Origin of the sequence: Exiguobacterium sp. s95 (assembly GCF_018618655.1) — a bacterium.
GTDB classification, from domain to species: domain Bacteria; phylum Bacillota; class Bacilli; order Exiguobacteriales; family Exiguobacteriaceae; genus Exiguobacterium_A; species Exiguobacterium_A oxidotolerans.
On the sequence record NZ_JACSMM010000001.1, the window covers coordinates 280,786 to 504,233 of the forward strand.

The 223,448-nt window shown below is 47.9% G+C and carries 258 protein-coding genes, 6 pseudogenes and 1 riboswitch (2 of these 265 only partly in view); of the genes and pseudogenes, 142 read left to right on the forward strand and 122 right to left on the reverse strand.

All coding sequences use genetic code 11. The features are described from left to right. The 3 genes in view from KNP99_RS01570 to KNP99_RS01580 are tightly spaced (at most 19 nt apart) and all read left to right on the forward strand, a layout consistent with a single transcriptional unit that may run on beyond the window. Positions 1–1,181, forward strand: partial view of an MDR family MFS transporter gene (locus tag KNP99_RS01570; RefSeq protein ID WP_214845597.1) — the 3' portion only. It extends 55 nt beyond the left edge of the window; the window shows 1,181 of its 1,236 coding nt (coding positions 56–1,236); its start codon lies beyond the left edge, outside the window; it ends in the stop codon at positions 1,179–1,181. 19 nt (positions 1,182–1,200) lie between these two features. After that, complete coding sequence (locus tag KNP99_RS01575; protein WP_214845599.1) at positions 1,201–1,776, forward strand: GNAT family N-acetyltransferase; 576 nt, start codon at positions 1,201–1,203, stop codon at positions 1,774–1,776. After that, on the forward strand, positions 1,770–2,408 hold the full coding sequence (locus tag KNP99_RS01580; protein ID WP_214845601.1) for a histidine phosphatase family protein: 639 nt from the start codon (positions 1,770–1,772) through the stop codon (positions 2,406–2,408). Before KNP99_RS01575 ends, KNP99_RS01580 begins: the two co-directional genes overlap by 7 nt. A gap of 135 nt (positions 2,409–2,543) precedes the next feature. On the opposite strand, the gene KNP99_RS01585 is transcribed toward KNP99_RS01580, so the two are convergent. The 6 genes from KNP99_RS01585 to KNP99_RS01610 all read right to left on the reverse strand — a co-directional run bounded on the left by KNP99_RS01585 (position 2,544) and on the right by KNP99_RS01610 (position 5,365). Beyond that, positions 2,544–2,894 carry a cupin domain-containing protein gene (locus KNP99_RS01585; protein ID WP_214845603.1) on the reverse strand — a complete coding sequence of 117 codons (351 nt, stop codon included), beginning with the start codon at positions 2,892–2,894 and terminating at the stop codon, positions 2,544–2,546. Positions 2,895–2,927: 33 nt separating this feature from the next. Then, on the reverse strand, positions 2,928–3,161 hold the full coding sequence (locus KNP99_RS01590; protein ID WP_214804737.1) for a hypothetical protein: 234 nt from the start codon (positions 3,159–3,161) through the stop codon (positions 2,928–2,930). Between the two features lie 26 nt (positions 3,162–3,187). Beyond that, positions 3,188–3,361, reverse strand: a complete 174-nt coding sequence (locus tag KNP99_RS01595; RefSeq protein ID WP_214769391.1) for a hypothetical protein — start codon at positions 3,359–3,361, stop codon at positions 3,188–3,190. 24 nt (positions 3,362–3,385) lie between these two features. After that, on the reverse strand, positions 3,386–4,204 hold the full coding sequence (locus KNP99_RS01600; protein WP_214769388.1) for an SMI1/KNR4 family protein: 819 nt from the start codon (positions 4,202–4,204) through the stop codon (positions 3,386–3,388). A gap of 78 nt (positions 4,205–4,282) precedes the next feature. Then, complete coding sequence (locus KNP99_RS01605; RefSeq protein ID WP_214845605.1) at positions 4,283–5,041, reverse strand: hypothetical protein; 759 nt, start codon at positions 5,039–5,041, stop codon at positions 4,283–4,285. A 3-nt stretch (positions 5,042–5,044) separates the two neighbouring features. Next, the gene (locus KNP99_RS01610) at positions 5,045–5,365 is read right to left on the reverse strand and encodes a PadR family transcriptional regulator (RefSeq protein WP_214845607.1); all 321 of its coding nucleotides are present in this window, start codon (positions 5,363–5,365) and stop codon (positions 5,045–5,047) included. A gap of 144 nt (positions 5,366–5,509) precedes the next feature. On the opposite strand from KNP99_RS01610, the gene KNP99_RS01615 reads away from it, so the two are divergent. Genes KNP99_RS01615 through KNP99_RS01625 form a run of 3 tightly spaced genes read left to right on the forward strand, consistent with a single transcriptional unit; the run spans position 5,510 to position 7,856 of the window. Beyond that, on the forward strand, positions 5,510–6,175 hold the full coding sequence (locus tag KNP99_RS01615; RefSeq protein ID WP_214805069.1) for a GntR family transcriptional regulator: 666 nt from the start codon (positions 5,510–5,512) through the stop codon (positions 6,173–6,175). A 2-nt stretch (positions 6,176–6,177) separates the two neighbouring features. Beyond that, positions 6,178–7,092 carry a DMT family transporter gene (locus KNP99_RS01620; protein WP_215193008.1) on the forward strand — a complete coding sequence of 305 codons (915 nt, stop codon included), beginning with the start codon at positions 6,178–6,180 and terminating at the stop codon, positions 7,090–7,092. A 53-nt stretch (positions 7,093–7,145) separates the two neighbouring features. Further along, positions 7,146–7,856: a DUF554 domain-containing protein gene (locus KNP99_RS01625; protein ID WP_088836990.1), complete on the forward strand. Its 711-nt coding sequence runs from the start codon at positions 7,146–7,148 to the stop codon at positions 7,854–7,856. Between the two features lie 60 nt (positions 7,857–7,916). Here KNP99_RS01625 and KNP99_RS01630 read toward each other — a convergent pair whose 3' ends face one another. The 3 genes from KNP99_RS01630 to KNP99_RS01640 all read right to left on the reverse strand — a co-directional run bounded on the left by KNP99_RS01630 (position 7,917) and on the right by KNP99_RS01640 (position 9,823). Next, the gene (locus tag KNP99_RS01630; RefSeq protein WP_214845611.1) at positions 7,917–8,417 is read right to left on the reverse strand and encodes an NUDIX hydrolase; all 501 of its coding nucleotides are present in this window, start codon (positions 8,415–8,417) and stop codon (positions 7,917–7,919) included. A 2-nt stretch (positions 8,418–8,419) separates the two neighbouring features. Next, the gene (locus tag KNP99_RS01635; protein ID WP_251133030.1) at positions 8,420–9,181 is read right to left on the reverse strand and encodes an arylamine N-acetyltransferase family protein; all 762 of its coding nucleotides are present in this window, start codon (positions 9,179–9,181) and stop codon (positions 8,420–8,422) included. A 132-nt stretch (positions 9,182–9,313) separates the two neighbouring features. Then, positions 9,314–9,823, reverse strand: a complete 510-nt coding sequence (locus KNP99_RS01640; protein ID WP_088836992.1) for a MepB family protein — start codon at positions 9,821–9,823, stop codon at positions 9,314–9,316. 105 nt (positions 9,824–9,928) lie between these two features. Here KNP99_RS01640 and KNP99_RS01645 point away from each other — a divergent pair, with 105 nt between their 5' ends. Next, a complete protein-coding gene (locus tag KNP99_RS01645; protein WP_214845613.1) occupies positions 9,929–10,390 on the forward strand; it encodes an NUDIX domain-containing protein in 462 nt (153 codons plus the stop codon). Positions 10,391–10,529: 139 nt separating this feature from the next. Here the strand turns inward: KNP99_RS01645 and KNP99_RS01650 are convergent, their stop codons facing one another. From KNP99_RS01650 to KNP99_RS01660, 3 genes are all read right to left on the reverse strand, one after another. Further along, positions 10,530–10,934 (reverse strand): NUDIX hydrolase, encoded by a 405-nt coding sequence (locus KNP99_RS01650; RefSeq protein WP_214845615.1) that lies wholly within the window; start codon positions 10,932–10,934, stop codon positions 10,530–10,532. Between the two features lie 54 nt (positions 10,935–10,988). Next, the gene (locus tag KNP99_RS01655; RefSeq protein ID WP_214845617.1) at positions 10,989–11,522 is read right to left on the reverse strand and encodes an HAD-IIIA family hydrolase; all 534 of its coding nucleotides are present in this window, start codon (positions 11,520–11,522) and stop codon (positions 10,989–10,991) included. Positions 11,523–11,762: 240 nt separating this feature from the next. Further along, positions 11,763–12,545, reverse strand: a complete 783-nt coding sequence (locus KNP99_RS01660; RefSeq protein ID WP_251133031.1) for a phospholipase D-like domain-containing protein — start codon at positions 12,543–12,545, stop codon at positions 11,763–11,765. 101 nt (positions 12,546–12,646) lie between these two features. Between KNP99_RS01660 and KNP99_RS01665 the strand changes: the two genes are divergently transcribed. Both KNP99_RS01665 and KNP99_RS01670 read left to right on the forward strand, forming a co-directional pair. Then, positions 12,647–13,234, forward strand: a complete 588-nt coding sequence (locus KNP99_RS01665) for a GNAT family N-acetyltransferase (RefSeq protein WP_214808037.1) — start codon at positions 12,647–12,649, stop codon at positions 13,232–13,234. Continuing rightward, positions 13,231–13,710: a GNAT family N-acetyltransferase gene (locus KNP99_RS01670; RefSeq protein ID WP_088836997.1), complete on the forward strand. Its 480-nt coding sequence runs from the start codon at positions 13,231–13,233 to the stop codon at positions 13,708–13,710. Before KNP99_RS01665 ends, KNP99_RS01670 begins: the two co-directional genes overlap by 4 nt. Positions 13,711–13,769: 59 nt before the next feature. Here KNP99_RS01670 and KNP99_RS01675 read toward each other — a convergent pair whose 3' ends face one another. Next, the gene (locus KNP99_RS01675; RefSeq protein ID WP_088836998.1) at positions 13,770–14,822 is read right to left on the reverse strand and encodes a C45 family autoproteolytic acyltransferase/hydrolase; all 1,053 of its coding nucleotides are present in this window, start codon (positions 14,820–14,822) and stop codon (positions 13,770–13,772) included. Positions 14,823–14,987: 165 nt separating this feature from the next. Between KNP99_RS01675 and KNP99_RS01680 the strand changes: the two genes are divergently transcribed. Then, positions 14,988–16,694, forward strand: coding sequence for a methyl-accepting chemotaxis protein (locus KNP99_RS01680; RefSeq protein WP_214845619.1), 1,707 nt, complete (start codon positions 14,988–14,990; stop codon positions 16,692–16,694). 87 nt (positions 16,695–16,781) lie between these two features. Here KNP99_RS01680 and KNP99_RS01685 read toward each other — a convergent pair whose 3' ends face one another. Next, positions 16,782–17,366 (reverse strand): VanZ family protein, encoded by a 585-nt coding sequence (locus KNP99_RS01685; RefSeq protein ID WP_214845621.1) that lies wholly within the window; start codon positions 17,364–17,366, stop codon positions 16,782–16,784. A 33-nt stretch (positions 17,367–17,399) separates the two neighbouring features. After that, positions 17,400–17,579, reverse strand: coding sequence for a hypothetical protein (locus KNP99_RS01690; protein WP_214808043.1), 180 nt, complete (start codon positions 17,577–17,579; stop codon positions 17,400–17,402). A gap of 192 nt (positions 17,580–17,771) precedes the next feature. On the opposite strand from KNP99_RS01690, the gene KNP99_RS01695 reads away from it, so the two are divergent. The 5 genes from KNP99_RS01695 to KNP99_RS01715 all read left to right on the forward strand — a co-directional run bounded on the left by KNP99_RS01695 (position 17,772) and on the right by KNP99_RS01715 (position 22,038). Beyond that, positions 17,772–18,320: a GNAT family N-acetyltransferase gene (locus tag KNP99_RS01695; RefSeq protein WP_088837002.1), complete on the forward strand. Its 549-nt coding sequence runs from the start codon at positions 17,772–17,774 to the stop codon at positions 18,318–18,320. Beyond that, a complete protein-coding gene (locus KNP99_RS01700) occupies positions 18,317–18,559 on the forward strand; it encodes a hypothetical protein (RefSeq protein ID WP_029333604.1) in 243 nt (80 codons plus the stop codon). Before KNP99_RS01695 ends, KNP99_RS01700 begins: the two co-directional genes overlap by 4 nt. A gap of 94 nt (positions 18,560–18,653) precedes the next feature. Further along, positions 18,654–18,962 (forward strand): ArsR/SmtB family transcription factor, encoded by a 309-nt coding sequence (locus KNP99_RS01705; RefSeq protein WP_214765897.1) that lies wholly within the window; start codon positions 18,654–18,656, stop codon positions 18,960–18,962. Between the two features lie 94 nt (positions 18,963–19,056). Further along, entirely contained in the window at positions 19,057–20,361 is a 1,305-nt protein-coding gene (locus tag KNP99_RS01710; RefSeq protein ID WP_088838476.1) for an arsenic transporter, read from the forward strand. 12 nt (positions 20,362–20,373) lie between these two features. Beyond that, positions 20,374–22,038, forward strand: coding sequence for an FAD-dependent oxidoreductase (locus KNP99_RS01715; protein WP_214845623.1), 1,665 nt, complete (start codon positions 20,374–20,376; stop codon positions 22,036–22,038). Positions 22,039–22,129: 91 nt separating this feature from the next. Here KNP99_RS01715 and KNP99_RS15395 read toward each other — a convergent pair whose 3' ends face one another. The 4 genes from KNP99_RS15395 to KNP99_RS01730 all read right to left on the reverse strand — a co-directional run bounded on the left by KNP99_RS15395 (position 22,130) and on the right by KNP99_RS01730 (position 25,228). Then, positions 22,130–22,255 (reverse strand): hypothetical protein, encoded by a 126-nt coding sequence (locus KNP99_RS15395; protein WP_256441644.1) that lies wholly within the window; start codon positions 22,253–22,255, stop codon positions 22,130–22,132. Between the two features lie 219 nt (positions 22,256–22,474). Next, complete coding sequence (locus KNP99_RS01720; RefSeq protein ID WP_214845626.1) at positions 22,475–23,113, reverse strand: DUF4352 domain-containing protein; 639 nt, start codon at positions 23,111–23,113, stop codon at positions 22,475–22,477. A gap of 11 nt (positions 23,114–23,124) precedes the next feature. After that, positions 23,125–24,426: an alkaline phosphatase gene (locus KNP99_RS01725; RefSeq protein ID WP_483299359.1), complete on the reverse strand. Its 1,302-nt coding sequence runs from the start codon at positions 24,424–24,426 to the stop codon at positions 23,125–23,127. A 265-nt stretch (positions 24,427–24,691) separates the two neighbouring features. Beyond that, complete coding sequence (locus tag KNP99_RS01730; RefSeq protein WP_251133032.1) at positions 24,692–25,228, reverse strand: GNAT family N-acetyltransferase; 537 nt, start codon at positions 25,226–25,228, stop codon at positions 24,692–24,694. Between the two features lie 152 nt (positions 25,229–25,380). Between KNP99_RS01730 and KNP99_RS01735 the strand changes: the two genes are divergently transcribed. Next, complete coding sequence (locus KNP99_RS01735) at positions 25,381–25,797, forward strand: GNAT family N-acetyltransferase (RefSeq protein WP_214845629.1); 417 nt, start codon at positions 25,381–25,383, stop codon at positions 25,795–25,797. Between the two features lie 12 nt (positions 25,798–25,809). Here KNP99_RS01735 and KNP99_RS01740 read toward each other — a convergent pair whose 3' ends face one another. Continuing rightward, on the reverse strand, positions 25,810–26,286 hold the full coding sequence (locus KNP99_RS01740; RefSeq protein ID WP_088837008.1) for a DUF2178 domain-containing protein: 477 nt from the start codon (positions 26,284–26,286) through the stop codon (positions 25,810–25,812). Next, positions 26,283–26,492 carry a helix-turn-helix transcriptional regulator gene (locus KNP99_RS01745; RefSeq protein ID WP_214769335.1) on the reverse strand — a complete coding sequence of 70 codons (210 nt, stop codon included), beginning with the start codon at positions 26,490–26,492 and terminating at the stop codon, positions 26,283–26,285. Before KNP99_RS01745 ends, KNP99_RS01740 begins: the two co-directional genes overlap by 4 nt. A 196-nt stretch (positions 26,493–26,688) precedes the next feature. On the opposite strand from KNP99_RS01745, the gene KNP99_RS01750 reads away from it, so the two are divergent. After that, complete coding sequence (locus tag KNP99_RS01750) at positions 26,689–26,868, forward strand: DUF2171 domain-containing protein (protein WP_214765909.1); 180 nt, start codon at positions 26,689–26,691, stop codon at positions 26,866–26,868. Between the two features lie 50 nt (positions 26,869–26,918). Here KNP99_RS01750 and KNP99_RS01755 read toward each other — a convergent pair whose 3' ends face one another. Next, the gene (locus KNP99_RS01755; RefSeq protein ID WP_214769333.1) at positions 26,919–28,106 is read right to left on the reverse strand and encodes an MFS transporter; all 1,188 of its coding nucleotides are present in this window, start codon (positions 28,104–28,106) and stop codon (positions 26,919–26,921) included. A gap of 30 nt (positions 28,107–28,136) precedes the next feature. Beyond that, a complete protein-coding gene (locus tag KNP99_RS01760) occupies positions 28,137–28,715 on the reverse strand; it encodes a TetR/AcrR family transcriptional regulator (RefSeq protein ID WP_214765913.1) in 579 nt (192 codons plus the stop codon). Between the two features lie 285 nt (positions 28,716–29,000). Between KNP99_RS01760 and KNP99_RS01765 the strand changes: the two genes are divergently transcribed. The 3 genes from KNP99_RS01765 (at position 29,001) to KNP99_RS01775 (ending at position 31,858) form a co-directional block, all read left to right on the forward strand. Then, positions 29,001–29,288, forward strand: a complete 288-nt coding sequence (locus tag KNP99_RS01765; RefSeq protein ID WP_214765914.1) for a hypothetical protein — start codon at positions 29,001–29,003, stop codon at positions 29,286–29,288. A gap of 75 nt (positions 29,289–29,363) precedes the next feature. Then, complete coding sequence (locus KNP99_RS01770; protein WP_214765916.1) at positions 29,364–30,452, forward strand: flavin monoamine oxidase family protein; 1,089 nt, start codon at positions 29,364–29,366, stop codon at positions 30,450–30,452. Between the two features lie 203 nt (positions 30,453–30,655). Next, entirely contained in the window at positions 30,656–31,858 is a 1,203-nt protein-coding gene (locus KNP99_RS01775; RefSeq protein WP_251133033.1) for a cation:proton antiporter, read from the forward strand. Positions 31,859–32,041: 183 nt separating this feature from the next. Here KNP99_RS01775 and KNP99_RS01780 read toward each other — a convergent pair whose 3' ends face one another. Both KNP99_RS01780 and KNP99_RS01785 read right to left on the reverse strand, forming a co-directional pair. Further along, a complete protein-coding gene (locus KNP99_RS01780; RefSeq protein ID WP_214845631.1) occupies positions 32,042–32,488 on the reverse strand; it encodes a hypothetical protein in 447 nt (148 codons plus the stop codon). 13 nt (positions 32,489–32,501) lie between these two features. Next, positions 32,502–33,212: a GntR family transcriptional regulator gene (locus KNP99_RS01785; protein WP_214769328.1), complete on the reverse strand. Its 711-nt coding sequence runs from the start codon at positions 33,210–33,212 to the stop codon at positions 32,502–32,504. A gap of 167 nt (positions 33,213–33,379) precedes the next feature. Here KNP99_RS01785 and bglA point away from each other — a divergent pair, with 167 nt between their 5' ends. The 3 genes from bglA (at position 33,380) to KNP99_RS01800 (ending at position 35,836) form a co-directional block, all read left to right on the forward strand. After that, complete coding sequence (bglA, locus tag KNP99_RS01790; protein ID WP_215193010.1) at positions 33,380–34,840, forward strand: 6-phospho-beta-glucosidase BglA; 1,461 nt, start codon at positions 33,380–33,382, stop codon at positions 34,838–34,840. 139 nt (positions 34,841–34,979) lie between these two features. Then, complete coding sequence (locus tag KNP99_RS01795) at positions 34,980–35,651, forward strand: 5'-methylthioadenosine/S-adenosylhomocysteine nucleosidase family protein (protein ID WP_214769324.1); 672 nt, start codon at positions 34,980–34,982, stop codon at positions 35,649–35,651. Positions 35,652–35,671: 20 nt separating this feature from the next. Continuing rightward, the gene (locus KNP99_RS01800; RefSeq protein WP_214769322.1) at positions 35,672–35,836 is read left to right on the forward strand and encodes a hypothetical protein; all 165 of its coding nucleotides are present in this window, start codon (positions 35,672–35,674) and stop codon (positions 35,834–35,836) included. A gap of 174 nt (positions 35,837–36,010) precedes the next feature. Here the strand turns inward: KNP99_RS01800 and KNP99_RS01805 are convergent, their stop codons facing one another. The 3 genes from KNP99_RS01805 to KNP99_RS01815 all read right to left on the reverse strand — a co-directional run bounded on the left by KNP99_RS01805 (position 36,011) and on the right by KNP99_RS01815 (position 36,881). After that, entirely contained in the window at positions 36,011–36,214 is a 204-nt protein-coding gene (locus tag KNP99_RS01805; protein WP_214769320.1) for a nucleic acid-binding protein, read from the reverse strand. Positions 36,215–36,319: 105 nt separating this feature from the next. Next, positions 36,320–36,496 (reverse strand): hypothetical protein, encoded by a 177-nt coding sequence (locus tag KNP99_RS01810; RefSeq protein ID WP_157898475.1) that lies wholly within the window; start codon positions 36,494–36,496, stop codon positions 36,320–36,322. Continuing rightward, positions 36,489–36,881: a hypothetical protein gene (locus tag KNP99_RS01815; protein WP_214769318.1), complete on the reverse strand. Its 393-nt coding sequence runs from the start codon at positions 36,879–36,881 to the stop codon at positions 36,489–36,491. The genes KNP99_RS01810 and KNP99_RS01815 overlap by 8 nt, the downstream gene beginning before the upstream one ends. A gap of 116 nt (positions 36,882–36,997) precedes the next feature. On the opposite strand from KNP99_RS01815, the gene KNP99_RS01820 reads away from it, so the two are divergent. The 3 genes from KNP99_RS01820 (at position 36,998) to KNP99_RS01830 (ending at position 38,338) form a co-directional block, all read left to right on the forward strand. Then, complete coding sequence (locus tag KNP99_RS01820; RefSeq protein WP_214769317.1) at positions 36,998–37,297, forward strand: putative quinol monooxygenase; 300 nt, start codon at positions 36,998–37,000, stop codon at positions 37,295–37,297. Between the two features lie 89 nt (positions 37,298–37,386). Continuing rightward, positions 37,387–37,854, forward strand: a complete 468-nt coding sequence (locus KNP99_RS01825) for a hypothetical protein (protein WP_088837024.1) — start codon at positions 37,387–37,389, stop codon at positions 37,852–37,854. 22 nt (positions 37,855–37,876) lie between these two features. Continuing rightward, positions 37,877–38,338, forward strand: a complete 462-nt coding sequence (locus KNP99_RS01830) for a hypothetical protein (protein WP_214769315.1) — start codon at positions 37,877–37,879, stop codon at positions 38,336–38,338. Between the two features lie 48 nt (positions 38,339–38,386). On the opposite strand, the gene KNP99_RS01835 is transcribed toward KNP99_RS01830, so the two are convergent. Both KNP99_RS01835 and KNP99_RS01840 read right to left on the reverse strand, forming a co-directional pair. Then, on the reverse strand, positions 38,387–41,617 hold the full coding sequence (locus KNP99_RS01835) for an ABC transporter permease (RefSeq protein ID WP_214845633.1): 3,231 nt from the start codon (positions 41,615–41,617) through the stop codon (positions 38,387–38,389). 101 nt (positions 41,618–41,718) lie between these two features. Further along, positions 41,719–42,330, reverse strand: a complete 612-nt coding sequence (locus tag KNP99_RS01840) for a hypothetical protein (RefSeq protein ID WP_088837027.1) — start codon at positions 42,328–42,330, stop codon at positions 41,719–41,721. 786 nt (positions 42,331–43,116) lie between these two features. Between KNP99_RS01840 and kduI the strand changes: the two genes are divergently transcribed. The 3 genes from kduI to KNP99_RS01855 all read left to right on the forward strand — a co-directional run bounded on the left by kduI (position 43,117) and on the right by KNP99_RS01855 (position 46,411). Next, complete coding sequence (gene kduI, locus KNP99_RS01845; RefSeq protein ID WP_214765941.1) at positions 43,117–43,947, forward strand: 5-dehydro-4-deoxy-D-glucuronate isomerase; 831 nt, start codon at positions 43,117–43,119, stop codon at positions 43,945–43,947. 449 nt (positions 43,948–44,396) lie between these two features. Continuing rightward, positions 44,397–45,413, forward strand: a complete 1,017-nt coding sequence (kdgT, locus tag KNP99_RS01850) for a 2-keto-3-deoxygluconate transporter (RefSeq protein WP_088837029.1) — start codon at positions 44,397–44,399, stop codon at positions 45,411–45,413. A gap of 41 nt (positions 45,414–45,454) precedes the next feature. After that, the gene (locus KNP99_RS01855) at positions 45,455–46,411 is read left to right on the forward strand and encodes a sugar kinase (RefSeq protein WP_214765943.1); all 957 of its coding nucleotides are present in this window, start codon (positions 45,455–45,457) and stop codon (positions 46,409–46,411) included. Positions 46,412–46,475: 64 nt separating this feature from the next. Here KNP99_RS01855 and KNP99_RS01860 read toward each other — a convergent pair whose 3' ends face one another. Beyond that, positions 46,476–47,243 carry an IclR family transcriptional regulator gene (locus tag KNP99_RS01860; protein ID WP_088837031.1) on the reverse strand — a complete coding sequence of 256 codons (768 nt, stop codon included), beginning with the start codon at positions 47,241–47,243 and terminating at the stop codon, positions 46,476–46,478. Positions 47,244–47,432: 189 nt separating this feature from the next. On the opposite strand from KNP99_RS01860, the gene KNP99_RS01865 reads away from it, so the two are divergent. The 3 genes from KNP99_RS01865 to KNP99_RS01875 all read left to right on the forward strand — a co-directional run bounded on the left by KNP99_RS01865 (position 47,433) and on the right by KNP99_RS01875 (position 50,339). Beyond that, complete coding sequence (locus KNP99_RS01865; protein WP_214801528.1) at positions 47,433–48,107, forward strand: bifunctional 4-hydroxy-2-oxoglutarate aldolase/2-dehydro-3-deoxy-phosphogluconate aldolase; 675 nt, start codon at positions 47,433–47,435, stop codon at positions 48,105–48,107. A 219-nt stretch (positions 48,108–48,326) separates the two neighbouring features. Further along, positions 48,327–49,535, forward strand: coding sequence for an iron-containing alcohol dehydrogenase (locus tag KNP99_RS01870; RefSeq protein WP_214765949.1), 1,209 nt, complete (start codon positions 48,327–48,329; stop codon positions 49,533–49,535). Positions 49,536–49,733: 198 nt separating this feature from the next. Further along, positions 49,734–50,339: a GNAT family N-acetyltransferase gene (locus KNP99_RS01875; RefSeq protein ID WP_088837034.1), complete on the forward strand. Its 606-nt coding sequence runs from the start codon at positions 49,734–49,736 to the stop codon at positions 50,337–50,339. Positions 50,340–50,384: 45 nt separating this feature from the next. Here KNP99_RS01875 and KNP99_RS01880 read toward each other — a convergent pair whose 3' ends face one another. Together KNP99_RS01880 and KNP99_RS01885 are read right to left on the reverse strand one after the other, a co-directional pair. Beyond that, positions 50,385–51,044 carry a hypothetical protein gene (locus KNP99_RS01880; RefSeq protein ID WP_088837035.1) on the reverse strand — a complete coding sequence of 220 codons (660 nt, stop codon included), beginning with the start codon at positions 51,042–51,044 and terminating at the stop codon, positions 50,385–50,387. Between the two features lie 99 nt (positions 51,045–51,143). After that, the gene (locus KNP99_RS01885; RefSeq protein ID WP_215193011.1) at positions 51,144–52,355 is read right to left on the reverse strand and encodes an MFS transporter; all 1,212 of its coding nucleotides are present in this window, start codon (positions 52,353–52,355) and stop codon (positions 51,144–51,146) included. A 143-nt stretch (positions 52,356–52,498) separates the two neighbouring features. Here KNP99_RS01885 and KNP99_RS01890 point away from each other — a divergent pair, with 143 nt between their 5' ends. Next, positions 52,499–53,431, forward strand: a complete 933-nt coding sequence (locus tag KNP99_RS01890; RefSeq protein WP_215193012.1) for an NAD(P)-dependent alcohol dehydrogenase — start codon at positions 52,499–52,501, stop codon at positions 53,429–53,431. Between the two features lie 109 nt (positions 53,432–53,540). On the opposite strand, the gene KNP99_RS01895 is transcribed toward KNP99_RS01890, so the two are convergent. Beyond that, the gene (locus tag KNP99_RS01895) at positions 53,541–54,062 is read right to left on the reverse strand and encodes a dihydrofolate reductase family protein (RefSeq protein ID WP_214845638.1); all 522 of its coding nucleotides are present in this window, start codon (positions 54,060–54,062) and stop codon (positions 53,541–53,543) included. Between the two features lie 85 nt (positions 54,063–54,147). Between KNP99_RS01895 and KNP99_RS01900 the strand changes: the two genes are divergently transcribed. Beyond that, positions 54,148–55,035, forward strand: coding sequence for a helix-turn-helix transcriptional regulator (locus KNP99_RS01900; RefSeq protein WP_214765960.1), 888 nt, complete (start codon positions 54,148–54,150; stop codon positions 55,033–55,035). An 83-nt stretch (positions 55,036–55,118) separates the two neighbouring features. After that, on the forward strand, positions 55,119–57,131 hold the full coding sequence (locus KNP99_RS01905; RefSeq protein WP_214765962.1) for a Na+/H+ antiporter: 2,013 nt from the start codon (positions 55,119–55,121) through the stop codon (positions 57,129–57,131). 321 nt (positions 57,132–57,452) lie between these two features. Here KNP99_RS01905 and KNP99_RS01910 read toward each other — a convergent pair whose 3' ends face one another. Next, positions 57,453–58,868, reverse strand: a complete 1,416-nt coding sequence (locus KNP99_RS01910; protein ID WP_214845640.1) for an NAD-dependent succinate-semialdehyde dehydrogenase — start codon at positions 58,866–58,868, stop codon at positions 57,453–57,455. A 184-nt stretch (positions 58,869–59,052) separates the two neighbouring features. Then, on the reverse strand, positions 59,053–59,820 hold the full coding sequence (locus tag KNP99_RS01915; protein WP_214845641.1) for an SDR family NAD(P)-dependent oxidoreductase: 768 nt from the start codon (positions 59,818–59,820) through the stop codon (positions 59,053–59,055). Between the two features lie 123 nt (positions 59,821–59,943). On the opposite strand from KNP99_RS01915, the gene KNP99_RS01920 reads away from it, so the two are divergent. Further along, entirely contained in the window at positions 59,944–60,579 is a 636-nt protein-coding gene (locus tag KNP99_RS01920; protein ID WP_214845642.1) for a hypothetical protein, read from the forward strand. A gap of 49 nt (positions 60,580–60,628) precedes the next feature. Then, the gene (locus KNP99_RS01925) at positions 60,629–61,060 is read left to right on the forward strand and encodes a DUF4362 domain-containing protein (RefSeq protein WP_214845643.1); all 432 of its coding nucleotides are present in this window, start codon (positions 60,629–60,631) and stop codon (positions 61,058–61,060) included. 1 nt (position 61,061) lies between these two features. Here KNP99_RS01925 and KNP99_RS01930 read toward each other — a convergent pair whose 3' ends face one another. From KNP99_RS01930 to KNP99_RS01940, 3 genes are all read right to left on the reverse strand, one after another. Continuing rightward, positions 61,062–61,430, reverse strand: a complete 369-nt coding sequence (locus KNP99_RS01930) for a hypothetical protein (RefSeq protein ID WP_214845644.1) — start codon at positions 61,428–61,430, stop codon at positions 61,062–61,064. Positions 61,431–61,522: 92 nt separating this feature from the next. Beyond that, a complete protein-coding gene (locus tag KNP99_RS01935; protein WP_214845645.1) occupies positions 61,523–62,389 on the reverse strand; it encodes an NAD-dependent epimerase/dehydratase family protein in 867 nt (288 codons plus the stop codon). A 22-nt stretch (positions 62,390–62,411) separates the two neighbouring features. Further along, entirely contained in the window at positions 62,412–62,708 is a 297-nt protein-coding gene (locus KNP99_RS01940) for a hypothetical protein (protein WP_251132564.1), read from the reverse strand. 90 nt (positions 62,709–62,798) lie between these two features. Between KNP99_RS01940 and KNP99_RS01945 the strand changes: the two genes are divergently transcribed. Then, positions 62,799–63,446 carry a hypothetical protein gene (locus tag KNP99_RS01945; RefSeq protein WP_214845648.1) on the forward strand — a complete coding sequence of 216 codons (648 nt, stop codon included), beginning with the start codon at positions 62,799–62,801 and terminating at the stop codon, positions 63,444–63,446. A gap of 4 nt (positions 63,447–63,450) precedes the next feature. Here the strand turns inward: KNP99_RS01945 and KNP99_RS01950 are convergent, their stop codons facing one another. Beyond that, entirely contained in the window at positions 63,451–63,936 is a 486-nt protein-coding gene (locus tag KNP99_RS01950; protein WP_214845650.1) for an NUDIX hydrolase, read from the reverse strand. 17 nt (positions 63,937–63,953) lie between these two features. Then, positions 63,954–64,484: a hypothetical protein gene (locus KNP99_RS01955; protein WP_251133034.1), complete on the reverse strand. Its 531-nt coding sequence runs from the start codon at positions 64,482–64,484 to the stop codon at positions 63,954–63,956. 76 nt (positions 64,485–64,560) lie between these two features. Here KNP99_RS01955 and KNP99_RS01960 point away from each other — a divergent pair, with 76 nt between their 5' ends. The 3 genes from KNP99_RS01960 to KNP99_RS01970 all read left to right on the forward strand — a co-directional run bounded on the left by KNP99_RS01960 (position 64,561) and on the right by KNP99_RS01970 (position 65,581). Next, the gene (locus tag KNP99_RS01960; protein ID WP_214769271.1) at positions 64,561–64,740 is read left to right on the forward strand and encodes a hypothetical protein; all 180 of its coding nucleotides are present in this window, start codon (positions 64,561–64,563) and stop codon (positions 64,738–64,740) included. Between the two features lie 268 nt (positions 64,741–65,008). Beyond that, positions 65,009–65,251, forward strand: a complete 243-nt coding sequence (locus KNP99_RS01965) for a hypothetical protein (RefSeq protein ID WP_214845653.1) — start codon at positions 65,009–65,011, stop codon at positions 65,249–65,251. A 12-nt stretch (positions 65,252–65,263) separates the two neighbouring features. After that, complete coding sequence (locus KNP99_RS01970; protein WP_214845654.1) at positions 65,264–65,581, forward strand: GNAT family N-acetyltransferase; 318 nt, start codon at positions 65,264–65,266, stop codon at positions 65,579–65,581. A gap of 33 nt (positions 65,582–65,614) precedes the next feature. Here KNP99_RS01970 and KNP99_RS01975 read toward each other — a convergent pair whose 3' ends face one another. From KNP99_RS01975 to KNP99_RS01985, 3 genes are all read right to left on the reverse strand, one after another. Beyond that, positions 65,615–66,058, reverse strand: a complete 444-nt coding sequence (locus KNP99_RS01975; RefSeq protein WP_088837057.1) for a hypothetical protein — start codon at positions 66,056–66,058, stop codon at positions 65,615–65,617. Between the two features lie 384 nt (positions 66,059–66,442). Beyond that, on the reverse strand, positions 66,443–67,138 hold the full coding sequence (locus KNP99_RS01980) for a DUF3169 family protein (RefSeq protein WP_088837058.1): 696 nt from the start codon (positions 67,136–67,138) through the stop codon (positions 66,443–66,445). Then, entirely contained in the window at positions 67,135–67,341 is a 207-nt protein-coding gene (locus KNP99_RS01985; RefSeq protein WP_088838481.1) for a helix-turn-helix transcriptional regulator, read from the reverse strand. The genes KNP99_RS01980 and KNP99_RS01985 overlap by 4 nt, the downstream gene beginning before the upstream one ends. Positions 67,342–67,611: 270 nt before the next feature. Between KNP99_RS01985 and KNP99_RS01990 the strand changes: the two are divergent. Next, a pseudogene (locus tag KNP99_RS01990) lies at positions 67,612–67,725 on the forward strand (helix-turn-helix domain-containing protein); the annotation flags it as partial. A gap of 121 nt (positions 67,726–67,846) precedes the next feature. Here the strand turns inward: KNP99_RS01990 and KNP99_RS01995 are convergent. Together KNP99_RS01995 and KNP99_RS02000 are read right to left on the reverse strand one after the other, a co-directional pair. Next, positions 67,847–68,749: an ABC transporter ATP-binding protein gene (locus tag KNP99_RS01995; protein WP_088837059.1), complete on the reverse strand. Its 903-nt coding sequence runs from the start codon at positions 68,747–68,749 to the stop codon at positions 67,847–67,849. A 2-nt stretch (positions 68,750–68,751) separates the two neighbouring features. Continuing rightward, a complete protein-coding gene (locus KNP99_RS02000; protein WP_088837060.1) occupies positions 68,752–69,435 on the reverse strand; it encodes an ABC transporter permease subunit in 684 nt (227 codons plus the stop codon). Positions 69,436–69,720: 285 nt separating this feature from the next. Between KNP99_RS02000 and KNP99_RS02005 the strand changes: the two genes are divergently transcribed. Both KNP99_RS02005 and KNP99_RS02010 read left to right on the forward strand, forming a co-directional pair. After that, positions 69,721–70,158 carry an NUDIX domain-containing protein gene (locus KNP99_RS02005; RefSeq protein WP_088837061.1) on the forward strand — a complete coding sequence of 146 codons (438 nt, stop codon included), beginning with the start codon at positions 69,721–69,723 and terminating at the stop codon, positions 70,156–70,158. 16 nt (positions 70,159–70,174) lie between these two features. Beyond that, complete coding sequence (locus KNP99_RS02010; RefSeq protein ID WP_088837062.1) at positions 70,175–70,639, forward strand: GNAT family N-acetyltransferase; 465 nt, start codon at positions 70,175–70,177, stop codon at positions 70,637–70,639. Positions 70,640–70,848: 209 nt separating this feature from the next. Here KNP99_RS02010 and KNP99_RS02015 read toward each other — a convergent pair. Beyond that, positions 70,849–72,176 (reverse strand): IS3 family transposase gene (locus tag KNP99_RS02015; protein ID WP_214845655.1). Its coding sequence is split into 2 segments (ribosomal slippage): positions 70,849–71,807 and positions 71,807–72,176, totalling 1,329 coding nucleotides; the frame shifts between segments, so codons are not numbered across the junction. Between the two features lie 230 nt (positions 72,177–72,406). Here KNP99_RS02015 and KNP99_RS02020 point away from each other — a divergent pair. Continuing rightward, positions 72,407–72,778 carry a YciI family protein gene (locus KNP99_RS02020; RefSeq protein ID WP_088837063.1) on the forward strand — a complete coding sequence of 124 codons (372 nt, stop codon included), beginning with the start codon at positions 72,407–72,409 and terminating at the stop codon, positions 72,776–72,778. A gap of 102 nt (positions 72,779–72,880) precedes the next feature. On the opposite strand, the gene KNP99_RS02025 is transcribed toward KNP99_RS02020, so the two are convergent. Next, positions 72,881–73,738, reverse strand: coding sequence for a LysR family transcriptional regulator (locus tag KNP99_RS02025; protein WP_088837064.1), 858 nt, complete (start codon positions 73,736–73,738; stop codon positions 72,881–72,883). Positions 73,739–73,885: 147 nt separating this feature from the next. Between KNP99_RS02025 and KNP99_RS02030 the strand changes: the two genes are divergently transcribed. Next, entirely contained in the window at positions 73,886–74,236 is a 351-nt protein-coding gene (locus KNP99_RS02030) for an ArsR/SmtB family transcription factor (protein WP_088837065.1), read from the forward strand. After that, the gene (locus KNP99_RS02035) at positions 74,229–74,744 is read left to right on the forward strand and encodes an SRPBCC family protein (RefSeq protein ID WP_239456887.1); all 516 of its coding nucleotides are present in this window, start codon (positions 74,229–74,231) and stop codon (positions 74,742–74,744) included. The genes KNP99_RS02030 and KNP99_RS02035 overlap by 8 nt, the downstream gene beginning before the upstream one ends. A 51-nt stretch (positions 74,745–74,795) precedes the next feature. On the opposite strand, the gene KNP99_RS02040 is transcribed toward KNP99_RS02035, so the two are convergent. Next, the gene (locus KNP99_RS02040; RefSeq protein WP_088837067.1) at positions 74,796–75,449 is read right to left on the reverse strand and encodes a homing endonuclease associated repeat-containing protein; all 654 of its coding nucleotides are present in this window, start codon (positions 75,447–75,449) and stop codon (positions 74,796–74,798) included. A 228-nt stretch (positions 75,450–75,677) separates the two neighbouring features. Between KNP99_RS02040 and KNP99_RS02045 the strand changes: the two genes are divergently transcribed. Then, positions 75,678–76,973: a globin-coupled sensor protein gene (locus KNP99_RS02045; RefSeq protein ID WP_088837068.1), complete on the forward strand. Its 1,296-nt coding sequence runs from the start codon at positions 75,678–75,680 to the stop codon at positions 76,971–76,973. 144 nt (positions 76,974–77,117) lie between these two features. Here the strand turns inward: KNP99_RS02045 and KNP99_RS02050 are convergent, their stop codons facing one another. The 5 genes from KNP99_RS02050 to KNP99_RS02070 form a co-directional block, all read right to left on the reverse strand. Continuing rightward, positions 77,118–77,660, reverse strand: a complete 543-nt coding sequence (locus tag KNP99_RS02050; protein ID WP_088837069.1) for an NADPH-dependent FMN reductase — start codon at positions 77,658–77,660, stop codon at positions 77,118–77,120. A 34-nt stretch (positions 77,661–77,694) separates the two neighbouring features. Next, on the reverse strand, positions 77,695–78,678 hold the full coding sequence (locus tag KNP99_RS02055; protein WP_088837070.1) for a ring-cleaving dioxygenase: 984 nt from the start codon (positions 78,676–78,678) through the stop codon (positions 77,695–77,697). Positions 78,679–78,730: 52 nt separating this feature from the next. Next, positions 78,731–79,165 carry a MarR family winged helix-turn-helix transcriptional regulator gene (locus tag KNP99_RS02060; protein ID WP_088837071.1) on the reverse strand — a complete coding sequence of 145 codons (435 nt, stop codon included), beginning with the start codon at positions 79,163–79,165 and terminating at the stop codon, positions 78,731–78,733. A gap of 192 nt (positions 79,166–79,357) precedes the next feature. Further along, the gene (locus tag KNP99_RS02065) at positions 79,358–80,101 is read right to left on the reverse strand and encodes an alpha/beta hydrolase (protein WP_239456888.1); all 744 of its coding nucleotides are present in this window, start codon (positions 80,099–80,101) and stop codon (positions 79,358–79,360) included. A gap of 146 nt (positions 80,102–80,247) precedes the next feature. Then, positions 80,248–81,990: a methyl-accepting chemotaxis protein gene (locus KNP99_RS02070; RefSeq protein WP_088837072.1), complete on the reverse strand. Its 1,743-nt coding sequence runs from the start codon at positions 81,988–81,990 to the stop codon at positions 80,248–80,250. A gap of 208 nt (positions 81,991–82,198) precedes the next feature. Here KNP99_RS02070 and KNP99_RS02075 point away from each other — a divergent pair, with 208 nt between their 5' ends. The 3 genes from KNP99_RS02075 to KNP99_RS02085 all read left to right on the forward strand — a co-directional run bounded on the left by KNP99_RS02075 (position 82,199) and on the right by KNP99_RS02085 (position 83,763). Beyond that, the gene (locus KNP99_RS02075) at positions 82,199–82,819 is read left to right on the forward strand and encodes a flavodoxin family protein (protein ID WP_088837073.1); all 621 of its coding nucleotides are present in this window, start codon (positions 82,199–82,201) and stop codon (positions 82,817–82,819) included. 80 nt (positions 82,820–82,899) lie between these two features. Further along, the gene (locus KNP99_RS02080; protein WP_088838483.1) at positions 82,900–83,295 is read left to right on the forward strand and encodes an OsmC family protein; all 396 of its coding nucleotides are present in this window, start codon (positions 82,900–82,902) and stop codon (positions 83,293–83,295) included. Positions 83,296–83,379: 84 nt separating this feature from the next. Beyond that, entirely contained in the window at positions 83,380–83,763 is a 384-nt protein-coding gene (locus KNP99_RS02085) for an ACT domain-containing protein (RefSeq protein ID WP_157898478.1), read from the forward strand. A 96-nt stretch (positions 83,764–83,859) separates the two neighbouring features. Here the strand turns inward: KNP99_RS02085 and KNP99_RS02090 are convergent, their stop codons facing one another. Then, positions 83,860–84,540, reverse strand: a complete 681-nt coding sequence (locus KNP99_RS02090) for a Crp/Fnr family transcriptional regulator (protein ID WP_214766004.1) — start codon at positions 84,538–84,540, stop codon at positions 83,860–83,862. A gap of 240 nt (positions 84,541–84,780) precedes the next feature. Between KNP99_RS02090 and KNP99_RS02095 the strand changes: the two genes are divergently transcribed. Next, positions 84,781–85,209: an OsmC family protein gene (locus KNP99_RS02095; RefSeq protein WP_088837075.1), complete on the forward strand. Its 429-nt coding sequence runs from the start codon at positions 84,781–84,783 to the stop codon at positions 85,207–85,209. Between the two features lie 107 nt (positions 85,210–85,316). Here KNP99_RS02095 and KNP99_RS02100 read toward each other — a convergent pair whose 3' ends face one another. Beyond that, a complete protein-coding gene (locus KNP99_RS02100; protein ID WP_088837076.1) occupies positions 85,317–85,994 on the reverse strand; it encodes a GntR family transcriptional regulator in 678 nt (225 codons plus the stop codon). Positions 85,995–86,173: 179 nt separating this feature from the next. On the opposite strand from KNP99_RS02100, the gene KNP99_RS02105 reads away from it, so the two are divergent. The 6 genes from KNP99_RS02105 to manA all read left to right on the forward strand — a co-directional run bounded on the left by KNP99_RS02105 (position 86,174) and on the right by manA (position 94,745). Continuing rightward, positions 86,174–87,025, forward strand: coding sequence for a YitT family protein (locus KNP99_RS02105; RefSeq protein ID WP_214845656.1), 852 nt, complete (start codon positions 86,174–86,176; stop codon positions 87,023–87,025). A 137-nt stretch (positions 87,026–87,162) separates the two neighbouring features. Next, entirely contained in the window at positions 87,163–87,888 is a 726-nt protein-coding gene (locus KNP99_RS02110; protein ID WP_088837078.1) for a MurR/RpiR family transcriptional regulator, read from the forward strand. 132 nt (positions 87,889–88,020) lie between these two features. Beyond that, positions 88,021–89,949, forward strand: a complete 1,929-nt coding sequence (mngA, locus tag KNP99_RS02115; RefSeq protein ID WP_215193013.1) for a PTS 2-O-a-mannosyl-D-glycerate transporter subunit IIABC — start codon at positions 88,021–88,023, stop codon at positions 89,947–89,949. 15 nt (positions 89,950–89,964) lie between these two features. Continuing rightward, positions 89,965–92,583, forward strand: a complete 2,619-nt coding sequence (gene mngB, locus KNP99_RS02120) for a mannosylglycerate hydrolase (RefSeq protein ID WP_215193014.1) — start codon at positions 89,965–89,967, stop codon at positions 92,581–92,583. A gap of 58 nt (positions 92,584–92,641) precedes the next feature. Next, positions 92,642–93,790 carry a glycerate kinase family protein gene (locus tag KNP99_RS02125; protein WP_214845658.1) on the forward strand — a complete coding sequence of 383 codons (1,149 nt, stop codon included), beginning with the start codon at positions 92,642–92,644 and terminating at the stop codon, positions 93,788–93,790. 16 nt (positions 93,791–93,806) lie between these two features. Then, positions 93,807–94,745 carry a mannose-6-phosphate isomerase, class I gene (manA, locus tag KNP99_RS02130; RefSeq protein ID WP_088838487.1) on the forward strand — a complete coding sequence of 313 codons (939 nt, stop codon included), beginning with the start codon at positions 93,807–93,809 and terminating at the stop codon, positions 94,743–94,745. A 291-nt stretch (positions 94,746–95,036) separates the two neighbouring features. On the opposite strand, the gene KNP99_RS02135 is transcribed toward manA, so the two are convergent. After that, positions 95,037–95,540 (reverse strand): peroxiredoxin family protein, encoded by a 504-nt coding sequence (locus tag KNP99_RS02135; protein WP_088837082.1) that lies wholly within the window; start codon positions 95,538–95,540, stop codon positions 95,037–95,039. A gap of 357 nt (positions 95,541–95,897) precedes the next feature. On the opposite strand from KNP99_RS02135, the gene KNP99_RS02140 reads away from it, so the two are divergent. From KNP99_RS02140 to KNP99_RS02150, 3 genes are all read left to right on the forward strand, one after another. Continuing rightward, positions 95,898–96,809, forward strand: a complete 912-nt coding sequence (locus KNP99_RS02140; RefSeq protein ID WP_214803580.1) for a methyl-accepting chemotaxis protein — start codon at positions 95,898–95,900, stop codon at positions 96,807–96,809. 127 nt (positions 96,810–96,936) lie between these two features. After that, positions 96,937–98,328 carry a DUF1565 domain-containing protein gene (locus tag KNP99_RS02145; protein ID WP_214845660.1) on the forward strand — a complete coding sequence of 464 codons (1,392 nt, stop codon included), beginning with the start codon at positions 96,937–96,939 and terminating at the stop codon, positions 98,326–98,328. Between the two features lie 147 nt (positions 98,329–98,475). After that, positions 98,476–98,799, forward strand: coding sequence for a hypothetical protein (locus KNP99_RS02150; protein WP_088837084.1), 324 nt, complete (start codon positions 98,476–98,478; stop codon positions 98,797–98,799). 58 nt (positions 98,800–98,857) lie between these two features. Here KNP99_RS02150 and KNP99_RS02155 read toward each other — a convergent pair whose 3' ends face one another. Both KNP99_RS02155 and KNP99_RS02160 read right to left on the reverse strand, forming a co-directional pair. Next, complete coding sequence (locus KNP99_RS02155) at positions 98,858–101,494, reverse strand: ABC transporter permease (protein WP_214845662.1); 2,637 nt, start codon at positions 101,492–101,494, stop codon at positions 98,858–98,860. A gap of 87 nt (positions 101,495–101,581) precedes the next feature. Continuing rightward, positions 101,582–102,277 (reverse strand): ABC transporter ATP-binding protein, encoded by a 696-nt coding sequence (locus KNP99_RS02160; protein ID WP_214845664.1) that lies wholly within the window; start codon positions 102,275–102,277, stop codon positions 101,582–101,584. Positions 102,278–102,534: 257 nt separating this feature from the next. On the opposite strand from KNP99_RS02160, the gene KNP99_RS02165 reads away from it, so the two are divergent. From KNP99_RS02165 to KNP99_RS02180, 4 genes are all read left to right on the forward strand, one after another. Beyond that, positions 102,535–102,825, forward strand: a complete 291-nt coding sequence (locus KNP99_RS02165) for a DoxX family protein (RefSeq protein WP_353049623.1) — start codon at positions 102,535–102,537, stop codon at positions 102,823–102,825. Positions 102,826–102,893: 68 nt separating this feature from the next. Continuing rightward, entirely contained in the window at positions 102,894–103,070 is a 177-nt protein-coding gene (locus tag KNP99_RS02170) for an SDR family oxidoreductase (RefSeq protein WP_214845665.1), read from the forward strand. A gap of 147 nt (positions 103,071–103,217) precedes the next feature. Further along, positions 103,218–104,312: a hypothetical protein gene (locus KNP99_RS02175; protein ID WP_251133035.1), complete on the forward strand. Its 1,095-nt coding sequence runs from the start codon at positions 103,218–103,220 to the stop codon at positions 104,310–104,312. A gap of 20 nt (positions 104,313–104,332) precedes the next feature. Next, on the forward strand, positions 104,333–104,836 hold the full coding sequence (locus KNP99_RS02180) for a DUF1572 family protein (protein ID WP_214845669.1): 504 nt from the start codon (positions 104,333–104,335) through the stop codon (positions 104,834–104,836). Positions 104,837–104,879: 43 nt separating this feature from the next. On the opposite strand, the gene KNP99_RS02185 is transcribed toward KNP99_RS02180, so the two are convergent. Then, positions 104,880–105,482 (reverse strand): hypothetical protein, encoded by a 603-nt coding sequence (locus KNP99_RS02185; RefSeq protein ID WP_214845671.1) that lies wholly within the window; start codon positions 105,480–105,482, stop codon positions 104,880–104,882. A 94-nt stretch (positions 105,483–105,576) separates the two neighbouring features. Between KNP99_RS02185 and KNP99_RS02190 the strand changes: the two genes are divergently transcribed. Further along, a complete protein-coding gene (locus KNP99_RS02190; RefSeq protein WP_214845673.1) occupies positions 105,577–106,899 on the forward strand; it encodes a right-handed parallel beta-helix repeat-containing protein in 1,323 nt (440 codons plus the stop codon). Between the two features lie 153 nt (positions 106,900–107,052). Next, a pseudogene (locus KNP99_RS02195) lies at positions 107,053–107,394 on the forward strand (SRPBCC domain-containing protein); the annotation flags it as partial. A gap of 59 nt (positions 107,395–107,453) precedes the next feature. Here the strand turns inward: KNP99_RS02195 and KNP99_RS15475 are convergent. Then, positions 107,454–107,612: a DUF1272 domain-containing protein gene (locus tag KNP99_RS15475; protein ID WP_088837093.1), complete on the reverse strand. Its 159-nt coding sequence runs from the start codon at positions 107,610–107,612 to the stop codon at positions 107,454–107,456. A 151-nt stretch (positions 107,613–107,763) separates the two neighbouring features. On the opposite strand from KNP99_RS15475, the gene KNP99_RS02205 reads away from it, so the two are divergent. Together KNP99_RS02205 and KNP99_RS02210 are read left to right on the forward strand one after the other, a co-directional pair. Further along, positions 107,764–108,207 carry an Lrp/AsnC family transcriptional regulator gene (locus tag KNP99_RS02205; protein ID WP_214845675.1) on the forward strand — a complete coding sequence of 148 codons (444 nt, stop codon included), beginning with the start codon at positions 107,764–107,766 and terminating at the stop codon, positions 108,205–108,207. Further along, a complete protein-coding gene (locus KNP99_RS02210) occupies positions 108,204–108,965 on the forward strand; it encodes a phosphotransferase (protein ID WP_214845677.1) in 762 nt (253 codons plus the stop codon). The genes KNP99_RS02205 and KNP99_RS02210 overlap by 4 nt, the downstream gene beginning before the upstream one ends. 269 nt (positions 108,966–109,234) lie before the next feature. Here KNP99_RS02210 and KNP99_RS02220 read toward each other — a convergent pair whose 3' ends face one another. Further along, on the reverse strand, positions 109,235–109,705 hold the full coding sequence (locus KNP99_RS02220) for a site-2 protease family protein (RefSeq protein WP_214845679.1): 471 nt from the start codon (positions 109,703–109,705) through the stop codon (positions 109,235–109,237). A 104-nt stretch (positions 109,706–109,809) separates the two neighbouring features. Here KNP99_RS02220 and KNP99_RS02225 point away from each other — a divergent pair, with 104 nt between their 5' ends. Beyond that, complete coding sequence (locus KNP99_RS02225) at positions 109,810–110,514, forward strand: alpha/beta hydrolase (protein WP_214845681.1); 705 nt, start codon at positions 109,810–109,812, stop codon at positions 110,512–110,514. A gap of 120 nt (positions 110,515–110,634) precedes the next feature. Here the strand turns inward: KNP99_RS02225 and KNP99_RS02230 are convergent, their stop codons facing one another. From KNP99_RS02230 to KNP99_RS02245, 4 genes are all read right to left on the reverse strand, one after another. After that, positions 110,635–110,982, reverse strand: coding sequence for a DUF2200 domain-containing protein (locus tag KNP99_RS02230; protein ID WP_088837100.1), 348 nt, complete (start codon positions 110,980–110,982; stop codon positions 110,635–110,637). Positions 110,983–111,033: 51 nt separating this feature from the next. Beyond that, positions 111,034–111,561: a shikimate kinase gene (locus tag KNP99_RS02235; protein WP_088837101.1), complete on the reverse strand. Its 528-nt coding sequence runs from the start codon at positions 111,559–111,561 to the stop codon at positions 111,034–111,036. Positions 111,562–111,602: 41 nt separating this feature from the next. After that, a complete protein-coding gene (locus tag KNP99_RS02240; RefSeq protein ID WP_214845683.1) occupies positions 111,603–112,001 on the reverse strand; it encodes a VOC family protein in 399 nt (132 codons plus the stop codon). Positions 112,002–112,139: 138 nt separating this feature from the next. Beyond that, positions 112,140–112,898 carry a hypothetical protein gene (locus KNP99_RS02245; RefSeq protein ID WP_214845684.1) on the reverse strand — a complete coding sequence of 253 codons (759 nt, stop codon included), beginning with the start codon at positions 112,896–112,898 and terminating at the stop codon, positions 112,140–112,142. Between the two features lie 385 nt (positions 112,899–113,283). On the opposite strand from KNP99_RS02245, the gene KNP99_RS02250 reads away from it, so the two are divergent. The 6 genes from KNP99_RS02250 (at position 113,284) to KNP99_RS02275 (ending at position 116,709) form a co-directional block, all read left to right on the forward strand. Then, complete coding sequence (locus KNP99_RS02250; protein ID WP_088837104.1) at positions 113,284–113,472, forward strand: PspC domain-containing protein; 189 nt, start codon at positions 113,284–113,286, stop codon at positions 113,470–113,472. A gap of 32 nt (positions 113,473–113,504) precedes the next feature. Continuing rightward, positions 113,505–113,699 (forward strand): LPXTG cell wall anchor domain-containing protein, encoded by a 195-nt coding sequence (locus KNP99_RS02255; protein WP_088837105.1) that lies wholly within the window; start codon positions 113,505–113,507, stop codon positions 113,697–113,699. Between the two features lie 25 nt (positions 113,700–113,724). Beyond that, the gene (locus tag KNP99_RS02260; RefSeq protein ID WP_214845686.1) at positions 113,725–114,540 is read left to right on the forward strand and encodes an MBL fold metallo-hydrolase; all 816 of its coding nucleotides are present in this window, start codon (positions 113,725–113,727) and stop codon (positions 114,538–114,540) included. After that, positions 114,533–115,027 (forward strand): VOC family protein, encoded by a 495-nt coding sequence (locus KNP99_RS02265; RefSeq protein ID WP_214845688.1) that lies wholly within the window; start codon positions 114,533–114,535, stop codon positions 115,025–115,027. The genes KNP99_RS02260 and KNP99_RS02265 overlap by 8 nt, the downstream gene beginning before the upstream one ends. Next, a complete protein-coding gene (locus tag KNP99_RS02270) occupies positions 115,005–115,649 on the forward strand; it encodes an HAD family hydrolase (protein WP_214845690.1) in 645 nt (214 codons plus the stop codon). Before KNP99_RS02265 ends, KNP99_RS02270 begins: the two co-directional genes overlap by 23 nt. Positions 115,650–115,770: 121 nt before the next feature. Continuing rightward, positions 115,771–116,709 (forward strand): DMT family transporter, encoded by a 939-nt coding sequence (locus tag KNP99_RS02275; protein WP_214845692.1) that lies wholly within the window; start codon positions 115,771–115,773, stop codon positions 116,707–116,709. A 127-nt stretch (positions 116,710–116,836) separates the two neighbouring features. Here KNP99_RS02275 and KNP99_RS02280 read toward each other — a convergent pair whose 3' ends face one another. The 6 genes from KNP99_RS02280 to KNP99_RS02305 all read right to left on the reverse strand — a co-directional run bounded on the left by KNP99_RS02280 (position 116,837) and on the right by KNP99_RS02305 (position 122,264). Then, the gene (locus tag KNP99_RS02280; RefSeq protein WP_214769166.1) at positions 116,837–117,664 is read right to left on the reverse strand and encodes an ABC transporter permease subunit; all 828 of its coding nucleotides are present in this window, start codon (positions 117,662–117,664) and stop codon (positions 116,837–116,839) included. Continuing rightward, positions 117,661–118,551 carry a heme ABC exporter ATP-binding protein CcmA gene (gene ccmA, locus KNP99_RS02285; protein ID WP_214845694.1) on the reverse strand — a complete coding sequence of 297 codons (891 nt, stop codon included), beginning with the start codon at positions 118,549–118,551 and terminating at the stop codon, positions 117,661–117,663. The genes KNP99_RS02280 and ccmA overlap by 4 nt, the downstream gene beginning before the upstream one ends. A gap of 281 nt (positions 118,552–118,832) precedes the next feature. Further along, positions 118,833–120,050: an MFS transporter gene (locus tag KNP99_RS02290; RefSeq protein WP_214845696.1), complete on the reverse strand. Its 1,218-nt coding sequence runs from the start codon at positions 120,048–120,050 to the stop codon at positions 118,833–118,835. 17 nt (positions 120,051–120,067) lie between these two features. Next, complete coding sequence (locus KNP99_RS02295) at positions 120,068–120,658, reverse strand: ArsR/SmtB family transcription factor (RefSeq protein ID WP_214804597.1); 591 nt, start codon at positions 120,656–120,658, stop codon at positions 120,068–120,070. A gap of 151 nt (positions 120,659–120,809) precedes the next feature. Next, positions 120,810–121,220 (reverse strand): nucleoside 2-deoxyribosyltransferase, encoded by a 411-nt coding sequence (locus KNP99_RS02300; protein ID WP_214804595.1) that lies wholly within the window; start codon positions 121,218–121,220, stop codon positions 120,810–120,812. 45 nt (positions 121,221–121,265) lie between these two features. Next, positions 121,266–122,264, reverse strand: coding sequence for an NADP-dependent oxidoreductase (locus KNP99_RS02305; protein ID WP_214804593.1), 999 nt, complete (start codon positions 122,262–122,264; stop codon positions 121,266–121,268). Between the two features lie 120 nt (positions 122,265–122,384). Between KNP99_RS02305 and KNP99_RS02310 the strand changes: the two genes are divergently transcribed. From KNP99_RS02310 to KNP99_RS02335, 5 genes and pseudogenes are all read left to right on the forward strand, one after another. Then, entirely contained in the window at positions 122,385–122,603 is a 219-nt protein-coding gene (locus KNP99_RS02310; protein ID WP_251132440.1) for a hypothetical protein, read from the forward strand. A gap of 12 nt (positions 122,604–122,615) precedes the next feature. Next, a complete protein-coding gene (locus tag KNP99_RS02315; protein ID WP_214845697.1) occupies positions 122,616–123,416 on the forward strand; it encodes a phosphotransferase enzyme family protein in 801 nt (266 codons plus the stop codon). A 45-nt stretch (positions 123,417–123,461) separates the two neighbouring features. Continuing rightward, positions 123,462–123,997 (forward strand): annotated as a pseudogene (locus tag KNP99_RS02325) (nucleotidyltransferase family protein). Between the two features lie 85 nt (positions 123,998–124,082). Then, positions 124,083–124,613 (forward strand): RNA polymerase sigma factor, encoded by a 531-nt coding sequence (locus KNP99_RS02330; protein ID WP_214845703.1) that lies wholly within the window; start codon positions 124,083–124,085, stop codon positions 124,611–124,613. After that, complete coding sequence (locus KNP99_RS02335) at positions 124,610–125,536, forward strand: hypothetical protein (RefSeq protein WP_214845705.1); 927 nt, start codon at positions 124,610–124,612, stop codon at positions 125,534–125,536. Before KNP99_RS02330 ends, KNP99_RS02335 begins: the two co-directional genes overlap by 4 nt. Here the strand turns inward: KNP99_RS02335 and KNP99_RS02340 are convergent. Both KNP99_RS02340 and KNP99_RS02345 read right to left on the reverse strand, forming a co-directional pair. Then, the gene (locus tag KNP99_RS02340) at positions 125,511–125,939 is read right to left on the reverse strand and encodes a GNAT family N-acetyltransferase (RefSeq protein ID WP_214845706.1); all 429 of its coding nucleotides are present in this window, start codon (positions 125,937–125,939) and stop codon (positions 125,511–125,513) included. The genes KNP99_RS02335 and KNP99_RS02340 overlap by 26 nt on opposite strands. An 18-nt stretch (positions 125,940–125,957) precedes the next feature. Continuing rightward, entirely contained in the window at positions 125,958–126,638 is a 681-nt protein-coding gene (locus KNP99_RS02345) for an HAD family hydrolase (protein WP_214808256.1), read from the reverse strand. Positions 126,639–126,730: 92 nt separating this feature from the next. Between KNP99_RS02345 and KNP99_RS02350 the strand changes: the two genes are divergently transcribed. The 5 genes from KNP99_RS02350 (at position 126,731) to KNP99_RS02370 (ending at position 130,289) form a co-directional block, all read left to right on the forward strand. Beyond that, the gene (locus KNP99_RS02350; RefSeq protein ID WP_214845707.1) at positions 126,731–127,588 is read left to right on the forward strand and encodes an alpha/beta fold hydrolase; all 858 of its coding nucleotides are present in this window, start codon (positions 126,731–126,733) and stop codon (positions 127,586–127,588) included. 20 nt (positions 127,589–127,608) lie between these two features. Beyond that, positions 127,609–128,280 (forward strand): zinc dependent phospholipase C family protein, encoded by a 672-nt coding sequence (locus KNP99_RS02355; RefSeq protein ID WP_214766083.1) that lies wholly within the window; start codon positions 127,609–127,611, stop codon positions 128,278–128,280. 19 nt (positions 128,281–128,299) lie between these two features. Then, positions 128,300–128,662, forward strand: a complete 363-nt coding sequence (locus KNP99_RS02360) for a winged helix-turn-helix transcriptional regulator (RefSeq protein WP_239456891.1) — start codon at positions 128,300–128,302, stop codon at positions 128,660–128,662. 167 nt (positions 128,663–128,829) lie between these two features. Beyond that, on the forward strand, positions 128,830–129,483 hold the full coding sequence (gene nfsB, locus KNP99_RS02365) for an oxygen-insensitive NAD(P)H nitroreductase (RefSeq protein WP_088837125.1): 654 nt from the start codon (positions 128,830–128,832) through the stop codon (positions 129,481–129,483). Further along, complete coding sequence (locus tag KNP99_RS02370) at positions 129,483–130,289, forward strand: SDR family NAD(P)-dependent oxidoreductase (protein WP_214769128.1); 807 nt, start codon at positions 129,483–129,485, stop codon at positions 130,287–130,289. Before nfsB ends, KNP99_RS02370 begins: the two co-directional genes overlap by 1 nt. A gap of 52 nt (positions 130,290–130,341) precedes the next feature. Here the strand turns inward: KNP99_RS02370 and KNP99_RS02375 are convergent, their stop codons facing one another. Beyond that, positions 130,342–131,244 (reverse strand): sensor domain-containing diguanylate cyclase, encoded by a 903-nt coding sequence (locus KNP99_RS02375; RefSeq protein ID WP_214769126.1) that lies wholly within the window; start codon positions 131,242–131,244, stop codon positions 130,342–130,344. Between the two features lie 308 nt (positions 131,245–131,552). Here KNP99_RS02375 and KNP99_RS02380 point away from each other — a divergent pair, with 308 nt between their 5' ends. The 4 genes from KNP99_RS02380 (at position 131,553) to KNP99_RS02395 (ending at position 135,206) form a co-directional block, all read left to right on the forward strand. Further along, a complete protein-coding gene (locus KNP99_RS02380; protein ID WP_088837128.1) occupies positions 131,553–132,500 on the forward strand; it encodes a cation diffusion facilitator family transporter in 948 nt (315 codons plus the stop codon). Positions 132,501–132,568: 68 nt separating this feature from the next. Further along, entirely contained in the window at positions 132,569–133,621 is a 1,053-nt protein-coding gene (locus KNP99_RS02385) for a DUF389 domain-containing protein (RefSeq protein ID WP_251133036.1), read from the forward strand. 4 nt (positions 133,622–133,625) lie between these two features. After that, the gene (locus tag KNP99_RS02390; RefSeq protein WP_214845708.1) at positions 133,626–133,967 is read left to right on the forward strand and encodes a potassium channel family protein; all 342 of its coding nucleotides are present in this window, start codon (positions 133,626–133,628) and stop codon (positions 133,965–133,967) included. A 24-nt stretch (positions 133,968–133,991) separates the two neighbouring features. Continuing rightward, positions 133,992–135,206: a chloride channel protein gene (locus tag KNP99_RS02395; RefSeq protein ID WP_214845709.1), complete on the forward strand. Its 1,215-nt coding sequence runs from the start codon at positions 133,992–133,994 to the stop codon at positions 135,204–135,206. A gap of 36 nt (positions 135,207–135,242) precedes the next feature. On the opposite strand, the gene KNP99_RS02400 is transcribed toward KNP99_RS02395, so the two are convergent. Beyond that, positions 135,243–135,806 (reverse strand): DedA family protein, encoded by a 564-nt coding sequence (locus KNP99_RS02400; RefSeq protein WP_214845711.1) that lies wholly within the window; start codon positions 135,804–135,806, stop codon positions 135,243–135,245. Between the two features lie 123 nt (positions 135,807–135,929). On the opposite strand from KNP99_RS02400, the gene KNP99_RS02405 reads away from it, so the two are divergent. Continuing rightward, the gene (locus KNP99_RS02405; RefSeq protein ID WP_214845713.1) at positions 135,930–137,597 is read left to right on the forward strand and encodes a methyl-accepting chemotaxis protein; all 1,668 of its coding nucleotides are present in this window, start codon (positions 135,930–135,932) and stop codon (positions 137,595–137,597) included. Between the two features lie 64 nt (positions 137,598–137,661). On the opposite strand, the gene KNP99_RS02410 is transcribed toward KNP99_RS02405, so the two are convergent. Together KNP99_RS02410 and KNP99_RS02415 are read right to left on the reverse strand one after the other, a co-directional pair. Continuing rightward, positions 137,662–138,210 (reverse strand): DUF4256 domain-containing protein, encoded by a 549-nt coding sequence (locus tag KNP99_RS02410; RefSeq protein WP_088837134.1) that lies wholly within the window; start codon positions 138,208–138,210, stop codon positions 137,662–137,664. Positions 138,211–138,335: 125 nt separating this feature from the next. Beyond that, positions 138,336–138,878 (reverse strand): recombinase family protein, encoded by a 543-nt coding sequence (locus KNP99_RS02415; protein WP_088837135.1) that lies wholly within the window; start codon positions 138,876–138,878, stop codon positions 138,336–138,338. A 170-nt stretch (positions 138,879–139,048) separates the two neighbouring features. Here KNP99_RS02415 and KNP99_RS02420 point away from each other — a divergent pair, with 170 nt between their 5' ends. Continuing rightward, positions 139,049–140,512, forward strand: a complete 1,464-nt coding sequence (locus tag KNP99_RS02420) for a SulP family inorganic anion transporter (protein WP_214769116.1) — start codon at positions 139,049–139,051, stop codon at positions 140,510–140,512. Positions 140,513–140,530: 18 nt separating this feature from the next. Continuing rightward, positions 140,531–140,950: a universal stress protein gene (locus KNP99_RS02425; RefSeq protein ID WP_029330103.1), complete on the forward strand. Its 420-nt coding sequence runs from the start codon at positions 140,531–140,533 to the stop codon at positions 140,948–140,950. A 78-nt stretch (positions 140,951–141,028) separates the two neighbouring features. On the opposite strand, the gene KNP99_RS02430 is transcribed toward KNP99_RS02425, so the two are convergent. Genes KNP99_RS02430 through KNP99_RS02440 form a run of 3 tightly spaced genes read right to left on the reverse strand, consistent with a single transcriptional unit; the run spans position 141,029 to position 142,104 of the window. After that, complete coding sequence (locus KNP99_RS02430; RefSeq protein WP_214845715.1) at positions 141,029–141,499, reverse strand: site-2 protease family protein; 471 nt, start codon at positions 141,497–141,499, stop codon at positions 141,029–141,031. 2 nt (positions 141,500–141,501) lie between these two features. After that, positions 141,502–141,732, reverse strand: coding sequence for a site-2 protease family protein (locus KNP99_RS02435; RefSeq protein ID WP_214845717.1), 231 nt, complete (start codon positions 141,730–141,732; stop codon positions 141,502–141,504). A 30-nt stretch (positions 141,733–141,762) separates the two neighbouring features. Beyond that, positions 141,763–142,104: a hypothetical protein gene (locus tag KNP99_RS02440; protein ID WP_214845718.1), complete on the reverse strand. Its 342-nt coding sequence runs from the start codon at positions 142,102–142,104 to the stop codon at positions 141,763–141,765. 106 nt (positions 142,105–142,210) lie between these two features. On the opposite strand from KNP99_RS02440, the gene KNP99_RS02445 reads away from it, so the two are divergent. Then, positions 142,211–142,693, forward strand: coding sequence for an NUDIX hydrolase (locus tag KNP99_RS02445; protein ID WP_214845721.1), 483 nt, complete (start codon positions 142,211–142,213; stop codon positions 142,691–142,693). Between the two features lie 60 nt (positions 142,694–142,753). Here KNP99_RS02445 and KNP99_RS02450 read toward each other — a convergent pair whose 3' ends face one another. Further along, positions 142,754–143,380, reverse strand: a complete 627-nt coding sequence (locus KNP99_RS02450; RefSeq protein WP_214801695.1) for an NAD(P)-dependent oxidoreductase — start codon at positions 143,378–143,380, stop codon at positions 142,754–142,756. 131 nt (positions 143,381–143,511) lie between these two features. Between KNP99_RS02450 and KNP99_RS02455 the strand changes: the two genes are divergently transcribed. The 4 genes from KNP99_RS02455 to KNP99_RS02470 all read left to right on the forward strand — a co-directional run bounded on the left by KNP99_RS02455 (position 143,512) and on the right by KNP99_RS02470 (position 146,210). After that, positions 143,512–143,925, forward strand: a complete 414-nt coding sequence (locus tag KNP99_RS02455; RefSeq protein WP_088837142.1) for an Rrf2 family transcriptional regulator — start codon at positions 143,512–143,514, stop codon at positions 143,923–143,925. 47 nt (positions 143,926–143,972) lie between these two features. Beyond that, positions 143,973–144,359: a hypothetical protein gene (locus KNP99_RS02460; protein WP_088837143.1), complete on the forward strand. Its 387-nt coding sequence runs from the start codon at positions 143,973–143,975 to the stop codon at positions 144,357–144,359. A 96-nt stretch (positions 144,360–144,455) separates the two neighbouring features. Beyond that, positions 144,456–145,148: an ABC transporter ATP-binding protein gene (locus KNP99_RS02465; RefSeq protein ID WP_214845723.1), complete on the forward strand. Its 693-nt coding sequence runs from the start codon at positions 144,456–144,458 to the stop codon at positions 145,146–145,148. A 66-nt stretch (positions 145,149–145,214) separates the two neighbouring features. Continuing rightward, a complete protein-coding gene (locus KNP99_RS02470; RefSeq protein ID WP_214804576.1) occupies positions 145,215–146,210 on the forward strand; it encodes an LLM class flavin-dependent oxidoreductase in 996 nt (331 codons plus the stop codon). 39 nt (positions 146,211–146,249) lie between these two features. Here the strand turns inward: KNP99_RS02470 and KNP99_RS02475 are convergent, their stop codons facing one another. Continuing rightward, positions 146,250–146,978, reverse strand: coding sequence for an SDR family oxidoreductase (locus KNP99_RS02475; RefSeq protein ID WP_214804574.1), 729 nt, complete (start codon positions 146,976–146,978; stop codon positions 146,250–146,252). A 117-nt stretch (positions 146,979–147,095) separates the two neighbouring features. Here KNP99_RS02475 and KNP99_RS02480 point away from each other — a divergent pair, with 117 nt between their 5' ends. Then, positions 147,096–147,542, forward strand: a complete 447-nt coding sequence (locus KNP99_RS02480) for a hypothetical protein (RefSeq protein WP_214804572.1) — start codon at positions 147,096–147,098, stop codon at positions 147,540–147,542. Positions 147,543–147,603: 61 nt separating this feature from the next. Next, a pseudogene (locus KNP99_RS02485) lies at positions 147,604–148,351 on the forward strand (SDR family oxidoreductase). 156 nt (positions 148,352–148,507) lie between these two features. Here KNP99_RS02485 and KNP99_RS02490 read toward each other — a convergent pair. Beyond that, on the reverse strand, positions 148,508–148,891 hold the full coding sequence (locus KNP99_RS02490; protein ID WP_029330159.1) for a hypothetical protein: 384 nt from the start codon (positions 148,889–148,891) through the stop codon (positions 148,508–148,510). 158 nt (positions 148,892–149,049) lie between these two features. Here KNP99_RS02490 and KNP99_RS02495 point away from each other — a divergent pair, with 158 nt between their 5' ends. The 16 genes and pseudogenes from KNP99_RS02495 to KNP99_RS02565 all read left to right on the forward strand — a co-directional run bounded on the left by KNP99_RS02495 (position 149,050) and on the right by KNP99_RS02565 (position 159,311). Further along, positions 149,050–149,439, forward strand: a complete 390-nt coding sequence (locus KNP99_RS02495; RefSeq protein WP_235195149.1) for a hypothetical protein — start codon at positions 149,050–149,052, stop codon at positions 149,437–149,439. Positions 149,440–149,560: 121 nt separating this feature from the next. Next, positions 149,561–149,845 (forward strand): hypothetical protein, encoded by a 285-nt coding sequence (locus tag KNP99_RS02500; RefSeq protein ID WP_214766103.1) that lies wholly within the window; start codon positions 149,561–149,563, stop codon positions 149,843–149,845. 30 nt (positions 149,846–149,875) lie between these two features. Continuing rightward, positions 149,876–150,364 carry a hypothetical protein gene (locus tag KNP99_RS02505; RefSeq protein ID WP_214766105.1) on the forward strand — a complete coding sequence of 163 codons (489 nt, stop codon included), beginning with the start codon at positions 149,876–149,878 and terminating at the stop codon, positions 150,362–150,364. 1 nt (position 150,365) lies between these two features. Further along, positions 150,366–151,070 (forward strand): nucleotidyltransferase domain-containing protein, encoded by a 705-nt coding sequence (locus tag KNP99_RS02510; protein ID WP_214766107.1) that lies wholly within the window; start codon positions 150,366–150,368, stop codon positions 151,068–151,070. Positions 151,071–151,172: 102 nt separating this feature from the next. Further along, positions 151,173–151,799, forward strand: a complete 627-nt coding sequence (locus KNP99_RS02515) for a hypothetical protein (protein WP_215193015.1) — start codon at positions 151,173–151,175, stop codon at positions 151,797–151,799. Positions 151,800–151,867: 68 nt separating this feature from the next. After that, on the forward strand, positions 151,868–152,191 hold the full coding sequence (locus KNP99_RS02520; protein WP_214766111.1) for an antibiotic biosynthesis monooxygenase: 324 nt from the start codon (positions 151,868–151,870) through the stop codon (positions 152,189–152,191). 271 nt (positions 152,192–152,462) lie between these two features. After that, positions 152,463–152,600 carry a hypothetical protein gene (locus KNP99_RS02525; protein ID WP_214766113.1) on the forward strand — a complete coding sequence of 46 codons (138 nt, stop codon included), beginning with the start codon at positions 152,463–152,465 and terminating at the stop codon, positions 152,598–152,600. A gap of 725 nt (positions 152,601–153,325) precedes the next feature. After that, the gene (locus KNP99_RS15275; protein ID WP_251131965.1) at positions 153,326–153,481 is read left to right on the forward strand and encodes a DUF2712 domain-containing protein; all 156 of its coding nucleotides are present in this window, start codon (positions 153,326–153,328) and stop codon (positions 153,479–153,481) included. 12 nt (positions 153,482–153,493) lie between these two features. Continuing rightward, positions 153,494–153,760: pseudogene (locus KNP99_RS15280) on the forward strand (DUF2712 domain-containing protein); the annotation flags it as partial. A gap of 24 nt (positions 153,761–153,784) precedes the next feature. Next, complete coding sequence (locus KNP99_RS02535) at positions 153,785–154,555, forward strand: hypothetical protein (RefSeq protein WP_214766115.1); 771 nt, start codon at positions 153,785–153,787, stop codon at positions 154,553–154,555. After that, positions 154,545–155,276 (forward strand): WxPxxD family membrane protein, encoded by a 732-nt coding sequence (locus KNP99_RS02540; protein ID WP_214766117.1) that lies wholly within the window; start codon positions 154,545–154,547, stop codon positions 155,274–155,276. The genes KNP99_RS02535 and KNP99_RS02540 overlap by 11 nt, the downstream gene beginning before the upstream one ends. Beyond that, positions 155,276–155,998 (forward strand): DUF2705 family protein, encoded by a 723-nt coding sequence (locus KNP99_RS15480; RefSeq protein ID WP_214766119.1) that lies wholly within the window; start codon positions 155,276–155,278, stop codon positions 155,996–155,998. Before KNP99_RS02540 ends, KNP99_RS15480 begins: the two co-directional genes overlap by 1 nt. 9 nt (positions 155,999–156,007) lie before the next feature. Then, entirely contained in the window at positions 156,008–156,658 is a 651-nt protein-coding gene (locus KNP99_RS02550) for an ABC transporter ATP-binding protein (RefSeq protein ID WP_214766121.1), read from the forward strand. After that, positions 156,651–157,253 (forward strand): hypothetical protein, encoded by a 603-nt coding sequence (locus tag KNP99_RS02555; RefSeq protein ID WP_214766123.1) that lies wholly within the window; start codon positions 156,651–156,653, stop codon positions 157,251–157,253. Before KNP99_RS02550 ends, KNP99_RS02555 begins: the two co-directional genes overlap by 8 nt. Positions 157,254–157,548: 295 nt before the next feature. Beyond that, a pseudogene (locus tag KNP99_RS02560) lies at positions 157,549–158,886 on the forward strand (IS1182 family transposase); the annotation flags it as partial. Between the two features lie 194 nt (positions 158,887–159,080). Continuing rightward, positions 159,081–159,311, forward strand: a complete 231-nt coding sequence (locus tag KNP99_RS02565) for a hypothetical protein (RefSeq protein ID WP_214801706.1) — start codon at positions 159,081–159,083, stop codon at positions 159,309–159,311. Here the strand turns inward: KNP99_RS02565 and KNP99_RS02570 are convergent, their stop codons facing one another. Both KNP99_RS02570 and KNP99_RS02575 read right to left on the reverse strand, forming a co-directional pair. After that, positions 159,312–160,535, reverse strand: a complete 1,224-nt coding sequence (locus KNP99_RS02570) for a hypothetical protein (RefSeq protein ID WP_215193016.1) — start codon at positions 160,533–160,535, stop codon at positions 159,312–159,314. 3 nt (positions 160,536–160,538) lie between these two features. After that, a complete protein-coding gene (locus tag KNP99_RS02575; RefSeq protein ID WP_215193017.1) occupies positions 160,539–161,759 on the reverse strand; it encodes a hypothetical protein in 1,221 nt (406 codons plus the stop codon). 201 nt (positions 161,760–161,960) lie between these two features. Here KNP99_RS02575 and KNP99_RS02580 point away from each other — a divergent pair, with 201 nt between their 5' ends. Continuing rightward, positions 161,961–162,764, forward strand: coding sequence for an alpha/beta fold hydrolase (locus KNP99_RS02580; RefSeq protein ID WP_088837159.1), 804 nt, complete (start codon positions 161,961–161,963; stop codon positions 162,762–162,764). A 531-nt stretch (positions 162,765–163,295) separates the two neighbouring features. Here KNP99_RS02580 and KNP99_RS02585 read toward each other — a convergent pair. The 7 genes from KNP99_RS02585 to KNP99_RS02615 form a co-directional block, all read right to left on the reverse strand. Further along, complete coding sequence (locus KNP99_RS02585; RefSeq protein WP_215193018.1) at positions 163,296–164,339, reverse strand: NAD(P)/FAD-dependent oxidoreductase; 1,044 nt, start codon at positions 164,337–164,339, stop codon at positions 163,296–163,298. Between the two features lie 77 nt (positions 164,340–164,416). Then, positions 164,417–165,142 (reverse strand): energy-coupling factor transporter transmembrane component T family protein, encoded by a 726-nt coding sequence (locus KNP99_RS02590; protein WP_215193019.1) that lies wholly within the window; start codon positions 165,140–165,142, stop codon positions 164,417–164,419. Beyond that, entirely contained in the window at positions 165,108–166,673 is a 1,566-nt protein-coding gene (locus KNP99_RS02595; protein WP_251133037.1) for an ABC transporter ATP-binding protein, read from the reverse strand. Before KNP99_RS02595 ends, KNP99_RS02590 begins: the two co-directional genes overlap by 35 nt. Then, complete coding sequence (locus KNP99_RS02600; RefSeq protein ID WP_088837162.1) at positions 166,670–167,248, reverse strand: ECF transporter S component; 579 nt, start codon at positions 167,246–167,248, stop codon at positions 166,670–166,672. The genes KNP99_RS02595 and KNP99_RS02600 overlap by 4 nt, the downstream gene beginning before the upstream one ends. Before the next feature lie 99 nt (positions 167,249–167,347). Next, positions 167,348–167,446, reverse strand: a riboswitch (TPP riboswitch). Between the two features lie 89 nt (positions 167,447–167,535). After that, positions 167,536–168,174, reverse strand: a complete 639-nt coding sequence (locus KNP99_RS02605) for a 50S ribosomal protein L25/general stress protein Ctc (RefSeq protein WP_214801721.1) — start codon at positions 168,172–168,174, stop codon at positions 167,536–167,538. Positions 168,175–168,546: 372 nt separating this feature from the next. Further along, a complete protein-coding gene (locus tag KNP99_RS02610) occupies positions 168,547–171,147 on the reverse strand; it encodes a DEAD/DEAH box helicase (RefSeq protein WP_215193020.1) in 2,601 nt (866 codons plus the stop codon). Positions 171,148–171,194: 47 nt separating this feature from the next. Further along, on the reverse strand, positions 171,195–172,235 hold the full coding sequence (locus tag KNP99_RS02615; protein WP_239456895.1) for a tyrosine-type recombinase/integrase: 1,041 nt from the start codon (positions 172,233–172,235) through the stop codon (positions 171,195–171,197). A gap of 431 nt (positions 172,236–172,666) precedes the next feature. On the opposite strand from KNP99_RS02615, the gene KNP99_RS02620 reads away from it, so the two are divergent. The 12 genes from KNP99_RS02620 to KNP99_RS02675 all read left to right on the forward strand — a co-directional run bounded on the left by KNP99_RS02620 (position 172,667) and on the right by KNP99_RS02675 (position 184,841). Then, the gene (locus tag KNP99_RS02620) at positions 172,667–173,068 is read left to right on the forward strand and encodes a CoA-binding protein (RefSeq protein ID WP_088837166.1); all 402 of its coding nucleotides are present in this window, start codon (positions 172,667–172,669) and stop codon (positions 173,066–173,068) included. Between the two features lie 159 nt (positions 173,069–173,227). Continuing rightward, positions 173,228–175,198, forward strand: coding sequence for a DNA topoisomerase IV subunit B (parE, locus tag KNP99_RS02625; RefSeq protein ID WP_215193021.1), 1,971 nt, complete (start codon positions 173,228–173,230; stop codon positions 175,196–175,198). Next, entirely contained in the window at positions 175,191–177,596 is a 2,406-nt protein-coding gene (parC, locus tag KNP99_RS02630; RefSeq protein WP_214804541.1) for a DNA topoisomerase IV subunit A, read from the forward strand. The genes parE and parC overlap by 8 nt, the downstream gene beginning before the upstream one ends. A gap of 296 nt (positions 177,597–177,892) precedes the next feature. Further along, positions 177,893–178,363 carry an NUDIX domain-containing protein gene (locus tag KNP99_RS02635; protein WP_235195152.1) on the forward strand — a complete coding sequence of 157 codons (471 nt, stop codon included), beginning with the start codon at positions 177,893–177,895 and terminating at the stop codon, positions 178,361–178,363. A 263-nt stretch (positions 178,364–178,626) separates the two neighbouring features. Then, positions 178,627–179,274, forward strand: coding sequence for a hypothetical protein (locus KNP99_RS02640; RefSeq protein WP_088837169.1), 648 nt, complete (start codon positions 178,627–178,629; stop codon positions 179,272–179,274). Next, a complete protein-coding gene (locus tag KNP99_RS02645; protein WP_214801741.1) occupies positions 179,271–180,065 on the forward strand; it encodes a DUF3307 domain-containing protein in 795 nt (264 codons plus the stop codon). The genes KNP99_RS02640 and KNP99_RS02645 overlap by 4 nt, the downstream gene beginning before the upstream one ends. Before the next feature lie 62 nt (positions 180,066–180,127). Beyond that, the gene (locus tag KNP99_RS02650) at positions 180,128–180,679 is read left to right on the forward strand and encodes a histidine phosphatase family protein (protein WP_029330219.1); all 552 of its coding nucleotides are present in this window, start codon (positions 180,128–180,130) and stop codon (positions 180,677–180,679) included. Then, entirely contained in the window at positions 180,676–181,542 is an 867-nt protein-coding gene (locus KNP99_RS02655; protein ID WP_214801743.1) for a ComEC/Rec2 family competence protein, read from the forward strand. The genes KNP99_RS02650 and KNP99_RS02655 overlap by 4 nt, the downstream gene beginning before the upstream one ends. A 12-nt stretch (positions 181,543–181,554) precedes the next feature. After that, positions 181,555–181,770, forward strand: a complete 216-nt coding sequence (locus KNP99_RS02660) for a DUF3006 domain-containing protein (RefSeq protein ID WP_157898482.1) — start codon at positions 181,555–181,557, stop codon at positions 181,768–181,770. 139 nt (positions 181,771–181,909) lie between these two features. After that, the gene (locus KNP99_RS02665) at positions 181,910–182,818 is read left to right on the forward strand and encodes an AAA family ATPase (RefSeq protein WP_029330224.1); all 909 of its coding nucleotides are present in this window, start codon (positions 181,910–181,912) and stop codon (positions 182,816–182,818) included. Between the two features lie 2 nt (positions 182,819–182,820). Next, a complete protein-coding gene (locus tag KNP99_RS02670; protein ID WP_088837174.1) occupies positions 182,821–183,867 on the forward strand; it encodes a DUF58 domain-containing protein in 1,047 nt (348 codons plus the stop codon). Beyond that, positions 183,864–184,841 carry a hypothetical protein gene (locus KNP99_RS02675; RefSeq protein ID WP_239456896.1) on the forward strand — a complete coding sequence of 326 codons (978 nt, stop codon included), beginning with the start codon at positions 183,864–183,866 and terminating at the stop codon, positions 184,839–184,841. The genes KNP99_RS02670 and KNP99_RS02675 overlap by 4 nt, the downstream gene beginning before the upstream one ends. Before the next feature lie 218 nt (positions 184,842–185,059). Here KNP99_RS02675 and KNP99_RS02680 read toward each other — a convergent pair whose 3' ends face one another. Both KNP99_RS02680 and KNP99_RS02685 read right to left on the reverse strand, forming a co-directional pair. Further along, positions 185,060–185,386: a hypothetical protein gene (locus tag KNP99_RS02680; protein WP_088837175.1), complete on the reverse strand. Its 327-nt coding sequence runs from the start codon at positions 185,384–185,386 to the stop codon at positions 185,060–185,062. 133 nt (positions 185,387–185,519) lie between these two features. Continuing rightward, positions 185,520–186,524 (reverse strand): helix-turn-helix transcriptional regulator, encoded by a 1,005-nt coding sequence (locus KNP99_RS02685; protein ID WP_214766137.1) that lies wholly within the window; start codon positions 186,522–186,524, stop codon positions 185,520–185,522. A 113-nt stretch (positions 186,525–186,637) separates the two neighbouring features. Between KNP99_RS02685 and KNP99_RS02690 the strand changes: the two genes are divergently transcribed. Further along, entirely contained in the window at positions 186,638–187,486 is an 849-nt protein-coding gene (locus KNP99_RS02690) for an alpha/beta fold hydrolase (protein ID WP_088837177.1), read from the forward strand. Here the strand turns inward: KNP99_RS02690 and KNP99_RS02695 are convergent. Further along, the gene (locus KNP99_RS02695; protein ID WP_088837178.1) at positions 187,472–188,140 is read right to left on the reverse strand and encodes a hypothetical protein; all 669 of its coding nucleotides are present in this window, start codon (positions 188,138–188,140) and stop codon (positions 187,472–187,474) included. The two genes, KNP99_RS02690 and KNP99_RS02695, sit on opposite strands and share 15 nt — an antisense overlap. A gap of 151 nt (positions 188,141–188,291) precedes the next feature. Here KNP99_RS02695 and KNP99_RS02700 point away from each other — a divergent pair, with 151 nt between their 5' ends. Beyond that, positions 188,292–188,828 carry a flavodoxin family protein gene (locus KNP99_RS02700; protein ID WP_215193022.1) on the forward strand — a complete coding sequence of 179 codons (537 nt, stop codon included), beginning with the start codon at positions 188,292–188,294 and terminating at the stop codon, positions 188,826–188,828. Positions 188,829–189,119: 291 nt separating this feature from the next. Here the strand turns inward: KNP99_RS02700 and KNP99_RS02705 are convergent, their stop codons facing one another. From KNP99_RS02705 to KNP99_RS02745, 9 genes are all read right to left on the reverse strand, one after another. Further along, complete coding sequence (locus tag KNP99_RS02705; protein WP_088837180.1) at positions 189,120–189,581, reverse strand: YflT domain-containing protein; 462 nt, start codon at positions 189,579–189,581, stop codon at positions 189,120–189,122. Positions 189,582–189,677: 96 nt separating this feature from the next. Continuing rightward, on the reverse strand, positions 189,678–191,357 hold the full coding sequence (locus KNP99_RS02710) for an FTR1 family iron permease (RefSeq protein WP_215193045.1): 1,680 nt from the start codon (positions 191,355–191,357) through the stop codon (positions 189,678–189,680). After that, on the reverse strand, positions 191,341–192,582 hold the full coding sequence (gene efeB, locus KNP99_RS02715; RefSeq protein ID WP_215193023.1) for an iron uptake transporter deferrochelatase/peroxidase subunit: 1,242 nt from the start codon (positions 192,580–192,582) through the stop codon (positions 191,341–191,343). Before efeB ends, KNP99_RS02710 begins: the two co-directional genes overlap by 17 nt. A 2-nt stretch (positions 192,583–192,584) precedes the next feature. Then, positions 192,585–193,418: an iron uptake system protein EfeO gene (gene efeO / locus KNP99_RS02720; protein ID WP_214766144.1), complete on the reverse strand. Its 834-nt coding sequence runs from the start codon at positions 193,416–193,418 to the stop codon at positions 192,585–192,587. Positions 193,419–193,553: 135 nt separating this feature from the next. After that, a complete protein-coding gene (locus KNP99_RS02725; RefSeq protein ID WP_215193024.1) occupies positions 193,554–195,233 on the reverse strand; it encodes a DUF2339 domain-containing protein in 1,680 nt (559 codons plus the stop codon). Positions 195,234–195,392: 159 nt separating this feature from the next. Then, positions 195,393–196,478: a C39 family peptidase gene (locus KNP99_RS02730; RefSeq protein WP_214845745.1), complete on the reverse strand. Its 1,086-nt coding sequence runs from the start codon at positions 196,476–196,478 to the stop codon at positions 195,393–195,395. A gap of 461 nt (positions 196,479–196,939) precedes the next feature. Further along, positions 196,940–197,989 carry an oxidoreductase gene (locus tag KNP99_RS02735; RefSeq protein ID WP_088837186.1) on the reverse strand — a complete coding sequence of 350 codons (1,050 nt, stop codon included), beginning with the start codon at positions 197,987–197,989 and terminating at the stop codon, positions 196,940–196,942. A gap of 73 nt (positions 197,990–198,062) precedes the next feature. Further along, on the reverse strand, positions 198,063–198,548 hold the full coding sequence (locus KNP99_RS02740; RefSeq protein ID WP_029330260.1) for a GNAT family N-acetyltransferase: 486 nt from the start codon (positions 198,546–198,548) through the stop codon (positions 198,063–198,065). Positions 198,549–198,781: 233 nt separating this feature from the next. Next, positions 198,782–199,654 carry an SDR family NAD(P)-dependent oxidoreductase gene (locus KNP99_RS02745; protein ID WP_088837187.1) on the reverse strand — a complete coding sequence of 291 codons (873 nt, stop codon included), beginning with the start codon at positions 199,652–199,654 and terminating at the stop codon, positions 198,782–198,784. Positions 199,655–199,830: 176 nt separating this feature from the next. On the opposite strand from KNP99_RS02745, the gene KNP99_RS02750 reads away from it, so the two are divergent. Further along, complete coding sequence (locus KNP99_RS02750; RefSeq protein ID WP_239456722.1) at positions 199,831–201,300, forward strand: potassium/proton antiporter; 1,470 nt, start codon at positions 199,831–199,833, stop codon at positions 201,298–201,300. A gap of 127 nt (positions 201,301–201,427) precedes the next feature. On the opposite strand, the gene KNP99_RS02755 is transcribed toward KNP99_RS02750, so the two are convergent. From KNP99_RS02755 to KNP99_RS02765, 3 genes are all read right to left on the reverse strand, one after another. Further along, positions 201,428–202,399, reverse strand: coding sequence for a phosphotransferase (locus KNP99_RS02755; protein ID WP_088837189.1), 972 nt, complete (start codon positions 202,397–202,399; stop codon positions 201,428–201,430). Positions 202,400–202,666: 267 nt separating this feature from the next. Further along, positions 202,667–203,860, reverse strand: coding sequence for a hypothetical protein (locus KNP99_RS02760; RefSeq protein WP_088837190.1), 1,194 nt, complete (start codon positions 203,858–203,860; stop codon positions 202,667–202,669). Between the two features lie 27 nt (positions 203,861–203,887). Next, entirely contained in the window at positions 203,888–204,481 is a 594-nt protein-coding gene (locus tag KNP99_RS02765; protein ID WP_214771088.1) for a hypothetical protein, read from the reverse strand. Positions 204,482–204,647: 166 nt separating this feature from the next. Between KNP99_RS02765 and KNP99_RS02770 the strand changes: the two genes are divergently transcribed. Beyond that, positions 204,648–204,791, forward strand: a complete 144-nt coding sequence (locus KNP99_RS02770) for a hypothetical protein (RefSeq protein ID WP_214766150.1) — start codon at positions 204,648–204,650, stop codon at positions 204,789–204,791. 286 nt (positions 204,792–205,077) lie between these two features. Here KNP99_RS02770 and KNP99_RS02775 read toward each other — a convergent pair whose 3' ends face one another. The 4 genes from KNP99_RS02775 to KNP99_RS02790 form a co-directional block, all read right to left on the reverse strand. Further along, a complete protein-coding gene (locus KNP99_RS02775) occupies positions 205,078–205,863 on the reverse strand; it encodes a PP2C family serine/threonine-protein phosphatase (RefSeq protein WP_214808964.1) in 786 nt (261 codons plus the stop codon). Positions 205,864–205,995: 132 nt separating this feature from the next. After that, positions 205,996–206,937, reverse strand: a complete 942-nt coding sequence (locus KNP99_RS15485; protein ID WP_214766154.1) for an alpha/beta hydrolase — start codon at positions 206,935–206,937, stop codon at positions 205,996–205,998. 33 nt (positions 206,938–206,970) lie between these two features. Further along, a complete protein-coding gene (locus KNP99_RS02785; protein WP_214771094.1) occupies positions 206,971–208,422 on the reverse strand; it encodes a PH domain-containing protein in 1,452 nt (483 codons plus the stop codon). Then, the gene (locus tag KNP99_RS02790; RefSeq protein ID WP_088837195.1) at positions 208,419–208,922 is read right to left on the reverse strand and encodes a PH domain-containing protein; all 504 of its coding nucleotides are present in this window, start codon (positions 208,920–208,922) and stop codon (positions 208,419–208,421) included. The genes KNP99_RS02785 and KNP99_RS02790 overlap by 4 nt, the downstream gene beginning before the upstream one ends. 135 nt (positions 208,923–209,057) lie before the next feature. Between KNP99_RS02790 and KNP99_RS02795 the strand changes: the two genes are divergently transcribed. Beyond that, entirely contained in the window at positions 209,058–209,513 is a 456-nt protein-coding gene (locus tag KNP99_RS02795) for a hypothetical protein (RefSeq protein ID WP_029330281.1), read from the forward strand. A 20-nt stretch (positions 209,514–209,533) separates the two neighbouring features. Here the strand turns inward: KNP99_RS02795 and KNP99_RS02800 are convergent, their stop codons facing one another. Continuing rightward, positions 209,534–209,968: a MarR family winged helix-turn-helix transcriptional regulator gene (locus KNP99_RS02800; RefSeq protein WP_214766158.1), complete on the reverse strand. Its 435-nt coding sequence runs from the start codon at positions 209,966–209,968 to the stop codon at positions 209,534–209,536. Between the two features lie 106 nt (positions 209,969–210,074). Between KNP99_RS02800 and KNP99_RS02805 the strand changes: the two genes are divergently transcribed. Further along, entirely contained in the window at positions 210,075–210,497 is a 423-nt protein-coding gene (locus KNP99_RS02805) for an organic hydroperoxide resistance protein (RefSeq protein ID WP_029330285.1), read from the forward strand. A gap of 196 nt (positions 210,498–210,693) precedes the next feature. Here the strand turns inward: KNP99_RS02805 and KNP99_RS02810 are convergent, their stop codons facing one another. Further along, positions 210,694–211,830, reverse strand: a complete 1,137-nt coding sequence (locus KNP99_RS02810; RefSeq protein ID WP_215193025.1) for a Six-bladed beta-propeller, TolB-like protein — start codon at positions 211,828–211,830, stop codon at positions 210,694–210,696. Between the two features lie 130 nt (positions 211,831–211,960). Between KNP99_RS02810 and KNP99_RS02815 the strand changes: the two genes are divergently transcribed. The 4 genes from KNP99_RS02815 (at position 211,961) to KNP99_RS02830 (ending at position 214,723) form a co-directional block, all read left to right on the forward strand. Continuing rightward, on the forward strand, positions 211,961–213,049 hold the full coding sequence (locus KNP99_RS02815) for a GTP pyrophosphokinase (protein WP_235195154.1): 1,089 nt from the start codon (positions 211,961–211,963) through the stop codon (positions 213,047–213,049). A gap of 67 nt (positions 213,050–213,116) precedes the next feature. Further along, positions 213,117–213,560, forward strand: coding sequence for a MarR family winged helix-turn-helix transcriptional regulator (locus KNP99_RS02820; protein ID WP_088837198.1), 444 nt, complete (start codon positions 213,117–213,119; stop codon positions 213,558–213,560). Positions 213,561–213,628: 68 nt separating this feature from the next. Continuing rightward, complete coding sequence (locus KNP99_RS02825) at positions 213,629–214,120, forward strand: tetratricopeptide repeat protein (RefSeq protein WP_088837199.1); 492 nt, start codon at positions 213,629–213,631, stop codon at positions 214,118–214,120. Positions 214,121–214,186: 66 nt separating this feature from the next. Next, entirely contained in the window at positions 214,187–214,723 is a 537-nt protein-coding gene (locus tag KNP99_RS02830; protein ID WP_215193026.1) for a DUF402 domain-containing protein, read from the forward strand. 207 nt (positions 214,724–214,930) lie between these two features. Here KNP99_RS02830 and KNP99_RS02835 read toward each other — a convergent pair whose 3' ends face one another. From KNP99_RS02835 to KNP99_RS02850, 4 genes are read right to left on the reverse strand one after another with little or no spacing between them, the layout of a single operon-like run. Then, positions 214,931–215,497, reverse strand: coding sequence for a guanylate kinase (locus KNP99_RS02835; RefSeq protein ID WP_088837202.1), 567 nt, complete (start codon positions 215,495–215,497; stop codon positions 214,931–214,933). After that, positions 215,487–215,963 (reverse strand): hypothetical protein, encoded by a 477-nt coding sequence (locus tag KNP99_RS02840; RefSeq protein ID WP_088837203.1) that lies wholly within the window; start codon positions 215,961–215,963, stop codon positions 215,487–215,489. Before KNP99_RS02840 ends, KNP99_RS02835 begins: the two co-directional genes overlap by 11 nt. Before the next feature lie 12 nt (positions 215,964–215,975). Then, positions 215,976–216,701: a glycerophosphodiester phosphodiesterase gene (locus tag KNP99_RS02845; RefSeq protein WP_251133038.1), complete on the reverse strand. Its 726-nt coding sequence runs from the start codon at positions 216,699–216,701 to the stop codon at positions 215,976–215,978. Further along, a complete protein-coding gene (locus KNP99_RS02850; RefSeq protein WP_088837205.1) occupies positions 216,701–218,179 on the reverse strand; it encodes a carboxypeptidase M32 in 1,479 nt (492 codons plus the stop codon). Before KNP99_RS02850 ends, KNP99_RS02845 begins: the two co-directional genes overlap by 1 nt. A gap of 154 nt (positions 218,180–218,333) precedes the next feature. On the opposite strand from KNP99_RS02850, the gene KNP99_RS02855 reads away from it, so the two are divergent. Continuing rightward, a complete protein-coding gene (locus KNP99_RS02855) occupies positions 218,334–218,954 on the forward strand; it encodes a lipopolysaccharide core heptose(II) kinase RfaY (RefSeq protein ID WP_088837206.1) in 621 nt (206 codons plus the stop codon). Positions 218,955–219,134: 180 nt separating this feature from the next. Continuing rightward, the gene (locus KNP99_RS02860; RefSeq protein WP_214766168.1) at positions 219,135–219,881 is read left to right on the forward strand and encodes a class I SAM-dependent methyltransferase; all 747 of its coding nucleotides are present in this window, start codon (positions 219,135–219,137) and stop codon (positions 219,879–219,881) included. Positions 219,882–220,125: 244 nt separating this feature from the next. Here KNP99_RS02860 and KNP99_RS02865 read toward each other — a convergent pair whose 3' ends face one another. Beyond that, entirely contained in the window at positions 220,126–220,836 is a 711-nt protein-coding gene (locus KNP99_RS02865) for a tubby C-terminal domain-like protein (RefSeq protein WP_215193028.1), read from the reverse strand. Positions 220,837–220,963: 127 nt separating this feature from the next. Between KNP99_RS02865 and KNP99_RS02870 the strand changes: the two genes are divergently transcribed. Beyond that, positions 220,964–221,716, forward strand: a complete 753-nt coding sequence (locus KNP99_RS02870; protein WP_215193029.1) for an SDR family oxidoreductase — start codon at positions 220,964–220,966, stop codon at positions 221,714–221,716. 92 nt (positions 221,717–221,808) lie between these two features. Here KNP99_RS02870 and KNP99_RS02875 read toward each other — a convergent pair whose 3' ends face one another. The 3 genes from KNP99_RS02875 to KNP99_RS02885 form a co-directional block, all read right to left on the reverse strand. Continuing rightward, positions 221,809–222,135 (reverse strand): SMI1/KNR4 family protein, encoded by a 327-nt coding sequence (locus KNP99_RS02875; protein ID WP_157898485.1) that lies wholly within the window; start codon positions 222,133–222,135, stop codon positions 221,809–221,811. 135 nt (positions 222,136–222,270) lie between these two features. After that, the gene (locus KNP99_RS02880; protein WP_215193030.1) at positions 222,271–223,035 is read right to left on the reverse strand and encodes an ABC transporter permease; all 765 of its coding nucleotides are present in this window, start codon (positions 223,033–223,035) and stop codon (positions 222,271–222,273) included. Continuing rightward, positions 223,032–223,448: the 3' portion of an ABC transporter ATP-binding protein gene (locus tag KNP99_RS02885; RefSeq protein ID WP_215193031.1), read on the reverse strand. It continues 288 nt past the right edge of the window; 417 of the gene's 705 nt are visible here — the last part of the coding sequence; the start codon falls outside the window, past its right edge; the stop codon is at positions 223,032–223,034. Before KNP99_RS02885 ends, KNP99_RS02880 begins: the two co-directional genes overlap by 4 nt.

Sequence of the window (223,448 nt, forward strand, 5' to 3'; positions counted from 1 at the left end):
TTAACCGGACGGTGTCATTCGCCATCATGCCGTTCATGGCCTTATTGTTCGTCGATGCCTTTAATAAAGTCATTGCCGGATTGTTTTTAATCAGTACCGTCTTCTTAAGTTTCTTCATCGGATTGATTGGCGGGTATCTCGCCGACCGCTTCCCGAGAAAACGGCTGCTCGTCCTGTCGACGACGGCGACCGGCTTGATGTTCCTTGCGATGACGATCAGTCTTGCCGTCAATCAGATGATTGCCTTCACGATTGCCTACGCCATCTTTACCGTCACGAGTAACATCGGGCGACCGGCGATGGGGGCGATCATCATTGACGCGACGACGCCGGACAATCGGCGGGCTGTCTATGCGATCGATTACTGGTTGATCAATCTCTCGATTGCACTCGGGACGGCACTCGGAGGCTGGCTCTACGTCAGCAACAAACTGTTCCTGTTCAGCTTATTGACGTGTACGTCGCTCCTCTTACCGGTCGCGTATCATTTCCTACTCGACGAATCGAAACACGTCTGGCGGAAACAGCCGTTCCGGTCCGTCCTGACCGACATCACGAACAGTTACCGAATCGCCTGGCGCGACCGTCCGTTCGTCAAGGTCGTGCTCGGTTCGATGTGTATCCTCGCCGCCGAATTTTCGATGGGCAGTTACGTCGCTGTCCGGCTGGCGGACGAGTTCAAGACCGTCGAAGTCGGCAATCTCCTCGTCAACGGCGTCCGGATGGTCAGCCTGATCAGCATCGAGAATACGATTCTCGTTGTTTGTCTGACGTTTTTCATCCAACGGCTCGCAAACCGTTTTTCAAGCCGGAAGGCACTTGTCGCCGGACTAACGTTATACCTGATCGGCTACATGACCGTCACGAGTGCGAATTCGATGACCGTCCTGTTGACGTTCATCTTCATCGCGACGATCGGGGAATTGTTGTATTCCCCGACGTTAAACGCTGAAAAAGCGAACATGATGCCGGAAGATAAACGCGGCGCCTATTCGGCCTTTGCCGGCACGTCCCACGCCGGGGCCGACTTGATTTCACGCTCGACGATCATCCTCGGAGCGGTCCTAGCCCCGTTCATGATGAGTGTCTATATCGGATTGATTGTCTTCCTCGGATTGGTCTTAGCGTATTCGGGTCTTTACATGAAAGAAGTCGTCGAGACGAAACGAAACGTCTCGTAATCAAAAAGGAGTGGATAAAATGGAGGAATTGACAACGAAGCGGCACCGGTTACGACGCTGGCGCATGAGTGACGCTGAAGATTTATATGCCTATGCGAAAGATCCGCGTGTCGGACCGAACGCCGGCTGGGCACCGCACGCGTCCATCGACGAAAGCCGCGCCGTCATTTCGATGTTTCAGGAAGCGAATGATGGTTATGCAATCGTCGACCGGGCGACGGACCAGGTCATCGGCAGCTTCGGGATGCATGCGCGCCGACCAGTCGAGGCACTGGCTGACAAAAAACAAGTCGAGTTCGGATTCGTCCTGCATCCTGATTACTGGGGACAGGGACGGATGCCGGAGATCGTCGACGCGGCACTCGCTGTCGCTTTTGTGGAGCTTGAGATGGAGATTGTCTGGTCTGCCCACTTTGATTTTAACGGACAATCGCAACGCGTCATCGAAAAGATGGGCTTCCGCCACGTGCTCGACCGGCCGTTCGTCATGGAGCGGATTGACGGGCGGACGGTGACGAGCCGGTTGTATCAATGGACGCGGGAGCGGTATGAAGCGGAACGTAAGCAAAGCGTACTGGAGGATTTAACATGCTGACGATTTATCTGACGCGGCATGGCGAAACCGAATGGAACATAGAACAGAAGCTGCAAGGCTGGTCGGATTCACCGTTAACTGAAAAAGGAAAAAGAAATGCCTGTCAGTTAGGTGAAAGGCTGAAGTCTATCGCATTTCAAACGGTCTATTCCAGTCCGAGTGAAAGAAGTTTATGTACGGCTCGATTGATGATGCAGGGACGGACGTGTCCGTTTGTGATCGAGGAGGATTTAAAAGAGATACATTTTGGGGACTGGGAAGGGCAAAACAGACAGGTGTTAAGTGAGAACTATCCGCAAGCCTATTTCAACTTTTGGAATGCGCCACATCTGTATATATCAGAAACAGGTGAAAACTTCTTTGAGCTGAAACGACGTGTTCTTGCATTTTTTGAGAAAATGAAAAGTCGACATCAAACAGGCGAGGTTCTAATTGTCACGCACACAGTCGTTATTAAAATATTGTTGGCCACTTTAAAAAAGCAACCGCTAGAAAAGTTATGGTCAACACCTCCATTCATAAAGGATACATCCTTGACGATTATTGAATGCGTTGAGGACCAGCTTAAAATTGTGCTAGAAGCAGATATAAGTCATATCCAACAGGTGCAGGAACAGTTTATGGAACGTTAATTCGAAAAAATCGGCATTGAAGAAAGTGAATTTTAATAAATAGGGCTGTTTGACGGAGGGGAAGTGGAACTTTTTTCTCCCTGTCAGACAGCCTTCTTTTAATCAATGCTCATGTTTGTTTCATACCTGTAATCGCTATAACGGTGTCAAGGAAGACGTGATCAACTCTTCGCTTTCGATAACGATTGCAGTCAATCCGCTGTCAGTTCTGGTTTCGTGCCATTCGCCGCTATCCCAAAACACGGCATCACCGCTCTGGACTTTAACGGATGTATCGTCTTCACTTCTAACCCAGCCTTCCCCGCTCACAAGTAAAAGCAACTGGGGAACAACCGCTTGATGATAACCAATTAACCCGGCGACATCTAAATGGACACACCCTATATGAACGGGCTTCTCTGTCTGCGTGATCCGCGACATTACAAAATCAGAGTCGAATTTTGTGATTTTTTTCCCGGTCTCTTTTGTGAATCGATAAAGTTTCATATAATTCCCCCGATGCATTGTTTGCTACCTGATTTAATTTCGCTGACGTTTAGACATAACCAGTTGCAGGACGATGCTAATCAGGCCTGCTATGACAAATTTGAACAAGTAGTTATCCGTTAATCCAATGAGGACGTAACCGTTGATTTTTTGAAGTAAGGTCGCTTCAGGGACCCAGTCGATGACAAATCCGATCCCGAACAGTGCCGGCAGGCTAAGTACTAGATAGACAATGATGAAGGAAAGGAGAAACGTTTTGATTTTCAAGCTAACTCACCTCTATCGCGATGTATTTATGACTGCAAAAGTACAATGATCAGGATAAAAGTAGAAAAAGATCCAGCAGACAATAAGATCAACATCTTCGGGCGATTGATTTCTTGTGAAGGTTTAAATACTTCTTTTGAAAGTGTCATCCAAATGACTAAAGAAACGATGATCACTAAAAATAAAAAATCTTCAGGCATCAGTCAGTCCTCCTTCAATTCACTTTAATCTTCAGATCGTAACCAGCTAATATAGATATTTAAATTAGTATTAACCCCTTTTGATTCTAATAGTCGTGCAACTTGTTCTTTTGAAATGTAAAAGCTTGCACTTGTATTCAAAACTAAATGCGTCAAGTATTGGGAAAGAGAGTCAAGGATGTCGGAATCTTTCGTTTTATCAATATGTTTCATCAGTTCATGAACTAATTGTTCTTGTTCTAGACCAATGGTCATCCAAGAAGCGAATGCATCCAAAACGGTGTCAGTATCCTCACTTTGAATATATTGATTAATTTCTTCAACTGAAGGATAACTCGCATAAAACGCATCAAGATCTAGTGGTTCTAAGTCTGGTTCTTGGATCAGCCAGCGGGATAGAAAATCTTGAAAGGTTGGAGCGACTTCGCGTGTGGATGCATCTGAAATGTCTAGGTACCAGATGGATGGATTTTTATCATCATGATCAAAGTTTAAGTAGTAAAAATAAATCCCTTCGCCGTCACCAATAATGACATGTTTGCCTACGACATCCCATTCCGGTAATATATGCTTCGTCGATTTGACGAACGATTCGTAGCTGAGCCCTTCGAGATAACGGATTGGTAAATAACTCGCATCTCCAGGCTCAGACCATGTGTTTTCAAAATCTACCGAAACAGTGTTATACAGGATGGTACCTCCGTTTTGATCTCTTAACAAGGTGAGAAAAATTTCCGGGAATGTCACCTGTAGTTCAGTTTCAATTTGATGGACCTCATTTTCCGATAAAGGTGCGAGAATACCATAATCGTCTTCTTTATCCCAAATGTTCATTATGTTCATTTTTCATCTCCAATCAAAAAAGTGTGTAAAAGAATGAAGGGTTCCTTTTTAATAAAATCCATTTTTTTGTGAACAAAATCACTTCTGCATCTGTCGTTTCGTAAGCAGCATGGGTAAGAAAAAGTAAAGATTCATACTGATCATCGAAATGAGATAACTGCTCAAAATGACGATTAATCCATTGACTTCAGTCTGATGTAAAACAAATTGTGGTAAAAAATAGGCGGCGAGTCCGATGGCGATGACCCATGTCCCTGACGAGACGGATAACCATACGATGACGACGAGATAAAGTAACCCGATTGCATAACTGACAGGAAGCGAAAACGTCACGGTCGGCGAATCGATAAAGCGGTCGGCAAAAACGGTCACCAAGATACTGACTGAAAATAAGCCGCCGAACAGTCCGAACAGTAGCTTTTGACGGCCATGACTGACCGGATGCGTCGACAGGTACCGCAGGATCAGCGCGAGGCAGACGATGAGTAACACGACTGTGCTCGCAAAACTCGCTAACAGCATCGCGCTGTAGGAGACGGCACCCGTAAAGAGCTGTTGAAAAAACGAAAAACTGGATCCGCCTACGAACACAAGTCCGAAGACTTGCAGCAATCCTTTCCAGTCAAAGGGAAGTTCGTTTGAAATCGACTGGATGTAAGCGGCCGGACTATCACCGGTAATGGATTTAACCGATTTGCCATCCGACTCAGCGTCGCGCAAGTGATCCGCGAGTTCGCTGACGATGTCTTGCGTCGCCTGTTCATTTTTTCCGGAAGCTAACAAATAGATTTTTAAGTCCTCTAAAAAACGAGTTGATTCAGTGGATAAGGGATGCATGGTTCATTCCTCCTTTAAAATCTGATTGACGCTTGCTGAAAGACTGTACCAGCGAGCTGAAAAAGCAGTCAGTTCGTCGCGTCCTGCCGAAGTGATGGCATAATACTTTCGTTTCGGTCCGCTCGGGGACTGGCGTTGCGTTGCTTCAATCCAACCGAGATTTTGCATCCGCATCAATAACGGATAAATCGTTCCTTCGCTGACGTCAGCAAAGCCATAGGTCGCAAGCTTCGTTGCCAGTTCATAACCGTAGACTTCTTCTTCTGCGATCAACGCTAGTAAACAACCGTCAAGAATGCCCTTTAACATTTGAGTAGATGACATATGAATTCCTCGTTTCACTATCTTGTATTGCAAGGTAAATATAGTTTATCACTCAATAACTTGTAATACAAGGTAGTGAATGGAATTTTCCTAATAATTGAAAAAACAAGTGCAATCGACATTGATATGCAATATATTAGTTTTATGGATAACTCAAAAAAGGCTCTTAAAATCAAGCGGACTTCCTTGAGTCAGGAAGTGTATCAGCACTTGCAGCAACAAATCATCATCTTGGAGCTGGCGCCGGGTGAAAAATTGAACGATTTGGAACTGGCGGAACAATTCGGTGTCAGCCGGACGCCGGTCCGGGAAGCACTGAAAAAACTGGAAGAGGAGGGACTCGTCGTCTTTAAACCCGGTTCACGGACGAACGTGACGGCACTGGATGTGGTACAGGCACGCGAGACGTTTCCAATCGTCGCGACGCTCCATGGACTCGCGAGTCAACTGGCGTTTCCGCACATTACGCCGGAGACGTTAGAGACGTTACGCAAGCTGAATAGCGAATTTCGGACGGCGATCGGTCAGGAGGATGCCCTCGAGGCGATGCAATGTGATGATGCGTTTCATCATGTCTTCTTACAGGCAAGTCAGAATCAGCAACTGACTGAAACGTTGAGTCGCTTGACGCCGCTCGTCCGCCGGCTGGAGTTCGCCCAGTTCAGCCGGATCGGCAGTTCGTCGGCAGATGACCACGATGCGATCATTCAAGCGTGCGAACAGCGGGATGTCGATTTACTCGTCCGGTTGACGAGGCAGAACTGGAATGGGCTCGGTCGCCATATCATCGCAGCACTGAAGGAGGAGTGAAAATGCGTCCGCTCGTACTCGGTACCTTGGCGGCATTGTTTTTTGCCGTCACCTTCATCCTGAACCAATCGATGCAAGGAAGTGGGGGGCACTGGATCTACAGTGCGGCACTCCGGTTTTATTTTATGCTGCCGTTGTTGTTTATAATCGTCGCTTTTCGCCGGCGGGTCGGACACGTCTTCCGGGCGCTCCGTGAAGACCCGAAATTTTGGCTCATCTACGGGACGATTGGCTTCGGCATTTTTTACAGCGGGATTTGTTTTGCTGCCGATTATGCGCCCGGTTGGTTGATCGCCGGGACGTGGCAACTGACAATCCTTGCTGGTCCTTTGCTTGCGCCGTTGTTTCACCAGAAGATTCCCTGGACGGCGTTACGGTTTTCCCTTGTCATCGTCGCCGGCGTCATCGTCATGCAACTTGCCGTCGCGGAGAACGTCAGCCTGTCATCGATGCTGTACGGTGTCGTCCCGGTCCTGATTGCAGCGGTCGCCTATCCGCTCGGGAACCGGAAGATGCTCATGCGGTACGGGGACCAACTCGACGTGTTCGACCGGATTCTCGGGATGACGCTCGCGAGTCTTCCGTTTTGGTTCATCTTGACGGCATTTGCATACCGTTCGAGTGGCTTCCCTTCGATGGCACAAGTATCACAGTCGGCACTCGTCGCAATCTTTTCCGGCGTCGTCGCGACGTCCTTGTTCTTTTACGCGACATCGCTCGTCCATCGTGATCCCGTCCGGCTCGCGATAATCGAGGCGACACAATCGTTCGAAATTTTGTTCACCGTCCTCGGAGAAGCCGTCTTTTTACATGCGGCATTTCCGTCAGGTCTCGGACTGCTCGGTATCATCCTCGTCATGCTTGGGATGACACTCCACAGTTTTCGGCAAGTCAGTCCGACCGTTATCTCGGATTGAATTTATTTCAACTACCTTAATTTAAAAATAACTTAGCAAACGAGGGAACAAGGATGGTACTTACAGGAACACTTGTCAACACAGGACTGATCATCGTCGGGACGTTACTCGGTCTCCTGTTTCACAGAATTCCCGAGCGGACGAAAGAAACGGTCGTCCAGGCAATCGGTCTCGCCGTCGTCGTGCTCGGTGTCCAGATGGGATTGAAAAGTGAGAACTTTTTAATCGTCATCGGCAGTCTCGTCATCGGTGGGGCGCTTGGCGAATGGTTGCGGATCGATGAAAAGCTCAACCGGCTCGGCGAGTGGCTTGAACTGAGAATCGGCCGGGGACGTCCGTCAAACATCGCTGAAGGATTCGTCACGGCGACGCTGATTTTCGTCATCGGCGCGATGGGCGTGCTCGGGGCGCTTGACGGCGGATTGCGTCAGGATCACGACGTATTGTATACGAAAGGATTGATTGACGGTTTTACGGCGCTCGTCCTCAGTTCGACGCTCGGCATCGGCGTCATCTTCTCCGCCATTCCCGTACTTCTGTATCAAGGGGCGATTGCGCTCGGTGCCGTCGCGATTACACAGTTCATTCCCGATGCGATCCTGCAACAGTTCATCGTCGAGATGACGGCGACCGGCGGGGTGATGATTTTGGCGATCGGGTTGAATCTTGCCGGCATCACAAAAATCCGGGTCGCAAATCTCCTGCCCGGTATCGTGATGGTGGCCGTGATCGTGACGGGGCTTCAACTGTTCGGGTTCAATTAAAAAACTGCGTCCTTCATTCCGTTGACAACGATTGTCTCCGGGATGAAGGACGCAGTTTTTTTAGTATGTGAGGTGCAACGCGTCCGCAGGTAAGACGGTCGTCGAATAATCGAGTAACTGATGCTGCTTATAGGTGAATGTGTGTTGACGCGGTGGACCGCTTAAGATGTTCGGTAAATAGTGTTTTAAGTTACTGATGATCCCGATATTGTCCGGATTAAGAATCCAGTCAAGTGATTTCCAGTCGAGAATCCCTTCGCGCGTCGCGCGCGGTGTCGCAAGCGTTTGGCCTTCTGGTAAGTCGGCGAGGTAGAGGTAGATGCCGACGGCCTGTTCGGCGCGTAGGACAGCGGTACCGGCGAACTGGACTTGTGACAGCATGATTCCCGTCTCTTCGAACGTCTCCCGGATGACAGCGGCAGTTGGTGTTTCACCGGGTTCGATTTTGCCGCCGACACCGTTCCACATTCCCATCGCCGGCTGCTTTTGCCGGTTGAGCAAGAGGAACTGATCGCCTTGACGGACCAGACAAAGCGTATACGGGTAGGGTACGTCCTGCACGATCAGAACAGCTCCTTTTTCCAACTCGCATACTGTTCGTCTGACGGGACGGGTTGGATCGTTTTCTTTCCATCCGTCCAAGTCGTCAAGGCTTGTTCCGTCAAAATCCGGTGGCCGGTTTCCGTCCGGACGGCAAGTAAACTCCGTTTATTGAACGGGGAGGCGGCATGTTGCTGGATGATTTGTTCGATCGCTGCGAGCTGATCCGGCAAAAGCGTCTGTTGGGTATAAAAATGGTAGCCGATGATAAACGTGTCGTCGAGTCCTATCCGTTGCATTTCAAGCTGGTACCCGGCACCGTTCGGGGCAATCCGGAAGCTGCCGCTTGGTGAAAGGACGGTCTCACCTGTCAATGGAACAGGGCGTAAGGCGAGATTGATTCCGAACCCACTGTCGACGAGGTACGTCGCGCCTGCATGCTGGAGGAGAATCGCGACATGGGTCGGACCGGTCGCCGACCAGACTTCGTGTTCATTGTCATAGACGGTCGCTTTGATGAGCGCGACATCAAATCCTTGAATCCGCAAGATTTCATAGAGCAGGTGATTTAAATCATAACAGACACCGCCGGCTTGATTGGTGACGAACGTCTGCTCAAGGCGTGCTTCGTTAAAAGGTAACGTCCGTTTCGAGAGGACGGCCTGATTATCAAACGGCAGGTGGTAGGCGAATGCTTCTAATAGAGATGGTAAATCGTCAAACGTAATCGGCCGGTCAAGTGGAAACTGTATCCGGGATGCGATTGTTTTCATGAGAGATGACAATTGAATTCCTCCTTTTTCAATCTCCTTAGTATGGCACAAAATGTCTGAAATTTAATTAAACAGTCTGGATAGTACCGAATCAATTGATTTTTTAAAATGAAATGAATCGATGAAAAAAGGGTTTTCGGGAAATTAAAGCGAATAACGTTCAACTAGTTCCTCATTTAACGAATCACTAGCATCGCACATATCGATAAAGTATGGTGCCTGCCATTTTTGAGTTGCGATGGCTTGTTTACTTGTTGGTGTATCCCAACTTGGATAAACACGCATCGCCATCTTTCCTTTTGTTGCATTAGATGAAAGAACATTTTGTTGAAGAAGTACTTCTTTCGGAAAGATGAATTGTCCGAATGCTGTCTCATTTTTAAAAGTCGTGATGACTAATAAATCAGGGGCTTCGTCATATCGATAGGGCTGATTCTTATTGTTGTCGTCTTTTTCCCAAAAGACCACAAACTGCCCTAGTTTTGTAGGCGTTACATGTCCTATCCGAAAACGAACGGTTTTGGAAAATATTTTAAAAGTCCCAGCACCATAGTTCGCATTTTGTGGTTCTTCTTGAACCCTCTCTAATGGTAAACGATTGGGTTCATAAATGATTTTATTTACATAATTCAGTACTTCGAAAAAATCATGCACGTTTCAGTTCACCTCTCAACGGATTTAAATGGTCTATAGTTAGTATAAAGCTGTATATCACGAATTCTATTTGAAATAACATTACACGTATAAAGGAGATCATCAATGAGACAGTCTAAAACGAATATTGAAAAAGAGATTCCGATTTTCGGACTGAAGCAGGAAGGGATGCATTATCAAAACAAGGCGAGCGTCTATGCTGTTGTCGTTGATAAGGAACAACAAAAATACCTAAGCGTTCGGACTAATTCACAACATTTCTTCCTTCCCGGAGGTGGGAGAGAAGTCGGTGAAACACCGGAGCAAGCACTTCACAGAGAACTGTTAGAAGAGACGGGTTATACGATTCGTATCGAAGTACCGATTGGACGGGCCAAACAGTATTTGATAGCACGAAACGGACAAGCAATCCTCAACGATGCGTTTTTTTACAAAGTGACGTTACTCGAGTTGACACAAGCGGCAGTCGAAATGGATCATCATCCGGCGTGGCTCAGTCTTCAAGATACGGATAAGTTATTTCATGCGCATCAGAGATGGGCGGTCAGGGAAGCCGTCGACCGCTAAAGTGATTGATTTAAAAGCAAATGCTGGTACCGTAAACAAAGTACATCCATCTGACCAAATGATTTGGGGCGATGGATGCCCTAATTCGGAGCATTTCGTTGTCTACGTGCTGTCTTCTCGGAACTATGAAGTGAAGGAGTCAAAAAGCAACATAAAAGGGTTGTTCCTCTTCGTTTAAAATTTTAAGGATTCGTTCACTGAAATTTGACCAGGTCACCATGTCTAGAACTTCTTCTAAACTGAAAAAGCCGACTTCCAGACTTTCGCTGCTCGTTTGCGGTGTCCCACCGACTGCTTTTGCCAGCCAACAGGTCGCGCAAACATGTTGGCTTATGTTTTGATAGATGCCACAAAAGTGAGTCACCTCAATATCGATTCCGGATTCTTCTTTCACTTCACGGATGATTCCGTCCTCGATGGTTTCTCCTAGTTCAATGACCCCACCTGGAAATTCCCAACCTCGCTCTGGCCCTTTAATGAGCAGGATTTTTCCGTGATCATCAAGGACGACGGCACCTGCTGAGAGTGAATGTTTTGGCATCATCTAATCTCCACCTTTATTTAAATATAAGACTTGTAACCGTCACTATATCTTGTTTTATGCTCTGCCAGTCAACGAATACTGGCTGTACAACCAGCTGATGGCATCTTTTAAGTCACTTGCAATGTAGTCAATACGGATGTTATTTGATTCGTCACGATGGTCGCGTAACGACATTTCCCCCGCACCTGTTCGTACTAAAATTTTAATACAACCTGCTTTTGAAGCCGCCAGCATGTCGGTCCAACGATCCCCGATGACGACACAGTTGTTTAGCGTTAAATCATGGGTGTGTCGTGCTTCCATTAACATCAGGCTTCCGGCACGTACAACCTTCTTGAGGGGGGGTGGACATACGTAAACATCATCAAAACCGAATCCAGTCAATTCCTGTTGAAAGTCTTTTATAGTTGCTAACCCTTTGGAGATACCAGGTTGATTTGTAAATGAAAACAATGGAATCCGGTCTTCTTTTAATCGATTGATTGCCAAAGCGGTATACGGAAACAGTTCAAATTCTCCTGGGTAGTGCATGGTGGTACCCCCGCCGGTACCATCACGATCCAAAAAGACAGCTTCTATGTTTTTCATCGTTTATATCTCCTGTCATGAATTTAGTAGGTACGCTACCCCATGCCATTAAACATGCTCATTTTTATAACAAATGAATCCGTTTAGAAGAAAAATGAACTCATTAAACATAGTCAAATACGCTAAACATACTCAAAATCATTCAAAATGAGTATGTTTAGCCAAAAATGAGTTAATTTATGATTTGCCGTCCATCTGTTTAGTTATTCCATTACATGCTGGTTGTTACTTTTTTTAATGTTATAAGATTGGCGATAACAGGCGCGAGATACTTTCCTTAAAGCGGATCATCTGCGGACGGGCAGCGTATTTTTCCCGCGTTAACAAACTACTATCGGCGACGTCTGATAAAAAGAGCAGTTCCAGTTCTTCGCCGACCGCCGCATACGTCGCCCAGTAGACGAACGGGTGATCCGGCTGGTTCGGAATCATGATCTTCAGGGTAACGCCGGACGCTAAGGCAATCCGGCAGGCATCCATGAAACTGGCGTCCGGAATAAAGTAGGGTGACTGAATATAGATTGATTTTTCCGCCGTATGAATTATTTGGATCAGCATGTTTTTCAAGTATTCCGTCTCTGACGTTGGACCGGACGTCACGATTTGAGCCGGGACACGGTCTGTCGAATCCGCTAGCGGTGGAATCGGTGCCGTTGACCAATCGGTTCGCTCACGGCTCGCGGCATCCCAGTCCTGTTCAAAATGAAACTCGAGTGCTTCGACGACGGGGCCGAGGACCCGCAGATGTGTGTCACGCCAGTAGCCGAACTGTTCGTCTTCCCCAAGGTACTCCGATCCGACGTTAAAACCGCCGATGTAGCCGATTTGCCGGTCAATCGTACAAAGTTTCCGGTGATTGCGGTTGTTGATCCGCAGGTTGAAGATGCCGAACGGCGAAGCGAAAAACGACCGGACTTCAGCGCCGTCTTGGTTGAAGGCAGCGAAGTCCTTCGCTTTGAGTTTCCAGGAGCCGATCGCATCATAGAGAACGCGCTGACGACGAAACCAAAACAGGTCATTCACAAAAATCTGTCCCACTCATCACAGCAACAGATTCTCAAGCAGGTATTTTAACGTTTAACGTCTAAAGTATAGCTTTAGACATACATAAGGAGTGAAACGACATGTTTACCCATCAGATCACAGAACGACTCGGATTAAAATTGATTGAACGGCAAGATGCCGACGCCCTGTTCGCCTTAGTCGACGCCAACCGGGACCACTTACGGGAGTGGCTCGGCTGGGTCGACGGGGCGACGGGAGCTGAAGTCTACCGTGAGGAAGTGATTCCGATCTGGCTGAAGCAATATGCGGACGGGGACGGTTTCGCCTGCGGGATTTATTATGACGGAGCACTGGTCGGAACGGTCGCCCTGCACGAAATCAATCAAACGTTACGCCAGACATCAATCGGCTATTACGTAACGGGAGCCGGGCGCGGAAAAAACTTGATGATTGAAGTCGTTCGCTTCGTCACAGCATACTGCTTCACGACACTCGGCTTGAATCGAGTCGTCATTGAATGTGCGGCCGGCAATACACGGAGTCAACGGATTCCCGAGCGGCTCGGGTTCGTCAAAGAAGGGACGTTACGGTCGGCAGAACGTCTTTACGGAGATTTCCATGATGTCATCGTCTACGCGATGCTCGCCGATGACTGGCAATCGAACATGATACAGGTCGAACAAACGGAAGTAGGGGACAACCGATGACGAAAATCCGCTTTGAACCGATGACGGAAACGACGTATCAGACGTATTTACCGACGGCAATTGAAGAGTACGCCGCGGAAAAGGTGAAAGCCGGAACGTGGGTGGAAGCGGAAGCCATCGACCGGTCGACGGAAGAGTTTCGTCAACTCTTACCGGACGGACGCGCGTCAAAAGACAATTATCTTTTCTCGCTAGTCGATGAGGCGACGACTGAGGCGGTCGGCATGATGTGGTTTCATGTCGTGGAAAAAAAACAGGGACGGACGGCATTCATCTATGATTTTTCGGTTGATGCACATCACCAAGGAAAAGGCTACGGGCGACAGGCGATGGTGGCGCTTGAACAGGTCGCACGGCGGATGAACATCAAAATCATCGGACTTCATGTCTTTGCCCACAATACGCGGGCGATCAAGCTGTATGAATCGTCAGGGTACGCGCCGACGGATCTCCATATGGAAAAACGGTTGGATTAAATGAAAGCACGAAAGCAACTGTACCAGCTGCTTTCGTGCTTTTTGTTAGTTGAATGCGTTCAGCGCCACGTCTGTAACGTGTTCGCGAACTGGATGTCGGTCTCAAGTTCTCCTTCGATGCGTTTCAGAGCAAAGTCGTTGCCGGCCAACCAGTCGCGGAAATCGAACTCGACCGGCTCTTGGTCACCACCGAGCGCGAACCAGACCTTCAAGTCCTCCGGGAAATACGCCGACGTATGAATCGTTCCGGCCCAGTGGGAGTAGAGCTCGGAAAAGACCCCTTTATCGGTATCGTTGAGCAGACGGAAGGCAGACTCCGCATCTTGAATCAAGTGCTGGTGCGACTTCATTTCCATCATCCGTCGTTTCGAGTCATCGAGATGGAACCGGTTTTCGTGTTGCAGTAAATCAAAATGGTTCGTACAGAGATTCGTCTCCCGGACTTCGATGTCGCGTGCCGTCGCTTCGATGACGAACGAGCGGGCCGACTTATCGTGGACGACGTAGGTGAAAGAACCGCGGTGCGGCAATTCCTTGACGAGCGAAATCGCGTCTTCGACCGATGTACATGTCTCAAGGATGATCCGGCCAATCATGAAACTTACGAAACCGTCTCCGGGGCGTCGCCGGTTGATGAAGTTGTAGCCCATCGCCAGTCCATGTTCGTTCATCCCGTCCATCCGTCCGGTCACGCGGGACGCGGGTCCGATAATGGCAGACCCGCCGTCCGTCGGTTGGAAAACGGAAAACCGTCCGTCGTAGGTCATCGGATGATAATCATAATTGCGGACTAAAAAATTATCGCCCGTCATGATCGAACAGCCGCTTTTCGGACCTTCGACGCGGTAATGACCAAAGTGAAGCAATGTGTCTTCAAGCGACAGTTCAAGTTCATCTTGGAGTCCGAGGATTTCATCCCACATGTGCGGGACATACCGCAGGAACATTTCTTTTGTTTCGCCCGGGTCGACCTGAAAGCGTGGAACCCGAATCTTCCAGTTGTCTTCCCGGTTATGGAGTAATTCATTTTGTTTGACGTACCGTCCTTGTTCACGGCCGAACTCGTAGTGGGTGCCGCGAAACTGGGTGATTTCATTAGCGACCTGTTGCATGACGACTCATCCTTTCTGCTTCTCGTACTGCCGATTATACCGAACGACTTAACAAAAGTCGTAGCCGACGCATTGGCGGTAACACATCATGGATTGGAAAAATTCCGTAAAAAGAGTCAAACATCGCTTCATTTTACCGATATAGAAAAGGGAGGGGGAAGATGGATGAAAAATTTGACGGTACGAAGAAAGATTCAAATGTTGATTGCAACGGCAATCGTCGCGATGGTCCTGATTACGAGTGCAAGTATCTACTTTTTAAATCAGATGGCCAATGCATCTGAAGCGATGTACGAAGAAAACTTAATCCCGGTTCAAGAAGTCGGACAGATTCGGATTGATACCCGGGCGCTCGATTCGTTCCTCGCCGAGATGATGTTGACGAAAGATCCGGCACGACTCGAAGAACTGGAGGGACAAATCGATCAACGCCAAGCACAGATCCGGACATCGATTACTAAATTTGAGCGGACGGCGAACATTGGTGCCCGTGAAAGAAAACAACTCGTGGAATTGAATGATCTTGTCATCGCCTACGACAATGGACTCAGTACGATTCAAAGTTTAGCGATCGAAGGCAATAAAGAAGAAGCCTATCAAACATACTCTACTGGCCTCGAACAAGTTCGTGATCAAGTCGCCGATACGGCAGCAAGCTTAATGAAATCGATGACGAATCAAGCGAAGTCGATCAACGAACAAAATCAGGCAGAGAAACAGACAGCCTTTTACTTAATGGCGGCAATTTTCATCGGATCGTTGCTTCTGTTTGCGATTTTAGCGCTCTACATCATTCGCTTAATCACGCGACCGATCCGTTCACTCCAAGGCTGGATGGAACAGTCGGGTGATGGTGATTTGACGGTACGTGGTGATTACAATTCAAAAGATGAACTTGGTCAATTGACAGCATCGTTCAATACGATGACGGAACAGTTGCATCATGTCATCGTCGAGATGACGGGAACGTCGAACCACGTCGCGAAAGCATCGGACGAACTGAGTGCGAACGCGGAAGCGACGACGAAAGCAACGGAACTCGTCGCCGTGACAATGGAAGAAATCGCGAGCGGATCGACACAACAACTAGGTCAAGTCTCGGGCGCGTCACGAACGGTCGAGGAATTGACGTCCGGCATCCGCCAAGTCGCGCGGAATGCGCAACAGATGTCTGACGTGACCGGCGACGCGATGGGGAAAGTCGAGCAAGGCAGTCAAGTCGTCGACAAACTCGGCCGACAAATGGAACAAATCAATACGGACGTCACGGAACTTGGACACGTCATCGTCGGACTCGGTGGTCGCTCAAAAGAAATCGGGCAGATTACGGCGTCGATCACGGGCATCGCCGCGCAAACGAACTTACTTGCCTTAAATGCAGCGATTGAAGCGGCACGTGCCGGGGAGCAAGGGCGCGGATTCGCCGTCGTCGCAGCAGAAGTCAAGGCGCTCGCTGAACAATCGGCGGTTGCGGCGAAGCAAATCGAAGGATTGATTCAAGTCATTCAGCGGGAGACGGAACATTCCGTCGTCTCGATGGAGAAGGTATCAGGCGAGATGACGAGCGGGATTCACGTCGTCGCAGCAGCGAGTGATTCGTTCAAGGAAATCGAGCGCTCGATCGTCGACGTGACCGATCAAGTCGAAGAAGTATCCGGTGCTGTTCAGGAAATGGCAGCGGGCAGCGAACAAATCGCGGCCGTCATGCGGGAAATCCAGGGCGTCACGGAAAGTGCTGCTGCCGGAACGGAGAACATTTCAGCGTCGACGGAAGAACAGATGGCATCGATGCAGGAAATTTCATCGGCCTCCCAGTCGCTTGCGACGATGGCAGAGGATTTAAAAGGACTAGCGGACCGGTTTCAAGTTTGAATCGATTTCGGATCGTGAAAGATAAGATCATACAAAAACGACGGATGCGACGCTATTACAGCGAAAGGCATCCGTCGTTTTTATTGGTTACGAAATTTTAGTTTTATCCGTTCGCTTCGGGAACTGGTTGAATTTCGTCAGCATGAATCGGACAGCCATGTAAGCGACGAACATACCAAGCGCGCCACCGAGTGTGTTCAGCAATAGATCATCAACGTTGAAGGTACGGCGGAACAGCAGACCGGCATAACTGAAGACAAATTGCAGCGTTTCAATCACAAAGCTCGTCAGAAAAAGGAACAGCAACCCTGTTGTGAACCGTATTTTGAAAAGGACCACAAGATAGACGCCGAGCGGCAGGAACAAAAGGAAGTTATAAGCAGTCAACTTTACTGAATTCCAAAAGAACCAATTGCCTTGCTGTCCTGCAAGCATCCAATCGTTAATAAAGTGGAAAGGGCGCAACTGAATATCGATTGATCCTGCTTGCGGAGGGAAATAAACGAAACCGATTGTCAAGTGGACGACGACAATCGCGTACACGAGAAAGCTGTACATGATACTTCGTTTGCCTAAGTGATTAAATGCCTGTCTTCTGAAATCAAATCCGGCATACATCAATAATCCGAGTAGTCCGAGCAGGGTGAAAACGGGAAATGAGATGGATGGCATATGATGCTCCTTTACATAGATAAATTGTCGCCCTTAAGGTTGGACGCGTTTCGCTTTTTTTTGTTTCCATAACATGAATGCGATGATTCCTGTCGTGATAAGATAAAACACACCATAGAATTGCTGCATCCAATAAGGCAAATCAAACAGATGGATGACGCGAAATCCAGCTACAAGCATGAGGCATAAGATGAATGCTAGTTTTGTATTCAAACACATCTACCTCCTAGACTATTGAATTTGTGAAATGGGAATAAAAGACCAAAAATAGGATAACACAACAAAAACCCATTCGTCTTTCATTATTAGGAATTAACATTGTTTTTGTGGAAAAAGCAGGGATTTTGAGCGGGAGTGCCGTAATATGCTTTTAAGGACAGTAAATGAAAAATCGGAGGAATGAACATGACTTTTCCCGTTTTAAAAACGGAGCGATTACAGCTCGTCGAAGTAACACCCGACCATGCGGAAGCATTATTTGAAATCTTATCGGACGAGGCAGTGACGCGCTTTTACGGGATGGACCCGTTGACGTCCGCCGAACAGGGAACCATGATCGTCAAGTCGTTTGACGACACTTATAAAACAAGACGCGGCATCCGCTGGGGGATGGTCGACAAGGAAACCGGAGCGTTCATCGGGACGATCGGCTTTAATCACTTGAGTGAATACAGCAAGAAAACAGAAATCGGTTTCGAATTAAGTCCCGCTTATTGGGGGAAAGGCTATACATCGGAAGCGGTCCGGGTAATTTTGAGGTATGCGTTTGAAGAACTTGATTTATTCCGTGTCGGAGCCGTCACCTTCCCGGATAATGTCGCGTCAATCCATCTCCTCGAAAAACAAGGGTTCGTTCAAGAAGGCAAACTGCGGGGTTATCTCTATCAAGGTGGACGTTCGCATGATGGGTGTTTGTTTTCGATAATTCAACCGGACTGGGTGGTGCAATCATGAAAACACCGCAACGGTATTTCAACATACTTGGACTTTTCCTGATGGGCGGTATTTTTTTAACACTGGTGACGATGCCGGTCGCGATTGATAAAACCGGGCACCTGCACATCGACCGGACATTGTTTTTACATGATGAAAAATTGTTGTCCTTCACCGTATTCTTTTTGATTGCATTCGCGCTTTATTTTTTGGTCGTCAATCTACCGGCGTTCACATCCTTTACACAGAACAAAAAATAATCTTTTAAAAATCATTGAATAACGAGTTAGTTATATAATAGACTGTTTATGTTAGAACACGTGGCATAGGAAAAGAGGAGGAGGCGAGGGGCCATTGAACACAGACGTCGAAACAGTCAGTGCCTATTTGAAATTGCTGAGTGACGGAATCCGGCTTGATATGTTGAATCGCCTGCAAGAGCGTGAACACTGTGTCTGTGATTTCGTCGATGTGTATGGCATATCCCAGCCGGCAATCAGCCGGCATTTGAAATTATTACGGCAAGCGCACATCATCTTAGAACGACGCGATCGTCAGTGGATTCATTTTCGGCTTAATCCGGACCATTCACACTATGCATTGCTCGTGACGATTTTAGCAACACTCGAACGACCGTCCTTGACGGAAGGAAATATGTGCTGACCGGAAAGGTCACTTTTCGGTTGGTCGACAGCGTCCTTATATAACAAGGTTGTTATGTAAAGTTGCTGAAATTAAAATTTTTTATAGAAATGAAGTGACGATTTTGACTGGAACACACGTACTTGCGATTGGAATCTTTTTAATCACGTTATTTTTAATCATCAAACAACCAAAAGGTCTCGGGATCGGTTATTCGGCGATCGGGATGGCCATCATCGCCTTGCTGACCGGCGTCGTCAATCTTGACGATGTCGCGACCGTTTGGGGCATCATCTGGAACGCGACCTTTACCTTTATCGCGCTGATCATCATCTCGCTGATTTTAGACGAGATCGGATTCTTTGAATGGGCCGCCTTACATATGGCACGAATCGCCAAAGGCGGCGGATTGAAATTGTTCATCTACATGACGCTGCTTGGTGCAGGGGTCGCTGCCTTGTTCGCAAATGACGGCGCCGCGTTGATTTTGACACCGATCGTCCTCGCGATGGTCCGGCACTTAAAGTTACCGGATTATGTCGTCCTCGCGTATGTCTTCGCGTCCGGCTTCATCGCCGATACGGCAAGTCTGCCGTTCGTCGTTTCGAACCTCGTCAACATCGTCTCGGCCGACTTCTTTGACATCGGCTTTACGGACTATGCGGCGCGGATGGTGTTCGTCAACGTCTTTGCAGTTTCCGGGAGTTTACTCGTACTTTATCTTTACTTCCGTAAGAGTATTCCGAAGACTTATGACGTGACACAACTCGTCGCACCACGCGCGGCAATCAAAGATCAGCGAATGTTCAAATTATCATGGGTGGTCCTCGTGCTGCTTGTCGTCGGTTACTTCACGAGTGATCTCATCGGGATTCCCGTCAGTCTCGTTGCCGGCGTCATCGCCTTGTTCTTCTTACTGATGGCCCGCCGTTCACCAAGTGTCCCGACGAAACAAGTCATCGCCGGTGCACCATGGGCAATCGTCTTCTTCTCACTCGGGATGTACATCGTCGTTTACGGTCTGCAAAATGCCGGTCTGACGCAATTTTTAGCGGACATCATCGATGGGTTTGCGACAAATCTCGCCGCTGCGACGTTCGGGATGGGCTTCCTCGCTGCCATTTTGTCATCGATCATGAACAATATGCCGACCGTGATGATTGATGCACTCGCGATCGATCTCAGTCAGGCAACAGGATCGATTCGGGAGGCCTTGATTTATGCCAATGTCATCGGCTCCGACTTAGGTCCGAAAATCACGCCGATCGGGAGTCTTGCGACGTTACTTTGGTTACACGTCTTACGGACAAAAGGTGTTAAAATTGGGTGGGGACAATACGTTAAGATTGGAACGATTTTAACGGTTCCGACGCTTGCGATCACCTTACTCGGTCTTTACATCAGCTTGTTACTTTACTAAGGGGGATTATTCATGAAACTACTCATCATCGGTTCAGTTGCTGCCGGAACATCGGTCGGCGCGAAAGCCCGTCGGAACGACGAATCACTACAAATTACGATTTATGACCGCGATCAAGACATCTCGTACTCGGGTTGCGGCATCCCGTACTTCGTCGGTGGTGAGATCGAAGACATCGATACCTTGACACCACGGGACGCGGCATTCTTTAAAAAACGTTACAACATCGACGTCAAGACCCGACATGAAGTCGAATCAATCAATCATCAGACGAAGACGGCGACCATCTTAAATGGCGTAACGGGTGAACGCTTCGAGGATACGTACGATACGCTGGTCCTCGCGACAGGTGCCTCAAGCATCATTCCGCCATTTCCCGGTGTTGATGCACCAAACGTCTTTTCCGTCCGGAACGTCCAGAACGCCGGTGCGATCCGTACGTACATCGAGCAACACGATCCGAAGACGGTCACGATCGTCGGTGGTGGATTCATCGGACTTGAGATGGCGGAACAATTGACGTATCGCGGCATTGCCGTCACGCTCGTCGAACGGCTGCCGCAAGTCATGCCGCCGCTTGATTTTGATATGGCATCGCGTGTCGGTGATCATCTTGAAAGTAAAGGGGTCCGGCTGTTGTTAAATGAATCCGTCACGGCATTGACGGGCGAAGGCGAAGTCACGCAAGTCGAACTCGCGAGCGGAAAATCGATTGCGACGGATTTCGTCATCCTCTCGGTCGGCGTCAAACCGAACACGGAACTGGCGACGCAAATCGGCGTCACACTCGGTCAGACGGGGGCGATTGCCGTCAATCCGCAAATGCAGACGAACGTGAAAGATGTCTACGCCGTCGGAGACGTCGCAGAGAGCTTTTCCGTCATTACGGGAGAAGCAATCTATCGGCCGCTCGGTTCAACAGCGAACAAGATGGGTCGGATTGCCGGGATGGTCATCACCGGGGAAGAGGCGGCACATCGCGGCATTCTCGGGACGGGGATTTTCAAGGCATTCGATTTGACGGTCGCCCAAACCGGCTTGACGGAAAAAGAAGCCCTTGCCGCCGGATTCGATATTGAGATTTTACACAACATTAAACCGGACCGTCCCGAGTATATGGGCGGAAAGGACATGGTCATCAAAGCGATTGCTGACCGTGAAACGGGACGGGTCCTCGGGGCACAAATCGTTGGACCGCAAGGCGTCGACAAACGGATTGATGTCCTCGCGACGGCAATCACGTTCAAGGCGAAAGCGGAAGACTTATTCCACCTCGATCTTGCCTATGCCCCGCCGTTCTCGACGACAAAAGATCCCGTCCTCTACACGGGGATGGCACTTGATAATGCGATTAAGAAGACCGCCCGCTTAGTGACACCGGAAACATTGGTCGAGCAAACAGCGACGGAAGAATCGATTCAAATCATCGATACGCGGTCGAAAAAACAGTTCGAGAAGAATCATGTCGACGGCGCGGTTCATATCCCGCTCGGCGAACTGCGGACGCGGGCTGCGGAACTCGATCCATCCATCCCGACGGTCGTCTATTGTAATAAAGGCGTCACCGGCAATGCAGCGCAAAACGTGCTCAAAAATCTCGGGTTTACGGATGTCTGTAACTTGTCCGGTGGAAATACGAACTATCAGCACCTGAAGCATTGTTTTTCTAAGAAATAAGCGCAAAAATCGCATAAACAGGAACCACGCTCCGTCTGACGGAATGTGGTTCTTTCAGCGTGCAGACAAACTATCATGAAGCGTGAACATGCTATAACGAGAGGCAATCCGTTCGCGCTTCCTTGTCTCGCCTCGTCTTCAAAGCGGCAATCTTCCGCGCCGCTACAGCAAAGCTGCATGCCCGGCTTTCCGTCACGATATTCCCTAAAAACGTCACGTTTCGTTGACTCCTACGGGAAAAAGTGCGTTTTTAACGCACGTTCAGAGGCAGGCAAGACCCTGCTCGTTGTCCGTTAGGACGAAGGAGCAACGGCTTGCGCCTCGCCCGAGGAAAGCAACGAAAACAGACGCGCGATCTCCCGATAGCACTTTGTCTACAGTCTGCAAGAACCACGCTCCGCCAGTCGGAACGTGGTTCTTTGTCTTGTCTGTTGAATTAATCGTGTAGCGTCACTGTGAAAGGTTGACCTTTTTTAATGACCTGCTGCTGCGCATCAAGGACGTCACTCGTCAAAAACTCGAGTTTTTCAACGGGACGTTCCGTGATGAAACCAAGGTTGCCGCTGCGCTGTTCCGATGGCTCATATGTCCCGGCCAATGCTTCGAGGTACAGGTCATCATCAATTGTTTTTTCTGTCGATTGATTGATTTTTACATGAGCAACCGGGTTGAACGTGACCGGTTGCTTGCTCGTATTCGTAACCGTGACGCGGGTCTTCACCATATCGAATGCTTCTTCATGGGTGAAGCCGTGAAAGAAATCAATCATCGCGTAACTCGGACGGGTCTGAATAACTTTTACTTCCTCGATCGTCATGTTGATCGGTCCAATCGAGTGAGTTTGTTTGACGGACTGGATCTGTTGTAACGTCAATTCACCTTTATCGTCACGAACCGTCTGATTCCGTTTCGTCAACATCCGGTCGTCCGGCAATTGCGGGTTCGGCACATAGACGTCCGTCTTTTCAAGTGCGACTGAGGTGTGTGTGACGGGTGGTGCCGGCAGATCAGCTGAAGAATCACTACATCCGGCAAGGATGGTTCCAAGCGTGATCGAGAGCAGGAGTCGCTTCATGGTGGACCTCCTTATTTATTCTTTTTCAAGAGATCAAAAATGATTTTGGCGTGATCCGTATTGTCGACTTGTCCGGCAAACCGGTCTTTAGCCGGTCCATAGGCATAGACGGGAACGTCTTCTCCCGTATGTCCGCCCGTCGTCCAACCCGTGTGCGACCGTTGATTGAAGATTTCTTCAATCGCGTTATCGACGTCTGTCACGTTCTTAGAGGCAGCAGCTCGTTCGACCGAAGTGAATTCCTCTTCCGTCAAAGCCAATTTTTGTTGATCGATGTACGTCGTCAAGGTCTTGCGGACATCGGCGCCGGAAACGATTTTTTCAGCCATGAAGTCGGGTGTTTTCTTTGCTGCTTTAATCGGCTCGGCGAACCAGTTATAAATTCCGTCTGCCCCGATTGAATAGCCACCCGTCGAATGATCGGCCGTCGCGACGACGAGCGTATGCTTGTCCTTTTTCGCGAAGGCGATTGCCGCTTTAAACGCCCGTTCGAAATCTTCCATTTCACTCATCGCGCTGACGATGTCATTATCATGTCCGGCCCAGTCGATTTGACTCCCTTCGACCATCAGGAAGAAGCCTTTTTTGTTCGTATCGAGTCGTTTAATCGCCGCATTCGTCATTTGCTCCAATGAGGGAACGCTATTTTCACGGTCGATCCGTTTTGCTAAACCGCCATCGGCAAACAGACCGAGGACTTGTTTGTTGCGGTCGGCATTTAATTCGTCAAGATCCGTCACGTATCCGTAACCGTCTTTTTTGAATGCTTTCGTCAAATCGACATCCGGACGGATGAAGTTGGATTTGCCGCCGCCGAGTAAAACATCAATCTTATGTTTCCCGTTAATCCGTTCCTTAAAGTAATCATCTGCGATCGCGTTCATGTTTTTCCGATTTTCGTCATGAGCGCCGAACGAAGCCGGTGTCGCATGGGTGATTTCTGACGTCGCGACGAGTCCCGTCGACTTACCGCGTTCTTTCGCCGCTTCAAGGACGGTCTTGACTTCAGACTTATCATTGTCGACGGCAATCGCTGCGTTATACGTCTTGACGCCGGAAGACATCGCGGTTGCAGCAGAGGCAGAGTCGGTGATGTTTTGTGCCGGATCTTCCGGATAGGTCATTTGCTGACCGACGAGATACTGGTCGAAGGCAGTTTTTTCGGCGACGGTCGTCGTCGGATCATTTTTTAAGTAGCGGTGCGCCGACGTATAGGAAACACCCATCCCGTCACCGATTAAAAAGATGACGTTGCGGATTTCCGGCGTCTTCTTGTATTTGCTTTTGGCATCGACATCCGGTGTCGATACCATCGTGCTGAGCGATAAGGTTGATAGGGCGAGAATCGGGATCAGTCGTTTCAGTTTCATGATAATTCCTCCTTGGTCATTTAAAGAACAGTATGTATTGCCTACATTCATCATCCTACTGAAGGAATATGAACGGAATATGAGAAAAATGTAAACAATTATGAAGAAGTAATGACAAGGAGCTAAGAAAAAGGAGTTGGCATGTCTTACGAAACAAAAATATGAAAAACTAGTCAGCGAAGCCGTCGGCTAGTTAGTGTGAAGCGTGTTAAACGAGGAGTAAGCCCATCAAAATCGTATCATAATACAAGCCGTCCGCAAGCAGTCGGTCGTGCTTGAGTCGTCCTTCGACTTGAAACCCGGTTGTCTGATACAAACGAACGGCCCCTTGATTCGTCTCGACGACGGTCAATTGAATCTTTTGCAGTTCGACCGACCGTGCCCAGTCAAGTGTCGTCTGTAAGAGAGCCCGCCCGATGCCTTGCCCCCAAAAGTCACGGACGACCCCGACGCCGAAGTCGGCTTTATGTGCGAACCGACGCAAGGGGAAACCGACACAGCGGGCATAACCGACGAGTTGTCGATCCACTTCAGCGACGAGCAGGGAGTGGGGAATACCGGTCTCATGCTGAATCAATTGCAGAAATCCCTTTTCATCAAGTACGTCTTCGCCCGGGAATCGGTCAAAGTGATCCGTTTCTGCATCGAGTCTCGCGCGCAGTAAAGCAAGCTGTCGTGCATCCGTAGGCTCTACCGGACGAATCGTGTACGTTACAGATTGAATGTTCGCGTCAATTGGATCCATCATATTCGCCTCCAAACTAGTAAAATCAAAATCGTCCCCCTTAAGAATGCCATAAATAATTTAAAAATGTAAATTATTTCCATTAAGACAAACGAAGATTGTCTAGATCGACACATGATAGACTAGAAACAGATTGGAAAGGATGGATAGAGATGTTAGAGATACAACATGGTTCAACGGAGGACCGCGAATACATTCGCGAACAATTGATCGGCTTCAACAAAACGAAAGTTCCGCTAGCGGTTCAACATGAGACGGAACAAATCTGTTTTCTTTTAAAGGAAGGTGGCGAGATTAAAGGCGGATTGACAGGTGAATACAGCTGGAACCACGTCCACGTCTCTTTCTTGTGGCTCGACGAGTCCGTCAAAGGCGGCGGATACGGCAGCAAATTATTGAGCATGGTCGAAGCCTATGCCAACGAACGTGCCTGCAGCAAAGTCATCCTCGACACGTTCAGTTTTCAGGCACCCGGCTTCTATGAAAAAAACGGGTACGTCGAATACGGGCGTTTAGACGATCATCCGGTCGAAGGGATGACACAATACTTCTATAAAAAATTACTTTAAATGAGTTGATCCTTATTTCTTGTAATAATAAATCCAAGCAATCAGATAGGACAGTGTGCCGAGCGATAAGACGGTCGCGATGGCGTAGAAGGGAAAGTTCGGAAAACCTTCAACGAGTTGGACGTAAAATAAAAACGGAATCATCAGGACAGGGAGTGTGGACAAAAATGTTGAATAGGCAACACGTGTCGCCTTACCTGTGATGACTTCCTCGCGCTCGTCCTGATCGGAAAATTCAGTCATCCCGACGGACCATTCGGAAAACGTACTTTTTTTGTTGGTCCGAGTCAGATACCCCATAACGGTTAGTAAAACAGCGATGAGTATCATCGGAAGAACAAGCGGAAGTTCCAATGTGATGTTGAATCCGGTACCGCGGACGGGATCATCGTTAAACACTTCAAGTTGATCGTGTACAGAACTGACGAAAGCAGCTAACAGATAGAACAGACAAATGTTTAAGCTCGATTGAATGATGACACGTTTCAAAGTGATTCCTCCTCCAAATAAAAGATGTCTTCGATTGGTCGGTCAAAGATCCGGGCGATGTGCATCGCCAGTAACAAGGACGGGGTATAGCTTCCTTTTTCGAGTGAGATGACGGTCTGGCGCGTGACGCCGATCAAGTCAGCGAATTGTTCTTGCGTCCAGTCCGTTTGGCGCCGTAATGCTTTGACGCGATTCGAAAGTTTCATCGGGACACTCCTTTCTTTCATGAACATATTGTATAGTTCGTTTTACATTTTGTAAAGTGAACTATACTTATTATTTTTTCGTCTCATTTATCGAAAATTCGCGGAGTCTGACTAAAACAGAATAGTCTGACAAAATTCGGGTAATATGTACTTTATCACTTCGACGGCATCGGGACAGAAAAAGGGGGGGAATTAAATGTTGCCTGAATGTATTCCGGATCAAAGGGAGCTCGCACGCCGCATGCGCATCGTCAAAACGTTACGGAAGCTTGGAAAAACGGATGAAGCCATTGCAAAATCATTATATGTCCCGGTCGAGTGGGTCAGATCAGTCGAAGATAATTTATCGAATACTAGTTATCAGCAATCATCTTAATGCATTAAAAAGAAGCGTCTCCCTTAGTTCAGGGGAACGCTTCTTCATGTTCACGATGACAGTTTCGTTGCGCCCGAGTCGACCGACAGTTTCGGTTGACGCCAAAAGAACGTCAAGATGATGCCGACCGTCAGGACGATCGTCGCGAAATAAAACGGGTAGTTGAGATTGACATCAAACAGGAGTCCACCCGCAATCGGTCCGAGGATGTTCCCGACACTCGTAAACATCGAGTTCATTCCGCCGACGAAACCTTGTTCATCGCCGGCAATCTTCGACAGATAGGTCGTGACGGCAGGACGCATCAAGTCGAATCCGACGAAGACGACCATCGTCACAAGGATGATTGCGAAGTAACTCGTCACGTACGTCATGACGAGGACGAGGGCGGTCGAGACGATTAAGCTGTAACGGATCAGGCGAATTTCACCGAACCACCGCGTCAAGCGGTCGAACAGGCCGACTTGGACGATGACACCGACAATCGCTCCGAGGGAAATCGCGAGAGCGATGTCCTTCGCCGTGAAGCCGAACTTCCGGTCGACGAACAGGGCGAACAGCGATTCGAACGAGGCGAGACCGAATGACGAAATCAACAGGACCAAAAAAGCGACGAAATAGAGGGGGGAAAAGACTTTTGAGAAGCCGGCCGCTTGTTTGACAGTCGGCGCATCGGCATAATGACGTTCCGGTTCACGTAACGTGAAGACAGACAAAATCATCGCAATCATCCCGAACGTCGCGGCAAAGAAAAACGGAACCCGTGTCCCGATGTCAGCGAGAAAGCCGCCGATCCCCGGTCCGATTATGAAGCCGGTCGAAATGGCGGCCGACATATAGCCGAGCGCCTTCGGACGCGTCTCATTCGTCGTGATGTCGGCGATGAACGCCGTCACGGCCGGCATGATGAAGGCGGCACTGACTCCCCCTAGGATGCGCGAAGCGAACAGGACTTCGACCGTCTGTCCGAGACCGAATAACAGTTCCGACATGCTGAAGATGAACAAGCCGATGATGATCATCGGCTTTCGTCCATACTTGTCGACGGCGCGTCCGGCAAGCGGCGAGAGAATCAGTTGGGCAAAGGCGAACGCCGACACCATATAGCCGACCGTCGAGCCGGAGATGTTCAATTCATTCATGATCGTCGGGGTGACGGGAATGACGAGTCCGATCCCTAAAAAGGCGATGAACAGATTGAGTAAAAGTGTACCTAAAATGAGTTTGTTGTTTTGCATGATTTGAACCTCAGTTTCTGATTTGACTTCTTAACGGACGAGTCCGCGCCAAAAAATCGGCCAGACGGCAGTGAGTCGTTGTTGGTAGGCGTCAATCCCGTTATAGACGAGTTCTGTCATCGTTCCTTCCGCAACCGTCAAATAGGCGAGTGCGCCGCTCGTATAGTCTTCGGAGTAGAGAATCTGCTCCGTCCGGTCGCGTTCGCGAAATAAGCGTGCAAGGTGACGATGGATCGAATCGAAAAACGGATTGATCAACGCTGTCACTTCATGCTCCAGTTTGACGGGCGGGAAGTACGCGATGCGAAGGATGAACTTCATTTGGTCGTTTTGGTTGCTTTCCTCGATGAACCAGTCGAAAAATCCTTTTAGCGATGCTTCGAGCGGCAACTGCCGTGTCTCGACGAAGTAGGACGCGAGGTGTTTTTTCTGTTCACCGAGCGCGTACGCCATCGTCTTCAAAAAGAGATCGTCTTTTCCGGAATAGTGGGCATAGATGGATGGTTTCTTGATACCGACTTCCTGGGCGATGTCGTTTAAGGAGGCCCCTTCGTAGCCGTGACTCGCGAAGTGGCGCAAAGCGGTCGGGATTAATTGTGCAGCTTTCAAATCATTCACCTTCCTAACGGTCGTTAGTTTATAAAAATACTGTAGCATCTGGTTTGCTACTTGAACAGGAAAATGCCTCAAAGAATAACTTGAGTAAAACTAAAGGGGGTGCAACAATGGATATTATTAGGAATATTCTTGTGATTTGATTTGTAGAGACATCTGAAATGATGGATGTCATGTTAAACGAGCAATCAGGGGGCTGATCGTATAAATAACAGAATAATATCTATCATCTTGCTGGCCTTTTTGCTAGGTGGAACGTATTACGGGGTGATATCCCTATTGTTCAAAGAAGGTACATCTGTCAGTTCGTTCCCGATTCCGCGCTTTGCGACGGAGCAAACGGGTGCGAACGGGCAACACTACGCGACGCAACTTGCTTCAGAAACAGACGGACCGGGACTCCTGTATGCAGCACGCTTGAATCGTGACGGCTGGAAGAAAGTGAATCAAGAAGGAGCTAAAATTCTCTATCGCAAAGGCGAGACATTCGTTTCGCTGACGACGTTCGACGAGGAAGTATATGTTAAGCCTGTCCGTTTAGTCGAGTTCGAGCGTTTGGAGGATTGAGTCGGAACAAGGTACACTTGCTACAATAAGTAAGGACAGGAGCAATTCGTCCGTTCGTAGCAAAGGAGAATCAAGATGACACAATCCATCGCAATCATCGGAGCAGGCGTCAGCGGGCTTTATACAGCATCGCTTTTACAACAGATGGGGCAAGCGGTCACCGTCTATGAAGCACGGGACCGGATCGGCGGACGTATTGTAAGCGTGGCGGGTACGCATGGAGACGAGGCAGACCGCTTTGACCTCGGACCGACATGGTACTGGCCGGATACGGAAACGGTCATCACGGATCTTGTCGCCGAACTCGGCCTGACGGCATTCGCCCAACACACGACGGGCGCGATGGTACTCGAACGGCAAGCAGGAGCCATCGAACATCATCTGCTGGCACCGGACAGTATCGTCCCGTCGAAGCGGTTAGCGGGAGGAATGGAAGCACTCGTGACAGCGATTGCGTCACAACTCCCGGCGGCATCGCTCCGCTTACAGACACGCGTCACGAAACTTGAGCGGACGGGACAGCAAGTAATCGTTACGTCAATCAAAGACGGACGGATGACTTCAGAAACGTATGATAGTGTCGTGGTTGCCCTTCCACCCCGTCTTGTCGAGCGAGTCGCAATCGAACCGCCGTTTTCCGAGACGACGCGGGAGAAACTGCAAACGACCCCGACCTGGATGGCCGGACAAGCAAAAGCACTTGTCGTCTATGACACGCCGTTTTGGCGCGAAGCGGGTCTGTCCGGGTTTGGGATGAGCTGGGTCGGCGCCATGCAGGAAATTCATGATGCATCACCGCAGCGCGGACCGGGTGCCTTGTTCGGTTTCCTACGGCTGACGGCAGAAGAGCGTCAGTCACTCGGGACGGAAGCGGTTAAAGCCTGCATACTCGAGCAACTTATCACGATGTACGGCGAAGCAGCCCGTCATCCGCGGGAAGTGTTCTATTATGACTGGGCGCAAGACCTTGATACGGCGACGCCTGCAGATGCCCGTCCGTTAACGGAATTTCCGCAGTATCGGCCCATCGCAGTCGACGCAAACTGGCAAGGCCGGCTTTATCTTGCCGGAACGGAAACGGATAGTGCGTTTGGTGGCCATGTCGAAGGGGCGCTCCGGTCGGCGAAGCGGGTCGTCGCTGAATGGACGATGCGGCATGGGTGATTTGTTGTAATGCTCTTAAATATTGTCATGGGCGTCCTCGACAATCGGGGGCGTTTTTTTGCTAAGTAATTATTGTAGAGAAAAAGTCATTTCACGATTTTCATTACAAACTGGTATGATGTGTTACTTGTTTTATTTAATTAGTGCAAAGGTATAGGGAAATATATTATTTTTTGGGTTCAGCATGCAGGGAGGGCGACGTGATGACGCAACAGATATTAGTTCTCTTATTGATCGGCTACGTAATTTACACAATCGATTTAAAACAAAAAATGATTCCTGTTCCGATGGTGCTCGTCGTGATTGGACTGGGTCTTTCATTTATCTCCTATTTTTCTTCGCTTCATCTATCAAAGGAAATCGTATTTGAAGTGTTTTTGCCGGCGCTCCTGTTTACGGCAGCGTATCAGTTTCCGATTAAACAGTTGAAAAATAATTGGGGTATTATTACGGCGTTCAGCACGATTGGGTTGATTGTGACGGCCTTATTACTCGGTGTCTCAATTTACTGGATCTCGAATCTGTTCATTTCACTTTCGCTGACGGCTTCGCTGCTCCTTGCCGCCATCTTGATTCCGACCGATCCGGTCTCGGTGACGTCCATCATCAAAAAAAGTACAGGGGACGAACAACTCGCCGATATCGTGGAAGGAGAATCGATGGTCAATGACGGGACGAGTATCGTTTTGTTTACGATCTTATTAACGATGTTTCAAACGGGGGAACGTTTTAATTTCACGACATTTATCGAACAATTTATGCTTGTTTCGTTTGGCGGAATTCTGATTGGTTTCTTGCTCGGATGGATTTTAAGTAAAATCATTCACTTGACGAAGCAAAAAGAATATCAAGTGATGTTGAGTATCGTCATGTCGTACGGTGGATTTTATCTTGCGGAAGCGCTTGGTGTCTCAGGTGTTCTCACCACGGTCATTTTGGGGATTTTCTTGTCTTACGAAATCGAAAAAGCGGATGAGGAGAAGGGAATTAAAGCATCATTGGATGGATTTTGGAACATCATCAAACCAACATTTTTATCGATTTTATTCTTACTGATTGGGATTCAAGCAGCTGGATACTTAGTTTTTTCACAATGGGGACTGGCGTTGATCATTTTTGGTCTCACCTTGTTGGCACGGTTCATCATGGTCAGCGGCTTCATTTATGCCGTACCGGCCTGGAAAGGTGAATTTCGCGACGACTTTTCGACGATCTCAATCATTACGGCAGCCGGGATTAAAGGATCGATGTCTGTCGCGTTGTTACTATGGCTCGAAAAAACGGTCTCAGCGCAATATGATGTGTTGATTTCCTTATCGTTTGCTGTAATCGTCCTGTCGTTGATTGTCCAAAGTATCGGTATTTATCCGCTGACGATTTTCTTGAGTAAGCGGCATAAACGATAATAAAAAAGCAGACACTGTCCAAAAAGTACTTGGATCGTGTCTGCTTTTTTGCGTTTACAGATACAACCCGTTCGCCTCAACATTGCGAGTGTTCATAAAGACAAGAAAAACGGATGATCTTAAGTTGTTCCAAAAACGGAAATCATCAAATCCGCAATCATGCAGTTTTCTCTACATGACCAGTCATTCAGACGAATGTAATAACTTGCCCGTTTTGAAATCGTAAATCCGGTAAAAAATTTCAAATTCATGATCTTTTGTCGTTGTCACGTGGCAGGTATACGGGACGTCCGGTCCGTAAGCGCCGAGATCGGCACGATCGAAGAAACTGAAATAGTCACCTGTTTCATCATAATAAAGATCAATCGTCCGCGGGCTGGATTGATCATCGTATTCCACCGTACACATTCCTTTAGTTGTCGCATAGTCATGATAAAAGACGTACTTCAGGCTTGGAGCCGTATACCAAACCAGTCCCACACCGAATAAACACATTAAAACGAGTCGGCCGAACGTGGAAAATTCGATGCCAGTATCCTCACGGAGCCAAAAATATAACAACACACTCAGCACTATACAGACGATACCACCTGCGAAAAGCGCGTAATAGAAAAGCACTTCTTCATTCATGCGATCATCCCCCTCATAAATACAACCCGTTCGCCTGAACGACGAATTGCGAGTGTTCGTAATGATAGGTGATGACGGAATAATCGAACGGACGACCGTTCGACAAGTGGAAGATCGTCTCGACCGTCAATGCCGGATCACCGGCTTCAAGTTCCAAATGTTCCGCAATCGTCTCCGGCAATTTGCCGACGTGCATGTACATGTCGGAAAAGCCGATGTTCAGTCCGAGTGCCGTCTCAAGATACTCGAAAATCGACTGTTCGACGATTTCCCGGTTCAAGTATGGGACGAGTGCTTTTACGTAATAGGATTCTTCGAGGCAGAGAAGCCGTCCGTCAATGTAGCGGATCCGTTTGACGAAATAGATGTCTGTCCCAGGTGTAATGGCAAGGTTATGAGCGAGATTCTCCGGACAGGCAATGACTTCAAGTTCGAGTAAACGCGACGTGATATCATAATCGATTAAGTTTTGCTTGAAGCCTTGTGTCGAGAAGAGATTAAAATACCCTTTCCGATTACTTTTGCGGACAAAAATGCCGCTGCCGCGAACTTGAAAGATGATTCCTTTTCGTTCCAGCAGTTCGAGCGCTTTCGTCATCGTCGTTTTACTGACCTCAAATTGTCGGATCAATTGATCGAGAACCGGTAATTTATCGCCTTGCTGTAACGCATTCTGTTCGATGTAGGCTTCGATTTCCGTCGCCGTTTGTTCATATTTCAGCATGGTTCACCCTCATTTACATAAAAATTGTTATATCGCAACTATATCATAATAAAAAGACGATATTTGTAAACATGTTTTTTAAGATTAAATGTGTATTGATTAATTGTGCATGTACAATTATGATGATAATAAAGGTATACATCTCGATTATTAGGGAGGACTTGAAGATGAAAGCATTACCAAACGACTTTTTATGGGGCGGCGCACTGGCTGCGCATCAATTTGAAGGTGGCTGGAACGCCGGCGGCAAAGGGCCGAGTGTCGTCGATGTCATGACGGCAGGCGCGCATGGCGTCGCCCGCCGAATTACCGATACGATTGAAGAGGGGACGTTTTACCCGAACCATGAGGCGATCGATTTTTATCACCGCTATCAAGAAGACATTGCCTTATTCGCCGAGATGGGATTGAAGTGTCTCCGGACATCGATCGGCTGGAGCCGGATTTTCCCGAACGGGGACGAAACGGAACCGAACGAAGCGGGACTGCAGTTTTATGATAATGTCTTTGACGAGTTGATTAAACACGGCATCGAGCCGATCATCACGTTATCGCACTTTGAAATGCCGCTCCACCTCGCGCGCGAATACGGCGGGTTCCGCAACCGGAAAGTTGCTGAGTTCTTCGAACGCTTTGCTGAAGTCTGCTTCACACGCTACAAAGATAAAGTCATGTACTGGATGACGTTTAATGAAATCAACAACAAGATGGATGTCGAGAATCCGTTGTTCCTCTGGACGAACTCCGGTGTCAAAGTCGAACCGGGCGAAAATGCGATGGAAGTCATGTACCAGACCGGTCACCACGAACTGATTGCCAGCGCCCTTGCTGTCGCGAAAGGGAAAGCAATCAATCCCGATTTCCAAATCGGAGCGATGATTTCCCACGTCCCGGTCTATCCGTATTCCTCACATCCGAAAGACGTCATGCTGGCGGAAAAATCGATGCGTCAACGTTACTTCTTCCCGGATGTTCAGGCACGCGGTTATTATCCGAACTATGCCTTAAAAGAGTTCGAACGGGAAGGCTATCAGATTCCGATCCTCGACGGCGATGACGAGATTCTGAAAAACGGGACGGTCGACTACATCGGCTTCAGTTATTACATGTCGACAACGGTCAAGCATGATGCGACGGTCAACAATACGGGGAACATCGTCAACGGCGGTCTCGCGAACGGCGTCGAGAATCCGTACATCCAGTCGAGCGACTGGGGCTGGGCGATTGATCCGGTCGGACTCCGTTACGTCCTGAACCGGTTGTATGACCGCTACCAACTCCCGCTCTTCATCGTCGAAAACGGCTTTGGGGCTGTCGATACGATTGAGGACGGCAAGATTCACGATGCAGCGCGGATTGATTACTTGAAGACTCACATCGAAGCGTTGACGGAAGCGGTCACGGAAGACGGCGTCGAACTGATGGGCTACACGCCATGGGGCATCATCGACATCGTCTCGTTTACGACGGGTGAGATGAAAAAATGCTACGGGATGATTTACGTCGACCGCGACAATGAAGGCAACGGCTCGATGGAACGGATGAAAAAAGACTCATTCGACTGGTACAAACAGGTCATTGCGACGAACGGACAGGAGTTGTCGTACGACAAAGCGACACAACAGTAAATCGATAAGCCTCCACCTATACCGGGTGGAGGTTGTTTGTTGTCTGCCAAATCACGCTTGCTTGAAATAGGAAAACAAGCGATGATGAGAATGTATATATTATCCAAAAGTGACGAGGGACGTTTAAGGGGATGAATGAATGATTGGTGTCAGTATTGCGACGATATGGGAGTTCGAAGCGACACTCGCGTATTTCGATGTAGAAGAATCAGAACGTACTAAGTACCCATACGGTGAATATTTTTTCCGGACGATTGCCGGTAAACGTGTGTTGTTTTACAGCACCGGTGTTCGGAAAGTAAACGGGGTCGGGGCCAACCAGTACATGATGGCGCAGTTCCCGCTTACGAAAATCATCGTTGCCGGGACCTGTGCCGGCATCGACGAGTCGTTTGCCGTACTCGACATCATCGTGCCAAACCGCGCGGTCCAATATGATTGTACGGTGAAAGAAGTCGAGCCGTTGATCAAGCCGTCCTTCATCGTTGAACTCGACGTCGCGGACTATCAGGCGGAGTGTCACACCGGAACGATCGGTACGGCAGACCGGGCCGTCGTGATGTGGAACGATTACTTGGAGCTGAAAGACAATGCCGTCACGGTCGCCGATACGGAAGCCGGCGCAATCGCCTATATCTGTCAGAAAAACAAAGTCGAATGTATCATCATTAAAGGCATCTCCGATTTTCCGGCGGACGAAACGGACCGCGATCCAGTCCAGTCGAACGAGGAACAAATCAACGTCTACATAGCGAATACGCCAAAAGTGATGCACAAAATATTCAGTGACTATCTGGCACGATTCATTTAGAACATCAGGAGGGGCAACGCATGAAAACATTAGTGGTTGGTTGTCTGCTGACCGTCAACGCTAAAAGCTTAATGACACAAAAGACGCAGTCTCGGATGAAATCCCGGAACTGCGTCTTATTTATGCTTAGTGCATCGGCTGCTAATTTTGTTCAGACTCATGTTTTTCTGACTGAGCCGCTTTGAAGTTGCGATAAATCGTATAACCGACAGTGACAGGAAGAATGACAATTCCATACCCAAGCGGCAATCCTAAAAAATAATACCAGAAAATCGTAAAAACAATCATGATTAGAAGGAGGCGGATACTAGATATGTGGTATGTACTCACTTAAAACGTTCCTTCCTTTCAATGTATTGTTATGTTTTTAGAAAGTCGTTTGGTTGATCGACATAAAGTTGGACCAGTCCGCACTTCGGACAAACGGCAGCTTTCGCTTCAGCAGATGCCTTGCTGAAAAAACGACCCGGTTTTTTAATCTTTAAGCCGTACATGGCACCTTTGACATGGACTTCACAGTCTTCGACTAGTCGGGTGTCGCATTGGGTACAGGTTCGGTTCATGTAACTTGTCCTCCTATTTAGCTTGAACTACCTCCACCTGCGCTGGGCTTCGCCCTGAGACACTTAGAGGTGGGAGTATTCTCGCCTGATTTTGATAAATATTCTTCAACTGTCCTTTAATACGTGTCGGAGTTCGCTGACGCCAAGGATCAGCATACAAAGCGAAAGTGGTATGAAGAATACTAAAAACGATAGTGTCGTTATGGCATCCAATAAAAACAAACTGAGCAGGATGATGGTCAAAATGGTCGTCAAGCTGACGAGCGAACTGCGGTTAGACATCGTTCTCCTCCTTTAAGTGGTTATTCTTCCGCAAACGGACATATCGGATGATGGCTGGTACCGCAATCGAAATCGAAAAAGCGCTAACGAGCAACAAATCGGTCTGCCCGAAAAAGAAATAATCGATGCCGATCAACAGAAATAACAAAATCTGAATGATTCGAAAACGGAGCTGCGTACTTCGGTTAATAATGTCCTGTTCTTTTGTTCGACTGGAGTGGTGAGTATTTTGACTCAGTAATTCAAAATAAAAATAACTGAGGACGCCGAGTTGGACGACCGAAAAGAAGGTAGCGCCTGTCTGTTCAAAGAAGATACCAAACAGAGTCATTCCGAACAAAAGTAAGTAGAGTGCTGATACGATTCGTTTCGTACGTGTAGTCAAAGTAAGTCCTCCTGAAAGTCAGTCGATGCTACTCTGTTCTACGGCACGGCAAGGAAAATGTTTCAAGCTATGAATGCATACAAAAGGAACTTAAGAAACAATGAGGAGGAATCAGGATGAGTTACGGGATTTTTGGGAAATTTACGACGACGGCGGGACAGCAAGAAAAATTGGTGGAGCTGTTACTTGAAGCAGCAGCCTTGTTCGAAGACGAGCCGTCATGTCTCCATTATATCGTCAGCGTATCAGAAGAAGCGGACACGGTCATCGTCCACGAAATTTGGACGAATCAAGCGTCGCACAAGGCGTCACTCGAACTTCCGGCGACGCGGCGCCTGATTGAGCAGGCACGCCCGTTTATCACGGGAATGGAACGCTTGTTGACGTTCGACCCGCAAGGTGGAAAAGGGTTATAAAGGGTAATTTTTGATGTCCCAGCCGAAAGTTTGTAAAAAATTAGAACTTTTTTTGCCGATTGACGTAGAGTATACATGAGGTGAGTATGATGGAAAAACGACGAAGAATTCAACGTATCCGGGAAGAAAAGGAACGCATCGCGTTCGTTCGCATTATTTTTGCTGTAATGCTTGGTTTTAGTATCTTTGCACTTCTTCAATATGAGACAGCAATTTGGCCGAAAATCCTCGTCGGGGTGAGCTTCCTGGCACACGGTGTTTTGCACTGGATTGAAGCGAAACGAATCAGTGTATTTTCAGACAGCCGACCAGCACGCAACATCATCCGACTCCGTTACGCGGTTGATTTTGCTCTAATCGGACTGATTGCTTTTTTCTTCCCGCTATTAATCCGGTTCGAACTACCGCCTTTGCCAAGTTTTATCGGCTACTTTATCGGACTTGCAGCCTTCGTTATCGGTGACATCTATCTCGAGCGAACGCAGACGGTGCTTGACCCAGCCCATCCGACGAAAAAAGAATTACGAAGTAAAACACCTGTCCTGAAAGCCAGATGACTTTGAGTAGGGGATGAACAAAATGGAAAAACAAACGAAAATTCTAATCATGCAGCAGGAAAGCAAGCGGAATCTTTTTAAACGATTGGCATTGGTAGGAGTCGTCGCACTTTGTTTGTACGGCTTGGTTCAAACAGGTGCCGACGAATGGATTGTTCCACTGCTCGTCATCCTCGTCCTCATCCATGGACTGTTACTGCTCGGCGAGGCAAGACGGATTAGTGCCCTATCAAGCATCAAAGCAGCACGGCGGCTGATTCGTTTCCGTTACGCGGTCGAGTTCGGTTTCGTTCCCGTTCCTTTATTGATTGCGCTTCAGGCATGGATCCCTAATTATTGGGGTATATCTGTTTTAATCGTTCTTCTGCTGGCTCTGCTGTTGATTGCCTTTTTAAAGCAATACCTGGAATTGCGCATCATGCGGACGGATCCGAGTCACCCGACGAACGACGATCTACGCAAAAAAACACGGATGGCAAACTAAAACAGTACTTCTACTCGCGCATCAAGCAACGGGTAGAAGTACTGTTTTTTAGTTGAGTTCGATTTTGACAGTAGTCGGTTTTGCGAACGCGTCACTTGACACAAACATGACGAAGACATTTTCCGTTTCCGGTACTTCGTAGACGAGATCGACCCTTGATTGATAAGGAGCAAAGTACTGGTAACTGTTTTTCCAGGCCTTCTCATTGCGGTTGACGTAATCGACCGTCTCGTAGACATGCCCATTCCCATCCTGAAGCGTGAACCGGTCCGGTTTATATTGACTGTAGGAGCCGAGTACATCTTCTGTAATATCCGGGTCATGCAAAAACAACGGGAGCGTGATGTAGCGTTTACCGGCTTGCTGTGTCAGTTTGAGTTCAGCCGGCGGGCGGTCTAACAGTTTCCCGACACGGAAGGTGGCATCCTTTAATTTCGGGTCACCGGGATACGTTTTGAGCAGCCCCTGATTCATCAGCTTTTCGATTTTTGCCGTTTCCTGTTTCGACGGTTGTATGGCGGTCGATTTTTTGGCGGTCAAATCGGCGAGCTTCGTCCCTGTCGTCGTTTCAGTTGTTTGACTTGTCGGCTCGGCCGCCGGTTGCTCGACTTCACTCGTCGTCGCAAAGAAGAATAGTCCGGCGACACCCACGACGAGTGCGGTCCCGACTGTTCCAAGCGCGACTTTGAAGCGGCGTTCCGTCGCCTTGGCATTGACGGCGACGCTCCCGATGGCTGCATTCGGTGTAATTTTAACCGCGCGGTAGGCGGGTAATAAGGCACCGATGATCCCGGTCGTAATCGGAATCAACAGCGTCAGGCTCAGGAATCCGAGCTCGGCCGTCGGGAATTGATTGTACATCTTGTAAATCAACCCGAGCGAGACGGCAAGACCGATCAATCCGGCAATCAGACCGGTCATGACCCCCTCAAGCAAGACGAGTTGACGGATCATCCCGTCGCGCCAGCCGGTCGCTTTCAGCACGGCGAGCTGTGATTTCCGTTCGTTGACGTTCTGCCACATGATTTCCGTCGTCGTCAAGATGGCGATCAGCAGGGCAACCCCCATCGCGACATAATGCATCATGCCGACTTCAAGGGCAACGAATTCGCCGAGCCAGGACGCATACAAGACCCCCTTGAGCCGGAACGTGACGAACAGGAAGAAGATGAACAAACTGGTCGGTAAGGCGATTGCGACAAGCGACAGCAGCGTCCGTTGCCAGTACGTCACCAATTGATTGACGCTCATGCCGAGGACGGACTGCGAACGGACGAAACGACGTCCCCGCGAGACTTCTCCCGCCTGGATGCTTTCGTACGGTTGAATCTTCCGGATCAACAGCATCGGGACGAACGTGCCGCCCCAGTAAATCAACAGTCCGGCGAGACCGATCAGAACGATCCGGGCAAGGGCGATCGGATGGTCCGTCGTCAGCCAAAACGTCCCGAGAATCGTCCAGGCAATCAAGGCGACGAGTGAACCGAGTAACGTCGCTTCGAGGAACAGCATCTTCGACAGCTGGCGCGGGCGCCAGCCGATGGCCAGTAAAATCGCAAATTCTTTTTTTCGGGCGTAAAGCAGGATGATATTCGAGCTGAAGACATAGACGAGTGCCACTAAAATGACGCTCGCGATGACACCGCTCATCCCGACTTTCGCTTCCTGGAAGATCGCCATCGAGGAACCGAGTTTAATCCACGGCTGCTGGACCCAGCCGAGTGCCGGCTGGTCTTTAAGTCCGGGCAGATACGTCAGTGCCAGTTGCGGTGACGAACCGAGCGTCACATCCGTGATCAGTCCGGTCTTGTCTTCGATTTCCTGCGCGACGGCCTGTAATTTTTTCTCGCTTTGTTCATTCATCGTATCGATGCCTTTGACATTGACCCGGATGACGGAGATGGCTTTTTTGCCGCGAATCTTGAAAGCAGCGTCTAGCGTCGTCAACATCGAAGGCGGTTTCGTCATGAAGTCGTACGGGTCGTTTGTTGGTTTGACGTCACGCGGCGGGTTGACCGGTGTCTCATTTTTATCCATGACCCACTGTGCCTTCGCCGGGAAATAGGTTTCCATCGGCAGTTCCGTAAGCGGATCTTTCGATAAATTCAATTTCTTCGGATCAAATACTCCGATGTAATAGGGGTTGATCCGCGGCCAGTCATCACTCGACGTCCCGAACTCGCGTGCTGCCCGGTACATGCTGCGTTTCGCAAGCAAAGAATCCGGGTTGATCAGCTTCGGTTCGACCTGATAGGTGAACGGCCAGCGTGACGGATAGGGACTCTCGACGGATTGATAGGTGATTGGTGAAGGCTTGAGAATCAGCCATTCCGAGTAGCCGCTGTATTTTTCAGGTAATGAATTATTCAAAATATCATGAATGAATTGTTTTTGGACTTGCGCCGTCGTGACTTTATACGTCTGTGGCTTTTCATCGACGGTAGGGAGCTTGTCTAAGTATGTTTTGCCGCCCTTTTTCGTGACTTCTTGAATCGTCGGTACCATCGAGTCATCAATCAGCGGTAAATCAAGTTTTTCATATTTATAGGTCCGGGACGCATCGATGTAATCCCGTTCGTTCATCAAAACCGGAATCATATCGACGTTCTCGAGCGCCGTCACGACGTCTTCATCCGTGAAATAACGGCTGTGGTCCGACTTTTTCGTCGCTTGATCAAGCCCGACGAGTTGTTCTTCCGCTTCCGGATCAATCCCGGCAATCATCGTATCACTGCCATACTCGTCGAGCGGTTGTTTTCCGAGACCGATCGGTGAGACGCCGGATTGTTTCGTATCGCCGCTCGCGTCCCAGCCGGCGGCTAAATAACGGACCGTCGTCGACTTGTCGACCTGCAGACCGGTATTTTGATAATCGGTGATCGTCAGCTTATAGACGCCGGGGTCATCAAAGGTGTGCGTCCCGACGGATGAGCCTGTCGATTTATTTCCGATCATCGCGATCGGGGCTGCGACTTCGACGTCCGTGATGTCTTTAATTGTCTGATACTGTTTCATCGTGATGCCGCCGTCGAGACCGCTCATATAATTCGGCTCGAGTAAATGTAAGTCTTCCGTTACGCTCCGGCTTCCCGGCGGCCGGACGACGATATCATATGACGAGTTCCAGCGTTTTTGCAGTTCGTCAACGACGGTCCCATTGTTCGCTTGGGTCGTCCCGATTAAATAGCTCAGTCCTGTACTGACAATCAGGACACCGACGAGTAACAGGATGAACCGTTCTTTGTTTCGCCACCATGAGTTCCAAATGAAGGACATCATAGGCGTCCACCTCCTTTTACGTGTAGCGATATGAAAGACGGCCTATTCCGAATCGGAACCGGCCGTCGTTTTAACCGATCAGGGTAGAAAAGATCAGCATGTTAATCGATGCTGATTTTGACGGTATACGTCTTCGGGAAAGCATCGCTTGACGCAAACATAACGAACGTATTGGCATTTTTCGGGACGTGGTAGACGACATCCATCACGAGACGGTTCGGAGCGATGTATTGATGTTCGTACTTCCAGGCTTTCTTGTTATGACTGATGTAGTCGACCGGAGCATAGTCATGCCCGTGACCGTCGTTAATCGAGAAAGCATTCGGACGATAGACGCTATAGCCGTCTGACGTACCTTCTTTATTGTGTAAAATGAGCGGAACCGTAATGTAGCGGTACCCGTCTTTTTCTTTCAGCTTCAATTCTTTTGGGGCAGATAAAACGATCGGATCAACACGGAAAGAGTTTTTCTTTAGTGCAGGATCGCCCGGATACGTCTGGACCATCCCGGCACTCATTAATTTTTGGATTGACGGGGTACCCGATACTCGGGAAGTGCTGACTTTTGTGACGGTAGTGTCAGTCGTTGCAACATCGGATACCGTTTCGTCCTGCGTATTGAATCCATCTGTATTCGTAAAAGCAAAGACAGCTCCTCCGGTAAGGACGGTGATTGTAGCGAGTGAAAGCAAGCGTTTTTGAGTCGTCATCATAGAAACACTCCTTCTCCTGTTTAATTTGGAAATAATTATCAGAATACTCAGTCTAAATATACTGTTTATTATTTCCAAACGCAAACGGATTTTTTATAGATGGGAAATGAGAAATAAGAAAACAAGAAATTAGAAAAGTACAAATTATGATTCACGTTTTTATTCATGAAAGGTAAAAAAATTAAAAAATAATTAATCTAGAGGTTCACTTGAATGTGTATTTCCTATTTTTTTATTGCTTAACAATAAAAAAAACAAAACAGCGTTCTATTTACATAAAACATACAGAAGCCCCGTTCATTTTAGTTTGAATTAGCACGCATTGTAAAAAATAGTTTTATGTACTCAAGAGTTATATGATCACTTCCAACCGGATTTTTACTTACATCGAAATAGTTCTACTATTAATAGCAAGCAAATATGCTTGTTTAAAAAAGTAACGATTAAGTAAAACAATCTCCTACCGACCAATCATCCGTTAAAAAAGATTAGTTGTTTTTTTGCATTCAAGAGAGGTTTGATGAGGACGTAGCTCACCTTTTAAAACCTATATATGGATAATTAATTACGTATTAGTGAAAAAATACACAAGTTACATTCATAATTTTGACAATATTAATTCGCTAGCTTTTTTTAAAACAGCATTATATAATCATTATGTAGAACGGCGTTTCACAATACGGAACAAAAACTATTTTTTTAATCTTTTTTGTAAACGCCTTCATTTTAAATTAGATTTGTCTTTTCGCGTTTAAAATTCAGAAACTAAAGGAGATGTATTTTTTTATGGAAACAAGATATTCGACTCATCCAAACCAAGTTAAAGATTTTAGTACAGCGGAGTTACGGGAAAATTATTTGATCGAGGAGTTATTTGTATCAAATGAAACTAAACTAGTTTATTCAATGGATGATCGTATAATCATTGGAGGCATTACACCGAAGGATGCTCAGATTTTATTAGAAGGTACGGATCAGATGCAATCAGAATATTTTTTAGATCGGAGAGAAGTCGGAATATTTAATGTTGGGGGCAAAGGAAAGATTGTCGTCGATGGTGAAACTTTCGATATGGAAAACAAGGACTGCCTTTATGTAGGGTTAGGAAAAAAAGAACTAGTATTTTCAAGCGAATCTTCTGGACACGCAGCAAAGTATTACATTTTTTCAGCACCGGCGCATAAAGAATACCCCGTTCAACATGTATCTTTTCGTTCAATTGAGGGAGATCGGTTGGGCACTGTAAATAATGCCAATCAACGTGTGATTCGTCGCTTTATTCACGAGGAAGGCATTCAAAGTTGCCAGATTGTCATGGGCATGACTCAACTCGATAAAGGAAGTGTATGGAATTCCGTTCCTACACACACACATGATCGGAGAACTGAGGTGTATCTGTATATTGATTTGGACGAGGATGCACGGTTATTTCATTTCATGGGGGAATCGCGTAATACAAAACATGTCATTCTGAAAAATGAGCAAGCAGTGATTTCACCTCCATGGTCAATTCATTGCGGTACGGCAACTAGTAATTATGCATTTGTTTGGGGGATGGCAGGCGACAATAAAACAATCAGTGACGCGATTCCAGTAAAATTAGAGGAAATGCGATGAGTGTCTGAACGCTAAAGGTTCATGTGAGACGATGCTAACTTGATTACTGGAAATTAACAAACTTAAAAGTACAGATATTCTAGAAGAGGAATTAAAAACAGTCTTAGCCGATTTAGAAATAACAGGTTTTTCTCCGTATTCAGTTGGTCGTTATGATGAAGAAGATACGCTTTTCTATTTAAATAAATCTGAATTGATGAATGTAGAAGAATTTTTGGAAGCAGATCAAAAATACCTAGGTAGTTATTTCGTTCTTAAAGTTAAAAACGTTGTTGTAGAGAAGGAGTCACATACACCGGATAGATCATGGGTGGTCACTCGCGGCTGAAATTTTAAAAAACATATTTTTGAAAGCGTTATCAATATTGGCGGTAATCTGCATTGGAGTAACCAAATAATCTTTTCAATGAAATTTAGTATTTAAATCAATTATGAAAGGTGTGTAAAAAATGAAAATTATGAAGACACTTAATAAAATTCCCGGTGGTTTAATGTTAGTTCCGTTGTTCCTCGGAGCACTTATTCACACGTTCGCCCCGGGATCCGGTGAATATTTTGGTTCCTTTACGAACGGCTTAATGACGGGGACCGTTCCAATCTTAGCGGTTTGGTTCTTCTGTATGGGAACAGGAATAAATATTAAAGCGACCGGTACAGTATTAAGAAAATCTGGAACTCTTGTACTAACTAAAATTGCCGTAGCGTGGGTAGTTGCTGTTATTGCATCGTCCTTTATTCCGGTTGATGGTATCCAAACAGGCATTTTTGCAGGTTTTTCGGTTTTAGCTTTAATTGCGGCGATGGATATGACAAACGGAGGACTGTACGCATCAATCATGCAACAATACGGTTCTAAAGAAGAAGCCGGTGCATTTGTTTTAATGTCAATCGAGTCGGGTCCATTAGTGACCATGCTAATTTTAGGATCTACAGGAGTAGCTGCTTTTGAACCGCATGTTTTTGTAGGCGCAGTATTGCCTTTCCTGGTTGGTTTTATACTGGGGAATCTGGATAGTGATGTGCGAGACTTCTTCAGTAGAGCATCACACGTAATGATTCCTTTCTTTGGATTCGCATTAGGTAATGCAATCGATTTAAAAGTAATTCTGCAGACAGGACTGGGTGGAGTGATATTAGGGGTTTTAGTCATCATTGTGACTGGTATTCCATTGATGCTGGCAGACAAATTCATTGGGGGAGGTAACGGTACTGCAGGATTGGCAGCTTCTAGTACGGCGGGAGCTGCAGTTGCAAACCCGATGATTATCGCGACGATGAAGCCGGAGTTCCTTCCTATTGCACAATCTGCTACAGCATTAGTTGCAGCTTCAGTTATCGTAACTTCGATTTTAGTACCGATTTTAACTGCCTATTGGGCCAAGTATATGAAAAATAAAAACAAAAATCAGGATCACCAAGACCCTCAAAATCATCCGGAAGAGATGAAAGAAGTCTTACAATCGTAAAATTCAGAGAAAAACCTTTTAAATAATAAGGAGAGATTATGATGAGTAGAATTGTAACTATTGGAGAACCTATGGCATTGTTTGTTGCCGAACAAGAAGGTCCACTTGAAAATGTTGAAAACTTTAGCCGCTTTGTGGCTGGGGCGGAAGTTAACTTTTCAATCGGGATGTCTCGTCTTGAACATGAGATGACATACGTCACGAAACTAGGTCAAGACCCGTTCGGAAAAACGATTGAGAATTTTTTACTCGAGAATGGAATTGATACGAGTCATATAACGTATGACGAAACCTATAAAACAGGAATGCAGTGGAAACAAAAGGTAAGCAAATTTGATCCAGAAGTGTTCTCAGCGAGAAAAAATTCTGCAGCATCACATATGAATGCGGAAACCATCCGACACTTGGATTTGGAAGCAATTGATCACGTTCATGTGACAGGGATTTTACCTGCGTTATCTAAAGACTGCAGAGAAATGGTCTACACCTTGATGCAAAAAGCACGAATGAAAGGTATTCAAGTTTCTTATGATCCAAACTTACGGCCCGGTCTTTGGTCCAGTAAAGAAGAGATGGTTGAAGTCGTCAATGAGTTAGCTTCTTTGGCGGATATCGTACTACCCGGTGTTGGCGAAGGGGAAATATTGACAGGACAAAAGTCAATTGAAGCCATTGCAAGATTTTATCATAATCTCGGGGTTAAAACAGTCGTGATGAAGCTTGGAGCTGATGGAGCCTACACTAGCTCGGAAGGAAATCAATTTTATACAGATGGCTATCCGGTTGATCGAGTGGTGGACACTGTCGGTGCCGGGGATGGTTTTGCAGTAGGTGTGATAAGCGGAATCTTGGAAGGATTATCACTGGAAGAGTCAGTAAGACGGGGAACTGCTATCGGTGCGTTGGCGGTAATGTCACCTGGGGACAATGACGGATTGCCTGATCGTAGACGTTTAGGAGAATTTATGGCAGGCAATGCAATTGATTTGACAATGTAGAAAAAAAGTAAAGATGACCGTGTTCAACGGTTTTCTTTACTTTTATCGTATGAATCATTGAAAACTAGTTAACATCCGTAAAACCAAGTGTTTGCGAAATGTTTAAACTCGTATCTTTCATTTTATCAATCAAAGTATCTTCGATCATATCCATCGTTACCCGGTTACTAGGACCAGATACGCTAAAGCTAGCAATGATCTCACCTTTATGGTTGTAGATCGGGGCAGCGATGCAACGAATACCTTCTTCGTTTTCAATATTATCCAGTGCATATTGCTGCTGTTTTACTTTTTCGATTTCTAGCCGGAATTCTCCTTGTGATGTAATCGTGTTTGGAGTTCGTGGAGCAAAATCAATTTTTTCAACAACTTCCTCAAAATAACTTGGAGTTACTCCGGAAAGCAGGATTTTACCTACGGCTGTACAGTACATTTGGCCACGTGTACCAATCCGTGAAAACATTCGGACTGTGTGGTTACTTTCGATTTTATCAATATAAACAATTTCACCACGATCTTCTATGCATAAATGAACCGTTTCATTTATGTCTTTGGACAGTTTTTCGATGAAAGGTTTTGCAGCACGTATTATTTCGTTGCTGTCCGAAATATTTCTAGAGAGGAAAAGAATTTGTAACCCCAGTTTGTATTTGTTTGTTTCGGCATCCTTAGCGATATAATTCATGCTTCCCAGCGTAGTTAACAACCGGTGAATAGTACTTTTGGATAAGTCCAGTTGTTCAGTTAATTGGGAAATTTTAAGGCCATCAGGATATTCTGACAGTTTGTTTAAAATAGTAAGTGCTCTTTCTAATGATTGAACGTTAGACAAAATCTTCAACCTCTTTATTTTAGTATTTTTGTTTTAGGGACTGTTTAAAATCAGTCTCTTCAAGACTTGTTTAGTTTCTCAAGTATACCAAAGATTGATGAAAATTTGGCTTACTAAATAACAGGAAATGAAACTAAATTTGAAAATTCTTAAGTGGTATGAAAAATTATTGAAAAGTGAGGGAACTTAATGAATAAACTAAAGATTTTAAACAGCATTACGAACTGTGGTGTAGTAGCGGTAATAAGAGCAGACAGTGAAGAAGAAGCTATTAAAATTTCAGAAGCCTGCGTGGAGGGAGGGATTAAAGGCATTGAGATAACATTTACAGTTGATGGAGCAGATAGTGTCATTTCAAAATTAAGATCACTCTTTACTGGCGATGATTCGGTGGTGATTGGAGCAGGGACTGTTCTGGATTCTACTACGGCAAGGATTGCTATTTTAGCAGGTGCACAGTTCGTCGTAAGTCCTTGTTTTGACGAAGCTACAGCAAAGTTGTGCAATCTGTATCAGGTACCGTATATGCCAGGTTGCATGACAATTACAGAGATGAAACAGGCCCTAGAGGCAGGAGTCGATATTGTAAAGCTGTTTCCAGGGAACAATTTTGGACCGGAATTCATTAAAGGGGTCCATGCACCACTGCCCCAAGTAAATATAATGCCGACCGGCGGTGTTAGTTTAGACAATGTAGATCAATGGATAAAAAACGGATGTGTAGCCGTAGGGGTGGGGGGGAATCTTATAACCCCGGCGAAGAGCGGGGATTATAACCTGATTAGTGAATACGCCGCACAATATGTAGAAAAAGTCAGAAATGCGCGACGGGATGGCGAAGAAGTTGAAAAGGTAAGAGTGTAAGGGGAAGCCGGTCAAATAGTAGAGGGCAGTTTATAAGAAAAAGATGCGGTTTTTAAACTAAATATCGTAATAAAGCTTTTGAAATTTCGCGAAATACAAGGGATTTATGTAGATTTTTATTTTAAGAAACGTTATAATTAATTCATGGAACGCTGTTCCGTATTGTGAAACAAAAAGAAATTGTTACGTTAAAAATCTTTTAAATAAAGGAGATTGAAAATGGATAATTTTAATTGGAATTTCCCTACAGAAATCGTTTATGGTGAAGGTAGAGTCAATGAAATCGGTAAAATCGCTAAGTCGTACGGAAAAAAGGCAATGATTGCGACGTATAAAAGAGGTGGATTTTTAGACCCGATCATTGATAACGTGGAATCCCTGTTAAGAGAAGCGGGAATTGAATTTGTGACGTTTACTGGAATCGAACCAAATCCACGAGCGCAGACAATCGATAAAGCGATTGAGATATTTAAGTCGGAGCAGTGTGACTTCGTCATTGCACTAGGCGGTGGAAGTGTAATCGATGGTTCAAAATATATCGCTGCTACAGGTTTTTCTGGCGGTAAGTCATGGGACTATGTTGTATTAGGGGACAGAGTTCCGCGTGAGTACACAGGCGCTTATCCAATCATTGCGATTCCGACGATGTCGGCATCGGGTTCAGAGTGTAATGCTGGTGGTGTTTTAACAAATGCTGAAACGAATGAGAAAAGCTTTTCTAGATCAGCATATCGTTACCCGAAAGTTGCCATCGTAGATCCAGGGTTATTGACGTCTGTACCACTTTCGATCACTAAAGACAGCTGTGTCGACATTTTCTCTCATCTGATCGAACATTATTTATCAAGCCAGGCAGAATCGGAATTTGCAGATCGGGCAACAGAAGGAATGATTTTAACACTAAAAGAAAATTTTGATAAAATCATTAAAGATCCGACCGATATCGATGTCAGAGGGCAAATCGCATTATGTTCAATCTTTGGATGGTCTGGTTTCCAGGCGCTAGGGAGAATGGGATCAATTCCGATGCACTCAATTGAAATGCCTTTAAGTGCTGTTTATGATTTACCGCATGCAAGAGGGATGACAATCATTATTCCACCATATCTTAAAGTGATGGCAGAAGCGATGCCTGCTAGATGGGCAAAATTAGCTAGAAGATGTTTCGGTGTAACGGAAGAAGATGATTTGAAAGCAGCTAAGTTACTTTCAGTTAAAGTCGTGGAATGGTTGAAAGATACAGAATCTTATCTGACGCTTGAAGATGTTGACATCCCGTCTGACCAATTCGAAAGAATGGCCGAAGATGTAGTACGAATGTTCCCGGGAAGTGAACCGAGTACGACAACTGGACCACGACCGATTACGAAAGAGGAAATCATCAAAATTTACGAGATGTCTCAAAATAGTCATTTGACATATAGTTGAATAATGTACGGAACCCCCGAATGACGGACACTTGATACAAGTTCCGATTCGGGGGTTTTTGAATGTCTTCATTATACGCGACGGCGATCAAGCGAGTAGAAGTACACATACAGTGCAAGGATTAAACAGTTTTTATCCAATAATTGTACTGTCTCGTTTTTTTGTATATAATGTAAAAAAAGAAACGGAGAATCCTGGATGACTACTGAACAATTTTACAAGACGTTACCAACACTTGAGACGGACCGCTTGCTCTTGCGGCCGATGCGCCAAGAGGACGTAGACGATTTGTTCGCCTATACCCAGGACGAGGAGACGGCGCGTTACGTGACGTGGAATGCAAATCAGACGATTGGTCAGGCGCAGCAGTTCCTGACGCACGTCCTGTCGAACTACGAACAGGGAAAACAGGCACCGTGGGCAATTGAATGGAAGGCGACGGGACAGATGATCGGCACGATTGATTTCATTCATCTGTTGCTTGATGAAAACAAACAGGCCGAGCTCGGGTACGCGTTATCGCGGCAATTCTGGGGCGAAGGCATCGTCACAGAAGCCGTGGAACGGGTGCTGGACTTCGGTTTTAAGGCGTTACAGCTGGAGCGGATTCAGGCGCGGTGCATGGAACCGAACGTCGGTTCAGCACGGGTGATGGAAAAGGTCGGGATGACGTACGAAGGCACGTTACGCCGCTTGATTTTCATCAAAGGGACGTTTCACGATGTCAAGATGTACTCCATTTTACGGGAGGAGTACGTGACGCAACGTCAGGCAGCGGAACAGAACGAAAAACAACATCAATGAACGAATGAAGCCCCCGACCACTTTGAGCGGTCGAGGGCTTTTTGATTATGTTCTGTTCTCAATCAACGAATCGATGACGGTAACCGTGTTCGTGACCGTATCGAGAATCCGTGTCTGTCGATCGTCTTTTGACAGGAAAATCGCTTCGCCGGTCGCGTCATACGCAAACGCCGTCGGAATCGAAAAGCCGCAGTTGCGGTAAGAACCGTCAGCATGACTCGTCCCGATGACGATGGCGGATTGCTGGCGGCTGATGCGTGCTGCTTCGCCGGACCACTCGGCATATTGTTCCGGACTGAACATCCCGACGCCGATCGGATTGAAAATTAACTCAACGGTATCGTTTTTCAGCCCGTCCAGTCCTAAGAAGATTTCGCGACAGAGCAGATACCCGTACCGTTGTCCATCATCGTCGACGGTCGACGGTTGATAGAGCGGACCGGCTTCCGGCGTTTTTGCCCGGTCGAGGATGACTTCCCCGTGTTCGTTAATGATCAAGGCCCGATCTAACCGGTCGGCGTCCCGGTACCCGGTGACGATCATCGTCGTGTACTGTTTTGCTAGTTGACAGAGCGTCGCGAGATCGGTCTGCCGGCAGTAGCCTTCCGGATACAACACGATGTCGATGTCAGGATAGGCGGCAATCTCTCGTCGTAACTGTTGTAAGTCTGTTTCTTGTTTCGGTTGTCCAATCAAAATGTGCATGTGGCATTCACTCCGTTCGTATTATGTCATTGATTATGTAGATGGGTTTAAGTTTAGCATAATTTGTCAATTGCTGAAGAGGAAGTCATGCTGTCTGGTTTAGGAAATGTGTTTCGCCGGCAAATCTTCTTTAAAATATAGTTGTTTACCCGGCAGGAGGACAGCGATGCTTTGAAGCAGACTCAGTCCGATTAACAGACAGGCAGCCGTCAACACGGTGAAGCGGAGCGGGAACAGGTCACCCGTAAAACCGACGAATAAAATCAACACGATGTGGAGCATGCTTTGCCCAAGTCCATAAAGGCTCGTTACCCGTCCCATCAATTCATCGGGCACATTGTTTTGATAAAACGTCATAAAGCCGGTCCCGAAAAAGGCATTAAAAAAGCCGAGCAAGATGAAACCGGTCGCGACGAGTAAAAAAGAGGTGGCCGTCGCATAGATTAAGTAACCGATTGCGACGAACAGATAACCGCTGACGAGCAACGTTTTGAGCGGCAGGCGACGCGAGAAACGGGCGACGGTCAGTCCGCCGAGCACGGAACCGATGCCCGTCAAGCTGATCAACAGTCCATAATCGGTTACCGATAGTCCGACGACGGTCTGCAGAAAAACGACTTCATGTGCGTCCATCGCCAGCGCGAGGCTCATCGTCAACAATCCGATGACGTAAATCACGATGATAAACCGGTTCGACCGACTGAATCGGGCGACGGTGCGCCAGTCCGCTGCGACGTCGGTGAATCGTAATTTCTCGACATCAGGGGGACGGGGAACGGAGGGCAGGAAAGCTAGTAGAACCCCGGAAACGACAAACGAGCCGGCATTGATCCAAATCGCGACATCGGTGGTCGCGACGAGTAACAGCAGACCGGCTAACGCCGGACCGATCAAAAAGGCACTCGACGTGATGAGACCCCGATAGGCATTAAACGTTTTCCGACCGGTGTCCGGCACGAGTTGTGTCAGGTAGGTCGTCGCAGCAGGTTCAAAAAACGCTTTGACAAGGGCGAGCGCAAACAGCGTCAGGTAAATCAATGGCAGTGTCGACAGGAGCGGAATCAGTGCGACGAGCAACGCCCGGATGAAGTCCGTCCCGATTAACCACCTGCGTACGTCGACCCGGTCAATCAGACTGCCGGCCCAAAATTTCGTGAACAGGGCAGCAAACGGACCGATGATCCAGAGTCCGGCGACAGCGGTGGTAGAGCCGGTCAATTGATAGAGGTAGACATTGATTGCGACAAGGTAAATAAAGTCACCGAATTGCGAAATGCCGAATGAAGCTAGGAGCGTCGTAGCACGAGACAAGGGGAATCCACCCGCTTTCTGTATACATATATTACCAATAGTATATCGGATGATTCCAGGGTTCACAATGCCTGAACCGTGCAGGTTGTTTGTACCGATCTGTCGTATTACTTAAGTAACAAATAAGCTTGAGGAGGGGTACGATGAGAGCCGTCATTTGTACTGCATATGGTCCGCCGGATGTACTGAAGCTGCGAGAAGTGAAACAGCCTGTCCCAAAAGCATCTGAGTTGCTGATAAAAGTCCATGCCTCCGCCGTGCATTCAGGTGATCGTCGTCTGCGGGCACTCGATGTACCGGCAGCAGGGAAACTTCCGATGCGTGTCGTCATCGGGTTTAAAGCACCGAGACAGCCAATTTTAGGGGTTGTCTTAGCCGGTGAAGTCGTCGCGACAGGCAATCGCGTCCAGGATTTTAAAGTCGGCGACCGTGTCTATGCCCTGACCGGGATGCGCTTTAGTGGTTACGCTGAATATGCCTGTATCAAGGAAACGAGCTGTGTCGGGCAGATGCCGCGCAATGCAAGCTTCGCGGAAGCAGCCAGTCTTCCGTTTGGCGGAACGACCGTCCTCCATTTTTTCCGGAAGCTGAACCTTAAGCAGGCGAAAACGATCTTGATTTACGGAGCCTCGGGCGCCGTCGGTTCGCTTGCCGTCCAAATCGCCAAACAATACGGACTTCATGTGACGGCGGTCTGCAGCGGACGGCACGTTGAGTTGGTGGAAGGTCTTGGCGCGGATGGTGTCGTCGACTATACAGCAGAAGGATATGATGCGCACCTGACGACGTATGACACAGTATTTGACGCGTCCGGAAAAATTGACAAACGAGCCGCACGTAAGCACGTAGGAGCAAAAGGGGCGTTTCGTTCAGTCGCCGGACACGGCGTCGCGCGGGCGCTGAAAAAAGATTTGATTTTACTGAATGAGTGGTTTGAAACTGGGAAGATCAAAGCGGTCATCGATACGGTATATTCGCTCGAAGAGATCGTCGTTGCCCACCGTTACGTCGATTCTGGGAGGAAATACGGCAATGTCATCGTGTCGGTCGTGGAGGATTCCGGTAAAACGGATTAGATGCCACTTCGTCATGACGGACACCGTCGGACTGACGCAAAAAACAAAGTAGAACAAAAAACACCTTTGCCTGCAGCGTTTCAAAGGTGTTTTTTATCTGCGTGGAACGTCACTTCAAGACATCATACGTCGCCATGATGAACTGACCGGACGGACGACAGCTGGTCAGCCGGAACCGTGTCTCAAGCGTCCCTTCCGGAAACAGTGGAATCCCGCTGCCGAGGACGACAGGCGCGATCGCCAGTTCGAGCTGATCAATCAATTGTAACCGTAAGGATTCTTGAATCAACTCGCCGCCGCCGACGAGCCAAATCTTGCCGTTGATGGTCGGACTAATCCGGTCAATCAACACATCGAGTGGCTCATTCGTGTAGGTCGCGTATTCGGACTGTTGATCGTTCTGCCGGGTCAACACGTAGTTCTCGAGTCCACTGTACGGATAGTCCTCACTGAGGACCAAGACTTCGTCAAAGGTTTTTCGACCCATGATGACGGCATCGACGTCTTCCATGAACGCCGCGTACCCATTATCACCGTCCCCTTCGACAGCGAACAGCCAATCGAGCGAGTCATTTGATCGAGCAATCTTTCCATCGAGACTACAGGCGATATATAAAACGGTTTTAGTCATCAATAACTCCTCCTTTTGTTCGAGCTATCTCTAGTCTACGCTATAATTATGACAAAAGATGTCGTAATTAGAGAGGGGATTTTGTATGAAAGGTCGCCATTTGAAACTGATGCGTCTGCTTAATCGGCAACAGCTGTTGACGGCGCGGGAACTGGCGGAAGCGTGCGGCGTCTCGTTACGGACGATTCAACGGGACGTACTCGAACTTGAAGCAAACGGATATCCGATTTACAGCGAGCGGGGAGCAGGGGGCGGATACCGGGTCCTGCCGAACCGTTTGCTACCGCCACTTGCCTTACGGGAACAGGAAGCGATCACTTTGTTTTTAATGCTCGACTGGGTCGGTCAAATTCCCGATCTGCCGTTCGGTCCGTTACGTGGGGATCTTGCTGAATGGTATCTCCAGGAACTGCCGCCGGACCTTGAAGCGAAGATGGACCGCCTGAAAGGACGGGTCCGTTTTGCCCGACCCGATACGCCGCCGTCTCCGTTGACGCGAGACGTGTTGCGATTGTTGGAAGCGGAAGTCAAAGGGGAAATCACTTACCGGACGACAAGCGGACGACGGACGATTTTGATGGATCCGATCGGTTTAACGTTTGAACGCAATCGCTGGTATCTGCTCGCCCAGACTGACCGGGGACTGCGGCAGTACCGGGTCGACCGGATGGAGCAGGTCTTACCGACGACCATTTCGTCCGAACAGCTGACATTCGAGGAAGCAGAATGTCAGGTGAAGTCAGGTGAACAGGTGACGATCCGACTGGAAATGACGTCACTCGGGGAACGGTTGCTTGAAGGGATTTTACCGCTGAACGCACAGCGGACGTGGTCTGTTCCGGTTACCGAGTTACCGTTTCTCGGACGACAGTTGTTTGGACTGGGCGAAAACGTAAAAGTCCTTGAACCGTCAACACTAAAGGAAGAAATCCTGAAACAGGCAAGGGACCTGCTCGCGTCCTATGATGCCTGAAAAAAGGAGTGATTCTCCTATGCCAGCAAAAAATTATGGTACGATAAAACTAGAGAAAAGTGAAAGAATGGAAGTGATTTACTATGGAAACGTTATCATTGATTTTACTGTTACTGGCTTTAATTTTGTTGACGAACGTCATCGGACATTACATCCGTTTTATTCCGACGGCCCTGATTCAAATCATCGTCGGTACGCTCGTTGCTTTATCAATCAAGGAACTGTCGATTGAAGTCGAATCGGAATGGTTTTTACTGTTGTTCATCGCTCCCTTACTGTACAACGACAGCTCGCATTTTCCGCGGGAACAACTGTGGAAGATGCGCGGGGCGATTCTCGGCAACGCCATCGTGCTCGTCTTATTGACGACCGTGATCGGCGGATACTTCATCCACTGGATGTTGCCGGTCATTCCGCTCGCTGCCGCCTTTGCGTTAGCCGCGATTTTATCACCGACTGACCCGGTCGCGGTCAACGGGATCGCAAAACGTGTCCGGCTTCCGGAACCGATTTTAAATCTTGTCCGGGGAGAATCGTTGATTAACGATGCGTCGGGACTCGTCGCCTTTAGTTATGCCGTCACGGCCGTCATGACAGGCTATTTCTCTTTACGTGAAGCTTCGTTTGAATTCGTTTATATGTTTGCTGTCGGTGCCGTCGTCGGCCTTGTCATCATCGTCGTGATGAACTGGCTGAAGATCCGGCTCCGCCGGTCAGGAATTGATGACGTCGTCTTTTATGCCCTCCTGCAAATCTTGACGCCGTTCATCATCTTTTTCGTCTCGGAAGAACTGCTTCATGCATCTGGCGTCATCGCCGTCGTCGCCGGTGGCTTACTTCATGCCTTAATTAAGGAACGGACAGAGACGTTCTTTGCCCAGGAACAAGTCTTGACGGATAACATTTGGACGATGATTGCCTATATCTTGAACGGGGTCATTTTCTTATTGCTTGGTTTGACGTTGCCCGGAGCGACGCAGGCCATCTTCATTGATGACGCCATCAACAACTGGCGCTTACTCGGGTACGTCAGCTTAATCGGTCTTGTCATCCTCGGGATCCGCTTAGTCTGGACACTGTTCTTTAATTGGTTTGATCATCGCTTTCTTCGTAAAGAGGAGCAACGGCCACCTTCGTTCAAGCGCGACTTAATCACGACGCTCGTCGGCGTGCGCGGGACAATCACGATGGTCGGTGTGTTATCGCTGCCGTTTTTGACGGATGCTGGTGTTGCGTTCCCGGAACGGTCGTTGATCATCTTCCTCGCGGCGGGCGTCATCATCTTTACGTTAGTGCTCGCGACGATTGCCTTACCGTTGCTGAGTCAAAAAGAGACGGTCAGTCAAACGGACTTCGGATTGAATGCCCAAAAACAACGGATGATGTTACGGGCGATTCAGGAAGTCAAACAGGCGACGAATTCCGATAATTCACCGGTCGCGTTTGACCTGCTGAACGAATACCATGTCATGTTGCGGTTGCTGCGTGCAGAAGAGAAGAGCGAACAGGAACTCAACGTCTACAACGAACAGTTGAAGGAACTGCGCCTTGAAGCCGTCGCGTGGGAAACGGAATTCGTCAAAGCGTTCTTTAAGAACCATGACGTGCCGGATTTACTGAAAAAAGAAACGGTTGCCTCGATTGAACACCGACGCCGGGCGATTCATTCCGAATCGACGGTCCGGCTCTATCAGCCGTTACGAAAGCTGATGCGAAAACGTAAACGGTTCACGTTGTCACCGGATGAATTGATTCGTCTGACGGAGATGGAACATGCCCTCTATGAACATGTCATCGGCGACATCATCGACCGGCTCGAGACGTGCCGTGACAAGTATCCGACGGAAGTCGTCCAAAGCGTCAAAGGACATTACTTCCGCCTCCGCGGTAAACATACGCAGTGGGCGTCACCGGTCGGCAGTAAGGGCGACGTCGAACAGCAAAAAGAAGAACTGTGCTTACGGGCGATCGAAGTCCAGCGTCAAGAAATTGCCGAAATGTCGAAGGAAGGGGACCTCTCTTCGGAAAAAGAAAAAGAGTTACGCCGCTTCATTCACTACATCGAAAGCGTCGTTCTCTATGAATATGTCGATTAATTAAAAAAGTCCCGCCTCTGATGGTTCAGAAGCGGGACTTTTTTGTGCGCCAAGAGAGTGGTGTAATGGAAGAAGGAACGCTACTCTCTTTCAGCCGTTTTAAAGCGCGCTCCGTCTTGAATCGCTTCCAAAGCGAAGAGCAATCGGTCGCGACCCTGTAGCACAGCTGCAGCGGGCGTGGAAGATTGCCGTTTTGAAGACGAGGCGAGACAGGAAAGCGCAAACGGATTGTATCTCGACATAACAGGTTTACGCTTCTAAATCGTTTGTCTACATGCTAAAAGTCCCGTCTCTGTTGTTTCAGAGGCGGGACTTTTTGGTTTAACCGAGTGACAAGTATTTGACTTCGAGATAATCCTCGATGCCGTAGACGCCGCCTTCACGACCGAGTCCACTTTCTTTGTAGCCGCCGAATGGTGCTTGGGCAACAGACGGGGCGCCGTCATTTAAGCCGACGATGCCGTACTCGAGTTTTTTACCGAGCAGGAGCGCTTCATCGATTCGTTCAGAAAACGCATATGCCGCAAGACCGTAGGGTGTGTTGTTCGCCCGTTCGATGACTTCGTCAAGTGTCTCGAAGACCGAAATCGGTGCGAGCGGACCAAATGTTTCTTCCTGCATACAAATCATGTCTTCCGTGACGTTCGCGAGAACTGTCGGTTTGACGAAGTAACCGACCGAGTCGTCGATCGTACCGCCTGTTAAGATCGTTGCACCTTTCGCAACCGCGTCGTCGATGTGTGCTTTGACTTTCTCGACGGCTTTTGCGTTAATCAAGGGTCCGATCGTTGAATCAGCGTCAAGACCGTTCCCGACTTTTAGTTTGTTCACTTCCGCGACGAACTTCTCTGTGAACGCGTCGAGCACAGAGGCTTGGACGTAAAAGCGGTTCGTTGCGACGCAGGCCTGGCCACCGTTGCGGAATTTCGAGCGGATTGCTTGTGTGACGGCTTTGTCGATGTCCGCGTTTTCCGTGACGATGAACGGTGCATGACCCCCGAGTTCAAGTGATAGTTTTTTCATCGTATCGGCTGCTTGACGCATGATTAATTTACCGACGGCAGTAGAGCCGGTGAACGTGATTTTGCGAACACGGCGTTCGGCTTGCCAGACACCGCTGATTGTTGCGGCGTCACCTGTCAAGACGTTGATGACACCAGCCGGGATGCTTGCTTCTTCAGCAAGTTCGACGAGGCGAAGAGCTGTGAAAGGTGTTTCTTCCGACGGCTTTAAGACGACCGTACAACCGGCTGCGAGAGCCGGGGCGAGTTTTCGTGTGATCATCGCAGCGGGGAAGTTCCACGGCGTGATCGCAGCGACGACGCCGACCGGTTCTTTTTCGACGAACAGGCGTTTACCCGGAACCGATGCCGGAATCGTTTCCCCGTAAATCCGGCGTGCTTCTTCTGCATACCAGCGGACATATTGATTGCCGTAATCGACTTCGCCGAGTGCTTCGACAAACGGTTTTCCTTGTTCGCGTGTCATGATGTCAGCGACTTCGTCACGGTGTTCGTTGATCAAGCGGTACCAGGCATCGATTTTATCAGCACGCGCATCCGCCGTTAAGCTTGACCAGGTGACGAAGGCATCGCTCGCCGCGTCGACTGCCCGTAGAGCGTCATCTGCCGAACTGATTGGGACGTGCCCGAGTAATTCTTTTGTTGCCGGGTTAAAGACCGGAATCGTTTGTTCTGTTTCGTACCATTGTCCGTTCACTACATTTTTTTCAATCATGTGTTGCACCTCCATGTGTTTTCATTACGTTCCTAATTAAACACCCGGAAGGCGCATTTGTGTACTTCCGCTTTGGAGGGGGGGACATAACGGAATGGAATGACTATAAAAATTAGAGAATCTATAAAAACACGACGAAAAAGGACTCACGATTTACAATCGGAAAGTCCCGTTTCGTTCCTACTTAAAACCCTTTAATCGTCATCCCGCCGTCGACGAACAGTGTCTGACCGGTGATGTACGATCCGGCATCGGACGCGAGGAAGACCGTCGGACCGACGAGTTCCGTCAGTTCACCGACCCGACCGAGCGGTGTCACGTCGACGATGTCTTTTAAGTACGCCGGATCGGCCAGTAACGGCTCCGTCAGCGGCGTCTTGAAATACCACGGACCAATCGCGTTGACGCGGATATTTTTCGGACCCCATTCGAGGGCGAGGACTTTCGTCATCTGAATCAAGGCCGCCTTCGTCGTCGCATAGACGACACCGGTCCGCAAAGCGACGTGACCTGCGACCGAGGCGATGTTGATGATGTTGCCACCCGTGTCCTGCATCCGGCGTCCGACTTCCTGCGAAAACAGGAAGGCCGACTTTAAGTTCGTCTGTTGAATCGTCTCCCATTCGTCTTCCTTGACGTCGAGCGCTTTCGAGCGGATGTTCATCCCGGCATTGTTGACGAGCGTATCGATCCGGTCGACGAGCGTATAGGCTTTTTCGATCGTCGCGACGACTTGCGTCCGGTCGGTCACGTCACACGTCAGGACGAACGCCTGTCGTCCGAGTGCTTCAATCCGGCTTGCCGTCTCCCGTAAATCAGCTTCCGTCCGGGCGACGAGAATGACGTCAGCACCAGCTTCTGCCATCCCGATGGCAAGCGCCCGTCCGATGCCGCGTCCGGCTCCGGTCACGAGGGCTGTTGTTTGATCAAGTCGAAACGTCGGTAAGTACATCTAGCCACATCCTATCTTAAAAAAAGTCTGTCTTTACTGTACGTCTAAATTGACTGAAAAGAAAGAAAAATGCTGTAAGTACTTAATTTTAATGTTATTATTTGGGAAAAAAGGAGGGGTGAGATGAAACGGAAAGTAGGGATAGCTATTTTGGTCGTTTGTTTTTTAGCAGCCTCTTTTCAAGTCTTCGGGCAGTATCTCTACACGACATATATTCATGAACCGGCTGACTATGCGTTTAAGTACGACATCAAACCACGTAAGCCACTCGGCTCACCAGATTTGAGGGGGCAACCTTTTCTCGCTGGTCCGATGCCTCATTTTGTTGATGTGACATTTCCGAAAGCACTCGCTTCAGTCGGCGCCATCGTGACGATCGGGCTGTTGATTTTACTGGCGTCTATGTTGAAGAGGAAACGGAACAAACGAACGGTAAAACAAAGTGGTGATACCTCTTTTGAAGAGGAGCTGAACATCTTACAAAAACCGTCAACGTCGCCGAGTAATGATACACATTCTTACCAATCAAACAATGTCTCTGAAGTCCGTCGATTGATTCAGATATTTGACCAGCGCCTTCCCGCTTCATCTAGGCGTCGACCGGAAGAGACGATGAAGGAATGGTTAGAGCGGATCGGGCTGACAGTTGATCCGGTGCTCTATCATCTCGTACGGTACGGGGAACAGGATGAGACATTATTTAAACAGGCAGACGTCGATATACTACGGCAACAGTTGCGGCGTCATCCAGGAAATTAACGCACGGTACTGTGCGTGGTGACAGCTTATTATGGTAGGAGGCAGACAAATGGTGAAGCAACGATGGGTAGGTCTTGTTTTGGTAGTCGTTCTTGTCGGATGTGGAAAAAGTTATCCGATTGAACAAGCAATCGAAAATGGTGATATTGTAACGACGCCAAGTCGTGAGAATGTGGAACGGTTCCAGACATTTTTGAACCAAGTCGATCAAAAAGGCAAGGACAGCATCCGGATTACTTCCTACACGACAGAAGGTGACCCGGTTTTTCAGGACGTCACGTATGACGGACAACAGTTCAGTTATTCACTCGATTCGTCGCAAGATGAGTTCGGGAACCAAGCGGACGACCGGGACGGGGAAAGCTGTCAGGCGTTGAAAAAAGACCAAACAGACGAAACGCACGTCTATCTGTTGACAGATTGTGCCGAAGGAGAAGATCATCCGTTACTCGAAGCGACAGCAGCAGAACTCGGAAAGTAAATCAGCCTTCCGGAATCGCTTCATACAAGTACGTTTGATTTTTTTCGAAAATGTAGAGGACACCCGTCGTGTCGCCCCGGTACAGTTTCGTTCCTGCCGGCCAGTCTGTCGCCATCCCTTCCGCTAAGGGCTCGTTTGCGGTCAATTGTTTCGTGACGGTCGCAAACGATTTGACGTCTGCCTGTGTAAGCGTCACGGGTGCATCGGATAGCTGGTAAACACGGTCTTTGATTCGGATTAAGTCGGCATCTTTGTTTTGACGGGCTTCTGCGGCGATTGTATCAGTCGTCGAAACACATGTCGTATCGTCGGAACAGCCGCTTAACGGGATGAGACTGACTGCGAGGGCAAGTGAAAGAATACGTTTCATAGAGTGATACCTCGTTTCTTAAGAATCGATGATTGGTTTCTTACAGTTATACGGTAGAATCAAAGGTTAGTTTTTTAAATCCTGTTTTTCCTTTAAAACAACTCAATCAATCGCTGCATCGTATCCGGGAACGAGCGGACAGGTGTGTAGCCGAGCGTCTTGATTTTATCCGTTGTGTAGAGGGGACGTTCGACCGGTCGGTCCGGCACCTGATAGGGTTTACCGGACGCTTTAATCAGTTGCATCCGAAATTCGGCCTCCGGGATGTTGGCGTCGACTGCATGAAAGATATCTCCCGGTGTTGCGCGCCGGACGGCAAGGTGAACCATCTCCGCCAAATTATCGGCGTGAACCCAGTTGACCACATCGTCCGGATGGACCCACGTGACGACTTTTGTTTCCTGCATCCGTTTGACTTGCCGGTCGCCCCAGTAAGAGTTTTCTTCGGCACAAATTGCACCGGGACGGAGGATGATGACGTCAAGCCCGTCAGCCGCATACTGCTGTAAAATCCGTTCGGACCGTACTTTCGTCAAGATGTACGGTGCCGGATGATCGTCGCTCAGTGGCATCGCTTCCGTTATGAGACCGCCCGCCGGTTCACCGTAAACGGAAGTCGTCGAGATGTGGAGGAACAAGGCGTGCGCGGCAAGCGCGGCAGCCGCGAGGTGTTCGACTCCGGTGACGTTCGCTGCTACCGCAAGTTCGATGTCGTCGCCGAGGTAAGCGGCACAGTGGACGACGATGTCGATGTCCTGCATCGCTGTTTCAAGCGACGCGGCGTCCATCAAGTCACCGAACGCGGGCGTAATCCCAAGTTGTTTGCAACGGTCGGCTTGTCCTTCGCTCCGGACGAGCCCCCGGACTTCGGTTGCTTCTTCTATAAAACGGCGGGCGACCCGTGGGCCAAGTGTTCCGCTGATCCCGGTGACGAGAATCCGTTTTCCTGTAATCTCCATAAGGATGACCTTCTTTCTATCGTTAATTGCCGTGCTCAATCGTTTCGACAAGCGGCTCCTGATCCGTCCGATAGTCGAACCGGATGACGTCATGTTTCTTTAAAACGGATCGGTTGTCCCGCTTGCCATAAATCCGTGTTTTCCGGTCAACCGTGACTTCTGTCAACGCATAGGAGGCGTCCGGGTCCTGTTCGTCCGGTCCTAAAAAGATCTGGTCTCCTTGTATGTCGACGATGACGTAGGCGTCGTCTGCCGAACAGGCACATAGAACGAATGACGTCAGGCAACTAACCAACAAGAACTGGATTTTGTATCTCAAGGATTCCACCTACACTATCTTTAGCTAAGAAATGGCATCACGTTAAATTTTGCTCCGTATGCATAGGACGCTCACTACAGGAGGAGACAGATGAGTCGATTCGTAAAAGGTATGTTATTCGGTTTTGGATTAATTCTCGGAACTACTATAATACTCGGAGTCCTCTTCATCCGGTCGATGCAACCAGACGAGGAGCAAGAAAAAATCGTCAAACGCCAAGCAAAAGCTTATCTAGAACAACATTATAAAGAGGCCGAAGTTGTAGACGTCTACTTTGATAACATGGGCAACCATGTAGCATTTGATTACGCGGCGCAAGTCATCGATCGCAAAACAGGCATTGAGTTTTTAGTCTATCTCGATCAGTCGACAAACAAAGTTGTGGATACCTATTACGTAGAACAGTGGACAGCCGACGTGGTCGCGGTCATCCAGCCGTCAGTTGGAGAGGTGTTCGGGAACGATGCGGATTATCTTGTCCATTTTGATGAAGAAAGCGTGATAGCGTTAAATCTTCAGCCGGGTGCCGAGGTGGATTATCGTGATACGAAAATTCCACCGACAATCAGTATCACCCTTCACCGCAAGCAACAAACGACTGACAAAAAGCGTTTAAACAACTTGAGTACAACACTGCAGTCAAACAACTACCTCCCGCATGGCACGATTCAAGTCGAATATGTGGATGAAGATGGTGAGGTAGTTGAAGGCGGGGAAGAATTGAAAGCAGTGTTTTAAAATGTTACTTCAAAATAGTCCAGGCATCATACGTTTCTGCCTCAATCCCTAACTGTGCCGACCGGATCCAGTCAAAGGCTTTGAGGACGAGCGGTGATGCATTGTCAGGCGTCACGTCCTGTTCCGAGACCCAGACAGCCCCGAGCGAGTCCTGTCCGTCGAACTGTTCCGGGACCGTGATGGCACCGCCGATTGCCTTGACGGTGTAGTAGACGGCGATGTGGTGGACGTCGGTGAAATTTCGCCAAAGCCACGGCAGTTTGAAGTCAATCACGCCGATGTTTTGGAGGAGTTCGATTTCGAGACCCGTCTCTTCGCGGAACTCGCGGCGCATCGCATCGGCTAACACTTCACCGTCTTCAAGGCTGCCTCCCGGGAGGTCATAGCGATTGATATACGGACCGCCATTTTTGTTGATGACTAATAATTGATGGTCTTTTACGAGTAAGCCATAGACGCCAAACGCGCGATGGCAGGTGGTTACTGACATATGTAACGACTCCTTTTTCAGTTGATAGTGTGCTGCAAGATGGTGATCAGGGAATGGAACAGACCTATGAGATAGTCGGTTCCCAAGAACAGGATCCAGACGGCAAGCGGTATTTCAAGGCTCATCAATGCCTGCGTCCATCGGTACGTCGCTTGTCTTCTTCGTAAATAACAATCGACCGTAAAGAACAGGACGGCAGCAATCACGCTGAGGAAAGCGATAAGTGGGTTGATGATAAGAAAAACGAGACCAAACGACACATGGAGTATGCCGGAAAGAACGACTTCTTTTGCATTCTTTGTTTGATTACGGTAGATGAATCGACTGAGTGTCTCACTCAAAATCGATGTCGTCCCACCATAAAGGAAGATGACCGGAAAGCTGTACATCAAATAGGCAGGAGTACTGATGATCACGGTCGAGAGGTAGCGCAGGATTGAATAACCGATATCAGCACTCGGATAAGGAACGAACAGCCCGAGTACGATTGCATATAGTGAACCTGCAAGTGAGGCGGCGATGATTTTGCGGTAAAAGACTAGAATCACGTCCATTCCTTGAGGCTATGTGTATTCAAATGAATGAATGTCCGAGTATACTAGCGATATAGGAGGTTGATGCAAATTGAAGAAAAATTATACAGTCATGTTTCTCCTGCTGTATGCTGCCGCCATCACGGGGGGACTTGGACTGAGTAACCTGTTTGACTCCGCGATGTTCGTCGGTACTGGTTTAGGAACCCTCTTCCTGCTGTGTGCACTATTATTTCTCGGAAAAAAGCAAAAGGGACCGAAGACACAGTAATTTCTAGCGCTGTGTCTTTTTTTAGCAGACGGGATGTTTCAATCAGTCATGGAACGGATGTCACAACAGCAACCGGCATGATCGCTGGCTAAATCAATTGCTTTTCGTTTAATAAACATGAATGTTCCTGACTTGAGCGATGCTGAGGCACGGCATTCTATATGATTATAATTATAAAATATAGGAAACGGAAGGAATAATTGGATTTTTTAACGAGGGATAATGTACTAAAAGAAAAAGCGAGATGATGCAGAACGGAGGACACTAGATGTTTGCGAGAATCAAAAATCGACAACAAGATCGCCTGGCGACAAACGTAACGATTACCGGAATGCTCCTTTTTATAGTCACGCAGTGGTTTTTTGTCCTGTACGTGACAATGTTCGTCCTGTACGTGTTCAGTTTCCGGGACACGTCGAAAAATCCGTTGTCTAAAACCATCGCTGTCAATACGACGGGCCTCCTGTTATTATGGCTGCTCGTGTTTTTGTTGCAACAATTCTTGAGATGAAGAGGGGATGACATGAACATCCAACTGACGAGCTGTACCGCGAAAGACACAGAAGCACTCTATGCCTTTGAAATCGAAAAAACTGCTCAACTCGGCTACCGGATCGGACAAGTACATGCGGGAAAAGGAATCGCAAAAGAAGCCGTCCGCTTGCTACTCGGACAATGTCGGGAACACGACACTGATGAAGTCCAGGCCAAAACGACGGATGCAAACATCGCTTCACAAAAAATCTTGGAGCACAACGGATTTGAGCCGATAGACAAGAAAGAAGAAGCGGTGTTAGACGGTCAACGGATACAATTGATGCATTACAGCTGGAGACGGTAAGGTGTTTTTAGCGAATTTTCCCGTTGAGCGGAGTCATTTTTTAGGGGGAGTAAGCGGTCGCTTTCGTTGCAACTGATAAGATGTCCAAAAATAACAGAAAGCCGATGACCCGGCGAGCAAAATGGCGAGCAACAAAAAATAGAGGTCGCTGAATACATAGTTGCCCTCATGGTTGAACAGCAGGAGGGCTAGGGCAATTAGACTGCCGGACAAACCATAGAGAACAGCTGATATGAAAAAAGTGTTCCGACTAGTCGGAAAGAACAAAAGGATTCGTTTCATAAGTAAGTCAACCATAAGTCCTGAAATTAAAATTATTGGAAACGAATAAACGGTGTAGATTAAAAAAAGATCAACGGCTGAAAAATAGACATCTTCGCCGAAATCTTGGAAAAATGCGTAGATGGACAAAATCAGAGTCAACAGACCCGATGTTACGATTGACGTCAGTCCGGCGGCAATCAGTTTGTTGAACATACGAAAACATCCTTTTCTTATGTAGAACGCCGCCCAGTTCGTTCGATTATCCAAGATACGATGAAGTAGAGCATAGCTGATGATCCAGCAATCGTCAGAGAACTCGGAATATCCAAATCACCTTTCGTGAACTGTAAAATCAGAATTATTCCGATGACGGCACCTGATAGTACATATAAAATATTTGTAAGATAAATGTAAATCGGACAGAAGAAAAACCTTTAAATCCGTTGAAAGATGAATAATTCGCTTGCTGATGTATACAACGTATCGTCTGCTCGTTCCGACATCGGTGTATAGGACCAATATGTCAAGACGCTAGAAACAAAAATTGATGTCAGAACGACAGCAATAATTTTTTGGCATGATGATTTTCCTTTCCTTTTAACGATTTCGAATCGAAAAATAATATTTTGTATTGCTGACGATTAAGATCAAGGTGATCACGAAAATACTGAATAACTGAGAGGTCGACGTCAACAAGGAATAAAAGAGCAGTAAGATGATTCCGACAATCAACATCATGTTAACAACAGAATGTGTTTTATAAAGTCCTTCGAGCATGATATGTTTCTCACCATCATCAGATGCCGCTAGGAGTTTCATTCCGTAATCCGTTTCACTGACGTCAGGAAGGTTCCGTTCCGGATACATCTGCTGAACAAGCGTTTGAAAATGGATTGAACCGACCAATCCGACAACAATCAAAGTGGTTCCAATCACAACTAGTGGGAGTTGTTGATCGAGTACTAAATTTACGCTGACTAGAGCAAGACTGATTGGGAGGGTTAAGTTTAAACTCAGCGTACCATCGCTGAACCAGCGATACATTTGTTGGTCTGCCACATCTTCAGCATCACCCGTCAGTGACTGGTTGAGAAGACGTTGAATTTGACGATAACGAATCAGCGAAAACAGAAGTAATCCTACCAGTATCACAAGCAGTAGACCGTTTACGATGAAACTGTAGTGTGAGAAGGCGAGTCCTTCAAGCGGACTATTCATAATCCAATACATTACGAAAAATCCAATGGTGCCACCAACAAGTATCCGTACGATCATTTGTAGAGTTTTTTTCACAGTAATTCCTCCTCGTCGAATTGAAAAATATTCTCGATTGTCGTCTCGAAAACTAGGGCAATTTTAGTAGCGATCAAGAGCGACGGCATGAATTCCTCCCGTTCAATCAAACTAACAGTCTGACGTGAGATGTTGGCGCGTTTTGCCAATTCTGTTTGATTCCATCCATGGCGTGCCCGTAGTTCCTTTAATCTTGATTTCATTTCCTTCACCTCACTTGAATTATAACCAATACTCGTCTTGATGACAATGATATTAGTCAAAAAGACAAAGGGATTAGTCGTTTTTTATTCCTTCTAGAGCAACTATATGCTTGGAAAAGCCATCATGCATGATTACTTAAAGCGTGATCTTTATCAAAATTAGGCGAGAATACGCCCACTTCTAAACGATCCGGGTGAAGCCCTAGTGAAAGTGGGAGATGAATCGCCACCCTCTCTTTCGGGTATATCCTTTGTAAGGATGTGAACATCATGTTGACACACAAGGCCTGCAAATTCAGAACATACCCGACAAAAGAGCAGGAAATCCTGATCGCGAAGACCGTCGGTTGTTCGCGCTTCGTCTTCAACCACTTCTTAGCGAAGCGTAGGTGGAGGTAGTTCAACAATCTATCAAGGATTGGATAAATATGAAGACGTAGGATATTAGAAAGACAGATCATTACAAAAATAAACCCTCACCTTCATGTAAGAAGTTGAGGGTTTCCTAGACCGTCATGAAGACATCTTCTAAAGACATAGCTTCGATGTTGACTTCGTAGACTTTAATACGCGCTGCCGTCAACTGTTCAATCAAGAGTGGAATACCTTCTTCCTCTTTCACTTCTACAACGGCAAAATCTTGTTCATGTTTGATGAACCGGATGTCGTTTATTTTGCAATGCTGTAAAATCGACGTGTCAAGTGACGGACTGGTCCGAAGGTGGACACGAATCGTCTCGTTCGCCACGCGTTTTAGTTGTGCGATTGTCCCGATTTTTGCAATCAAACCATTTGTCATGATGGCGACGGTATCACAAATCTTTTCGATTTCCGTTAAATTATGCGATGTCAGAAAAATTGTCTTGCCTTGGTCCTTTAACGAGACAATCAGCTGCTGAATTTCGATGGCGGATTCTGGATCAAGACCAGACGTCGGTTCATCGAGGAAAAGGAGTTCCGGGTTGCCGAGTAGAGCTTGGGCAATGCTGATTTTCTTTTTCATTCCGAATGAAAACGATTTAATTTTTTGTTTGGCAACATTCTGCAACCCGACTTGTTCAAGTAATTTTTTTAACTTGGTCGTATTTCTTCTATCACCTTTGAGTGCCGCCATGTACTTCAAAAAATCAAGTGCCTTCATGTGTTGGTAGAGGTTGGACGTATCCGGCATGACACCGATTTTCTGTTTAATCGCATCCATGTGGTGATGCGTTTCCCCTAAAATCGTAAACGAACCACGCGTCGGCTGGGTGATACCGGTCAAGATATGAATGAACGTCGACTTGCCGGCGCCATTTCGTCCTAAAAAACCAAAGATTTCCCCTTGCTTGACGCGGAGTTGAATTCCTTTCAAGACATCCTTTGTCGCATACTGCTTATGTAAGTCACGCACTTCAATTGCTACCATCGTTACAAATCCCTTCTGTTAAACATGAAATATGACGCTGCGAGAAACAGTAAACCAAGTAAAAACGGAACAACGAGATACCCGCCGGATGCGACGACATAATAATACGGTAAGAGATACTTGAAGGACAGCAAATACCAGGTGTTCGAAAAAGCGGCCCAAAACCCGAGGACGGGACAGAGAACACCCAATAGAATACCGACGAACATCGTCATGCCTGGCCGAGTAAGAACTGTCGACAACAAGACGTTTAAGCAAGTGATGAAGAACAGGACTGTGATGACAGTCAGGTAATCAAGAAAAAATGTGGACTTGGCATAGAGTGTTACAACAAAAAAACTGATGGAAATCGAACAAACCCAAAACAAAAATGATCCTAGAAACTTACCGGCGATGATGTTGAAACGGGACGTTTTGCTGACAAGCAGGCGAACCGTTTGATCATCGAGCTCACGATTCACGATGTCATGCGAGACAGCGAAGACGAACAGAAAACCTAAAAAGAAAATTGAAAACTTGATGCTTGATGTATAAGCCGAGTCATTGCCTCCATCTCCTAACAGTTCTGGATGGTTCGCGAGATAAGTGGCAGTCAAAAAGGAGGTTAACGTAAAAAATAGGACGATTGCGACGGACTTAAAACTTTTAAACGTCTGGAAAAATTCATTTCGAATGATTGGAATCATAGCTTGCTCCTTCTAAGTAAGAGTTAGTGGGTGCAGGATGTGATAAAAAATTAAAAATCAGCTCACCTTATTAGTCGTCCGTAATAAAACAGGAAGTTTGCACCAGTGTATTATCAGATAAGGCAACACCCTGATTTTAGATGGAATAAGTGTACCATAAGCATTATGTATTAGGGATAATTTACCTTTTATCGTTTTGTGATAACTCCTTGCTGTATTTGAAATGGAATATGTTATAGTAAGTAAGTTAAAAAATACCATCTGTCCATGGGGGGGGAGTAAGGAATGACTGTACGGAAAAATATCGTCTATAATGTCTTATTCAATGAGACGCGGGATCAGCTGTTGATGGTCAAAAACATCGGCCCGTCGTATTCGTACTACACGCTACCGGGCGGGACGGTCGAAGCAGGTGAAACCTTACCGGAAGCAGCGATTCGCGAAGCGAAGGAAGAGACCGGTTTTGACGTCGAAGTCGGAGACCTGTTACACGTCAGTGAAGCGTTTTTCCCGCAAGTCGACGAACACTGCCTGTTCTTCTTTTTCACATCGGAAATCGTCGGTGGTGTCATCGGCACCGTCTTCCCGGATGAAATCGAAGACATCACATGGGTTGCGATTCCGGACGCCGTCCGCTACATGCAGCTCGAGCCGGAGTATGAACACATCTTGACGAAACAACAAACGGTGCCGTATATCTTCAATGGGCAAATCACACATTAAGACGGGAGTGTAATCGATGCGAATCATCGAAACAACGGACGTCGACGTCCTGGCACGACTCAACCGGTACGTCCATGAGCCGCATGTGCGTCAGCAACCGCATCATTTTAAGCCGTACGACGTTGATGCCGTCCGTGCTTTTTTTACGAAAATCGCCGGGGAAGCGCTGTATCAGTTCCTGGTCCTCGAAGTGGAGGATGAAGCAATCGGTTACGCGTGGATTGAGTACGTCAGACGTGCTGAGAGTGCATTTAAGTTTGCTGACGCGAAAGTCCGTGTCCATCATCTCTGTATCATGGATACGAAACAGCAGAACGGCTACGGTCGCCTGTTGCTCGAAGACATTGAACGGCGGGCACGCGAGCAAGGAATACATAAGGTTGAACTCGATTACTGGATGAGCAACGACGGGGTCGATGTCTTTTACGAGCGAATCGGTTTTGAAAAAACGCGGCAAGTTGTCGCGAAGTCGCTCAACTAACGAAAGCAAGAACGATGTAGGTACGGATAATATAGAATTGAATTTCATTTTTGGACTGTTGCGTATTGCGGTGCTCGTCATGGCGATTCTGTCAATGGTGTACGCGCTGTATCTGTTACGCAAGATTACCATTAAATAAGAAACCCCTTGTTTCCGGTCTGAACTGAGCCCTAGAGTTTGGACAGTTTAATAAAAGCACCCTTAACGTATTAAGCTGCTATGAGATGGCTTCGGTATTGTACCGGAGTCATCTTTTGTAGTTTCCATTGTCTTCGTTCGCTATTGTAATAATCAATGTAAGCATCGACCATGGCACAGACCTCATCGAGGTCAGATGCTAATTTATAATCGACATAATCTTTCAAGTGCCCAAAGAACGATTCCATCGGGGCATTATCCAGGCAGTTTCCTCTACGGGACATGGATTGAAGCATTCCCATCTCACGGATGCGTGTTTGATAAGCAGGATGCGTATAATGGAATCCTTGATCGGAATGTATCATGGCTTCCGGGTGTATATTCCCTTGAAGTCGTTCTGCGAGTTTATTCGTTGTATGAAGGACTAGTTCCATATGGAGGCTTGTAGATAGATGATGTGCCATAATTTCACGTGTAGCGACATCCTTCACACAAGAGAGATAAACAGTTTGACCAGATCCAATACGGAGATAAGTGATGTCTGTGACGAATACCTTACCAGGCTCATCTTGATCGAACCGACGGTTCAAGTGGTTCGGTACAGTCTTATGTTCATATGTCGCTTTAGCGATTTTACGATAAGCGTTCTGCCTACGGATTTTCGTCACGATTCCAAACTTCCTCATGATACGCAAAATACGTTTATGATTCATCGGTCCACCAATAAGATCAAGCATCTCCATGTAAAGACCACGATAGCCGATTTTTCCCTTGTGACGATCATGAACACGTTTTAGAAGTAGGTAGTCCGCATAGTCGCGTTCTTCCCGAAGGGAAACACTATCCGTACGTGCGAGCCAGGCGTAATAACCACTGCGGCTCACTTCAGCGAGCGTACATAGATACGTCACGAATCGGCCCGATGATTGCTTCCGTAAGACAATATTGATTGCCTGATAGCGCTCAGATGCGGTTAGTTTCGATACTTCGCCTCTCTTTCGAGAGCGTCGAGCTTTTTTAGTAATTCGTTCTCCGCTGTGAGGTACTTGATTCGTGCTTCAGCTTTCGCAAGGCGTCGTTCGACGGAATCATCTTTTTTCGGTCGACCTCCAAGATTTGATTTTCCACGTCTCTCATTCAAGAGTCCTTCTTCTCCATAAATGCGATAGGTCTTCCGCCATCGTTTCAACGCTTCGTTCGTTGTTCGCTTACCGATCATGTCCAGGTCAAAGCCGCTTTCTTCAAAGATTTGTATCGGTCGCTTACCAGCTAAATTCTCACGTACAGCGTGAATCTTAAATTCTCCTTTATATTGAATCGTACGATCTGATACCGAGGCTACGTGAAGATTCGCTTCAAGTTGTCTGATTTGATCTGGATTGAAGGTACGTCTGTTCATGAATAATTCTCCCGTCTAAATTGAATAGATACAGTATATCGATATCTTTAAACACAAAAAACCCCGAATGGGGTCTTTTATCAAGTGTCCACCATTCAGGGTTCAGTTCAGTCAGGGAGACAAGGGGTTTTTCTGTTAAATAAGGGACTTGAGCGAGTAAGTCAACTGAAATCAGGGTATTTTTTTAAAGAGCGACGTGTCAGGAAAGCCTTAGAACTAGGAGGGATTGGATGTACTTTCTATTCATCGGCTATTACGATGCAGAAAAGATGAATCAGTCCTCGCAAGAAGAGCTCGATGCCGTCATGGAACGCTGCAATCCACCATTGGAACAGTTTTTTAAGCAGACGCGTGTCTTGCAGGAGTGGCACCCGGGAGCGGACACGAAACAAGCCAGATTGTCAGGTGGTCAGATTGAACGGCAGGATGGACCGGATACGCGTAAAGCGGAGCAAATCGGCAGCCTGATCCTTTTTGAAGCGGATGATTTGGAGCAGGCCGTCGACTTGGCGCTGCTCCATCCGACGACGCAACTTGCGGAAGCGGAACAGTACGGCTGGCGGATGGAAGTGCGGCCGCTGCTTGATGTCAAGGATGCTTAAGGTCAAATTAGCCACTTGCCGGGTTATATGTAAAAACAAAGCTCGACTTCCCGAAGCACAACGGGAACTCGAGCTTTGTTTTCGTATAGTGGATCATCCGTTTTAGTCATGACCAATCAAACCGAGCAATGTCTTGTGATGCGTCGCGTCACGCGTCAGAAGCGATAATTCACGTTTGACATCGAACCCTGTAATCGGCAATGTCCGGATTTCCGGGGGAAGCCCGTCCTGGAAAATCTCCGGTAAGATGGCAATCCCGAGCTTAGCACGGATGAAACCGAGCACGCTTGACCCGAACTCCATTTCGGAAGCAGCCGTATAAGTGGCACCGCGCTCCTGGAACGCCGCCTTTAAGATGTTCGTCGAGTCGCAGTCGGTCGGTAACGACAGAAACGAAGCAGCCTCAATCTGGTCGAACCGGACGTCGTCGCACCCCGTAAACCGTTCATCTTCACGGTGGAAATAGAGTAAAAACTGTTCCGTATAAAGATGCGTCGACGGATACGGATGGTCGATTTTCCGGTCGTCGAGCAGGACACCGTCGTAATGGTGTTGCTCGAGTCCTGCCATCAATTCGACATACGTATGGGCCGTCTTGATTTTGAGTTCCGGACCGTTTGCCGACGGATGGAGCGCCAAGTGTTGCGGCAAGTAGGACATCGCGACACTCGGCCATGACCCGAGTGTGAACGTAACCTGACCCTGCAATTGGTCGATTTGCCGTTGCATGTCGCTCAGTTGCGACAAAATCTGTAAGGCTTGAGCATAAACGATTTCGCCGGCTGGCGTCAAAGCGACCCCCGTCGCCGAGCGGTGAAAGACGTTTGTACCGAGATCGTGTTCTAAATTCTTAATCTGTTTACTGAGTGCCGGTTGTGTCAGATGTAACAGCTCACTCGCTTTCGTCAAACTTTTTGTTTCAGCCGTCATCTGAAATGCTTCCAACCATTCCGTTTTCATTGAAATCCCACGCTTTCTTCGTCGTTCACTGTGATTGACGATACAGCAGAACCGCTCGTGGCGACAATCAATTCGCTCAAATTTATATATTCCTCTTTTGGAATATTCCTTTTTGGGTATATAGAAGATATAGAAGAGGTGACAGCCATGACAGAACCGATGTTACAGATCATCGTCGCCTTAGCAGACGCAAACCGTCTTGCGATCGTCGACTTGTTGAAACGGGGACCGTTGACGGTCGGAGAGATTGCGGAGCGATTGAGTTTAAATCAACCGCAAGTCTCGAAGCACTTGCGGACGCTACATGATGCTGAGATCGTTCAGGTAAAACCGCTCGGTAATCGGCGGATCTATCATTTGCGTCCGGAAACTTTTTTTAAGCTGACGGCGTGGAGCCAATCATTCGAACAACAAGTCGAGGAACGGATGTTACGCCTTGAATCGTATCTTTTAGAGCTGCAGGAAAAACCAACTGAAGGAGTGACGGATGATGACTGAAAAGTTGAAAACGACGCTTGACGGATCAACCTTAATCATGGAGTGGACGTTTGATGCACCGCGTGACCTGGTCTTTTCTGCTTTCACAGAAAAAGATCACCTCGAGGCATGGTGGGGACCAGCCGGCTGGGAGACGGAAATCAAGCAGTTCGAGTTCGTCCCGAACGGCATTTGGCATTACTGCATGCGGTGTCAGGATCCGGCACAAGGAGACTTTTACGGGATGGAGTCATGGGGGAAAGCAATCTTCCGGAGTATCGACGCCCCGGTCCGTTATGCCCATGCCGATTATTTTTCCGACGAGGCAGGAACGATTTCTGAAACCTTACCAGGAAGCGAAAATGAGACGACATTCGAAGCGCTTGACGGAAAGACGCGGGTCATCTTCCGGTCTGATTTCGGGTCAGCGGAAGCCGTCCGTCAAGTTCTTGAGATGGGAATGAAAGAAGGGTTCACGTCACAATTAGAACGGCTTGACCACTGGTTAGCTGTCAACGTAAACACATGATAAGTCGAAGAAGGACGATCCTCGAGCGGGATGGTCCTTTTTTTACGGTCGTCACGCTTCGAAATCATGAGCTTCATAATACCGGACGGCTTCCCGCCAACTCGAAAACCGTTCAATCAATAATGTTAATGAAGGCGCATGGTGTTCGCGCGCCCACCGTGCATACGTCTGACTCGTCAAACGATCACCTAGTTCGTCCGCGGCTTGCCGTAATCCATTGAGACAGTCTTCGTTCGTAAAACAGCCGTTTGAGGACAAAGCAAACTGTTCCAACGCATTTTTCCACGTCCCGTAATGGCGGATGATCGTATTGCTGCTGACCATGCGACGCTCGGTCTCGCGTAAGTCGGAATAGCGTTTAATCGTCACGCGCGTTCCGTATGTTTCGACGTAATGAGCGATGCTTTGTTCCACCGTCCAGCGCTTTTTTGGTCCTGTTCCTGGTTTTGGTCGGTTCAATGTCGACAGTTCTGCCGGTGTCAGTTGTCCTTCCGTGATAACACCCGCTTCCTGCAATAAATTCGTCCAGGAGTCAAAACGCTGTTCGAGTTCTTCGAGTGGCGGGTAGGGAAGATAGGCAGCGAGCTTTTGATAATGTGCTGCTCTCATCGGCTCTGGGTGAATATGATGGAGTCCTTGAATCAAGCGGATAATTTTTTGATAGTCCGTCAAATCGGGTTGAAGTGCGTGAGTGGTCTTTCGCATAGCGGAGTCTCCCTTAAAGTGGTGAAAAACTTAAATCTAGTGTAGCAGTTCGTCACGGGTTCGTTAACTAACAAAACCGTAAGATAAGGAAATAATTAATCAACGACTACGATAAGCCGATCATCCATATGATTTTGTTCTAGAAAAGAAAAAAGTGTGTTGAAAGCGTTTAATATCTGGAAAATGAACCGATAGTAGGGAGGGAACGAATGACTGGGGGAATGGATGATGAAATGGTGGTCAGCGAACCGACAAGGAAACGACTTTGAGAAAGCGCGTGCGTCGGTCGCAAGCGAAGTCGAGCTCGAACTCGGGACAGATTTAGTGAAACAACTCCGATTGATTGATTTAACGGTCGAGGATTTACAAAACGTCCGGGTCATCCGTGATGACGTTAAAGACTGGATGCCACAGATGGTCGATGCCTTTTATGCAGAACTCGTCCGTGTGCCGGAACTCAAGCAACTGATTGAACGGCACTCGACACTTGAGCGGTTAAAAGGGACGCTTGCGACGCACATTTTACAAATGTTCGAAGGTAAAGTGACGACAGATTATATTGCGGTACGGCAACGGATTGCCATGCGTCATGTTCAGATCGGCCTACATAATAAGTGGTACATCGCCGCTTTTCAGAATGTATTAAACGTCTTTAGCGGACACGTCGAACGAAGTACTTGGCCGGAGCTCGAAAAGATGAAAATGTTGCGTTCTGTCGGGAAGTTATTCAATCTCGAACAACAAATCGTTTTGACGATGTATGAAGCGACTGTCGACGAGGAACGTCAAGGTGTGCTGGAGACGAAACAGCGTGTCGGTGCCGCCGTCCAAAAATCAACCGAGGAACTGGCGGCGATGAGTGAAGAATCATCTGCAAGTTTCCAGGAGATGGAGCGGCATGCGAACAACGTTTCGATGACGACGGAGAAAATCTCAAGTCAGTTGGCAGAAGCCGTCAAAGAGGCGGAAGATGGTGTCAAGTTGGTCGAAGCAGAGACACAACGCTTCGAAGCCGTCGTCACGGACATGAAGGCGACGACGGAACAGGTCGCCCAGCTCGCCTTCTTGTCGCAAGAAATCGAGCGGATCGCCGCGATGGTAACGGCAATTTCCGATCAGACGAATTTATTGAGTCTGAATGCTTCCATCGAAGCGGCACGCGCCGGCGAGATGGGGCGCGGTTTTACCGTCGTTGCCCAGGAAATCCGCAAGTTAGCGGAAGAAAGCAAACGGTCAGCCGCGGAAGCGTCCGATATCGCGCAGGAAATCACGTCGAAAATGATGACGGTCTCGAGTCAGATGGCGGGAACGGAACAGTCAGTCACGCAGACGACGAATGAAATGGCGCGTGTCGTCTCGGCCTTCACGATGATTTCGAATCAGACGATCCATGTCTCAAAACAACTCGTCGACTTGTCGAGCGATACCCAGGATGTCGCCGGCACAATCGAAGGAATGCGGACCGTCGCAGAATCAATTGCCGAGACGGCGGATGACCTGCAGGAAGTCGCAACGACGTTATGACGGAAGTTGCGAACTAAAAGGCGTAGCTCCCGCTTCGGAACTACGCCTTACGTCTATAAAAGAGTAGCAATCAGGTGACTTCGGTATCGTGCCGGAGTCGCTTTTTTAGTGCGCTTGCATAGGTGTTTAACCACGATGCGGTGCTCAGCGAATCGTTTTTAAGGCCGTCGCCCACGGGATGACCTGGTCAAGCATTTGGTTCACGGAAGTTTCCTGGACGGATGCCGCCTTTAACACAGCTCCATTTTCAAAATCCGTGAACAATGATAAAGCGGGGTGGACCCGGACATCGGCAACCATCAATTCACCTAAGATGCCGCGCAAATGTTCTGCCGCACGCGCACCGCCGACTGAGCCGTAGGAGACGATCCCTGCCGCTTTGTTATGCCACTCGACCCGGAGGTAATCAAGGGCATTTTTTAAGGAAGCGGAGATTGAGTGGTTGTACTCCTGGGTGATGAAGACAAACCCATCTTGCGCCGCAATTGCTTCAGACCAGGCGGCTGCTCCTGTTGCGTCGCCGTCCTTTTCACCAAGCAGCGGTAATTTGTACTCGGCGATGTCGATGATCGTATAGTTGGCGTCGCCGCGTTGGTCGGCCAGTTGTTTGACCCAGCTGCCTACCTGCGGACTTAAACGGCCTTCCCGTGTTGAGCCTAAGATGATGCCGATGTTTAATTTTGTCATGATCGTTTCCTCCTCTTGAAGTAGTGTTTCCTTCTTAAAGATATTCTTTTTCAATCGTCCGTGTGCTTCGGACGGTATCAATCGGACGGACCATTTGTTCAATCTGTAGCCGTTGGGATTCGAGGAATGGTGGCAAGGATAACTTTTCTCCGACCGTTTCGTACGGCTCATCGCCTAGGAAGCCGGGACCGTCTGTCGCCCATTCGAACAAGACACCGCGGGCGACCCGTGCATACAGGGATTCGAAGAAGAACCGGTCGACGTAGCCGGATGTGTTGAATTGTAACTGTTGCATCCGCTCGATCCATTCAGTTAAGGCAGCCGTGTCTTCGACGCGGAACGCGACGTGGTGGACGGTGCCGAACCCTTGACGTCCACTCGGCAGTAACAGGTTATGCTCGACGATGACCTGGGCGCCGTTTCCGCCTTGACCCATTTCAAACAAATGCAGGGAACCGGCTTGATCGATTTCCCGCATCAGCATCGCTTTTTCCAAGACGTCTTTTAACCGGTCGAATTCCGCGATCCGGATGTGAATCGGACCTAAACCGGTAATCGCGAATTCTAATGGAACGGGCCCGTTTTGCCACGGGGTTCCGGAGGCGATGCCTTCGTTCAACTCGTCTGAAATCAGCATGTACTGCTGGTCGTCGAAATCGACGAACGAGAGCGTCTGTTTCCCGAACTGTTCCTTGATGCCGCGATGCTTGACGTCATATTTATCAAACCGTTTAATCCAGTAGTCAAGCGCTGCATCCGTCGGGACGCGAAAAGCAGTTTTAAAGATTTCATTTGTACCGTGTGTTCCTTTTGGGATGCCGGGGAAATCAAAGAATGTCATATCCGTCCCGGCTGACCCTTTGTCGTCGGCAAAAAATAGATGATAGGTCTGAATGTCATCCTGGTTGACGGTCTTCTTGACGAGACGCATCCCTAAGACATTTGTGAAGAACGCATAGTTTTTCTCGGCACTGCTTGTGATCGCCGTGACGTGGTGGATTCCTTTTAATTCATTCATGAAAATCGCTCCTTTGATTATTATCTCGAATTCGAGATATCTATTAAAAAAATTAATGGTTTTGTGCCTGATAGCCGACTTTTTTAGCGGTGTTAATCAACGCTTCGATGTCAGACGGGTCAATTCCTTCGAACACCTGATTGATTGTTTTCTCATGTTCCGGAAAAATCGTGTCCATTAATTCTCGGCCTTCTGTGGTCAGTTCGGCAAATGTCACGCGCCGATCAGTCGGACACGCCTGCCGGACGACGTAATTCTTTTTTTCAAGCTTATTGATGACATAGGTGATGCTGCTGCTCGTAATCAAGACTTTTTTACCGATCAGTTGAATCGGTTGCCTTCCTTTATGGTACAGCAACTCGAGTACGGAAAAATCGGTCGGATTCAAGCCAGACTTGGCTACATCCTTTTTGATGACTTCATGAAGCGCATCGACGGCCCGAACCATGACGGTCAATGCTTTTAAGTTCGGATTCGGCTGTTCCATGTCGTTCACCTCCATTTATCTTTAATTCGAATATCTGTAATTCTAATATCTTTAATTCGAGATAAATATAACATCTATTGATTACGTCGTCAATTAGTTTGATTCTCTGCATGCTGACGATATAAAAAGAGGCATCCTGTAGCGTACAGGGTGCCTTAAAACAATTTGAACTTGCTTTTCCGTGCCTGTCTTCTACCACGTCAGCTCGTTTAAGAAGGTAAGAATCTCTTCATTGATGTCGTTTCTGTCCTGACCTAACGTCATCAAGTGTTTTGATTGGGCAAACCCCTTAATTGATTTTTGATCTGACGCCACGCGGTTAAAAATCTCCTCGGCACTTTCTTTGTACAGGGGCGTGTCTAATTCTCCGTACAGGATGCGAATCGGCGAATCGATTTGCACCAAGTTGTCCCGTGTTTGGTTGACGAGCTGTTCAAAATCGACCAATGAATCAACGGGGAGATGCCGGAGCGCTTCCATTTCTGACTCGATTTGCTGCTCCTCTTTCCCTTCAATCTGTTTATAGCGTCGGGCATAATATAGCAGCCGTTTTTGCAAGGAACCGGCTTTCTTGTACATCGGCACAGACAGTGTTACAACACCGTTGACCTGCAATTCCTGTCCCAGTTTTAACGCAAGGACACCGCCAAGCGAAATACCGACGACGGCGATTTTTTCAAATCCTTTGTCCTGCAACAGTTGATAAGCGTCGAGTGCATCCTGCCACCAGTCGGCTGGTCCATAGGTCAGAAGGTCTTCTGCCGGCAGACTATGACCACTAAGTACCGGGGTGTAACACGAATACTGATTTTGCTGCAAATAACGTCCGAGCGGTTTCATGTCGTTCGGACTACTTGTAAACGAGTGTAAGAGGAGAACGGCGCGTTCACCTCCTTCATAATAGACGGGTTTGAGCGGTGATAGTTTGATGACCATAAGATGCCTCACTTTCTAGGTGTCGATTTGATTTTACGGTAATCCAATCATGATTGCGCAGTACCGGCGAGTGGCGTCTAACAATAGAAAAATCCAAACGGTTCACTTTTTCAAGTGTATCCCATTTGGGCTCTGCGCGGTTTTCATTATAAGGAAAATTTGTTCGTTTGATCTTCCAGGTGACGGGATGTTGTGTTCAAGGTCTCGACAAGCGTATGCAGGCCCGTAATCGTCGCAATCATTTGTTCAGAAGCGGCTGCGACTTCCTCATTGCTTGCGGTATGTCCCTCTGCGACCGTGGCGATTTCGTGCAAGGCACTGCGGATGGTTTGTTCCGACCGGGTGACTTGTGTCATCTGATCGGTCATTTGTGCCATCGACGAGGCGACGCTTGTGACATGTTCAGCGAGGTGACGGAACGAAGCATCCGTCTCTTTAATATCCGTTTGTCCGGACACCGTTTCCTGCAGCGTCAAGGCAAAGGTGCTTTCCATCTGCTGCGTATTTTCCTGGACGCTTTGGACGATTGCCGCGATTTCGTTAACACTGCTTGCGACATGGTTCGACAGTTTTTTGACTTCGGACGCGACGACAGCAAAGCCTTTTCCTTGTTCTCCGGCACGTGCTGCCTCAATCGCGGCGTTCAGTGCAAGCAGATTCGTCTGCGCGGCGATGTCGCGAATGATTGTGACGAGCGCTTGGACTTCCGTCGATTGTCGTTTCAGGTGCTGGATTTGGTCTGTTGAAGCGTAAACTTGTTGATGGATCGTTTCCATCCGACTGACCGACCGTTCCATTTGGGAACGTCCGGCGTCTGTCATGTCACGCATCTCAGCTACCGTCATCTGGACCTGTTCACCTTCCGTCGAAGTCGCCCCGATTAATCGCGAGAATGCATCCATTTCATCCGTCAATGATAACGTGACGTGGGTCTGACTTTCGGTCCCGGTCGCGATTTCGGTCATCGTCTGTGCGATTTGTGTTGAACCGTCGAGGACTTCCGTTGTACTGTCGTCGATCGATTGACTCGTCTCATGGACGAGAAGTGACGTCTGCGAGATGTCGGTGATCATCGTCCGTAACATGTCGTTCATCTGTTTAATCGAGTGGGCGAGCGAATAAATCTCATCATGCGATTTGATTTCGAGCTGGGTCAGTTGTGTATCCGCCTGCCGAAGTTGCCCGGCCGCGATGTTTTCCGAGACGGCTTGGAGCGTCTCGAGCGGTTTCAGCTTCCGTCCGAGCATATAGTACAAGGCAGCTAAGGTGAGTGCAAGTAAAATCAGTAATAAACCGATGAAGAGCGGTAGGTTTTGTTTGAGTAAAGTTGTCGACAGCGCATCGACGTCTTTTGCAGCGATATCGACACCTAATATGCCGATGATTGTGTTCGAGGCATCTTTCAGCGGTACATAGACGCTGACGTATTGTCCGTATTCCGGATCATCAATCACGTCCGTCGTATGGGTCTCACCGTTCAAAACGTGTTTCATGTCCTGCGCGACGGCACCTGTCGCCGGGTCATTAATGGCTGCGGCTTCTGCTTTCGGTAGACCGTCAATCAACAAATTGACTTTATTTTGGTCGATCGTTGCCGTATAGGCATACAGTAAACCGTTTTGCTGACGTAACGTATCAAGTGATTCACGAAGCGTTTCATAATTCTCGGAAGCGGTCGGATTGCTCAAAAATTCAGCGTAGGCAGCCGTGTCGAATGTTTTTGCGATGCGAAGAGCGTCTTGTTCCGCTGTTTTTTTAAGCGTCGAAACCGCTGTTTGGTTCGTGTTGTAATAAAGGGCGGCACTACTAAAGAGGAAAAAAATGATGAGGATGGAGCTGATGATCAGTAACAAACGTGTACGAATGGAATGGGTTCTTGCTTCAGTCATAGATGGACCTCCTGGTGGATTTCTAGTTGGTGATATATATACTATCGGTCTGAAAATTATTTTTTCGATGTTTTAAAATAAAAGTTCAATTTTTTTGAATGGAGAAGTTGTGACGGTTTAAAATGCAGGACGGTCAGGTTTGACAAATCAAAAACAAAGGAATTATAAAAAAGTACGTGAATGCTAGACAATAAGGGAGTTGAGACTTATGACAAAAGCTTTATTTTTAAATTGTTCATTAAAATCGTCAGATGAATTATCGAATACGGAAGCCTTAATCAACGAAGTGATTGCTTATTATCAAGACTTTGACATCGAGTCGGAAATCGTTCGCGTCGTCGATTATAACGTCGCCTATGGCGTGACGACTGACGAGGGAGACGGGGACGAGTGGCCGGTAATTTTTGAAAAGGTAAAGGCTGCTGACATCGTCGTCATCGGGACACCACTTTGGCTCGGTGAGAAGAGCAGCATCGCGACGCAAGTCATTGAACGGTTGTATGGCGGCAGCGGGTTAACAAATGAGAAAGGGCAATACATGTATTACAACAAAGTCGGGGGAGTCATCGTCACGGGGAACGAGGACGGGGCGAAGCATGCATCGGCGTCGATTCTTTACGGATTATCACATATCGGCTTTACGATTCCGCCGAACGTCGATACGTACTGGGTTGGCGAAGCGGGACCGGGTCCGTCCTTCATTGAAGCAAATGGAAAAAACAACGCGTTCACGCAAGGGCATGCGAAAGTCATGGCCTACAACTTGATGCATTTCGCGAAGCTGCTGCAAGCTCACCCGATCCCGGCTGAAGGCAACGTCGTTGAATAATCTACTTTCATATTGAAAAACTAAACGATTAAAAGGAGCGGTTGATTGTGATCGAAAAAGTGACAGCAGTCTCAAAAGGGATGCACACGGAAGGTCAGGCAGGGATTCATACGATCCGGATTGATGAACCCGAAAGCATGGGTGGTGGAGATCAAGGCGCGAATCCTCTTGCGACGCTACTCGTCGCCCTCGTCGGTTGTGAAAATGCGGTCGCGAATTTCGTCGCAAAAGAGATTGAGTTTGATTTACAAGGAATCGACTTTGAAGTCGAAGGTTCGATTGACCCGCGCGGCATGATGGGTGACCCGTCTGTCCGGACACAATTCAAGCGGGTCACGGTCCATGCGAAGGTCACGACATCGGAAACGGAAGAACGGGTCCAGGAATTGCAAAAAATCGTCGATGCCCGTTGTCCGATTTCGACGACACTCGTCGCAGCGGACGTCACACTTGTCGCGAATTGGACGAAAGCGTAAAAAACACCTCCGAAATCTAGACCTGTACAAGGCTAAGATTCGGGGGTATTCTTATGACATCTAAGATAAGAGGGGGATAAACAATTGAACTTAACAGTCTTACCAGAAGAATTATCGGTCGTTCGCTATGCGGTTGAAGCCACACTACCAGAATGGATCTTTCAGAGTGGATCATTTTGGAACATCATGAAAACACGTGATGAGCTATCGGTCGTCTGCGAGACATCCAGTATTCCGACAGACGAGACATACTTAAAAATCGAGTCCGGATTTCGGGCAATCAAGGTCGAAGGTCCACTTGATTTTGCATTGACGGGTATTTTATCCAAGCTGATTCGTCCACTTGCAGCACATGAAATCAGTATCTTTGCTTTATCCACATATGATACGGACTATATTCTCGTAAAAGATGTCACGCTCGAGCGAACGGTTGAACTGTTCCGGGCAGATGGCCATCAGATTGTTTGAACTTGTGCTTAAACCTAAAAAACGGTCATTTCTCGAAAAAAGATTCGGGCAATGACCGTTTTTAGTTGGCGTAATTAGTAGGCCGTACTTAAAAAATTAAAATTGATTGAGAAGCTCACTTGCACGATTGGCATCAATCGCGAAGTAGAGCTCTTTTTTGAGCACTTCCTCTTTTTTTAACTGATTCAGAATGAGGCTCGTTGTCTCTCTTGTGGAACCGATCATTTGTGCGATGTCAGTGTGGGTAAGTTTCAAATCGATTGATTGCCACTGTTTGTGTCGCGTGCCCGATTTTTCACTCAGCTTCAGCAACAAATAAACGATTCGGTATTTCACATCATTTAGCGCAAGGTGCTCACTGAAGGAGTAGACATCCTTTAGTCGATTTGACAAGACTTGAATCAATTTCATCGCAATTTTTGGATTACTTTCGATGAATGTTTCGAACTGATCAGTTGGCATGATACAAAGGCACGTATCTGTCATGGCTTCTGCATACATGTCGTCGTCCGTCAACGATAGTGTTGCCGTTTCTCCGAACGTGTTGCCACCAACTAAAACATCAACTGTGAATTGCTTGCCTTGTTTATTCATCCGATACAAACGAACTTGTCCTTCTTTTAGAAAAAATAGTGCGTCTTGCCGTTGATGCGGCGAGAGGATAACGTCGCCCCGTTTCAACTGGACCATTTCACTTGCGTCATTAATAAGTTGCAATTCGTTCGTCGGAAGTTCTTCAAACAAGCTGATTTGCGACAAAAGCTTAAGTTTATCCATGTTATTACTCCTTTTGGTCATCTCTTCATCAAGATGAGGATTGTCTTTTCACTATAACTGGTTTTCATAGATTTTCTAAACAGATAGTTTCGAATCAGCAGCAAACATGAACAGGTAATCGCCGAAAGTGTAAGCTGGCTTACACGCGTAAGCATTCGTCTTGGAGAGAGAAAAGACTGCGTGGTACGGTATGCGTGTGGTAAAGAAACCAACAAAAAAGTGTATGAGGAGAGATTACAAATGGTTGAAAAAATTACAGCAGTATCAAAAGGTATGTATACAGAAGGCGTTTCACACGGTCATAAAGTCATCATCGATGAGCCGGCGAAAATGGGCGGAACAGATGAAGGTGCAAATCCACTTGCAACACTGCTTGTTGCTTTGACAGGTTGCGAAAATGCGATTGCTAACTTCGTCGCAAAAGAAATCAACTTCGATCTGCAAGGAATTGAATTTGAAGTGGAAGGCACGCTGGATCCACGCGGTATGATGGGGGATGCATCAGTTCGTCCCTATTTCGAACGCATCACAGTCAATGCAAAAGTCTTAACAAGTGAATCCGAAGAACGTGTACAAGAATTGCAACACATTGTGGATTCACGTTGCCCAGTCTACACGACTATGGTCGCTGCAAATGTTGAAATGGTGCCAAACTGGACAAAAGCGTAAACGAATAAATGAACTATTCTTAACTGCAGCATCAATATAATATGTAATCTGTCACACGCAACGCGTTCACTTCCGAGTCGTCGGGAAATGGATGCGTTGCGTTTTTTTTAGAACATATCTTCAAGCGACTGGTAAGGTTCCGTTATTGACTTAATAGAGTCTAATGTCTGGTGTAAATGGCGTTGCAGGGCATCGGTAACAAGATCAACCTGACGGGATTCAATCGCTGTGATGATCTCGAGATGCTCCTTAAGGCTCTTGTTATTTCTTTTACTTTTATAATCAATGACATTGTACATCATTAAATAGACGTCGATTTGATCAATGATCCGACTTAAAAATTCAATGACATACCGGTTCTGACTTTTTTCGGCGAGTAGCATATGAAATTTTTTGTTGATGCTCGTATATTCGGTTAAATCTTCATGAGTGTAGGCGTCCAGTTCTTTTTCGATGAGTTGCTTTAAATAGTCAAGATCCTTCTGTTCGACATTCGCGAGACCAAATTTTACGGCGACACCTTCTAATTCAATCCGGAGTTCAAACGCCTGAATGATGTCATTTACGGTCGGTTGAATCACATAAGCTCCGCGATTCGGTTTCAAGACGATGTATCCATCAAGTTCGAGTTTCTTAAAAGCGTTCCGGACGGGCGTCCTGCTTGTCTCAAGTTTCTCGGCGATGACGGATTCAGTAAGTTGCATACCGGGAGCAAATTCCCGATTGAGGATAGCTCGTTTAATTTTTTCAATAATAATCGTTTCGATGGGTTTTACAGTTTTCATGAAAACGTTCCTCCGTCCATTGAATTGTCTCTTATTTTATTTTAGCATTTTTCCCGGTCGATTCTTTCTGAAAAATCGAATGGTTTTTATAACTGAAAAAAGCAATAGACAAAACAGGTTTTATGTAGTAGAACTAAATTGTACTACAATTTAGTTCTACTACAAAGGAGAGCAAAAAAATGCAAAAAAAACATGTACTGCAATTACATGCCGGGCTTTTGATGGTGGCCTTTAATATTCACTTTATCCTAGTACCAAATTCGGTCGCGGCCGGCGGGGTTTCAGGGCTTTCCGTTATCATCCACGAATTTCTGCCGAACTTGTCGTTAGGTGTGCTCATGATAGGATTGAACGTTTTTATTTTTTGTATCGGTTTTGCTTTCTTAGGGTTTACTTTCGGTTTTAAAACAGTCTATGCAAGTCTGGTATTATCTTTGTTTGTGTATATGCTCGATTTGTATGCACCAATCCGTCAACCGGTAGGAAATGATTTATTCATCCAGCTAGTATTTGGTTTTTCGATTAATGCATACGGGATGGCATTGATTTTTAGTCATAATGCTTCGACCGGCGGAACAGATATTTTAGCGATGATATTGAATAAATGGAGTGGTGTACGAATTGGAGTAGCTGTACTTTTATTTGATTTAAGCATTGCGCTTGTGTCCAGTATGCTATTTGGAATTGAGAAGGGAATGTATGCTGTATTTGGTGTATTTCTCAATGGGGTCCTGATCGATACTTTGCTACAGAAATTAAAGCAGCATAGTGAAGTTGTCATCATCAGTCATCAATTTGAACATATCCAGTCCTTTATTCTACAGGAATTAAAGGCACCGGCAACGATTCATGTCGTTAATACGAATTCTTCGAAGGCGAAGCAACATGTAATCACGGTGCATTTGATGTCACCGGATGTCACGAAATTAAAGCGTTTTGTGTTGGCAACGGACTCCACTGCCTATTTAACGATTACGCAGACCAAGGAAATATACGGAAGTCATGAAGAGAAGGCATTCCAGCGTGCGTGAACGTTCATTAAAGGCAATCCGCTGAAACCGGTTAAAGGGTCCGTCCTTGAAGTGACTGTTGTTTTGACTCGAGCTTTTGTATACTGTTTAATTGGTAGACAATTAAACGGTTAAACGTTGCGGCAGGAGTGGGGTATATGTTGACTTTTAAGGAACGGATTCAAAAGTATGAATATCACCTGAACGATACAGACGATCAGATTATTTCATATATCAACGATCATTTTACGAACGTAACACGCATGTCGATTCAGGCGATTGCGGAAGAATCTTTTACAGTCCCGAATACAATCGTCCGGTTAGCTAAAAAATTAGGCTATGACGGTTTTTCGCACATGAAAAATGCAATCAAGCATGAACTTGAAGCAAATGAAGAAGATGTGCCGGGTGACGTATTAAAAAAGACGAAAGAACTCATCGATGAAGTACATGTCGAGCAAGTTCATCATTTACTCGAACAAGCCCGTCGCGTACTCGTATACGGTATTGGAGACTCTGTCACCTATTGCGAATACTTGGTGCAAGGGTATCGAGTCGTTAATAAAAAATGTGAGTTTTATCTTCACCGTCATACGACAATCACGGAACTAGAAGCGATGACACCGAAGGACTTACTTCTTTTGATATCCGTTTCTGGCGAGAGTGAAGCCGTCATTGAACTGGCAGGGCGGGCAAAAGAGAAAAACATTCCGATTGTCAGTATCACCCACTTTACGCATAACAGCCTCGTGAACTATGCCGATTACCGCCTCTATTTTTATTCGCCCCCTGAACGCTTATTACATCACAACATTACAAACCCGACTCCGATTTTTTACTTGTTGCGTCATCTGTTAGAACAGTATTGGAAAAATCACAAGTGATGTGTATTTATACACATGAAAACCCTTACAAAAGAAAAGGATGTGAAAGAAGAAGAAGAATCAAGCTTCTTCTTTTTTTGTTGATACACTACAGGTAATTCATTAAAAGTAAAAATGAAAGGGGTTACAAACATGTTGTTGCAAGCGAATACATCAACCTCACTTTTACATGTTCAACAGGCATTTGATTCAAAAGATCAAGCGATTCGCTTTTTAATTCACGAACTCGCCGAAGCCGGTAAAATTTCATCGGAAGAAGCATTTTATGAAGCAGTCATCGCTCGGGAGGGACTGTCACCGACAGGATTTGAAGGGGGGCTTGCGATTCCCCATGGTAAGTCAGATAGTGTCAGAGAAGCATCATTTGCGATTGCGACGTTGACAAAACCGATAACGGACTGGGAAAGCATTGATCCGGCAAACAAGGTGGAGCTGGTCATCCTGCTGGCGATTCCTTCAGCGGAAGCGGGATCAACCCATTTGACACTATTGGCTGAATTTGTAACCCGTCTTTCAAACGAAGACTACAAAAACCGCCTCCTTCAATCGCGTTCAGCAGAAGACTTACTGGCAGCCTTAGACGCCTCTGTCGATGAAAAGACGGACTCAACAGCAGAAGTTCCTTCGTCTGGAAAGTTAGTACTGGCAGTTACAGCATGTCCGGCAGGGATTGCGCATACGTACATGGCAGCCGAAGCATTGATTAAGGCCGGTCGCGAACTTGGCATCGAAGTGAAGGTTGAAAAACAAGGCGCAAACGGAATCGAAGACCGACATGCAGCCAAAGATTTACAGCAGGCAGATGCCGTCATCTTTGCAGTTGACGTCGCGGTAAAGGACGAAGCACGTTTTAAAGGCATTCCGTCTATAAAAACATCAGTCGCTGCCCCGCTTCGTAGTGCAAAGGATCTCCTGGAAAAAGCTTTGACGAAAAGTGAAAATGTGAAGTCTGATGCTGACCGGATGGCGGATGAAGCGGATGAGGAGCCGACGAATTGGAAAAGCGAAGTGAAAGCGTCATTGCTGACAGATATCTCGCATATCATTCCGGTTATCGTTGCCGGAGGGATGACGCTTGCCGTCGCCGTCTTCATCTCCCAACTGTTTGATTTACAGGCGCTCTATGCGGAAGAAGGTTCGTGGTTATGGTTACTGCGTCAATTAGGGGGATCCCTGCTCGGTCAGTTAATGATTCCGATTTTAGCTGCATACATGGCGTATTCGATTGCTGATAAGCCTGCTCTAGGACCTGGATTTGCTGCCGGAGTCGCAGCCAACTTAATCGGTAGTGGCTTCTTAGGTGGAATGCTCGGAGGCTTACTTGCCGGATATTTCCTCAAATTCTTAAAGCAAAAAGTTAAACCGAAGGGTACATTTGCCGGGTTTATCAGTTTTTGGTTTTATCCGGTCGTCGGAACACTTGTCGTCGGGTCAATCATGTTATTTGTCGTCGGTCGTCCGTTAGCGTATTTAAATACAGGACTGATTTCTTGGCTGGATGGATTAGAGGGGGCTAATGCTTTATTACTCGGGGCAATCATTGGTGCGATGGTTTCGTTTGATCTCGGTGGACCAATCAATAAAGCGGCGTATACATTTTGTATCGGAGCGATGGCGAGCGGAAATTTAATCCCGTATGCCACATTTGCTTCAGTCAAGATGGTATCAGCGTTTGCCGTAACCGGTGCAACCCGCCTAGGCAAAGAGGCGTTCACTAAAGAAGAACGGGAAATTGGAAAACAAACCTGGTTACTCGGTTTAGCAGGGATTACGGAAGGGGCGATTCCTTTCATGATTAATGATCCCCTCCGTGTCATTCCCTCATTAGTCGCAGGATCCGCCGTGACGGGAGCGATTGTGGCCTATTTCGGAATCGGTCTGAACGTACCGGGAGCAGGTATCTTTTCGTTGGCATTACTTCAGGGACAACCCCTCGTACTTGCGGCATCAGTATGGCTTGGTGCGGCATTGGTAGGAGCGTTCATTTCGATGGTCCTTCTCCTTCTCACTCGAAAACATAAAAATAAAAAGCATCAGGATGCACTGAAAAATGTTGCTTAAAGGGAGCTGGAAACAATGAAAAATGTTCATGTCGTACCACATATGCACTGGGATCGGGAATGGTACTTCTCGACCGAAGAATCACGCATCTTATTAGTCAATAATTTAGAAGAAATCATGGAAAGGCTTGAAACGGATAAAAATTATCCATATTACGTTTTAGATGGACAAACATCAATCCTCGAAGATTATCTTGCGGTAAAGCCGGAGAACCGGTCACGGATAAAACAGCTAGTTCAATCAGGAAAATTGATTATTGGACCTTGGTATACCCAAACAGACGAAATGATTGTAGGCGGGGAGTCGATTGTCAGAAACTTATTGTACGGCATTAAAGATTCAGGTGAATTTGGTCCCCATATGAAGATTGGTTATTTACCGGATTCGTTCGGGCAGTCGGCACAAATGCTGATGATTTTGAACGGATTCGATATCGAGCGCTCGATTTTCTGGCGAGGAACGTCGGAACGGCATGGAACGAACAAAACTGAATTCAACTGGAATTCAGCGGACGGTTCCAATGTACTCGTCCAGCTGATGCCGCTCGGCTATGCGATCGGTAAATATTTACCGACTGAAGAAACGGCACTAAGAAAGCGAATGGATAAATATTTGCCTGTCCTCGATAAGGGTGCGACCGGAGATCATCTGCTGTTACCGAATGGTCATGATCAAATGCCGCTCCAGCAAAACATTACGGAAGTCATCGAACAACTACATCGTCTGTATCCGGAACGCGAGTTTTTCTTGAGTCGATACGAAGATTTATTTGATCAACTGGAGCAACAACTTAATCTGCCGACCATTTCAGGAGAGTTTTTAGATGGGAAATATATGCGTGTTCACCGTAGCATCTATTCGACACGGATGGACATCAAAGCGATGAATACTCAAATCGAAAACAAGCTGACGAATACATTAGAACCGTTAATGAGCCTTGCCTATTCACTTGGGATTGAATACCATCACGGGCTAGTCGAATTGATTTGGAAAGAAATCATGAAAAATCATGCCCATGATAGCATCGGATGTTGCTGCTCCGATAAAGTCCATCAAGAAATTTACAACCGTTTTTTCATTGCAAACGAAAAAACCGATCAATTGATTTCATTCTATAAAAGAAAGATTGTCGATTCGATTGCGACGGAGCGAACGGAAGACCGGTTAACCTTCTTTAATTTGAATGCGAGTCAGGAAACGACCACAACGACGACGGAAATCATCAGTAAATTTGAAAATATCCGTCTGGAAACGGAAGCAGGGCAGCCTGTTCCTTATCAGTTGATGAAAAAAGCAGTCATCGACCCGGGGCTGATTGACCGCCAAATCGTCCACTATGGAAACTATGATCCGTTTTATCGTTACACAATTGAACTTGATATCACACTTCCGGCCTTGAGTTATGAAACACTTTTCGTTGTTGAAGAGAGTGCGACTCCGGACGCGTTGCCGCAGGCGGAAACAGGTATAACGGAATGTGACACAGCGCGGTATCACGTAGTAATTCAGTCGAACGGTACACTTGATGTGACGGATAAACAGTCGAATCGGACGTACCGCGATCTCTTCCTGCTTGAGGACAGTGGGGACGATGGAGATGAATATGATTATTCGCCCCTGCTTCATGATGTGAGTATTACGACAGAAACGGATCGCCCGACAATCGAAGTCACACAAACAAATTATCGGGTAATGATCCGAATTGATCACCGCTTCGCTGTACCGGCAGATTTAGAAGAGCGGAAGCAAGGCAAACGGACGAAAGAGATGACGGTCGCGCTTGAAATCGTCTTAAAGCATGACGATCCTGTTATTGCCTTTAATGTGACGATTACGAACAACGCGAAGGACCACCGTTTACGTTTGTTGATTCCGGCAGAAGTAAACACCCGGCAAACATTTTCAGATAATCAGTTTGGTGTAATAAACCGCCCCTTCGTCGATGATGCGCTCCGTGTGTGGGAAGAGGAACAATGGAATGAACGACCAGACGGTATCTTCCCGATGTTATCGTATGTTGGGCTAAAGGATGATGAGACAGAGAACGGACTCGGTTTAATCACGAACAGCTCACGGGAATATGAGGTCATTGCAGGAGCTCGACCAACGCTTGCAGTTACGCTGTTCCGTAGCGTAGGTGTACTCGGAAAAGAAGAGCTCGTCCGCCGCCCGGGTCGTCCGTCAGGAATCAAATTAGCGACACCGGATTCGCAGATGATCGGAACATACAGCTTTGATTTCGGTCTCGTTTCACTCCGCAAAGAAGAAGAACTGGCCGTTTGCGCTAAGCGTCACTTATCACCGACTGTTGCTTACAATAAAATCCCGCACGATGCGATGCGTTTAAATCCGACCGGACTCCATTTGCCGGTATCGTATTCATTATTCGAACTCGAATCGACGGGGATTATCATGAGTACGTTGAAAAAAGCAGAGCAAGGGGAAGGACTCATTCTTCGTGTCTTCAATCCGACGACGACCAGCCGATCTGTTCGATTTAAATCAAACCAAACGGGAACGTTCCATGAAGTCAATTTAAACGAAGCACATCCAGTTGAAATCACGTCAGCGGTACAAGACAAATCTTATGAGGTCACACCGAACCAGGTAAAAACAATTCTTATTAAAAGATAATTAACCGTCAGACCATGGTCGGATTTGAAGGTCTGTAAAACGACAGGAGGGCTGACGAATGCAAGAACGACAAACCATTTTGGTCGCAATGGACTCTTTTAAAGGAAGTTTAAGTTCAGCTCAGGCAAACGGGGCGGTCATGGAAGGAATTCGTCAAATCAATCCGAATCAATCCATACGATCGATCGAGGTGGCAGATGGCGGCGAAGGAACGGTCGCTGCCTTGATTGGCCCCTTTAATTTAACGAGACGGAAAGTTACTGTGCATGATGCAAACGGCCGTCCGACTGAAGCCGTATATGGTCATAACAAAAAGACAAAACGTGCCGTGATCGAAGTCGCATCTGCTTGTGGATTACCACAACTGAAAAAGGAAGAACGGAATCCGCTAACTGCGACATCGTTCGGGGTCGGACAATTAATTACAGATGCCCTGTCGTCAGGAGCACGGCGGATTTACTTAGGACTCGGCGGTTCGGCGACGACTGATGCAGGGGTCGGCATGCTTCAGGCATTGGGGTACCGATTTCTGGCACAGGACGGGACGGAAATTACAGAGATGCAAGAACTTACTTCTTTGGCGTCCATCGATGAGACACGGGTTCACCCTGCTCTCGAAGATTGTCAATTCACAATCATTTGTGATGTCGATAATGTTTTCTACGGTCCAACTGGAGCTGCATATGTATACGGTCCCCAAAAAGGGGCATCCGAGCGTGATGTTGTCGAGCTGAATGACCGTCTCATCCATGTAGCAAAAGTAATTACGGAACATACTGGAATAGATGTTCAATCTATTCAAGGAGCAGGTGCCGCCGGTGGATTAGGAGGTGCTTGTTCGTCGCTCTTACAGGCTGAATTAAAACGCGGTGCTGAACTGATTTTGGAGGAAACAGGGGTCATGGCGCAAGTAGCGGACTATGCGTTTATTTTTTCAGGTGAAGGAAAAATTGACGGACAGACGTTTCAAGGGAAATTGCCGCAAGCAATCGGGCAATTCGGACACCGGTTCGGCATCCCCGTTATTTTATTAGGCGGAAGTGTCGACGCACAGATTGAACACATAAGGACAGCAGGGATCACAGCTGCGTTTTCGATTACACAACAACCGGTCGCGCTAGAGGAGATGATGCAGCCTAAAAAAGCATATGACACTCTGAAGTACACGGCGGCCAATCTATATGCACTATGGATGACGATGAGATGAAAGGATGAAGCCGAAAATGATTTTAAAATGTACACCTGTATTTCAAGAACGGATATGGGGGGGACGAAAGCTCGCCTCACGTTTTAACTATGAAATTCCTGACGGTCCAATCGGCGAATGTTGGGGGATTTCGGGTCATCCCAATGGAATGAGCATCATTGAAACAGGACACTATGCCGGCTACTCAATAGAACGGTTATGGTCTGAGGAACGGGAATTGTTCGGCGACTACACATTAGCGGAATTCCCACTATTAGTGAAGATTCTCGATGCAGAAAAAGATCTGTCGGTTCAGGTCCATCCGAGTGATGAACAAGCTTTTGAGCTGGAGGGTGAAGCATACGGAAAAACGGAATGCTGGTATGTCATCGAAGCAGAAAAAGATGCGGAAATCATTTTAGGTCATACTGCCCGAACGAAAGAAGCGTTGCGAGAGTCAATCGAACAAGCTGAATGGAGTACCTTGTTGCGGACACAACGTGTCAAAGCGGGCGATTTTATTTTTGTACCGAGCGGAACGATCCATGCGATTGGAAAAGGCATTGTGGTTCTCGAGACACAACAATCTTCTGATACGACCTACCGGCTGTATGATTTCGACCGTATTGATGATGTTGGAGAAAAAAGAGTTTTGCACCTTGAACAAGCGTTTAATGTCATTACAACACCCGATGTTACGTTTTACGGACGAACAGAGACGAAGCAAGTGACAAACGCAGAGATCACGACGCTTATTAAAGTTCCGGAATTCAACGTATATCACGTCAAAGTAAAAGACGGGTTTGTCCTTAAGCCACTTGAACGTTTCCGTACGATCACAATTTTAAACGGGCACGGAGAGATTGAAAATGTACCGGTTCAAGCGGGAGATCATTTCATTATTCCGCAGGGACAAGCTCCCCGCAATTGTATGGGAACGTTTGAATTCATCATGAGTGATGTGGAAGTTCGATGAATATAACTGGAGTCTTTCAAGATAATAACGTGAATAATTGACTGAATATTCAGACTTTAATGTCGGTTAGTTTCACACATTACAGGATTTGTGAACGAGAAAGTCCACTCCTTAGGGGGAGGATGAACGTGAGTTTAATTTCGGAGTCCAGCTAGTCGGAGTTTTAGAAATCAACAAGTTAATCAGGCTGCCCTTACACAGTATTTTATCCGTGTAAGGGCAGCCTGGTTTTTGTTGGATACATTTTTCATTGGAGTGAATGAAATAAGCGTTCACCCATTTATTTTTTTATCATTTTAAGTTCTTCTTAATGTACGTAATGATTTTACGAAGTTCAGTAGCAGTAGGACGACCAAACGGGCTAGTTTGCCGTTGCTGATAAAGAAGAGATCCTGTTTCATCAACAAGGAAATAAGCCGGCTCACCATGTAATCCATGATCCTCATAAGGTGAATCTTCACCGTGGTAATAGACGTCAAAGTCTTTAAGGACCTTCAGCTCTTCATCGGAGAGCACAGGGAAGGACAGTTGCTCTTTTGAAGTCATTTCCGACAAATTTTTTAATTGATCCGTCGCAATCGTAATGAGATCGACGCCATGTTTATCAAAAAAGCCTTTATTTTCTTCAAGTTCCTTTAAATCTGCGACACAAACAGGACACCATGCCCCTCTAAAGAAGATGATTAGCTGCCAATTGTTGTCTTGTTTTTTCGATGAAGGATAGTGATAATCTTCACCTGTTGTAGAAGGGAGCGTAAATGATGGAATATGTGTACCTAGTTGAAATGCACTCATTGTATTCTATTCCTCCTTAATGTTAAATCTACTTATTACCTTACACCATCTGTAGCAGAAAGGCTGTAACTCTGCTTACAAAACGTCTTTTAAATTTAAATCATGATTTAATTCGGAAAAAAGTTTAAAACCTGATAAATCAGGATATAATTACTTAATACGTATAGTATATGAGGATAAAGAATTTTATGTAAAAATGACCCAAATCTTTTTTTTTACCATTTATCTTTAATTCTTACTATTAATATTTAGAATTAATTGTCAATCATTCCATTATGTACATTATTAAAAAACTTCTCCATGTATAAAACAGACGGTTGTACACGGGAGAAGATTTAAGCTAAGGAGACCACCCACTTGACTACATTTCTTTCAAACGAAAAAACACTCTCATCCACCCATGTCCTGGAAGCCTTAAAAACAAATGTCGCCATGATCCGGTTTGACGTACAACGCCGTGTCGTCGACGTCAATGATCTGTTCGCGAAGACGATGAAATACCGACGCGACGAAATGATTGGGATGCACCATCATCTGTTTTGTCCACCGGAATTCGTCAACAGCCCTGCTTACCAGGAACTTTGGAATAAGTTACTGAGCGGTTTCAGTGCCGCCGACAAAATCAAGCGGATTGATTCGCGGGGCAATGCGATTTGGCTCGAAGCGACGTATATGCCGATTTACGAAAATGATCAGGTCGTCGGCGTCGTCAAGATTGCGTCAGACATTACGGCGCGACAGGAAACGATTGCAGAATATGCGACATCCTTCGAAGAAATTGCGACACATCTCGATGAGCGTTCGCTTCAAGGAAAGCAGGAAAGTGAAGAATTGAAGCGGACGATTGAAAAAATGGCGACGGACGCCAAAAACAATTTGCAGACGTTAGCGAACTTACAGGCACAATCGTCGGAAATCACAAAAATCGCGGGGACGATTAAAGAGATTGCCGCCCAAACGAACTTGTTGTCTTTGAACGCCTCGATTGAAGCAGCACGCGCAGGTGAACACGGGAGTGGATTTAACGTCGTTGCGATGGAAGTCAGAAATCTTTCGAAACTCGTCGAACTCGCCGTCGTCAACGTCCGGACGACGACCGATGACATGAACAAGGAATTAAGCCGGATTGAAACCGGGATTACCCGGGCGAACGAAGATGCCTCGTCAAGCGTCCGCGTCATGGAAGAGACGTTAAGCCGGTTTGATACAGTCAGTCATGCGGCCGAGACCTTGAATCAAACTTCGAAAAAATTCACGACCATTATCTAAACGATTCGTCAGGAGCGAGGAAGCGGCTTCTGATTTTTTTTAGGAGACCGTTCTGAAAATCAAGTATAATGAAAAGAAGAGACGAAACGATTGCACGTCAGATCGTTTTTTAAAGGACGTGAAGCTTGTGAAAAATCGTTACATCCTCCTCTTGTTTCTCTTGCTAGGAGGGGCTTTTCTTTATACCGTCTGGATCAATCCGGGTCTCAAGGCGAATGAAATTCATGTCGCACTGGACGGTGACGATGTACAAGACGGATCCCGGAAAAACCCGATCCGGACGCTAAAACAGGCAGCTGCGTTAGCGAAACCAGGGACGACCGTATATGTCCATGCCGGCGTCTACACGGAACCGCTCGTCATCAAAGACAGCGGGACGAAGGCGAAACCGGTCGTCTTTCGACCGTACCGGAATGATGAAGTCATCTTAAGCGGGAAAAAACTCAAGTCGCAAGATGGAACAACGGCGCTCATCACGATGGACGGGAAGGCCTACGTGACGATTCGCGGCTTCATCATCGAGGACATCAAAACGAAGCGTGCCGATGAAACGATCATCGGCATTTACCTGACGGGACCGAGCCACGACGTGACGCTCGAGCAAAACACCGTCCGCCGGATCGAAACGTCATCGAAAGACGGAAACGGGCACGGGATTGCCGTCTACGGGACAGAACCGATGCATGACATCACGCTTACAAAAAATCGTGTCGAAGATTGCCGGCTCGGTTCGAGTGAATCAATTGTCTTAAACGGGGACATCCGACGTTTCACTGTCAAAGAGAACCGGGTCAGCCGAAATGATAACATCGGAATCGATTTGATCGGGCACGAGGGCGTCGCGACGAGCGGAACAGATTACGTTCGGGACGGAATCGTCACCGGCAATATCGTCCACGACATCTCGTCCTACGGGAACCCGGCTTACGGGAACGCGTATGCTGCCGGCGGGATATACGTCGACGGCGGGAAAAATATCGACATCATCAACAATACCGTCTATCGAAGTGATATCGGAATCGAAGTGACATCCGAGCATCGCGGAAAATATGCTGAACAGATTAACGTCGTCGGGAATACAGTGTATGAAAACAACTACACGGGCATCGCGATTGGCGGCTACGACAGCAAGCGGGGCGGGACACGACAGACGGTGATTCAACGAAATGTCCTTTACCGAAACGATACGAAGGGCGAAGACGGCGGACAACTGTTGGTCCAGCACTATGTGGAAACGACACGCTTCGAGGAAAATACTGTGACGGCGGGTCCGTCACGCATCATGATCGCCAATTACGTGTCGAGCGGTTCGACGAATCAGTTCGCACGCAACGTCTATGAAAAAGAGTCCGGCAAGACGAGTGACTGGATATGGGAAGAGGACACCTTGTCGTTTGCTGCATTTAATAAACAAGTCAGTGATGCGACGTCACTGTATACAGCTCCGTTATATGTCAATGCCGCGGATTATGACTTCCGGTTAAAAGAAAATTCACCCGTCTTGAAACTCCGTAAATGATCGCATCCATCATTTAATCACTTAAATCGATGCGGAAGAAGGAAACGAAGCGATTGTGTATAAATAGAAAGAAGTGAACGGTCAACTATTTGCGATAAGAAGTACGTTTCACAGGAAAGACGAATCGCTTGGCCGAGGAGGAACATTGTGAAAAAGTCCATCTTAGCATTCTTTTTACTGACACTGATTGGTTGCGTCGGCTATGTCGTCCTCAACCGGGGACCGGACGTCGCTTATGAAAAAATGGTTCAAGCAAAAGTGACGCAATATGTCCAAAAACAATATGGAAAAGCACAAATCGTCGAGGTCCGTCCGGCATATGCCGATACGGACGAAAGTAAGGAGCGGCGGCACCAAATCGCCGTCAAACTGAAGGCATACAAGCAGGATCAATACATGTTGTACCGCTTAAAGAAAAATAAAGTGATTGAACTCGGACTGACAGAGACGTTGCCGATTCCAAAGCAATGAATCACAAAACAGGCATGATGGCCGCGAGCCATCATGCCTGTTTTGTGTATGGATGCGGTTAGCCTGCATCTTTCAACTCTTGATACGGATTGACCCGTGCCGCGATTTGCGCCGGCAGCAGTGAAGCGATTGTCCCGAACAGGATTGGCAAAGCAAGCGAGACACCAATCAAGAGCGGTTCGTCCCACGGGACTAAGCCATACAGGACGTAAATCGTCAGATAGGAAATGCTGAGACCGACCAGCCCTGCGACGAATCCGATCAGCATCCCTTCGAGCAGAATCAATTGGCGGATCGAACGATTCGTCCAACCGACAGCTTTCAGGATGGCGAGGGAGGCGCGGCGGTCGGTGACGTTTTGCCACATGATTTCACCGGTCGTCAAGATGGCGATCGTGATCGCGACACCCATCGTCACGTAATGCATCGGACCGACTTGAAGCGCAACGAACTGACCGAGCCAGGACGTATAGAGGACACCTTGCAAGTGGAACGTCACGAATAGGAAGAACGTCAACAGTGCTGTCGGTAACGCAATCGACAGAATCGACAGGGCATTGCGTTTCCATTTACCGAAGATTTCCTTTAACGCCAGTGTAAAGGTCGAACGCAGACCCAGTTTAATGTGTGAGGATGCGGCGTATTCACCGGTCTTAATCGCTTCGTACGGCGAAATCTGACGAATCGTCCAGGCGGACCAGGCAGCACCAGTCAGGTAGATGAGTAAGCTGAATCCGGCGATCAAGACGAGACTCAGTACGTTCATCGTTTCATTGCGGACATACGAGAAAATACTTTCGACGAGCAGGGCGACGAGCGAGACGAAGCCTGCGAGCAGTACGGCTTCAATCATGACGATCCGGTAAAGATCTTTCGTCCGCCAGCCGAGTGCGAGCAAGACAGCGAACTCTTTCCGGCGGGCAAGCATCGAGACGTAGCTCGTCGCGAGGACATACACGATGGCGACGGCAAGCATCGCGAAGATGACACCGGAGAAGCCGACGCTCGTCTCACGGAAAATCGTCATCGCGGCACCGATGTGGATCCACGGTTGTTCAATCCAGCCGAGTGTCTTCCCGTCATCAACGACTTTCGTCACGACCGGTTGCGGGGAGGAGCCTTTCGTGATCGTCGCGACGAGACCGGTCTCTTGTTCAATTTGTTTCTTCACGTCTTGTAGCAGTTGTTCAGACTGTTCGCTGACGGTCGCTGCTCCTTTGACTTTGAGTCGAATCGATGAAATCGCTTGTTTCCCGTTAACTGCTAAGGCGCTGTCAAGCGTCGTCAGGATATTCGGTGAACTGGTCAATAGACCGACCGGGTTTCCTGACGTATCAATCGGTTTAGCCGGATTGATCGGTTTTCCTTCGGCGTCAAGGACGAGATCAGCGGACGACGGACGATATGTTTCCATCGGTAATTCGTTGAGTGGATCTTTTGAGACGTTGATTTTATTCGGGTCGTATAAACCGACAACCTTGAAAGTTAAATATGGATGTACAATTGGAATCATATCAGGTTCTGAATTAGGATTTTTCTTACCAGTCGAAGTTAGCGAACGATATCCAACTGCGGGGTACGAAGACTTTGAATAATACCAGTTCTTAAGCTTAATCGTAGACGAATGAATTTCGTAGGCATTCGTCCATCGGCTTGGATACGGACTTTTCGTCTCCTCGAATTGTAATGGACCTGATTGATACAGCAATTGAGCACCCTCATTTCCAACAGGATCTGAAGAAGGAATCATTCCTATTTTATCAATCAATGTCTGTAAATAGGTTTCCTCAACTTTAGAGGTTGGAATGTCCAACTGCTTGACAACTTTTGCAGGATAGGTCCAGAGAATTGAACGGACAATATCACCGTCTGGTTGTTTTTCGATTAAGGTATCGATTAGCTTTTTTTGATCTTGTTCCGTGTCATAAGGGACGTCTAACTTTTCAATTGTATATTCATAATTTCCTTGATTATAGGAATTCGGATTGATGAGCACAGGAATGACGTCCCCGCGATTTTTATCGTTCTCGAAGTGATCGAGGCTTGAAAAATATCGCGATTGGTTTTTTTTGCTGACACTTTGATCGAGCCCAACGAGTCGTGCTTCCTCCGACGGATCGATGGCAACGATAAGAGCGGGGTTACTCGCATTGGCATTACGAAAATCTTTAGTTGAACGGGTTGAAAACGATATATTTTCAGGGACTTTGACTTTACTGCCTTGAGCAATGTGAATAGATTCTTGAAACTGCCGTTCTCTGCCAAATCCTGTTTCGATATAGCTATTTGATGTTAGACGATAAATACCGGAATCTTTCGGAAAAGTAAGTGCATTCTTAAAACTTACGGTTGTATTGGCATATCCGATCACAGCAATCGGTGCGGCAATATCAACTTCCTTCATCTGTTTGATGTCCTCATACTGTTGAAAGGAAATCCCGCCGTTGATGCCGTTCAAATAGTTCGGCTCAAGCAGGTCACTCGCTTCGGTCGCCATCTGGCTGCCTTTTGGTCGGACGACGATGTCGTAAGCGGACGACCATTTTTTCTGTAATGTCTGTTCGACCGTTCCTTGACTTGAATCGGTCAGGTTGAACATCAAACTGAGTCCGGCACTGATAATCAGGGCACCGACAAGCGTCAAGATGAATTTAAAGCGTTGCCGGCGCCAGTGGTTCAAAACGAAACGTAGCATCTGGATCCTCCTTGATGTTGTAATGAGTAGCGAGGTGAGCCGTGGAGCATTTGGTAAAGGGCGATAAGAAGAGCTGTGATGTCTCGTTTACCCGCTTTGGATGGTCTTCTTACGACGATCTTCAATGATTTGTCCGTCCTGCATGAACAGAATCCGGTCCGCCCGTTCAGCAAGTGCCAGGTCATGGGTGACGAACAAAATGCCGCACTGCTCTTCCCTGTGCAGGTCAAGCAACAATTGAAAAATTGTCTCGCCGGTGACGGAATCAAGATTTCCGGTCGGTTCATCGGCAAGGATCCAGCGCGGGCGACTGATCAGCGCCCGTGCGATTGCGACCCGTTGCTGTTGACCCCCGGACAGTTGGGCCGGTAACGCGTGTTGTTTTTCAAGTAAGCCGACTTTCTCGAGGATCTGGGCAATCCGCTCTTCTTTATTGAAGTCCGTTTTTTGTTTTAAGAGCGGGACGAGCACGTTTTCTTTAACCGTCAACGCAGGCAGAAGGTGAAATTGTTGAAAGACGAAGCCGATTTCCTGTGCCCGGAAGGCGGAGAGGCGGCGATTTTTCCAACGGCTGATGTCTTGGCCGTCGTATTCGATTTGTCCGGACGTCGGACGGTCGAGTGAACCGATCATACTGAGAAAGGTCGACTTGCCGGAACCCGAGGCACCGACGATTGCCGTCACTTCGGTGGCTGAGAACTGGCACGTGAGGTCGTTTAAGACGAGTGATGGACTCCCGGCTAATTGAAACGCATGGGAGAGGTGATTAACGGAAATATCCATTCGAACGCTCCTTTTACAAAATAAGGTAACTCAACTATAAAATTATTTGAAAATTTTGTCTATTGTTCTTTTTATTATCGGGTTAAGAACTGAGACAGCCTTGTCTCGTCAGTGCCTGCTGATTATGCGTAGTATCCTTTTTGATACTTAACCACATTAATGTGCCTACTTCTCAGTTCACAAACAGGACTTTATGATAAGAGAGTAAGAGACAGAAAAAACAGGAGGTTGTAAAAATAAAGTGGAGTGTACGAATTATTCAAGGAGTATTAGTAGTTGGCTTTTTATTATTTGGATTTATGAAACTGAGTGCAGATCCGACAATGGTCGACTCGTTTGAAAACGTGTACGGCTATGGAACAGGGTTCATGTATTTTGTTGGAACAATTGAAGTGGTAGCAGCCATCGGCTTATTGATTGGTTACTGGAAAAAGAAACTTATTCCAGTCTTCAGCGGGCTACTTGTACTCGTCTTGGCAGCATTTGTATTCGTCGCTCAAAAGAAAGTCAATAACGGAGCGAATCAATCGGCTGAACTAATTTCATAAAGTATAGGAGAGTGACACGGCTAGCACTGTGCACTCTCTATTTGTTTAGTGAGAAATAACAAGAAACTATGTTGACGATCAATAACGTCAACAGTGTGTTTCGCGGGATGCAACAGGTGGTTCCGCCTGGTCATGTCGGGAATGCGGAAGAGATCGCGCATGCTGTCCTGTTCCTCGCGACGGATGAAGCGAGCCATATCTCAGGCGTCGGTCTTCCGTTCGACAGTGGCGTCACGGCAAGATAACTGAGGATACATCAAGGCACTGTTAATGCGACAGTGTCTTTTCTTAATGAAATATTTGGTCAATAAGTAACAGAGGATGTGATTAAAAGAATTTATTTACAAAAAAGCGGTATAATGGAAGGACGAAATGACAAACGAAATGAGTGAATGATTTTGCTTCAATCATGGAAAAAACGAATGCTGTACGGATTGGCGGGTCTGGCCGTTTTGGTCAGTGCAGGTGCTTTATATCTCGGATTGCGTCCGGAGGAATCAAAAGCCGTTTCCTATCCGGTCATTTCGAAGGATCTCACGACGATGACCTTTAAGCCGAACGACGGTCAGATCATCCTGCTGTCCGGAAGCGACATCAACCGTTATAAAGAAACACAGGATGATCCGCAAGAGCCGGCACTGATGACGACATTATCAAAAACGGGAACAGAATTAAAGACGGAAGCAATTGCTGATCCAGATTTGTATCGGATGGCATTTTCACAAAAAGGAACGGACCCGCGGCATATTTATATCCATCACCCGGACGGTATCGAAGCGGACCACTTTTTTAGGTATGACTTAAAACGAGGGACGTTCAAGAAACACGAGGTGCCGAATACATCGATCACATCCGTTGCCCATTACGGGAAAGATGCCTGGGTCACATCAAACGCTGCAAAGCCGTCGGAAAAGATTCAATTAATCAACGTCCGGACGGACAAACGGTATCCGATTGAAGACCGGTTGATGCCAGTCGTTGATTCACCGATCCTTGAACTGAATCAGACGATTGCTTACGCCAACAACGGTACCGAGGATGATCAAGAAGGGGCGGCCGGAATGGTCCTGCTCGACCAGACGACCGGAAAATCACACGTCATTCGAAAAGCGGTTGAACCATATGCTTATACTGCTTTATACGGCGCTAAGGACACAGCGTATTTTGCAACGACCGATGGCGTGATGATCAACAAACAGACGGGTTATCAAATCATCGGCACCGGTGAAAACGATACGGATCAACGGTTCGTTAAGTGGACGTTCGGACAAGCGTTCCGGGTTGAACCGGTCCGACCTGATTTTTGGAAGCCGGGTAACTATTACCGTTACTTGTACCGGAATCCGTATAAGAAGACTTCCTACTTCACGGAAACGGACATGTCATCTTCTGGTGAATACCGGTTGATTGTCACGGACGACCAGTTAAAAACGTTACGGACGATACCGATTGATGGAGAAAAAGGCGTGGACTTTGTGATCGATTAACAGCAGAAGGAGTGAGGAAAATGGCTTTTGAAGAGGTATATTTGACGGCAATTCAAGCACGCTTCCGGGCGGTCCGCGAACCGGCGGAGCAGGCACTCGGTTGGCTGAACGAGGAACAGTTTCATCAGACACTGGCGCCGGACACGAACAGCGTCGCCCTGTTGATTCAGCATATGACGAACAATATGACGTCACGCTGGACCGATTTTTTGACGACGGACGGCGAAAAGCCGGACCGCGACCGGGACGCTGAGTTCATCGACCAGGGACATGACAAAGCGACGTTACTGAAACTGTGGGATGACGGCTGGCAGCTTGTCGAATCGACGCTTGCTTCCCTGACACCGGACGATTTGGAACGGACCGTTTTGATTCGTGGTGAACCGCATCTCGTCGTTGACGCAATCGAACGGCAACTGGCGCATTATGCCTATCACACCGGACAGCTGATTTTTTTAATGAAGATCCTGCTCGGACCTGACTTCAAGCCGTTGACGATTCCCTTGCCGCATCAACGGAAGTGAATACAACAGACCTGCCTCTTTGACTTAAGGGGCAGGTCTGTTTTTATGAGATATCGCGGACTGGTTTCGTCGATAATGAGATGATAAAGATTCGTTCCCCTTTACTAAGTTTAACGTCTTGGGGTGCATCGAGTTGATCCATTTGATTTCCGCGCTTTGATTGATGAATGCTTGATTGTTCTAACATCAACACTTGATAGTCAGAGCGAAGGAGTGTTTTTTCACGGAACGAGACACTACTGTACAGAAAGTCTTTCAGTTCTTCGGATTGCTCAGACCACGTTTGCATCGTACCATCCAAATCATACATGAACGATCGGTAACCTTTCGCGGTATCGAACTGTTCTCCTAGTTTCAGTTTCTTTCCCTCATATTGGCCAGGTTGAATTACTTTCGTAAACCAGATTTTTTGTTCACCAGAATGGAAATATTCAGTTCCGGTAAGATAAAGGGGCTGATTGGACTGACCAGAAATGGTATAGGTGAATTCAATTTTATTAGGATTCTTATGTTCTTTAGACTCATCCATCTTTAACGTTAACGGCAATTCAATCGGTTTGACGACTTTTTTCGGCACGGCCTCTTCCGGACTGCAACCGGCAAGTAAAAGTGCCGATAATGAACAGACGAGCATTTGTTTCAACATCCACTTCACGTCCTTCGTATGTAAATAAAGTAAGTATAAAAGGATTGGATGTTATTTACAATCAGAAAAGTGTTCACGGAAAGGGGGGATTTGCGTGGAAAAACGATTTATTCTTTTCCTGTCGCTCGGACTGTTCGGTTGTTTAGCGACATGGAACCAGGAACAGGCAGAGGCGACCGCTTCCAAAAAAGTCCTGTATGTCGCGCCAGCCGGCAAAGATACGAATTCCGGTTCGTTGAAACGACCGCTCAAAACACTGAAACGGGCGAGTCAGCTTGCGAAAGCCGGGACGACGGTCTATCTGCGTCAAGGAACATACACGGAAGCGTTGACAGTCCGGTACAGCGGAACGAAACAGGCACCGGTCGTCTTCCGGAATTACCAAACGGAAAAAGTCGTCTTAAGTGGGAAGGCGTTGAAGAAACAGGACGGGGAGACGACGCTCATCCGAATCGAAAACCGGCAGTACGTGACGATTCAAGGACTGGTTGTCGCAGACATCAAGACGACACGAAACGATGAGACACCGATTGGGATATGTATCACCGGGACAGGACGGAACATTCAACTGATCGATAATCAGGTCCGCCGCATCAAGACGAATGCGAAAGACGGCAATGCCCATGGGATTGCGATTTACGGAACCGGTCGCTTGAAGCAAATCATCGTACGCGGGAATCGTGTCGAAGACAATCGGCTTGGGGCGAGCGAAGCACTTGTCTTAAACGGCAACATCGACGGGTTTTCCGTCACGGACAACATCATCCGGCGCAACGATAATATCGGCATCGACTTGATTGGTTATGAGGGAGTCGCGACGAACAACTCGGAGGATTATGTCCGTAATGGAGTCATTTCCGGGAATCATGTCTCGGACAGTTCGAGTTACGGCAATCCGGTCTACGGCAAGGACTACAATGCGGCGGGAATTTACGTCGACGGTGGGAAGCAGCTGACGATTGAACACAATACAGTCGAACGAAATGATATCGGGATTGAAGTGACGAGTGAACATGCGAAGAAGTATGCAGAAGACATTACGGTCCGCGGCAATCTGGTTAAACAAAACCGGTTTACCGGCATTTCAATCGGCGGATACGATAAAAAGCGCGGGGGCACGAAACGGGTCCGGATTACGGATAATCAAGTCACCGGCAATGATACGAAAGGACTTGAAGGCGGACAGCTCCTCGTCCAACATGATGTCCGTGATAATCGGATTGACCATAATGCATTTACGACAGGGCGGGATAACCTGTTTGTCGCGAACTTCTTCAAAACGAGTTCCGGCAATCAGTTTGACCACAATACTTATCAATTAAAAAAAGGGACAGCGAAACGGTGGATTTGGTTGGATCACGAGTACCGGACACAGGCATCATTTGAGCGGGCAGTTAAAGGAGGACCTAATAAGTGAAGCGAGCAGGGATTGTGCAGCACATGGAGAAATACAATGGGGTAAGCGAACGAATTTGGAAAAGGAGCGATTGATATGAGTCAGGTGCAAGTGTTACAAATCGAGACCGTCATCCAACGACCCGTCGCCGAAGTCTGAACGTACTGGACGGAACCGGAGCACATCAAGGCATGGAATGCGGCATCGGACGATTGGCACACGACGGAAGCGACGAATGATGTCCAAGCAGGCGGTCGTTTTTCCAGTCACATGGCGGCAAAAGACGGCAGCATGGGGTTTGATTTTTCCGGTGTTTATGACGATGTCGTCGTGAACGAAAAATTAGCCTATACACTGGACGACGGTCGCCACGTGACGGTCTTGTTCGAAGCAAATGGAGACGAAACGAACGTCGTCGAAACATTTGAAGCGGAGTCGGCGAATCCGCCCGAGATGCAACAAGCGGGCTGGCAGGCGATCCTTGACCGCTTCAAAGAATATGCGGAACAACAGTGAAGCAGACAAAAAAGCCCGTTCCTAAGCAGGAGGGCTTTTTCTTTAGAGAAAAAATCGATTTACTGCCGTACTTGAATCAATGTTTCCCCGCAATTTTGACAAATGGAATCGAGTGTCTTCGTACAATCTGCGCAATATGTACAGTTGTGCGAACAATGATACGTCACTTGGTTGTCTTTGAACGCCTCTGCGCAGCGGGTACACGTCGTTGCCTGCATCGGTCTCACCTCACTTTTCTTGTTTACCTATCTTTATTTTACAAAATGGAGTCACGGTCCGACAGATGGTTTTCCTTGTTTTCAAGTAGCTTCGCCTAAAAATCAATGGTAATTTAAACATATGTCTTCATAATATTAGGAGAGTGAAAAAATGGACGAAATTGATTACGCCATCATCCATGCGTTGCAGGCGGACGGACGGATGTCCTGGACGGAACTCGGCAAAACGGTCGGTCTTTCAACCCCCGCCGTCAACGAACGGGTCAAGAAGTTGGAAGATCGGGGAGTGATTGAAGGATACCGCGCCGTCATCAATCCCGTCGCGATCGAAAAAACAATCATGGCGATTTTGATGTTCGAGCAGACACGCTGTGCGGCGTTCATCACGTTTTGTAAAGATCATCCGGATGTCGTCGAGTGCCACCGGCTCGCCGGGACGTTTAATTTCATGGTCAAACTGTACACGCCGACAGTCGAGACACTGGAAGCGTTTATCGATGCTTCGATGGAATACGGAAAACCGTCGACCTGGATTCGTCTGTCGTCGCCGGTTGCGTTTAAGGCGTTTACGGTCGGGGAAGGGATTTTGATATGAACGTTTCTATCCAAGAACGAGTCGAACAAAAAGTCGGTGTGATCGATTCGGTCCATCCCGTTCCCGAGCAGGGGGGAACAGCCATCGTCTACTATGTGAAAACGTTAGGCGGTACCTATATCCTCAAGCAGGCAAGCTTACCCCGATACCGCGAGTGGTTGGCGCAGGAAGCGACAGTGATGCAGACGTTCAAGTCAAAACACATCATTATCCCGACTTATATTGATTATATCGAAGACGCGCAACAGGATTATTTACTGATGTCCTACATAGCCGGTGAGACGTTGACAGCGGCACTGGCGGATGCTTCCGAACTGCAGCGTCTTGAGCTGATCCGTGCATTCGGACGGTTCCTCAGACAGCTTCATACGAGCGGGACTAGCCCTACCCATTCTTCAAAAGACTGGCTGGGCAAACAGCTGCTTCAAGCCAATCGCTACATTGAACAGGGCTGGACAAATGGTTCACGCGAGTTGCTTAACGCATTATCCACCAAGCAGCCGGAACCTGTTCCAGCGACGTGGATACACGGGGATTGTACGACAGACAATCTATTGGTCCGAGACAACGAAATCGTTGCTTTCATTGACCTAGCTGGAATGAAGGTCGGCGATTCCCGCTACGATGAAGCCTTGGCGACACGATCTTTTCGGAAGGATATCAAGATGCTCGATGCGTTCTATTCGGGATATGGATTTTCACCAATCTCAGAAGAAACATTCCGCTATTTCGATGACGGATTGTATGAATTTTATTGAACCGTTTGAAAAGCAAAAACGGCTATCTTCTGAAAATTAAGAGGAGATAGCCATCTTGATTATTTTTTCTATTAAGTACAACACCTTGTCGCTTGATCGACCTGATCTTGCGAAATCAGTAATTGATCGCCCTTGACTATAAACTCAATGTCATTGGCTTTTAGCCGTTTCCGTTTGAGCCGGTGTATGTTCACCCCATGGAACAGTTTTCGGTTGCTCAGCAACACATCCGGCGAGCAATAAGGTTCTCATCATGAAATCATCTCCTGTCAGTCGGTTCGTGAGTTCTTGTTAAAGAACAACCGTTTTAATTGCAGTCCGTCGCTTGGAAAGCCACTGGTCAACCGGATTGGAATCAGATTAAATAAAATGAAAATGGTGGACAACTGAATAAACGGTGGAGCCAACAGATGCATGACCGGACTTGGAAAGAGCTGACTTAATCCGGCAACGAATGTTCCAGCTATAAAATTGGCGCAAATCCCGCCAAGTAACAAGGCAGCTCTTTGTCCACGGTGAAGCGGAACCGTTGGAGGATGTGGTTGATATAGGCCTTCCCATATCTGCTTTCGAGCGACGGAAAAATGACCGATGCGTAAGAAGGGTTTTCCTTTCCCGATCGAAACTGATTTTAGATTCAGACCAATCAGGCGGCCGACGAGCGCATGCCCGTATTCGTGCAGAATCAGACTCGGAAAGTAAAAGGCAAGCATGATTAGATTAAACCAAAGTAAACCCATGTTCTTCCTCCTCTCGTCCATAAACATAGCAAAAAATGGATGTTACAAGCAACTTACATAAGTGTCATCGATTCATTTAGACATTAATAAAGGAGATTCGTTTTATGAACCTGTTAACTGATTCCAATTTGCCAATCCGGACCTTTCCGGCGCAACGTCCAATTTCCCGCAAAATCATCTGTCTGTACCACGGGTGGGGATCCAGTGTTAGCAGATACGAGGATTTTGCCGAGATGCTTTCAAAGCAAGGGTTTACGGTCATTGTGCCGGAGCTGATTCTGCATGACAGCCGCAATGCGCTAAGTGCGTATTTTGATCAAGGCATCGTCGAACAGCACTTTTGGGAAGTGGTGTTTCAAAGCATTGAAGAATCGGGCACGCTCGCAAAACAGCTGAACGTTCCAAGAGGGGACATCATCTGGCTCGGCGTCTCGATGGGAGGATTCATCGCGAGCGGTGCAGCGGCTAAACAACAGGGAAGCGCAGGATTGATTAACATCAACGGGTCTGGTTCCTTCCTCTTTTCGGAACAGCTTTTACGAAGCCGCGATAAAAGAACGACGTTGTCGACTTCAGAAGAACAACGCCTGAGAAAGTATGATCCCTTGTCGCAAGAGCAGGTGACGCCGACATTATTGTTACATGGAGAGGACGATGAGGTCATTCCGATTGCGACACAACAGCATTTTGTGGAACAATCTGCTTCAACTAACAGTGATGTCACGTTCCTCAAATATCCATTGATCAACCATACTGTCTCAGATGACATGATTGCCGACATCTTGAACTGGTTGGATGAGCGTTTTTAACAGTTCAGAAAAACCGGACTCCTCTTTAGGGGCCCGGTTTTTCTTTAGAAGCGTTTGGTTATAAGGGATGTTGCACCGAAGATGGAAGCGAGAGTCGCCAACATGAGGCATTCCCCACGGTCACCGTAAAATCTTTTCGAGCGCTTTTCCTTTTGCCAGCTCGTCAATCAGTTTGTCGAGATAGCGGATTTCGCGCATCAACGGCTCCTCGACGTTTTCGACCCGGACGCCGCATACGACACCTTTGATTAACAATCGGCGCTCCTGCATGTCTGGTGCTTCCGCAAAAAAGGTTTCGAAGGTCGTCGCATCTTGCGATAACGTCGAGAGCTGTTGTTCCGAGTACCCGGTCAACCAACGGATGATTGTATCGACTTCCTGTTTCGTCCGACCTTTCCGTTCCACTTTTTTGACGTAAAGCGGATAGACGCTTGAGAACGCTGTCGTGTACAGCCGGTGTTGCCCCATTTTTCTCACTCCTTATGATTCGTATATTTTATATCAAAAAAAAAGCGGGCACTACGTTGTCGGACACAGCTCGTGATACAGCTGTTTGATTTGTTGATACATCTGGTCCGTCGATTGTGCGGCATCGATCCGGATGACAGGTGACCTTGAAAGGATCATCTGGAGCTGATGTTCTGCCAATGTCCCGATCTTGGCAGGATCCGTCTCCGTCAAATACGTCCTGCACCAATCGAGGAAATCGTTTGACCCTGAAAAATCGGGATAGCGTGCCTGTTCCCGTTTGATTAACCGGTTCATCCGTGTTTCTTCGTCCAACGTTAAAAATACGAGCAGCTCGCGGTCCGGGAAGCCGTATGGATTCCATGAAAAGACGGAACCAGAAACAATGTACTGTTGATGGCGTTCGATGTCCTGTCTATATAAGGCATACCGGTCGTCGACCGACCGTTTTTCAGTGAATGTTTGATCCGTCCACAAGTAGTGATCGCTATCGATCCATGGTATGCCTTCTTGCTGCCCGATCCACTCGCCGAGCGTGCTTTTGCCGGTGCCGGACCCGCCGATGATTTGAATGCGCATGATTGAACTCCTCCTAAAAATCTAGTCTCGCTATTAAATAGTCAGGCAATCACGAAGGTATCCCGCAGCTCGACAATCGTCCCTTCCGGTGCTTTTAATTTACTGAGATGCCCGTCGACGACGAAGTAGATGTTTCCGCCGTTTTTCGGCAGGAAGGTGACACCGCGTTGTTCGAGCCGTGCGACTTCCGCCGCTAAATCGTCGACGTATAAAGCAAAATGAACGGGACCGGACGTATGTTTCGTATAAGGCGACAACGATTCACCCGTTTTTGCCGTTTGCAGCTCGATGTAAAAGTCGCCGAGCTTCAGCCAACTGTTGAACGCACGTGTATGAAAGTCAGGTGATTCCTGGACGAGTTCGAACCCGAGTGCTTCGTAAAAGGATTTAGAGGCCGCGTAATCAGCCGTTTGGATACAGAGGTGATGGATTTGTTTCAACGTAAGGACGTCCTTTCGAAACGGACCGCAGTCGGCGCTCCGTTGTTTAGTCTATATGTCAGTTTAGCATATTTTAAACCGTTTCAATGCAGACGGAAAACGCCACCCGTTCGAGAAAAGATCAAGGTGGAGTAGCGGTTACGGCGTGACGTCGATGACATGAAACGTAACATCCTGACCGTCCGAAACGGCATAGGCAATCGTCCTATTGACGTAAATCGGTTTAGACATCGTGTCTTCCATTTCGGTCAACGGGGCGACGGTTCCGCGCGTTAAGTCGGCATAGAGGAGCTGCGACGTGTTTTCACGGAAGATTACCCGGTCGCGGGACAAGAAACGAAACGAAGCGACGGTCGAATGCCGATCGGATAATTCATAAGTGAAGTCGGATTGTTTTGAATCAAGCGGTAAAAAAGCAGCATGTCCTTCTTCACCTGTTGCGACGTAATCGGCACCGTACTCGAAATCAATCAACCCATCAATCGGTCGTTGGAACCTGCCGTCATCACTCGCAAGGCGCGAGGTTTTAGTCCCGTCCTTGAACGTGCGGGTATGAATCAAGCGTCCGGCGTCGCCCGACCGGAAATCAAACGGTAAGATGCCGTCCTGTTTTCTTTTGGTTAGGTCATACTGTTCGTGTACGATGATTGTATCGGCGGCTACATCAAAGGACTTCATCAGCGTTGTCGTCTTCTTCGCGGTCGCGTCATGGATCAGCCAGGAGAGGCGGGTCGTTGAAGCGTCAAGCACCGGGATGGAGGCGTCGAAGCGGCTGATCCCTCGGTCAAGCAGATCCTGTTTTCCGTTTTTAAGATTGAAGCTATGAATCGTCCAGGCAATCCCGTCTTCTGCCGGCGCTGACGCGACCCAGAACAGGTAATGGGATACACCGGTCAATGAGCCAATCGGCTGATCGACCGTCTGGATGACTTCGTTCGTGTTCGACCCCGGGGTATAGCAGTAGATCGTACTGCTGACCTTGTTTTCGTTCGTCTGGATGAAGTGCGTGTAGTAAATATCGTGTTCATACAGATACTCCGTGGCAACCTGGACCGTCTGCCCGACAAGAAAAGGCGACAGGTTGTATGAATGCTTCGTACCGACCGAGACCAGTGTCTCCTTTTTTTAGTAGAGTGAAAATTGTCAATCAGATGAAAAACGATACCAAAACGTGTAGACTGGTGGAGTACCTAATTATTGTAACAGATGGACGGTTTATCCAATTTTTTTTCTGGAGGTTCAGGTAAATCGAATATTTACATTCAGCAAGGAGTGCATCGAAATGGCAAGAACATTACGGAAATCAGCGACGGACAAATCAATCCAGGGTGTCTGCGGCGGACTTGCGGAACAGCTTGGGTTGTCGTCATTCGCCGTCCGCTTGATTTTTATCTTTATTCCACTGCCCGTCAACGTCATCATCTACATGATTCTTGCGAATGCGATGGCGAGTCCACCACGGACGTTATGACACGAGTTTTAACTAAAAGGGAGGCAACCAAGATGAACAAACAGAACCGCGCGTCATCCTTAGCAGCGCGACTGATCGCGATCACAATCGGCGCCTTGATTGGAGTAACAATCATGTACAGCGTACAAGGAGAGTTCAACTGGAGTGTTTTTCTCGGATTCGTCGGCGGAGCACTCCTGTTAGGGGGCATCAGTGCCGTAGTGGCCCGTAAGAAGCGGCACGCGTAACTGGTTAAAATAAGGGGGAAAAGAAATGAGTTATTGGATTTGTACGACCTGCGGGGTGCAGACGGATGAGGAGGCGGTTCAACCAACGACCTGCCGGATTTGCAGTGATGAACGGCAATACGTCAATCCGGACGGACAATCGTGGACGACGCGTGAGGCGATGGTCGCGTCCAAGAACTACCGGACGACGGTGACACCGGAGCAGCCGGGTCTGATGAGCCTCGTGACATCACCACAATTCGGAATCGGACAAACGGCGTATCTGGTCGCCGGGGCAAAACGGCTGTTGTGGGACTGCATTACTTATCTCGATCAGACCGTGATTGATGAAATCAACCAACAGGGGGGACTCGACGCAATCGCCTTGTCGCATCCGCACTACTATGCGACACAAGTCGACTGGGCGGAAGCGTTTGACGTTCCGATTTATATCCACCAGGCGGACGAACAGTGGGTGACGCGACCGAGCGATCGGATTATTTTCTGGTCCGGCGACCGGCTGGAACTGGCAGAAGACCTCGTCCTGCACCGGGTCGGTGGTCATTTTGAAGGAGCGACGGTCCTTGAGTGGACGCAGGGAGACGCGGGACGGGGTGTCCTGTTGACGGGCGATATCGTCCGTGTCGTCGCCGACCGGGCATGGGTCAGCTTCATGTACAGTTACCCGAACCTGATTCCGCTGCCGGCAACGACGGTAGCGCAGATGGCGTCGCAACTCAGCCCGCTGTCGTTCAATCAATTGTATGATGCCTTTCACCGCATCGTCGAGACTGACGCGGCAGGTGCGGTCGCCCGGTCGGCCGCGCGCTACATCGATGCATTAGGCGGCACGGATGATTAACGGCCTGTACGAAGCTCATCTCCCGGTCCGGAATTTAAAACAATCGATTGCCTTTTACGAAGGGCTCGGGCTGACGCTCGATCATATCGTCGACGACCGGTTGGCGTTCCTCTGGATCGTTAAAGAAGAAAGTTGGCTCGGGCTCTGGGTCGCGGATCAAGTCGAACTCGACTATCACCCGTCGATCCGACATATCGCCTTCCAGATCGAACTGGAGGCATTGACGGATGCCGTCGATTGGCTGACGGCGCGCGGTTACACGCCACGAAAAGCGTTCGGGTTCGAACCGACGGAACCGTTCGTCATGGCACTGGCGCACCACGCGCACGCGAAGATTCATTTCAATGATCCGGACGGGAACAGTCTCGAGTTCATCTGCCCGGTCGACAATCCGCACCGGATCACGGGTACGATGTACTGGAGCGACTGGTTACATATGAACGCTCAAGCAGAGGAGGAGACCGATGAAACAGGCGATCATCTTTGATATGGACGGAACGTTATTTCAGACGCACCGGATTTTAGGACCGGCTTTAGACGTGGCGTTCACCCGGTTACGGCGAGCAGGGAAATGGCATGACGCAACACCGCTCGATACATACGAAGCGATCATGGGTGTCCCGTTACCGCAAGTCTGGGCGACGCTCTTGCCGAACCATCCGGAGGCGGACCGAAAGCAAATGGACGACTGGTTTCAACAGGCCTTGATTGAGCGGATTCAAGCAGGGCAAGGCGCCTTGTATCCGGAAGCGGTGACGGTATTGCAAACACTCCGCGTGGCCGGACACGACCTGTATGTCGCGAGCAACGGACTTTCGGCATATTTAGCGGCGATCGTCGAGCAGTTTGCGTTAGACCGTTACCTGACCGGCATCTACAGCATCGAAGACGTTGATTCGCTCGACAAATCCGAACTCGTCCGGATGATTCGGACGAAACACGGATTACGGGCGGGCTTCGTCGTTGGCGACCGGCAATCGGACTTTACGGCAGCGAAAGAAAACGGCTGGCCGGCGATTGGCTGCCGGTTCGATTTTGCACAGGAAGCGGAGCTCGCGACGGCCGAGTATATCGTCGATGATCTGCTGGCGATTACGAAAATCGTTTAACGGGACATGTCGTGCTACCTCATCATGAGTTCGTTTGAACATATAGGCAGAGGAATCGCCTTTTCGCAAACCGTTGCCGTATGATGAGACGGAATCTGTTTGTAGTTAGAGGAGGCGCGTCATGTTAGCAATTATCATTGGTTTAGCGATCGGCATCATCGTTCCGGTGCAGACGAGCGTCAACACGCGGCTGCGTGGAATTGTCGGATCACCGTTTACGGCATCCTTCATCTCGTTTAGTATCGGGACGGTCTTTTTAGTCCTCTTGACCCTGATCGTCGAAGGGGACTTCACATTGAACGAAGCCCTCTGGACGACGGAACCCCGCTGGATTTGGTTCGGTGGTGTTCTCGGGGTCATCTTCTTAACGGGAAACATCTTACTCTTTCCAAAACTGGGCGGGGTCCAGACGGTCATCATGCCCATCTTCGGACAAGTCATCATGGGGCTGTTGATTGACCATTTCGGATGGTTTGATTCAGCGGTCAACCGGTTGTCGCCGACCCGGTTAATCGGGGCCGTGCTCGTCCTGCTTGGTGTCGTCGGTACGGTCGCCTTAGGGGATTGGTTAGCGAAACGCCGGCAACGCGGACAACAGGAAACGAAGAACCTTGCGGAAGTCAACCTGACCGGTTGGCGTTTACTCGGCATCGCGACCGGGATGATGAGTGCGATGCAAGCGGCGATTAACGGGCATCTCGGAAGTGTCCTCGATTCGGCGATTAAAGGGGCATTGATTTCCTTCGTCATCGGGACGCTGACGTTACTGCTCGTGTTGTTGCTCGTGCGACCGAAGCTCCAAGTGGACCGGACGGCGCCAAAACCGTGGTGGATGTTCATCGGCGGTCTGATTGGTGCGACGTTCATTGCCGGGAATGCGTTCATCGTCCCGCTCGTCGGCACCGGCGTCGCCATCATCATCGTGACGATCGGTCTGTTGACGGGGAGTCTCTTGATTGACCGGTTCGGTTGGTTCGGGGCAGCCCGGACGCCGGTTACCGGCGTTCAAATTCTCAGCTTGCTCGTGATGATCGGCGGAATTGTTCTGATCCGACTATAAAGTAAACGCCTTTCGAGATTCTTTTGAATCCCGAAAGGCGTTTTTTGTTACATTCTTACACAGACAGCTGTATTAAAACCGTGACGCAAAACTTCAACAAGACCGATTTTTTCATAAGTTACCCGATTCATGACATTTGGGAATTAAATAGCTGGTCGCGTGTCCCGAAGCGCAACGCGAGTTTTAACAGGAAAACGTTTAGAATCAGTAAACCGATCGATAACAGAATCAGGAACAGCGTATTGATGAAGAATAATCCGCTGATTTGACCGATGATTAATCCGATGAACGGTAAGATGATGATACCGCTCAAGTTTTGTGCTTCCTGGTACGTACTGACCCGTGTCGAGATCAATAAATTAATTAACGCCGTCGTCAATAAAAGAATCGGTAACAGCAGAAAGAGTAACACCCACCACTGGGTCGAGGGAAAGCTGACTGAAAAGCCGTTGACGGAAATCAAAGTGTTGATGACGAGCAGATTTATCAAAAAGCAGACGGCGGAAATCAGGTAGGATGAGGCAATCGAGATCAGCAGTTTGCCGTAAAACAAATCACGGATGGTGATTGGCGAAAACAGTAGGCTTTCTAATGTGTGCTGTTCCTTTTCACTGACGAAACTATTAGCAGCGATGACGGAACATGTAATGACCGGAACTAACAAAAATAACGTCACGAGCGGATAGTTTAGGAACAAATAAAGCAATTGTTCATTAAACGTCAGTGTCAGAACATCCGGACTGGCCGTAGTCGCCAAAAAACGATTCAGTAAATCGAGCACTTCCGGGTCGGTTAACGTGGACGGATCAAGCTCGATGATGAACCAGGAGAATCCGATCGGAAGAACGAGCCCCATCAAGACCGGGATGATAATCAACGTAAACAGCAAGATCTTTTTTCGGAAGAGTTGGATGCTGTCTTTTTTAATCACGGCAAGCACGAGTGGTAAATTCATTTCGTTTCACCCCTTAACTTAAAATAGACGCCTTCTAAATCACGGTCGATTATTTGACACTCATACACCGCGTAGCCCTGATCAATGATTTGTTTCAAAAAAGGACTGATGCACGTTTCGTCTTTAAACGATACTTCAATCACGTCAGGAGCAACAGGTGCAACAGCTGTTTCGAACATCGTGTGGACGGAACCTGGTGGAAGGTTTGTCCGGATTCTGACGCGAATCGCAGTTTGGTGACGCTTCAGTAAGTCCGCGAGTGTCCCTTGATCGATGAGGCGGCCTTGTTCGATGAAGATGTAGGCGTCACAGACACTCTCCAATTGGTAGAGGAGGTGCGACGTAATGATGACGGTCGTTCCCTTCGTTTGATTCACGGACCGAATCATATCCAGGACCTGGCGAATGCCGTCGGGGTCCAGTCCATTCGTCGGTTCATCCAAAAATAAAATTTCCGGGTCATGCAGCATTGCTTTAGCGAGCGCGAGTCGCTTTTTCATACCGGTACTAAACGTATGAACATAGGCATCGCGGACATGGGTCAAATCAAACTGGTTCAACAGTTCAAGCAGATGATTTTTATTTCTGACATCGTATAAAGACGCGTAAAAAGTTAAATTTTCAAGGGCCGTCATGTCAGGGTACAATCCCGCACTTTCGGTGACGATGCCAGCTTTCGTACGAAGGGCTTCAATCGGCTGATCATCATAACGGACCGTGCCATGCGTCGGGGAGATCACACCGTTCATGATTCGAATCAGTGTTGTTTTCCCGGCACCGTTCGGACCGATCAAGCCGACTACTTTTCCACGCGGAATCGTAAGCGACATGTCTGATAAGACAAGCCGATCACCAAACGTTTTCGAAATGTTTTGTAATGTTAGCATCTGTTGTATCCTCTCATGTTCTGAATTACTAAAATGTATGGGCATTGCCGAATGAATTATTGTCCTATGTTTCTATTTCTAATTTTATCCAATTCAAGCGGTTTTTCCAACTGAAATCATTAATTCGTACATATAGTTCAATATGTAGCCAAAGTCATATTGAGTGATAAAAGCATCTGTCCTTATTTAGAAGATGCCAAAAAAAGATGCGTCATCTAAACGTATTAAAGCGTATTCCGTCTCGACAAAACGGCATCTTTACGTAAAATCTTTAAGCTTCATCAATCTTTTTTCATTGAACGGATGAAGAAAAAACAGGAAGTGGTCACTATCATGATGCCGCAATACAAGAGAATCCATGTGATGGTGAAATGGAAATAGAGCGAAAGTGAGATTAACGCATACGACAGCGGGACTAAGCCGTTCGACGCCGCATTCACTAAACTCATGACACGTCCCATCATCGGCTGTTGGCTCGTCGCTTGAATGGTCGTCAAGAGTAAGACGTTGATGACAGCGGACAGTAACCCCATTGTAAGCAACAGGACGACACCTTGAAAGACCGTTGAGATTTGACCCAGTGCGGCTAACCCGCTGCCTAATCCGCCAATCAGTAGAAGCAGTAAGCGGATCGACTGACTTTTGATATTGCGCAGTCCTATCAAGGCAGCACCGAGCAACATGCCGATTTGATACGCTCCTTGCAGATAACTTAAATCGAGGGCTTGCCCGTGCAGCACACCATCGACTAATAACGGGATCCCCATTAAGAGTGGACCGAAAAAGAAAAAGTTGATGATGATTAAGATGAACAGGATCTTTCGTAAATAAGGTTCAGAAAAAACATAACGGACGCCTTCGACAAGTTCAGCCGTTGCAGACGTTGAACGTCGGTGTTCAACACGGCGTTCGCTAATGAATAAGGAACAAAGGAACGTCACGGACAAAAAACAGCCGACGACAACAAATAAAAGAGTGAACGAGTAGGTCGTTAAAAGAATCCCGCCGAGAAGCGGTCCGGAAAATAAGGCGAGTTGGTTCGACGTTTGGACAACGGCATTTGCCCGTGTGAAGTCTTCGGATGACAGGAGTAACGGAAGGAGTGCTGAGCTGGCGGGTGAAAAAAACGCATCGATGCAACCGAATAGAAACGCGAACAGTGACAACTGGACGATTCCTAAGGCATCATTTTGATAGACAAACAAAAGGGCGATGACGAAGCCTAACCGGAATAGACTGGAAAAGCGCATGATCATCGCCTTTTTGAAGCGGTCCGCGATCACGCCGCCGATCAACATGAGAAAAATTCGCGGAAGAAGCGTCAACATCAGGACGATACCGAGGTAAGCCTCTTGCTGCAGCACACGTAAGATATACCATTGTTCAGCAAAGAGGTAAGTCGATAGTGCAAGAAAAGAACATGTACTCGCTAGCCAAAGACTAAGAAAGGAGCGGTTTCGAAAAAAGGCATGATTTTCATTCACCGTGCGTTCATACATCAGCGTTTCTCCTTCCGTTATTTTTCCTCGAACAACGCCTCATCGATTTCAAACCCGGTCGCCATGATATAAAAAAGTTTTTTGTCGTCTTCCGTCACGCATTGATCTTCTAACTCAGCCAGGAGATGCCGGTATTTTTTTGTGAATTCTAAAAATTTTTGTGGTGTCGTCGCGATTTCTTTTTGGACGGACAAACTGGTCCACGCTTCGACATCGGAAGAACGTGGTTGAAAGGAGTCGTCCGGCGCAGTCAGGACACGTGTTTTCGCGCGGTCGAGGACTTCAAGGTAAGAATGGCGAGTCGCTTGTTGTGTCTCAACTAAATTAAGCAAATGATCAGCTGGGATAAAACCGCGTGCGACGGATTGATAATACTTTAAGACGTTTCCACCCTGAATCTCTTCTTTCACTAACGTTATCAGCTGGTACTTTTCGAGTTCACGTAAGTGGTACAGGATTTTTGCCCGGGAGACATCCAGTTTTTGAGCTAATTGGTGACCCGTATGCGGTTGTTCAATCAAGTGCATCAACATCTTTGTCCGCATCGGGTCACTGATGACTTTCAGCTGTTCATAGTGTTCTAAAATCAAAATCGACTTTTGCATCATTTCCAACACCTCTCATCATTAAATAAACCGGTTAATAAAAGTTAACTGTTAAACAAATCATAGCGGAAGGAGCGAAAAATAGCTAGTGTAATTTACAAAAAAATCCAGATGCAGTAGTTGACGATAAAAAAAGATTGCGGAGGAGGACCCTCTACAATCCACGAATAGACATCCGCTGGTGATGCTGCACAATCAATTCGGTCAATTCATCAAGCGTCCCACTGCAGGGGATGATTTCCGGCAAATGATAGAACGTACTCGTCGTCTCGAACCGGTCATATGTCTGATCAACACAATGGAGAAAAATCGGCTTGTCTTGTCCTAGGGCGATTCCGAGTTCGATATGGCTTCCTTTACCTGCCGGCAGCAAAATGATGACGCAGTCCGAGAGCGTGATGGCCTGCTTTTCAGCATGACCAATCGTTTGCAGTGCCGCTTTACTCGTTGCCCGTTCGTTTTGGGTCCAGTCATACGTCAGCGAAAATCCGCGATCAATCAGTTTATCCCGTAATATCCGGACGTTCGTGATATTTGCAAAGCTTGATCCAATATAAAACTGCATCCGTCTGCTCCTTTCAGCATGGGTTGTCAAAAAAACTTAATTCGCTTACTTCACCTTCAAGATGACTTTCCCTTTCGCATGACCGGATTCCGAATAGGCGAGTGCCTCCTGTGCCGCTTCAAACGGATAGACGCGATCGATGACCGGTTTGATTTGCCCCGTCTCAATCCATTCCGTGATGTGCTGCAGTTGTCGTCCGCTCGGTTTCATGAACAAAAACGTGTATGTGACGCGGTATTTTCGCTCGAGAAAGGCCTCACGGACCGTCAAGAGACGAAATAACATCGTTTTTAAAAATCCGGAACCGTACGCTTTACCGAACCGACCATTCGGCAATCCGGAAATCGAGACGATTTGTCCACCGGGCCGTACGATTTTAAAGGCCCGTCTGAGCGTGTCGTCGCCAATCGTATCGTAGACGCCGTCGAAGTCATGTAAGACCTCATCGAACGCAACGGTCCGGTAGTCGATGATTTCGTCGGCACCGAGTGCTTTGACCAAATCATGACCGGCAGGACTGGTAGTCGTCGCAACATACAGTCCCATCGCCTTCGCCAGTTGGATGGCGAACGTCCCGACACCCCCGGCACCGGCCTGGATCAAGATTTTTTGACCCGGTGTCGCTTGTAAGACGTCGTGAAGTGCCTGATAGGACGTCAAACCGACGAGCGGGATCGACGCCGCCTCTTCAAACGATAACGCCTCCGGTTTTCGTGCGACTAAGTCTTCATGAATCGCAATGAATTCCGCGAACGTCCCGATCCGCTGTTTTTCGGCCCGTCCGTAGACGGCGTCGCCGACTTGAAACTGTGTTACCGCGGAACCAACCCTCGTGACGATACCGGCAAAATCGTTGCCGAGAATCAAAGGGAACTGGTAGGGAATCAACAGCTTGACCTTGCCGTCCCGAATCTTAAAGTCAACCGGATTGATGCTCGCGGCATGAATTTCGACTAAGACATCATGTGCGGAGACAACGGGAAGGGGCTGTTCCGTTAGTTCGAGTGGTACGTTTCCATATTTTTCAATCGTCATTGCTTTCACCGAGCATCCACCCTCTCTGACAACTCTTTTTAACCAGTGTATCACGCCTTCCGATAATGCTATACTGAAATTGGATAGGGAAAATATGGGATTAATCAGTCGTGAAAGGTGGGGGACGTGTTGAAGAAATGGGGAGCACGGTTATTACGGGAATGGATTCGCATACCCCGCTGGATGAAACGTGCCGTTCCTTTAGTAATCACGCTCGTGCTCGTCTGGCAGCTTGTCAGGACGATGCTTGATTTTGAGATAGGAGCGGTTACGTTCAGTGATGTCATCATGTGTTTGATTGGTGCAGGTATCATCGTCTTCTTACCCAAGTTTGATTCGAAACGATAGGGAGGTTACATCTTGTCAAAGAAAAGCGAACAGGAACAACCGTTAACAGGGGGAAACGTTTCTGCCGTCAGTCGCGCAGGCGACACGGTCCGGCGGGAACAAAAGCCGGACAGTCCGCGGATTCACCGGCTGCTCGTGCACCTCGAGAAAAAAGAGTATCCAGCAAGTCCACGGTTTCTCGGAATCGATCCGCAAAACCGGGAAATCCTGTCGTATCTTGACGGGGAGGCGGGAAACTATCCCCTCAAGGCCTACATGTGGTCGGAGGCCGTGTTAGAAGAGACGGCCCGGTTACTCCGTCAGTTTCATGATGCCACGGCAGACTTCGAAGTACCCGCGTCATGGGAGCCGCTCGACAATACGCCGCTGCCGTATGCAGTCATCTGTCACAATGATTTTGCCGTCTACAATGTCATTTTTAAGGACGAAAAACCGATCGGCGTCATCGACTTTGATTTAGCGGCACCCGGACCACGGATTTGGGACATCGCCTACACGTTGTATACGTTCGTCCCGCTCAGCCGCCATCATCACGATGAACACGGGCGACAAGTCGACTATGACCCCGTTACGGGACCGGACCGGATCAAACGGCGCATCGACATCTTTTTAGCGGCTTACGGGATGCCGGAATTAAAAACGCAATTGTTTGATACGTTACTGCTGCGGATTGAAGCCCTCCTGTTGACGATTCATCGTAAAGCAGCCGACGGGGAGGAGGCGTTTCAGCGGATGATTGAGGCGGGGCATGCGACGCATTATGAGCAAGAACTTGCCTTCATCAAGCAGCATGGTGTGACGTGGTTCGATTAAAAAGGAGCGATGGTGCAAATGAAGATGGAAACAGATATCGTCCAAATGTTTGAACGGGACCGGGAGACAAGAATACTTCTTGAGGCGGTCGCGACACTCGACTTACCGGACTGGTGGATTTGTGCCGGGTATGTCCGGGCGAAAATTTGGGATGTTTTAGACAAAAGGAAGCGACAGCGGTCGGAGACATCGACGTCATCTATTTTGATACATCCGACACGACAGAAGCGACTGACCAAATGCTGGAAGCCCGACTGAACGAACAGTTGCCGGACTACCCCTGGTCCGTCAAAAATCAGGCGCGGATGCATACCAAAAATGACTTACCGCCATACCGGTCGTCCCGCGACGCAATGGCACAGTTTCCGGAGACGGTGACGGCGATCGGTCTGACGCTACAAGCGGACCAGCTCGAATTTTTCACGGCCTACGGCGTTGGTGATCTGTTGCAACAACGGCTGCGGCCGACGCCGCTGTTCCAGGCGACGGCACGGCATTTGATTTACCGGCAACGGCTGACGGAAAAACAGTGGGGAAAGAACTGGCCGGGTGTCCATGAAGCGGAGAATGAATCAACTTGAGTGAAAAAAATTTAAATCGTTGAAACGAAATTCGTCGATTACGCGGTCTAACAGGTAGTGACAGACAGAAAGGGGAGAACGGGCGATGATCGGTCGGCGAAACAAGCGGCAACCCGCGTTTGACGATGACACGTTTCTGATGTTTTTGACGCGTCATGATACCTATCTTTACAAGATGTCCTACCTGTACTTAAAAAATGACCAGGATGCGCTCGAAAATGTGCAGGAAGTCGCCTATCGCGCCTGGAAACACCGCCGTACGCTATTGGACGCGACGATCGCTAAAACCTGGTTGACGCGGATCGCGATCAATTGTGCGCTCGACATGCTAAAGAAAACCCAAAGAATCCGGGTCGATTATGCGACGGCGGCAACGGATGTCGCCGAACCAGTTATTTTCGAGGAGCGACTCGTCAATGATCTTTACTTGCAGGAGCTGCTCGAAGTGCTCACCGTAGCGGAACGGACGATCCTGTTTTTACGGTATTACGAGGACTACACACTGCAGCACGTCGCCGATCTCCTGCAAATACCGGTCAGCACGGTCAAAAGTACACTCTACCGGGCGATTCAAAAGGTTCAGGCCAAACAGGTGAAAGGGGGCGGGGCAAAATGAAAGAGCAGGTCAAACGCGCAGTGGATTCAATCGATGTGCCCCGCGGACAGGTCCGCAGTCATTTGCTCGCCGGCGTTCAGCAGGCACGCCGTCCGCGCTTCGTCGGACGTAAGACCGCGACAGGACTGGTTGCAGCAGCACTCCTGTTGGCGGTCGGTGGCGGCATGCTACTGGAAGAGACACCGCCTGCGGCAGAAATCGTACGGACAGACGGTGCCGTCGTCGTCCCGAACTGGGCGCAGGACGAACAAGTGGAGGGCAGTTCGACCGCAGGCAGTATGCTCCCCGGGCTCGTCTATCAAAATGAGCTTTATCTTGCGATGGAGACACCGCTGACGGATGACGTCCGTGCCCTGCAAGGGAAGAGACTGGGGCGCGTGACGGCAACACTTGAGGAAACGGGTGATACTACCCCTGAAACACTGGAAAGTGGCTCGAACCTCGGACCGGTCACTTTGTATCGGGTCGACGGCTATAAGCCGTCCGTGCGCCTGTTCGCTGTAGGGGAGGAAGAAGGCATAAAAAAAGTCTGGCTACTCGAGCGCCAGACGGGCTTCGTGCTGAAAACAGGCAACGATTTTTTCCGGGATTTAAACCTCGACGCGCCGGTCAGACGCCTCGCCTATCAAACATTTGACCAGTGGAACGACGACGAAACGGCACAACCGATGACAGCGGACAGTCGGTACCGGGCTTTCATTGATGCCTTGTACGAGGGCCGTGCGATGATCCGCGAAGAAGTCCCAAAAGAAGCCGCGGACTACATGCATTCCGACAGAATGAAGGTCTTACGCGTGACGCAAGCGGACGGAATCACGGTGTCGCTGCGGCTGATTGCAGGCGGCTACGTCGTCTATCACCAACTGGGTGTCTTCTTTAAGGTCGACCCGGTCGTCTTCAAAGCGATGTGGGAGGCGTTGTGACGGTGGCATCGATCGTCTTTCGAAAACCATAAAACGGACGATAGCCGAGTTGTTCGTAAAACGAGTGGGACGAAGCGCTCGCGAGAATCTCGAGCCGTGTCGCCGGATAGAGGGCGTAGACATGTCCGAGCAAGGCTTGTCCGAGTCCCTGTCCGCGGGCACTGTCCGCGATCAACAGTTCACAGATGTAGAGCGTGATCGCCGTATCCGTCATGCCACGGATGTAGCCGGAAACGGTTCCGTCGATGACGACAACGTAAGCAACGTTAGACGCCGCAAAGGCGCGTTTTGTTTCGTCAGCACGGGCGACGAGATTACTCCAGCCTTCAGCCGCATTCAACCGTTGAATCGCCTCGAAATCGTGGTCCGCGTAGGGGCGGATTTGGTATTGCAGTTCTGACATGGTAAAAACTCCTTTTTGTTAGTCGTTCTGAAGCAATGTGCCTAATTCGGACCAGTCGTCGATCCAGTCCGTACACGGGGGCCGACGCGTGGATCCGTTTCTTTTCCAAATCACGTTCATCCCGACTTGCTGCGCACCGTAAACGTCGTTTACGGGATGGTCGCCGATGTAGACGGTCGCATGTGCGTCAAGGGCACACTTTTCTAAAAAGTAGTTAAAAATAAGCGGGTCCGGCTTTTTGATTCCAATGTCTTCCGAAATGAGGATGTGATTGAAATAATGTACAATCCCTAAAGCTTCTAAATTGGCGCGCTGGAAGTCAGATGCGCCGTTTGAAATGAGGCCAATCAGATAACCTTGTTTATTTAAGTTGTTTAACATGACCGTCGTATCAGGATACGCGATGCAATGGTCTGGAAAGAAAACGAGGTAATCGTCGAATAATTGACGCCACGTTACCGTCGTGATCTCGAACTCTTGAAGTAATTGTTGATAGACAACATCTTTTGAAACGTAACCATCATTGTCTAATGTGATGAAGCGACGCGAATAGTCCGGCAGTGAAACAGGTTGTAAGTCGTTAAAAAAACGCTGGTATTGTCCCGTGATGAATCTTTGTAAGGACAACTGACGATTCAGAAGGGTACCGTCTAAATCAAAGATAACAGCTTGAATATTTTTAATTTCAATTACCGCCATTCCTATAATAAAATCAAAATATAATTTCATTATAATGGAAAAATGACGACTATAGGAAAAAATGTTTATACTGTAGAAAACGGAGGATATGCATGTCCCATTTCGATACGAAAACGCCGGGACGACCACTCGTCATTCTGCCCGGTCTTGGCTGCACCTATCATGAATGGTATCCAGTCATTGAATCATTAAAACAAACATTTCGCGTGATTTCATTTCACCGCCATGAACTGATGAACACAACTCAAACCGGGACAGTTGCGGTCGCTTTGCAATTGCAGGAATTACTGAAAACTTTAGACGTCACGGAGCCGGTCCTGATTGTCGGACACTCTTACGGCGGGCTGTGTGCCCAACAGATGGCGCATGATTACCCGGAAACCGTTCGTGGACTCGTTCTCGTCGACTCGACATCCGTCCGCTTACGGCAACTCGATTCCTTGACGTTACCGGTCCTCGATGAACTGTCGACGGATCAGGTCTGGCTTGACAAGTGCCGAAGTTACGCGGAAATGACACGTCACGCCTTATGTGAAGCCATTCGACCAGAACTGACACACGAGCAACGGCAGTTACCGGTAAGCGTCCAACGAGAGCTGCTCAATTTCCAAACCGATCCGTTGCTGTACGGCGAAATGGCCACCGCCATCGAACAGTGGCAGAACGACGCTGTTACGTTGGAACGGCGCGGTCGACTCGCTGATCTCCCGCTCGCCGTGCTTGGACGCGACAAGGAACTGGCCGTGAACAGCGGAATCGAAGAGGGGTTGCCGGAAGCGGAGCTACGGTTGCTTGAGGACACATGGGAACGATTGATTTGCGAACAGGCCGACTTATCGACTCAAAGCGAACTACTTTTTGTGGAGCAGGCAAGTCATGCGATTCATCTGGACCGACCGGACGCCGTCCTTGATGCCGTCCGCCGAATCGATGAACGCGCGAACGATTAAACTAAAAGGAGCGAAGACATATGGGATCGCGGATCATGCATTATTGTATTGCGTCATTGCTCGCGGACAAGCTGAAACCGGAGCCCCGGAGTGATTTTCTGTTAGGCGGGATTGCACCGGATATCCACGGTCTGATGGGCGTGCCGAAAGGGAAAACCCATTTCAAGGACCTGGATGAGAACGGGAAGAACCGGATTAACCTGGACCGCTTTTTGCATACATATGAAACACGATTAGCGGAACCGTTTTACCTCGGTTACCTCTGTCATTTGATATCCGATCAGGTATGGTTAGCGTTTTACCTCGAGAAGGTCGCGTACGTCTCACGCGAGCAATGGCAGGCGGATTTAGAAAAATCTTACAGGGATTTCAACCGTTTAAATGGTCGGATTATTAAATTATATGAACTCAAACTCTCTCCGCTAACGGTTCCTTTGTTTGAAATCGAAGGCTATGATCAGACTTATCTGCCTACTTTAATTGACGAGTTGGCATTGGATTTTCAACTTGATGCCTCATTAGAAACCGAGAAGCTGGAATTTTATAAAAATCACAATCAAGAAATTACTAGCTACATCAATCAAGCTGTAAACAGTTGTTTAAAAATCCTTTCGAATCAAGTTGGTATTACCATCAATCAGCATTTTCCTAGTTTCTTTCATTCAAAAAGCATAAACTCAAAAAGGGAATGATAGAAAGGAGATTAAGATGGTGAATCAAAACAAGAAGCACTTTTATTGTAATGTTGAACTTTCTTTAGATGTCATGGGCGGTAAATGGAAGCCTTTGATTATTTATCATATCGGCGGAGCAAAAATCCTCCGGTTCGGCGAATTGAAACGAAAAATACCGAATGTGAATGAACGTGTCCTTTCAAGACAACTAAAAGAGCTGGTAGATGCGGGGCTTGTAAAAAGAACAGTATATGACGAATTGCCATTGAAAGTCGAATATGCGTTAGAGGACTTGGGACAAGCATTACTGCCGATTTTGAAAGAGTTGGGCACTTGGGGAAAAACCTACCACGAAACGTATGAGTATGGTGAAATTTCTTTTAGCGAGGAATACGAGTAAAAAACATAAAAACGTGAACTGTGCGCCTTTTACTAAGGGGTGAACGGTTCACGTTTTTTGTACTTTAATGTCCGTACGGATAAAAATGTCAGTACTTGTTTGCCGATTTTCCGGGATATATACTGACGAAGTACTTTACACATTAAACATACAAAGGACGTGGCAATATGACATTGATCAACACATTACAAACACGCTACTCTACAAAAGAGTTTGATCAGGAAAAACAAATTTCACAAGAAGATATGGCAACAATTAAATCACTCCTTCAACTAGCACCTTCGTCAACAAATGTCCAACCGTGGCACTTTGTCATCGCATCAAGTGAAGCAGGGAAAGAACGGATTGCAAAGGCGGCACAAGGCTTTTTCGGATTCAACGAATCAAAAATCACCGGTGCAGCAGCTGTCGTGATCTTTGCCGCGAAAAGCGACATTTCGGACGAATATTTACTTCATCTGACGGAAAAAGAAGATGCGGATGGCCGGTTTGCTGAAGAAGAATTTAAGCAGGCAAATCATGGGGGGCGAAAAATTTTCGTTGATTTACACAAATACGACTTTAAAGATCTTCAACACTGGACGGAAAAGCAGGTGTACTTGAACTTAGGGTCATTCCTTCTCGGCGTCGCGGATTTAGGAATCGATGCTGTCCCAATGGAAGGACTAGACATGAAAGTATTAGATGAAGAATTTAACTTACGCGAGCAAGGCTTCACTTCAAGTGTCGTCGTTTCATTAGGCTATCGGGCTGCTTCTGATTTTAATGCATCCTTGCCAAAATCGCGACTCGAGCAATCTGAAATCATCGAAGAATTCTGATGAATATCCTAATCACCGGTGCTACAGACGGAATCGGACTTGAGACAGCAAAGATGCTAGCCGAACAAGGTCATACGATATTGTTACACGGACGGAACGAAAAGAAGTTAACCGCTGTGTGTAAAACTTTGAAAAACTCGACAATCGTACCTTTTGTAGCAGATTTGTCTAGGTTAATCGAGGTTAAGCGATTGGCGGAGCAACTCTCTCATGAGGTTTCCGGAATCGATGTGCTCATTAACAATGCCGGCGTCTACGGTGCACCCGAAACGGTTACTGCTGAAGGTTTAGACATTCGGTTTGCCGTAAATACAATTGCTCCTTATACGCTGACAAAAGCGCTTCTGCCATTGATGTCTTCAAGTAGTCGCGTCATTAACGTTTCGTCAGCAGCTCAACAAGAAGTAGAGGTCGATGCCCTTCTCGGAAAAAAAGTATTGCCTGACGGGGATGCATACGCTCAAAGCAAGTTAGCACTTACAATGTGGACCATCGAAATGGCGAAACAGCAAGCACCTGCCTTTATTGCTATTAACCCTAAATCACTATTAGGAAGTAAAATGGTCAAGTCTGCATTTGGCATTGAAGGTCATGATGTGAAAATTGGCGCAAAAATTTTAGTGGACGCCGCACTTTCAGACGAGTTCAAAAATGCTTCTGGAAAATATTACGATAACGATAGTTGCCAGTTCGTAAATCCGCATCAAGATGCATCCAGTCAGGTCAAACGTTCAAGGCTTGTTCAGATTTTAGAGAAATTGATTCGTTCAGACGGTGCTCCTGAGCATGACGAAATCAGTCGGTAAGGCGAAGCACCATTCATTCGCTTATATAAAAAATCCGTACATCTTCCGCGTTTTAAAGTGTGGAAGATGTACGGATTTTTTTTGTTGATTTATCAATGTACATGGCAGCATCAGCTTGCATGATGAGCTGCTCGACATCTTGTGCCATTCCGTTCGCGAAGCCCGAAGCGAGAGCGATATGCATCTTGTCCATTTCAGCATGAATGCCTGCTCTTAGTGTTTCGATTTCTTCAAGCGTCAAGTGTGATTCGATAATGGCAAACTCGTCACCGCCAATGCGGTAAACGTTTTGGCTATGCTGCTTTAGAGCGAACGCGGTCAATTTGAGCAATTCATCTCCGGCAGCATGACCGTGATGATCATTTTGAATCTTTAAGTCGTTTAAATCAAATAATAAGATAGCGAGTGGAACGTTTTGACACGGCATAAGTTCCGATATCATATTATCAAATTGATAACGGTTATAAAGTCCTGTCAAAGCATCGGTCCTGCACCGTTTCTCTAATTCATTTTTTTCAGTTATCGCTTGTTCAACATTACGTATGATTCCTTGGATTGCGACAAGTTCATCATTTTCATAAATCGGAGTTGTATACTCCTCAAACCAGACATATCGTCCATCATTCGTCCGCCACCGTTGTAAAAAGGCGGTATCATAATTTCCCGTACCTGATATCTTTGCAATCAAAATATCAAAGTCATCCGGATGAATACGGTCAAAACAGACAGCCGGATCGGCGTAGCTCGCGTCGACGACGCCATCACCAATATGTTCATCAAGCGACGGGCTGATGTACCGAAAGCGTTGGATCGGTTTCACTTCGTAAACGTAAATAACATCTTTCGTATGATGTCCGATCAGTTCAACTGATAATTGAGAAGCTTCATCGGGTTTTTGAAGTTTGGTAAAGATTAATGCCATGATAATACCAATACTCATTCCTAAAACAAGCATGCGGATTCACCTTCTTGTATTCTATATAACCTATATAATACCATGTTTTTTGAATTATTTTACTTTTTTACACGACGATTTTTTAGGTTTCCGTTCTGCTTCCATCCAGAACTGTAATTCCTTTTTTTGAACCGGATGAATTGTTCCTGTCTTTTTCGGGTATCGAGTGGATAGGAACTACTTGCAATATACGAGGAATTGAACGGGTTGCGATCTGCTTTAAACAAGAAGCTGCTTCATCCTTTCCGCGTGCATCTACGGACGATCGACTGTCCGAATTGCAGACAACACTTAAAGGAGAGAATGAAATGGGACATGACCACGGGCACGACCATGCACACACTGGAAACAAACGTGTATTATTGATTGCTTTTTCCATCATCACACTATTTATGATCGTTGAAGTGATTGGCGGATACTTGACGAATAGTTTGGCACTTCTCGCTGACGCCGGACATATGTTAAGTGACTCGGCGTCACTCGCGATTTCGCTCGTCGCGTTTAAGCTCGGGGAACGGGCAGCGAGCGGCAGTAAGACATTCGGTTACAGACGTTTCGAAATCCTGGCTGCCGTCATCAACGGTGTCGCTTTAATCGCGATTTCGCTCTATATCTTTTATGAAGCGATTCGTCGTTTTACAGAGCCGACGTCGATTGCCTCGACAGGGATGCTGATCGTCAGTGTCATCGGTCTTCTCGTCAATCTGCTTGTCGCTTGGATCATGCTACGCGGGGGCGACGTCAAAGAAAACCTGAACATGAAAGGTGCCTATCTCCATGTCTTGAGTGACACACTCGGCTCGATTGGTGCGATTGCAGCAGCCTTGCTCATCATGTTTTTCGGTTGGAACTGGGCCGATCCGCTCGCAAGTATCATCGTAGCGCTGCTCGTCTTACGAAGTGGTTACTTCGTGACGAAATCAGCTGTCAATATTTTGATGGAAGGTGTCCCTGAGAACGTCAATCTCGAAGAAATCACCGCGACGATTCAAGGGACAGAGGGTGTCAACGACGTCCATGACTTACATGTCTGGGCGATCACGAGTGGATTGAATGCCCTGTCGTGTCACGTCGTCACGGACGGGGACATGTCGATTGCTGAAGGGGAGGCGTTACTTCAGGAAATCAAGCATAAGCTTGAAGATCAACATATCCATCATGCGACGATACAAATCGAGACTGCGAATCACGAGCATAGTGATGCCTTACTTTGTGAACTCGAGGGGCGTGCCGCACCTCATTCGCATCACCATTAATTAAATGGATCAACATCATGCATCGTTCACGACAGCTGTCCTTTTGTTTTAAAGGAGTTGATTAAATAATGGATCATCATTATTCGCCAAGTGAATTTAAAGATAAGATGTATGCCGATTTAAAAGTAACACCGAGCGACTCCGTTATTCTCATGTGTTCAATCTTCATTGCCTCAATCGGTCTGAACATGAACTCCATTCCAATCATCATCGGCGCGATGCTCGTCTCGCCGTTGATGACCCCTATTTTAGGTGTCGGATTTGCATTATCCGTATCCGATTTAACACTCCTCAAACGTGCGACGAAATTATTGATTGTCCAAGTGTCCGTCAGTCTGATTGTGGCAACGTTATACTTTTCCATTTCACCCATCACGTATGCAAGTAATGAGATCATTGCAAGAACGTCACCGACGATTTGGGATGTCGTGATTGCGTTTGCCGGCGGGACGGCAGGCATCATCGGTGCGCGAAAAAAAGTCAGCAATAACATCGTCCCCGGTGTCGCGATTGCGACCGCTTTAATGCCGCCTCTTTGTACGGTCGGCTATTCGATTGCGACGATGAATTTGGACTATTTTTTAGGGTCGAGTTATTTATTCGTCATCAATTGCGGCTTCATCACGATTGCGACGTTCATCGGTATTCGGTTCATGGGCATCGCTTCTGCAGTGAATGCTAATAAACGTCAAAACCCTCGCATTAACATTGCACTTGCCGTCCTGTCCATCCTGATTACGATCCCCAGTATTTTTTCTGCCGTGACGTTAGTCCAGGAAAGTGTCATCAGTACCGGGATCACGTCGTTAATCGATGAGCAGTTCGCAGAAAACGTGGTGATTGACCAGTCCTATGATGAACAAAAAGAACAATTGACGGTGACGGTCACCGGGAAACGCCTGTCTCAAGAAGAGGTGACGGCAATCGAATCGAGCTTACCGGACTATGGATTAGCGGATACAGACTTGGTGATCAATCAGGTCCCGGACATCAACGCCTTGACGGGCGAACAAGCAGCAGCCGTCCTGAACCGTTATCTCGAAGAACGGTTGCGTCAATCCAACTGGTTCAGCAACCGGTCATTCAATCTTGATGAACTTCCATTCCAATTAAAGGACTGATTCGATGATTGCCTTTTTCATATTGATGCGAAACATGTTTCATGTCGTCCGAATCCTGTTTCGCCAAGAAGAACAGAAAGCGGTCATGTTTTCCGTCGTCTTCTTACTTGCGGTCGGAATGTTCTTCTATCATAGCGTCGAAAAATTGACGTATCTCGATTCCGTCTACTTAGCGGTCATGACATTGACGACGGTCGGCTATGGTGACGTTCATCCGATCACGCCACTCGGAAAAATCTTTTCGATAGTCTACGTGTTGCTTGGCATCGGGGTCCTCAGTGCCGTCATTGCCAACTTCAATCGGGCGTTAAAAGAATTTCATCAAACGAAACGGAAGCCGAAATGAGGTCTAAAGGAGGAGGGGAATGATGTGAAGTTCAATCTGGTTTTTATCTTCTACAGTTGCTTACTCGGGATTCTCGTCGGTGTAGTCGCGTCACTTTTTTTAGGCGTCGTCAACGCATTGATTCATCTTGTGTGGACGACATTACCGGAAACGTTTGACAGCACCTGGTACCCGATTTGGATGGGAGCGACGGGTGGGGTGTTGATTGGACTGTTTCAGAAATACATCGGGGATTATCCGAAGACGATGCACGAAACGTTACGTGAATTTCAGGAAACCGGACGGGTTAAGTATGAAGGGGCGATTATCAAAAACAGTAGCGCGGCATTACTTGTCTTAACGTTCGGGGCAAGTCTTGGTCCGGAAGCGGCACTCGTCAGTATTTTGGGAGGATTGATGACGTGGATCGGCGACCGGATGACGTGGACGATTCATAAAAAGGAACAATTGCTTGAACTCGGGATCGGGGCGATGTTAGCGACGATATTTTATGCACCGTTCGTCGGTGTCAGTGAAGCGATCGAAGAGGGAATCGCAGAACGTCGTTTTCAATCAAAATTGACGAAAGCCCTCTTGTACGGGATTACGACAGCGTGCGGGATTTTAGCGTTTACGTTGTTGAACCGCCTCTTCCCGAGTGCTTCCGTATTCGGTATCAGTACCCCCGAAGTCAATTGGACGCGGGAAGTCTTTTACTTCTTAGTCCCGGCAATCCTCATCGGGGCAGGTTTCGGAGCGGTGTTTCTTCTTCTTGGTCGATGGACGGACCAGCTTGCAATCAAATATCCATCACCGCTCGGACTCGCAATCAGCGCCGGACTCGCCATCGGTTTGTTTGGTATCTGGTCACCGTATTTTTTATTTTCCGGTGAACATGAACTATTAGACTTTTCAAAAGAAGCGCTCGATCAATCCATTCTCTTTTTAGTCTTGCTTGCGCTCGGAAAAGCTTTGCTGACGAATATCTGTTTTTCATTCGGATGGCGGGGCGGGAAAATCTTTCCGGCGATTTTCTCAAGTACCTCCATCGGCTTCGCGTTTGCCGTCTTGTTTCCGTATACACCCGGGTTACTCGTCGCCGTCGCCGTTGCTGCGAGCTGTACCGTCATTTTGAAACAACCTTTCGTCACGGCGACGTTGTTATTATTTTTGTTCCCACTTCAATTCTTCCCGTTCATCTTATTCGTCGCAATCTTGATTAAACAAATCTCGATTCGAATCGAAGGAAGTATCAAGTAAACGTCAGACGAGTCATGCGGTCCTTGATTTCTTCAATCAATCTCTTTTCCTGCTCCAGCAACGAATCACGAGCACAGAAAGCACGACGAACACGACCATCCAGGAGACGTGTTTCATGGCAAATGTGGCAACGAGATCCCAGCGTTCCTTTAGATAGTAACCGCTCGTCATGAAAAGCAAGGACCAGACCGTAAAGGACAGTGCCGTTGAAAGTAAAAATGTCGTCAAGCGAATCCGGACCGTCCCGGCACCAAACGCAAAAACCGTTTTCCAGAGCGGGGACAAGAGCAGGTACCAGCCACCATACTGGTGTAAGTTGTGTTCGGCGCGTTGCAAACGGTCCGGACGTACGTGCAGCCACTTCGTCAGCACATGCAGCATCCGTTCACCGCCGAAGTAGCCGAGACCATACAAAACGAGTTGCGACAGGACGAATCCGATGACGCCCGTCGCAAGCATCAAAACGTAGGAGAGCTGATTCGTCGCCACTAAAAAGCCGGCATAACTCATGATCAGTTCGGTCGGGATAAAGTGGGCGAACAGGGCGAGAAAGACACCGAGATACCCATAATGGTCCATCCAGATTTGCCAGTTTGTCATGTCATTTCTCCTTTCGAAGTCGTGTAGCGGCAGCCCGCACCAGAAGTTTACCGAATCGTTACACGCCCTTCATAAATGAAACGGTCGACATCTCCGATAGACTCGACGAGGAGATGATACGCCATGAGACCTAGAAAAAGAAAACCATTGCTGAGTGAACAATTGAACGGGTGGTTAATTCCGTTAGTCGGAATCGGCTTACTGACGATTAGTTTACTGAGCGTCTATGAAGTATATCAGACATCGACGAAGTCAGTGACGGAACGGCTCGAACGGGAGTTGACGATGCTCGATACAAGCGTCAAAGCGATTGCGCTGACCTATCCGGAAGCGAATAAAGCGCGGGAACAAGCGGTGAAACGGACGAAAAATCAACAGTTGGCGGATCTTGCGCAAGATGATTATGAAGCTGCGTTCGAAACGTTCCGTACGAAAGATCAGGTTTTCCCGGCAATTGCATTAACGAACACCGAGCAAACCACCGTCCGGCGCGACTTAAACACGAAAACCGTCACGACGGTAACACATGGAGACCGGTTCATCCTGGCAAAAGCGATTCAGGAACTCGATACGATCGTCTTCTTATCGGTCGACCGGGATCAACTGATCGGTCCGGCCAAGGCACTGGCATTCGAACTCGGGACCTTAAGCCTCGCGGTCCTATTTTTCGTCAGTCTGCTAATCCGCTTCCGGATTAAACAACAGCTGGCCCCGTTATCCGTCCTCTCGCTGAAGATTGAAGAGGCCCACGCGAAACGGAACTATCGGCCGCTTTCCCTTAAGACCACCACGTTTGAAGTCGAACAGTTAGTGTTCCAGTACAATCAATTGATGAACCAAATCACAAGCTTGACGGATGAACTGGGCAACACGAGTAACCAGCTCAAACAGATGCAACCGGAATTCATGAGCCAGCTATCGGCAACCGAGGAGTCGGTGACGGCGATCTCAGAAGTCGCCACTTCCTTGACCACCCATTCACGGGAAGTGGAATCTGTCGTCGAAGAAACGGATCAACTCCTGCACACCTCCTCGTTAGCGTTAGAACGGATGAATCAATCACTACAAGAGAGTCAACGGACGCTCGTCCAGTTCCAGTCGGAGATCGTACAGGAAGAAACCATTCTTGATGCGTTGAAAATCAGAACGCAGACGTTACATACGTCGTCCGACGTCGTCTTGCGGTCACTACACAGCACACGTGAGAAAAATGATTCGATGAACCACTCCATTCAGCAGATTCAACGCGTCGCTGAGGCGACACGACGGTTATCGCTTAATGCCTTGATAGAAGCCTCGCGCGCCGGTGAAGCGGGGCGTGGTTTCGCAATCGTCGCAAAAGAAGTCGAACTGCTATCGCTTGACGTGACGCACTTGATTCGGAGCATCAATCAAGCCAACGACGAATTGACAGCGAGTGTCACGACGATGGAAGGCGATTTAAGCCAGATGACGACCCACATCAATGACACGTTCCAACAGTTAGGTCAAGCGACGGACGGGATGACCCAGCTATTTTCCGGTTCATCTCGGATTGAAGAAGCATTACGACACGTCGAGCTGGAACGCCATGCGGTCAATACGGTGAATCCAGCAGTCGCCTCGCACCTCAAGACCATCCAGCACACCTTACTGACGTTACAAACGTACGGCAAGACGCTGGGTGATCAAATGAATGTGAACATCGCGCGGCAGGAACAGTTAAAACGTCATGGAGATACGATGCATCAACAGGTCCAACTCCTTGAACGAGCGATTGATGCAAGTGACCACACCTTGACTAGACGGTAAACAAAAAACCAAGACACACTCCAACGTAAGCACGGAGTAACTCTTGGTTTATCTCTGTTTCACGTCACAGCGTCAAGCAGCCGCGAAAGCCACGACTCGCATAATAGGAATCCGCTCCATTGTGATAAACGAATACCGTATCATACCGGCGATCGCAATAAAGCGCACCACCTTGGTCACGAATCGATGATGGCGTTGCAACCCAACTCGACGTTTTGAGGTCCATTGGTTCGAGTGCTTGCAGCATTCGGTATTGCGCTTCTGTCAATAAGCTGACCCCCATCTCCGTTGCCTGTTCGAGCGCACTCGTCGCAGGTGAATTTTTTTTACGCTTCTCGCGGGCAGCCTGGTCATAACAGCAACTGCGGCGACCCGTCGGACTTTCCTTGACGCAATCAAAAAAGGTTAAGTCATCGGGTGCGTCCGGGTCCGTGACGAGATCCGGTTCACCACCGGTCTGTTCCATTCGTTTGATAACCGCTAACGCATCAGGCTGTTGCTGTAAGCGTCTTTCGACATTAGCCCAGTCGACATTCGGGTGCCGGTGCATCTGTTCCTTGAAGCGGGTTTCGAGTTGTTTCAGTACTGTCTGTTCTTCTTCCGTTGCAGTCATGGGGAGTACCTCCATTCTTCATCTATTCGTTACAGTCAGTATACCCACTTTCACTGTAAAATATGAAAAATCCGTGTTTCCTGTCACTTCGGAAGGAAACACGGATTTGATTAACAGGTCTCGCATCATTGCTCCAAATAGCGGTAGAGCGTACTTTTGCTAATCCCCGTTTCCTGACGGATTTCAGCGAGGTTGTACTGTTTGCTTTGATACATTTCGATTGCCCGTTTGACATTGGCATCTGCTTTACGCGGGCGGCCCGTCTGTTTCCCGTCCGCCTTCGCTTTCGTCAACCCTTGGCGTGTCGTCATACTGACGACATCGCTTTGGAGGGCGACAAGATGTTCGACGAGTTCTCGAAACGAGTGCGTGAGCGGTTCGCGGGTATCGATTTGTTCCCGGATCGTCACGAGGTATGCTTGCTTTTGTTCGATTTGTTCAAGCAATTCAATCAAATGGCGCGATGAGTCAGCCAAGACATAAAGTTGCGAGACGACAACCACATCCCCCGTCGCCAGTGAAGCGATTAACTGTTCGAGCGCTTCCCGTCGTTTGGACGAAGCGTGTTCTTCGATGACTTGGCGTTCGGGTTTGAAGGCTTGAACGGCTTCCATTTGAAGGATACATTCCGGATCTTCATAAAACGGACGCATATAACTGATAATCATAAAATTCTCCTCACATCGTACACTAGTCGTAAAATCAATCGTCCCAAAACAGTTCCATTATGATACTTTAAGTGGTACGCTTAACGGACATTCAACGAAACCACCCATTCGGGTCACCCTTAGTATACGGGAAACCCTGTAGGGGTGAAAGGAAAGGTGGAACGAAATTGATGAATTTGACACTCCGGGAACAGTGGTTCTCAAACATCCGCGGTGATATTTTAGCGGGAATCGTCGTCGCCCTCGCATTGATTCCGGAAGCGATCGCCTTCTCGATCATTGCCGGTGTCGATCCGATGGTTGGCTTGTATGCCTCGTTCTGTATCGCCGTCATCATCGCTTTCGTCGGCGGACGTCCGGGAATGATATCGGCAGCGACCGGTGCGATGGCACTCCTGATGGTCCCGCTCGTCAAGGAACACGGACTGGATTATCTATTAGCGGCAACGATTTTAACCGGTGTCATTCAACTCGTATTCGGTATCTTGAAGGTTGCCCGCTTCATGCGGTTCATCCCGAGAGCCGTCATGATTGGTTTCGTCAACGCACTGGCAATCTTGATTTTTATGGCACAAGTCCCGCACTTCGTCGGGATTTCAACGTTGACGTATGTCATTGTCGGCATCACACTCGCCATCATCTATTTGTTGCCGCGCTTGTTCAACGCGGTTCCGGCACCACTCGTTGCCATCATCGTCTTGACGGGACTGACGATTTACTTCGGCTTCGACTTACGGACGGTCGGAGATCTTGGAACGATCGAGCGGTCATTGCCATCGTTCTTCTTACCGGACGTTCCGTTCACATTCGAGACGCTCGGCATCATCTTCCCGTACGCACTCGCCTTGTCGATCGTCGGATTGCTCGAATCGTTGCTGACAGCAACGATTGTCGACGACATGACGGGGACGGAGAGCGAAAAGAACCGCGAAGCACGGGGGCAAGGGATCGCGAACTTCGTCACCGGTTTTTTCGGAGGGATGGCTGGATGTGCGATGATCGGACAATCCGTCATCAACGTTAAATCCGGGGGACGTGGTCGACTTTCGACGCTCGTCGCGGGACTGTTCTTAATGTTCTTAATCATCGTCCTTGGCAACTGGGTCATTCAAATTCCGATGCCGGTTCTTGTCGGGATTATGATCATGGTTTCAATCGGAACATTTGATTGGTCGTCCTTCACCTATATCCGAAAGGCGCCGAAAGCCGATGCAATCGTTATGTTGACGACGGTCATCACGGTCGTCGCAACACATGATTTATCAATCGGAGTCATTACTGGAGTCATCTTGAGCGCCTTGTTCTTTGTCGCGAAAGTCTCAAAAATCAACGTCGTCAAACGACAGGAGAAGGATCAGACGATTTATACCGTCCAGGGACCACTCTTCTTCGCTTCCGTCGATCACTTCATCGCATCTTTTGATTATGAGGTCCACGATACTGCGATCATCATCGATTTCTCATCGACACAAATCTGGGATGATTCAGGAGTCGGTGCCATCGACAAGGTAATGTTACGCTTGATGTCGAATCAGAATAGTATCACGATCCTTGGATTGAATCCGGAAAGTAAACGTCTCGTCGATCGCTTGGCGATTCATAACCGACCGGATTCGAAGTCCTCACCCCATTAACCTGAAGGAGTGATTTGTATGTACAATCATATTCTATTAGCCGTCGACGGTTCTGACCATTCTGTCCGTGCAGCGGAAGAGGCGATTAAACTCGCACGCTTGAACGAATCGAGCAAGATTGAGGTCGTCTTCGTCGCAGACTTCGCGAAAGCACGCGAAGAAGTCTTGCATTCGGAGGGGAGCGGGGCGCTAGAAGTCGCACGGCGACGAAAGCTCGGACCGGTCGAAGAAAAGCTCGAAGCGGCAGGGGTGTCCTATTACGTTACAATCCTCCGCGGGGAACCGGGGCCGGCCATTGTCGAGCATGCGAATCAGCAGCCGACGGATATGACGATCATCGGTAGCCGCGGGTTGAACTCGCTTCAGGAAATGGTCCTCGGCAGCGTCAGCCATAAAGTCGCGAAACGCGTTAAAAGCCCCGTCATGATCGTCAAATGACCGGACGAGGGGATATGCTCTAAACAAAAAACAGACCACTTTGTTGCCGTTGCACACAAAGTGGTCTGTTTTTTGATTTTAAAGGCGCATGCCCGGAGACAGTTTGACGACGCGGTAAAGTATGAAGGCACCGACCAACAGGATCGGATACGTCGTCTCGATGTGTTTGACGAATACAATGAGAATCGGGACGGCAATCAATAGGCCGAGCAGGACATAACTGATTTTGAGTAATCTGCGCTCTTGTTGCCGCAACACGGGGAACCAACCTTCAAACAGCAGCAAAAGCAGTTGTCCGCCGTCGAGCATGATCAGCGGAAGACAGTTCGTCAATCCGAGAAAGAGACTCGTCGCAGCGAGTAACTGAAGCAGGACCGTCACGGTGTAAGGACCGTCCGGCAAAAGAGACGGCAGACTATCAAACAGGAAGTGAACCGGATACGTGACCCACGGTGTTATCAGGTGATACCACCCGGCCACTAGAGATTGTGCCGGATTCATGATTTGCAGGACCGAGAGACAAGCAAGCGGGACGAGGACGATGCTCATGATTAGTCCCGAAGCGACAAAGACGATCCGTCAGCCGGTAAGACATAACCTCCGAGTAACAGCAAACAAAGCTGGTAGGTGACTCCACGGTATGTCGCCCGCGCGAGAACGGGACCGAACCCAACTGACAGGGTGCGGACCTGTATCCGGACGAGCTTGGCACCTGCGACGTGTCCGAGTTCATGGAGGAGCGTCGCCAGCAAAAAAGTCCCCAATAATACGAAATACGACATGATCTGCTCCTTTTAACGCGTTAATTGTTCTTAAAAGATGAGACGAAACTTCGGACGAACGTCGATTTCGATGGTTTGGACGACTTCGTCTTGTTCCAAGGTCAGTAAAATCCGTGCAGCCTCCCGGTCGTCTTGAATGATTTCAAATGACGAAAGTGCCTCTAAGTACATACTCGACAGCAGTCGACCGTCGGAACGCTGATTGACTTGAAGGAAAAACTGACCGCTTGCCGGTGTCAGACGAACGATGAACTGTTCGACGGCATTTTGAAAGCGGTACGTCGATTCGTCGTAATAGAAGAGTGGAACCGGTTCACCCGGGTTTACTGAAAATAAGGACAACAGATCTAGTTCTTTAGGAAACGACTTCACGAAAATCCACTCTTTTGGTAAAATGAACTGACTTTCATATCATACAGTATTTTACAAAAGAGGGTACAGTGAAATTGGAAGCAATCGTAACAAAGGAGGACAACACGTGGGATACATAACAGAATTAAGAAAATTCATCGGCAGCCGGCCGATCATCAGCGTCGGTGCGACAATCCTCGTCATCAATGAACAAGGACAACTTTTGTTCCAACACCGTTCCGATACAAACGATTGGGGATTACCGGGCGGCTCGATGGAACTCGGGGAAACATTAGAAGAAGTCGCAATCCGGGAATTATATGAAGAAACGGGACTTGTGACGGACAAGGTCAAACTCATTGGTGTCTTTTCCGGACCACGCTACCAGTTCACATATCCGAACGCAGACGAGACGGATAGTGTGATCAACCTGTTCCACGCGCACGAAGTCACGGGGACATTACAAATCAATGATGACGAAAGTTTTGACTTGGCATACTTCAGTCAAGATGCGCTCCCGGAAAAAATCGAAAAACGGGCACATGCCTTACTGGAGGAGTTAGGTACCACGATTTGGGCATTACGTAACTCCTTTGAAGTAAAGAATTAAACCAAGCATGACAGAAAAAGCGCCCGACGTCCTTTTGAACAGGACATCGGGCGTTATCTGTTACTTCGAGACAACTGAAATGCGCTCTTTATCATGGCGATTGTGTTCGACCTCATCCGCAATGGCGACGGCATAATCGGCGTAACTGATGTAACTGTCACCTGCTGCATTAACGGTCAAGACGTCTGAAGCGAGTTGGTACGTTCCTGTCCGTTCACCTTCCGGATCGAAGAAGGCTGCCGGACTGACGAACGTCCAATGTAAGTCGGTTGTCTTTTCCAAATCAATCAGGTTAAGCGTCTGACTTTTCGCCGTCGGAAGGTATGCTTCCGGGAAATCCGGTGTATCTGCCAAACGTGTCGTTTGTTCCTGGTCGACGAACAGGCTGCCGGCGCCACCGACGACGATTAAACGCGTTGCCGTTCCGGACAATGCCTCCATCAAATGGCGACCGAGTTCGACGTGCTGCAGTTCATCTCCAGGCGCCGCGCCAAAGGCATTGATGACGACATCGAATCCCGACAGGTCGTCCTTCGTCAATGCAAACGCGTCTTTTTCGAGGACAGCATCGTGCGTCGTCCGGGTTACATTTCGGACAATGGCCGTCAAGGCATGACCTCTTTCTGCTAATTCTTTTAAAATGGTTCGTCCTGCTTTCCCACTTGCACCGATGATCGCAACTTTCATCTCACATCTCCTCCTTTTAAGTTTATGTAGCATGATACTTGTAATCATTTTAGTTACAAAAATTTATTCTGTCAAGGAAATTGACAAAAAAACATCCCCTCACTAAACTGAAGATATTGGTGGTGAAAACAATGATCAATAGTCGACTAGCGGTCGCAGTGCATATACTCGCTTTAATCAGTTCAAGTGAAGAACAACCGATGTCTTCCGAAATCATTGCCGGGAGTGTCAATACGAACCCTGTCGTCATCCGTCGCCTGACCGGTCTCCTGCGAAAAGCAGGACTGCTCAAGACACAGGCGGGACGGACCGGTGCAATCCTGACACTAAAGCCGGAAGACATCACATTGCTGATGGTCTATCGTGCTGTTGAGCCGAAAGAAGACTTATTCATGATGCATGAGTCCCCGAATCCGAATTGTCCGATCGGCCGCGAGATTCAAGGCGCGCTCGAGACGACGTTCAGCCGGGCTCAACAGGCGTTAGAAGCAGAACTCGCAGCAGAAACGTTAGCTGATGTCGTCCATCGTCTCATTCCGAGATGATGGTGGTCGTGTCTAGATTTGTAAACGGATTCAAAGGAGGATAAACGATGCGCTTAGTCAGTTACTCTGCTGTGAGTGTCCTTTTATCGTTTTTATGTTTTACGGGTTATGCGCTGTTAAACAACTTAGAAAATGAATTTCTTTATCAATTTGGAACGTTTGCCGTGACACTTTTTTCATTTTTGTTCGGGATTCCCATGTTATGGATTGCCGGGCGGTACCCTTTACCGTTACGTCTCCTGATTTATCTGACGACGTTGACCTTCGCCATTCTCTTGTTTATCGGTGGTTATCAAGCGTTTGGTCAATCATCCATCGATATCCAACTGAACGTGCTCGGAATCGTTCGCTTTGCCGTCATCGCCTGTCTGTTTTATGTGATTCCGTATGAAGTCTGTGCAAAACGGGTTAAACGTCCCTCTGTCTCGACGTAAAACGATCTTTTTTTAAAGGTCGTTTTTGTTTTGCAGGAATTTCCAAATACATCACGAATTCCATTCAGGACAAGATGAATTTAAGGAGGAAATCAGATGAAGGATACATTTCAGTGTCAGGCGATCGGTAAATCATTTTCAGGGGACGGTATCGAAACGAAGGCACTTGACGCCGTCAATCTGACGCTCGACGCAGGTGATTTCATCTCAATCATCGGACCGTCTGGATCAGGGAAATCGACGTTACTCAGTCTAATCGGGACACTTGATCGACCGACGACAGGGCAGTTATTGTATGGCGACCGCCCGATCAATCAGTTGAAGAGCAAAGAACTGTCTGATTTCCGGTTCGAGAACGTCGGATTTATCTTCCAACAGTTTCATTTGATTCCGACGTTGACGGCACTTGAAAATGTGATGGCTCCATTGTTCGGACGAAAAGTTTCATATGATAAGAAGGAGCGGGCACTTGCCTTACTCGACCAAGTCGGTCTTGCAGAAAAAGCCAGCTCGTTGCCGTCCCAGCTTTCCGGGGGACAACAGCAACGTGTCGCCGTCGCCCGGGCACTCGTCCATGAGCCGAAGTGGCTCCTCGCGGATGAACCGACGGGGAACCTCGATACGGAAACCGGGGAAATCATCTTTCAACTTTTAAAACGGTTGAACGCTGAAAAAGGATGTGGCGTCTTATTTGTCACCCATGACCCGGAGCTTGCTGACCGCGCCAATCGAAAAATCGAGATGAAGGACGGACTCGTCATCGCGGACTCGCGACTCGTCACGGTCTGACGGAGCACCGATTTTGTTTTCGGACGGCTGACCCTTTACACTTATCAGTAAAGGAGGCGACGCACGATGCGACTTGGCATACTCGATCAAGTCCCGCTCCACGAAGGGGATACGATCGAACACACGATGATGCGAACAAAACGACTCGTCGAAGCAGCAGAACAGCTTGGTTATGAGCGCTACTGGTTCGCCGAACACCATAATACGAATGGTTTACTTAGCGCGGCGCCTGAATTATTCATTGCCCGGATGGGGAGTGAGACAAAAACGATTAAGCTCGGGACAGGCGGCGTCCTGTTGCCGCAGTACCGCCCATTAAAAGTCGCGGAAAACTTTTCGACGCTCGAAGCCTTTTATCCGGGACGGATCGAACTCGGAATCGGCAGTTCACCAGGCGGGAGCGAGCGGACACGAAGTGCCTTGACGGACGGGGAAGCGAATAAGTATTCTGAGTTCCCACGCTTGATGGATGAATTGTCCGGTTTTTTAACTGATTCGTTGTCCGCAAAGCATCCGTTTCGGATCGTCAAGTCGACGCCGCGCCTCACGCAAACGGCTCCCCTCTATTTGCTCGGTCTGTCACCGAACAGTGCAAGGCTCGCGGCAGAGCGGGGGATGGGGCTTGTCTTCGGTCATTTCATCAATCCGGACCGCTGGGAAGAGACATTACGGACATACCGCGAGCAGTTCATTCCGAGTGCGCAGTTCAAGGAGCCGACGGTCATCGTCTGTGTGTTTGCGATCTGTGCCGAAACGACAACAGAAGCAGAACAGTTGGCGACGACACAAGATGCTTGGATTCAAGGGATCCGGCTCGGAAACTCGATCGTCCCGTCGTTTGATACCGTCGGGACGAAGGACTGGAACCCGGAACAATTAAAACGGATCCAACATGACCGGCGCCGGACTATCGTCGGGACGGCGACGGAAGTCGAAGCAGCACTCGAACAGTTGGCAACCCGGTACGGGACGAATCAATTTTTGTTAATCAACAATGCTTACGACCAAGACAAACGGCTCGAATCGTACCGGTTGATCGCCGAACAGATGATACAGCACTAAAAAACGGCCGACGATGTGTCGGCCGTTCTTGTATACTCCTTATTTTTGTGATGTCGGACGGATCAGGATTTCATTGATCGAAACATCATCCGGTTCACTGACCGCATAGTTGATTGCCCGAGCAATCGCGTCGGCATCAATCGCCTGCATGTTGCCGATTCCTTGTTTGATGTCTTCATCCGTGATGTGGTCTTTTAACTCCGTATCGACGGCTCCCGGTGAAATGATTGTCGCGCGAATGTTATTGTCGACTGATTCTTCCTTCCGGAGACCTTCCGTAATCGCACGAACGGCAAACTTCGTTCCGCTGTAGACAGCGCTTGACGGCATGACTTCGTGACCTGCGACGGACGAGATGTTGATGATATGCCCTGATTTTTGTTTTCGCATGTACGGAAGGACAGCCCCGATTCCGTAAAGAACCCCTTTGATGTTGACGTCAACCATCGTATCCCATTCATCCTGCTTGTTTTTATGGAGTTGCGACAACGGCATCAGACCGGCATTGTTGACGAGGACGTCGACTGATCCGTACGTCTCCTGTGCCAGTTTCGCGAGTTGTTCGAGTTGCTCCGTCTTTGTCACGTCCGTCACTTGATAGACCGCTTGACCACCGAGCTGCTCGATTTCTTCTTTTAATGCTTGCAACCGCTCTTCACGACGTGCTGCGAGGACAAGTTTTGCACCATTCTTCGCAAGTAACTTCGCTGTGGCTTCCCCGATACCACTTGATGCACCTGTAATGATGACGACTTTGTTTTCAGCCATGATTGATAACCTCCTGTAGTAGTTGCTTCACTGATTTATGCTCACTGTTGAGTTATTGCCTGTTTTGCTGCAGGACAAACCTTCGGATGACACTTATGAAAAAAGGAGCTGGTTCGTATGAAACGACGGACGATTCGTTTAATCGTCATCTTACTTGTGATTGGATTGATTTTCATCATCGAACCATTCCGAAATCAACCGCCGCTTCCTGACGTGTCGGTCGGAAACCAAACGATCCCGACGCAGCAAGGGTCCTATTGCTGGCATGGTCTCATACGGGGACAATGTGTCGACTATATCTACACGAACCCGCTCGAAATGACAGAAAAATTGAAGCCGACCGTGGTCCGACCGGAGTCACCGATTACGATTGCCTTTCATGACGGCCCTGCGCCGGACGATTTAAAAATCGAACAGTGGCAAGATGCAGGGACAATACAGACGGTTCCGCTGCAAGGCGAACAACTCAAAGCACCTGATGCGCGCGGAATCTATGTGTATCATGTCCTTGCTGATTGGGAGCAAGGGGACGGGAACTCGGCTTTCGTGATTGAAGTGAAATGACACGTCGAAACGGGTAAAGACGAGTAAGGTCGTCGTGTTTAAGCAGAGAGGATGAAAAAACATGAGACTCGAAAACAAAGTGGCCATCGTGACCGGGGCGGCGTCCGGAATGGGCAGAGCGGTTTGCAGCAGAAGGAGCACGTGTCATCGTGTCTGACATTCAGCTGGACGGGGCAAACGCAGTAGTCGCGGCGATTGAAGCAGCCGGTGGGACGGCGACCGCCATCAAAACGGATGTCACGTCTGCTGAAGCGATCAAACAACTGTTTGACGAGACGTTAACGGCTTACGGACAACTTGATATCCTTGTCAACAATGCCGGAATCATGGACGGGATGGAAGGGGTCGACGAGCTGACCGATGAACGCTGGGACCGCGTCCTCGCCATCAATACGACGGCCGTCATGCGGACGATACGGCTCGCGATTCCCTTATTTCGTGCACAAGGTTCCGGAAACATCATCAACAACATCTCAATCGGTGGACTAAACGGAGCACGTGCCGGTGCTGCGTACGCCGCCTCCAAACACGCTGTCGTCGGTCTGACGAAAAACACGGCGTTCATGTATGCACAAGAAGGGATTCGCTGTAACGGAATCGCGCCCGGTGCCGTCGAGACGAACATCGGACAATCGATGACGAACATCAGTGAGTTCGGGATGGGACGGACGATGCTCGGGATGGGCTTGAACCCCAGAACCGGACAACCTGACGAAATCGCACAGCTCGCTTTGTTTCTTGCATCAGACGACGCGAGTTTCATCAATGGGGCAATCGTCGTTGCAGACGGGGGATGGAGTGCCTATTAGGCCGATAAGACGTGAGCATATACTATAATAGGGCAATAGGCTGTAGCGTAATCAAGATGACGGACATCCCCGTCATCTTTTAATTTGTCCGAAAGCAAATAACGCTTGTTCAGTCCGATTTTTTAATAAAATACATAAGAAAAACGAATCTCACTGTTAACGATCAACAGTAAAAATCCGTTCGCGGACAGTCGTTGTTTTCAATTGTTTCCGGGCATCAATCGAGTCACGGATATGTATAATGTATTGTCGTCCTTTCCGATACCCTGAGCGAGGCGGTTTAATCCGCAACTCTTTCCCATCGATGACAACGAGTTCATTTTGCATCCGTTCCCCCGTCGAATCCGTGACGGTAACGGTTCGGTTCGAAACTTGATCAGCGCGGAGTCCATGTGAAAATTCAATATCGAATGTATGATACGTCGAAATCGAACGTGTCCGTGATTTGAAGTGCGGGTCGTCTGTTCGTGCTTCAAGGGAACAGTAACACCCTGTGAAGACTAAACAAACAGTCAGGATAATGGAAAATAACGGTTTCAAAACAAGGCTCCTTTCGTCATTTACTTCATTTTAATACAAAATATGGTAGTATTCAATCCGTCTCAGGACGGAATACTAAATTTTTTCTTCAAGGAAGGTGGAGTGGGGTGGTATACTCGAAGGCGAGAGAAAGGCAGTGAGAGTGTATGACAGAAAGCATGAGAGAAATTATCGTCTCCATCCGGACAAGTTATGATTTTAAAGCAGACCAGGGACGTGCCGTCCGTGTCGTCGAGTTTCATGGGCGCCGCACGACGACGATCGACACCATCAAACAATCGACACCAAAGCGGATGATTCTGCTCGAGATGGTTCGTGCCGTCAACTCATTCAAAGAACCATTCCATATCATTTTTAATGTCGAATGTAATTTCGGCTTTAAATATTTGAATGATGAACGCAAGTGGGAGAACCGTGATCTTGGTGATACGTTTAACGAAGCGATCAAACAAGGTGGACACACGTTCGAACTACGTGACAGTTCATTTTACGAAGGCGGAAAAGACCTGCAAAAATGGTTACTCAACATCTTAAAGAAAGCAGACTGAGTCGGTCTGAAGGGGGGTTCTATCGTTACCGATAGGATTCCTTTTTCTTTAGGACTCCCATGACTTACTAATATGTGGTAAATTTGTTGGAAGAAACATTTGTTTACGAGGAGGAACACCCTTGAATCGCGTATTGCGTCAGTTGAGCCCTGTCGTCGTCAGCTCCTCAATTCTCTATTTAATCGCCTCGAGCCTCGTCCTGAGCGGCTATTTCCGAACCGTCGTTACCCATCCATTCAGTTGGTTGTTTTACACGGGGATCTTGTTGTCGGCATGTTCGATCGTACCACTCAGTCAGGTGCGGCACGTGTATACCGGCATCCTGCAAATCGTGTTAGTGTGTCTGCTGCTTACGATGACCGGACTCATGACGGTGATGTATGGACTGGAAATCATCTTGAACTGACTTAAAACTTACATGAAGAGGTGTCTACATATGAACAAAGAAGATCACCAACTTGCGAGAAAACTTTTAACGACCTACTTAACCGGAACCCAGCTCTCGACGATTCACTTGGCGAGTTTCGTCAGCCTGGATTTCATTAATCTCTACGATGCGATGAACCCGGAAATTTCGTTACGGATTGAAACCGATCGCCTCTATTACGGGGACGTCGAATCGTCAAAAGACTGGGTCGTCCGTCATATGACGAAAGAAGAGATGTTGCATCTGATTGTGACTTTACATACAGAACGGATTACCGGTGTACGCATCGGAAAAACGATTCCGCACCTTTTTCTGACGTTCAGTTCCGGGAAGACACTCGTCGTCAACGGCTCGGACACGTATTACGAATCCTGGACGGTCGATTTACGGTTGAACGCCGAAGCGACGGCCTCAATCGTCGCTGTACCGGGAGATGAACTGGCCGTTTTCTCCAGTGATAATGCCTTATTCCAAGATCAAGATCGAGTCATGGATTGATATGAATCCAGAAATTCTTACACTTACGAATGAACTGGTGGCTGAACGATTCCCTGAATCCTTAGCTGCAATGATTGCCGGCAGTCATGTCCGCGGACGGGCGACAACAACGTCTGACATCGACCTGATTGTCCTCATGCCAACAGGATCACGCACCTACCGGGAGTCGTTTCTGTATGAAGGACACCCCGTCGAAGCATTCATTTATACGGAAGCGACGATTGCCGACTTTTTCGAAGCGGATCGCGCACGTCGTCGTCCGTCGCTGCAACGGATGGTCGCGGAAGCGGTGCCGGTCCGGGTGCATCCACTCGTCGACCGGTTGAAAGCGGAAGCGTCGCGCCAATTGCTTGCCGGACCAACGCGATGGACGGTTGAACAATTAAATCAGAATCGCTATTTTTTGACGGATCTGCTCGATGACTTCATCGGGGTAGAGGACCGGACGGAAGGACTCGCCATCGCAACACGTCTTTTCGATCAAGCAGCTGCCTTTCACTTAACGGCATCCGGACGCTGGCTCGGTCAAGGAAAATGGTTGCCGCGTGAACTCGCCGCCCTCAGTCAAGCAGATGCTGACCGATTCACGGATGCTTTCGAACGTTATTTCCGTCATGATGAGAAACAACCGGTCATTCAGTTGATCGAGACGTGGCTAACACAACATGGCGGACGACACTTTGATGGATTTTCCATCGGGAAATAGGACCTGCTCTTGTTGCGACGAGCGGGTCTTTGTTATGCTAAAGAACTAGACGAAACCATCAACCGGTCGTTCCAATTGTCGCGTACATAAGGAGAGAATTGTATGAAGAAACAATTTATATGGCTCATCAGTAGTTTCCTTGTCGGGATTGGTTGTTTCTTATTTTTACAACACGACAACCATTCCGCCGCGTTCCATGATCCGGCCCCTGAGTTAACACCGCAGGCGGTCGTCGCCGGTTTCAACAAAAATGCGACCATTCAGCTTACGACGAAAGAGGTCTACTGGACCGAAGCATTGAGTGACACGCAAGCGGTCGCTTATGCAGAGACGAAGACGACGCGCTACTTAATTGTCTTACGGCGTAAAGAGGCAACGTACGCCGTCACCCACGTCACACGCCGCACCGTACACGACGGACAAGAGTGGGCGGAAGCGGATGTCATCGATACGGACGCCGGCCGTTTCCTGATTGTCGTCGGTGAAAATCACCATCGCCTGATTGATCATTTGACGATTGCGCCTTATAAGGTCTCGTTGACGAACGGCGCAGAAGAGACCCGTGCCATCGAAGCGATGACGCGTACATTTGACGTCGCAACGAAGGAGCGGTTCCATACAGTGCAAAAGCTCCCACAAGCTTTTCCGAAATCACTGTTCTTTGATCTCCACGCGGTCGACGCCTCAGGCGCAGAACGGTTCCGCTTCCTGTCGAACAGCATCGACTGAAGCATCAAGAGTGGGCACTCGTCTTCTCGTTCGGTATACTAGTTGCAGTGAACAAGGGAGGAATCGGTATGTGGATCGTAATGAATCAACTACGCGTCGTCAAAGGGAAGTCCAATCAAGTTGCGGCGCGCTTTAAGACGACAAAAGGGATTGAACAGATGGAAGGATTCATCCGGATGCAAGTGCTCGTCGATATTAGTCAGGACGAACACGATGTCGTGACGATCATGACGACATGGGGAAAACAAGCAGATTTCCACGCCTGGCAAGCGAGCCAAGCATATAAAGGCGTCCACAAAAAACGAGACGCTGGGACTTCTGAAGTCAAACCGCTCGTCCTCTCGAATGCCGTGACGGAATATGCCGTCGTCGCCGATCATCCGCATCTCTAAAAAATGCCTGACACCCGTTCTTCGGATGTCAGGCATTTCAGCGTGTAGACAAACTAGATGGAAGGTCACTTGAATGTGATCTCCCATCTTTTTTTGCTCTCTCTTTCCTCCCTAATCGTCTTCCTGTGGCAAACATCGCGCCGCTTCGCTTCGCTGCAGAGTCGCTCCTGTTTGCTTTCCACTAGGAAGCGATTAGATCGGAAATCGAGGCTTTTTTAGCTTTATTTCATATTATAAAGTAAAAGAAATATACCACGAAGGAGGGTTTCCCATGTTGGGAAAACAAAATCAACCCCATCGTTCTGAAAACATCACGGTCACACTCGAACAATTGGTTCCTGCGGACCACTTGGTCCGCAAGGTCGATCAGGTGATGGACTTTCAATTCATCTATCCATTTGTATCATGAGTGTGTTCCTGTATCTTCTACAAAAATATGTAAAGCCACTGAAGACGATTTTATCTTCAAATCCCTTGATGGTCTTTGCGGCAATAGGAAGAAAAAACCGTTCATTTTAGTCAATCTTTCGTTTTTAAATAAAACATAAAAAAAGTGGTGTTTTCGAAATCGAGAACATCACTTTTTTATTAGAAGGAAACAAGAAAAGAAAGTCATTAATATTTAAGGTTTTATAAACAACAAAATCAATTATGAATCAGTATAAAACTTATTTATTTTATTTGAAACGCTATACATCGTGTTGTTCAAAATGTTCAATCACTCGATGGAAATAAATATTCACCTGACAAAAGTAAGATAAAAGGCTTAATTTTTAAAAGGTGGACAGTAAATCTATTTGATATAAGTAAAACTATCTGTAACTCTCAAAAGCTCTTGAGAGAAAATTAAAGGATTTAAGCACTACACAATTTGTTAAATCCGAAATGTAAGTCAATATTTTCAAGTTGTAATTTTAATTGATAAATATTAGTTTTTTTATTTTTTTATAAAATAATTATGTTCAAATTAATGTTTTATTGAAAAATAAATTTTAAATATTTTCATAAAGGAAATTTAAGTAATAAAATCCTTTAAAATGATAAAATAAATTTCTTAATGTAAAATAATATAAGTAAAATATGTGATATATTTTCATGGAATTACCAATATAATTTCTAGAAGGAAAAAGAACTATGAAAGTACAAAAGAAATTAGTAAACACAGGAATGGCTTTAGCACTAGGACTTGGTGTTCTAGGAACATCATCAGTTGCATTGGCTTCTAATGATAACATTGGATACATAATTACTTTAAAATCCAATTATGGTAATGCTTATAATGGCAAATGATACCGTCAAACGGAAAATACAGCTAACAAGTGGAAAGTAAACATGAGTTACACTTCTGAAGGAACAGGAAAAATCGCTACATACTGGTTAGATAAATCAGGAACTCAAGTTTCCAACACAGTTGATGTTCAACAAGGCGGGGGTAGTTATTATCGATCTGCTAAACAAACAGCGAGTAAATCGTATGTTTGTTTAGCAGCAGAAAATAATAACTATACTTCTAACACTTATACTGTAAGCGGTTATTGGGACGAAGAAACTGATTTATTCATTTTTTAAAGTGAAAGAAGGGACGATGGTTTTATGATTAAAAGTCAGTTGTTGAATCTTTATAAAAATCGTATGAGTAGAATCTTATTCTTGATCATTGTATGCATTCCAATGGTTGAAATCTTTTTATTGACGAGACAACAACAGTTGTCGGATGAAGTTTATCAGCCTGTATTTGCTTCTTTTTTAACTGGGTCAAGTATTGGTCATGCACCTCAAATTATTTTATTATGGTTTTTGCCTATTTACTTACTGTTATTAGGTGGAGACAATGCAATTCAAGACTATAAAACAGGATATCGAAAAATACTGATTAGTAAAATCGGTCGAAAAGCTTACTTTGCTCAAAAATTATTTATTTCTTTTGTAACTTCTTTCTGTACGATTTTGACTTCTTTAATGCTGAATTTGGTGTTAGTACATATTGTTTTTTGGGGTGGCACATTATCGGGCGGTAAAACTGAACTCAAGTTTGATGACAATCCGCTGTTTAATTTTAGTATCGCTAACCCATTAACCACAGCTCTTTTATACATAATTTTCTTTTCACTTATTGCAGGATTAGTAGGAATGCTTGGAACGAGTATTAGTTTGTTTTTCTTGGATAAAAAAATAGCATACGCTGCAACATTCTTTGTCTGGTTCTTACTCGTTTTAAAGAAAGACTCTATCTTATTGTTGCTTCAACCCTTTACTGAGTATGGATTTGCTGACTTGACGAATATCTTTTTCCTGTCTTTATTAGTTTTATGTCTGTTCCCGCTGACTATTTATGTGTATGGAGTAAAATTCAATGAAGACTAAAAAAATCAGTGCATTAGTGGGTGTGGTCCTGTTTTTAATCTTTATTTGGAATACTCAAACGAAGGCTAGTTTAAGTAACCCCTATTTAAAGACAGGTGACCTTACATATGACGATATCTTATTAATTGCCAACAACAGTGCTTTCGGATTTAGTTCGATCCAAGCATATTCCTTATTCTATGTAGCACCGTTTTTGATATTACTGAATAGTTTCTTTTCGCGAGAAGCTAAATGGTCTATTACACGGTTCAAGTCTCGTCAACAATACTTCTTCCTAAGAGTTAGACAGATTTTGCTCACTGCGTTTCTCTTTTCACTTACGCACTCCGTGATCAATTTAGGAATGTCCTATCAACATTTTCCGAGTGAAGTCTTAGAAAGTAATCATTTTTTGAAGATTGTCTTTTTAAACACGATCAGTCTTTTCTTATTCTATAGCTTCGTGGGGATTCTGTATGAATTGGTAAAAGATCTTGTAAATTCCTCGACCAAGTCCTTCTTCATCGTAGTCTTTACTATTGGTCTGCTTTTCTTTATGGAAAAATTATTGTTAAGTCAAATATGGGGTCCGCTAAAAGATTTATCAATGTACAACAAAATGCTTGAGGGAGAATGGGGCGTCTTAGATATTGCGCTTATCTTTATCCGACAATTTTTCTTTGCTGCATTTGCCTCTAGTCTCGGTCTTGCTGCCTTTGTTAGAAAGGATATGTACAAATAATGATAAAAAACAAACGTTTATTTGTATTAGTACTTCTTTCGATTATTGTTCAAATGATCTTCTTAAAGTTTTCGAGCTTAGAGATGTCCCGATTTCCTTTCTTGGATGGGGTACCATTGACATCGAGTAGAATGTTGACGTACCAGTACTTACTCTATTGGTACTTCCCGGTAATCGTCATGAGTTTCTATTTTTCAGGAAACCTAAGAGAAGCAATTCGATTTAAAGGAATCCCCTATATTACTAGAAGATATAGCAAGAATATGTTCATGATGAAGCAATTCCTGTCCATGTTCTTGTCTTTAGTATTCTTTATCTCTTTTCAATTTCTTATATTTCGATTGTTTAAAGTCAATACTTATGATTTATCGGTCGATACATATACGTATATGATGGTAATCTATGTTGGCAGCTTAGTCGTAATGTTTTCGATACAAATGTACATGGAGCTTTTGTTTAAATCGGAAATCGCTCAGCTCATCGTAAGCATTTATATTCTTGTTCCAACCTTACTGAGCGCCGAGTTTCAAAAGACAGCTATGCTTTCAAACTATTTCTTTTTATCGAACTATGCAATGGGGTTGCGCAACGGTTTAAATGACTGGGATTTCCTCTCGAGTAACATCGTCAATAGTTCATATGGAATGATTGGTATCATGTTACTAGAAATTTTATTGGTATGGCTGTCAATTCAACGATTTAAAAAATTAGACATAATGTAGGTGAAGATAATGATTAAAGTAGAGAATGTAAGTAAAGAGATAAAAAGAAAAGCTGTCTTGAAAGACATCACTGTTGAATTTTTACCAGGTCAAATTTATGGCGTATTTGGAAGAAACGGCTCGGGTAAAACGATGTTACTCCGATCTATTGCCGGATTAATCGTACCTACTGCCGGCACAGTAAAGATTAACGACGAAGTACTTCATGAGGAAATATCGTTTCCACCAAGTTTAGGCATCATTATTGAAAACATGGAACTGTTACCACAGTATGATGCAATGACAAATTTAAAAATTCTCGCGAAAATTAGAAAAGTAGCGACCGAACAAGATATGATTGAGGCAATCGAAGCAGTAGGTTTAGATCCGACATCAAAGTTGAAGGTGAAGAAGTATTCTTTAGGAATGAAACAAAGATTGAACATTGCACAAGCAATTTTTGAAAAGCCGGACATTATCTTGTTAGATGAACCGACCAATGCTATCGATCAGAGTGGTGTCAACTTGATTCAAGAGTTATTGGTTCGTGAAAAGCAAAGAGGCGCAACTATTCTCGTGTCGAGTCATCAAAAAGAAGACATCGAAAAAATATGTGACCACGTAATTTATATGGATGAAGGACGTATTGTAGTCGACCAGGGACGAATCGTAAATGAATAAGAATAAGAAAGTGATATTTGTACTACTAATGTGCGTGTGTATCGCCTCTATTACGTATCCATATGTATCTAACTTTTTCACACATAAAGAGCAAGATGCACTGCAGCAAGTTACTTTAAAGTCTGGTGAGTATAAAGTCGGAGAAGATTTTCCCGAAGGTCAATACGATATTCAATCTACTAGTGATGACGCCATGTTTATGCAGAAAAAAATGAGCAACAATGACAAGTGGATGGGAATTTCATTTAGTGACGGTGAGTCAATTCCTTTGAAGGGAACCTTTATACTTACACCCTCTAAGCGGAAGCCTTTAAAAACTGACGATACGGGAAAATATGAAATCTCGAATTCTGGCTACTATGAAATTGGCAATCAGATACCTGCAGGTAAGTATATGCTTACATATGAATCACAAAGTAGCATGATTGAAAAGCCACTGATACAAATCTTATCTAAAAAACGTAGTATACTTAAAGGGTACTCATTTGAGGGAGCTAAACAATATACAATCGAGTTAAAAAAAGAAGAAATTCTAGAAATCCATAAGTCACTGTTCAAAGAGAATAATGCAGGTGTCATTTTAAATCCAATGTGAGGGTAAAACGAAAAATTTTCAAATTACTCAAAAAGAAACGTTAACCCTTATTTCCTCTTGAAATGAGGGTTTCAGCGTGTAGACAAACTAGATGGAAGGTCACTTGAATGTGATCTCCCATCTTTTTTTGCTCTCTCTTTCCTCCCTAATCGTCTTCCTGTGGCAAACATCGCTTCGCTGCAGGGTCGCTCCTGTTTGCTTTCCACTAGGAAGCGATTAGATCGGAAATCGAGGCTTTTTTAGCTTTCTTTCATATTATAAAGTAAAAGAAATATACCACGAAGGAGGGTTTCCCATGATGGGAAAACGAAATCAACCCCATCGTTCTGAAAACATCACGGTCACACTCGAACAATTGGTTCCTGCTGACCACTTGGTCCGCAAGGTCGATCAGGTGATGGACTCTCAATTCATCTATCCATTGGTTGAAAAGTTGTACTGTGAAAATAACGGAGGACCTAGCGTGGATCCTGTTCTCTTAATCAAGATGGCTCTTCTTCAATATTTATTCGGTATTCCTTCTATGCGGAAGACGAAGAAATCGAAACGAACGTCGCCTATCGTTGGTTCCTAGGATTTGGATTGGATGAAAAGGTTCCTCATTTTTCAACCTTCGGAAAAAACTATGTCCGACGCTTCCAAGACACGACGATTTTTGAAGATATCTTCTACAAAATTCTGGCCCAAGGCGTCGATGCTGGATTCGTGGACCCAGTGGTCCTGTTTATCGATTCGACACACGTCAAAGCAAATGCGAATAAGCGGAAATATAAAAAGAAACATGTTCGTCGTGCAGCACGTTTTTATCATGATGAACTGGAACAAGAAATCAATGATGATCGTGAGGCGCACGGAAAAAAAGCGTTTTATCCCCAAGAAGAAGGACGAGAATGATCGACGTTTGACGAAGGAGAGTACCACGGATTCTGAGTCAGGATATTACGTGAAGGGGGAGCGTGAAAAGCAGTTCGCCTATTCCTTTCATACAGCGTGTGATCGGAATGGCTTTGTCCTCGGGACAATTGTCACACCAGGTAATATTCACGATAGTATCATTTTAAATCCCTTGCTCGAGCTCATCATCCACCGTTTTACCGTCCCGTTTGCAGTCGTCGCAGACTCCGCCTATAAAACCGCCCCCATCGTACATTTACTTCTCAGACAGTGTATTTTGCCAGTCTTCCCCTACACTCGCCCCAAAGGGGTGAAAGGTATGTTCAAAACGAATGCCTTTTATAATGATGCGTATTACGACTGCTATCTCTGTGAAAATGATCAGCAGCTTGTCTATCGAACAACTACACGGGAATGAAGACGGGAGTACGTATCAGATCCAAAAATCTGTGAAACTTGTCCATTTCTAGAACGGTATACGAAAAGTCAGACGATGCAGAAAGTGATTCATCGGCATGTCTGGCAAGATGCAATCGACGAAGTCGAGCGCCTTCGCCACACACCGGTTAATAGGCAGCTGTATGCCCGACGAAAAGAGACAATCGAACGTGTCTTTGCGGACGCGAAAGAAAAGCATGGCATGCGTTGGACTCGCTACCGCGGGTTAAAAAAAGTAACGATGCAGACCATGCTCACTTTTGCTGCCCTGAACCTCAAAAAATTGGCCAATTGGTCATGGGATTCCAGTCGGAATCCTAATGGAGTGTCATATTTTTTACGCATACATAAGACAAACCCTCATTTCCAAGTGGATATGAGGGTTTGTCTAAAGTCTGAAATGCCTGACACCCGTTCTTCGGATGTCAGGCATTTTACATGTTCTTTCGCAGAAATGGGTAAAAGAGTTAAAACGGACAACAGAGGTGAGACAGCATGACGCGACGGAAACTGATTGTATCCGGTATGACCGTAGTATTCGGCATGGTATTGATTCTCGGTTTTTTACTGTCAGGCGGATTCGTCTATCTTTATTTCTTTGCCATCCTGATCGGTTGTGCCTCGTTTTTGCGGGAACCGCTGTCCCGTGCAGAATGGTTGCAAGAAGGCATTGTCTTCATCCTCGTATGTTGTCTCATTTATGTCACCCAGCATTTTTTATTATAATCAGTTGATCTGATAGGAATCGAGCAGTAAGTCCCGTGCTTCCGGCGTCAATTTAAAGCTGATTTTCCGCGTCCGGTCTTCAAGGTAGATATCCGTCTTTTTGACACGTCGGTCGAGATAGATCCGATACTGTTGTGCTTGATCTCCGTTAAAGAGCGTCAAATAGGACCGCTCTGCGAGTTTTCCCTTTTTCTCCGCGACCTGACTCTGCTTGATCAATCCGGTCAACGTCTTCATTTCCTCGACGGATGTCATCAGGAATTCCTGCTCGCTCAATTCGTCATATGGCGTTTTTTGTGTGTAGTCGACCTTTGGAAACGGACGGTCATGAAAAACGGCATGGCGGGGGGACTCCGAACTGTCGTCGTCATCCGGTAGCAGCTTGATGCCTGGCGGTAGCTCGGACTCCTGTCTGACGGTCAACGTATAGCGCGACCGTTCTCCTGATGTCGTTGTTACCTGTAGCGATCCATACTCACCCTGACTGTTCGGTTCTGCCGGTGTAAAGCGTACCTTGACTGGTTTTTCCGCCTCGATAATCGGTGCTTCAAAAAGAAGATTGATCCCATCCGTCAGCAGGTGCGGACGAATCTGATGTCGGTCGTCCATGTACGTCTTATCAATAAATACGAAGTGCGGTATCCCGTGAGCAAACGGCGTCAATTCCATCACATTCGTGACGGTTGTTTCTTTCGTCTGATCATTCGTCGCCCGGATGACGAGGTATCCCGTCGTCGGAAGTGTCAACTGCATTTGCGACTTGCGAACGTGATCGACCAGATGGCTGTACAGTTGACGATTTTTCGGATCAATGGTCTTGATTTCGATCTTTTTCACCGGTTTCGTCAAGGCTGAAGTTGAAAACGAATTTTGTTTTTTCGTTAGCGAATGGAACGTCGGCAGATGCCGCATATCTTCACAATAAAGGTATGGTTGACCGTCCGACTCGATGTACGTCGCCCGCATGCCTTCGATGAACAGTCCGATGTTGACGAGCGAGACGTAATAATGGTCACCCACCGTATACTGTTTTGGTGGCTTGACCTTTTTCTGATGACAGACTTCTTGAATCAGGCTCCCCAGTTTCGGATCGGCACTTTTAAAGTCGCTGACGTTTAACGTATCGTAAAGGTCCGGTACATAGCTGAACTGAACCGGTTCCGGATCTTCAGCACAGCCACTTAAGAATACGAGGCAGAGGGCCAACACGAACCGTATGCGCATATCTCATTCCCCCTCAATCTGTTCCGCGAGCTGTGCAGCCAGCTCACCTGACAATTTTGTACCTTTTTTCGAGGTTGTGTCTTGCAGGTAGACATCTGTTTTCTGGGCACGCTTTTTTAAATACACGGTGAACGTTTGTGTTTTCCCCTTGTCGACGAGTGTAAAATACTGAAGCGACGGTTTATTTCCTTGCGGTTGCTCGAGGGTGACCTGTTTCAGTTCGTTCGCGAGGGCAAGTGATAATTCATCCGGCATGATCCCAATTTTGCGGATGTTGCCTTCTTGCAGGGACTCGATCGTCGGGTGGAGGAAACCTTTGATTCCGTCATTGCGTTCTTCATCATCCATTTCAAATAACTTCACCTTCTGATAGACCGGCTGATACCGTAAGGACAACGTTTTTTCTTCCATATCATCCAGGTCATTTTTTGCGCGTAACGTCACATACGGAATCGTTTTATTCGCCGTAAGTGTCTCCGGTAAGGGATGATACGTCATGTCGACTTTTTCCTGATCATATGTCGTCATTACGATCCGGTCCTGCAGGTACCAACCGGGACTTTCGAAAGTAATCGAATGATATGTCGCATTTGCTCCGTTCCCGCTCGAACGCGTCGTCAAATAAAAGTCTGTCGTCTGGTTGATGAACGAAGTCGGGACATCGACGAGCACGTGCTCTTTGTTGTTCTCTGTCAGGATGACGAGTATTTGTCCTGCAATCGGCATATGTAAGTTATGGAAGGGTGCGAGACGACGGCTGAAATCACCCTCTGTTTTCGCTTCACGATTTTGATCCGCATGGCGTGTCCGTTGTTTTTCCGTCACCTGGAAAAATGTCGGCGTCTGCAAGGGCGTTTTGTCCGTTCCTTGTTCTACCTTCACCCACGGATGGTCTTTCGCTTCGACCGGATGAATTTTTAATTGATGCGTATCCCGCGACCGGCAGGCGAGGTACAGGTTTTCTTTTTCAGCGAGATAAAAGACCTCGGTTTGAGCTCCATACATTTCAAGCGTTTTTAAGGAAAAGTACATCTCATATGTATTAAGGATCCGGTAGGATGAGGGCAGTGCCGTCGTCTTTTTATTCTTGCACGTTTTTAACAATTGTTTTTTCTCTTTCGTCGATACATCGTCTACGAATTGATGATCGGTAAAACGTTCGACTGACCAGTACGCCGGTACGGACTCAAGCTTCAATAAACGTTCTTGACCGCACCCGGTCAAGACGAGACTGCAGGCCAGTCCTAATGCCAGTGACCATGATTTAATGACAATCCCTCCCCGTTGTTTTCTACTTATTTTACCATATATTTTTCCATATTTTATCTATTTTTCATTTCACTTTAACCTTAAGATGTTAATAATCTATCAGAACGGGTAATACTCAATCATCACGAATTTCACTACTACACGGGGGTTATTCAAATGGGTACATTCATTCAAGCAGTTGACGGAACTAAAATTTATGTCGAAGATGTCGGTTCAGGACAACCGGTCGTCATGTTACACGGATGGCCAGCGAATAACAACATGTTCGAATATCAAAAGAATGCCTTGCTCGACGCCGGCTACCGTTACATCGGAGTTGATTACCGCGGCTATGGCAAATCGGATGCTCCAGCCAGCGGATATGATTATGCAACGATGGCATCTGACATCGATCAAGTCATCACGCAGCTCGAACTGAAAGACGCAGCGTTACTCGGCTTTTCAATGGGGGGCGGGATTGCGTTACGCTATCTCCTTAACCACGGATCGAGCAAAATCTCGAAATTGATTCTTGCGGGTGCTGCAGCTCCGGTCTTCACGCAACGGGAAGGGTACCCGTACGGGATGACAAAAGACGAAGTCGATGACTTGATTGCCGATACGAGAAAAGACCGTCCGGCGATGCTTGAAGGATTCGGAAAAATCTTCTTTGAACAAGACCATTCAGAACCGCTGACACAATGGTTCCACAACTTAAGTGTCGCAGCCTCTTCTCACGGCACGATTTTATCGGCAATCGCCTTGCGCGACGAAGACTTACGGAATGAATTGCCGCAGATTGACGTCGAGACGTTAATCATTCATGGCAAAAAAGATAAAGTCTGTCCGTTTGAATTTGCGGAAGAGATGCAAAAAGGAATCCCGAACTCACGGATTGAACCATTTGAAGAGAGTGGGCACGGGACGGTACTCGATGAACGCGAAAAATTCAACGACACGTTACTTGCTTTCTTAAAATAATCAAAGACACGAAACAGCCATCGTAAGTATGCGATGGCTGTTAAAGCTGTAGCTAAACGGTTATGAAGCCTGAAAATGCTATATCGAGATGCGCTTTCCTGTCTCACCTCGTATTCAAAGCGGCAATCGTTCGCAGTTCTAAGCGATTCAAGACAGATTACGCTCTAAACCGTCTGCATATTTGGATTTATCTCACGGTATTCCCTAAAAAGCGTCACGTTTCGTTGACTCCTACGGGAAAAAGTGCGTTTTTAACGCACTTTCAGAGGCAGGCAAGACCCTGCTCGTTGTCCGTTAGGATCAAGGAGCAACGGCTTGCGCCTCGCCCGAGGAAAGTAACGAAAAAAGACGCTTGATTTCCTGATAGCACGTTGTCTACAGTCTGAAACAGCCATCGCAAGTATGTGATGGCTGTTTTTGTGTCTAGATTGAGGAATGAATACCTCTCTGTTTTAGGAGGTTCCACATGCAGACACCTTAGTGCACGTTCCGCCTTGAACCGAACACCCAGTTCATTCGAAATTCGAGTTCTTATGTTGTATAACTTTTGATGAACCGGCGATCGATCCATTGTTTCAAACGCCAGCTCAAATGATTCGTCTGATAGTGTCGTCCGTAAAGCAAGGTCCCTTGCTGATGTCCCATCGAAAGAATCGTCAAGTAACGCGCTTGCGGCCGGAACGTCCGCAAACGTTCCTGATTGATGAAACGAAGAAGGTTCTCAAGCAAGACAGGTGCTTGCCGGACGGCGGTTACACCGTTCTTCGGTGTGTTCGGATATGCGGCGAGCGTCGCACAGTCGCCGACGGCAAACAGAGAAGGGTCCTCTAGCGACTGGAACGTCTCGTGGACGAGCAAAAATCCGCGCTCATCACAATAGAGGCCGGATGCCTTGAACAGATCCAGTGCTGACGCGCCACCTAAAAACAGGACGGCATCCGCTTTGAATGATTGACCCGACTGGAGCTGGACGGTTTGCTCATCAAGAGAGAGGAACCGGTCGACGATGCGTGTCACGCCCAGCGTATCCAACCGGTCAAGGATGCTCGCCTCTGCCGGGTGTCCTGCGAGGAGCGGTTCATCATGGACGAGTGTGACCGGACAACCGTCCGATTGGAATGAGGCGGCCATCTCGATTGCAGCAGCACCGCTCCCGACGATGACGGGCGACGATGCCTCTTTAAACTGACGGAGCGCCTGATCGATTTGATAATTCGGCTTGATCGTGACGCGTGACGTCGCATCTGAGACATTCCAGTCATTCGAACCGATGTTACACGATACGACGTCGTAAGAAATGATTTCGCCTGACTGACAGAAAACTTGTTTCGTTTGCGGATCGATCCGCGTGACACGTTCCTCCATCAATGTCTTTCCGTGAAGAGAACAGAGTGCTTTGACATCGACCCGGGTCTCCTCGAGTCGATACGTGCCGTCCGCAAGACCGGAGAACATTCCTGAATAATACTGATAACGGGACGGGTTGATGACGATCCATTCAACATCCGGATGCGTTCCTTCCTTGATACATTCTAAATGGGCATGACCTGCCCCGACTAATACGATTCGTTTCAAACCTTCACCTACTTCTTTAAATTAACTGCTTCCGAGACTATGATTCCCTGAATCCGTCTGCGTTAATCTAATGAATGTCATAGGACAATCCGAAGCAAGCTCGCCACGAGACAAACGAGAGCAAAAAACACTTGATCGTGACGCGTCACGACCGGACGGACATAATACGTCCGCTCGGCCTGAAACCGACGCGCTTCCATCGCAATCGCGATTTGTTCCGAACGGATGATACTGTTCGTAAAAAGCGGTAAACTGATGGCGAAAAACGTCTGCCATGGCCAAATCGAGTGCTGTTGCCGGACCCGCCGTGCTTGACGGATTGTTCTTATTTCCTGCTGAAAGATCGGAATAAAACGAATCCCTGCTAAAAAGCCGTATGCGAGACGGTCCGGAAGGCGGCACTGATGAATCAGGCTCATGACGAACCGGGTTTGGTCGGTCGTCGCGATGAACGTCAAACTGAGGAAGACGAAGGCGAGCATCCGCAGTGCAATCAACCAGGCATGACCGATACTTTCTTCCGTGACGCGAAACCAACCGAATGACCAAACTTCCGTACTGCCTTTTCCGAAGGCTGCTATCATCCAAAATGTCAGCAAGAACAAGACGAGGTAGGGGGAGACCCGTTTGGCGAGCGTCAACAGTGACCAACCGGAGCAGCCCAATCCGACCGCAGCGAGTAAAAGTAAGGCTATCGTTTCGCGTAACGTCGGTGCCGCAATCAAGAGCACCATCACGTACAGGAGGGCACCGAGCTTGAGTGCCGGATTAATACGTGCGAGCGGGGAGTCGTTTTCCTGCACGACGTTTCACCTCCTCGAGTTGCTGATACAAATACGATAACGGACGAGAGAGTTGGTTATGCTCGAGTAACGTCTCGTCTTTAAACAAAGTGTCCGGTGTGCCGTCGAACTGAAGTCGCCCGTCACCAAGGACGAGGACCCGGTCGGCATACTGGTGGACCAGCTCCATGTCATGCGTCACCATGATCAGCGTCGTCCCGTTTAATCGCGCCTGCTCGAACATCTCGATGAGTTGACTTGTCGTCTCGGCATCTTGACCGAACGTCGGTTCATCGAGCAACAGGACGTCTTTTGGTTCTAACAACATCGTTGCGACGCTGAGCCGTCGCTTTTGACCCATGCTCAGGGCGAGGGGCGACTGACGGGCGACATGGGTTAACCGGTAGGATTGCAACGCCGTTTCAATCCGCTCCGGCGTCGGTGCATCCATGCTGATTACGAGCTCGTCTTCGACCGTCTGCTTGAGAAATTGGAGCTCTGGCTGTTGAAAGACGAATCCGACGTGTCGGTAATAGCTCCGACTTTTCCATGTCCGCAGTTCTTTTTCGAACAAGCGGACCGTACCGCCTTGCGCCGGAATCAATTTCGCCAGTGTTTCGAGCAACGTGCTTTTCCCGGCACCGTTCGATCCGACGACCATGATCCATTCTCCGGCGTGTGTTGCAAGCGACAGGTTATCGACAATCACTTGCTTACGGCGTCCTAACGCGGTGCGCGTCAGCGCGAACGTCGTGTCGTGCCGAACCGGAGGACGGTTGTTAGTCACTTTTCGTAACCGCCCCGCCTGGGAAGAAGCGGGGGGCACGGTTTCCAGTTCATACGGGTAGAGGAGCGGCGTCGCAATGCCGCGTCGTTCAAGTTCATCGCGATACTGACCGAAGACATCAAGCGGCGGACCATCGCGTAAAATCGTTCCGCCGTGATCGAAGACGAGCACCCGGTCACTGAACGTCACACAGCGGTCAAGCTGATGTTCAATCAGAACGAGCGTCAACGTCCGGTCGTGATGGAGTTCCTCAATCAGCTGCATCAAAACCCGATGTCCTGCCGGATCGAGTTGCGCCGTCGGTTCGTCAAGCAATAGAATATCCGGCTCAAGCGCTAGGACGCAGGCGAGGGCGAGTCGTTGTTTCATCCCTCCTGACAGTTGCATAATCGGTGTCGTCAGCGGCACGTCCAGACCGACACGTGCCAGTACGGCGTCAATCCGGTCATCCATCTGACTGCGGTCGACTGAGCGATTTTCAAGACTAAAGGCAACTTCCGCTCCGACGGTCTGCATGCAGAACTGGTCGTCCGGATTTTGAAAAAGGATTCCGACCGTCCCATTCGTTTTGCAGTGGCCGCTGACATCGGCTTCGATCGCGTCAGGTAATAAGCCGGCGAGAACATGTAAAAACGTCGTTTTCCCACTGCCGCTCGGTCCGACGAGCAACGTCGTTTCCCCTTCGTGTAGCGTCACCGTCACCTTGTGCAGGACGTTGTCATGTTGCCCCGGATAGCGGACAGACAAGTCGTTACAATGAATCATGCTGCATCCGGCTTCCGCCGCTTACGCCCGATCGCATAACCGTTCAACGTCCCTGTCTTGACGAGCGCATCGACGATGACTTTCGCAAGTAATCCACCGAGCAATGCACCGCTGACGAGTTGAAGGGAAAACGTCAACAGAAGTGTCGTCGTCGTATAGTAGGCGAAACCATTGACGACAAGACTATAGACCATACTACCGATTGCGGCGAACATTCCGGATAGAACTAACGTCATTGTGTTGAACTTCCGGTATCCGAAGAGGGCAAAAGCGATTTCGGCACCGATTCCTTGAGCGAAACCAATCAATAAGGCCGATAATCCGAAGTGACTCCCCGTGAATAATTCGACAGCCGCGGCGACGACTTCTGCAATCAGTGCTGCCCCGGGCTTTTGAATGATGTAGGCGACAAGCGGACTCGCGATGACCCAAATCCCGAACATCCAGTTCGATCCGACCGGTCCGAAGATCGCGGAAATCGGTAACCACAATGTCGACCACCCTAAGTAGAGTACCCCGCAAGCAACCGACAACATCATCATGACGATGATTTCTTTCATTTTCCAACTGTTCATGTTCCTATCTCCCTTTGGCACAACCACCAGACAAACAAAAAGACCGCCCTCTATGAAAGAGAGCGGTCACTGAATCTGCAAACATGCAGAAAAATTGAACGAATTACCGCTCCACTTTCCTACGCTAGTATGAACTAGATCAGGTTCAAAGGGTCCGAAGTGAATCGTCTCAGCCAATGGGCTCCCCTAGTGGATGTGCATATAGTGTGTACGCTATTTACTGTACCGACTCTACCGACAGTTGTCAATACAGATAAAAACCCTCCGCGAGGGGAGGGTAAGAAAAATTATTCTTTTTCTTTCGTTTGTTCTTCAGTAGAAACTTCTTCTGTCGCTTCAGCTGGTTCTTCAGCATCTGCTTCTTCGAGATCCGCTTCAAGTGTCGATTCGACGACGGCAACGACTTGAATGTCACCTTCCGTAACGATACGGTATTCTTTTTCTTCCGGCAAATCCGAAACCGATAGAGAATCACCGAGGTTAAGATTTGTCACATCGACTTCGACGCGTTCCGGTAATTTATCTGGTGTAGCTGCAACTGTTACTTTAAAGAGTGTTTGTGAAAGATATCCACCAAGTTTTGCACCAGCCGCTTCGCCGACGAGGACGATATCTGTTTCGACTTCTGTTTCTTCATCCATTTTAACAGCGATGAATTCAACGTGCTTGATTGTTGGTGTGAAGATATCCATATCGAGTTTATTGATCAGTGTGTTGACTTTTTTACCACCGATTTGAAGTGCAACAAGTGCATTCTCACCATGTTCGCGAACGACTTTGATCAATGCTTTTTCGTCAAAGGCAATCGGTGTACTTTCCACTTTGTAACCATACACGACACCAAGAGCTTTTCCTTCATGACGTAATTGCTTTCTAAGTGAGCGTGGGCGTACTTCGCGTTCTTCTACTTTTAATGTTACTGACATGTTCATTTCCCCCTTGAATTTGGTATAGCCCTCAAAAGGTAATGAAGAAAGGAGTGGAACGAATCGTTCCGGATCAAGACGGTGCATCGAATGCTATTTCAAATTGATTTCATAAAAATGAAGATCGAAGTGAGTGGTTAGCATTTCTCTCCCAGGTCATTACGCTGATATTGAGAAACATGTGGTTGTAAAAGCAACTCGCTGATGCGGTGCTATGATAGTTATACCCCCGTAACATTAAAAGCTAAACATCAACCGGCGAAAAAACGATAGCAAGAAACCTGTTCTCCTTAGAGCAGCAACGGTTTACATCATGTAAAGAAATCATTGGACGAAGCAGCTCCCTTAAAAATATAGGCGGTGAACTTCCTCTTATTCAAGCAATTGAACCATCTCATCGACCGATAACGCAAGTGAAGCCGGTTGTTCAAGTATGTCCGTCACGAGTGTCGCCTTCCGCTCCTGCAGCTCGATGATTTTTTCTTCGATCGTGCCTTTCGTGATTAATTTAATGACTTCGACCGTCTGTGTTTGTCCCATCCGGTGTGCCCGGTCAGCCGCTTGCTGTTCGACAGCCGGATTCCACCAACTGTCATATAAGATGACAGTATCCGCCGTCGCCAGGTTCAGTCCGGTGCCGCCCGCCTTCAGTGAAATCAAAAACAGATCGACTTCGCCTGCATTAAAACGGTCGCAGCGTTCGAGACGCTCCGCAATCGGTGTATCCCCGCGCAGTTCGAAATGAGGGAGGTGCAACTCATGTAGGTCGTCCCGAATCAAATCGAGCATTTTTGTAAACTGTGAAAAAATTAAGATCCGTTTGCCTGCTGCCCGTTTTTCTTGAATCAAGGCGAGCAACCGGTCCCGTTTCGCCGACCGACCACGGTAGTTTTCGACGAACAACCGGGGATCGCAACAGATTTGCCGGAGCCGGGTCAATCCGGCGAGTAACTTCATCCGTTCTTCCGGTTTTGACTGATCGAGATGCTGTAACGTCTCGAGCTGTAACTTTGCCAAGTGGGCGGCATAGAGTTTTTTCTGTGCCGCCGTCAGTTCCGTGTACTGATGGACGACTTGTTTCGCCGGCAACTGTTGCAAAACATCTTTTTTCGTCCGGCGCAGCAAAAACGGTTCGACGAATTGTTGGACGTCCCGTGCTGACCAGTCGAGAAACCGTTGCCGGTCCGGCAAGAGTGCCGGGAAGACGACGTCAAAGATTGACCAGAGATCAAGCGTCTTGTTTTCGAGCGGCGTCCCCGTCAAGGCAAACCGCCGCGTCGCCCACAGTTGTTTTAAGCTGACCGTCGTCTGCGACCGTGGATTCTTCAGATGTTGTGCTTCATCAAAAAAGATACAATCGTAATGGATCGTTTGATGATTTTTGATGTCGAGCCGGAGCGACGGGTAGGAGATGATGAGAATGACGTCGTCCGGCAAGTCTTCGAGCTGTCGTAAGCGCGACGCACGACTCCCGCTGAGCACACGAACGGTGCGTGTCGGGGCAAAGCGGTGCAGCTCTGCTGCCCAGTTGTAGAGGAGTGACGCCGGGGCGACGATCAAGACACGTGAACTCGGGAGCGTTTCGATATAACCGATGGCTTGAATCGTTTTGCCGAGTCCCATCTCGTCCGCTAAGATGCCATGACAGTCGTGTGCCGCAAGACTCTTGAAGAAGCGGACGCCGTCTTGCTGATACGGCAAAAGTTGTGTCGCGAGCGGTTCCGGTAACGCCAGTCGCTCTGTTTTTCCGGCTTTCATCTCGAGCAATCGTTCCTTCAGTTGACTGTGGACCGTCAAGAAAGCAGCCGGGGTCAACAGGGCCAAGTTCGGCACGGCAGGAACGGTCAATTCCGCTTCAAGTAACGTCTGTTCCGTCGCTTCGACTTCCTGTAACAGCCGTTTGATTTGCGTGAAGGCACGGTCTTCAAGCGACAACAATTGTCCCGAGCGTAAACGGTGGTATGTCTTTTGCGTCACGAGTGACGCGAGGACCGCCGACAGTTCTTGTTCTGAAATCCCGTCCATCGAAAACTTGAACGTCAACCAATCGAGTCGCTTCGTCACGTTGACTTCAATTTTCGGATGGAATGGACCGGGGAGCAATGCCGTTTTGATACTCGCCGTCGCGTATAACTCGAGTTGACCGAGGGCAACCATCGGGTCAAGTAAACCTTTTAAGACAACGTAGTGATTACTTTCTCCTTCTACTACATAACGGGCTTGATCCGCGCAGAGTCCTGTCGCTTCCAAATAACGCGTCACCGCCCGCTCCGTCGACAAGTCACGCCCGATCCAGCGTGTCGGAGTCAACGGGTTGACGGTTTTGCCGTCGTAATCAAACGTGACGACGACTTCCAGCCGGGTATTGATCCGGTCGAGAGCCAGTTTGACGCGAGGGGACCCGCTGACGAGTCGGCCCCGGACAGCGGCGCTCATCCAGATGTCCGCCCGTTCCCGTAACCAGTCGCGGTCGTTCAGTAAACGGTCGAAGTAGGGCAGGGACAAGAGATAACTGCGCTGTGTCGTCAGGCTTTCGAGTGCAATCCCGCCGTCGCGGACGTCAAACCGGAGCTGCGCTTTATTTTCGCGCGTCAATGCCGCAAGATAGGTTGCAGCTGCGGCATCTTCAATTGTCGGTTGCGCTGAAAACGGTGTGATGGCCGGACGATTCGGCCCGGGCGTCCCGTAGGCTTGAATTTGTTGTAAGGCTAACAGTACTGCGACGATATGCCCACAAAACGAGGCGTCCATGGCGAGTGAGGGACAGTTGCATCCGGCGTCAACACCCGTTTCCCGGAGATGAACGTGGACGTGAAAACGTGTTTCACCGGCAACTTCCGCCTCGACGAAGAGGTCACCCGGTGTGTAGTTGCGTAAGATCACTTTTTTTGCCGTCACATACCGTTTTCCGCGGCGAAAGGCATAAGTATCTGACATTTGTTTGATTTTTCGTTCACTTAATCCAAAATTCATCTGTGGTCTCCTTTACTATAAAGTTACTATAAGGTGACATAATACTATTATCGTTCACCATCAAATAATTCAATCGCCCGTTTTTTCTCCTGATCGCCGATATGGGCATAGACTTGAGTCGTCGCGACGGACTCGTGCCCAAGGAGTTGCTGAATCGTCAAGACATCGACGCCACCTGTCGCGAGACGCGTCGCAAACGTATGCCGTAACTTGTGTGGTGTGATTTGTTTCCGTTCCAAAAACGGTAAGACCGGTCGTAACCGATCGGTATGCCGCTTTAATATATGTTGGACCGCCCGCGGGCTGAGCGGTTTCCCTTGTTTTTCGAATACAGCATCTTTCCCACGCATCGACAACTGATAATGGGCGGCGTACTTTCTGAGGGCGACGCGTGCCGGTTGCGCAAGTGGGATGACCCGCTCCTTGTTGCCTTTACCAATCACGCGAATCGTCCCTTCATGAAAATCGAGATCGTTCCACGTCAATTGTGTCATCTCGCTGAGACGCATCCCGCTATAGCCGAGTAGCTGGAACAACGTCACGTCACGGACGCGGTCACGCTCATAATGGGCCGCCTCCCGCGGATTCATCTCAATGTTCGACGGCAGCAATTGAATCAGTTCATCCCATTCGCGTTTCGTTAAGTAGACCGGATCGCGCTTCGCTTGTTTCGGGCGGTTGATTTTTGCGACCGGATTTTCCGACAGGACGCCGATGTCGATCAAATGGCGAAATAACGATTGTAACGCCGACAACTTCCGGTTGATGACACTCGGCGCATTGCCCTTCGTCAAGGCTAAGTATTCGGCGTAAGCCGCAATTCCCGCGCCGTCAATCTCAAGGAACGCCTCTTGCGTGATATCAATCGCCCGGACATCTTGACCTGACGCGGCGGCGACAAAGCTAAAAAACGAATCAAAATCATACACATAACGACGCATCGTTGCTTTTGAGAAATTTTTTGAAGCTAAGTGGTCGATGTAATCGCGAATAAATTCCGGCATCCGGTGATAGCCTGGTAGATCAACGGTATGGGCCGGAATTTGGACGGTTTTAACGGTTTTTCCTAGATTTTTAAATAAACTCATCAGTCTATTCCCCCTCTGACCTTACTATACCAAACGTTGGTAGACGGTACACTAGTTTGCGTGAAATAGTTATTTCACGCAATGTTAAATTGTCAGACAGGGAGCCCTCAGTTGCATCGACTTTCCGACTAACGGGCGACTGGTCAACTCGATGCAAATCAACGAAAGGTGTATTTTCTTATGTCAAACAGAACAATAATTTTATTATGTCACCTTGATAGAATGAATTCAGAAAAATATTCTTGAAAACCAATTTCGCTCTCAGTTGCATCGAACATGACTTCGACAGGTGGTTGGTCGTCTCATTTTCGTACAGATCGTTTTTCGTTTTTTCTCGGAATTGTTGCAAACTTTTAGAAACACGGCTTAACCGAAAGTGATTCGGGTATAGACAAGAAGATTGACTCAATTACGTATAGGGGGAGAAACGAATGATTTCTGATCAACAAGCACGCCAATTACTAAAAGAAGCGAAACGGATTGCCGTCGTCGGGATTTCAAGTGATTCCGGGAAAACTGCGAACTGGATCGCCGATTATCTTGTGCAGCACGGGTACGAGGTCGTTCCCGTCAATCCGACGCTTGACGAATGGAACGGATTAAAAGTTTATCCGACGGTCGATAGCATCCCGGGTCATATCGATATCGTCGACGTGTTCCGTCGCTCCGAGTTTTTAGCGGACGCTGCAAAAGAAGCGGTTGCCCATGGCGACGTCGGGATGATTTGGAACCAGCTCGGTCTGTCGAGCGTCGAAGCGGAAAGTTTAGCGCTCGGGGCAGGAATCCCGTATATCGAAAATCGATGCATCAAAATCGAACACCAATACTTATGATTTCGAGTCAAATCAAGACACTTACTCAAACGCGAGTGAGTGTCTTTTTTACGTTCCCCCTTGTCAGATAGCAAGAAGATGCCTACAATTAGATACAGACTACTAGAAAAACGAACGAATGTTTGGAAAATCGGCGTTTTTCTATATGAGGTGAAAACTATGGCGACAGATTTAAACAATTATAATGACGATGCCATCCAGGTGCTCGAAGGACTCGAAGCTGTCCGGAAGCGCCCAGGTATGTATATCGGATCGACCGATCATCGTGGACTCCACCACTTGGTGTATGAGATCGTCGATAACGCAATCGATGAAGCCCTTGCCGGGTTCGGGGAACAGATCGATGTCACGATCCATAAAGATAACGCCATCACGGTCCGTGACCACGGGCGCGGGATGCCGACGGGAATGCACGCGTCGGGGAAACCGACGGCAGAAGTCATCTTCACCGTTCTCCACGCCGGCGGAAAATTCGGTCAAGGCGGTTATAAGACGTCTGGTGGATTGCATGGTGTCGGTGCCTCCGTCGTCAATGCCTTATCCACAGACTTGAAGGTGACGATTTATCGTGACGGAAAACAGTTCGAGCAAAGGTTTGAAAATGGCGGAATGCCTAAAACGACGTTACTTGAGACGGGAGCGACGCGTCAAAAAGGAACGGCTGTCTATTTTAAGCCGGATGCGAAAATTTTCAGTACCTTGACATACAACTACGAAACGCTCGCTGAACGTCTTCGTGAATCCGCTTTCCTCTTAAAAGGCTTGAAAATCACGTTGACGGACGAACGGTCCGACAAAGCAGATGTCTTCCAATACGAAGAAGGGGTCAGCGAGTTCGTCGGTTATTTGAACGACGACAAGGATGTCCTGCATCCGACGGTCGCGTTTGAAGGCGTCGAAAACGAAATCGAAGTCGATATCGCGTTCCAGTTCACGGACGCCTACTCGGAAAACGTCCTGTCGTTCGTCAATAACGTCCGGACGCGTGACGGCGGAACCCATGAAGTCGGTTCGAAAACGGCAATGACCCGCGTTATGAACGAATATGCCCGTAAAAATAGTTTATTAAAAGAAAAAGATAAAAATCTCGACGGCAATGATATCCGGGAAGGCTTGACGATGATCGTCTCGATTCGGATTCCGGAAGAATTCCTCCAGTTCGAAGGACAAACGAAGTCAAAACTCGGTTCTCCTGAAGCACGGACGAGTTGTGACGCCGTCATCAGCCGCCGTCTGTCGACGTACCTCGAAGAAAACCCGCAAACGGCGACTTTGCTCATTAAAAAAGCCATTCGTGCGGCACAAGCTCGCGAAGCAGCCCGCAAAGCCCGGGAAGAAGCGCGCAACGGCAAGAAAAAGAAACGTTCCAGCATCTTAAACGGGAAATTGACACCGGCCGCTTCAAAAAATGCCGACAAAAATGAATTGTTCCTCGTCGAGGGAGATTCTGCCGGCGGTTCTGCGAAACAAGGACGGAACCGGACGTTCCAAGCGATTTTACCGTTACGCGGGAAAGTCCTGAATACGGAAAAAGCGAAACTCGCCGACATTATGAAGAATGAAGAAATCAACATGATCATCCATGCGATCGGAGCCGGGGTCGGGGCAGATTTCGACCTGTCCGACTGTAATTTCGACAAGGTCATCATCATGACCGATGCCGATACCGATGGCGCCCACATTCAAGTCCTCCTGCTGACGTTCTTCTTCCGGTACATGCGTCCGTTGATTGACGCCGGGAAAGTCTTCGTCGCTTTACCGCCGCTGTATCGTGTCTCGAAAGGTAAGGGGAAAACGGAGAAGTTCGAGTATGTCTGGGATGAAGACACACTGGCGAAAACAACAAAAAAGTATGGTAAAGGCTATATGATCCAACGCTACAAAGGACTTGGTGAGATGAATGCTCCTCAACTTTGGGAAACGACGATGGATCCTGAGACCCGGACATTGATTCGCGTCACGATCGACGACGCCGCCGTTGCTGAAAAACGTGTTTCCGTCTTGATGGGCGATAACGTCGGCCACCGCCGGTCATGGATTGAAGATAACGTCGCGTTCGGACTCGCGGAAGACATCTCAATCATTGAAAATGAACACGTGACGAAAGCGAGTGTGACAAAGCATGTCTAATCTACAAAACATCTTAAATTTATCGCTCGAACAGGTCGTCGGTGACCGGTTCGGACGTTATTCGAAATACATCATTCAAGACCGGGCTTTACCGGATGCGCGCGACGGGCTCAAACCCGTCCAGCGGCGTATTCTCTATGCGATGCATACGGAAGGGAACCTGTATGACCGTGCGTACCGGAAGTCTGCCAAGACGGTCGGGGTCGTCATCGGCAATTACCACCCGCACGGCGACTCGTCTGTCTATGAGGCGATGGTCCGCTTGAGTCAGGAGTGGAAGTTACGGTACCCGCTCGTCGACATGCAAGGGAATAATGGATCGATCGACGGCGATAGTGCGGCCGCGATGCGGTATACGGAAGCACGTCTCTCAAAAGTCTCAAGCTTGATTCTAGACGGCATCAATAAACAGACGGTCGACTATACCCTCAACTTCGATGATACAACGGAAGAACCACTCGTTTTACCGTCGTTGTTACCGAACTTGTTGATGAACGGCTCGACCGGGATTTCTGCCGGATACGCGACAGAGATTCCTCCGCACCACGCGGGCGAAGTCCTCGACGCGGCAATCGGTCGCATCTCAGGCACGGTCAATGACGTCAACGACCTGCTGACGCACATGCAAGGACCTGATTTCCCGACTGGTGGCGTCGTGCAAGGGCTCGACGGGATCAAAAAAGCGTTCGAAACAGGACGCGGGAAAGTCATCATCCGGTCGCGGGCGACAATCGAGACACTCCGCGGGGGACGTCAGCAAATCGTCATCACGGAACTGCCATACGAAGTCAACAAAGCAAATCTCGTCAAACGGATGGAAGAATTACGCCTCGACCGTAAAGTCGAAGGAGTGGCTGAAGTCCGCGATGAAACGGACCGCGACGGACTGCGTGTCGTCATCGAACTGAAAAAAGAGGCTGATGCAGAGGGGATTTTACATTTTTACCTCAAACAAACCGACCTCCAAGTCGCCTATAACTACAATATGGTCGCCATCCATGAGCGGACACCGCGTCAAATGGGTGTGCTCGCCTTACTGGATGCTTATTTAAGCCACGTCAAGGAAGTCGTCATCCGCCGGACAACGTTTGATCTCGATCAAGCGAAACGCCGCCAGGAAGTCGTTTCTGCCTTGATGACAGCGATTTCCGTCCTCGATGAGACACTTCGTCTGATTCGGGCTGCGACGAACAAAGCGGAAGCAAAAGAGAACCTGATCGAACGCTTCGCCTTCTCGGACCGACAAGCGGAAGCTGTCGTCATGCTCCAACTGTATCGCCTGACAAATACGGACATCGTCGAATTGCAGGAAGAGGCTGAAAAACTCGAGAAGGAAGTCACGCGTCTCGAGAAAATCTTGAACGATGAGAAGACGCGGAACCGCCTCATCATTAAAGAATTGAGCATCTTAAAGGATCAAGTCGCGGATGAACGCCGTTCGACCGTCGAAGCCGAGGTCGAAGAACTGAAGCTGAAGACGGAAGTCATGATCGCCGTCGAAGAAACGATGGTCTTCATGTCGAAAAACGGCTATATCAAACGCTCGTCGCTCCGGTCATTCGGTGCCTCGAACGACCTCCCGGAGATGAAGGAACAGGATCGTCTGCTCTATCAAGGGCAAGCGATGACGACCGATCACGTCATCGTCTGGACGATACGCGGTAATTACTTATTGATTCCGGTCCATCAGCTCCCAGATACGAAATGGAAGGATGGCGGACAACACGTCGCGAATCTCGTACCACTCGAACCGGGTGACCGTGTCCTCTCGATCGATCTCGTCCGGACGTTCGACGAAACGTCACATTGTCTGTTCGTCACTCGCCAAGGAATGGTCAAACGATCGAAACTGAGCGATTACAATGCCCAGCGGAAGTCGAAACCATTGCAAGGCGTCCGCTTAAAAGCAGATGACGAGGTCCTCTATGCTGCGGTCTCGACTGGCGAGAAACAATTGTTCCTCGCAACGCAAAACGGCTTTGGTCTGTGGTTCACGGAAGACGATGTGCCGGTCGTCGGCGTTCGGGCAGCAGGTGTCAAAGCCATCAACCTGAAGGATGATGATGTCGTCGCAGGGGCGATTGCCTTTATGCAAGCACCGAATATCGTCTTACTGACACAGCGGGGTGCCTTGAAGAAGATGCGCCTTTCGGATCAGTTCCAAATCACGAATCGTGCCTTACGTGGTCAGCAATTGTTGCGTGATTTAAAATCAAAACCGCATCAGGTAGCGGCGTTACTTGATGTCACGAATCAAAAAGAACTCGTTTTGATCGGAAAAGAGCAGGCAAAATCGATTCAAATCGGTTCCTTGTCTTATCTCGATCGGTTATCGAATGGTTCGTTTGCGTATGATGAAGAAAAATTCGGTCCACTCGTTGACTGGTATACCGTTTGACGGTCAGACGTCCCTCACGATGAAGCGTGGGGGACGTCTTTTTTTCTGTCTTTTTGTAGGAAATGTCGTCTTTTTAATCATTTTTTTAGATTATTTCCACAAATTATCGGTGAATCTTTAGTTTACAAATTGAAAGAGTGACCAATAACCGCTACAATAAAAGAAAATGGTCAGGTCAAGCATGTCACATCAGACGCGAAGCGGTTCGAAGCGTAGCTTATATGTATTTCTCAAGCAGCTACGGATCCGTCCTTAGCTGCTTTTGTGCCATCTGCCTAACTGGAGAGGTGATGAAGATGAAATTCAGACGACGCGAAAAAGTAGCAATCTATATCACACGGGAACAACCAGAGGGATGGGAACTACTTGTTTTTCATCCACAATCAGCTCCAGATAGTGACTGGCAGATTCCTGCCGGGACGATTGAAGACGCAGAAATCGCCAAGGAAGCAGCCGTCCGCGAGACGTTGGAAGAAAGTGGTCTATCACTTGCGACCGTTCAATACGTTGGCGAAGAAGAGATGCGTTACCCAGAGCGGATGCGGGTCCATTACACGTATTTCTATCATGCCCATATCGAATGCCAAGAAAACAGATGGACGCATTGTGTTGCGGGTGACGGTCAAGATTGCGGTGATTTTTTCCATTTCGCCTGGTTGCCGCTTGATCGCATCACACAGCTCGAACGCCGGCATCATATTTTTCTTGATCGGCTCATTCATCGGTTGGAACGTAATCAACCATATGATTGTCGCAAACACGGCTAATGTCGTGTTTTTTTGTTTTGTCTCACTATATTGAGTTTACCTTACTTATGAGACAAGATTATTTAACTATTGATAATATATGTTATGTTAACTAGAAAAGAAAAATAATTTTTTTGCATGTCCCTCATAAAAAATAGTCAGTTTGCCCCTTTGTTTTTTACATCCACCCCTGTTACTCTAAATACAGTAACAAATCACTTGTTACCTTTATGTCGGTAACATTACGGTTGTAACCGGATTATCAGTAACAAAGGAGGAATTTGATGCAAGCCGTCGCCATTTCATTTGACGTCAAAAACTCACGCACTTTTCCGCACAAAGAAGAATTATTGCAGACACTCCGGACGTTAGCGGAGCAATTAAATGATCAGTTTAAAGACGCACTCGTCCCATTTCAAATCAAGTCTGGAGACAGCTTACTCGGTGTTTTCCAAAGCTACCCAATCTGTTATCCTGTTTTACTCGAACTCGTTAATAGTCCGCTCGACGGTTATGTCGGAGTCGGATTTGGTCAATATGAAACGCTTTCGACGACAGAAGCCGACGAAGCGAACGGTAGCGCCATCATTTTTGCCTTCGAAGCGCAAGAGGCGGCCAAAAAATCAGACAATCAAATCGTTTTCGCCGGCCCCCCTTATTTCCCGGCTGCTTTACTAACAGGCTATGTCGATATGCTGTATCCCGCTTATTTTGGGAAAACAGATCGTCAAGTCGAGCTCCATACACTGATGGACCGATTCCCGGACGCAACGTATGAAGAAATCGGACTAAAAATGGGTTTTCAAGAAAAAGATGCCCGAATTAACGTCGCGAAACTTGTTGCCCGCTCGCAACGTAAACAACGGAAGCAACTCGAAACGGCTTTTATACAAGCGCTCGAGCAACTCCAAGTCTGGGAGGCGATTGGATGAATTTACTGTTGAGCCTTCTGATTGCCCATCTCATTGCCGATTTCCCGCTGCAAGGTAAACGGATCGCGGAGCACAAGCACCGGAAGCTTCGCCCCCTGCTCGTCCACCTCGGGATACATAGCCTCTGTACAGCGGCTGTCTTAAGTTATTTTTACCTGACCGGACAAATCGAGCTCGTAAGTGCCCTGTATCTCTTCAGTGCGATTATCGGATCACACGCCGTCATTGACCGCTCGCAACTCAAGCGGATCATCAAACCGGCACCGGCTTTTTGGATTGATCAACTGTTACATATCGGCATCATCATTGGTCTGCTTGCGGTGATGTTCCCAATCAGTTGGCCAAGTGATATCACCCTCTCCTTCCAAGTGCTTTGGATCATCATGTGGAGCCTGGTTGCGACGGAACTGGTCGGACGCGGCATCGCCCCCTTGCTGCTACCGTTCGCTCCCCGATTGATTGAATCCCATTTCGAGCGGAAAGTGACTCGTAAGGAACAATTGAACGGGATCAGCCGTTCCGTCACCCACGAGGTTGAGGATTCGGCCCGCAGTTACACGACAGAGATTAATGGCGTTGGTCGCTATATCGGTCTCGTCGAGCGGGCCATCATCGTTATTCTCGTCGCCGTCAATGCGGTTGGTGCAATCGGCTTCATCATCGCTCTCAAAGCATTGGCGCGGTTCAAGCAGTTTGAAGACCGCCGTTTTGCGGAATATTATATCATCGGCAGTTTACTTAGTATTTTGAGCGCACTCCTCTGTGGAATCGCCATTCGCTTCGTATTATAGAACGAGAAAGAAAGTGAGGTGAGACGGCTTCCTGGCTTTACCAGAAAGACCGTCGAACAAAAATGAAAACGATTGGATTAGTCAGACACCACCGGGTCACAGAAGGATATCCGACGAAAGGTTGGATTAGCGCTTCCGATATCGAAGCTTGGATTGAACGGTACGATAGCTCGGCGATCGATGTCAAACCGGTCGAGCTCGGACAGACGGACTGGACGATCTGTTATGCGAGCAGTATGCCGCGGGCGATCCAGACAGCAGAGAGTGTCTATGAGGATGAGATCATCGTGACCGATCTCTTACGGGAAGTGCCGTTCCCGACGATCAATTCCCGGATTCGCCTCCCCTTCCTCGCCTGGGCGATCATCGGTCGGCTCGTCGCTCCGTTCAGCAAACGGATTCAGGCGCAGATTAAAGATGCCAACCAACGCATTGAAGTGTTGTTGAATCAATTGGCGTTCGAGAATAATGAACGCGTTCTCCTCGTCGGTCACGGTGGAATGATGTTATTGATGCGGACGGCACTGAAAAAACGTGGTTACACCGGCCCCCGCTTCCGTCACCCGCGCAACGGGATGCTCTATCAATTTGAAAAGAGTGAGGTTAGACGATGAAATGGGCTTCGACGATTCTGCTCGCTCTCGGTCTGATCATCATTTTCTATATGACGCGGGAGGACGAAGCGCTACGCACCGACCGCGCCGAAACGACGGTCTCGGTATACGGATTTGATGTCGGACAAGGTGACAGCACCTTCATCCGGACGAAGACGGACGCGATTTTGATTGATGGCGGCAACAATGGGAAAGGAGATGACGTTGTCCGCTACTTAAAAGCGCTTGGAGTGAGACGCATAACAGCCGTCATCGCGACCCACCCTGACGCCGATCACATCGGCGGACTCGACACCGTCCTTGAAGCATTTGATGTCGACCAAGTCTACGCCCCGCGTGTCAATCACACGACCGATACCTATCGTGACTTTTTGCTTGCTGTTAAAAATGAAGGGGTGACAATCAAAACGGCGAAAGCCGGCGTCGTCATCCCGAGTGAATCAGCCGATTTTGAGATCATCGCTCCTTTGACGGACGGGACCCGTGATTTAAACAGTTGGAGTGCCGTCCTGAAGATGACGCACGAGGAGAATACGTTCCTCTTCATGGGGGACGCGCCGACTCGGACGGAGCAACAATTACTAACAGCCGGAATTGACGTCAAGGCAGATGTCTTAAAGATTGGTCATCACGGTGCCGACACATCGTCGTCGATTCCATTTCTGCAAGCGGTCCACCCTGAACGTGCCTTAATTTCAGCGGGAGAAGGAAATGCCTACAACCATCCCCGGCCGACAGTCATGAATGCCTTAGCAGCAGAGAGCATCACAATCGACCGGACGGACCGGATGGGGACGATTGAATACACATCGGATGGGACGGCGATTACCGTCACAAGTCGCAAAGACTTCCGTCCGAACTAAGGAGGCATGACGATGAAGATGACGGTCACAGCTTTCGAGGAGGCATTCGCCTTGTGTGAGACGGAAGCACGGGAAACGATTCAACTCCCGCGAGAACGACTGCCGGTCGCAGCAGAAGTCGGCGATCGGCTGGAATGGCAAGGGCGCTCGATCCGGATTTTACGTACCGAGACGGTGGCGCGTCGCCAGGAAATCGACCAGTTGATGGATGAACTGTTTGAGGATTGACGCAGGAAGCAGACACAGCGTGTCTGCTTTTTTTACGGATTAATGGAATTATTTAGAAGGAATATCGAGAATTACTGGCGATTTTATCTGAATTTTCGTACACTTTAGTGAGAAGAAGAAAACAAGGGGGAATTATTTTATGTTTCAACAACTACGTACATCCTTAAAACAATCCGTCCTCGGGCAGGACCATGTCATCGATCATCTGTTGATCGGCATGCTCGCCGAAGGACATGTCTTACTGGAAGATCGACCGGGTACCGGCAAGACGACACTCGCTAAGGCATTGGCGCAGTCGCTCGATGCGAAGTTTTCCCGTGTCCAGTGTACAGCTGATACGCTACCGACCGATTTACTCGGAATGGAGTTGTTCAATCCGTTGACCGGCTCATTCGAACAACGATTCGGTCCTCTGTTCGCCAACATCGTCCTCGTCGATGAAATCAACCGGACGACCCCGCGCACCCAGTCAGCGCTCCTTGAAGCGATGGCGGAAGCACAAGTCACAATCGGTGACACGTCCTATACGTTACCGCAACACTTTTTTGTCATCGCGACACAAAACCCGTTCGATGGACAAGGAACGTTCCCGTTGCCTCAAGCTCAGCTCGATCGTTTTCTATTCAAACTTTCGTTCACGCCGCTCGACCGGACTGCTGAAAAAGCACTTTTGCGGGGCGCGCATCTCGAGGCGATGGATCTTCATCTCCCACTCGAGCAATTGAACGCCTGGAAACAGGAAGTCGCAGCCGTAACCATCGAAGATACGGTCGAGGACTACCTCCTTGATGTATGTGACGCCCTACGAGCGCACCGTGACATCGAAATCGGTCCAAGTCCGCGGGCGACGCTCGCCTTGCTGAAAGCGGCAAAAGCACGCGCCTGGATGCATGAGCGGAATTACGTGACGCCGGAAGATATCAAGAGCTTGGCCACCCCCTTGCTCGCCCACCGTCTCGTCTTGACCCTTGAAGCGACGTTAAAGATGACGAATGAACGACTCGTCAAACAAACCCTTGAATCTTTGACTGTACCGACTGAGGTGTAACCATGCAATTGATTACACCTAAAGCATTCCATCCCATCTTCTTATTTCTAGTCGGGGTAAGTGGTGTCTTTTGCGCCCTATATGGTTCACTCGTCCTCGCCAGTCTATTCGTCGCCTATGTCCTCTACGGCTGGTATATGCCGAAGTGTCTCGAATACTTAGCTAATCAGATCGACGTCCGACTGGTCGAAACGACACGTGCCTTTCGTGACGATGAACTCGCCATCCCGTTTGCTTTAGAAAACCGGGCAAGGTTTCCGCTCGGTAAAGTCACTGTATCCGGCTTGCTCGGGGATCAGGTCCGAATCGATGGTGCAGGCAGTCAATTTTGGCGGCATCATCTGTTCGTCGGTAAAAATCAAATCGTTCCGTTCGAAATTGACGTCATCGCCGCACATCGCGGAACGATTCGGATTCAGTCGTTCGATGTGATGATTTCAGATCCGTTCCATACGATGACGGTCTACTTGACATTACCGATTCAACAACTCGGGCATGTCTTCCCGGACTTCGCCCCTGCTTCCGTCGAATGGAACGAACGGCAAATCCCCGGTGAGACGGTTGATCGGTCGAGCCCGTTCACGGACCGATCGAGCTTTCATTCCGTCGTCCCTTATGCGGGAGACGCCAAGACAATTTACTGGTCAGCATATGCGAAGACGAGCGAACTCTATTCCTATCAATACGACCGTGTCCGGAATCATGATTATGCCGTCATCATCGACGGTCTGTCCGGTGACGGATTGTCCTTACGGAGTGACTTTGAAAAACTGCTGTCCCGTGGTGCGACAATCATCCGGGAACTTGAAAAACAAGGTGCCTCTTACAGTCTTTGGATTTCGATGGTCAATCGGGATGGTCAGTGGTATCATGTTCCGTCCGGAAAAGGAAAGGAACAGTTTTTACGGACGATGGAGTGTTTGGCACGCCTGTCAGAGTACGACTTACCGCTTGAGCGCCGCTACTTCATGAAACGTCTCCAACGGGCCGTCCCGTCGACGACTGCCGCGATCCACCTCGGTCATCGGCAAAAGGAGGTGAGCGCATGATGTTGCTCTGGTGGTTACTCATCATCAGTCTCTTACAGACGATGGCACTCCCGTTGCTTGCCTTTGCGCTGCTTGCCGTCCTACCCGTTCGGAAAGTCCGGATTCTTCTGCAAGTGATCGCTGCGCTCGCCCTGTTTTATGTATCACCATTGATCAGCATCTTCTTATTGTTAGCGACTGCGATCGGTGCCTTCCTCGAGACGATCGAACTCGAGTACCGCTTTGCTTTGACGGGTGCTGTCTTCGTCGGGATTTGTTTCTTGTACCCCGGACTGACACCACCGCTCCTCGCCTATGTCTTGCTTGGTCTACTCGTCCTGACGCCATTCTTAAAGCGACATTTCGTCGAGTGGCGCCGGATTTTGACGAGCGTCACGCTCGCCTTCGGACTTAGCTTTTTGCTCGTTTTCCTTCTTCGCCTGATGAAGGAAGCATTGTTCGGATCCGTCGCAAATTTAATGCGCCCCGCCTTCGAGGCATTCGGTTCACTCTTTACGTGGACGATTCCGCTTTCGGAAAAGGTCGATGAAAAAACGCAGACTGGTGCAACCCTCGGCAACATGGAAGCGGTCGAACCCATCAAACAAGGGGCAATGAACGCCGCGACGATCCAGGTGTTTAATTATGCCGCCCTCGGACTGGCTCTCCTCGTCGTCGGACTGATGTTCTATTTCCTCCGTAAACGACGCGTCGTCACGGTGGAGCAGGACGAGATCGTCCGACCAACCGCCAAAAAGCGGACGAAGGCCGCGAAAAAGCACAGTCAGCATCCGTTGCTCCAACTCGCCTCGCAATTGGAGCAAGCCTTTCCACGCAAACGCGATGAGACGACATACGAATGGCTTGAGCGAATCACCTTCCCGGAAGTCGAACGCAATGCCCGCTTGATCGACGGAATCGAGTTTAGTCAAAGTGAACCCGCCTATGATTTACAAGTTTTCCGTCGTCAGGTTCGGGAACGTATTGAACAATAAAAAAAATCTCCATCTCTGTAACAGAGAATGGAGATTTTTCATTTAGTTGAATCAATTTTCGATGCTTTACGTGCGATGACGACGATAAAGACGATTGCACCGACAGGAAGCACTAACGGCATCCAGTCGAGGATATACTGTGTGTTCATGGTATCCCCCCTTATTGGCATGAGCTATAAGCGTAGCATATTCCAAATAACGGGATGATGCAAGTCTCGTTACAGCCGTGGTAAGACCGAATAAGCGATTGAATAATACAGTAAAATACTCGTTGCAAGCGAATAGACGACAAGAATTACCGGGATATGTTTGAGTTGACCACGACGTTTAAAGAGACGAATCGAAAAGACTGTAATGGCTAGTGCAAAGAGTGGACTAAAACCAAAAATAACGATATCCATCGTTTCTAATAGTTCTTCCGCAAAAAGTAAGTTAAAAGCGAAAATAAACAATAAGTACCAGGAAGTATAGGATAGACAGACGAAGAATAGATACAATAGTCCATCCATCCAGCCCCGTGTACGGCGATTTTCCATCTGTTGCATGACGTTCCTCCTACATAAGTATCAGATACCCTTAATAGTAGACGGAAAAGATACGCGAAAATATTCAAATATGAATATACGACAAAAAACGACAAAAAGTGTCCTTGCAAGTGAAAGGACACTTTTCGCAGCATTAGTTTACAACAGAACTTTCCTGATAGATTCGCGCCAACTGAAGGACCTTCTCTTTAAAGGTTTCACGACGGATGCTCGGTTCGATGATTTCAGCTTGGTTAGCAAATTGAATCAACCATATCATGAAGCCTTCCGAGAAGAGGGCACTGACTTTAACCTCAAACCATTCCTCGTCGATTCGTCGACAGCGGATATCCGTCCCGAATCGATCGACGACCGTCGGCATGACGCTTTCGTGAAATTTTAACGTCAGTTGCTCATCTTCCCCTCCGTACATGTTGAACATGTTACTCAAGTAGGAAGGATCCACCTCGACCGGAGTCTCTGCCGGTTCGAATACACTGCACTGGACGATCCGGTCGACACGATATGTCCGAATCTGCTGGACACGTTCATCACGACCGATTAAGTAATAGTTCCCGTTATCGACAATTAGGTGCGCTGGTGTGACGAGATAAAAATCACCATCTCGGCGGAGCTCGAACTTCCGCGTCCGTTCATTAAACTTCCCTTGGTACTGAAAGCTGATGATTTCTTGTTCCGTAATCGCCTTTTGAATCGTATCGATCGAGAACGGAATCATTCCTTTTGGTTTTTTTACCGTATGGATGACGGGGTTCAACGTCTTCGCCAACCGCTCGCTCGTCAATGATTGAATCGTTCGAACAAGCGCCTTCGTCTCACTTTCCGAAATGAATTTCGCACTTGCAATCGCGTCGACGAGTAAACGCAACTGGTGATGCTCAAACCGCCGGCTGACGAGATGATATGGCGTCGCCAGTCCATTTTTCGTCTCTTCTTTGACGACATCAAACCCTGCTTTCGCGAGGGCCTCAATATCGTCCTTCAGCGATTTTCTTGATAATTTTTCAATCAATCCTCGTTTTGATAAAGCGATACTCAAGTCTTCTAACGTCAAGGTCTCCTCTTCGTCCGAGTATTTTTCAAAAATATCCCGAACAGCCAGTAAGCGATCACGGTTTGATAATTTTTCAGTAGGCACGGTACATCCTCATTTCCTATCGTTACGGTATTTGATTATACTTCGAGTATACCGTAAATAAATAATAATATTAACAATAAATTGGTAAAATTTATATCGTTAGGAGAATTTGGATGCATTTGATTGGTGAATGGAAGGAACAACAATTTGATTACCGGGATAGCGGAACAGGTCCCATCATTCTGTTAATCCACGGTACACAGTCCGATTACCGGGAAATCTATCATGTCGAAAAATTAATTCAAGCCGGGTACCGCGTGATTGTCCCGTCACGTCCCGGATACGGAAAAACCCCGCTGCGGTTAGCGGAGTCTCCTGTCGAGCTAGCTGCGTTCTATAAAGGTTGGATGCAAGCACGTGGTTTTACGCGCTATACCATCTACGGTATCTCAGCAGGCGGTCCGACAGCAATCGCCCTAGCGAGCCAAAACGATGCTGCTTGCTCACTCGTTTTAGCGTGTGCGATGTCTCATCAAATTTCACTTCCATACCAGAACGTATTGATTCAACCGCTCTTGCAACGTCCACTCCACTTCATTCAGTGGGTATTATGGACATATGTTAAAGATAAGTTAAAAAAATTTCCTGAAGAGGCGTCCGTCCGGATGGTCGAAATGACGAGCCTATTGCAACGTAGTGACATTCGGTCACTCTTGACGCATGAGGATGAACGCTTATTGTATGCCGTCGGACTACAGAACGGTCCCGGGCGCGGCGTCTTGTTCGACATCACTCAGCAGCTTGAGCGACAGACACTCGAAACGGTCAGCTGCCCAGTCCTAATCGTCCATTCACAAGCCGATCGCGCTGTCCCGTTCGAGCATGCCCGCTATACGCAGCGTCTGATCCCCCATGCCCAGTTCATCGAATCGAAAAGTCCGGGTCATTTGATTTGGATTGGTCCTTCAGCACGACGAGATGAACGAATGATTGAACGCTTCATCACATTAAATCACCTGTAAACGAACATGTAGCTTCATTTTTTCATTTTCCTCGACAATCGAGATGATTCCCCGGGCCGTCAATTCGTCGATCGCCTGCTCCGTCCGTTCTTCGTTCAAGCGGGCACAGCGGGCGATTTCTGCGATGCCCATTCGACAGGACAGTTGATTCGCTTTGATTTTCGACGAAGGTTTGGCAACGGACCGTTGCAACAAACGCCAAAAGACATGACGGGCGTCGTCCGATAATGCATAGGCGTTCTTTTCAATGACAGGGGGTACATACCGAATGTCTTCACGGATTCGACGAATTAAGTACAGGCTGAGCCATTCCTCGAGTTCAGCTTGAATCCGGAAAAATTCAAACCACCAAAGTTGATCAAGTGCTAGTTCCTCATCACGGCTGAGCATCCAGCTCGGTGGGATTTGATCAAACTCCTCTTCAAGCCAGTCCTCATAATCAAGTGCCGTCTCATAGAGGACTTGCGGCGAAATTTGAGCCAACGATTCCCGTGATTTATAGATATCAAAGCTCATCCGACGAAAATGTTCGACGGACGCTGCGACTTGACTGAGATGAACGAACTTTTTCGTGATGAGACGAGCGAGACCGTCTAAATCATGGTGCATCACATAAAGGTGTTTTTCTAAAGCAATCAAAATACTTCTTTCCATCAGACGTATCCTCCTCTTTTCCTGGTGTGCTGATAGTCTTTTTCCGCAATCCCGGTTTTCAAAACCATTCTTAGAAGCAAATCAGTTTATTTCAACGTTTCCTTTGTCTTACAATGGACAAATAGCGATTAATAAAGGAGATGAAACGAAGATGTATACGATTTACGGCAGTTCTAGAAAAGGGAACAGTGAATGGCTCGGTGTCCGCGCATTCGAGGGCATTCCTCATGTGTCGGTCGATTTAGCCAACACGATGATTCAACCTGTGGAAGACCGGCGGCATCATGGTGGGTTCTTACCGATTGGCGATGATTACCGGCGGATCGTGGAAGAAATGCTCGAGCATGACGACATCGTGTTCATCACGCCGATTTACTGGTATTCGATGTCCACGAAGATGAAGCTCTTCATCGACCGCTTCAGTGAATCGTTGCGTGATGAAGACTTACGTTTCCGTGAGCGGATGCAAGGCAAGCGATTCCACCTGATTGCTGTCGGCGGCGATGATCCAAAAGAAAAAGGACGCGCCCTTGTGACACAGTTCGACCATATCGCGACCTTTTTAGGAGCCCGTCTTGAAACGGCAATCCTCGCGGAAGGGAATGCACCGGGGGACGTCGAACGCGATACGGTCGCCCTTGCAGAGATTGATGCGTTCCGAGAAAAAATGTCAAAAGCGTACGTTTAAGGAAAGTTATGTAAGGGAATCTTTTGATTAGTTCCATTCTGTAGTCAGACTAATCGGAGGTGGTGCTAGATGTTACAGTCGAAAAAACGCAATGAACGCAAGTGGAAACGACTTAAGACACGCAATCATATCGTTTTACTAGAACAGCTATTTCAAACGGATGAAGAAATACGGGTCGTGCGACCACGACTTGATTCTCACTCCACTCCCTTAAATCCAATCAAGCCTTCTCGTTAAGTCGTATAGGAAAAAAAAGACGCATTTGCAATCGCAAATGCGTCTTTTGACTGTTTAGTCGTTTTTGAGCTTCACATTTTGGTCTGCAGGCAAGGTTGTCGTCGTTTCCTCTTCTTCAAGCTTCGGTACACCCGCTCCATAATCTTTCGATTCATCTGCGACGTAAGATGCGGCATAGGCCGGGTTGATTAAGTCTGACTTCGATCCGACAATGACGATATGGCCATGGCGGACTTCATCTTCCAAACTTTCTGCAACATCTTTCGTCATGCCAAGTTCAGATAGTTGGGCGATACGATCTTTTCGATTACTACGGACGGTCGCCATCAATGTTTCAAAAAAAGATTTTTTCGTGACGCGGTAAGCAAGCGTCTGTGTATCGTTCGCAATCCGTTCTGCCAGTTCCTCGTCTTTTGCAAAAATATAAATTTGTTTATTTGAATACCCGCCTGACTTTAAACTCGTTATTTCTGCATCGACGCCAGTCATGTCACGGACAATACGTGTTTCAATCATGTTCGTTCATCTCCTTCATACTAAGCCTCAGTTGGCTGTCTCAATATAAAGTTATTCCCGAAACATAATGAATAAAACATGGATTTCAAAAACTGCTTATGAAACTTTCTTTAGTGACGTGCCGCGTCGTTGTTTACGAAGTACGGTCAGGATGATGATGAGGCCTACCAGCACTTGCGGCACCACGGTTTCAATCGTCGGATAAAATCCGATCCAGGCGACGGGCGGCAACGCAAGTGGATGGACAGGCAATACACCTGTCAGTTGGAGCGCGTGCAGACTTACACCGAGTATCTTAAAGGCCATCACATAGATTAAGATGGTCGCGCCTAAGAATAGACGGCGAATCGGCAAACGGACACCGAAATAGATGACTGCAATTGACACGAGTCCGATCAAGAGAATCGCTGCCAAAATGCCTCCACCTAAGGCGAGTGGCGTCATCGCCGGTGCCATCCCGACATAAAAGAGTAACGTCTCCGCACCTTCCCGGAAAATCGTCAAGAAACTGACGATGAAGAGTGAAGTCCGCGATAGGTCGGACACGAGTTGCGTCTGACGGGAAGTAATGGCCGTTTTCGAATGTAACCAATTTCCGACCAGTAACATCACGAGAACGGCGAACAAGCCGGTCCATCCTTCAATTTGCTCTCGTCCGACACTTGCGAGCGCGGTCGAGAAGAAAAATTGAATGATTAGCGCAAGCAGACCACTCGCTAAAAGCCCGAGGACGGCTCCGAACCAGATGTGCCGTTCCCCCCGTAAATTCGCTTTACGTGTTAAGGCGACGAGCGCACTGATAATCAGCAACGCTTCAAGTCCTTCCCGGACCATGACGAGCATCGCGTCGACGAACGTATAGCTCGTCTGGTCGGTCAGTTGTCCGAGCGATGCGCTTAATTCCTGTAACGAAGTGATTGTCGCGTTCCGCGTCTCCCCGTTTAAGCGGGCGAGCAATAAAGGGACGTCCGTCTCGACTTGCGTATATAAAGCACTGTCTCGTGTCCGGACCGCCCCTTCTCCGCTCGGCCACTGGGCAATGAACGTCGTCAAAGTCGACCGCGCCCCGTCAAGGTCTTTTGCAACGAGCGCATCCGACGCCTGATCGAGTAAACGAATCAAATCGGTCAACTCGACTGATGCCGTCTTGACGATGTCCCCTTCGACGAATGAGTCGATGCTTGTATCAAACTGGTTGAGGGCCTCGTTCCATTCCGTCTGGTCGAATGTCTGGCGTGCTTGTGCGATGCGAATCGCAGATAACGCCATCTCGACTTTTCCGTAGTGACCGATGCTTTCTTCCCGGACGACGCTCTCACGGGCCGTCCATTCCTTTAACAAAGTCTGTTCGAGTGTCTTTCGCTCACCCGCATCCGCTTGCCGCATTTGCTTGGTCACTTCATGTAAATCAAGCAGACGGGTCCGGGCCGTCGCATCCTGCGCGGGACGCATTGTTTCTTCGAGCGTCCGGACGGCCGTCGACAGTGCCGTCAAGTCCGCACTGATCGTCGCGAACGACGCATCCTGATGTTGTTTCAGCGTCGATAAACGCTTTAAGATGACGGCTTTTTCATCTGAGTCAGCCAGTTCCTTTGATTGTTTAGCTAACGTCGCGATTCGTTTTGAAAGTGCATCGCGATCTTCCGCCTTCACGGCTGAGATGGCTTGACCAATCGACACGTAAAGGGCATCGGTTTTCGCCTCTGCACCCGCATGGGGGATGAGCGTGCTACATATAAGGAACACGAGTAAGGCAGCTTTAAGCAAAGAGCGCATCACCGATGTAACCTCCTTTTTGAATGCCGCCGAAACACGCGAACAGCGCGCTTCCACGATGAGTAATGTATTCATTCATCCGGTCAGAAGTTGCGAGCCGTTCTTGGATCGTGATGAACTGCTCCGGCGATCGCTGATACGAGAGGAACAACAGACCGGCGTCTAATGCGCCTGTCGTCTCATCAACGCCATCCTGGTAGGAGTAGGAGCGTCGGAGCAGTTGCACCTTTCCTTCACCATGCGCGACCGCTGTATGCGAGTCTGCCGGTAGTTCTGTTTCCCCCCGTGCGATTCGTTTCGTCGGTGTAACGGACGCGAACTCATCTTTTGAACCGAGTGGTGCCCCGGACGCCCGTTCGCGCCCGAATGTCCGCTCCTGCTCCTTCAAAATCGTCCGGTCCCAGACTTCAAGGTGCATCTGAATCCGGCGAACGACGAGAAACGTCCCGTTCGTCAGCCAAGGTGAACCATCACGCCATTGATAAAACAGCGTATTCTCCCGCGTCGCCGCTTTCGTCACGTCAGGATTGCCTGTCCCATCTTTGAATCCGAACAAGTTCCGCGGTGTCCCGCCTGTCGCATCTGCCACTTTCGACCGCTGGAAACCGGCTTGCGTCCAGCGAATCTTGACGACCCCCCGTCCGATTCGGGTCAAGTTGCGTAACGCGTGGAAGACGACTTGCTGGTCGTCCGCACAAATTTGGACAATCAAGTCCCCGCCGGACCATTTCTCATCGAGCTGGTCCAAATCAAATGTCGGTAAATCTCGTAAGAGTGCCGGGCGTTTATGGCCGATGCCGAAACGATCCCCTTCAAATAAACTAATTCCGCAACCGAACGTGAACGTCAAGTGACTTGCAGATAACCCCTCTGCTTCACCGGTGTCGTCCGGTGGGATGTAGGCGCTATCTGTTTCGCCGAGCGATAGTCCTGCTGATAAGCGCGCGCAAGCCCGCGTCCAGCGCTTCAATAAATCAATCAGCTCGTCGCGGCGATCCGTCTTGACGTCAAAAGCGACGAGTTGGACATGATTTTGGGACGGCGTCATGATGCCCGCTTGATAGGTGCCGTAAAACGGGACTTGATCGGACGCCTTAGCCGTCAAGGCGCGCGGTAAGAAGCGTTCGACACCACTTGCATAAAAAGCTGCACCGAGACCGGTCAGGCCGGCGACTTTTAAGACATCACGTCGCGTCATGCCAGCCTCTAATGTTGGTCGTGTCATGATTATCCCTCCAGTACGATGCCCATCTTCGACAGCGGTTCTGCCAGTTCGTTAATGGCTTGACTCAACTGTTTAACGTCGGTTTTTGATAAGTCCGTATAGAGGACGTACCCCTTTTCCGTTTTCTTCGCTTCTAATAAGGCATTGACGTCCTCAAAGCGCGCTGCGATCTCTTTTGACAACGCGTCGTCTTGTTTCATCAGGCTCGGGTTCAATAACTGATAAATTTTTTCCGCCCCTTGGACGTTCGCTGCAAAATCATAAAGATCGGTATGTGAATAGCGGTCTTCTTCGCCTGTCACTTTCGAAGTCGAGACTTCATTCAATAAATCCGTTGCCCCCGTCACGAGAAGCTCCGGTGTCACATCGACTGTTTCGACTTTTGCACGCAAGAGGTGGACGTCCTGCATCAATTGCTCCGCGTATTGCTCATACCCTTTTGTTGTTCCCTTTTCGAACAAGCCTTGTTCGATCCGGTGATAACCGCCCCACTCGGATTCCTTGACGTCACCTGCACGGGCATCGATTTTCGGATCGAGGTCACCGAAAACTTCCGCGATTGGTTCCGCCCGTTCATAGTGCATCCGCGCCGGTGCATAGAGCGCTTTCGCCTTTTCAAGGTCTCCTTCCTTGACGGCCGTCGTGAAGGCTTCTGTTTTATTCGTGAAGGCATCCAGTTCATTAATTGCATAATCGCGGTAATCGGCGACGACCTGATCGAATTGGCCGTCCGCTGTTTTCGGTGTCGCTTTTGTCGCTGTTTCTTGTTCCCCGCAAGCAGCTAACAAGGTCGCGAGTGACAAGGCACTCGCCGTAAGGATTTTTTTATGTGACATGATTCATTTCCCCCAAATCGTTAAGTAAGTTCAGTTGTTAGTATAGACGACAATGATAATCGTTATCAATATAAATTTAGAGGTAACATGAAAAACCCGTCCTGACGAGCGTCATCAGGACGGGTTTTTGCTCATTTAGTTGTTTTTTCGCTTTTTAAAATACGTCCGTGAAATGATGAACGCCACGATTGCAAACCCGATAAAGACAAACGCTTTTTGGACGAGCGTCAAGAACGATAAATCAAACACTAACAGCTTAATCGCACTGACGCTAAGTAGCAACAGACCGGATAATCGCCAGACGGACAAATTACGGATCCGACCAATCGTGACGAGAAGCAAGGCAAGTAAAATGTAGGCAACCGATAATGTCGTACTGCGATTCGTTTCGTCGAGTCCGTCATAAAACGGCAGTTCCATGACGAGTAACGTGTACGTCGTCAGGACGCCGACGGCTGCGACAACTAGACTGATCTGGAACGTCCCGTCCTCGACCATCGCGCGGTGTTGTTGCACGAGTAAATAAATTAAACCACTCGTCGCAAGTACTAAGGCGACGACCGAAAGACGAAACGAGTCATTCATTGCCGCGTACATACCCGACTGCGTAATCTGGTCGAAGATGAAGTAGACATACAAAGCGAGAGCAATCATCCGTTGGTACGGCATGTGCTGGCGTTTGACGAACCAAAGGCCGATCAGGATGCAGGCGAACAACAGGGCTTCGAACTGCTCGCTCAGGCGGAGTATGTCATAGGGAATTTGCGTGATCGCGTAGAACACCGTCGCGTGACCGACTGCATTGTGCCAGGCATCTTTCGAGTAGTTAGCGATGCTATAGGCAAGCCCTGCCAGCACGAGGGCAATCAGTGTCCCCCACTGCCAATCGATGACGGCTAGAATCGCAATCACAATAAGACCGGCCCCGTAACTCGGATAGTTCCGCTTCATCCGGAGACGTTGCCCAGTGAAGGCGGTCCCGATGTAGCTGACGAGCGACGCAGCAAGCAGTGAGATTTCGTCAGACATGGACGGTGGTGAAAAGCCGACCATGCTCATCGCTGTAACGAGAGCGATCGTCAGGAATCCCCAGCTGACGACGAAACCGAGAATCGTTTTTAAGCGAATCGCGGCATAGAATAAGGAGGCGAACAATATCACTTCATACAGTAAAAACAACGAAATGTTCGCTTCGTCTGCCAGTTGCAGAAACGGGAGTAAAAATCCGGTGATTGAGACGAGAATCAGGAGGACACGTGACGCCATCCATAACATTAATCCGAACGTAATGAATAAAATGACGAGTTCGAGCGAGAAGGCAAGACCCGGCGAATAGAATTGATACAACGCCATGCCAGCGAACAAGGCGGCTAAAGAAACGATGGTCCCCGTCGCGACGAGCCCGACGCCGAGTTCTCGTCGCTTTTTCTCATACTGATACTCGCCTACTCCGATTAAGAGCAATCCGATGAGCACTCCGCTGCCGACTCGGACCGCTGGATTGACCCAGCCGGAGATCGAGGCGTAAGAAAATAAGAAAATTGCCCCAATCGCGGCAAAAATTGCGGCGATGCGCGGTAACCAGATGGTCGCAATCATGTGTTCCCACTCATCGCGCGTCTGGATTTGTTTGATTTTTGGTGAAAACGTGTCGTCTTTTTTGACGAAGGCGGGTCTTTTTTTCGGTGTCGCGACCGTACTTTGCTCCGGAGTAGACGTTGGATGCGGAACAGGATGCAGCTGTTCGAGTTGCGCGACACGTAACTTCAACGCCTCGAGTTCCTGTTCCAGTTGGGTGATTCGTTGTTCTTCCATCATTCCACCCTTTCTTTATTTTAGATGGTACTAGTGTACCTGTTTCTTCTGCCTTTTTCTTATTTTTTCAAAAATAAGGAAACATCAGGTGACGATACAACGAAAAAAACGACTTCCGCCCTTTTGGAAAAGGTGAAAGTCGTTTGTTCAGGTGACCGGTTAACGAACGGATAACGCATATTGTCCCGTCGTGTTATAAACAGATGTGAACTGTGCGCGACTGACGGCGTATTTCCCACGATACGGATCAGACACGTAGAACGAACTGCTTGAAACACCCGTCACGAGCATGACGTGATAGTTCCGGTACCCGGTAAACGTTTTGCCGTCCGGCTTGATCCAAGAGAAGTAGCCATATGGATTTTTGAAATCAACGGTCGCCCAGACGATGACGGGATTCCCGCTCCAGATTTCACGTTCAATCTTACTGACACCTTGTTTGGAGATATCGACGGCGCCACTCCGGTATTTTTTAGCGAGCGGGAGAATGCCTTTTGGATAGACGCCCCAGTTTTTGTAGTAAGAGAGCGTCCCGGCCGGATCACCCGTAAACATTTTTTCTGGATCGGCCCAGTAGTATTTCCCATTTTTGTAGGTCGCATTGCTGATGCTTTTCGGTAGTTGTTTATAGAGCGACGCAGCCGAAACAGACTTTTTCTTGTAGGCGAGCGCCATCTTCAGCGAGACGAACTCGCAACCTGACGGATAACCTAACGTGTATTGATTGTAGTACGGGACATTTAATTTTTTAGTCGTACTGCTCGTTGGCTTCGTTTTCGTTAAGTACTGTGTCGAGACATAACGGTAGCTCCCGCTATATAAAATACGTGTAAAGCTACCTGACGTACCATACGTTGCGACTTTGACCCCTTTACCGAGCTGGGTGACGGATTTGTATTTTGTGCTCGGGCCCGTTCTGACGTTTAACGTCCCGACCGTCGTATACTTCGTGCCGGTCGATGTGTACTTCGAGGACGTCGTCGATGTCTTCACATAATCTTTGTGTATGTACCCTGTGCGTGATTTATAGGTGATTTTGTACCAACTTCCCGATGTTCCTTTTGACGTATAGACGTTTCCTTTGACGACATTCCCGAGAATCTTGCTTGAGGTCGTCGGCTTTTCACGGACACGTAAGACTGCGGTCGTGATGGTCAGCTTCGTTGCGGCATGTGCGACGAGCGACGGACTGAATACGCCAAACAGAACACCAGCGACGATGACACTTGAGAAAAACTTCTTCATGATAGACCCCCTTAACAGAATGACAATACGATGATATACACCATTTTTCCCAAGTTATTGAAATAATAATCATGATTTCAAAAGAAAATTCTAAAAAAATAGCAATATCTTCATTCTTTGTAACAAAAAAATCTTCCTGTTGTATATGCACAACAAGAAGATTCAGACTGTAGACAAAGTTCTATCGGGAGATCAAGCGTCTTTGTTCGTTGCGTTCCTCGGGCGAGGCGCAAGCCGTTGCTCCTTGGATCCTAGCGGCCAACGCGCAGGGTCTTGCCTGCCTCTAAACGTGCGTTAAAAACGCACTTTTTCCCGTAGGAGTCAACGAAACATGACGCTTTTTAGCTAATACCGTGACTAAAAAGCCGGGCATGGAGACGTTTTAAAGCGCAATCCGTCTTGAATCGCTTTTAAAGCACGAAAAGTAATCGGTCGCGACCCTTTAGCTTTTTAAATGAAATTCAATTTTTAATATTGACGATAAACGGTGACGGTTGAGTGAACGCCTGCTCGAGCACATGGGCGACGAACGTCGTCTCTTCTTCCGTCACTGGAAGAGGGGCATCTTCAACGATACTCCGGTAAAATGCCCGATATAATTTACCGTAGTCACCAATCGGACTCGGAATCCGGACATTTTGAAGATGATTGTGGTTATCATGATAGAGTAACCGACCGAAATCATCTTCCGAATCTTCCCCGAATCCTTCTTCCCCTGGGAAGTAGTCTGCTTTTAAGTCAAGCTCTTGCCGATCGACATGCTGTTTGATGAACGTCCCGTTCGTCCCATGGATCATCCAGCGCGGAGCGGGTGCCAGTGCGACATGACTCGTTCGGACACTCGCCTTGAAATCGTCATAATAAAAATCAAGCGCAAACGTATCGTCCGGAATCGCAGTACCCCGGACGGTTCGGATGTCATAAGCGACTTGGTTCGGTCTTCCGAACAAGGCAATGATTTGATCAATCGTATGGACGCCGAGACTATAGAGCGCACCGTTCTCATTCGCCGTATTCGCCGGCTTCGCATCCGGGCGATACAAGTCGAAATGCGAGACGACTTCGACGATGCGACCGAGCTTTCCGGACGCAATGACTTGGGCGACGGCTTGAAAGTCGCTATCGAAACGCCGATTTTGATAGGCGAGTAGCTTGACGCCTTGCTTACGTGCTTCCTCAAACAGTTGCACCGCTTCTTGTTCTGTGACGGTAAAAGGTTTTTCGACGAGGACGTGCTTCTGCTGTTGCAACGCCTTCAAGGCATAGGCAAAATGCGTCGCAGGCGGTGTGTTGATGACGACGACTTGAAGCTTCTCGTCCGACAACATCTTGTCGAGGTCCGTCGTGAACTGGACTGCGGGAAGCTTGTCCATATATTTTTCCTCTAACTCCGGTTTTGCCGTCCGATTATAAATCCACGTCACCTCGAAATGGGGATCAATCATGACATAAGGCAGATGATAACGGGTCGTGCTCTTACCGAAGCCGATGAAGCCAATCTGAAGTCGCATCCTATCACTCCTCGCAATTACTTTTCTTTTACCTTAACAAAGCGGCTACGACTTGTCTTGAACAAATGACCGATTATGCCGTCGCTTCGATTCGTTCGTACTCATATGTCGAAAATCCGTCATATGTTCCTTGGTACGTAAAACCGACCGACGTATAATAGTCGTTTAAAAATGCATTTGACGCCACGCAGTCGAGGCGAAGTGTTTCCCCTTCGTAATCCGTCAACTCGATTACATAATCAAGAAGTTGTTTTCCGACGCGGCGTCCTTTCGCCAAATCACTGACGACAATCCGGTGGATATAAAGACCTTCTGTATCTGCCCATAACGAGCGATCCCATTCCATCGAAGGAAGCAGGGCAACGGAACCGAGCAACTGGTCGTTTTCTTCAAAAACAAACAGTCTTCCGGCATCAAGATCCTCTTGGACGAGTGTTTCGATGTCTTGTTCAAGGTAAGCAGACCACTGTGTGCTGCCCGTCGCTTGGAGTGCGAGCGCCTTGTGCTCGAGTAGTGTTGCGATGTTTCGAACGTCTTGTGATGTAGCTAGTCGTATCATGTTGTACCTCCTGTAAGCAAAAATTCTTCTTTATCCTAACGAAAACTGCACCAGAAGAAAACCGTTTTGCTCGCATCGCTAAAAAAAAATCATAAAAACGCATCATTTTGTGATTTTTTTCATATTCTACAATTTTATTTTTAAATATCGTATTCTAAAAGTGTGATCAGACCCCCAGTCTTCACAACGTGGATCTACCGGCTTCCCACGAGCCGGTAGGCCTTTTTTTGTCTTCAGTCGAGTCCGACCCATTTTTTCGATAGACGGCGCGCATCTTCACGGTAGCGCGTATCCTCGACGACCGGGTTACTGAGACGTGGTGCGGAATCGGCGTAATAGCCGCCATTGTCGAGCCGGTCATTCGTCGTCGCGAGGTACAGTGCGGTTTTCGCCCCGTACTCCGGCGTATACAGTTTCCCGGTCCAGTAACCGATTTGAGCGATCGGCTTTAAAAGCACCTTCATCGCTTTGCCGTACTTGCCACGATAGAACAAGTCGGTATTGACGATGCCGGGATGGACGCTGACGAATGTCACATCGTCCCCATACTTGTCCGCGAGTTCACGCATGTGGACCATCTGTAGCAATTTCGATTCGCGGTACGACCGCATCGGGTTGTATTGTTCTTTTTTAACATGGGCAATCGATTCCAGTTCGATATCTGTTCGGACGAGTCCACCTTCCCCGGCGAGCGATGAAATCGAGATGACCCGTGGATCGTTTCCGTGTTGAAGGAGCGGCAGCAAGCGTTCAATCAAATAGAAGTGACTCAGGTAGTTGACTTGGAACTGGGATTCGAAGCCGTCTTTCGTCAAATGATACGGCGGGACCATGACCCCGGCATTTAAAATCAGGCGATCGATGCGACCAATCTGCTCAAACAAGTGGTCTGCAAACCGGCGGACGGATTCCAGTTGGTCAAGTTGAACGATTTCGATTTCAAGATTCGTATGCGACACCCCATGTTCACGTAACATTTGGACGAGCAGTGTTGCTTTCTTCTCTGAGCGGACGGTCGCAATGACGCGGTCCCCCCGTTCAAGCAACGCTTGGATTGTCACCATTCCCATCCCCGAGTTTGCGCCTGTCACGATACATATGTTCATTTCCATTTTCCTCCTCTAATTACGCTTTCTTCGTTTACATGCATATATATTGAGTGTTTTCCTTTTTCCGTCGATTTATACACATCATTTCAAAAAAAGACTTCTCCGCCTGCAAAAGAGGTGAATAGCGTATACTAAACGTAACAGAAGAGAACCCTGCCCCGATTCGAGGAGGTATGCATGTGCATGAAGGAACCGTCTTACTACTTGCCGGTATTTTGTTACTACTCGCAATCATCACGACCAAGTTCTCCTTTCGTCTCAACGTCCCGACCTTGATTTTATTCGTGTTCGTCGGCATTCTTGCAGGAACGGATGTCGCAGGATGGATTGCTTTTTCTGACTTTGAACAAGCGCGTCTATTCGGAACAATCGCCCTCGTCATCATTTTGTTCGATGGCGGTCTCAACACGAAATGGGGCGATTTCAGGCAAGTCCTCCCTGCTGCCCTTTCGCTTGCGACGGTCGGCGTCGTCATCACGACTGGCTTGATTGCACTCGTCGCCCACTTCATTCTTGATTTCAGCTGGCCGATGGCGTTACTCGTCGGCGCCCTCGTCGGCTCGACCGATGCAGCGGCTGTCTTTTCCTTACTGAGCGGACGTCCTGTCGATGAGAAGGTCAAACATACACTGGAAGCGGAGTCCGGAACAAATGATCCGATGGCTGTCTTTTTGACGATTCTCTTTACAGAACTTGCGCTCGATCCGGAAAGTTTCTCGATTATCAGTGGCGTCCTGTCTTTATTCTACGAAATGGGAATCGGTTTACTCGTCGGTCTCTGTATCGGCTGGTTCTTGACACAATTGATGAACCGGATTCAGCTTCAAGCATCGGCCCTGTATCCGACACTCTTGATCAGCGGCGCCTTACTGTCTTACGGGATCGCGACGAGTATCCATGCGAGTGGCTTCCTCGCCGTCTACGTGACAGGCATTTGGATCAGTAACCACGACATGATTTACCGCGACATCTTGATTCGTTTCAGCGGCAGCTTGTCGCATCTGGCAGAAGTCGGGATGTTCATCATGCTCGGACTGCTCGTCTTCCCGCGCCAACTGCTCGATCCGCAGATGCTGCTCATTTCAGGCATCATCGTCGTGACGCTGATTCTCGTCGCACGACCACTCGCTGTTTTCATCTCACTTCTTCCCTTTCACTACAATTACCGGGAGCAAAGTGTCATCACGGCTGCCGGACTACGCGGCGCCGTACCAATCATCCTTGCGACCTATCCGCTTTCGAGCGGACTTGCGAACTCCTATCTCTTGTTCAACATCGTCTTCTTCACTGTCATGACATCGGCTTTACTGCAGGGAACGGCCTTACCGTGGATTGTCCGTGTCATGAAGCTCGAAGTGAAACCAACGATCGGGATTGAGCCGTTGATTCAATTCATGACGGTCGCAAATCCGAATGCTGAAATCGTCGAGGTCAGTGTCCCGTCGTTCTGTCGGATTGACGGGAAAACATTGCAAGAGATTGAGATGCCGCAGGATCTGCTCGTCGTCGCCGTCATTCGTGACGATGCCATCATTACCCCCCGCGGTCAGACACGATTGATTGGTGGCGATCAACTCCTGATTCTGACGCCGAAACAATCGGAAGAACGGATTCGAAAGCTGATTGCCTCGCTTGGTCTTTAAAGTTAAAAAGGACCGATGATTCCGTGAAAAAAGCGGGATCATCGGTCCTGTGATGGATGTTGGACGGGATGTCCGGTACTTTGTTCAGACGTAAGAGTCCTATCCCAGATGGATGTTGTTGCGACGTTTAAGTCAGCCAGCCTTTCAGCGTCTCCATCCGGTCCGTGTGGCGTTTTAAGTCGAGGATCGTCTGTTTCACCTGTTCTGTACCGATTCGTCGCTCCGTTTTATCCGCACTGAATGTCCGGCTGATATTATAAGCGAGCCAATCAAGTTTGCTCGAATAGCTACAGGCGATTACAGCCGACCATTTCGCATCCCCTAGGTTATTTTTCGTTGTGTAACCACTAAAAAATGCTTGAAACTTCTGCTTGTTCAGATGCCCCGTCTCATCCTCTGACCAGTAAAGCGCCGTCTCAAGGACATCAAGGACAGGATGAATCGGACCCGCCGATTCCCAGTCAATGACGACCAGGTCGTTTTTCGTCCATAAGACATTTTTAGGATCCAAGTCGCGGTGACTCATGACGCAAGCGTTGGATAGGAACGCTTCTGCTCGCACTGCTCGCTCGTTCCACACTTTTAACGCCTCGGTGATTTCGCTTAGGGCAACACTCCACTCGGCGTCGATTGCTTGGCCTCTTTTGAGATGAGTTGTCCAGTCGTGGCTAATCGTTCCAACCACTGCGGGGACCATGCCAGCATCAAGTTGGTGTAAGCCTGCGAGATAGGTCCCGATGGTATTACAATGGGATGGCTGGATCTCCTTCAAGGAAAGCAGGTTGCCGTCGACCCAGTCAAAAATAAGAAAGTACTCGTCAGCTATCTGTTGCACCGCTTCCCCCCGTATCCGTTTTGCCGGAAGAGCGGAAAGGTGCCGACCTGCAAGCAATGCAAAATCTTCCGCGTTTTTGAAGTTCGCAAACGCGTCAGGTCGTCTCATAATCTGCGGATTCAAGCATTTTACAGCATAATGTCCTTTTGTCGTCCTCAGTCCATACATGTCATGGATGAAACCGCCGGAAAGGGGGCGTGGGTCTTCTGTCCGTTCGCCTAAATCAAACAATACACAAATCTGATCAAATCGGTATGATTCCATATGTTTCTCCTGTTATCTCCGTTATTTTTTACGAACTTTTTCGCCTTGAGAGGCGCCAGAATCGATTGAACCGTTAACTTATGCGAAAAAACCCCCGACGTTTTTTCGCAGGGCGAAGACATCGGGGGTTCGATCCTCATTCAATAGAATTTACTTGTTTTCTACCAGCGTTTGTTCCTGCTGACGAATGTACCGGACATCGAAGTGGTCCGTCAACTGTCTGATGCGTGAAGTCGTATCAGACAGATTCGCGAGTGTAGCTGACGTTCATCGTTGTTCCTCTTCTCGTCTAATCTCGATCGTTCCGGGTGGGCGGTGCGGTAATGTAATGGATAGTCCTGCGAACTGGAAGTGGTCACGTCCGTTTTGTGCACGTTCAATCCAATTGACTGCCTCTTGGCGCGCTAAGCCATGCCGGATCCGGTTCTCCGCCTGTGTCCGTGAAATCCCGGTACAGACGACCTCTGTCAAGTAGGTCCGTTCATCGGACTCAAACTGTTGCCAAATCCCGAGGATGAGTTGTCCGACAGCACTGACGGGTGTCCCGTCCGGTTCACCGGCGCTGACGGCCTCGTCAAGCGCATGAATCGCTTCGGTACACGTGTCGCCGAGTGCTAAAATCCGTTGGGATGCTTTTTGCATGATCCGGAACCGTTTTTGTCCGTCTTCCAGCCATAACCGCTGTGCAAAAGGGTCGACGGGAATGCCATGAAAGAATGTGACCGTCCCGCGCCAAGCGAAGCCGAACGACGGATCGTAGTCACGAATCGTCTCCATCGCTTGTCTGTGGAATCGTTTGATTTCTGACCGTTCCTCATGCAATTGGTCGCGCAATCCTGCCGTATCATCAATCGCAACCGCAAGCGGCGTCATCGTGAACAGTTCATTATCGGCAATCCGGTGCGGCATCAGGACTGCTCCATCGAACCGGTAATCGTTCGCCGGGCGTCCCGTCCGCCCGACGAACATGTGCCACCTGCCTTCCGCTGCGGCGAATGCGTACGCTTGGTGTGCGAACGGTGGTGCCACGAACAGTCCAGGAAATTCCTCGAACGTTTCAATCCGGATCGTTTCTCCGTCATACCACTCCCGTTCGATTGCCGCGAGCAACTGCCCCGTCGGAGATTGACGGTCCGTCAAATAACGACCGGTATTGCTATAGAAGCCGAGTAAAAACTCACGCTCTTCTTCTTCGAATGTCACCATCGTCAGTTGGAACAACGATTCGATTTGTGCTTCGGCGAACGCATCCTCGACCGTATCCGGATGGTGCGATTCAATCGCAATCATTTTCCAGCCCATCCGTTCATATAAGTTGATCGTCACGGGGAAGAACAAAAAGGCTCCGTGGGTCGCCTCGAGCTTAATGATGTCTTGCATGGCAAGGCGTTCAATCCGTAAGTTAAAGCCCATTCGTTCGAAGTGATCCTGTAAGCGTCTTTTCCAGTGCGTAAATTCCATGATCCGTCCACTCCTCTCTCGATTCGTTTAGGCGCGTTTTCGTAGCGGGTTCTTCGACCAGTAGAGGTATAACGCAATCAGACCACCGACTCCGATGATGTAAGAAGGTGTCCCGCTGACTTGGAAGATGACATCGGGATTCGGGACGAACGTAATCAAGACCGCTTTATACGTTGCAAATAAAACGAAACTGATGATGAACTGTCCCCAGACACGTCCTTTGACGTCACGTATTTTCGGTGACGTGATTAAGATCGACATCGCGTCAATCAAGAACAAGGCGATGATTGAGAACAACAAATAGTCGGCGAGTGCGAACTGAAAGACGCCATCGATTCCCTCGATGAAAATATACATCAAGATGCTTGAGACATAGTTCCGTGTCCAGCGTTTTTGTGTCTCAGCACGACGCTGTTCCGGAATCGCTGCAATCATCATGTCGAGTCGCGCTTCCGGTGTTTGCCCATGGACTTCTTCGAACGGTCGTTGTTGCCGCTGCGCTTCATACAAATCAGCCTGCAGTTGACGTTCGATGTCCGTTCGCTCCGGTTCTTCCGCGTTAACGTTCAAACGGGGTAACAATGATTCAAAAATGCGTGTGTTAGCTTTCGTTAATTTCAAGCGACATCCCTCTTTTCCATGTTTAAGTATAACGGTTTATCGGGAAAAATACTTAGGTGAAGATGACGATTACTTGACGAATCCCACTTAAATGTTCAGAATAATCAAAAAGTGTAACTTTTCTTTTTTCAATTTCGTAGGATAACAAAAGAAGGAGTGAGCAACGATGCGCCAAACACTAACGAATGCCGCACTCATCACGCTATTGACCAGTGCCGGGATCGCGTTTCCTTTGACGAACGAAGCAGATGAACTGGATCCACCTGTCGAAACGGAACAAATCGAACCGCTTGATGAGCAAACCCCCTAAGCGGTGTTGACTCAAACGGGAGCACGTCTCTCGATTAACAAAAAACAAGGAAGACGGTTCTCCGGTGTTCGCCCCGGAAATCCATCTCCCTTTTTTTAATGCGGTCTTGCGAGATACACGGCAAAGATGACCAGGAGGATCCCCGGGACGAGAAACAATATGTAGGAACGCTTCCGTTTCCTGCGCGAAATGCTGAAAATTGTCAAGTAGATTCCTAGTATGAATGACAGCAACATGATGTAAAAACCCATTTGTATTCATTCCTTTCGAACGTAATTGTTCATGCCTAAGCATTACTCGGTTGTGTCACGTCACCTGTAACATCGATCGACCACGTCAAGATCGTCGTACTGTCCCGGACAGCATGGTGCTTGATCGTCGTCAACAAGGTCAAAACGGCATCCTGCGCCTCCGTATCGCGAAACGCGCGACCGATGTCCGTCGCATCGCTGAACGGTTCACCGGGACATTCGACGAGTCCGTCCGTCGTCAAAAAGATCCGGTTGTGTCCCTGACGCAGTTCACGGATGCCGCGGGTATAACACGGGACAGGTAACGCAAACGTATTGACTTGTCCGATCCATTCAAAGAATTGCCGTTGATTGAGACTGTGTTGACCTAACCCGGCAAGCTCCGGATGGAACAGATGCGCGATGCAATCTCCAACCGACAACCAAAAAACATAGTTTCCTTTCCGGACGACGACTAAACAAGCCGTCTCCCCCCGACACGTCTCGCATCGTGCGCGAAATGTGTCTTCCGTCAATAGTTCGAGGATGATGTGTTCGAACGTCGGAAGGACTGACTCGGCTGCTTGTTCGAGTTGCTGATGCAACCGCTCTTGATACATCAAAAATTGCTCCGCCACGAGTTCGGCACTTTCTGCCGAATTATGGGCATCGAGTAAGACGGTCAACTCCCAGTCCGTCCCCGTCATGACGAGACAACCATCTTCGTTTTTTGTTTGACCCGCCGTCGAGCAGCCACCGAACCGTCCGAGAACGACCGGACCCACCTGCCGTATGTCGATTTGATCGACATACGCTTCTTCACTTCCGACCCAGCTAAACATGCCTGACTCCCCCTATTTTGTCTGTTCTATCGAGAATACCACACCTGCTGTCATTTGGAACATTTTCCCTTTCATTAATCCAAAAAAAGTCCCCCACTTCGACTACGGCTGTAGTGACGTGAGGGATGCGGCTTAATTCGTTGTCATGAATGGCTGGATGAATAATTTTAAGCGTTTTTGATAGTTGACTTGATCTTCGAGATACGTTTGACCATGACCCGCTCCTCGGACCGGATATAACTGCTTCAATCCAGGTTTTGCTTGATACAGTTCATAAACCATCCGCGATGGCATGAGTTGATCGTCCGTCCCATGGATGAACAGTGTCGGAATCATGATTTTGCTCGTTTGTCGTGTCACTGACACGTCACCGTAAAAGAAGTCCTGTTCGAATTTATTGAACGTGCTCGCCATCGCGAGTGACGGTCCTGCGGGATAACTGATCTGTCGATCCGCTAAATGATTGAGCCAGTCATCAAATCGGGCGTAGGCACCTTCAGAGATGACGACTTTGACTTGTGTCGGTAACATTTCTTCTCCAGCTGCGAGTAATGCGGTCGACCCGCCGACACCAAGCCCGTGATAGGCGATGTGACTCTCGTCCCCTGTTTCTTCGAGAAGTCGTTTCGTCCATTCAATCAAATCAAGCCGATCGAGCCAGCCGTAATTCTTTTTCCCACCGTTTTCAGGCTGCCCCCGTCGTTCGACGACTAAGACATTGTAGCCGAATTGTTCATGATACAGCTGCACGAGTGGTGCAACTCCGTCCGGCGTCGCTTGTTCCTCGTCCGGGACGAGAATGACCGATTTGTTTGTTGATTCTGTTGCAGGTAGATAGTCTGCGTGATGAACGCGTCCATCCGTCTCGAACGTCTTCTGTTCGAACGGTTGGGCAGCAGACCATTCAGTTGCCTTGGTCACGGCGTCACTTGATTCATCAGCCGGTTTACCCGCAAGAATCGGTGACGCTTCCGACTCGCCGACTAATGTTTTTTGAATGCGGTATCCGTCAAAACTGATTAATCCGATGAATACGAGTAGTATCGCGAGTACGATTGCTAGTCCTTTTCGCACAACATGAACTCCTCTCTTTTCCTATATAACGCGTTATTCGTTATCATACCGTATGTCCCCTGCTTCTGCACGGTCTGTTTTCAGAAAAGAGCGTTGGTACCAGGTCCGGACGTCCTCAAATTGCTTATGTGTAAAATAACCTGCGTTCAAATGTCCTTTACCACGCAGATTGATTTCAAACTTCAGCAAGTCCTTTTGTTCGAGAAAACGGGAGACGTGTCCCGACAAAGCTTCGATTTTTAAACGCGGTGCATAAATCGTTTCCCGGTTGACGAGTTGGCGACGTAAGACGAACAACTCCTGTTCGAACCCGTAACACGTATTGCGGTACCCCGTCCGGGCAACAACGTAATAGAGCGGTAAAACCAGGTACACCAGCATGCCAATCCATTTAAGCGGGCTCGTCAAAAAATAGACGAGTCCGGCATTGACTGCTGAAAACAAGACAATATACCGGACGAGCCGCCAACGGATGACATAGAAGAATCCGCGGTCGGTCGCATGTTGCATCGGTTTGACACGTTTGAAGCGCGGCAGAAACCGGTCGAGGAAGGCGTCGATTTCCGATTCCCGGATGAAGGGGTGGAACAACATCTGCTCTTCCTTCCCGTTCGCCGATATGACGTTGAGTGACAGGTGGGCACGCTTGAACCGTCGTTTGATCCAGTTTTCCTCGATGAATAAGGCTTGGACCTTATCCTGGTGAAAGATGACTTCCGTCCGGTTCAGTAATCCGTAACGGATGGTCAGCCGTTCATCTTTAAGTGTCGCTTCGAACGAACCGTAACGAACGACGTAGACGACAATCGATCCGATGTAGGCGAGGAGTAAGACAAGCAACCCGATTCCAATCAGGAGGATGAGTGATAAATGCGCCAATTCATTAAAGACACGATCGACATACTTTTCGATATATTGATCAATCAGTTGATACCCTGCAAAGAAACCGACTAGCGCCAGTCCGAGACGACCGGACAAGGCGCCGGCAAAAAACAGGTCGGACAAGCTGACACGAAACGAGTCCATCGTCTCTGTTTGTTCTATCTGTTCGTCCTCTTCTTTAATCGTCGACTTCAAGGAAGTAGCGAACGCGAGCCGGACACCTTTTAATTCGACTTCCGGTTCACCGCCTTCAGAAGACGTTTCGACGGACAGCGTCGCTAAACCGAGCAGACGCTCGAGCAGGTTTTGGTTGATGCCGACGGATTCAATCCGCCGCCGTTGTGTCGTCCGTTCACTTTTACGGAAGACGCCTTTGTTGACACGAATCGCTTGGTCATCAATCGTAAACGTATAAAAATACCAAGAAGTGATTCCAGAAATGAGAAGAACGAGACAAAAAACACTAAAGCCGATGATTGTATACCAACCGAATCCATCGTTCTTTAAATCATTGAACAATAAAAAAGCGAGCGGGATGACCGTCGACCGGAGATGCGTCAGCGTCGACATCAAGATGAATAACGGGTGGACGCGACGTGTCATAGGGATTCCTCCTCTTGCTCCTCGAGTTTCGCGAAGCGTTCGATATGGCGTCTTAATTCGAGTGTGCGTCGTTCCTCGAGACGCTGGATTTCCGCAAATCCGGATGCCGTATTGACTTTGATGTTCATCAAGCCGGCGCGACGTAACAAGGGACCGGTCGATGTATCGATGAACTGAACTTTGACGAGTGGTATGATTTCGATTTTACGGAAGATGACGCCTGACTTGACGCCTAAAAATTCTTCATCGACCTGATAACGGAAATAGTCGTAACGCAGACGCGGTATGTAATAAAACTTTAAGATGAATAACGCGGCCACGAGTCCTGTCACGATCCACATCCACCACGGAGATAAGTCGAGCCACACAATTTGGACGGTTGTCATGACGGCAATCAAAAGCGCATACAAACTAAACCGTATCGCCACATATTGCCGTTCGACTTTGACGGAGTCGAGTGATAACCGTTGCCAGCCACTTTCTAAGGTTGAAGATTGCATCTGTTCCCACTTCCTTTCTCTTAAAACTACGGAGTCCATCGTCAATAAGTTTCACTCGGCTTAAATCGAACATTGACATTTGACCCGAAATCATCGCATATATAGAAGAGTAGAAATGTAATTCTAGGAGGTACCATGCTAACATTTGAAGAAAAATTAAACATCATTGAGTCGTTTCCACAACTCGTCCGAAAAGATGTTTCACTGAACCGTGTCAATTTCCACTTTCCTGAAAGTCAGTTTGAGAAAAAAATCGTCGTCTATCACCTTCATCCGAACGGGAACGGATTCGTCTATGCCGCCGGATTACCGGGCTACGAAGTCGATAACAAAGGACTCGTCAACATCCGTGAGTTTTCTGCTCCTGCCTTGATTCTTTTGCTTGAAGATGCAATCAAATCGTTATCGACGGTCGAGACGGTCGAGACGCTCGAAGAAACGTGGGTCAACGATAACCAGTTCGAACTCACACTTTTGAATGAAGACCTCGATACATGGCTCGTATATGCAGGCGACTTGCTCGATGGTGCCTTCAATTCATACAAAGAAGCGGCAAACTATCTTGAAGAAGAAGGTTTCCGCCGTAAATAACGAACATGAACGGAACTGAATCATTCAGTTCCGTTCATTTTTATAACCAATTGATTTAACGTTTGTTTGACACGTTCTAAATCCTCCTCCGACACGCCGAGTGTCTCTTTTAAGGCGAGCGGAACTTGTTCCGCTTGCTCGCGCAACATATGCCCTTTGTCTGTCAACGTGATTTGGATATGTCGTTCATCTTTCTTATTGCGGACGCGTCGAATTAACTCTGATGCTTCGAGCTTTTTCAATAACGGGGTTAGCGTCCCCGAATCCAAATGCAACCGTTCACCGACGGCTTTCAAGGATTGTTGATCTTCTTCCCATAAAACGAGCATGACTAAATATTGCGGATACGTCAGTCCAAGTGGTTCGAGCAACGGACGATAACGTTTCGTGATTTCCCGCGAAATCGAATAAAAGGGAAAACAAAGTTGTTCATCTAACGATAATGGGTTTGACATGATAGTCCTCCTCGGAAGCAAAGTACTTGCTTTCTTTTTTAAATTGTATACAATCTAATTGTAAGCTACTTAATAATAAGGAATCAACGAAAGGGAGTTATTGATTATGAAACCAATGTTCACATCATCAGCTACAGCAGTCGGAGGACGCGACGGACGCGTCGTTTCAGAAGATGGCGTTTTAGACGTCGCTCTCGCCATGCCAGTCCCAGGATCTAAAAAATCAGCGACAAATCCGGAGCAATTGTTTGCTGCTGGATACTCTGCTTGCTTTGATTCTGCATTAAATCTTGTTGCACGTAAACAAGGCATCAAACATGATGGAAGCGAAGTAACGGCACACGTTACGTTGAACGAAGCAGCAGACGGATTCGCTTTATCTGTTGAACTTGATGTTCTCGTCCGTGGTGTATCGGAAGAACAAGCTGCCGAACTTGCAAAAATCGCACACACAGTTTGCCCTTACTCACGCGCGACAGCTGGAAACATCCAAGTCGATGTTTTCACACGTACGACTGACGCAGCATAAGCATAACATTGTCTGCCCTTTTCTAGTGATATCTACTAGAAAGGGGTATTTTTTTATTGTCAATGGGATGTATTTTGAGGTACCGTGTGTCTTTTGCGTTAAAAATTTAATAATTAATTACGGTAAATGAAATAAATAGTCCGTTATTTTAGAAAACACACTTCTATTAACAGTGTGTTTTCTTCGTTTGTTCGCTTTACAGTTGGTTGACGGATAAAATGACCAACTCGCCGGAGACGATCATGTAATAGGCATCATCGAACCGGTGCCGGACATACCGCTCGGCGTCAATAATCGTCACCATCGGCTCGGCATCTTCTCCGATCGTTTCATGTACATAAAAGCGATCACGCAAGACGCGTTCGAACGGATCCCGGTCTAAAAAACGGGCTCCCGTTCGTAAATTAATCACTTCATGGTGTTGCTCCGACCGGTCGTTGACGATAAAGATCGTCGATTCGACGTCATCATACGTAAAATCAAATGCTTCATAATCACTCCAGCGGATCCGTTCAAGCTCCGTCACGTCCGTTTCGTCACGGATTTGATAAAACACTTCTTCGTTCAAACGGTCCGTATAGGCACTGAAAATCAAAAATCCGGCTTGTTCCCCGAGGTACTGCACCGTATCCCCTTCCCCGTCAAGGCGTAAGAGTGTCTTGAAGGACAGGACTTCTGTCCCTAGTTCGATTTCCGAAACGATCGTCTCAAGTGAAGCGATTAATAACCCTTCCGAGTGATCAATTGGATCTTCCGGAGAAATCAAGCCGCTTTCGAGGGCATCATAAAAGGAAAATTCGTCGAGGCGCGTGTTGCAGACGATATAATCGACGTCTTGGAGTGTGACGAGGAAAAAGTACAGTTCCCGGTAATTTTCCGTCATCCCGTACAGCCGCTTGTCATGGATCAAGTGTTGTTGCTTCGTCTTCGTGTCATATAAAAAGGCAGACGTCACACGGTCGACGTGGAGCAGTACCATGTAGCGTTCATTGAGGACCCAGTACAGTGACAAATCACCCGGGACGTTGAACGTCGCGACCTGTTCCGTCTTCCCGGATAAGAGATCAATCGTCAATAACTCCGTCGCTCCCCCGTTCGCCCGGTCGTGTTCGTTCAAGCAATAGACTTTCTGGTGTTTGACGAACGGACGGGTCGGTCCGTGATCCGTCAAAACGTCTTGCGACAAATCAACTTGTTCTTGATCCTCGAGGTCGAACCGGCTGATATGGTACTGTTCGGCATTGACTTTTCGTCTGAAGTAAATCGAAGATGGCGTGACATGAAGTATGTCCGAGTGATCCGCTGGTAACGCACGCGCGTCTAGTATTTCCATCTTGTGCACCCCTCCTAAGCATGTTCTACTGTTCTTTTCCCACGATTGGTCCCGCTTGAAACAAGGTCATTTCGTGCGTCTACGGAATACGAATGATACAATACAGCTAGATAATACCACGATGGGGAAGGTGATTCGCTTGCACGCACAAGACTTGAATACGATGATGCTCGAATACGTCAATGATAAGGAAGATTATGACGCGTTCGCAGATAAACTAAAAATTTTATTATCCGAGCTGCTCGACGCGGCCGGAATCAAATACCATTCGATCGTCTCACGGACGAAGGATTCGGAAAGCCTCTACCAAAAAGTCTTACGGCAACCGAACAAATACCGATCGCTCAAGGACGTCCACGATTTGACGGGAATCCGGATCGTCACCTATTTCCACGACGACGTCCGGGAAGCTGCCCGTATCATTGAAAATGAATTTTCGATCGACCGCGATCAATCCGTCGATAAATCGACGTTGCTCGATACGACGGAGTTCGGCTACTTGTCTGTCCACTTTGTTGCCGCCCTGAGTGAACAACGCCTGGCCTTAAGTGAATACGGCCGCTTCAAGTCACATACGGCAGAAATTCAAATCCGTTCGATTTTGCAACACGCCTGGGCAGAGATTGAACATGACTTAGGGTATAAAAATCCGAACAGCGTCCCGGCAGAAGTCCGGCGCAGTTTCAGCCGCGTCGCCGGACTGCTTGAGATCGCCGATCAAGAATTCGTCAACATCAAAAAGCAACTCAAACAATTCGAGGATGAGACCGTCCAACAGATCTTATCGGACCCGTATAAAGTCCGGATCACGTCCGATAACTTAAACTATTTCATTGACCACTCCCCTGTCATCAGCGAGCTCGACAAGCGACTCGTCACGTCACAAATGATGCTCGATTCCGACCAGCAACTGATTAATGAGTTGATCCGGATGTTCCATTACGTCGACATCCGCAATTACGGTGAACTAATCGATGCCGTCTCGAGTCATAGCACACTCGCCTTAAAATGCGCTCAAGTCATGCCGAATCCTTTTTTGCCGCGCCAAGGCATCGGTATCGCCTACATCTGTATGGCCGTGACGATTGCCGGGAACGACACGCACCGGATCGATTACTTTTTCCGTCGTTTCTATCCGGAACTTCGGAACGTCACGGAAATCATTACAAAAGTTCAGCCGTCGCATGATGAGATGATTCAAGAGAAAAATATTGATTAAACTAAAATTTTTCACTATACTAAATGGCGGGTAACGAAACTATCGTATGGAAAGAGTGAAGCTAAACATGGCAACGACAATCGAAGTAGCACAACGCGATCAATTGATCGTCGATACAGAAAAAGGACTCCGCATGAACTACCGCGCCATCAAAAAAGATGTTCGCAGCATGTTCACGACCTATTTGACACGGAATGAATTCTTCATTTTGAAGTCGCTTTGCGGGCAAAGTCCACAAATCGCATCCGCCCTGTCGAATGAATTCCAGTTCTCTGCAAGTATGATTACCGCACTTGCTGACGAATTGACAAAAAAAGGCTTGATTTCACGCGAACGCAGTGAACTCGACCGCCGTGTCGTCGAGCTCCGGGCAACACCGGACGGAATTGAACTGTACGGGAAACTTGAAGCAATGAAGATGGAGTACCTGTCGGACGTTTTCTCCGCGTTTTCAGATGCAGAACTTGATACGTTCCGGACACTCTTGACGAAACTCGAGCAACAGGATTAACATTTCCCCCTCTAGCTGACCGAGCTGGAGGGTTTTTTGTACTAGCAACCGAATTGGAGGATGATGAGATGACGCATGCTACTTTAGAGCAGGTGACGACGCTCCGTCAGTCGAAACAGTACGAGCAAGCAAAACAGATGATGCGTGAGCTGTTAGAAACCGATCGTACGAACCCTTACTACCATTTCCAGATGGCCTGGTGCTTCGATAACCTCGGCGAGGAGCAGGCTGCCGTTCCGCATTATGAGTTTGCGATCGCAAACGGCCTCGACACAAGGTTTTTGACGGACGCCTTCATCGGGCTCGGCAGTACATACCGGGCGCTCGGACAATACGCTGCTGCGCATGACACCTTTACGGAAGGCTTAGTACGTTTCCCCGACAGCACGGGACTGAAGACGTTTTTAGCCTTGACGCTGTTTAATCTCAAGCAGCATGAGGAAGCGATGCAACAGTTACTTGACGTCATCACGACGATGACGCCGGACTCCGACGTCCATACTTACAGACAAGCCCTCCGTTATTACCGCGACCATTTACATGACGTCTCAAAGACGTAACCGACTGCCCGCTTAACCGTTCAATGATTCCTTCTCTTCCTCTATTAGCGCGAAAGGAGCTTGTTCATGAAACGACCAGCAGAGGCACAACCGTCAGTCCTGACGATCATTGCCTATAAGTATCCCGACCGCCCCCATTACGAGTGGACTGGCAACATGCTGATAAAAACAGACGACTACGTGCTCGTCCATGGACAAGCAGGCAGAAGACTGGTCCATCACACACGGGGACAGACCTTTACCTACGCGACACAGTCGCTTGAGTTTTATCCCCTGAATGCGCCGTTTACGGTCAATATCGACTTCGATGCATACGGTGCCTCCTATCACTGCAACGTCTGCCTGCCCCCACGGCTCGACGGGGATACCCTTTCCTTCGTCGACCTCGACCTCGATTACGTCCGCAATCAAGCAGGTACCTGGCAGGTCGTCGACCGGGACGAGTTCCTCGTCAATCAACGGACGTTCGCCTATCCTGCCCGACTGATTGAACAAGCGGAAGCTGCCTTGACGGACTTGATTAAACGCGTGACCGAGGGACGGTTTCCGTTCGACGGGTTTCTTCAACAGCATCTGTTCCGGCTAGCGCATCGCGTCAACTGATTCAAGCGCTTCTCGATTCATCTTACGTGCTCCCCTTCGCTTTTCACGGGAATCACTAATTTCCACCAACTGTAAAATAATGACACAAAGAAGACGATCGATGTAGATGGTTAATCCAATCCATCGCTCGTCTATTAATTTTGGTGTTGACACTTTTATCTTTACCTCAAAACAAAAGCAGGGAAGAATGTGTCTTCCCTGCTTTTTTTACGATGATGGCTGTCCTGGGATATACTCCGAGATGATCCCAAGTAACTCCGCGTAGGCCTGTTCAAAATCAATGTTTTCAATCATATAATCATAGTGGTCCCGGTCTTTCCAAGCTTCCGAGTAATCGATGAGCCGTGCTTCGAACTCAGGTGTATCCCCGCGCATCAACAGACGTTCTTTCATCAGATCAGGTGGAACGGACACGAAAATCGTGATGACACGGTCTTCGAACAATTCCTTGAATGCTGCCGCACCTTTCGGATCGATGTCTTTGATGACGATGCCGTTCGTCGTCAGGACGTCCTCATACGCTTGCCGGGGTGTTCCGTACCACGCCCGGTGGACATGGGCGTACTCGATGAACCCCGTCTCTTGAATCAATTGCTGGAACGTTTTTACGTCGACGAAATGATAACTTTCCCCATCTTGTTCGGTCGGGCGTTTCGGTCGTGTCGTCACGGAGGGAATGAACCGGACATGTTCATACTCGTGTCGTAATCGTTTGATTAAGGACGACTTCCCGCTGCCCGATCCACCAATCAATAGAATGATTTTACCTGACATCGTCATCCTCCTTTTGTTGTTGCCTAGTCATGAAATACCCCGAAACACGCAGCGCGAATTGTTCGAGTTCGCTATCGTCGACGACCCCGTAAATCGAACGGATGACGACGAGATACCGATCGTATTCAATGATGCGCGCGACATCATTTCGGGTCATCTGGACACGTTGTTCCGGATAGCTTGCGACGTAGTACCAGTCGACGGCAATACGTTCCGGTGTCGGTGTCGCATAAATCCACGTCTCGCTTTTCAGGTCATGTTCAATCGTACTCTTTAAAGAAAAACGTTGTACGGTCTCTAATTCGGTTTTTGCGTCTTGAAGTCCTGCTTGGAAGTCATCCGGTCGTGTCGCTGACTGTGCAACTTGTTTCGGTTGCGGTTGTGGTATTTTTTGAAAACCAATCTCGAGACCGATGCCAAGCGCAATCAGTGAAGCTATGATTGTCAACACATACCCCTTCCGCATGACGCTTCCTCCTTAGTCGATCGACAGGCGCGCTTTGAATCCTTTTGGATCATTGACGATGACGGCATCAATGCCGATTGCCTCCATCCGTCTGACATCCTCTGCCGACTTCGGAGTATAGACACGGACGGAAATTCCTGCTGCGTGAGCCAGTGCGACGTCTTCTGCCGTCACGCGACGATAATCCGGATGAATGCCCTTCGCCCCGAGCTGCTTCGCTTGTTGCTCCGGGTGAAACAAGGGATACGGATAGAGCAGTGCTGTCTCGAGCGACGGATCAAGCTGACGAATCGTATCAATCGAGTAATGATTGAAGGAACTGAAGATTAATCGATCTGGTGCAAGCTGATGGGCACGGCACCGTTCGACGACGTAGGCCTCGAGACCTTCATAACGGATTGTATCCGTCTTCAGTTCGATGTTGAGGACGATTTGCGTTGGCGCCACGAGCTCTAAGACTTCGTCAAGTGTCGGAATCATCGCACGCTGCGGTCCCGTACCTTTAAAGCGCGCTCCCGCATTCAATTGTTTGAGTTCTGCAAGCGTAAGATCAACGACACGCCCTGTTCCGTCCGTCGTCCGGTCGACCGTTTCGTCATGAATGACGATTCCGACGCCGTCTTTTGAGAAATGGACATCGAATTCGATGCCATCGACGTCCGGTAAGGCTGCTTTGAACGCCTCGAGCGTATTTTCCGGAAACGCGTCACTTGCGCCGCGGTGGGCAAACCATTGCATCACAGCGTTTCGACGACGCGTGTATATTTCTTCGTCAAGTAATCAATCAACGGTTGGACCGTAATCGATTGCCCGGTCGCTGCTTCAATCAATTCGGCCGGCGTCTTCGCTTTTCCGTGTTGGTGGATATTTTCCTTTAACCAATTTTTGATCGGTGTAAACGAACCGCTTGCAATCAGTTCGTCGATGTCTTTAACATCCCGACGCATCGCTTCGTTCAACTGGGCACTGTAGACGAGTCCGAGCGCATAGCTCGGGAAGTAACCGAACGAACCACCTGACCAGTGAACGTCTTGTAAGACACCTTGTGCGTTCGATGGGACATCGACTCCAAGGTATTCTTTATAAAGGCGGTTCCATTCCTTTGGCAGTGCCTTGACTTCGAGTTCACCCGTGATGAGACGTTTTTCAAGTTCGTAGCGGATAATGATATGCATCGCGTATGTCAGTTCATCCGCCTCAATCCGGATCAACGATGGTTTGACTTCGTTAACGGCAGCATAAAATGTTTCGAATGGAACGTCCGTCAATGAAGGAATCGCAGCTTGCAACCCTGTATAACGTGCTTCGAGGAAACCACGGTTGCGTCCGATGAAGTTCTCAAAAAACAATGATTGTGATTCATGAATCCCCATCGATGCTCCTTCACCGAGACCAAGGGAGTCGAGTTCCGGATCGATGCCTTGTTCGTACGTCGCGTGACCGGCTTCGTGCATCGTCCCGAAAACAGAGTTCCGGTAATCCGCTTCATCATATTTCGTCGTGACACGGGCATCTTTGCGATTGATTGTCGTTTGGAACGGATGAACCGTCTCGTCCAAGCGACCGGCTGTAAAATCATAACCGATATCGTTCAACCACTCGTGATTGAGCTTAATTTGTGTCTCCCGGTCTGCTGACCAATCGAGTTTCGGGAATGTTTTCCCATCAAGATCGGTGAGCAACGTGATGATTGCTTGACGGAGCTCCGCGAACAATGGATCGAGCTGAGCGACCGTCATTCCTGGCTCATAGTCATGGAGCAATGCGTCGTATGGGTGATTTTCGTATCCCCAGTACTCGACGAATTTACGTTCTGTCGCGACGATTTTTTCTAAGAATGGTTCGAACATCGCCCAGTCATTCGCATCCTTCGCTTTTTCCCAAACACTTTCCGCTTCCGAAATCAATGTCACAAAGGCTTGATATTCCGCTTCCGGAATTTTTGAGTCCCGATCAAATGCCTGTTTCGCTTTCTCGTACGAGATCGCATCGAGTCCCGTCAACGATTCTTGCCCCATCGCGCCTAACAAGGACTGGTACTGTTCCCCTGTCCGGCGACGGAAACTTTCTGTCGATAAGAAACCGAGTGATTTCGAGCGGTTCGGCGCTGATTGTTCCGGCATGTATGTCCGCATGTCCCAGTAGAGTAAAGCGACTGCTTCCTCATAGGCACCAAGTGCGTCGAAATGGTCGCGCCACTGTTGTAACGTATTCATTCTAAAATCCCCCTTAAAATATGTAATGGTCTACGTTTTTTAGCATATCACAAAATGTTCAAAACATTCATACAGGAACATCTCCTGAAACCTTTGTGGTCATTTGAACGTATAAATTATATAATCAATGTAACGGAGAAAGGATGGACCACACGTGAAAACAGATCAAGAACTGGCGACAGCCATCACCATCGAGTCAAACGGACAAACGCAACTGATTACCGGTCAACCACCTGAGTTAGACTGGATTGGTACGGGACGAAGTGCCTTCGTGTTTCGGATTCAAGGAACGGACCGCGTCATCAAAAAATTTTTCCCTAGCCATCGTCATCTTGCCGTCCTTGAAGGAGCGATTTATGAGCAATTGTCGTCGTTTTCGACGTACGCCAAACAATACGCCTACGGGGCGGATTACCTCGTCATCGAATACATCGAGGGACAGACGTTGTTCGACTGTCTCGTCAACGGGACGTTGATTCCCCGGGACGTCATCCGCTCTGTCGATCAAGCTTTAGCGGACGCACGCTCCGTCGGCTTAAACCCGTCCGACATCCACTTGCGCAACATCATGCTGACGAAAGACGGGACACGGATCATCGACGTCGCACGGTTCCGTCAGACAGAACCGTGCTCACAGTGGGACGACTTAAAGCGCGGGTATGATTACTTTTATTGCAAATCGTATTTTCCGAAAAAGCTGCCGGAGGCTTTTCTGAACACAGTCGCCGATATTTATAAACGCCGGATGTTCGAGTCACACCGTAATACCGGGTGACGCAGATAGATGAAGCGGTAACGTATCTTATGAACGATGAGATACGGTAACGTTTTTCCTGATTCACTTCATAACTCGACTACTGAAACAGGAGAATTCATCCGTTTTCGTCATACATTTTTTGGTATAATCAGGATAGATGAAAAGCAATTCATACCCTGTTTGAAAGTAGGTCGACAGATGAAAGAAATGATTCAAACGCACGATGATTTACTTGACATGCTTGACGATTTACTGCGTGAACCGACCGCATTTTGGAATGATTTTTACGCCGACCGTGACAAACGGATTCCTTTTTTCGTCAACAAGCCGGACGAAAATCTCGTCCGTTATTTTGAACGCGGTATCATCGCACCGGGTCACGTTTTGGAGCTCGGTTGCGGCCCGGGGCGTAACGCGCTGTATTTTGCAAGACAGGGATGTACCGTGACCGCTGTCGATTTATCACGTCAGTCGCTTGCCTGGGCGCGCGAACGGGCGCAGGAGGAGCAGCTCGACGTCGACTTCATCGAACGGAACATCTTTGATTTCCCCCTTGCTAAAGAGGCGTATGACATCGTTTACGATTCCGGTTGCTTCCACCATATCGCTCCGCACCGCCGACGCGATTATCTTACGCTCGTCACCGATTCCTTAAAGCATGGCGGACATTTCGCCCTGACTTGTTTTATCGAAGGCGGTGAGCTCGGCGGATCCGACATCTCCGACTGGGAAGTGTACCGGACACGCAGCTTAAACGGTGGATTAGGATTCACGGAAGAGAAGTTACGGTTGATTTTTGCTGACTTCGACGTGATTGAAATCAGACCGATGCCGATGATGCCGGCGTCCGCGACGACTTTCGGTCGTACTGGACTGTGGACGGCAGTGTTTCAAAAAAAGCACGATAATGGACCTCTGCTATATAAAAAGAACGTAGCAACGTGAGCCCTGATGTGCACCTGACAAAAAACCATGGAGGACGACCTCCATGGTTTTTTGTCACTTTGCTTTTTTTCCAGTCACGCGTTTCGGTTTAGCGAATAACCCGAAATACAATCCGACCAATACGCTGACGATGATCCAGCCATCTGTTTTATCCATCTCGATGCCTCCCGTCTTTCACTGAAGTGTTCCTAAATCATACACCAATGAATGATTACGCGCTTCATGAACACTCATTTCTTTCGACTTACGATTGAAAATGATAATGGAACAATACGAGCACCGACAAGATCAGGGACTGATTTTGCTGCTCCTTGACTTTAAACGTTACGTCGGACCGCAAGTTCGCTTTACTCGTCGCAATCACCTCAGTCCCTCGCCAGACTTTAATCTTTGAGGATAACGTCGAGGACGTGACTTCGTACTCGACGTCTTGATAGGACAGGAGCATGACTTCTTTAAACGTACTCATCCGTTTCAGTGACGCGTCGGTCCGGACCGTGCCTACGACTTCACCGTTTTCGTAGACGAGCCACTTTTGATTCCGCGCTAGAAGAGAACTCCGTTGTTCGACGTAAGAAAACGTACGGTCGGAAAAACTGAAGTTCAGATTCAAGAACCACCCCCGCAGCTTTGCCGAGAGCTGAACAAACAAAAATTGCCATCCTTTTGGATAGCTCCGTCGATAGGATCCAATCTGCTGTGCACCTTCCAGCACGTATTTCGGTCGCCGTGTCGTCCGTTCGACGCAACGTGTCGCTACCGTCTTCGCGCGTCCCACGTACCGCATGTCGCGTCTGATTTGCCAGTAATCGAGAAGCGCGCCACCAAGTGCTGCGAGCAGAAGCAGCGAAATCAGACCAAATTCCAGCCAACTAAACATGCCGGTTAAGAGGAAGCGGATGACCATTCCAATCGTCAATAATCCATACAATAACAACATTTCACCCATCGTCATTCTTGCCTCCTTTTAATACCCGCTCGTTAATCCTGGTTTTAGTGTACACTAGCACGATTACGATAGTAAGGATTATCTAAATGAGTTAAAATATGTTAATGGATGGAATTCAAGGAGGAGATGCAGCATGACTGAACAACGACAAATCGCACTCGTGACCGGTGCCAGTCACGAACGGGATATCGGGGCAGCGATCTGTCGGACGCTTGCCGCACGAGGCATCGAGATTTTTTTCACCGCCTGGCAAGCGGAAGCCGACTGGATCCCATCATTTGAAGCGGAGTTAGCAACATTCGGCGTCCGGGCAAGAGGATTCCGGATTGACTTAGCCGATCCGGATGCAGCCTTTATTGTCCACCAAACCGCTGTTACCACACTCGGCCAACCGTCGATTTTAATCAACAACGCCGCTCACTCGACGCAAACTGACTACTTGTCACTTGACGCCGTAGCGCTCGACGCCCACTATGCGGTCAATATCCGGTCGACGTTACTGTTATCGGTCGAGTTCGCCCGTCACCTGCAAGCGTCACCGTTATCCTCAGGACGGATCATCAACATGACATCCGGCCAGGAACGCGGACCGATGCCGGGTGAACTTGCTTATGTCGCGACGAAAGGTGCGATTTCTGCTTTTACGCAGACGTTCGCCCAGGAAGTTGCCCCGTTCGGCGTGACGGTCAACGCCGTCAACCCCGGTCCGACCGACTCGACTTGGATGACGGATGAGATCCGCTCCGCCCTGCTACCGAAATTTCCCTTTGGCCGCATCGGGGCACCAAACGACGTCGCCCGCTTGATTTCATTTCTCGTTAGTGACGAAGGTGCCTGGATCACCGGGCAAGTTCTGCATTCGGAAGGTGGCTTTATCCGTCAATAATGGCATAATCCGTTAGTCGGCGAACGAAAAGGTCACTGGACGATGACGTCCGGTGACCTTTTCGTTTTCTTATGTTGCATACGAATCAGACGTCATCCCTGCAAAAATTGAGTCAAGGACGGAGCGACGACTTCTTCGCGTTCCAGTGTTTCATGACCGACGACCATCACTTCGCTCGTTACGAGATCCACACATAACAGGTCCCCATCCATGTCTTCGTATCCGATAATGTACCATGATTTTAATCGATCCGCTTGATGGTGTTCGACTTCAATGATACTCCGAAAAATCGCTTGTGATTCCTCAAACAGATCAACCGGATGAACACATGCATAACGTGGCAATCCATCGACATCCGTCAATCGTATTTCTTCTTCCTCAACCGGTAACATCGCCATTACTTGTTCAATCGTCATCACTTCTTCTTCACATCCCTTTTAGGAGCACGTCGCTGTTTCATCTTCAGTTTGATGCTTCTTTATGTTAGTAAACAAAAACAGACTTCGGAAACTCCCGAAATCTGTTAGCATCATGACGTATTTTTCTAGGGTAGCTCAGTCGTTTCGATTGGTCAACCCAAGGAATTGGGCTTTTTGATTAAACAGTTTCCGGTAGGACAGGTAGCCGACCATGACGGAAGACACGGCAGCATTCGTCAAAATCAGGAACAGGATTAATAACTGGTACATGACAGCTTCCATCGGATCGGCCCCACCGATGATCAAACCGCTCATCATGCCGGGAAGCTGGACGAGTCCCATCGTTTTCTGCGCCTCGATCGTCGGAATCATACTCGTCTTAATGGCGCTTTTCAAACTTCGGTCAATCGCTGTTTTCGGAGTACCTCCGAGCGCTAAAATCAGCTCAATGACTTCATCGCCCCGTTCGACCTCATCCTTGAACTTATTCAGGAACAGGAGCGACAAAATCATACAGTTGCCGATCACCATCCCGCTGATCGGAATGACTTCCTGCGCTTCGAACGGAATGATTTGAAGACCGAGCATGATGCCCATCGTCAAGACTTCGACACTGACTAACGTCAGTAAAATAACGCCCGTAATCCCGGGAATTCCGTCACCTTTTTTGATGATGTTGAGCGTTGCCGCGACAATCATCAACAGAATCATCAACCCGATGTAAATTTTACTGTCACTTTCGAAAACGAACGTCAAGATATAACCGACAACCAACAACTGGACGATCGACCGGACCGTCGCTATCAAAATATCGTTGCCAAGTCCAAGCTTTAACGTATATGTCAGCACTAACGGAATCAAGATGAAGACTAAGGCGGAAGCGAGTTGCACGTAACTCATTGGTCGACCCCCTTGACGAACGCTTCGATGACGGGATTATTCGAGTCCTCAATCAACTCAATCGTTCCCTGTTCAATCAATTGCCCGTCTTTTAGGAACCACATGTCATCACTGACACGGCGCGCCTGTTCGAGATCATGCGTAATCCAGATCACCGTCACGTTGAATTCCCGTTGAACTTTTCGGACGAGCGCCTCGATTTCCTTGACCATCCGGTAATCGAGACTTGCCGTGATCTCGTCGAGCAACAGGACATCCGGTCGGTTGACGAGTGTCCGAGCGATCGCGATGCGGCTTTTTTCGCCACCCGATAGTTCCTTGACGTTTTGTGTCAACGGTACCTCTTTCAAGTCGACCCGCTCCAACAGACGTTTTGCCTCTTCCTGTTCCAATGTCTGACTGAAGATCGCTTT

What these genes read in the sequence shown, in the direction of transcription:
- KNP99_RS01575 (WP_214845599.1), top strand. Translation starts at nt 1,201, where the DNA reads ATGGAGGAATTGACAACGAAGCGGCACCGGTTACGACGCTGGCGCATG.
- KNP99_RS01580 (WP_214845601.1), top strand. Translation starts at nt 1,770, where the DNA reads ATGCTGACGATTTATCTGACGCGGCATGGCGAAACCGAATGGAACATA.
- KNP99_RS01585 (WP_214845603.1), bottom strand. Translation starts at nt 2,894, where the DNA reads ATGAAACTTTATCGATTCACAAAAGAGACCGGGAAAAAAATCACAAAA.
- KNP99_RS01595 (WP_214769391.1), bottom strand. Translation starts at nt 3,361, where the DNA reads ATGCCTGAAGATTTTTTATTTTTAGTGATCATCGTTTCTTTAGTCATT.
- KNP99_RS01600 (WP_214769388.1), bottom strand. Translation starts at nt 4,204, where the DNA reads ATGAACATAATGAACATTTGGGATAAAGAAGACGATTATGGTATTCTC.
- KNP99_RS01605 (WP_214845605.1), bottom strand. Translation starts at nt 5,041, where the DNA reads ATGCATCCCTTATCCACTGAATCAACTCGTTTTTTAGAGGACTTAAAA.
- KNP99_RS01610 (WP_214845607.1), bottom strand. Translation starts at nt 5,365, where the DNA reads ATGTCATCTACTCAAATGTTAAAGGGCATTCTTGACGGTTGTTTACTA.
- KNP99_RS01615 (WP_214805069.1), top strand. Translation starts at nt 5,510, where the DNA reads ATGGATAACTCAAAAAAGGCTCTTAAAATCAAGCGGACTTCCTTGAGT.
- KNP99_RS01620 (WP_215193008.1), top strand. Translation starts at nt 6,178, where the DNA reads ATGCGTCCGCTCGTACTCGGTACCTTGGCGGCATTGTTTTTTGCCGTC.
- KNP99_RS01625 (WP_088836990.1), top strand. Translation starts at nt 7,146, where the DNA reads ATGGTACTTACAGGAACACTTGTCAACACAGGACTGATCATCGTCGGG.
- KNP99_RS01645 (WP_214845613.1), top strand. Translation starts at nt 9,929, where the DNA reads ATGAGACAGTCTAAAACGAATATTGAAAAAGAGATTCCGATTTTCGGA.
- KNP99_RS01650 (WP_214845615.1), bottom strand. Translation starts at nt 10,934, where the DNA reads ATGATGCCAAAACATTCACTCTCAGCAGGTGCCGTCGTCCTTGATGAT.
- KNP99_RS01655 (WP_214845617.1), bottom strand. Translation starts at nt 11,522, where the DNA reads ATGAAAAACATAGAAGCTGTCTTTTTGGATCGTGATGGTACCGGCGGG.
- KNP99_RS01665 (WP_214808037.1), top strand. Translation starts at nt 12,647, where the DNA reads ATGTTTACCCATCAGATCACAGAACGACTCGGATTAAAATTGATTGAA.
- KNP99_RS01670 (WP_088836997.1), top strand. Translation starts at nt 13,231, where the DNA reads ATGACGAAAATCCGCTTTGAACCGATGACGGAAACGACGTATCAGACG.
- KNP99_RS01675 (WP_088836998.1), bottom strand. Translation starts at nt 14,822, where the DNA reads ATGCAACAGGTCGCTAATGAAATCACCCAGTTTCGCGGCACCCACTAC.
- KNP99_RS01680 (WP_214845619.1), top strand. Translation starts at nt 14,988, where the DNA reads ATGAAAAATTTGACGGTACGAAGAAAGATTCAAATGTTGATTGCAACG.
- KNP99_RS01685 (WP_214845621.1), bottom strand. Translation starts at nt 17,366, where the DNA reads ATGCCATCCATCTCATTTCCCGTTTTCACCCTGCTCGGACTACTCGGA.
- KNP99_RS01695 (WP_088837002.1), top strand. Translation starts at nt 17,772, where the DNA reads ATGACTTTTCCCGTTTTAAAAACGGAGCGATTACAGCTCGTCGAAGTA.
- KNP99_RS01700 (WP_029333604.1), top strand. Translation starts at nt 18,317, where the DNA reads ATGAAAACACCGCAACGGTATTTCAACATACTTGGACTTTTCCTGATG.
- KNP99_RS01715 (WP_214845623.1), top strand. Translation starts at nt 20,374, where the DNA reads ATGAAACTACTCATCATCGGTTCAGTTGCTGCCGGAACATCGGTCGGC.
- KNP99_RS01720 (WP_214845626.1), bottom strand. Translation starts at nt 23,113, where the DNA reads ATGAAGCGACTCCTGCTCTCGATCACGCTTGGAACCATCCTTGCCGGA.
- KNP99_RS01725 (WP_483299359.1), bottom strand. Translation starts at nt 24,426, where the DNA reads ATGGTATCGACACCGGATGTCGATGCCAAAAGCAAATACAAGAAGACG.
- KNP99_RS01730 (WP_251133032.1), bottom strand. Translation starts at nt 25,228, where the DNA reads ATGGATCCAATTGACGCGAACATTCAATCTGTAACGTACACGATTCGT.
- KNP99_RS01735 (WP_214845629.1), top strand. Translation starts at nt 25,381, where the DNA reads ATGTTAGAGATACAACATGGTTCAACGGAGGACCGCGAATACATTCGC.
- KNP99_RS01745 (WP_214769335.1), bottom strand. Translation starts at nt 26,492, where the DNA reads ATGAAACTTTCGAATCGCGTCAAAGCATTACGGCGCCAAACGGACTGG.
- KNP99_RS01750 (WP_214765909.1), top strand. Translation starts at nt 26,689, where the DNA reads ATGTTGCCTGAATGTATTCCGGATCAAAGGGAGCTCGCACGCCGCATG.
- KNP99_RS01755 (WP_214769333.1), bottom strand. Translation starts at nt 28,106, where the DNA reads ATGCAAAACAACAAACTCATTTTAGGTACACTTTTACTCAATCTGTTC.
- KNP99_RS01770 (WP_214765916.1), top strand. Translation starts at nt 29,364, where the DNA reads ATGACACAATCCATCGCAATCATCGGAGCAGGCGTCAGCGGGCTTTAT.
- KNP99_RS01775 (WP_251133033.1), top strand. Translation starts at nt 30,656, where the DNA reads ATGACGCAACAGATATTAGTTCTCTTATTGATCGGCTACGTAATTTAC.
- KNP99_RS01780 (WP_214845631.1), bottom strand. Translation starts at nt 32,488, where the DNA reads ATGAATGAAGAAGTGCTTTTCTATTACGCGCTTTTCGCAGGTGGTATC.
- KNP99_RS01785 (WP_214769328.1), bottom strand. Translation starts at nt 33,212, where the DNA reads ATGCTGAAATATGAACAAACGGCGACGGAAATCGAAGCCTACATCGAA.
- bglA (WP_215193010.1), top strand. Translation starts at nt 33,380, where the DNA reads ATGAAAGCATTACCAAACGACTTTTTATGGGGCGGCGCACTGGCTGCG.
- KNP99_RS01795 (WP_214769324.1), top strand. Translation starts at nt 34,980, where the DNA reads ATGATTGGTGTCAGTATTGCGACGATATGGGAGTTCGAAGCGACACTC.
- KNP99_RS01800 (WP_214769322.1), top strand. Translation starts at nt 35,672, where the DNA reads ATGAAAACATTAGTGGTTGGTTGTCTGCTGACCGTCAACGCTAAAAGC.
- KNP99_RS01805 (WP_214769320.1), bottom strand. Translation starts at nt 36,214, where the DNA reads ATGAACCGAACCTGTACCCAATGCGACACCCGACTAGTCGAAGACTGT.
- KNP99_RS01810 (WP_157898475.1), bottom strand. Translation starts at nt 36,496, where the DNA reads ATGTCTAACCGCAGTTCGCTCGTCAGCTTGACGACCATTTTGACCATC.
- KNP99_RS01820 (WP_214769317.1), top strand. Translation starts at nt 36,998, where the DNA reads ATGAGTTACGGGATTTTTGGGAAATTTACGACGACGGCGGGACAGCAA.
- KNP99_RS01825 (WP_088837024.1), top strand. Translation starts at nt 37,387, where the DNA reads ATGGAAAAACGACGAAGAATTCAACGTATCCGGGAAGAAAAGGAACGC.
- KNP99_RS01830 (WP_214769315.1), top strand. Translation starts at nt 37,877, where the DNA reads ATGGAAAAACAAACGAAAATTCTAATCATGCAGCAGGAAAGCAAGCGG.
- KNP99_RS01835 (WP_214845633.1), bottom strand. Translation starts at nt 41,617, where the DNA reads ATGATGTCCTTCATTTGGAACTCATGGTGGCGAAACAAAGAACGGTTC.
- KNP99_RS01840 (WP_088837027.1), bottom strand. Translation starts at nt 42,330, where the DNA reads ATGATGACGACTCAAAAACGCTTGCTTTCACTCGCTACAATCACCGTC.
- kduI (WP_214765941.1), top strand. Translation starts at nt 43,117, where the DNA reads ATGGAAACAAGATATTCGACTCATCCAAACCAAGTTAAAGATTTTAGT.
- kdgT (WP_088837029.1), top strand. Translation starts at nt 44,397, where the DNA reads ATGAAAATTATGAAGACACTTAATAAAATTCCCGGTGGTTTAATGTTA.
- KNP99_RS01855 (WP_214765943.1), top strand. Translation starts at nt 45,455, where the DNA reads ATGAGTAGAATTGTAACTATTGGAGAACCTATGGCATTGTTTGTTGCC.
- KNP99_RS01865 (WP_214801528.1), top strand. Translation starts at nt 47,433, where the DNA reads ATGAATAAACTAAAGATTTTAAACAGCATTACGAACTGTGGTGTAGTA.
- KNP99_RS01870 (WP_214765949.1), top strand. Translation starts at nt 48,327, where the DNA reads ATGGATAATTTTAATTGGAATTTCCCTACAGAAATCGTTTATGGTGAA.
- KNP99_RS01875 (WP_088837034.1), top strand. Translation starts at nt 49,734, where the DNA reads ATGACTACTGAACAATTTTACAAGACGTTACCAACACTTGAGACGGAC.
- KNP99_RS01880 (WP_088837035.1), bottom strand. Translation starts at nt 51,044, where the DNA reads ATGCACATTTTGATTGGACAACCGAAACAAGAAACAGACTTACAACAG.
- KNP99_RS01890 (WP_215193012.1), top strand. Translation starts at nt 52,499, where the DNA reads ATGAGAGCCGTCATTTGTACTGCATATGGTCCGCCGGATGTACTGAAG.
- KNP99_RS01895 (WP_214845638.1), bottom strand. Translation starts at nt 54,062, where the DNA reads ATGACTAAAACCGTTTTATATATCGCCTGTAGTCTCGATGGAAAGATT.
- KNP99_RS01900 (WP_214765960.1), top strand. Translation starts at nt 54,148, where the DNA reads ATGAAAGGTCGCCATTTGAAACTGATGCGTCTGCTTAATCGGCAACAG.
- KNP99_RS01905 (WP_214765962.1), top strand. Translation starts at nt 55,119, where the DNA reads ATGGAAACGTTATCATTGATTTTACTGTTACTGGCTTTAATTTTGTTG.
- KNP99_RS01910 (WP_214845640.1), bottom strand. Translation starts at nt 58,868, where the DNA reads ATGATTGAAAAAAATGTAGTGAACGGACAATGGTACGAAACAGAACAA.
- KNP99_RS01915 (WP_214845641.1), bottom strand. Translation starts at nt 59,820, where the DNA reads ATGTACTTACCGACGTTTCGACTTGATCAAACAACAGCCCTCGTGACC.
- KNP99_RS01920 (WP_214845642.1), top strand. Translation starts at nt 59,944, where the DNA reads ATGAAACGGAAAGTAGGGATAGCTATTTTGGTCGTTTGTTTTTTAGCA.
- KNP99_RS01925 (WP_214845643.1), top strand. Translation starts at nt 60,629, where the DNA reads ATGGTGAAGCAACGATGGGTAGGTCTTGTTTTGGTAGTCGTTCTTGTC.
- KNP99_RS01930 (WP_214845644.1), bottom strand. Translation starts at nt 61,430, where the DNA reads ATGAAACGTATTCTTTCACTTGCCCTCGCAGTCAGTCTCATCCCGTTA.
- KNP99_RS01935 (WP_214845645.1), bottom strand. Translation starts at nt 62,389, where the DNA reads ATGGAGATTACAGGAAAACGGATTCTCGTCACCGGGATCAGCGGAACA.
- KNP99_RS01945 (WP_214845648.1), top strand. Translation starts at nt 62,799, where the DNA reads ATGAGTCGATTCGTAAAAGGTATGTTATTCGGTTTTGGATTAATTCTC.
- KNP99_RS01950 (WP_214845650.1), bottom strand. Translation starts at nt 63,936, where the DNA reads ATGTCAGTAACCACCTGCCATCGCGCGTTTGGCGTCTATGGCTTACTC.
- KNP99_RS01965 (WP_214845653.1), top strand. Translation starts at nt 65,009, where the DNA reads ATGTTTGCGAGAATCAAAAATCGACAACAAGATCGCCTGGCGACAAAC.
- KNP99_RS01970 (WP_214845654.1), top strand. Translation starts at nt 65,264, where the DNA reads ATGAACATCCAACTGACGAGCTGTACCGCGAAAGACACAGAAGCACTC.
- KNP99_RS01975 (WP_088837057.1), bottom strand. Translation starts at nt 66,058, where the DNA reads ATGTTCAACAAACTGATTGCCGCCGGACTGACGTCAATCGTAACATCG.
- KNP99_RS01985 (WP_088838481.1), bottom strand. Translation starts at nt 67,341, where the DNA reads ATGAAATCAAGATTAAAGGAACTACGGGCACGCCATGGATGGAATCAA.
- KNP99_RS01995 (WP_088837059.1), bottom strand. Translation starts at nt 68,749, where the DNA reads ATGGTAGCAATTGAAGTGCGTGACTTACATAAGCAGTATGCGACAAAG.
- KNP99_RS02000 (WP_088837060.1), bottom strand. Translation starts at nt 69,435, where the DNA reads ATGATTCCAATCATTCGAAATGAATTTTTCCAGACGTTTAAAAGTTTT.
- KNP99_RS02005 (WP_088837061.1), top strand. Translation starts at nt 69,721, where the DNA reads ATGACTGTACGGAAAAATATCGTCTATAATGTCTTATTCAATGAGACG.
- KNP99_RS02010 (WP_088837062.1), top strand. Translation starts at nt 70,175, where the DNA reads ATGCGAATCATCGAAACAACGGACGTCGACGTCCTGGCACGACTCAAC.
- KNP99_RS02020 (WP_088837063.1), top strand. Translation starts at nt 72,407, where the DNA reads ATGTACTTTCTATTCATCGGCTATTACGATGCAGAAAAGATGAATCAG.
- KNP99_RS02025 (WP_088837064.1), bottom strand. Translation starts at nt 73,738, where the DNA reads ATGAAAACGGAATGGTTGGAAGCATTTCAGATGACGGCTGAAACAAAA.
- KNP99_RS02030 (WP_088837065.1), top strand. Translation starts at nt 73,886, where the DNA reads ATGACAGAACCGATGTTACAGATCATCGTCGCCTTAGCAGACGCAAAC.
- KNP99_RS02035 (WP_239456887.1), top strand. Translation starts at nt 74,229, where the DNA reads ATGACTGAAAAGTTGAAAACGACGCTTGACGGATCAACCTTAATCATG.
- KNP99_RS02040 (WP_088837067.1), bottom strand. Translation starts at nt 75,449, where the DNA reads ATGCGAAAGACCACTCACGCACTTCAACCCGATTTGACGGACTATCAA.
- KNP99_RS02045 (WP_088837068.1), top strand. Translation starts at nt 75,678, where the DNA reads ATGAAATGGTGGTCAGCGAACCGACAAGGAAACGACTTTGAGAAAGCG.
- KNP99_RS02050 (WP_088837069.1), bottom strand. Translation starts at nt 77,660, where the DNA reads ATGACAAAATTAAACATCGGCATCATCTTAGGCTCAACACGGGAAGGC.
- KNP99_RS02055 (WP_088837070.1), bottom strand. Translation starts at nt 78,678, where the DNA reads ATGAATGAATTAAAAGGAATCCACCACGTCACGGCGATCACAAGCAGT.
- KNP99_RS02060 (WP_088837071.1), bottom strand. Translation starts at nt 79,165, where the DNA reads ATGGAACAGCCGAATCCGAACTTAAAAGCATTGACCGTCATGGTTCGG.
- KNP99_RS02065 (WP_239456888.1), bottom strand. Translation starts at nt 80,101, where the DNA reads ATGGTCATCAAACTATCACCGCTCAAACCCGTCTATTATGAAGGAGGT.
- KNP99_RS02070 (WP_088837072.1), bottom strand. Translation starts at nt 81,990, where the DNA reads ATGACTGAAGCAAGAACCCATTCCATTCGTACACGTTTGTTACTGATC.
- KNP99_RS02075 (WP_088837073.1), top strand. Translation starts at nt 82,199, where the DNA reads ATGACAAAAGCTTTATTTTTAAATTGTTCATTAAAATCGTCAGATGAA.
- KNP99_RS02080 (WP_088838483.1), top strand. Translation starts at nt 82,900, where the DNA reads ATGCACACGGAAGGTCAGGCAGGGATTCATACGATCCGGATTGATGAA.
- KNP99_RS02090 (WP_214766004.1), bottom strand. Translation starts at nt 84,540, where the DNA reads ATGGATAAACTTAAGCTTTTGTCGCAAATCAGCTTGTTTGAAGAACTT.
- KNP99_RS02095 (WP_088837075.1), top strand. Translation starts at nt 84,781, where the DNA reads ATGGTTGAAAAAATTACAGCAGTATCAAAAGGTATGTATACAGAAGGC.
- KNP99_RS02100 (WP_088837076.1), bottom strand. Translation starts at nt 85,994, where the DNA reads ATGAAAACTGTAAAACCCATCGAAACGATTATTATTGAAAAAATTAAA.
- KNP99_RS02105 (WP_214845656.1), top strand. Translation starts at nt 86,174, where the DNA reads ATGCAAAAAAAACATGTACTGCAATTACATGCCGGGCTTTTGATGGTG.
- KNP99_RS02110 (WP_088837078.1), top strand. Translation starts at nt 87,163, where the DNA reads ATGTTGACTTTTAAGGAACGGATTCAAAAGTATGAATATCACCTGAAC.
- mngA (WP_215193013.1), top strand. Translation starts at nt 88,021, where the DNA reads ATGTTGTTGCAAGCGAATACATCAACCTCACTTTTACATGTTCAACAG.
- mngB (WP_215193014.1), top strand. Translation starts at nt 89,965, where the DNA reads ATGAAAAATGTTCATGTCGTACCACATATGCACTGGGATCGGGAATGG.
- KNP99_RS02125 (WP_214845658.1), top strand. Translation starts at nt 92,642, where the DNA reads ATGCAAGAACGACAAACCATTTTGGTCGCAATGGACTCTTTTAAAGGA.
- manA (WP_088838487.1), top strand. Translation starts at nt 93,807, where the DNA reads ATGATTTTAAAATGTACACCTGTATTTCAAGAACGGATATGGGGGGGA.
- KNP99_RS02135 (WP_088837082.1), bottom strand. Translation starts at nt 95,540, where the DNA reads ATGAGTGCATTTCAACTAGGTACACATATTCCATCATTTACGCTCCCT.
- KNP99_RS02155 (WP_214845662.1), bottom strand. Translation starts at nt 101,494, where the DNA reads ATGCTACGTTTCGTTTTGAACCACTGGCGCCGGCAACGCTTTAAATTC.
- KNP99_RS02160 (WP_214845664.1), bottom strand. Translation starts at nt 102,277, where the DNA reads ATGGATATTTCCGTTAATCACCTCTCCCATGCGTTTCAATTAGCCGGG.
- KNP99_RS02170 (WP_214845665.1), top strand. Translation starts at nt 102,894, where the DNA reads ATGTTGACGATCAATAACGTCAACAGTGTGTTTCGCGGGATGCAACAG.
- KNP99_RS02175 (WP_251133035.1), top strand. Translation starts at nt 103,218, where the DNA reads ATGATTTTGCTTCAATCATGGAAAAAACGAATGCTGTACGGATTGGCG.
- KNP99_RS02180 (WP_214845669.1), top strand. Translation starts at nt 104,333, where the DNA reads ATGGCTTTTGAAGAGGTATATTTGACGGCAATTCAAGCACGCTTCCGG.
- KNP99_RS02185 (WP_214845671.1), bottom strand. Translation starts at nt 105,482, where the DNA reads ATGTTGAAACAAATGCTCGTCTGTTCATTATCGGCACTTTTACTTGCC.
- KNP99_RS15475 (WP_088837093.1), bottom strand. Translation starts at nt 107,612, where the DNA reads ATGCAGGCAACGACGTGTACCCGCTGCGCAGAGGCGTTCAAAGACAAC.
- KNP99_RS02205 (WP_214845675.1), top strand. Translation starts at nt 107,764, where the DNA reads ATGGACGAAATTGATTACGCCATCATCCATGCGTTGCAGGCGGACGGA.
- KNP99_RS02210 (WP_214845677.1), top strand. Translation starts at nt 108,204, where the DNA reads ATGAACGTTTCTATCCAAGAACGAGTCGAACAAAAAGTCGGTGTGATC.
- KNP99_RS02220 (WP_214845679.1), bottom strand. Translation starts at nt 109,705, where the DNA reads ATGGGTTTACTTTGGTTTAATCTAATCATGCTTGCCTTTTACTTTCCG.
- KNP99_RS02225 (WP_214845681.1), top strand. Translation starts at nt 109,810, where the DNA reads ATGAACCTGTTAACTGATTCCAATTTGCCAATCCGGACCTTTCCGGCG.
- KNP99_RS02230 (WP_088837100.1), bottom strand. Translation starts at nt 110,982, where the DNA reads ATGGGGCAACACCGGCTGTACACGACAGCGTTCTCAAGCGTCTATCCG.
- KNP99_RS02235 (WP_088837101.1), bottom strand. Translation starts at nt 111,561, where the DNA reads ATGCGCATTCAAATCATCGGCGGGTCCGGCACCGGCAAAAGCACGCTC.
- KNP99_RS02250 (WP_088837104.1), top strand. Translation starts at nt 113,284, where the DNA reads ATGGCAAGAACATTACGGAAATCAGCGACGGACAAATCAATCCAGGGT.
- KNP99_RS02255 (WP_088837105.1), top strand. Translation starts at nt 113,505, where the DNA reads ATGAACAAACAGAACCGCGCGTCATCCTTAGCAGCGCGACTGATCGCG.
- KNP99_RS02260 (WP_214845686.1), top strand. Translation starts at nt 113,725, where the DNA reads ATGAGTTATTGGATTTGTACGACCTGCGGGGTGCAGACGGATGAGGAG.
- KNP99_RS02265 (WP_214845688.1), top strand. Translation starts at nt 114,533, where the DNA reads ATGATTAACGGCCTGTACGAAGCTCATCTCCCGGTCCGGAATTTAAAA.
- KNP99_RS02270 (WP_214845690.1), top strand. Translation starts at nt 115,005, where the DNA reads ATGAAACAGGCGATCATCTTTGATATGGACGGAACGTTATTTCAGACG.
- KNP99_RS02275 (WP_214845692.1), top strand. Translation starts at nt 115,771, where the DNA reads ATGTTAGCAATTATCATTGGTTTAGCGATCGGCATCATCGTTCCGGTG.
- KNP99_RS02280 (WP_214769166.1), bottom strand. Translation starts at nt 117,664, where the DNA reads ATGAATTTACCACTCGTGCTTGCCGTGATTAAAAAAGACAGCATCCAA.
- ccmA (WP_214845694.1), bottom strand. Translation starts at nt 118,551, where the DNA reads ATGCTAACATTACAAAACATTTCGAAAACGTTTGGTGATCGGCTTGTC.
- KNP99_RS02290 (WP_214845696.1), bottom strand. Translation starts at nt 120,050, where the DNA reads ATGTATGAACGCACGGTGAATGAAAATCATGCCTTTTTTCGAAACCGC.
- KNP99_RS02295 (WP_214804597.1), bottom strand. Translation starts at nt 120,658, where the DNA reads ATGATGCAAAAGTCGATTTTGATTTTAGAACACTATGAACAGCTGAAA.
- KNP99_RS02300 (WP_214804595.1), bottom strand. Translation starts at nt 121,220, where the DNA reads ATGCAGTTTTATATTGGATCAAGCTTTGCAAATATCACGAACGTCCGG.
- KNP99_RS02330 (WP_214845703.1), top strand. Translation starts at nt 124,083, where the DNA reads ATGATCGGTCGGCGAAACAAGCGGCAACCCGCGTTTGACGATGACACG.
- KNP99_RS02335 (WP_214845705.1), top strand. Translation starts at nt 124,610, where the DNA reads ATGAAAGAGCAGGTCAAACGCGCAGTGGATTCAATCGATGTGCCCCGC.
- KNP99_RS02340 (WP_214845706.1), bottom strand. Translation starts at nt 125,939, where the DNA reads ATGTCAGAACTGCAATACCAAATCCGCCCCTACGCGGACCACGATTTC.
- KNP99_RS02345 (WP_214808256.1), bottom strand. Translation starts at nt 126,638, where the DNA reads ATGGCGGTAATTGAAATTAAAAATATTCAAGCTGTTATCTTTGATTTA.
- KNP99_RS02350 (WP_214845707.1), top strand. Translation starts at nt 126,731, where the DNA reads ATGTCCCATTTCGATACGAAAACGCCGGGACGACCACTCGTCATTCTG.
- KNP99_RS02355 (WP_214766083.1), top strand. Translation starts at nt 127,609, where the DNA reads ATGGGATCGCGGATCATGCATTATTGTATTGCGTCATTGCTCGCGGAC.
- nfsB (WP_088837125.1), top strand. Translation starts at nt 128,830, where the DNA reads ATGACATTGATCAACACATTACAAACACGCTACTCTACAAAAGAGTTT.
- KNP99_RS02370 (WP_214769128.1), top strand. Translation starts at nt 129,483, where the DNA reads ATGAATATCCTAATCACCGGTGCTACAGACGGAATCGGACTTGAGACA.
- KNP99_RS02375 (WP_214769126.1), bottom strand. Translation starts at nt 131,244, where the DNA reads ATGCTTGTTTTAGGAATGAGTATTGGTATTATCATGGCATTAATCTTT.
- KNP99_RS02380 (WP_088837128.1), top strand. Translation starts at nt 131,553, where the DNA reads ATGGGACATGACCACGGGCACGACCATGCACACACTGGAAACAAACGT.
- KNP99_RS02385 (WP_251133036.1), top strand. Translation starts at nt 132,569, where the DNA reads ATGGATCATCATTATTCGCCAAGTGAATTTAAAGATAAGATGTATGCC.
- KNP99_RS02390 (WP_214845708.1), top strand. Translation starts at nt 133,626, where the DNA reads ATGATTGCCTTTTTCATATTGATGCGAAACATGTTTCATGTCGTCCGA.
- KNP99_RS02400 (WP_214845711.1), bottom strand. Translation starts at nt 135,806, where the DNA reads ATGACAAACTGGCAAATCTGGATGGACCATTATGGGTATCTCGGTGTC.
- KNP99_RS02405 (WP_214845713.1), top strand. Translation starts at nt 135,930, where the DNA reads ATGAGACCTAGAAAAAGAAAACCATTGCTGAGTGAACAATTGAACGGG.
- KNP99_RS02410 (WP_088837134.1), bottom strand. Translation starts at nt 138,210, where the DNA reads ATGACTGCAACGGAAGAAGAACAGACAGTACTGAAACAACTCGAAACC.
- KNP99_RS02415 (WP_088837135.1), bottom strand. Translation starts at nt 138,878, where the DNA reads ATGATTATCAGTTATATGCGTCCGTTTTATGAAGATCCGGAATGTATC.
- KNP99_RS02420 (WP_214769116.1), top strand. Translation starts at nt 139,049, where the DNA reads ATGAATTTGACACTCCGGGAACAGTGGTTCTCAAACATCCGCGGTGAT.
- KNP99_RS02425 (WP_029330103.1), top strand. Translation starts at nt 140,531, where the DNA reads ATGTACAATCATATTCTATTAGCCGTCGACGGTTCTGACCATTCTGTC.
- KNP99_RS02430 (WP_214845715.1), bottom strand. Translation starts at nt 141,499, where the DNA reads ATGAGCATCGTCCTCGTCCCGCTTGCTTGTCTCTCGGTCCTGCAAATC.
- KNP99_RS02435 (WP_214845717.1), bottom strand. Translation starts at nt 141,732, where the DNA reads ATGTCGTATTTCGTATTATTGGGGACTTTTTTGCTGGCGACGCTCCTC.
- KNP99_RS02450 (WP_214801695.1), bottom strand. Translation starts at nt 143,380, where the DNA reads ATGAAAGTTGCGATCATCGGTGCAAGTGGGAAAGCAGGACGAACCATT.
- KNP99_RS02455 (WP_088837142.1), top strand. Translation starts at nt 143,512, where the DNA reads ATGATCAATAGTCGACTAGCGGTCGCAGTGCATATACTCGCTTTAATC.
- KNP99_RS02460 (WP_088837143.1), top strand. Translation starts at nt 143,973, where the DNA reads ATGCGCTTAGTCAGTTACTCTGCTGTGAGTGTCCTTTTATCGTTTTTA.
- KNP99_RS02465 (WP_214845723.1), top strand. Translation starts at nt 144,456, where the DNA reads ATGAAGGATACATTTCAGTGTCAGGCGATCGGTAAATCATTTTCAGGG.
- KNP99_RS02470 (WP_214804576.1), top strand. Translation starts at nt 145,215, where the DNA reads ATGCGACTTGGCATACTCGATCAAGTCCCGCTCCACGAAGGGGATACG.
- KNP99_RS02475 (WP_214804574.1), bottom strand. Translation starts at nt 146,978, where the DNA reads ATGGCTGAAAACAAAGTCGTCATCATTACAGGTGCATCAAGTGGTATC.
- KNP99_RS02480 (WP_214804572.1), top strand. Translation starts at nt 147,096, where the DNA reads ATGAAACGACGGACGATTCGTTTAATCGTCATCTTACTTGTGATTGGA.
- KNP99_RS02495 (WP_235195149.1), top strand. Translation starts at nt 149,050, where the DNA reads ATGAGAGAAATTATCGTCTCCATCCGGACAAGTTATGATTTTAAAGCA.
- KNP99_RS02505 (WP_214766105.1), top strand. Translation starts at nt 149,876, where the DNA reads ATGAACAAAGAAGATCACCAACTTGCGAGAAAACTTTTAACGACCTAC.
- KNP99_RS02510 (WP_214766107.1), top strand. Translation starts at nt 150,366, where the DNA reads ATGAATCCAGAAATTCTTACACTTACGAATGAACTGGTGGCTGAACGA.
- KNP99_RS02515 (WP_215193015.1), top strand. Translation starts at nt 151,173, where the DNA reads ATGAAGAAACAATTTATATGGCTCATCAGTAGTTTCCTTGTCGGGATT.
- KNP99_RS02520 (WP_214766111.1), top strand. Translation starts at nt 151,868, where the DNA reads ATGTGGATCGTAATGAATCAACTACGCGTCGTCAAAGGGAAGTCCAAT.
- KNP99_RS02525 (WP_214766113.1), top strand. Translation starts at nt 152,463, where the DNA reads ATGTTGGGAAAACAAAATCAACCCCATCGTTCTGAAAACATCACGGTC.
- KNP99_RS15275 (WP_251131965.1), top strand. Translation starts at nt 153,326, where the DNA reads ATGAAAGTACAAAAGAAATTAGTAAACACAGGAATGGCTTTAGCACTA.
- KNP99_RS02535 (WP_214766115.1), top strand. Translation starts at nt 153,785, where the DNA reads ATGATTAAAAGTCAGTTGTTGAATCTTTATAAAAATCGTATGAGTAGA.
- KNP99_RS02540 (WP_214766117.1), top strand. Translation starts at nt 154,545, where the DNA reads ATGAAGACTAAAAAAATCAGTGCATTAGTGGGTGTGGTCCTGTTTTTA.
- KNP99_RS15480 (WP_214766119.1), top strand. Translation starts at nt 155,276, where the DNA reads ATGATAAAAAACAAACGTTTATTTGTATTAGTACTTCTTTCGATTATT.
- KNP99_RS02550 (WP_214766121.1), top strand. Translation starts at nt 156,008, where the DNA reads ATGATTAAAGTAGAGAATGTAAGTAAAGAGATAAAAAGAAAAGCTGTC.
- KNP99_RS02555 (WP_214766123.1), top strand. Translation starts at nt 156,651, where the DNA reads ATGAATAAGAATAAGAAAGTGATATTTGTACTACTAATGTGCGTGTGT.
- KNP99_RS02565 (WP_214801706.1), top strand. Translation starts at nt 159,081, where the DNA reads ATGACGCGACGGAAACTGATTGTATCCGGTATGACCGTAGTATTCGGC.
- KNP99_RS02570 (WP_215193016.1), bottom strand. Translation starts at nt 160,535, where the DNA reads ATGCGCATACGGTTCGTGTTGGCCCTCTGCCTCGTATTCTTAAGTGGC.
- KNP99_RS02580 (WP_088837159.1), top strand. Translation starts at nt 161,961, where the DNA reads ATGGGTACATTCATTCAAGCAGTTGACGGAACTAAAATTTATGTCGAA.
- KNP99_RS02595 (WP_251133037.1), bottom strand. Translation starts at nt 166,673, where the DNA reads ATGATTCATTGTAACGACTTGTCTGTCCGCTATCCGGGGCAACATGAC.
- KNP99_RS02600 (WP_088837162.1), bottom strand. Translation starts at nt 167,248, where the DNA reads ATGAACAGTTGGAAAATGAAAGAAATCATCGTCATGATGATGTTGTCG.
- KNP99_RS02605 (WP_214801721.1), bottom strand. Translation starts at nt 168,174, where the DNA reads ATGTCAGTAACATTAAAAGTAGAAGAACGCGAAGTACGCCCACGCTCA.
- KNP99_RS02610 (WP_215193020.1), bottom strand. Translation starts at nt 171,147, where the DNA reads ATGAATTTTGGATTAAGTGAACGAAAAATCAAACAAATGTCAGATACT.
- KNP99_RS02615 (WP_239456895.1), bottom strand. Translation starts at nt 172,235, where the DNA reads ATGAGTTTATTTAAAAATCTAGGAAAAACCGTTAAAACCGTCCAAATT.
- KNP99_RS02620 (WP_088837166.1), top strand. Translation starts at nt 172,667, where the DNA reads ATGATTTCTGATCAACAAGCACGCCAATTACTAAAAGAAGCGAAACGG.
- parE (WP_215193021.1), top strand. Translation starts at nt 173,228, where the DNA reads ATGGCGACAGATTTAAACAATTATAATGACGATGCCATCCAGGTGCTC.
- parC (WP_214804541.1), top strand. Translation starts at nt 175,191, where the DNA reads ATGTCTAATCTACAAAACATCTTAAATTTATCGCTCGAACAGGTCGTC.
- KNP99_RS02635 (WP_235195152.1), top strand. Translation starts at nt 177,893, where the DNA reads ATGAAATTCAGACGACGCGAAAAAGTAGCAATCTATATCACACGGGAA.
- KNP99_RS02640 (WP_088837169.1), top strand. Translation starts at nt 178,627, where the DNA reads ATGCAAGCCGTCGCCATTTCATTTGACGTCAAAAACTCACGCACTTTT.
- KNP99_RS02645 (WP_214801741.1), top strand. Translation starts at nt 179,271, where the DNA reads ATGAATTTACTGTTGAGCCTTCTGATTGCCCATCTCATTGCCGATTTC.
- KNP99_RS02650 (WP_029330219.1), top strand. Translation starts at nt 180,128, where the DNA reads ATGAAAACGATTGGATTAGTCAGACACCACCGGGTCACAGAAGGATAT.
- KNP99_RS02655 (WP_214801743.1), top strand. Translation starts at nt 180,676, where the DNA reads ATGAAATGGGCTTCGACGATTCTGCTCGCTCTCGGTCTGATCATCATT.
- KNP99_RS02660 (WP_157898482.1), top strand. Translation starts at nt 181,555, where the DNA reads ATGAAGATGACGGTCACAGCTTTCGAGGAGGCATTCGCCTTGTGTGAG.
- KNP99_RS02665 (WP_029330224.1), top strand. Translation starts at nt 181,910, where the DNA reads ATGTTTCAACAACTACGTACATCCTTAAAACAATCCGTCCTCGGGCAG.
- KNP99_RS02670 (WP_088837174.1), top strand. Translation starts at nt 182,821, where the DNA reads ATGCAATTGATTACACCTAAAGCATTCCATCCCATCTTCTTATTTCTA.
- KNP99_RS02675 (WP_239456896.1), top strand. Translation starts at nt 183,864, where the DNA reads ATGATGTTGCTCTGGTGGTTACTCATCATCAGTCTCTTACAGACGATG.
- KNP99_RS02680 (WP_088837175.1), bottom strand. Translation starts at nt 185,386, where the DNA reads ATGCAACAGATGGAAAATCGCCGTACACGGGGCTGGATGGATGGACTA.
- KNP99_RS02690 (WP_088837177.1), top strand. Translation starts at nt 186,638, where the DNA reads ATGCATTTGATTGGTGAATGGAAGGAACAACAATTTGATTACCGGGAT.
- KNP99_RS02695 (WP_088837178.1), bottom strand. Translation starts at nt 188,140, where the DNA reads ATGGAAAGAAGTATTTTGATTGCTTTAGAAAAACACCTTTATGTGATG.
- KNP99_RS02700 (WP_215193022.1), top strand. Translation starts at nt 188,292, where the DNA reads ATGTATACGATTTACGGCAGTTCTAGAAAAGGGAACAGTGAATGGCTC.
- KNP99_RS02705 (WP_088837180.1), bottom strand. Translation starts at nt 189,581, where the DNA reads ATGATTGAAACACGTATTGTCCGTGACATGACTGGCGTCGATGCAGAA.
- KNP99_RS02710 (WP_215193045.1), bottom strand. Translation starts at nt 191,357, where the DNA reads ATGCGCTCTTTGCTTAAAGCTGCCTTACTCGTGTTCCTTATATGTAGC.
- efeB (WP_215193023.1), bottom strand. Translation starts at nt 192,582, where the DNA reads ATGACACGACCAACATTAGAGGCTGGCATGACGCGACGTGATGTCTTA.
- efeO (WP_214766144.1), bottom strand. Translation starts at nt 193,418, where the DNA reads ATGTCACATAAAAAAATCCTTACGGCGAGTGCCTTGTCACTCGCGACC.
- KNP99_RS02725 (WP_215193024.1), bottom strand. Translation starts at nt 195,233, where the DNA reads ATGGAAGAACAACGAATCACCCAACTGGAACAGGAACTCGAGGCGTTG.
- KNP99_RS02730 (WP_214845745.1), bottom strand. Translation starts at nt 196,478, where the DNA reads ATGAAGAAGTTTTTCTCAAGTGTCATCGTCGCTGGTGTTCTGTTTGGC.
- KNP99_RS02735 (WP_088837186.1), bottom strand. Translation starts at nt 197,989, where the DNA reads ATGCGACTTCAGATTGGCTTCATCGGCTTCGGTAAGAGCACGACCCGT.
- KNP99_RS02740 (WP_029330260.1), bottom strand. Translation starts at nt 198,548, where the DNA reads ATGATACGACTAGCTACATCACAAGACGTTCGAAACATCGCAACACTA.
- KNP99_RS02745 (WP_088837187.1), bottom strand. Translation starts at nt 199,654, where the DNA reads ATGAACATATGTATCGTGACAGGCGCAAACTCGGGGATGGGAATGGTG.
- KNP99_RS02750 (WP_239456722.1), top strand. Translation starts at nt 199,831, where the DNA reads ATGCATGTGCATGAAGGAACCGTCTTACTACTTGCCGGTATTTTGTTA.
- KNP99_RS02755 (WP_088837189.1), bottom strand. Translation starts at nt 202,399, where the DNA reads ATGGAATCATACCGATTTGATCAGATTTGTGTATTGTTTGATTTAGGC.
- KNP99_RS02760 (WP_088837190.1), bottom strand. Translation starts at nt 203,860, where the DNA reads ATGGAATTTACGCACTGGAAAAGACGCTTACAGGATCACTTCGAACGA.
- KNP99_RS02770 (WP_214766150.1), top strand. Translation starts at nt 204,648, where the DNA reads ATGCGCCAAACACTAACGAATGCCGCACTCATCACGCTATTGACCAGT.
- KNP99_RS02775 (WP_214808964.1), bottom strand. Translation starts at nt 205,863, where the DNA reads ATGTTTAGCTGGGTCGGAAGTGAAGAAGCGTATGTCGATCAAATCGAC.
- KNP99_RS02785 (WP_214771094.1), bottom strand. Translation starts at nt 208,422, where the DNA reads ATGACACGTCGCGTCCACCCGTTATTCATCTTGATGTCGACGCTGACG.
- KNP99_RS02790 (WP_088837195.1), bottom strand. Translation starts at nt 208,922, where the DNA reads ATGCAATCTTCAACCTTAGAAAGTGGCTGGCAACGGTTATCACTCGAC.
- KNP99_RS02795 (WP_029330281.1), top strand. Translation starts at nt 209,058, where the DNA reads ATGCTAACATTTGAAGAAAAATTAAACATCATTGAGTCGTTTCCACAA.
- KNP99_RS02800 (WP_214766158.1), bottom strand. Translation starts at nt 209,968, where the DNA reads ATGTCAAACCCATTATCGTTAGATGAACAACTTTGTTTTCCCTTTTAT.
- KNP99_RS02805 (WP_029330285.1), top strand. Translation starts at nt 210,075, where the DNA reads ATGAAACCAATGTTCACATCATCAGCTACAGCAGTCGGAGGACGCGAC.
- KNP99_RS02810 (WP_215193025.1), bottom strand. Translation starts at nt 211,830, where the DNA reads ATGGAAATACTAGACGCGCGTGCGTTACCAGCGGATCACTCGGACATA.
- KNP99_RS02820 (WP_088837198.1), top strand. Translation starts at nt 213,117, where the DNA reads ATGGCAACGACAATCGAAGTAGCACAACGCGATCAATTGATCGTCGAT.
- KNP99_RS02825 (WP_088837199.1), top strand. Translation starts at nt 213,629, where the DNA reads ATGACGCATGCTACTTTAGAGCAGGTGACGACGCTCCGTCAGTCGAAA.
- KNP99_RS02830 (WP_215193026.1), top strand. Translation starts at nt 214,187, where the DNA reads ATGAAACGACCAGCAGAGGCACAACCGTCAGTCCTGACGATCATTGCC.
- KNP99_RS02835 (WP_088837202.1), bottom strand. Translation starts at nt 215,497, where the DNA reads ATGTCAGGTAAAATCATTCTATTGATTGGTGGATCGGGCAGCGGGAAG.
- KNP99_RS02840 (WP_088837203.1), bottom strand. Translation starts at nt 215,963, where the DNA reads ATGCGGAAGGGGTATGTGTTGACAATCATAGCTTCACTGATTGCGCTT.
- KNP99_RS02845 (WP_251133038.1), bottom strand. Translation starts at nt 216,701, where the DNA reads ATGCAATGGTTTGCCCACCGCGGCGCAAGTGACGCGTTTCCGGAAAAT.
- KNP99_RS02850 (WP_088837205.1), bottom strand. Translation starts at nt 218,179, where the DNA reads ATGAATACGTTACAACAGTGGCGCGACCATTTCGACGCACTTGGTGCC.
- KNP99_RS02860 (WP_214766168.1), top strand. Translation starts at nt 219,135, where the DNA reads ATGAAAGAAATGATTCAAACGCACGATGATTTACTTGACATGCTTGAC.
- KNP99_RS02865 (WP_215193028.1), bottom strand. Translation starts at nt 220,836, where the DNA reads ATGACGATGGGTGAAATGTTGTTATTGTATGGATTATTGACGATTGGA.
- KNP99_RS02870 (WP_215193029.1), top strand. Translation starts at nt 220,964, where the DNA reads ATGACTGAACAACGACAAATCGCACTCGTGACCGGTGCCAGTCACGAA.
- KNP99_RS02880 (WP_215193030.1), bottom strand. Translation starts at nt 223,035, where the DNA reads ATGAGTTACGTGCAACTCGCTTCCGCCTTAGTCTTCATCTTGATTCCG.